At 72.0% G+C, this 227,949-nt stretch carries 220 protein-coding genes, 4 tRNA genes and 1 pseudogene (2 of these 225 running past the window's edge); 147 read left to right on the forward strand and 78 right to left on the reverse strand.

Features of this window, described 5'->3' with window-relative positions; translation table 11 throughout:
- The 6 genes from NOCA_RS07890 to NOCA_RS07915 form a co-directional block, all read left to right on the forward strand.
- Positions 1-230 carry the final stretch of a clostripain-related cysteine peptidase gene (locus tag NOCA_RS07890; RefSeq protein ID WP_140404209.1) on the forward strand. Its footprint begins 1,741 nt before the window's first position, so only the last 230 of its 1,971 coding nucleotides appear in the window; its start codon lies off the left edge, out of view; it ends in the stop codon at positions 228-230.
- An 83-nt stretch (positions 231-313) separates the two neighbouring features.
- The gene (locus NOCA_RS27005) at positions 314-1,711 is read left to right on the forward strand and encodes a M15 family metallopeptidase (RefSeq protein WP_011754744.1); all 1,398 of its coding nucleotides are present in this window, start codon (positions 314-316) and stop codon (positions 1,709-1,711) included.
- Positions 1,712-1,757: 46 nt separating this feature from the next.
- Positions 1,758-2,012: a hypothetical protein gene (locus NOCA_RS07900; protein WP_041546377.1), complete on the forward strand. Its 255-nt coding sequence runs from the start codon at positions 1,758-1,760 to the stop codon at positions 2,010-2,012.
- A complete protein-coding gene (locus NOCA_RS07905) occupies positions 2,009-2,437 on the forward strand; it encodes an HIT family protein (RefSeq protein WP_011754746.1) in 429 nt (142 codons plus the stop codon). The genes NOCA_RS07900 and NOCA_RS07905 overlap by 4 nt, the downstream gene beginning before the upstream one ends.
- A 101-nt stretch (positions 2,438-2,538) precedes the next feature.
- Positions 2,539-3,306, forward strand: coding sequence for an SDR family NAD(P)-dependent oxidoreductase (locus NOCA_RS07910; protein WP_011754747.1), 768 nt, complete (start codon positions 2,539-2,541; stop codon positions 3,304-3,306).
- 103 nt (positions 3,307-3,409) lie between these two features.
- On the forward strand, positions 3,410-4,438 hold the full coding sequence (locus NOCA_RS07915; RefSeq protein ID WP_011754748.1) for a DUF3048 domain-containing protein: 1,029 nt from the start codon (positions 3,410-3,412) through the stop codon (positions 4,436-4,438).
- A 34-nt stretch (positions 4,439-4,472) separates the two neighbouring features.
- On the opposite strand, the gene NOCA_RS07920 is transcribed toward NOCA_RS07915, so the two are convergent.
- Complete coding sequence (locus tag NOCA_RS07920) at positions 4,473-5,177, reverse strand: TetR/AcrR family transcriptional regulator (RefSeq protein ID WP_011754749.1); 705 nt, start codon at positions 5,175-5,177, stop codon at positions 4,473-4,475.
- A 138-nt stretch (positions 5,178-5,315) separates the two neighbouring features.
- Between NOCA_RS07920 and NOCA_RS07925 the strand changes: the two genes are divergently transcribed.
- The 5 genes from NOCA_RS07925 to NOCA_RS07945 all read left to right on the forward strand — a co-directional run bounded on the left by NOCA_RS07925 (position 5,316) and on the right by NOCA_RS07945 (position 9,411).
- Positions 5,316-5,852, forward strand: a complete 537-nt coding sequence (locus NOCA_RS07925; RefSeq protein WP_011754750.1) for a hypothetical protein — start codon at positions 5,316-5,318, stop codon at positions 5,850-5,852.
- 148 nt (positions 5,853-6,000) lie between these two features.
- Positions 6,001-6,558, forward strand: a complete 558-nt coding sequence (locus NOCA_RS07930) for a YqgE/AlgH family protein (RefSeq protein WP_041546378.1) — start codon at positions 6,001-6,003, stop codon at positions 6,556-6,558.
- A gap of 137 nt (positions 6,559-6,695) precedes the next feature.
- A complete protein-coding gene (locus tag NOCA_RS07935) occupies positions 6,696-6,962 on the forward strand; it encodes a DUF3039 domain-containing protein (RefSeq protein ID WP_041547232.1) in 267 nt (88 codons plus the stop codon).
- A complete protein-coding gene (locus NOCA_RS07940; protein ID WP_011754753.1) occupies positions 6,959-8,755 on the forward strand; it encodes a DEAD/DEAH box helicase in 1,797 nt (598 codons plus the stop codon). The genes NOCA_RS07935 and NOCA_RS07940 overlap by 4 nt, the downstream gene beginning before the upstream one ends.
- Before the next feature lie 17 nt (positions 8,756-8,772).
- A complete protein-coding gene (locus NOCA_RS07945; RefSeq protein ID WP_041546379.1) occupies positions 8,773-9,411 on the forward strand; it encodes an IclR family transcriptional regulator in 639 nt (212 codons plus the stop codon).
- A 49-nt stretch (positions 9,412-9,460) separates the two neighbouring features.
- On the opposite strand, the gene NOCA_RS25600 is transcribed toward NOCA_RS07945, so the two are convergent.
- Both NOCA_RS25600 and NOCA_RS07955 read right to left on the reverse strand, forming a co-directional pair.
- Positions 9,461-11,089, reverse strand: coding sequence for a methyl-accepting chemotaxis protein (locus NOCA_RS25600; protein WP_011754755.1), 1,629 nt, complete (start codon positions 11,087-11,089; stop codon positions 9,461-9,463).
- Positions 11,090-11,167: 78 nt separating this feature from the next.
- Positions 11,168-11,635 carry an Lrp/AsnC family transcriptional regulator gene (locus NOCA_RS07955; RefSeq protein WP_011754756.1) on the reverse strand — a complete coding sequence of 156 codons (468 nt, stop codon included), beginning with the start codon at positions 11,633-11,635 and terminating at the stop codon, positions 11,168-11,170.
- An 82-nt stretch (positions 11,636-11,717) separates the two neighbouring features.
- Between NOCA_RS07955 and hppD the strand changes: the two genes are divergently transcribed.
- A complete protein-coding gene (hppD, locus tag NOCA_RS07960) occupies positions 11,718-12,911 on the forward strand; it encodes a 4-hydroxyphenylpyruvate dioxygenase (RefSeq protein WP_011754757.1) in 1,194 nt (397 codons plus the stop codon).
- A 168-nt stretch (positions 12,912-13,079) separates the two neighbouring features.
- Here hppD and NOCA_RS07965 read toward each other — a convergent pair whose 3' ends face one another.
- Positions 13,080-14,300, reverse strand: coding sequence for an MFS transporter (locus tag NOCA_RS07965; RefSeq protein WP_011754758.1), 1,221 nt, complete (start codon positions 14,298-14,300; stop codon positions 13,080-13,082).
- Positions 14,297-14,770 carry a MarR family winged helix-turn-helix transcriptional regulator gene (locus NOCA_RS07970; RefSeq protein WP_011754759.1) on the reverse strand — a complete coding sequence of 158 codons (474 nt, stop codon included), beginning with the start codon at positions 14,768-14,770 and terminating at the stop codon, positions 14,297-14,299. The genes NOCA_RS07965 and NOCA_RS07970 overlap by 4 nt, the downstream gene beginning before the upstream one ends.
- 60 nt (positions 14,771-14,830) lie before the next feature.
- Between NOCA_RS07970 and NOCA_RS07975 the strand changes: the two genes are divergently transcribed.
- Positions 14,831-15,367: a DUF1697 domain-containing protein gene (locus NOCA_RS07975; RefSeq protein WP_011754760.1), complete on the forward strand. Its 537-nt coding sequence runs from the start codon at positions 14,831-14,833 to the stop codon at positions 15,365-15,367.
- Positions 15,368-15,432: 65 nt separating this feature from the next.
- Positions 15,433-17,268 carry a bifunctional metallophosphatase/5'-nucleotidase gene (locus tag NOCA_RS07980; RefSeq protein WP_041546382.1) on the forward strand — a complete coding sequence of 612 codons (1,836 nt, stop codon included), beginning with the start codon at positions 15,433-15,435 and terminating at the stop codon, positions 17,266-17,268.
- A gap of 51 nt (positions 17,269-17,319) precedes the next feature.
- On the opposite strand, the gene NOCA_RS07985 is transcribed toward NOCA_RS07980, so the two are convergent.
- The 3 genes from NOCA_RS07985 to NOCA_RS07995 are packed head-to-tail and all read right to left on the reverse strand — an operon-like array spanning position 17,320 to position 19,883.
- Positions 17,320-18,090 carry an enoyl-CoA hydratase gene (locus NOCA_RS07985; protein WP_011754762.1) on the reverse strand — a complete coding sequence of 257 codons (771 nt, stop codon included), beginning with the start codon at positions 18,088-18,090 and terminating at the stop codon, positions 17,320-17,322.
- The gene (locus NOCA_RS07990) at positions 18,083-18,667 is read right to left on the reverse strand and encodes a nicotinamidase (RefSeq protein ID WP_011754763.1); all 585 of its coding nucleotides are present in this window, start codon (positions 18,665-18,667) and stop codon (positions 18,083-18,085) included. Before NOCA_RS07990 ends, NOCA_RS07985 begins: the two co-directional genes overlap by 8 nt.
- Positions 18,668-18,680: 13 nt before the next feature.
- Positions 18,681-19,883 (reverse strand): ROK family transcriptional regulator, encoded by a 1,203-nt coding sequence (locus NOCA_RS07995; RefSeq protein ID WP_011754764.1) that lies wholly within the window; start codon positions 19,881-19,883, stop codon positions 18,681-18,683.
- 201 nt (positions 19,884-20,084) lie between these two features.
- Between NOCA_RS07995 and NOCA_RS08000 the strand changes: the two genes are divergently transcribed.
- From NOCA_RS08000 to NOCA_RS08015, 4 genes are all read left to right on the forward strand, one after another.
- Positions 20,085-21,383: an ABC transporter substrate-binding protein gene (locus tag NOCA_RS08000; RefSeq protein WP_011754765.1), complete on the forward strand. Its 1,299-nt coding sequence runs from the start codon at positions 20,085-20,087 to the stop codon at positions 21,381-21,383.
- A gap of 82 nt (positions 21,384-21,465) precedes the next feature.
- Positions 21,466-22,365, forward strand: a complete 900-nt coding sequence (locus NOCA_RS08005) for a carbohydrate ABC transporter permease (RefSeq protein WP_041546384.1) — start codon at positions 21,466-21,468, stop codon at positions 22,363-22,365.
- Complete coding sequence (locus tag NOCA_RS08010) at positions 22,362-23,249, forward strand: carbohydrate ABC transporter permease (RefSeq protein ID WP_011754767.1); 888 nt, start codon at positions 22,362-22,364, stop codon at positions 23,247-23,249. The genes NOCA_RS08005 and NOCA_RS08010 overlap by 4 nt, the downstream gene beginning before the upstream one ends.
- Before the next feature lie 10 nt (positions 23,250-23,259).
- Positions 23,260-24,474 (forward strand): AGE family epimerase/isomerase, encoded by a 1,215-nt coding sequence (locus tag NOCA_RS08015; RefSeq protein ID WP_011754768.1) that lies wholly within the window; start codon positions 23,260-23,262, stop codon positions 24,472-24,474.
- A gap of 66 nt (positions 24,475-24,540) precedes the next feature.
- Here NOCA_RS08015 and NOCA_RS08020 read toward each other — a convergent pair whose 3' ends face one another.
- Entirely contained in the window at positions 24,541-25,860 is a 1,320-nt protein-coding gene (locus NOCA_RS08020; RefSeq protein WP_011754769.1) for a nicotinate phosphoribosyltransferase, read from the reverse strand.
- An 18-nt stretch (positions 25,861-25,878) separates the two neighbouring features.
- Here NOCA_RS08020 and clpS point away from each other — a divergent pair, with 18 nt between their 5' ends.
- The 6 genes from clpS (at position 25,879) to NOCA_RS08050 (ending at position 29,048) form a co-directional block, all read left to right on the forward strand.
- Entirely contained in the window at positions 25,879-26,178 is a 300-nt protein-coding gene (clpS, locus tag NOCA_RS28205; RefSeq protein WP_041547236.1) for an ATP-dependent Clp protease adapter ClpS, read from the forward strand.
- 60 nt (positions 26,179-26,238) lie between these two features.
- Entirely contained in the window at positions 26,239-26,823 is a 585-nt protein-coding gene (locus NOCA_RS08030) for a DUF2017 domain-containing protein (protein ID WP_011754770.1), read from the forward strand.
- A 120-nt stretch (positions 26,824-26,943) separates the two neighbouring features.
- Positions 26,944-27,312, forward strand: coding sequence for an NUDIX domain-containing protein (locus NOCA_RS08035; protein WP_011754771.1), 369 nt, complete (start codon positions 26,944-26,946; stop codon positions 27,310-27,312).
- A 17-nt stretch (positions 27,313-27,329) separates the two neighbouring features.
- Positions 27,330-27,788, forward strand: a complete 459-nt coding sequence (locus NOCA_RS08040; protein WP_011754772.1) for a Mov34/MPN/PAD-1 family protein — start codon at positions 27,330-27,332, stop codon at positions 27,786-27,788.
- Positions 27,789-27,790: 2 nt separating this feature from the next.
- On the forward strand, positions 27,791-28,063 hold the full coding sequence (locus NOCA_RS08045) for a MoaD/ThiS family protein (RefSeq protein WP_011754773.1): 273 nt from the start codon (positions 27,791-27,793) through the stop codon (positions 28,061-28,063).
- Positions 28,064-28,085: 22 nt separating this feature from the next.
- Complete coding sequence (locus tag NOCA_RS08050) at positions 28,086-29,048, forward strand: PLP-dependent cysteine synthase family protein (RefSeq protein WP_011754774.1); 963 nt, start codon at positions 28,086-28,088, stop codon at positions 29,046-29,048.
- 22 nt (positions 29,049-29,070) lie between these two features.
- Here NOCA_RS08050 and NOCA_RS08055 read toward each other — a convergent pair whose 3' ends face one another.
- Together NOCA_RS08055 and NOCA_RS08060 are read right to left on the reverse strand one after the other, a co-directional pair.
- Positions 29,071-29,799 (reverse strand): PAS domain-containing protein, encoded by a 729-nt coding sequence (locus tag NOCA_RS08055; protein ID WP_011754775.1) that lies wholly within the window; start codon positions 29,797-29,799, stop codon positions 29,071-29,073.
- Between the two features lie 80 nt (positions 29,800-29,879).
- Entirely contained in the window at positions 29,880-30,890 is a 1,011-nt protein-coding gene (locus tag NOCA_RS08060) for an alkaline phosphatase family protein (protein WP_011754776.1), read from the reverse strand.
- 93 nt (positions 30,891-30,983) lie between these two features.
- Here NOCA_RS08060 and murI point away from each other — a divergent pair, with 93 nt between their 5' ends.
- Together murI and NOCA_RS08070 are read left to right on the forward strand one after the other, a co-directional pair.
- A complete protein-coding gene (gene murI, locus NOCA_RS08065; RefSeq protein ID WP_011754777.1) occupies positions 30,984-31,832 on the forward strand; it encodes a glutamate racemase in 849 nt (282 codons plus the stop codon).
- 3 nt (positions 31,833-31,835) lie between these two features.
- A complete protein-coding gene (locus tag NOCA_RS08070) occupies positions 31,836-32,606 on the forward strand; it encodes an MBL fold metallo-hydrolase (RefSeq protein ID WP_011754778.1) in 771 nt (256 codons plus the stop codon).
- 2 nt (positions 32,607-32,608) lie between these two features.
- Here the strand turns inward: NOCA_RS08070 and NOCA_RS08075 are convergent, their stop codons facing one another.
- The 3 genes from NOCA_RS08075 to NOCA_RS08085 all read right to left on the reverse strand — a co-directional run bounded on the left by NOCA_RS08075 (position 32,609) and on the right by NOCA_RS08085 (position 35,395).
- Positions 32,609-33,430 carry a hypothetical protein gene (locus NOCA_RS08075; protein ID WP_011754779.1) on the reverse strand — a complete coding sequence of 274 codons (822 nt, stop codon included), beginning with the start codon at positions 33,428-33,430 and terminating at the stop codon, positions 32,609-32,611.
- A 136-nt stretch (positions 33,431-33,566) separates the two neighbouring features.
- Positions 33,567-34,244 carry a response regulator gene (locus tag NOCA_RS08080; RefSeq protein WP_011754780.1) on the reverse strand — a complete coding sequence of 226 codons (678 nt, stop codon included), beginning with the start codon at positions 34,242-34,244 and terminating at the stop codon, positions 33,567-33,569.
- Complete coding sequence (locus tag NOCA_RS08085) at positions 34,241-35,395, reverse strand: sensor histidine kinase (protein ID WP_011754781.1); 1,155 nt, start codon at positions 35,393-35,395, stop codon at positions 34,241-34,243. The genes NOCA_RS08080 and NOCA_RS08085 overlap by 4 nt, the downstream gene beginning before the upstream one ends.
- Before the next feature lie 131 nt (positions 35,396-35,526).
- Between NOCA_RS08085 and NOCA_RS08090 the strand changes: the two genes are divergently transcribed.
- Genes NOCA_RS08090 through NOCA_RS26455 form a run of 6 tightly spaced genes read left to right on the forward strand, consistent with a single transcriptional unit; the run spans position 35,527 to position 40,023 of the window.
- Positions 35,527-36,429, forward strand: coding sequence for an ABC transporter ATP-binding protein (locus tag NOCA_RS08090; RefSeq protein WP_011754782.1), 903 nt, complete (start codon positions 35,527-35,529; stop codon positions 36,427-36,429).
- A complete protein-coding gene (locus NOCA_RS08095; RefSeq protein WP_011754783.1) occupies positions 36,426-37,238 on the forward strand; it encodes an ABC transporter permease subunit in 813 nt (270 codons plus the stop codon). The genes NOCA_RS08090 and NOCA_RS08095 overlap by 4 nt, the downstream gene beginning before the upstream one ends.
- Position 37,239: 1 nt before the next feature.
- Positions 37,240-38,055, forward strand: a complete 816-nt coding sequence (locus tag NOCA_RS08100; RefSeq protein ID WP_011754784.1) for an ABC transporter permease — start codon at positions 37,240-37,242, stop codon at positions 38,053-38,055.
- 20 nt (positions 38,056-38,075) lie between these two features.
- Positions 38,076-38,804 (forward strand): ribonuclease PH, encoded by a 729-nt coding sequence (rph, locus tag NOCA_RS08105; protein WP_011754785.1) that lies wholly within the window; start codon positions 38,076-38,078, stop codon positions 38,802-38,804.
- On the forward strand, positions 38,801-39,415 hold the full coding sequence (gene rdgB, locus NOCA_RS08110; protein WP_011754786.1) for an RdgB/HAM1 family non-canonical purine NTP pyrophosphatase: 615 nt from the start codon (positions 38,801-38,803) through the stop codon (positions 39,413-39,415). The genes rph and rdgB overlap by 4 nt, the downstream gene beginning before the upstream one ends.
- A complete protein-coding gene (locus NOCA_RS26455) occupies positions 39,412-40,023 on the forward strand; it encodes a lysophospholipid acyltransferase family protein (protein ID WP_011754787.1) in 612 nt (203 codons plus the stop codon). Before rdgB ends, NOCA_RS26455 begins: the two co-directional genes overlap by 4 nt.
- On the opposite strand, the gene NOCA_RS08115 is transcribed toward NOCA_RS26455, so the two are convergent.
- Both NOCA_RS08115 and bcp read right to left on the reverse strand, forming a co-directional pair.
- A tRNA-Leu gene (locus NOCA_RS08115) sits at positions 40,005-40,086 on the reverse strand. The two genes, NOCA_RS26455 and NOCA_RS08115, sit on opposite strands and share 19 nt — an antisense overlap.
- A 114-nt stretch (positions 40,087-40,200) precedes the next feature.
- Positions 40,201-40,692 carry a thioredoxin-dependent thiol peroxidase gene (bcp, locus tag NOCA_RS08120; RefSeq protein WP_011754788.1) on the reverse strand — a complete coding sequence of 164 codons (492 nt, stop codon included), beginning with the start codon at positions 40,690-40,692 and terminating at the stop codon, positions 40,201-40,203.
- 92 nt (positions 40,693-40,784) lie between these two features.
- On the opposite strand from bcp, the gene NOCA_RS08125 reads away from it, so the two are divergent.
- From NOCA_RS08125 to NOCA_RS08150, 7 genes are read left to right on the forward strand one after another with little or no spacing between them, the layout of a single operon-like run.
- Positions 40,785-41,474, forward strand: coding sequence for an energy-coupling factor ABC transporter permease (locus tag NOCA_RS08125; RefSeq protein ID WP_011754789.1), 690 nt, complete (start codon positions 40,785-40,787; stop codon positions 41,472-41,474).
- The gene (locus NOCA_RS27790) at positions 41,471-41,746 is read left to right on the forward strand and encodes a PDGLE domain-containing protein (RefSeq protein ID WP_011754790.1); all 276 of its coding nucleotides are present in this window, start codon (positions 41,471-41,473) and stop codon (positions 41,744-41,746) included. The genes NOCA_RS08125 and NOCA_RS27790 overlap by 4 nt, the downstream gene beginning before the upstream one ends.
- A 1-nt stretch (position 41,747) precedes the next feature.
- Complete coding sequence (gene cbiQ / locus NOCA_RS08130; RefSeq protein ID WP_011754791.1) at positions 41,748-42,416, forward strand: cobalt ECF transporter T component CbiQ; 669 nt, start codon at positions 41,748-41,750, stop codon at positions 42,414-42,416.
- 7 nt (positions 42,417-42,423) lie between these two features.
- Positions 42,424-43,236, forward strand: coding sequence for an energy-coupling factor ABC transporter ATP-binding protein (locus tag NOCA_RS08135; RefSeq protein ID WP_011754792.1), 813 nt, complete (start codon positions 42,424-42,426; stop codon positions 43,234-43,236).
- Complete coding sequence (locus NOCA_RS08140; protein WP_011754793.1) at positions 43,233-43,487, forward strand: DUF3618 domain-containing protein; 255 nt, start codon at positions 43,233-43,235, stop codon at positions 43,485-43,487. Before NOCA_RS08135 ends, NOCA_RS08140 begins: the two co-directional genes overlap by 4 nt.
- Before the next feature lie 3 nt (positions 43,488-43,490).
- On the forward strand, positions 43,491-43,835 hold the full coding sequence (locus NOCA_RS08145; RefSeq protein WP_011754794.1) for a GroES family chaperonin: 345 nt from the start codon (positions 43,491-43,493) through the stop codon (positions 43,833-43,835).
- 39 nt (positions 43,836-43,874) lie between these two features.
- The gene (locus NOCA_RS08150) at positions 43,875-46,274 is read left to right on the forward strand and encodes an acylase (protein WP_011754795.1); all 2,400 of its coding nucleotides are present in this window, start codon (positions 43,875-43,877) and stop codon (positions 46,272-46,274) included.
- An 81-nt stretch (positions 46,275-46,355) separates the two neighbouring features.
- Here the strand turns inward: NOCA_RS08150 and NOCA_RS25610 are convergent, their stop codons facing one another.
- The 4 genes from NOCA_RS25610 to NOCA_RS08170 all read right to left on the reverse strand — a co-directional run bounded on the left by NOCA_RS25610 (position 46,356) and on the right by NOCA_RS08170 (position 50,880).
- Positions 46,356-47,489 (reverse strand): hypothetical protein, encoded by a 1,134-nt coding sequence (locus NOCA_RS25610; protein ID WP_011754796.1) that lies wholly within the window; start codon positions 47,487-47,489, stop codon positions 46,356-46,358.
- A 193-nt stretch (positions 47,490-47,682) separates the two neighbouring features.
- Positions 47,683-49,182: an FAD-dependent oxidoreductase gene (locus NOCA_RS08160; protein WP_011754797.1), complete on the reverse strand. Its 1,500-nt coding sequence runs from the start codon at positions 49,180-49,182 to the stop codon at positions 47,683-47,685.
- Between the two features lies 1 nt (position 49,183).
- Positions 49,184-50,284, reverse strand: coding sequence for a YihY/virulence factor BrkB family protein (locus NOCA_RS08165; RefSeq protein ID WP_049774270.1), 1,101 nt, complete (start codon positions 50,282-50,284; stop codon positions 49,184-49,186).
- Between the two features lie 29 nt (positions 50,285-50,313).
- Positions 50,314-50,880 carry a helix-turn-helix transcriptional regulator gene (locus NOCA_RS08170; RefSeq protein WP_011754799.1) on the reverse strand — a complete coding sequence of 189 codons (567 nt, stop codon included), beginning with the start codon at positions 50,878-50,880 and terminating at the stop codon, positions 50,314-50,316.
- A 164-nt stretch (positions 50,881-51,044) separates the two neighbouring features.
- Between NOCA_RS08170 and NOCA_RS08175 the strand changes: the two genes are divergently transcribed.
- Positions 51,045-53,363, forward strand: coding sequence for a glycosyltransferase family 2 protein (locus tag NOCA_RS08175; protein WP_011754800.1), 2,319 nt, complete (start codon positions 51,045-51,047; stop codon positions 53,361-53,363).
- 56 nt (positions 53,364-53,419) lie between these two features.
- On the opposite strand, the gene NOCA_RS08180 is transcribed toward NOCA_RS08175, so the two are convergent.
- Positions 53,420-53,492, reverse strand: a tRNA-Lys gene (locus tag NOCA_RS08180).
- Positions 53,493-53,554: 62 nt separating this feature from the next.
- Positions 53,555-55,126, reverse strand: coding sequence for a phytoene desaturase family protein (locus tag NOCA_RS08185; protein ID WP_011754801.1), 1,572 nt, complete (start codon positions 55,124-55,126; stop codon positions 53,555-53,557).
- Positions 55,127-55,235: 109 nt separating this feature from the next.
- Here NOCA_RS08185 and NOCA_RS25615 point away from each other — a divergent pair, with 109 nt between their 5' ends.
- From NOCA_RS25615 to NOCA_RS08205, 4 genes are all read left to right on the forward strand, one after another.
- Positions 55,236-57,257 carry an ATP-binding protein gene (locus NOCA_RS25615; protein WP_238383435.1) on the forward strand — a complete coding sequence of 674 codons (2,022 nt, stop codon included), beginning with the start codon at positions 55,236-55,238 and terminating at the stop codon, positions 57,255-57,257.
- Positions 57,258-57,350: 93 nt separating this feature from the next.
- A complete protein-coding gene (locus NOCA_RS08195) occupies positions 57,351-58,298 on the forward strand; it encodes a pirin family protein (RefSeq protein WP_011754803.1) in 948 nt (315 codons plus the stop codon).
- Between the two features lie 85 nt (positions 58,299-58,383).
- Positions 58,384-58,845, forward strand: coding sequence for a hypothetical protein (locus tag NOCA_RS25620; RefSeq protein WP_011754804.1), 462 nt, complete (start codon positions 58,384-58,386; stop codon positions 58,843-58,845).
- Positions 58,846-59,135: 290 nt separating this feature from the next.
- Positions 59,136-62,069, forward strand: coding sequence for a S8 family serine peptidase (locus NOCA_RS08205; RefSeq protein ID WP_049774273.1), 2,934 nt, complete (start codon positions 59,136-59,138; stop codon positions 62,067-62,069).
- Between the two features lie 103 nt (positions 62,070-62,172).
- On the opposite strand, the gene NOCA_RS08210 is transcribed toward NOCA_RS08205, so the two are convergent.
- A complete protein-coding gene (locus NOCA_RS08210) occupies positions 62,173-62,862 on the reverse strand; it encodes a helix-turn-helix transcriptional regulator (protein WP_011754806.1) in 690 nt (229 codons plus the stop codon).
- 127 nt (positions 62,863-62,989) lie between these two features.
- On the opposite strand from NOCA_RS08210, the gene NOCA_RS08215 reads away from it, so the two are divergent.
- From NOCA_RS08215 to NOCA_RS08240, 6 genes are all read left to right on the forward strand, one after another.
- A complete protein-coding gene (locus NOCA_RS08215) occupies positions 62,990-64,234 on the forward strand; it encodes an MFS transporter (RefSeq protein WP_011754807.1) in 1,245 nt (414 codons plus the stop codon).
- Between the two features lie 2 nt (positions 64,235-64,236).
- Complete coding sequence (locus NOCA_RS08220; RefSeq protein WP_148217944.1) at positions 64,237-67,953, forward strand: nitrate reductase subunit alpha; 3,717 nt, start codon at positions 64,237-64,239, stop codon at positions 67,951-67,953.
- A gap of 80 nt (positions 67,954-68,033) precedes the next feature.
- Entirely contained in the window at positions 68,034-69,788 is a 1,755-nt protein-coding gene (narH, locus tag NOCA_RS08225) for a nitrate reductase subunit beta (RefSeq protein ID WP_011754809.1), read from the forward strand.
- The gene (narJ, locus tag NOCA_RS08230) at positions 69,785-70,495 is read left to right on the forward strand and encodes a nitrate reductase molybdenum cofactor assembly chaperone (RefSeq protein WP_011754810.1); all 711 of its coding nucleotides are present in this window, start codon (positions 69,785-69,787) and stop codon (positions 70,493-70,495) included. Before narH ends, narJ begins: the two co-directional genes overlap by 4 nt.
- 2 nt (positions 70,496-70,497) lie before the next feature.
- Complete coding sequence (gene narI, locus NOCA_RS08235; protein ID WP_011754811.1) at positions 70,498-71,226, forward strand: respiratory nitrate reductase subunit gamma; 729 nt, start codon at positions 70,498-70,500, stop codon at positions 71,224-71,226.
- The gene (locus NOCA_RS08240) at positions 71,219-71,683 is read left to right on the forward strand and encodes a hemerythrin domain-containing protein (protein ID WP_011754812.1); all 465 of its coding nucleotides are present in this window, start codon (positions 71,219-71,221) and stop codon (positions 71,681-71,683) included. The genes narI and NOCA_RS08240 overlap by 8 nt, the downstream gene beginning before the upstream one ends.
- Before the next feature lie 297 nt (positions 71,684-71,980).
- On the opposite strand, the gene NOCA_RS08245 is transcribed toward NOCA_RS08240, so the two are convergent.
- Positions 71,981-72,056 (reverse strand) — tRNA-His (locus NOCA_RS08245).
- A gap of 47 nt (positions 72,057-72,103) precedes the next feature.
- Positions 72,104-72,772, reverse strand: a complete 669-nt coding sequence (gene orn, locus NOCA_RS08250) for an oligoribonuclease (RefSeq protein WP_011754813.1) — start codon at positions 72,770-72,772, stop codon at positions 72,104-72,106.
- Positions 72,773-72,847: 75 nt separating this feature from the next.
- Between orn and NOCA_RS08255 the strand changes: the two genes are divergently transcribed.
- The 8 genes from NOCA_RS08255 (at position 72,848) to NOCA_RS08290 (ending at position 79,268) form a co-directional block, all read left to right on the forward strand.
- Positions 72,848-73,333, forward strand: coding sequence for a MauE/DoxX family redox-associated membrane protein (locus NOCA_RS08255; protein ID WP_011754814.1), 486 nt, complete (start codon positions 72,848-72,850; stop codon positions 73,331-73,333).
- On the forward strand, positions 73,333-74,067 hold the full coding sequence (locus tag NOCA_RS08260; protein WP_011754815.1) for a DsbA family protein: 735 nt from the start codon (positions 73,333-73,335) through the stop codon (positions 74,065-74,067). Before NOCA_RS08255 ends, NOCA_RS08260 begins: the two co-directional genes overlap by 1 nt.
- A gap of 324 nt (positions 74,068-74,391) precedes the next feature.
- Entirely contained in the window at positions 74,392-75,882 is a 1,491-nt protein-coding gene (locus NOCA_RS08265; protein WP_011754816.1) for an HNH endonuclease signature motif containing protein, read from the forward strand.
- On the forward strand, positions 75,879-76,925 hold the full coding sequence (locus NOCA_RS08270) for an adenosine deaminase (RefSeq protein WP_011754817.1): 1,047 nt from the start codon (positions 75,879-75,881) through the stop codon (positions 76,923-76,925). Before NOCA_RS08265 ends, NOCA_RS08270 begins: the two co-directional genes overlap by 4 nt.
- Before the next feature lie 159 nt (positions 76,926-77,084).
- Entirely contained in the window at positions 77,085-77,738 is a 654-nt protein-coding gene (locus NOCA_RS08275; protein WP_011754818.1) for a response regulator transcription factor, read from the forward strand.
- A 49-nt stretch (positions 77,739-77,787) separates the two neighbouring features.
- On the forward strand, positions 77,788-78,012 hold the full coding sequence (locus NOCA_RS08280) for a hypothetical protein (RefSeq protein ID WP_011754819.1): 225 nt from the start codon (positions 77,788-77,790) through the stop codon (positions 78,010-78,012).
- Positions 78,013-78,086: 74 nt separating this feature from the next.
- On the forward strand, positions 78,087-78,500 hold the full coding sequence (locus tag NOCA_RS08285; protein ID WP_083768100.1) for a hypothetical protein: 414 nt from the start codon (positions 78,087-78,089) through the stop codon (positions 78,498-78,500).
- An 84-nt stretch (positions 78,501-78,584) separates the two neighbouring features.
- Positions 78,585-79,268, forward strand: coding sequence for a DUF6766 family protein (locus tag NOCA_RS08290; protein WP_011754821.1), 684 nt, complete (start codon positions 78,585-78,587; stop codon positions 79,266-79,268).
- Here NOCA_RS08290 and NOCA_RS28635 read toward each other — a convergent pair.
- The 7 genes from NOCA_RS28635 to NOCA_RS08320 form a co-directional block, all read right to left on the reverse strand.
- Positions 79,193-79,384, reverse strand: a complete 192-nt coding sequence (locus NOCA_RS28635; protein ID WP_083768101.1) for a DUF2188 domain-containing protein — start codon at positions 79,382-79,384, stop codon at positions 79,193-79,195. The two genes, NOCA_RS08290 and NOCA_RS28635, sit on opposite strands and share 76 nt — an antisense overlap.
- A 106-nt stretch (positions 79,385-79,490) precedes the next feature.
- Positions 79,491-79,564 (reverse strand) — tRNA-Arg (locus tag NOCA_RS08300).
- A gap of 65 nt (positions 79,565-79,629) precedes the next feature.
- Entirely contained in the window at positions 79,630-80,874 is a 1,245-nt protein-coding gene (locus NOCA_RS08305) for a metallophosphoesterase family protein (RefSeq protein WP_158305645.1), read from the reverse strand.
- A 273-nt stretch (positions 80,875-81,147) separates the two neighbouring features.
- Positions 81,148-81,405, reverse strand: a complete 258-nt coding sequence (locus NOCA_RS27935) for a hypothetical protein (RefSeq protein WP_011754823.1) — start codon at positions 81,403-81,405, stop codon at positions 81,148-81,150.
- A 3-nt stretch (positions 81,406-81,408) separates the two neighbouring features.
- Entirely contained in the window at positions 81,409-81,738 is a 330-nt protein-coding gene (locus NOCA_RS27940) for a hypothetical protein (protein ID WP_011754824.1), read from the reverse strand.
- A gap of 15 nt (positions 81,739-81,753) precedes the next feature.
- Entirely contained in the window at positions 81,754-82,110 is a 357-nt protein-coding gene (locus NOCA_RS08315; RefSeq protein ID WP_011754825.1) for a cupin domain-containing protein, read from the reverse strand.
- Between the two features lie 229 nt (positions 82,111-82,339).
- A complete protein-coding gene (locus tag NOCA_RS08320; RefSeq protein ID WP_011754826.1) occupies positions 82,340-83,782 on the reverse strand; it encodes an aminopeptidase P family protein in 1,443 nt (480 codons plus the stop codon).
- 68 nt (positions 83,783-83,850) lie between these two features.
- On the opposite strand from NOCA_RS08320, the gene NOCA_RS08325 reads away from it, so the two are divergent.
- The 5 genes from NOCA_RS08325 (at position 83,851) to ettA (ending at position 90,791) form a co-directional block, all read left to right on the forward strand.
- The gene (locus NOCA_RS08325; RefSeq protein ID WP_011754827.1) at positions 83,851-84,984 is read left to right on the forward strand and encodes a PrsW family intramembrane metalloprotease; all 1,134 of its coding nucleotides are present in this window, start codon (positions 83,851-83,853) and stop codon (positions 84,982-84,984) included.
- On the forward strand, positions 84,981-86,699 hold the full coding sequence (locus tag NOCA_RS08330; RefSeq protein ID WP_011754828.1) for a dynamin family protein: 1,719 nt from the start codon (positions 84,981-84,983) through the stop codon (positions 86,697-86,699). Before NOCA_RS08325 ends, NOCA_RS08330 begins: the two co-directional genes overlap by 4 nt.
- Positions 86,700-86,772: 73 nt before the next feature.
- The gene (locus tag NOCA_RS08335) at positions 86,773-88,440 is read left to right on the forward strand and encodes a GTPase (protein ID WP_011754829.1); all 1,668 of its coding nucleotides are present in this window, start codon (positions 86,773-86,775) and stop codon (positions 88,438-88,440) included.
- A gap of 146 nt (positions 88,441-88,586) precedes the next feature.
- Positions 88,587-89,036 (forward strand): single-stranded DNA-binding protein, encoded by a 450-nt coding sequence (gene ssb / locus NOCA_RS08340; protein ID WP_041546398.1) that lies wholly within the window; start codon positions 88,587-88,589, stop codon positions 89,034-89,036.
- Positions 89,037-89,108: 72 nt separating this feature from the next.
- Positions 89,109-90,791 (forward strand): energy-dependent translational throttle protein EttA, encoded by a 1,683-nt coding sequence (ettA, locus tag NOCA_RS08345; RefSeq protein ID WP_011754831.1) that lies wholly within the window; start codon positions 89,109-89,111, stop codon positions 90,789-90,791.
- Positions 90,792-91,037: 246 nt separating this feature from the next.
- On the opposite strand, the gene NOCA_RS08350 is transcribed toward ettA, so the two are convergent.
- From NOCA_RS08350 to NOCA_RS25625, 3 genes are all read right to left on the reverse strand, one after another.
- On the reverse strand, positions 91,038-91,532 hold the full coding sequence (locus NOCA_RS08350) for a MarR family winged helix-turn-helix transcriptional regulator (protein ID WP_011754832.1): 495 nt from the start codon (positions 91,530-91,532) through the stop codon (positions 91,038-91,040).
- A 130-nt stretch (positions 91,533-91,662) separates the two neighbouring features.
- Complete coding sequence (locus tag NOCA_RS08355; RefSeq protein ID WP_011754833.1) at positions 91,663-92,877, reverse strand: acetyl-CoA C-acetyltransferase; 1,215 nt, start codon at positions 92,875-92,877, stop codon at positions 91,663-91,665.
- Between the two features lie 99 nt (positions 92,878-92,976).
- The gene (locus NOCA_RS25625) at positions 92,977-93,558 is read right to left on the reverse strand and encodes a TetR/AcrR family transcriptional regulator (protein WP_011754834.1); all 582 of its coding nucleotides are present in this window, start codon (positions 93,556-93,558) and stop codon (positions 92,977-92,979) included.
- A gap of 129 nt (positions 93,559-93,687) precedes the next feature.
- Here NOCA_RS25625 and NOCA_RS27475 point away from each other — a divergent pair, with 129 nt between their 5' ends.
- Together NOCA_RS27475 and NOCA_RS08365 are read left to right on the forward strand one after the other, a co-directional pair.
- On the forward strand, positions 93,688-93,864 hold the full coding sequence (locus NOCA_RS27475) for a hypothetical protein (protein ID WP_158305646.1): 177 nt from the start codon (positions 93,688-93,690) through the stop codon (positions 93,862-93,864).
- 43 nt (positions 93,865-93,907) lie between these two features.
- On the forward strand, positions 93,908-94,759 hold the full coding sequence (locus tag NOCA_RS08365; RefSeq protein ID WP_011754835.1) for an acyl-CoA thioesterase: 852 nt from the start codon (positions 93,908-93,910) through the stop codon (positions 94,757-94,759).
- 39 nt (positions 94,760-94,798) lie between these two features.
- Here the strand turns inward: NOCA_RS08365 and NOCA_RS28640 are convergent.
- The 4 genes and pseudogenes from NOCA_RS28640 to NOCA_RS08380 form a co-directional block, all read right to left on the reverse strand.
- A pseudogene (locus NOCA_RS28640) lies at positions 94,799-95,305 on the reverse strand (RNA polymerase sigma factor); the annotation flags it as partial.
- The gene (locus tag NOCA_RS08370; RefSeq protein WP_011754836.1) at positions 95,302-95,934 is read right to left on the reverse strand and encodes a hypothetical protein; all 633 of its coding nucleotides are present in this window, start codon (positions 95,932-95,934) and stop codon (positions 95,302-95,304) included. The pseudogene NOCA_RS28640 and the gene NOCA_RS08370, both read right to left, overlap by 4 nt.
- Positions 95,935-96,005: 71 nt before the next feature.
- Entirely contained in the window at positions 96,006-96,503 is a 498-nt protein-coding gene (locus NOCA_RS27480) for a hypothetical protein (protein ID WP_011754837.1), read from the reverse strand.
- Positions 96,504-96,884: 381 nt separating this feature from the next.
- On the reverse strand, positions 96,885-97,259 hold the full coding sequence (locus NOCA_RS08380; protein WP_011754838.1) for a globin: 375 nt from the start codon (positions 97,257-97,259) through the stop codon (positions 96,885-96,887).
- Between the two features lie 99 nt (positions 97,260-97,358).
- Here NOCA_RS08380 and NOCA_RS08385 point away from each other — a divergent pair, with 99 nt between their 5' ends.
- Complete coding sequence (locus NOCA_RS08385) at positions 97,359-97,784, forward strand: OsmC family protein (protein ID WP_011754839.1); 426 nt, start codon at positions 97,359-97,361, stop codon at positions 97,782-97,784.
- Positions 97,785-97,792: 8 nt separating this feature from the next.
- On the opposite strand, the gene NOCA_RS08390 is transcribed toward NOCA_RS08385, so the two are convergent.
- On the reverse strand, positions 97,793-98,812 hold the full coding sequence (locus NOCA_RS08390; RefSeq protein ID WP_238383437.1) for a mechanosensitive ion channel family protein: 1,020 nt from the start codon (positions 98,810-98,812) through the stop codon (positions 97,793-97,795).
- A 64-nt stretch (positions 98,813-98,876) separates the two neighbouring features.
- Between NOCA_RS08390 and NOCA_RS08395 the strand changes: the two genes are divergently transcribed.
- On the forward strand, positions 98,877-99,245 hold the full coding sequence (locus NOCA_RS08395; protein WP_011754841.1) for a hypothetical protein: 369 nt from the start codon (positions 98,877-98,879) through the stop codon (positions 99,243-99,245).
- Positions 99,232-99,621 carry a DUF5130 family protein gene (locus NOCA_RS08400; RefSeq protein ID WP_011754842.1) on the forward strand — a complete coding sequence of 130 codons (390 nt, stop codon included), beginning with the start codon at positions 99,232-99,234 and terminating at the stop codon, positions 99,619-99,621. Before NOCA_RS08395 ends, NOCA_RS08400 begins: the two co-directional genes overlap by 14 nt.
- Positions 99,622-99,682: 61 nt before the next feature.
- Here NOCA_RS08400 and pepN read toward each other — a convergent pair whose 3' ends face one another.
- Positions 99,683-102,265, reverse strand: a complete 2,583-nt coding sequence (gene pepN, locus NOCA_RS08405) for an aminopeptidase N (RefSeq protein WP_041546399.1) — start codon at positions 102,263-102,265, stop codon at positions 99,683-99,685.
- Positions 102,266-102,329: 64 nt separating this feature from the next.
- Here pepN and chrA point away from each other — a divergent pair, with 64 nt between their 5' ends.
- Genes chrA through NOCA_RS08420 form a run of 3 tightly spaced genes read left to right on the forward strand, consistent with a single transcriptional unit; the run spans position 102,330 to position 104,666 of the window.
- The gene (gene chrA / locus NOCA_RS08410; RefSeq protein WP_011754844.1) at positions 102,330-103,460 is read left to right on the forward strand and encodes a chromate efflux transporter; all 1,131 of its coding nucleotides are present in this window, start codon (positions 102,330-102,332) and stop codon (positions 103,458-103,460) included.
- Position 103,461: 1 nt separating this feature from the next.
- Positions 103,462-104,088, forward strand: coding sequence for a mycothiol-dependent nitroreductase Rv2466c family protein (locus NOCA_RS08415; RefSeq protein ID WP_011754845.1), 627 nt, complete (start codon positions 103,462-103,464; stop codon positions 104,086-104,088).
- 23 nt (positions 104,089-104,111) lie between these two features.
- Positions 104,112-104,666, forward strand: coding sequence for a TIGR03086 family metal-binding protein (locus NOCA_RS08420; protein WP_011754846.1), 555 nt, complete (start codon positions 104,112-104,114; stop codon positions 104,664-104,666).
- 29 nt (positions 104,667-104,695) lie between these two features.
- Here NOCA_RS08420 and NOCA_RS08425 read toward each other — a convergent pair whose 3' ends face one another.
- Complete coding sequence (locus tag NOCA_RS08425) at positions 104,696-105,385, reverse strand: GOLPH3/VPS74 family protein (RefSeq protein WP_011754847.1); 690 nt, start codon at positions 105,383-105,385, stop codon at positions 104,696-104,698.
- A gap of 62 nt (positions 105,386-105,447) precedes the next feature.
- Here NOCA_RS08425 and metG point away from each other — a divergent pair, with 62 nt between their 5' ends.
- Positions 105,448-107,235, forward strand: coding sequence for a methionine--tRNA ligase (metG, locus tag NOCA_RS08430; RefSeq protein ID WP_011754848.1), 1,788 nt, complete (start codon positions 105,448-105,450; stop codon positions 107,233-107,235).
- A gap of 58 nt (positions 107,236-107,293) precedes the next feature.
- On the opposite strand, the gene arfB is transcribed toward metG, so the two are convergent.
- A complete protein-coding gene (gene arfB, locus NOCA_RS08435) occupies positions 107,294-107,719 on the reverse strand; it encodes an alternative ribosome rescue aminoacyl-tRNA hydrolase ArfB (RefSeq protein WP_041547252.1) in 426 nt (141 codons plus the stop codon).
- Between the two features lie 8 nt (positions 107,720-107,727).
- Complete coding sequence (locus tag NOCA_RS08440) at positions 107,728-108,138, reverse strand: CoA-binding protein (protein WP_011754850.1); 411 nt, start codon at positions 108,136-108,138, stop codon at positions 107,728-107,730.
- Between the two features lie 148 nt (positions 108,139-108,286).
- On the opposite strand from NOCA_RS08440, the gene NOCA_RS08445 reads away from it, so the two are divergent.
- From NOCA_RS08445 to NOCA_RS08455, 3 genes are all read left to right on the forward strand, one after another.
- Positions 108,287-109,114 (forward strand): hypothetical protein, encoded by an 828-nt coding sequence (locus NOCA_RS08445; protein WP_011754851.1) that lies wholly within the window; start codon positions 108,287-108,289, stop codon positions 109,112-109,114.
- A 110-nt stretch (positions 109,115-109,224) separates the two neighbouring features.
- Complete coding sequence (locus NOCA_RS08450; RefSeq protein WP_011754852.1) at positions 109,225-110,397, forward strand: acyl-CoA dehydrogenase family protein; 1,173 nt, start codon at positions 109,225-109,227, stop codon at positions 110,395-110,397.
- Between the two features lie 98 nt (positions 110,398-110,495).
- Positions 110,496-110,822, forward strand: a complete 327-nt coding sequence (locus tag NOCA_RS08455) for a hypothetical protein (protein ID WP_011754853.1) — start codon at positions 110,496-110,498, stop codon at positions 110,820-110,822.
- A gap of 3 nt (positions 110,823-110,825) precedes the next feature.
- Here NOCA_RS08455 and NOCA_RS25630 read toward each other — a convergent pair whose 3' ends face one another.
- Positions 110,826-113,759, reverse strand: a complete 2,934-nt coding sequence (locus NOCA_RS25630; RefSeq protein WP_011754854.1) for a hybrid sensor histidine kinase/response regulator — start codon at positions 113,757-113,759, stop codon at positions 110,826-110,828.
- A gap of 241 nt (positions 113,760-114,000) precedes the next feature.
- Here NOCA_RS25630 and NOCA_RS08465 point away from each other — a divergent pair, with 241 nt between their 5' ends.
- Positions 114,001-114,783 (forward strand): SigB/SigF/SigG family RNA polymerase sigma factor, encoded by a 783-nt coding sequence (locus NOCA_RS08465; protein WP_011754855.1) that lies wholly within the window; start codon positions 114,001-114,003, stop codon positions 114,781-114,783.
- Here the strand turns inward: NOCA_RS08465 and NOCA_RS08470 are convergent.
- The 3 genes from NOCA_RS08470 to NOCA_RS08480 are packed head-to-tail and all read right to left on the reverse strand — an operon-like array spanning position 114,780 to position 118,243.
- Positions 114,780-115,646: a crotonase/enoyl-CoA hydratase family protein gene (locus tag NOCA_RS08470; RefSeq protein ID WP_011754856.1), complete on the reverse strand. Its 867-nt coding sequence runs from the start codon at positions 115,644-115,646 to the stop codon at positions 114,780-114,782. The two genes, NOCA_RS08465 and NOCA_RS08470, sit on opposite strands and share 4 nt — an antisense overlap.
- Positions 115,643-116,857 (reverse strand): LCP family protein, encoded by a 1,215-nt coding sequence (locus NOCA_RS08475; protein WP_011754857.1) that lies wholly within the window; start codon positions 116,855-116,857, stop codon positions 115,643-115,645. Before NOCA_RS08475 ends, NOCA_RS08470 begins: the two co-directional genes overlap by 4 nt.
- A gap of 9 nt (positions 116,858-116,866) precedes the next feature.
- Entirely contained in the window at positions 116,867-118,243 is a 1,377-nt protein-coding gene (locus NOCA_RS08480; protein WP_011754858.1) for a wax ester/triacylglycerol synthase family O-acyltransferase, read from the reverse strand.
- A gap of 218 nt (positions 118,244-118,461) precedes the next feature.
- Between NOCA_RS08480 and NOCA_RS08485 the strand changes: the two genes are divergently transcribed.
- The 10 genes from NOCA_RS08485 (at position 118,462) to NOCA_RS25635 (ending at position 130,873) form a co-directional block, all read left to right on the forward strand.
- Positions 118,462-118,659 (forward strand): hypothetical protein, encoded by a 198-nt coding sequence (locus NOCA_RS08485; protein WP_041546401.1) that lies wholly within the window; start codon positions 118,462-118,464, stop codon positions 118,657-118,659.
- 83 nt (positions 118,660-118,742) lie between these two features.
- Complete coding sequence (locus NOCA_RS08490) at positions 118,743-119,261, forward strand: acyl-CoA thioesterase (RefSeq protein WP_011754859.1); 519 nt, start codon at positions 118,743-118,745, stop codon at positions 119,259-119,261.
- Positions 119,262-119,363: 102 nt separating this feature from the next.
- Positions 119,364-120,809, forward strand: coding sequence for an LCP family protein (locus tag NOCA_RS08495; RefSeq protein WP_011754860.1), 1,446 nt, complete (start codon positions 119,364-119,366; stop codon positions 120,807-120,809).
- Between the two features lie 82 nt (positions 120,810-120,891).
- On the forward strand, positions 120,892-121,839 hold the full coding sequence (locus tag NOCA_RS08500) for a glycosyltransferase family 2 protein (RefSeq protein WP_011754861.1): 948 nt from the start codon (positions 120,892-120,894) through the stop codon (positions 121,837-121,839).
- Positions 121,836-122,756 (forward strand): glycosyltransferase family 2 protein, encoded by a 921-nt coding sequence (locus NOCA_RS08505; protein ID WP_011754862.1) that lies wholly within the window; start codon positions 121,836-121,838, stop codon positions 122,754-122,756. Before NOCA_RS08500 ends, NOCA_RS08505 begins: the two co-directional genes overlap by 4 nt.
- Before the next feature lie 6 nt (positions 122,757-122,762).
- Positions 122,763-123,950: a UDP-galactopyranose mutase gene (gene glf / locus NOCA_RS08510; RefSeq protein ID WP_011754863.1), complete on the forward strand. Its 1,188-nt coding sequence runs from the start codon at positions 122,763-122,765 to the stop codon at positions 123,948-123,950.
- A gap of 67 nt (positions 123,951-124,017) precedes the next feature.
- Positions 124,018-125,997, forward strand: a complete 1,980-nt coding sequence (locus tag NOCA_RS08515; RefSeq protein WP_011754864.1) for a glycosyltransferase — start codon at positions 124,018-124,020, stop codon at positions 125,995-125,997.
- Positions 125,988-126,890, forward strand: a complete 903-nt coding sequence (locus tag NOCA_RS08520) for an ABC transporter permease (RefSeq protein ID WP_011754865.1) — start codon at positions 125,988-125,990, stop codon at positions 126,888-126,890. Before NOCA_RS08515 ends, NOCA_RS08520 begins: the two co-directional genes overlap by 10 nt.
- Positions 126,887-127,687 (forward strand): ABC transporter ATP-binding protein, encoded by an 801-nt coding sequence (locus NOCA_RS08525; RefSeq protein WP_011754866.1) that lies wholly within the window; start codon positions 126,887-126,889, stop codon positions 127,685-127,687. The genes NOCA_RS08520 and NOCA_RS08525 overlap by 4 nt, the downstream gene beginning before the upstream one ends.
- A 306-nt stretch (positions 127,688-127,993) precedes the next feature.
- Entirely contained in the window at positions 127,994-130,873 is a 2,880-nt protein-coding gene (locus tag NOCA_RS25635; protein WP_011754867.1) for an FG-GAP-like repeat-containing protein, read from the forward strand.
- A 42-nt stretch (positions 130,874-130,915) separates the two neighbouring features.
- On the opposite strand, the gene NOCA_RS08535 is transcribed toward NOCA_RS25635, so the two are convergent.
- Positions 130,916-131,656 carry a TIGR03089 family protein gene (locus tag NOCA_RS08535; RefSeq protein WP_011754868.1) on the reverse strand — a complete coding sequence of 247 codons (741 nt, stop codon included), beginning with the start codon at positions 131,654-131,656 and terminating at the stop codon, positions 130,916-130,918.
- Between the two features lie 17 nt (positions 131,657-131,673).
- Between NOCA_RS08535 and NOCA_RS08540 the strand changes: the two genes are divergently transcribed.
- Positions 131,674-132,753: a mannose-1-phosphate guanylyltransferase gene (locus tag NOCA_RS08540; protein WP_011754869.1), complete on the forward strand. Its 1,080-nt coding sequence runs from the start codon at positions 131,674-131,676 to the stop codon at positions 132,751-132,753.
- 25 nt (positions 132,754-132,778) lie between these two features.
- Here NOCA_RS08540 and NOCA_RS08545 read toward each other — a convergent pair whose 3' ends face one another.
- The 3 genes from NOCA_RS08545 to cofD all read right to left on the reverse strand — a co-directional run bounded on the left by NOCA_RS08545 (position 132,779) and on the right by cofD (position 135,572).
- The gene (locus NOCA_RS08545) at positions 132,779-133,534 is read right to left on the reverse strand and encodes a DUF3105 domain-containing protein (RefSeq protein ID WP_011754870.1); all 756 of its coding nucleotides are present in this window, start codon (positions 133,532-133,534) and stop codon (positions 132,779-132,781) included.
- 62 nt (positions 133,535-133,596) lie between these two features.
- Positions 133,597-134,562 (reverse strand): coenzyme F420-0:L-glutamate ligase, encoded by a 966-nt coding sequence (gene cofE, locus NOCA_RS08550; RefSeq protein ID WP_011754871.1) that lies wholly within the window; start codon positions 134,560-134,562, stop codon positions 133,597-133,599.
- Entirely contained in the window at positions 134,559-135,572 is a 1,014-nt protein-coding gene (cofD, locus tag NOCA_RS08555; protein ID WP_011754872.1) for a 2-phospho-L-lactate transferase, read from the reverse strand. Before cofD ends, cofE begins: the two co-directional genes overlap by 4 nt.
- Before the next feature lie 156 nt (positions 135,573-135,728).
- On the opposite strand from cofD, the gene NOCA_RS08560 reads away from it, so the two are divergent.
- The 3 genes from NOCA_RS08560 to NOCA_RS08570 all read left to right on the forward strand — a co-directional run bounded on the left by NOCA_RS08560 (position 135,729) and on the right by NOCA_RS08570 (position 140,359).
- The gene (locus NOCA_RS08560; RefSeq protein WP_011754873.1) at positions 135,729-135,983 is read left to right on the forward strand and encodes a WhiB family transcriptional regulator; all 255 of its coding nucleotides are present in this window, start codon (positions 135,729-135,731) and stop codon (positions 135,981-135,983) included.
- A gap of 96 nt (positions 135,984-136,079) precedes the next feature.
- Positions 136,080-138,935: a glycosyltransferase family 2 protein gene (locus NOCA_RS08565; protein ID WP_011754874.1), complete on the forward strand. Its 2,856-nt coding sequence runs from the start codon at positions 136,080-136,082 to the stop codon at positions 138,933-138,935.
- Positions 138,932-140,359, forward strand: coding sequence for a DUF5719 family protein (locus tag NOCA_RS08570; protein ID WP_011754875.1), 1,428 nt, complete (start codon positions 138,932-138,934; stop codon positions 140,357-140,359). The genes NOCA_RS08565 and NOCA_RS08570 overlap by 4 nt, the downstream gene beginning before the upstream one ends.
- A gap of 192 nt (positions 140,360-140,551) precedes the next feature.
- Here NOCA_RS08570 and NOCA_RS08575 read toward each other — a convergent pair whose 3' ends face one another.
- The 8 genes from NOCA_RS08575 to NOCA_RS08610 form a co-directional block, all read right to left on the reverse strand.
- Entirely contained in the window at positions 140,552-141,505 is a 954-nt protein-coding gene (locus tag NOCA_RS08575; RefSeq protein WP_011754876.1) for an NAD(P)-binding domain-containing protein, read from the reverse strand.
- 19 nt (positions 141,506-141,524) lie between these two features.
- A complete protein-coding gene (locus NOCA_RS08580; protein WP_011754877.1) occupies positions 141,525-142,685 on the reverse strand; it encodes a D-TA family PLP-dependent enzyme in 1,161 nt (386 codons plus the stop codon).
- Positions 142,686-142,765: 80 nt separating this feature from the next.
- The gene (locus NOCA_RS08585) at positions 142,766-143,695 is read right to left on the reverse strand and encodes an aldo/keto reductase (protein WP_011754878.1); all 930 of its coding nucleotides are present in this window, start codon (positions 143,693-143,695) and stop codon (positions 142,766-142,768) included.
- Positions 143,692-145,368 (reverse strand): N-acyl-D-amino-acid deacylase family protein, encoded by a 1,677-nt coding sequence (locus NOCA_RS08590; RefSeq protein ID WP_011754879.1) that lies wholly within the window; start codon positions 145,366-145,368, stop codon positions 143,692-143,694. The genes NOCA_RS08585 and NOCA_RS08590 overlap by 4 nt, the downstream gene beginning before the upstream one ends.
- On the reverse strand, positions 145,365-146,195 hold the full coding sequence (locus NOCA_RS08595) for a carbohydrate ABC transporter permease (protein WP_011754880.1): 831 nt from the start codon (positions 146,193-146,195) through the stop codon (positions 145,365-145,367). The genes NOCA_RS08590 and NOCA_RS08595 overlap by 4 nt, the downstream gene beginning before the upstream one ends.
- Entirely contained in the window at positions 146,192-147,136 is a 945-nt protein-coding gene (locus tag NOCA_RS08600) for a carbohydrate ABC transporter permease (RefSeq protein WP_011754881.1), read from the reverse strand. The genes NOCA_RS08595 and NOCA_RS08600 overlap by 4 nt, the downstream gene beginning before the upstream one ends.
- Positions 147,137-147,209: 73 nt before the next feature.
- Positions 147,210-148,484, reverse strand: a complete 1,275-nt coding sequence (locus NOCA_RS08605) for an ABC transporter substrate-binding protein (RefSeq protein ID WP_011754882.1) — start codon at positions 148,482-148,484, stop codon at positions 147,210-147,212.
- Positions 148,485-148,558: 74 nt separating this feature from the next.
- Positions 148,559-150,001, reverse strand: a complete 1,443-nt coding sequence (locus NOCA_RS08610) for an aldehyde dehydrogenase family protein (RefSeq protein WP_158305647.1) — start codon at positions 149,999-150,001, stop codon at positions 148,559-148,561.
- Positions 150,002-150,243: 242 nt separating this feature from the next.
- Between NOCA_RS08610 and NOCA_RS08615 the strand changes: the two genes are divergently transcribed.
- Entirely contained in the window at positions 150,244-150,900 is a 657-nt protein-coding gene (locus tag NOCA_RS08615) for a GntR family transcriptional regulator (protein WP_158305648.1), read from the forward strand.
- A gap of 11 nt (positions 150,901-150,911) precedes the next feature.
- Here NOCA_RS08615 and NOCA_RS08620 read toward each other — a convergent pair whose 3' ends face one another.
- Positions 150,912-151,364 carry a metallopeptidase family protein gene (locus tag NOCA_RS08620; protein WP_011754885.1) on the reverse strand — a complete coding sequence of 151 codons (453 nt, stop codon included), beginning with the start codon at positions 151,362-151,364 and terminating at the stop codon, positions 150,912-150,914.
- Positions 151,365-151,413: 49 nt separating this feature from the next.
- Between NOCA_RS08620 and NOCA_RS08625 the strand changes: the two genes are divergently transcribed.
- The 17 genes from NOCA_RS08625 (at position 151,414) to secA (ending at position 172,284) form a co-directional block, all read left to right on the forward strand.
- Complete coding sequence (locus NOCA_RS08625; RefSeq protein ID WP_011754886.1) at positions 151,414-151,773, forward strand: DUF3499 domain-containing protein; 360 nt, start codon at positions 151,414-151,416, stop codon at positions 151,771-151,773.
- A gap of 23 nt (positions 151,774-151,796) precedes the next feature.
- On the forward strand, positions 151,797-153,206 hold the full coding sequence (locus NOCA_RS08630; protein ID WP_011754887.1) for a phosphomannomutase/phosphoglucomutase: 1,410 nt from the start codon (positions 151,797-151,799) through the stop codon (positions 153,204-153,206).
- A gap of 1 nt (position 153,207) precedes the next feature.
- On the forward strand, positions 153,208-153,378 hold the full coding sequence (locus NOCA_RS26470) for a Trm112 family protein (protein WP_011754888.1): 171 nt from the start codon (positions 153,208-153,210) through the stop codon (positions 153,376-153,378).
- A 12-nt stretch (positions 153,379-153,390) separates the two neighbouring features.
- Entirely contained in the window at positions 153,391-154,419 is a 1,029-nt protein-coding gene (locus NOCA_RS08635; protein WP_011754889.1) for an SIS domain-containing protein, read from the forward strand.
- Positions 154,420-154,448: 29 nt separating this feature from the next.
- Complete coding sequence (locus tag NOCA_RS08640; RefSeq protein WP_011754890.1) at positions 154,449-155,612, forward strand: acyltransferase family protein; 1,164 nt, start codon at positions 154,449-154,451, stop codon at positions 155,610-155,612.
- A gap of 88 nt (positions 155,613-155,700) precedes the next feature.
- Positions 155,701-157,122 (forward strand): protoporphyrinogen oxidase, encoded by a 1,422-nt coding sequence (gene hemG / locus NOCA_RS08645; RefSeq protein ID WP_011754891.1) that lies wholly within the window; start codon positions 155,701-155,703, stop codon positions 157,120-157,122.
- Entirely contained in the window at positions 157,119-158,288 is a 1,170-nt protein-coding gene (locus NOCA_RS08650) for a TIGR04053 family radical SAM/SPASM domain-containing protein (protein ID WP_011754892.1), read from the forward strand. Before hemG ends, NOCA_RS08650 begins: the two co-directional genes overlap by 4 nt.
- A 39-nt stretch (positions 158,289-158,327) precedes the next feature.
- Entirely contained in the window at positions 158,328-159,272 is a 945-nt protein-coding gene (locus NOCA_RS08655) for a DUF808 domain-containing protein (protein WP_011754893.1), read from the forward strand.
- A gap of 183 nt (positions 159,273-159,455) precedes the next feature.
- The gene (gene ahcY, locus NOCA_RS08660; protein ID WP_011754894.1) at positions 159,456-160,886 is read left to right on the forward strand and encodes an adenosylhomocysteinase; all 1,431 of its coding nucleotides are present in this window, start codon (positions 159,456-159,458) and stop codon (positions 160,884-160,886) included.
- 115 nt (positions 160,887-161,001) lie between these two features.
- Entirely contained in the window at positions 161,002-161,748 is a 747-nt protein-coding gene (gene mtrA, locus NOCA_RS08665) for an MtrAB system response regulator MtrA (RefSeq protein WP_011754895.1), read from the forward strand.
- Between the two features lie 7 nt (positions 161,749-161,755).
- Positions 161,756-163,390 carry an MtrAB system histidine kinase MtrB gene (gene mtrB, locus NOCA_RS08670; RefSeq protein WP_011754896.1) on the forward strand — a complete coding sequence of 545 codons (1,635 nt, stop codon included), beginning with the start codon at positions 161,756-161,758 and terminating at the stop codon, positions 163,388-163,390.
- A complete protein-coding gene (locus NOCA_RS08675; RefSeq protein ID WP_011754897.1) occupies positions 163,387-165,135 on the forward strand; it encodes an LpqB family beta-propeller domain-containing protein in 1,749 nt (582 codons plus the stop codon). The genes mtrB and NOCA_RS08675 overlap by 4 nt, the downstream gene beginning before the upstream one ends.
- Positions 165,136-165,191: 56 nt before the next feature.
- A complete protein-coding gene (locus tag NOCA_RS08680; protein ID WP_041546407.1) occupies positions 165,192-165,941 on the forward strand; it encodes a ComF family protein in 750 nt (249 codons plus the stop codon).
- A gap of 520 nt (positions 165,942-166,461) precedes the next feature.
- Entirely contained in the window at positions 166,462-167,085 is a 624-nt protein-coding gene (gene hpf / locus NOCA_RS08685; RefSeq protein ID WP_011754899.1) for a ribosome hibernation-promoting factor, HPF/YfiA family, read from the forward strand.
- A gap of 137 nt (positions 167,086-167,222) precedes the next feature.
- Positions 167,223-167,906: a response regulator gene (locus NOCA_RS08690; protein ID WP_049774277.1), complete on the forward strand. Its 684-nt coding sequence runs from the start codon at positions 167,223-167,225 to the stop codon at positions 167,904-167,906.
- 297 nt (positions 167,907-168,203) lie between these two features.
- Positions 168,204-169,403: a winged helix-turn-helix domain-containing protein gene (locus NOCA_RS08695; protein WP_011754901.1), complete on the forward strand. Its 1,200-nt coding sequence runs from the start codon at positions 168,204-168,206 to the stop codon at positions 169,401-169,403.
- Between the two features lie 67 nt (positions 169,404-169,470).
- Positions 169,471-172,284, forward strand: a complete 2,814-nt coding sequence (gene secA, locus NOCA_RS08700) for a preprotein translocase subunit SecA (protein ID WP_011754902.1) — start codon at positions 169,471-169,473, stop codon at positions 172,282-172,284.
- 58 nt (positions 172,285-172,342) lie between these two features.
- Here the strand turns inward: secA and NOCA_RS25640 are convergent, their stop codons facing one another.
- Both NOCA_RS25640 and NOCA_RS25645 read right to left on the reverse strand, forming a co-directional pair.
- Entirely contained in the window at positions 172,343-172,861 is a 519-nt protein-coding gene (locus NOCA_RS25640) for an Rv3235 family protein (RefSeq protein WP_011754903.1), read from the reverse strand.
- Positions 172,858-173,496, reverse strand: a complete 639-nt coding sequence (locus tag NOCA_RS25645) for a LysM peptidoglycan-binding domain-containing protein (protein WP_011754904.1) — start codon at positions 173,494-173,496, stop codon at positions 172,858-172,860. Before NOCA_RS25645 ends, NOCA_RS25640 begins: the two co-directional genes overlap by 4 nt.
- A 133-nt stretch (positions 173,497-173,629) precedes the next feature.
- Between NOCA_RS25645 and NOCA_RS08710 the strand changes: the two genes are divergently transcribed.
- Positions 173,630-174,163 (forward strand): hypothetical protein, encoded by a 534-nt coding sequence (locus tag NOCA_RS08710; RefSeq protein ID WP_011754905.1) that lies wholly within the window; start codon positions 173,630-173,632, stop codon positions 174,161-174,163.
- 149 nt (positions 174,164-174,312) lie between these two features.
- Here NOCA_RS08710 and NOCA_RS08715 read toward each other — a convergent pair whose 3' ends face one another.
- The 4 genes from NOCA_RS08715 to NOCA_RS08730 are packed head-to-tail and all read right to left on the reverse strand — an operon-like array spanning position 174,313 to position 177,660.
- Positions 174,313-174,651 carry a sec-independent translocase gene (locus NOCA_RS08715; protein ID WP_011754906.1) on the reverse strand — a complete coding sequence of 113 codons (339 nt, stop codon included), beginning with the start codon at positions 174,649-174,651 and terminating at the stop codon, positions 174,313-174,315.
- 24 nt (positions 174,652-174,675) lie between these two features.
- On the reverse strand, positions 174,676-175,839 hold the full coding sequence (locus NOCA_RS08720) for an Mrp/NBP35 family ATP-binding protein (protein ID WP_011754907.1): 1,164 nt from the start codon (positions 175,837-175,839) through the stop codon (positions 174,676-174,678).
- Positions 175,840-175,850: 11 nt separating this feature from the next.
- Positions 175,851-176,393 carry a DUF1003 domain-containing protein gene (locus tag NOCA_RS08725; RefSeq protein ID WP_011754908.1) on the reverse strand — a complete coding sequence of 181 codons (543 nt, stop codon included), beginning with the start codon at positions 176,391-176,393 and terminating at the stop codon, positions 175,851-175,853.
- Positions 176,386-177,660, reverse strand: coding sequence for a magnesium transporter MgtE N-terminal domain-containing protein (locus tag NOCA_RS08730; RefSeq protein ID WP_011754909.1), 1,275 nt, complete (start codon positions 177,658-177,660; stop codon positions 176,386-176,388). Before NOCA_RS08730 ends, NOCA_RS08725 begins: the two co-directional genes overlap by 8 nt.
- A gap of 43 nt (positions 177,661-177,703) precedes the next feature.
- On the opposite strand from NOCA_RS08730, the gene NOCA_RS08735 reads away from it, so the two are divergent.
- From NOCA_RS08735 to NOCA_RS08790, 12 genes are all read left to right on the forward strand, one after another.
- Complete coding sequence (locus NOCA_RS08735; protein ID WP_011754910.1) at positions 177,704-178,822, forward strand: hypothetical protein; 1,119 nt, start codon at positions 177,704-177,706, stop codon at positions 178,820-178,822.
- Positions 178,823-178,904: 82 nt separating this feature from the next.
- The gene (locus NOCA_RS08740) at positions 178,905-179,999 is read left to right on the forward strand and encodes an endonuclease/exonuclease/phosphatase family protein (RefSeq protein ID WP_011754911.1); all 1,095 of its coding nucleotides are present in this window, start codon (positions 178,905-178,907) and stop codon (positions 179,997-179,999) included.
- A gap of 98 nt (positions 180,000-180,097) precedes the next feature.
- Positions 180,098-181,291: a phospholipase D-like domain-containing protein gene (locus tag NOCA_RS08745; RefSeq protein WP_140403976.1), complete on the forward strand. Its 1,194-nt coding sequence runs from the start codon at positions 180,098-180,100 to the stop codon at positions 181,289-181,291.
- A gap of 91 nt (positions 181,292-181,382) precedes the next feature.
- Entirely contained in the window at positions 181,383-182,954 is a 1,572-nt protein-coding gene (locus tag NOCA_RS08750) for a class I SAM-dependent methyltransferase (protein WP_011754913.1), read from the forward strand.
- A gap of 23 nt (positions 182,955-182,977) precedes the next feature.
- The gene (locus NOCA_RS08755; protein WP_238383438.1) at positions 182,978-183,190 is read left to right on the forward strand and encodes a DUF6752 domain-containing protein; all 213 of its coding nucleotides are present in this window, start codon (positions 182,978-182,980) and stop codon (positions 183,188-183,190) included.
- Positions 183,191-183,195: 5 nt separating this feature from the next.
- Complete coding sequence (locus tag NOCA_RS25650; protein ID WP_011754915.1) at positions 183,196-184,254, forward strand: hypothetical protein; 1,059 nt, start codon at positions 183,196-183,198, stop codon at positions 184,252-184,254.
- Between the two features lie 70 nt (positions 184,255-184,324).
- Positions 184,325-185,722, forward strand: a complete 1,398-nt coding sequence (locus NOCA_RS08765; protein ID WP_041546408.1) for a phospholipase D-like domain-containing protein — start codon at positions 184,325-184,327, stop codon at positions 185,720-185,722.
- Positions 185,723-185,726: 4 nt separating this feature from the next.
- Complete coding sequence (locus NOCA_RS08770; protein ID WP_011754917.1) at positions 185,727-186,758, forward strand: hypothetical protein; 1,032 nt, start codon at positions 185,727-185,729, stop codon at positions 186,756-186,758.
- 53 nt (positions 186,759-186,811) lie between these two features.
- The gene (locus tag NOCA_RS08775) at positions 186,812-188,008 is read left to right on the forward strand and encodes an acyl-CoA dehydrogenase family protein (protein ID WP_011754918.1); all 1,197 of its coding nucleotides are present in this window, start codon (positions 186,812-186,814) and stop codon (positions 188,006-188,008) included.
- Between the two features lie 81 nt (positions 188,009-188,089).
- Positions 188,090-189,115 (forward strand): endonuclease/exonuclease/phosphatase family protein, encoded by a 1,026-nt coding sequence (locus NOCA_RS08780; RefSeq protein WP_011754919.1) that lies wholly within the window; start codon positions 188,090-188,092, stop codon positions 189,113-189,115.
- A 136-nt stretch (positions 189,116-189,251) separates the two neighbouring features.
- A complete protein-coding gene (locus tag NOCA_RS08785; RefSeq protein WP_011754920.1) occupies positions 189,252-189,434 on the forward strand; it encodes a DUF5302 domain-containing protein in 183 nt (60 codons plus the stop codon).
- Positions 189,435-189,503: 69 nt separating this feature from the next.
- The gene (locus NOCA_RS08790) at positions 189,504-190,037 is read left to right on the forward strand and encodes a MaoC family dehydratase (protein ID WP_011754921.1); all 534 of its coding nucleotides are present in this window, start codon (positions 189,504-189,506) and stop codon (positions 190,035-190,037) included.
- A gap of 17 nt (positions 190,038-190,054) precedes the next feature.
- Here the strand turns inward: NOCA_RS08790 and NOCA_RS08795 are convergent, their stop codons facing one another.
- The gene (locus NOCA_RS08795) at positions 190,055-191,236 is read right to left on the reverse strand and encodes an MFS transporter (protein ID WP_011754922.1); all 1,182 of its coding nucleotides are present in this window, start codon (positions 191,234-191,236) and stop codon (positions 190,055-190,057) included.
- 107 nt (positions 191,237-191,343) lie between these two features.
- Here NOCA_RS08795 and NOCA_RS08800 point away from each other — a divergent pair, with 107 nt between their 5' ends.
- Together NOCA_RS08800 and NOCA_RS08805 are read left to right on the forward strand one after the other, a co-directional pair.
- A complete protein-coding gene (locus NOCA_RS08800; RefSeq protein WP_011754923.1) occupies positions 191,344-193,305 on the forward strand; it encodes a CASTOR/POLLUX-related putative ion channel in 1,962 nt (653 codons plus the stop codon).
- Between the two features lie 19 nt (positions 193,306-193,324).
- Positions 193,325-193,897, forward strand: a complete 573-nt coding sequence (locus NOCA_RS08805) for a histidine phosphatase family protein (RefSeq protein WP_011754924.1) — start codon at positions 193,325-193,327, stop codon at positions 193,895-193,897.
- Positions 193,898-193,990: 93 nt separating this feature from the next.
- On the opposite strand, the gene NOCA_RS25655 is transcribed toward NOCA_RS08805, so the two are convergent.
- Positions 193,991-195,235: an HNH endonuclease signature motif containing protein gene (locus NOCA_RS25655; RefSeq protein WP_011754925.1), complete on the reverse strand. Its 1,245-nt coding sequence runs from the start codon at positions 195,233-195,235 to the stop codon at positions 193,991-193,993.
- A gap of 357 nt (positions 195,236-195,592) precedes the next feature.
- Between NOCA_RS25655 and NOCA_RS08815 the strand changes: the two genes are divergently transcribed.
- Together NOCA_RS08815 and NOCA_RS08820 are read left to right on the forward strand one after the other, a co-directional pair.
- Positions 195,593-196,240: a DUF6758 family protein gene (locus NOCA_RS08815; protein ID WP_011754926.1), complete on the forward strand. Its 648-nt coding sequence runs from the start codon at positions 195,593-195,595 to the stop codon at positions 196,238-196,240.
- A gap of 27 nt (positions 196,241-196,267) precedes the next feature.
- Positions 196,268-197,158, forward strand: coding sequence for a PHP domain-containing protein (locus tag NOCA_RS08820; protein WP_011754927.1), 891 nt, complete (start codon positions 196,268-196,270; stop codon positions 197,156-197,158).
- A 3-nt stretch (positions 197,159-197,161) separates the two neighbouring features.
- Here the strand turns inward: NOCA_RS08820 and NOCA_RS08825 are convergent, their stop codons facing one another.
- On the reverse strand, positions 197,162-197,923 hold the full coding sequence (locus tag NOCA_RS08825; protein ID WP_011754928.1) for an SDR family NAD(P)-dependent oxidoreductase: 762 nt from the start codon (positions 197,921-197,923) through the stop codon (positions 197,162-197,164).
- 203 nt (positions 197,924-198,126) lie between these two features.
- Here NOCA_RS08825 and NOCA_RS08830 point away from each other — a divergent pair, with 203 nt between their 5' ends.
- The gene (locus NOCA_RS08830) at positions 198,127-198,951 is read left to right on the forward strand and encodes a ParA family protein (protein WP_011754929.1); all 825 of its coding nucleotides are present in this window, start codon (positions 198,127-198,129) and stop codon (positions 198,949-198,951) included.
- A complete protein-coding gene (locus NOCA_RS25660) occupies positions 198,948-199,652 on the forward strand; it encodes a L,D-transpeptidase (protein WP_011754930.1) in 705 nt (234 codons plus the stop codon). Before NOCA_RS08830 ends, NOCA_RS25660 begins: the two co-directional genes overlap by 4 nt.
- An 80-nt stretch (positions 199,653-199,732) precedes the next feature.
- On the opposite strand, the gene NOCA_RS08840 is transcribed toward NOCA_RS25660, so the two are convergent.
- Positions 199,733-201,172 carry a DEAD/DEAH box helicase gene (locus NOCA_RS08840; RefSeq protein ID WP_011754931.1) on the reverse strand — a complete coding sequence of 480 codons (1,440 nt, stop codon included), beginning with the start codon at positions 201,170-201,172 and terminating at the stop codon, positions 199,733-199,735.
- 178 nt (positions 201,173-201,350) lie between these two features.
- On the opposite strand from NOCA_RS08840, the gene NOCA_RS08845 reads away from it, so the two are divergent.
- Positions 201,351-202,064: a ferritin-like fold-containing protein gene (locus NOCA_RS08845; protein ID WP_011754932.1), complete on the forward strand. Its 714-nt coding sequence runs from the start codon at positions 201,351-201,353 to the stop codon at positions 202,062-202,064.
- Between the two features lie 144 nt (positions 202,065-202,208).
- On the opposite strand, the gene NOCA_RS08850 is transcribed toward NOCA_RS08845, so the two are convergent.
- The 3 genes from NOCA_RS08850 to NOCA_RS08860 all read right to left on the reverse strand — a co-directional run bounded on the left by NOCA_RS08850 (position 202,209) and on the right by NOCA_RS08860 (position 203,533).
- Positions 202,209-202,511, reverse strand: a complete 303-nt coding sequence (locus NOCA_RS08850; protein WP_011754933.1) for a hypothetical protein — start codon at positions 202,509-202,511, stop codon at positions 202,209-202,211.
- Between the two features lie 176 nt (positions 202,512-202,687).
- Positions 202,688-202,909 (reverse strand): DUF3107 domain-containing protein, encoded by a 222-nt coding sequence (locus NOCA_RS08855; RefSeq protein ID WP_011754934.1) that lies wholly within the window; start codon positions 202,907-202,909, stop codon positions 202,688-202,690.
- Positions 202,910-202,945: 36 nt separating this feature from the next.
- Entirely contained in the window at positions 202,946-203,533 is a 588-nt protein-coding gene (locus tag NOCA_RS08860; protein ID WP_011754935.1) for a TetR/AcrR family transcriptional regulator, read from the reverse strand.
- A 228-nt stretch (positions 203,534-203,761) separates the two neighbouring features.
- On the opposite strand from NOCA_RS08860, the gene moeZ reads away from it, so the two are divergent.
- The 10 genes from moeZ to NOCA_RS08910 all read left to right on the forward strand — a co-directional run bounded on the left by moeZ (position 203,762) and on the right by NOCA_RS08910 (position 212,675).
- The gene (gene moeZ, locus NOCA_RS08865) at positions 203,762-204,973 is read left to right on the forward strand and encodes an adenylyltransferase/sulfurtransferase MoeZ (protein WP_011754936.1); all 1,212 of its coding nucleotides are present in this window, start codon (positions 203,762-203,764) and stop codon (positions 204,971-204,973) included.
- 326 nt (positions 204,974-205,299) lie between these two features.
- Positions 205,300-206,214, forward strand: coding sequence for a hypothetical protein (locus NOCA_RS08870; RefSeq protein WP_140403974.1), 915 nt, complete (start codon positions 205,300-205,302; stop codon positions 206,212-206,214).
- A gap of 133 nt (positions 206,215-206,347) precedes the next feature.
- Positions 206,348-207,085: a DUF4129 domain-containing protein gene (locus tag NOCA_RS08875; RefSeq protein WP_011754938.1), complete on the forward strand. Its 738-nt coding sequence runs from the start codon at positions 206,348-206,350 to the stop codon at positions 207,083-207,085.
- Complete coding sequence (locus NOCA_RS08880; protein WP_011754939.1) at positions 207,082-207,540, forward strand: hypothetical protein; 459 nt, start codon at positions 207,082-207,084, stop codon at positions 207,538-207,540. The genes NOCA_RS08875 and NOCA_RS08880 overlap by 4 nt, the downstream gene beginning before the upstream one ends.
- Before the next feature lie 2 nt (positions 207,541-207,542).
- On the forward strand, positions 207,543-208,565 hold the full coding sequence (locus NOCA_RS08885) for an AAA family ATPase (protein ID WP_011754940.1): 1,023 nt from the start codon (positions 207,543-207,545) through the stop codon (positions 208,563-208,565).
- Entirely contained in the window at positions 208,562-209,884 is a 1,323-nt protein-coding gene (locus tag NOCA_RS08890; protein ID WP_011754941.1) for a DUF58 domain-containing protein, read from the forward strand. The genes NOCA_RS08885 and NOCA_RS08890 overlap by 4 nt, the downstream gene beginning before the upstream one ends.
- Positions 209,881-210,420: a hypothetical protein gene (locus tag NOCA_RS27485; RefSeq protein WP_011754942.1), complete on the forward strand. Its 540-nt coding sequence runs from the start codon at positions 209,881-209,883 to the stop codon at positions 210,418-210,420. The genes NOCA_RS08890 and NOCA_RS27485 overlap by 4 nt, the downstream gene beginning before the upstream one ends.
- A complete protein-coding gene (locus NOCA_RS08900) occupies positions 210,417-210,758 on the forward strand; it encodes an MGMT family protein (RefSeq protein WP_011754943.1) in 342 nt (113 codons plus the stop codon). The genes NOCA_RS27485 and NOCA_RS08900 overlap by 4 nt, the downstream gene beginning before the upstream one ends.
- Before the next feature lie 109 nt (positions 210,759-210,867).
- A complete protein-coding gene (locus NOCA_RS08905; RefSeq protein ID WP_041546411.1) occupies positions 210,868-211,866 on the forward strand; it encodes a daunorubicin resistance protein DrrA family ABC transporter ATP-binding protein in 999 nt (332 codons plus the stop codon).
- Positions 211,866-212,675 carry an ABC transporter permease gene (locus NOCA_RS08910; protein WP_011754945.1) on the forward strand — a complete coding sequence of 270 codons (810 nt, stop codon included), beginning with the start codon at positions 211,866-211,868 and terminating at the stop codon, positions 212,673-212,675. Before NOCA_RS08905 ends, NOCA_RS08910 begins: the two co-directional genes overlap by 1 nt.
- Before the next feature lie 87 nt (positions 212,676-212,762).
- Here NOCA_RS08910 and NOCA_RS08915 read toward each other — a convergent pair whose 3' ends face one another.
- Genes NOCA_RS08915 through NOCA_RS08925 form a run of 3 tightly spaced genes read right to left on the reverse strand, consistent with a single transcriptional unit; the run spans position 212,763 to position 216,243 of the window.
- Positions 212,763-214,181, reverse strand: coding sequence for a DUF1116 domain-containing protein (locus tag NOCA_RS08915; RefSeq protein ID WP_011754946.1), 1,419 nt, complete (start codon positions 214,179-214,181; stop codon positions 212,763-212,765).
- Positions 214,178-215,593 (reverse strand): FdrA family protein, encoded by a 1,416-nt coding sequence (locus tag NOCA_RS08920; RefSeq protein WP_011754947.1) that lies wholly within the window; start codon positions 215,591-215,593, stop codon positions 214,178-214,180. The genes NOCA_RS08915 and NOCA_RS08920 overlap by 4 nt, the downstream gene beginning before the upstream one ends.
- Positions 215,590-216,243: a DUF2877 domain-containing protein gene (locus NOCA_RS08925; protein ID WP_011754948.1), complete on the reverse strand. Its 654-nt coding sequence runs from the start codon at positions 216,241-216,243 to the stop codon at positions 215,590-215,592. Before NOCA_RS08925 ends, NOCA_RS08920 begins: the two co-directional genes overlap by 4 nt.
- A gap of 78 nt (positions 216,244-216,321) precedes the next feature.
- On the opposite strand from NOCA_RS08925, the gene NOCA_RS08930 reads away from it, so the two are divergent.
- The 7 genes from NOCA_RS08930 to NOCA_RS08960 all read left to right on the forward strand — a co-directional run bounded on the left by NOCA_RS08930 (position 216,322) and on the right by NOCA_RS08960 (position 225,448).
- On the forward strand, positions 216,322-217,635 hold the full coding sequence (locus tag NOCA_RS08930) for a PucR family transcriptional regulator (RefSeq protein ID WP_041547278.1): 1,314 nt from the start codon (positions 216,322-216,324) through the stop codon (positions 217,633-217,635).
- A gap of 359 nt (positions 217,636-217,994) precedes the next feature.
- The gene (locus tag NOCA_RS08935; protein WP_011754950.1) at positions 217,995-219,458 is read left to right on the forward strand and encodes a uracil-xanthine permease family protein; all 1,464 of its coding nucleotides are present in this window, start codon (positions 217,995-217,997) and stop codon (positions 219,456-219,458) included.
- 17 nt (positions 219,459-219,475) lie between these two features.
- On the forward strand, positions 219,476-220,318 hold the full coding sequence (locus NOCA_RS08940; protein WP_011754951.1) for an FAD binding domain-containing protein: 843 nt from the start codon (positions 219,476-219,478) through the stop codon (positions 220,316-220,318).
- Positions 220,315-220,836 (forward strand): (2Fe-2S)-binding protein, encoded by a 522-nt coding sequence (locus NOCA_RS08945; RefSeq protein WP_011754952.1) that lies wholly within the window; start codon positions 220,315-220,317, stop codon positions 220,834-220,836. Before NOCA_RS08940 ends, NOCA_RS08945 begins: the two co-directional genes overlap by 4 nt.
- A gap of 4 nt (positions 220,837-220,840) precedes the next feature.
- Positions 220,841-223,252 carry an aerobic carbon-monoxide dehydrogenase large subunit gene (cutA, locus tag NOCA_RS08950; RefSeq protein WP_011754953.1) on the forward strand — a complete coding sequence of 804 codons (2,412 nt, stop codon included), beginning with the start codon at positions 220,841-220,843 and terminating at the stop codon, positions 223,250-223,252.
- Positions 223,249-223,899, forward strand: coding sequence for an SRPBCC family protein (locus tag NOCA_RS08955; RefSeq protein WP_011754954.1), 651 nt, complete (start codon positions 223,249-223,251; stop codon positions 223,897-223,899). Before cutA ends, NOCA_RS08955 begins: the two co-directional genes overlap by 4 nt.
- A gap of 142 nt (positions 223,900-224,041) precedes the next feature.
- A complete protein-coding gene (locus NOCA_RS08960) occupies positions 224,042-225,448 on the forward strand; it encodes an amidase (RefSeq protein ID WP_011754955.1) in 1,407 nt (468 codons plus the stop codon).
- A 984-nt stretch (positions 225,449-226,432) separates the two neighbouring features.
- Here NOCA_RS08960 and NOCA_RS08965 read toward each other — a convergent pair.
- The gene (locus tag NOCA_RS08965; protein ID WP_083768105.1) at positions 226,433-226,678 is read right to left on the reverse strand and encodes a DUF2630 family protein; all 246 of its coding nucleotides are present in this window, start codon (positions 226,676-226,678) and stop codon (positions 226,433-226,435) included.
- Positions 226,679-226,768: 90 nt separating this feature from the next.
- Between NOCA_RS08965 and NOCA_RS08970 the strand changes: the two genes are divergently transcribed.
- Complete coding sequence (locus NOCA_RS08970) at positions 226,769-227,479, forward strand: lysophospholipid acyltransferase family protein (RefSeq protein ID WP_238383439.1); 711 nt, start codon at positions 226,769-226,771, stop codon at positions 227,477-227,479.
- Between the two features lie 190 nt (positions 227,480-227,669).
- Positions 227,670-227,949 carry the 5' portion of an amidohydrolase family protein gene (locus NOCA_RS08975; protein ID WP_011754957.1) on the forward strand. 992 nt of this gene lie beyond the right edge of the window, so 280 of the gene's 1,272 nt are visible here — the first part of the coding sequence; it begins with the start codon at positions 227,670-227,672; its stop codon lies beyond the right edge, outside the window.

Here is a 227,949-nt window from a genome sequence, read left to right on the forward strand (position 1 = left end):
AGCTCGCACCCGACCCCGAGGGCATCATCGTCCCCGACGTGCTGACGATCGGTGCGGACGGCGAGCAGACCTGGGAGCCCACCTCCGATGTCGGGCTGTACGCCGACATCGCGAACCTGACCTACGAGTTCGTGCCGCTCGACCCGGGCACGACCATCCAGGCCGACCTCACGCTCTACGACTTCGGCGGCAACACCAGCACGCTCAGCAGCCTGGTCGAGGTCCCGTAGGACCCTGCTGAACAACCCGCGCGGCGCCGGAGCCCGGCTCGAACCGAGGAGTAGCGGCCGCGAGCCTGGGCACGCTGACGCTCATGCGTCTCGGACCCGCGGCCGCCGCCGCCCTGCTCTCGCTCGCCGTCGCCCTCGGTGTCGCGCCCACCGCCGATGCCGTGGTCCCGGCCCGGGCCGCGACCACCGAGCTCTCGCTCCAGGCCGACCCCGCCTACGCCGACAACGACACGACGCTGCGCGTCCAGCTCGCCGGGGACGGCGGGCAGCCGGTGGCGGGCGCCCAGGTCACGTTGGAGCGCCGTACGTCGCAAGTCTGGGCGCCGATCGGCTCCGTGACGACCGACGAGAACGGTCGGGCCGGGCAGGTGGTCACCCTGAGCCGCGCCGCCGGCGACAACGTGTTCCGGGCGACCTTCGCCGGCGACGAGACGCACGAGCCGGCGACCCGGCAGGCCCGGGTCGACCTGAAGCGGCGCGCCAGCCGGGTCGTCGTCGGCGGCCCGGGCTCGGTCGTCGACGGCCGCTCGGTCGTCGTGCGGGTCCGCTGGCGGACCGGCCACGACAAGCCCGTCGCGGGCACCGTCAAGCTGTTCCGCTCGCTGGCGGGCGGGCCCTGGAAGAAGGTCCGCACGCTCACGACCGGCGACGACGGGCGCGCCCGGATCGAGGTGAAGCCGCGCCAGGACTCGCGATGGCGAGCGCGTGCGGTCCGCCGCGCCTGGGTCGAGGGCGACCGGAGCCGGGTGCACCGCATCGACAACCTCCCGCCGGGCACCCCGGTGCGTCTGCCGAAGGCCGCGCCCCGGCCCCGCAAGAACCTGCCGCTGCAGCCGCGGGCGGTCGGCGCCGGCGCGAACGTCGTGGTCACGCCGGTCCCTGGTCGGGTCTGGCGGCAGATGACCGGCATCTCCTGGCATCGCGGGTGCCCGGTCGGGCGTGCCGGGCTGCGCCTGGTGCGGGTCAACTACTGGGACTACGCCGGCTACCCGCGGCGCGGCGAGCTGGTCGCGAACTCGGGCGCGGCCCGCGCGATGGGGGCGGTGTTCGCGGAGATGTACCGCCGCGAGCTGCCGGTGCGGTCGATGTTCCGCGTCGACCGGTTCGGCTGGGGCAAGCGCACGCGCGGCGGGGACGACTACGCCTCGATGGCCGCCGGGAACACCTCGGCGTTCAACTGCCGAGACGTCACCGGGCGACCCGGGGTGCGCTCGCCGCACAGCTACGGCCGCTCGCTGGACGTCAACACCTGGGAGAACCCCTACCGGTCCGCGCGCGGCACGGTGCCCAACCGGTGGTGGCAGGGGCACTCCCATCCGCGCGTGGCCTGGCGCTCGCGCTCCCACCCGGTCGTGGCCCTGATGGCCCGTCACGGGTTCCGGTGGACCTACGGGCTCGGCGACACCCAGCACTTCGACTACGTCGGCAGCCGGGCCCGGGCGGCCGTGGCGCCGCGGGCCTGCGACCGGTACTGCGACTGACCTCGCACCATCGGCCACGATGCCCGGCCCGCACTATCGTGCCCGCATGGTCGCCTTCCCCGTCGCCGGCGTGATCCTGGGCGTGCTCGCCCGGGTGCTCCACCACGACCCCGACGACCCCGGAGTGCCGATCACGCTCGTCCTCGGCGTCGTGGGTGCCGTGGTCGGCGGCGCGGCGATGAACGCCGTGCTCGGGGATCCGCTGGGCGGCCTCGGGGCCTGGAGCTTCACCGCGGTCTGCTTGGTGTCGTTCGTGCTCCTCGGCCTGCTCGAGGGCGGCGTGGGACGCCGGCGCCCATGACCGACGGCTGCGTGTTCTGCGGGATCGTCGCGGGGGAGGTCCCGGCCGACCTGGTGCTCGAGGAGACCGAGGTCCTCGGGTTCCTCGACCGCCGCCCGCTCTTCAAGGGGCACACGCTCCTGGTGCCGCGCGAGCACGTGGTCACCCTGCCGGACCTGCCGGCCCGCCTGCGCGACCCGTACCTCGCCGCCGCGCAGCGGCTCGCCACGGCGATGCGCGACGGGCTGGGCGCGCAGGGCAGCTTCGTCGCGGTGAACAACGTCGTGAGCCAGTCGGTCGCCCACCTGCACGTCCACGTGGTCCCGCGCACCAAGGGCGACGGCCTGCGCGGGTTCTTCTGGCCCCGGACGACGTACGCCGACGGCGAGGCGGCAGAGTACGCCGAGCGGCTGCGTGCCGCGCTCGACGGCGCTCCCCGCGGGTAGGTGGGCCTGCCGTCCTGTCCTACCCTGGGGGCCGGTCCTCGGACCGCTCCAGCCGACCACCCAGCTCACCAGCAAGCTCGACCACTGAAGGAGCAGCACCCATGGGCCGTTTTGACGGACGCGTCGTCGTCGTCACCGGAGCCGCGCGCGGCATCGGGTTCGGGACCGCCACCCGCTTCGCCGAGGAGGGCGCCTCGGTCGCCGTCCTCGACCTGGACGAGGCCTCCGCGGCCGAGGCGGCCGCCAAGCTGCCGGTCAGCGGCGGCGCGAAGGCCGTCGGCATCGGCTGCGACGTCAGCGACAGCGCGGCCGCGGAGGCCGCCGTCGAGCGGGTCGTCGCCGAGCTGGGCGGCATCCACGTGCTGGTCAACAACGCCGGCATCACCCGCGACAACCTGCTGTTCAAGATGACCGAGGACGACTGGGACCTGGTCATGAACGTGCACCTGCGGGGCGCGTTCCTCATGACCCGGGCGGCGCAGAAGCACTTCGTCGCCCAGAAGTACGGCAAGATCCTCAACCTCTCGAGCGTCTCCGCCCTCGGCAACCGGGGCCAGGCCAACTACTCCGCGGCCAAGATGGGCATCCAGGGCCTCACCCGCACGCTCGGCATCGAGCTGGGCCCGTTCGGCATCAACGCGAACGCGATCGCCCCGGGCTTCATCGCCACCGAGATGACCGACGCCACCGCGGCCCGGCTCAAGATGGACGTCGATGAGTTCCGCAAGCTCAACGCCGAGGCCAACCCGGTGCGCCGCGTGGGCTACCCGGAGGACATCGCGGCCGCCGCGGCCTTCCTGTGCAGCGACGAGGCGTCGTACATCACCGGCCAGACCCTGTACGTCGACGGCGGCGCCAAGCTCGGCTAGAGGGGAACCGAATCCCCGGGCGCGCCTCCCCACGTCGGTGCCGCGCCGCTGCACACTTGAAGTCGACCAGTTCACACGAGTTTCAACGAAACGGAGCGATCCCGTGCGCCGTGCCCGCCTCACCTCGACCTCGACCCTGGCGGCCATCGCCGTCGCCGCGAGCCTCGTGCTCGCCGGCTGCGGCGGTGGCTCGGACTCCAGCGACGAAGACCAGACGCCCGCCTCGCAGCAGGTCGCCGGCGCCGAGGAGGTCGCGGCGACCTGGCCGCTGACCGGGCTCCCGGTCACCGGTGACGAGGAGGTCGCGCAGGAGCACCCCGTGCTCGTCACGAAGATGGACAACACCTACGCCAGCGCGCCGCAGGTCGGCCTCGGCTCGGCGGACCTGGTGGTCGAGGAGCTGGTGGAGGGCGGGCTGACCCGGCTCGCGGCCTTCTACTACTCCGAGATCCCGGAGCTGGTCGGTCCGGTGCGGTCGATGCGGGCCAGCGACATCGGCATCGTGTCCCCGGTCGACGGCACCATGGTCACCAGCGGTGCTGCGGGGCAGACGATCGCGCGGATCCGCGGCGCCGGGATCCCGTTCTTCGCCGAGGGCTCGAAGGGCTTCGCGCGGGACAGCTCCCGCAGCGCGCCGTACAACCTCTTCGCGAACCTCGCCGACGTCGCGACCGAGGCGGCGACCGACGCGACCCGCCCCGACGACTACCTGCCGTGGGGCCCGGAGGAGGACTTCCCCAAGGGGCAGCCGGCGAAGAAGATCGCCGCGGTGTTCGGCGGCGGGCACACCACCAACTGGACCTTCGACGGCAAGGGCTACGTCAACGAGAACACCTACGCGGCCGACGGCGACGAGTTCCCGGCCGACACGGTGCTGGTGCTCCGGGTCACCGTGGGCGACGCGGGCTACCGCGACCCGGCGGGCAACCCGGTGCCCGAGACCAAGCTCGAGGGCAAGGGCGAGGCGATGATCTTCCACGGCGGCCGGCTGGTGCGCGGCACCTGGAAGAAGACCGGCCTGGACGCGCCGATCACGCTGTCGACCAAGGCCGGTGAGCTGGAGGTCCCGGTGGGGCACACCTGGATCGAGCTGGTCCCCGCGGCGAACGGGAACGTCACCTTCACCAAGTAGGTGCGGCTCCCGGTGGGCCCGGCTCGGGGCGGACTCAGGAGGTCGTCTCGACGACCTCGCCGGACGGCAGCTCGACACCGCTCTCGGCCAGGGCCTGGAAGCCGGCCAGGATGAAGCCGATCGCGGTCTCCACGTTCGCGGCTGCCTGGATCGGGTCGGGTGCGCTCGACACGGACTCCCCGGCCGAGGACATCGCGCCGAAGAAGATCCGCGCGAAGGTCTGCTGCAGCGCGTCGTCGAGGTCCCACTTGCCGGCGGCCAGCACGGACTGGACGATCTCCAGCACGTTGGCGAACGTGGAGCGCTCCTCCTGCTCGCGGTAGCGCTCGTAGCCGAGGACCGAGGGCCCCTCCTGGATCACGATCCGGCGGTATCGCGCCTCCTGCACCACGGCCAGGAACGCGCGGAGCCCCGCCTGCGCCTTCTCCCACGGGTCGCGGTGGCCCTTGAGGGCCTTCTGGATCGCGCGGGCGGCGTCCTGCTCGACCCGCTCGAAGACCGCCTCGAACAGCGCCTGCTTGCCGCTGTAGTGGTGGTAGAGCGCGCCCTTGGTGACCCGGGCCCCGGCGACGATCGCGTCCAGCGAGGTCGCGGCGTACCCGTTCTCGGTGAACAGCTCCTCCGCGACATCGACCAGCGCCCGCTTCGTGGAGGCGGAGTACTGCTGGCGACGGCTGCCGCCCGGCACCGGGACGCCGGGCACCCGCGGCACGAGCTTGGAGACCGAGGACTTGCTCATAGTCCCGGCAGCCTAATACCGACGGTCGGTACGGGTGATCACCATCACCGCGGGCCGGATTGCGTACCGTCGGTGCGGTTACGTACCGTGGGTACGTACTTACGGTATGTAGGCCGCGCCCCCTCGAAGGAGCAGACCATGACCTGGAAGTCCTTCCACTCTCGCGGTGAGATCCTCCGCGACGTCATCACCACCGCCAACACCCGCCGCGACGGCATCCTCCCGATGGACGTCGACGGCGTGGCCGAGACCTTCGGCGACCCGCTCACCCTGCTCGGCGCGCTCCAGCTGCGCTGGCACACCCGCCTCGCCGGCCGGATCGAGCGCGAGCTCGGGCAGCAGCCGATGGACCTCGAGGGGTCCGTCATCACCGCCTGGCAGGCCACCGCGGACGAGCTGCCCGGGGTGCTCGCGATCATCGACCACTACCGGGCCGAGCCCCTCGACGCCGCCATGGCCGAGGCGATGGCCAAGTCGGCCGACAAGGAGCACGTCCTGCTGGCCATGATGGCCGGCCGGGTCAGTGCTCCCGACCGGACCGCGGTCCGGGTCGGCGCCGCGATCGAGGCGCACGCGCGAGCGACGTACCGCCCGGTCCGGCCGGTCGTGCCCTCGCGGCGCGCCAGCCACCACCCGCGGCTGCTCGCCCGCCTCAAGGCCGCCCTCGCGGCCTAGCTGTCCCCATCAGGCAGCCCCCGATCCGGCAGCCCCGACCGACGCCCCTCCCTCCCAGCGGACCTCCCACCCGCGAACTCCCGGTGCGTCGGGCGGGGCTGTCGTCATCCAGCCTCCGGTGTCTGGTGCGGTGGGCGATGATGGGGACATGACCGAGGCGCGGGCCGGGATGCTGCTCGTGGCCACGCCTGCGCTCCTGGACCCGAACTTCGCCGACACCGTCGTGCTGCTGCTCGACGTCGACGAGCAGGGCGCCCTCGGTGTCGTCCTCAACCGGCCGTCGGCGATCCCCGTCGACGACGTGCTCGACGGGTGGGGCGACGTAGCCGCCGAGCCCGAGGTGCTCTTCCAGGGCGGTCCGGTCGGCCTCCAGGGCGCCCTCGCCGTCGCCCTGCTGGCGCGCGCCGACGACGTCCCGGTCGGGTTCCGGGTGGTCGACGGCCGGCTCGGCCTGGTCGACCTGGACACCCCGCTCGAGCTGGTCCGCGGGGGGCTCGAGGGGCTGCGGGTCTTCGCCGGGTACGCCGGCTGGGGCGCCGACCAGCTGCGCGACGAGATCGAGGAGGGCAGCTGGTACGTCGTCCCCGGCGAGGCTCGCGACGTGTTTCGCTCCGACGCCTCCGACCTGTGGCGCGACGTGTTGCGCCGCCAGCCCGGCGAGCTCGCCTGGCACTCCACCCGCCCCTTCGACCCCGACCTCAACTGAGCTGAGTCGGCGCGTCTTGCCCGCTGAGAGGGCGCGAGTCGGCGCGTCTTGCCCGCTCACTTGTGGAGGGGGTGGGCATGATGCGCCGACTCGTCCCGGTGGCGGATGGGTCGATTACAGTGGGGGCCGTGACGACCATCGGCTTTTCGACAGACACCGATGTCCGCGAGGACCGGCGTACCGTCCCGACCGATGAGGGGGACCACGAGCGGTTCTCGCACTACGTCGACAAGGACAAGCTGACCGAGGCGATGGTGATGGGGACCCCGGTCGTCGCGCTGTGCGGCAAGGTCTGGGTGCCGAGCCGGGCGCCCGAGCAGTTCCCCGTCTGCCCCGACTGCAAGGAAGTCTGGGAGTCCCTGCGCGACGAGTCCGGCGGCGGCAAGTCGGGTAGCGGCGAGTGACGGGTCGGCCGGAGGCCGACCCCCGACCCACCGCGCTGACACCGGCCTGGCCGGAGCGCGCTGCCTGGGGGACGGCGCCGTCGCTGCGCGCGTGGCAGTCGGCGGCGATGCGGCAGTACTTCGAGGACCTGCCGCGCGACTTCCTCGCGGTCGCGACGCCGGGGGCCGGCAAGACCACGTTCGCACTGTCGGTCGCGGCCGAGCTGCTCGGCCGCCGGCTGGTCGACCGGGTCACGATCGTCGCGCCGACCGAGCACCTCAAGCTCCAGTGGGCCGAGGCCGCCGCGCGGGCGGGCATCCCGATCGACCCGACGTACGCCGCCGGCAAGGGCAAGACGTCGCGCGACTACGTCGGTATCGCCGTGACCTATGCGGGCGTCGCGGTGAACCCGCTCGCCATGCGGATCCGCACCGAGCGCTTCAAGACCCTGGTGATCCTCGACGAGGTGCACCACGCGGGCGACGCGCTGAGCTGGGGCGAGGGCGTCCGCGAGGCCTTCGAGCCCGCCACCCGCCGGCTCGCGCTGACCGGCACACCGTTCCGCTCCGACGTGAACCCGATCCCGTTCGTCACCTATGCGCCCGGCCCGGACGGGGTCCCGCGCTCGGTGGCGGACTTCACCTACGGCTACGCCCACGCGCTCGCCGACCACGTCGTGCGGCCGGTGCTGTTCCTGGCCTACTCCGGGGAGATGCAGTGGCGCACCCGGGCCGGCGACGAGATCGCCGCCCGGCTCGGGGAGCCGCTGACCAAGGACCTCACCGCCCAGGCACTGCGCACCGCGCTCGACCCGGGCGGGTCCTGGATCCCGTCCGTGCTGGCGGCGGCCGACAAGCGGCTGTCCGAGGTGCGCCGCCACGTCCCGGACGCGGGCGGGCTGGTCATCGCCACCGACCAGGACTCGGCCCGCGCCTACGCGAAGGTCCTCAAGCAGATCAGCGGCGAGCCCGCGACCGTGGTGCTCTCCGACGAGAAGCTGGCGTCCAAGCGGATCTCGGAGTTCACCGAGAGCGACCGGCGCTGGATGGTCGCGGTCCGGATGGTCTCCGAGGGCGTCGACGTGCCCCGGCTGGCGGTGGGCGTCTACGCGACGACCACCTCGACGCCGCTGTTCTTCGCCCAGGCCGTCGGGCGCTTCGTCCGGGCCCGGACCCGGGGCGAGACCGCGTCGGTGTTCCTGCCGTCCGTGCCCAGCCTGCTGGGTTTCGCCTCCGAGCTGGAGGTCGAGCGCGACCACGTGCTCGGCCGCCGGATCACCGACGAGGCCGACATCTTCGCGGCCGAGAACGACCTGCTCGCGCAGGCGAACGCCGGAGAGGCGGCCTCCGACGAGCTGGACAACAGCTGGGAGGCGCTCGGCTCCGAGGCCCGCTTCGACCGGGTGCTGTACGACGGCGGCGAGTTCGGTCACTCCGGCGAGGTGCACGTCGGGTCGGAGGAGGAGATGGACTTCCTCGGCATCCCCGGCCTGCTCGAGCCGCACCAGGTCCGCGAGCTGCTCCAGACCCGGCAGAGCGAGCGCGCCCGGAAGCAGCGAGCGGCCGCCCCGGAGCACGACCGGACCGGGGACTCGATCGCCGAGGTGTCGACCCACGAGCACCTCGCGACCCTGCGCCGCGAGCTCAACGGGCTGGTGGCCGCCTGGCACCACCGGACCGGCCAGGCGCACGGGATCACCCACGCCGCGCTGCGCAAGGAGTGCGGCGGCCCGGCCGCGGCCGTCGCCACCGCCGACCAGCTGCACGCGCGGATCGACCGGCTCCGGGAGTGGGCGGCCCGCAAGACCTCCTGATCCCTACACTCAGGAGCGTGCCGGCCGAGACCTCCCAGACGCTGGACCGCGGGCTGCGGGTCCTCGACGTGCTCGCCCGCGCGAGCGACGGACTGACGGTCACCGAGCTGGCCGCCCGGCTCGAGGTCAACCGGACCGTCGTCTACCGCCTGGTGAGCACGCTCGAGCAGCACGCGCTGGTACGGCGGGATCCGCGCGGGCGGCTGCACCTGGGACTACGCGTGCTGCACCTGGCCTCGGCGGTGCAGCCGGTGCTGCGCGACCTCGCCGTACCCGTGCTGCGTGAGCTGGCCGAGTCGGTCGGCTGCACGGCGCACCTCACGGTCGCCGACGGCGAGGAGGCGCTCGCGCTCGCGGTCGTCGAGCCGTCGTGGACCGACTTCCACGTGAGCTACCGGATCGGCGCGCGGCATCCGCTGAGCCAGGGTGCGGCCGGGAAGGCGATCCTGCTGGGCCGGCGCTCCGACGGCGGGTCCGTCGCGGTGACGACCGGTGAGCTCCAGCCCGGAGCCCGGGGGATCGCTGCGCCCGTGCGGGGCGTCGAGGGTCTCGAGGCGAGCGTCGGCATCATCACGCTGGGCACCGACCTCGACGTGGACGCCGTCGGCCCGGTCGTCCGCCGGGCCGCCGAGGAGGTCGCGGCCCGGCTCTCGTGAGAGCCGGGCCGTCCCCCCTCGACCTCCCCCGATCCGGGTCGGCGCTGCGTCAGTAGGTGAAGCGGCCGACCAGCGCCTGCATGTCGGCGGCCATCCGGGCCAGGTCCTCGGCGGCCTGGCTGGTGCTGGAGGCCGCGGCGGTGTTCTCGGTCGCGGCCCGGGCGACACCGGTGATGGTCTGCGCGATGTCGGCCGAGCCGGTGGCGGCCTCGGCGACGTTGCGCGACATCTCGTTGGTGGTCGCGGTCTGCTCCTCGACCGCCGAGGCGATCGTGGTCTGGGTGTCGCTGATCTGGGCGATGATCCCGGAGATCTCGCCGATGGCGACGACGGCCTCGCCGGTGTCGGCCTGGATGGCCTCGATCCGGCGGCTGATGTCCTCGGTGGCGCGGGCGGTCTCCTGGGCCAGCTCCTTGACCTCGTTGGCGACCACGGCGAAGCCCTTGCCGGCCTCGCCGGCGCGGGCGGCCTCGATGGTGGCGTTGAGCGCCAGCAGGTTGGTCTGCTCGGCGATCGAGTTGATCACCTTGATCACGTTGCCGACCTCGGAGGAGGACTCGCCGAGCTTCGTGACGGTCGCCGTGGTGGCTTCGGCGGCCTCGACGGCGCGACCGGCGACCGCGGCGGCATCGGTGGCGTTGTGGGCGATCTCGCGGATCGATGCCGACATCTGCTCGGTGCCGGCGGCGACGGTCTGCACGTTGTGGGACACCTGGTCGGCGGCGGCCGCGACCAGGCCGGTCTGGCTCGCGGCGTCGGCGGCGGTGCCGGACATCTGCGTCGAGACCGTGCTGAGCCGCTCGGAGGCCGCGCTGAGGTCGTCGGCGTTCGAGCTCATCTGACGCAGCGACCCGGAGATCGAGTCGAGCGCCTCGTCGAGGGCGGTGGACATCTGCCCGACCTCGTCGCGCCGGTCCAGGCCGGCACGCACGTCCAGGTGGCCCTCGGCCACGCGGCGCAGCTGGGTGACCATGTGTCGCATCGGCCGCACCACCGAGCGAGTGACGATCAGCAGCATCGCGACGGCCACCGCGATGGCCAGGCCGAGCGCGATCAGGACCAGCCGCTTGCCGGCCGCCAGATCCGCGTCCTGCTGGTTCTGCAGCTTCTCCACCCGGGCGTCGATGAGCTTGTGGAAGCGGTCGTAGGCGTCGTACGTCGCGGACCAGGACTCCCCGGCGGGCCCGCCGTTGATGCTGTCCATCACCGCGGGCAGCGCGTCGAGGCCCTGGCTCTTCAGCTGGGCGCGCAGCTTGACGTCCTCCGCGAAGAACTGGTCGAAGTTGGCCTTCGCCTCGGCGATGATCGCGCTCTCCTCGGGTGTGAGCATCGAGGTGTCCATGGTGGCGAAGAGGTCGTCGATGCCCGCCTGCGACTCGGTGAAGCCCTGCACGTTGTAGGCGTCGTCGGCCAGGCCCTTCTCGACACCCATCGCGGCGGCGTCGGCGATGTAGAGGCCCTGCCAGCCGGTGATGTCGTTGATGGCGATGAGGAGCTGGTCGCCGATCTGCTGCCCCTGTTGGGCCGCCGTGACCTGGTCCTCGACCACGCCGGCGTCGTGCTGCGTCTTCAGGTCCAGGGCGAACGCGCCCAGCCATACGACGCCGCACAGGGCGAACACCGCGCCCAGGCGCACTCCGATCTGCAGGTTGTCGGCCTTGCGCAGGAACTTCAACACGACTCTCCTCATCCGCACGTGGGGGAGGCAGCAAGGGATCGCCCGCTGCCGTTGCCCAGAGATCGGCGAGAAGCCCGCTCAGCTGAGGGTTCGCGCGAGGGGAAGCATCCGGTAGGGGACCTGCGTGGCCAGGGCGATCACGGTCGAGGACCGCACGATCGTCGGCGCCTCGAGCACCCGGTCGATCACCCGCTGCAGGTCGGAGTTCGACCGGGCGACGACGCGGGCCCACAGGTCGCCGGCACCGGTGATCGTGTGCACCTCGAGCACCTCGGGGATCGAGGCGAGGTGGGCACCGACCGTGTCGTGGCCGCCCTGGCGGGCGCCCTGCCGGATCTCCAGGGTCAGGAAGGCCGTCACCGGGTAGCCCAGCGCGGCGGGCGAGAGATCGGGGCCCCAGCCGGTGATCACGCCGGTGGCGGTGAGCTTGTCCAGACGCGCCTGGACGGTGCCACGGGCCACCCCGAGGCGCCGCGAGGCCTCGAGGACGCCGAGACGCGGACGCTCGGCGAACAGCTCGATCAACCTGCCGTCGAGGTCGTCCATCCTGATGCCTCCGACTGTACAAATTGCCCAGTGTGTCGGGTTAGTGTTGCACATCCTGTGTGACCCTGACCACGCTGCGGGCATGACACTGACACCGGACGAGCTCAAGGCCGACCTGACCCTCGACCAGCTCAAGGAGCTGGTCGGCCTCGTGGAGTACGACGCCGCCAACGACCCCTTCCCGGTGATCGCCCAGGACGCCGTCTGCTTCGTGGTCGGCAACGCCACCCAGACCGCGTCCTTCTACCAGCTCGCGCTCGGGATGGAGCTCGAGGCCTACCGTGGCCCGGAGAACGGGTGTCGCGAGTCCAAGTCCTACGTGCTGCGCTCGGGCAGCGCCCGGTTCGTCTTCACCGGCGGGGTCACCCCGGACAGCCCGGTGCTCGACCACCACCGCAGGCACGGCGACGGGGTCGTCGACCTGGCGATGGAGGTGCCCGACGTCGACCGGTGCATCGAGCACGCCCGGGCGATGGGCGCCACGATCCTGGTGGAGCCCCACGACGAGACCGACGAGCACGGCACGGCCCGGCTCGCCGCGATCGCGACGTACGGCGAGACCCGCCACACCCTGGTCGACCGCTCGCGCTACTCCGGCCCCTACCTGCCCGGCTACGCGCCGGCCACGACCACGGTGACCCGCCGCGAGGGCCGGCCCAAGCGCCTGTTCCAGGCGATCGACCACTGCGTCGGGAACGTCGAGCTCGGCCGCATGGACGAGTGGGTGACGTTCTACAACAGGGTGCTCGGCTTCACGAACATGGCCGAGTTCATCGGCGACGACATCGCGACCGACTACTCCGCGCTGATGTCCAAGGTCGTCGCGAGCGGCAACCACCGGGTGAAGTTCCCGCTCAACGAGCCCGCCGTGGCGAAGAAGAAGTCCCAGATCGACGAGTACCTCGAGTTCTACGACGGTGCCGGCTGCCAGCACATCGCGCTGGCGACCAACGACATCCTGCGCAGCGTCGACGTCCTGCGCGAGAACGGCATCCAGTTCCTCGACACCCCGGACTCCTACTACGACGACCCCGAGCTGCGCGCCCGGATCGGCGAGGTGCGGGTGCCGATCGAGGAGCTGAAGAAGCGCAAGATCCTCGTCGACCGCGACGAGGACGGCTACCTGCTGCAGATCTTCACCAAGCCGATGGGGGACCGGCCGACGGTCTTCTACGAGTTCATCGAACGGCACGGCTCGCTCGGCTTCGGCAAGGGCAACTTCAAGGCGCTGTTCGAGGCGATCGAGCGCGAGCAGGAGCTCCGCGGCAACCTCTGAGGCTCGGGTCGTGTGCCTGACGACGCGCCATGGCGCGTGCTGAGGCACACGACCCCGCGGGTGCGCCTAGGCTGGGCGACGAGCGTTCCCCCGGGAGGGAGACGCCCACGGTCTCCCTTCTGGGAGGGAGCAACGCCCCGGCCGCCACGGCAGCCGGGGCGTTGATCGTCAGGCCAGGTCGCCGAGCAGCTCCGCCTCGGCCTCGGCGGCGGAGTGGGACGCGGGCGTGCCGACCAGGGCCCGCCGGATCGTGGTGCTGCCGGCGGCGATGACCACGACCCCGACGGTGACGGCCGCGGCGCCGAACCAGAACGGCGCGGCCGCTCCGTGGCGCTCGAAGAGCTTCATCGCGACGTACGGACCGATCGCACCGCCGGTGAACCGGACGAAGGAGTACGCCGCCGAGGCGACCGCCCGCTCGACCGGGGCCGCGCCCATGACCGCTTCGGTCACCAGCGTGTTGTTGATGCCGAGGAGCCCGCCGATCACCACGATGCCGACGGTGATCGTGGTCTCGTTCCCGGAGTTCACCGCCAGCACCGCGAGCACCGCCGCGAACAGGGCCAGCACCGCGGTCAGCGTGGGCAGCGTGCCGAAGCGCCGCTGCAGCCACGGCGCGAGGACCACGGAGGTGAACGCCAGCAGCACACCCCAGCCGAAGAACGTCCAGCCGATCTCCATGATCCCGTAGCTCGGCAGTGCGAACGGTCCGGCGGCCATCAGCGTGAAGAACCCCAGGTTGTAGCAGACCGCGACCAGCGCGAGCAGCAGCAGTGCCGGGTGGCGCAGGGCCCGGAACGGGTCGGCGAGCGACGTACGCCGACCCTGAGGCGGCGTGGCCGGGAGCATCAGCGCGGTCGCGACCGCCGCGATCGTCATCAGCGTGGACACGCCGTAGAAGGGCGCGCGCCAGGACTGCTCGCCGAGCAGGCCGCCGACCAGCGGGCCGGAGGCGATGCCCAGGCCGAGGGCGGCCTCGAACAGGATGACGGCCTGCGCGACCGAGCCCTTCGACGACTGCACGATCGTCGCCAGCGCGGTCGCGACGAAGAGCGCGTTGCCGAGACCCCACCCGGCCCGGAAGCCGATCACGGCGCCGACGGAGCCCGACGAGCCGGCCAGTGCGGCGAACACGACGATGAGCACCAGCCCCGAGAGCAGGGTCCGCTTCGCGCCGATCCGGCTCGAGACCACGCCCGTCACGAGCATCGCGACGCCCATCACCGCCATGTAGCTGCTGAACAGCAGCGACACCTGGCTGCCGGTCGCGCCGAGGTCGGCCGCGATCTCCTTGAGGATCGGGTCGACCAGCCCGATGCCCATGAAGCCGATGACGCAGGCGAAGGCGACGGCCCAGACGGCGCGGGGCTGCTTGAGGAACGAGCTCACGAGGGGTTTCCCTTCTCGAGGACACCGCGCAGCACGGCGACCGCCGTGGCCAGGTCCTCGGTGGTCAGAGCGGGGTGGTCGGCGACGAGCGCGGCGATGCGTTCGCCGTGGCGACGGCGTACGACGGCGAGCTCGGCGCGACCTGCGTCGGTGAGCGCCACGACGGTGCCACGCGCGTCCTCGGGGTTCGGCGCCTTGGTGACCCACCCGCGCTCGACGAGCTGGGTGACCAGGGCCGACATGGTCGGCTGCGAGCAGCGGTCGGCCGCGGCCAGGTGGGTGACGCCGAGCGGTCCGTGCTCGTCGAGCAACGAGATCACCCGGGTGCCGGCGGGGAGCTCGAGCTCCCGGCGTACGGCGCGGACGAGGCGGGCGGCATGCACGACCAGGTCGCTGGCGAGGTCGCGGGTCAGGTCGCTCCCGTGCGCGGAGCCGTCGGCGTCGGCGTCGGTCTGATCGGCGGGTGGCACGTCCAGCGACAGTACATAGGAATCCTATGTACTTCCACGTGACGTGGACCACCCGGCATCATGCGGTGGGTGGCCACCTACATCGGCTTCCTGCGCGCGATCAACCTCGGGGCGAAGCGGAAGTTCCCCCAGGACGCGATCCGGGCGGCGGTCGAGGCGGCCGGGGGGACCGACGTCGAGACCTACCTCAACACCGGCAACGTCCGCTTCGACACCCGGCTGCGCTCGCGTGCCCGGATCGAGCGGACGCTGGAGGACGCGTTCGAGGCCGACCGCGGGTTCGCGGTGCCGACGATCGTGTTCACGCCGACGCAGCTGCGCGAGATCGCGGACCGGGCGGCGAGCTTCGGGCACGGGGGCCGGCACTACGTCTCGCTGCTGAAGGAGTCGCCCTCCGCAGCGGCCGTCGCGGAGGTCGAGGCGCTGGCGAGTGCCGAGGAGGTCGCGCGCGTCTCCGGACGCGCCGTGCACCTCCTGCTGGGCGCGAACTACCACCAGGCGCGGCTCACCAACGCGGTGATCGAGCGGCACCTCGGCGTCGCCACGAATCGAAACCTGACGGTCATCGAGGCGTTGGCCGACAAATGGGCTCGCTGATGCCCCGGGAGTGATAGGACATTTCTTGTTCCTATCGATTCCAGGAGGAAGTTGTGTCCCAAGTCATGCCCTCACGCCGCGCCGTGCTCGCGGGCGGCGTCACCGGGGGAGCGGCCCTTGCCGCGTCCGGGTATGTCACGCCGTCGTACGCCTCGGAGGTGGACTCCCGCATCGGCAGAAGAGGGGTCCGGCTGACCGTGCTCGGCACCACCGACCTGCACGGCAACGTCTACAACTGGGACTACTTCAAGAACAAGGAGTTCGACAACTCCGCCCACGACGACATCGGCATCGCCAAGGTCACGACCCTGGTCAAGGCGATGCGCGAGGAGCGCCGCGGCGAGCCGATCCTCACGCTGGACGCCGGCGACACCATCCAGGGCACGCCGCTGGCCTACTACTACGCCCGGATCGCGCCGATCACGGCCGGTGGCATCCACCCGATGGCCAACGCCATGAACCTGGTCGGCTACGACGCCGCCGCCCTCGGCAACCACGAGTTCAACTACGGGCTGGACACGCTGCGGACCTTCGAGGACCAGCTGAACTTCCCGCTGCTCGGGGCGAACGCCGTCGACCCCGCGACCGGGCTGCCGGCGTTCGCGCCGTACCTGATCAAGACCTTCCGCGTCGGCCGCGGCCGCAAGCTCCGCGTCGGTGTGCTCGGTCTCACCAACCCCGGCATCGCGATCTGGGACAAGGCCAACGTCGAGGGGAAGATGGAGTTCCCCGGCCTGGTCGAGCAGGCCAAGAAGTTCGTGCCGAAGATGAAGGCCAAGGGCTGCGACGTCGTCATCGTCTCCGCGCACTCCGGCGCGGACACCTCCTCGTCGTACGGCGATGCGCTGCCGTTCCCCGAGAACGCCGCGTCCCTCGTCGCCGAGCAGGTCCCGCACGTCGACGCGATCCTGGTCGGCCACGCGCACAAGGAGATCGCGCAGCGGTTCGTGCGCAACAAGGTCACCGGCCAGCAGGTGCTGCTGTGCGAGCCGTACTACTGGGGCATGCGGCTGGCGGTCATGGATCTCGTCGTGCACGAGTCCTACACCAAGCAGGGCCGGCTCAAGTGGATCGTGACGGGAAGCGGCGCCCAGCTGCTCAACTCGAACACCGTCGACGCGGACCCTGCGGTCGCGGCAGCGGTCCAGGAGCAGCACGACACCGTCGTGTCGTACGTGAACAGCCCGGTGGGCAGCTCGGCCGCAGCGATGTCGGCGGCACGCGCCGTGGTCGAGGACGTTCCGATCATCGACTTCGTGAACTACGTGCAGGCCGACGCGGTCAAGGCCGGTCTCAGTGGCGCCGCCGCGGCGCTCCCGGTGCTCTCCATCGCGGCGCCGTTCAACCGCAGCGCGTCCTTCCCGTCCGGTGAGGTGACCGTGCGTGACGTTGCGGGCCTCTACATCTACGACAACACGCTGCTGGCGGTCCAGGTCAGCGGTGCGGACCTCAAGGCCTACCTCGAGTACAGCGCCCGCTACTTCAAGAAGATCTCCGGCACCGGGCCGTTCACGATGGACCAGGTCACCAACGCGGTCACCAGCACGGCCCCGAACGGCACGCCGGACTACAACTACGACGCCGTCGCGGGGCTGGACGCACCGCTGACCTACGACATCGACATCTCCCAGGAGGTCGGGTCGCGGATCATCGGGCTGTCCTACGACGGCAAGCTGGTCGGCGACGCCGACCAGTTCGTGCTGGCCGTCAACAACTACCGCCAGTCCGGTGGCGGCGGGTTCCCGGCGGTCTCCACCGCCCCGGTCGTCTACAACCGGCAGAACGAGATCCGCCAGCTGCTCATCGACTGGGTCACCGCCCACGGAACCATCGACCCGGCCCAGTTCGCCTCCGTCGACTGGCGCCTGGTCTCCGGTGGCCAGCCGATCACGGTGAGCTGAGCGTCGCCGACCGTCGCGCCCTCCTTCGCCGCGAGGCGGGGGAGGGCGCGGCTACTCGCCGCGGAACACCGGCCGGCGATGCTCGGAGAAGGCGCGCATCCCCTCGGCGGCGTCGGCGGTGCGGAGCAGGACGGTCTGGCCGGTGCGCTCGCGCTCGAGGGCGGCGTCCAGGCCGGCGAGGGTCGCCGCGTTGACCGCCTTCTTGCTCGCGGCCAGGGCCAGCGGCGGTCCGGTGGCGAGGCGGCCGGCGAGCGCGTCGACGTACGACGCGAGCTCGTGGTCCGGGACCAGATGGCTGACCAGGCCGACCCGGTGCGCCTCCGCGGCGCCCAGCGGCTCGGCGAGCAGGGCCATCCGCATCGCACGGGTCCGGCCGATCGCGGCCGCCACCGTCAGCGAGGCACCGCCGTCGAGCATCAGGCCGATCCGCGAGAACGCCAGGAGGAAGGTCGCGGAGGAGCCGGCGACGACCAGGTCGGCGGCGAGGGCGGTCGAGCACCCCACGCCGGCAGCCATCCCGTTGACCGCGGCGAGGACCGGCTTGGGACACGACGTGATCGCGCGGACGATCCGGTTCGCCCGGTCGAGCGCCGAGACGTCGAGGTGCTCGTGGGCGTCGGCGCCGGAGATGTCCGCTCCTGCGGAGAACGCCGAGCCTGCCCCGGTGATCACCACGACCCGGACCTCGTCACGACCGGTCGCCGCCTCGATCGTGCCGGCGAGCTCGTCGGCCATCTCGCCGGTGAGCGCGTTGAGCAGCTCCGGGCGGTTGAACCTCAGCCGCAGCACCCCGTCGGTGGTGTCGACCTCGAGGTCAGGCAACGCTCACCCCGGCGGCCCGCATCTCCTCGAGCGCCGCGGCCGAGGTGTCCGGGGCCACGCCCGCGCACAGGTCGGCGAGGAGCCGCGTCGTGAAGCCCTCCCGCACGGCGTCCAGGGCGGTCTTGCGCACGCAGTAGTCGGTCGCGATGCCGCACACGTCCACCTCGGTCACGCCGCGCGACCGCAGCCACTCGGCCAGCCCCACCCCCTCGACGGTGCGGCCCTCGAACCCGGAGTACGCCGCCTGGTGCTCGCCCTTGAAGAAGATGGCGTCGAACGGCTGGGGGTCGAGGTTCGGGTGGAAGGAGGCGCCGTCGGTCCCCACCCGGCAGTGCACCGGCCAGGAGTCGAGGTAGTCCGGCTCGCGGGACCAGTGCTCGCCCGGATCTATGTGGTGGTCCTTGGTGGCCACTACGTGCGCGTAGTCGGGCGCCCCGGGCCCCTGCACGCTCCACAGGTGCAGGACCTCGGCGATGTCTGCCGCCACCCGCGCCCCGCCCGCCACCGGCAGTGAGCCGCCTTCGCAGAAGTCGTTCTGCACGTCGGTCACGACGAGGGCACGCTTCGACTCGCTCATGCCCTGGAGTCTGTCACCCGGCGCCGTGCGACCGGGAGTGCTGGCGGCCCGACCGGGGGGCCTCGAGAGGGTCGAGGGCGACGGCGATCGCGCCCATGACCTCGGCACGCTCGCCGAGCGCGCCCCCGAGGACGGTGATCGCCGCGGCCGTGGTCGGTTGGGAGTATCGGTCCAGCGCGTCCCGGATCCCGGCCTGCAGCGCCGGCGCGGCACCGAAGCCGCCGCCGACCACGACCTGCTCGGGGTTGAGCATGTTCGCGATGTTGGCGAGCACCCGGCCGATCCGGCGGCCGAAGTCGTTGAGCGCCCGGGTGGCGCCCGCGTCGCCCGACTGGGCCAGCTCCAGGATGCGCGGGACGGTCAGCTGCTCGTCGTACGCCGGCTGGAGCAGCTCCACGAGCTTGGGTCCGGACACCTCGGTCTCCAGGCAGCCGCGGCTCCCGCAGCGACACATCACGCCGTTCACGTCGACCTGGACGTGGCCCAGCTCGCCGGCGATCCCGGTGGCTCCCGTGACCAGGTGGCCGTCGACGATCAGTCCGGCGCCGATGCCCGTGGAGGCCTTGACGTAGATGACGTCGCGGTGACCGCACGCGGCGCCGTACGCAAGCTCCCCGCGGGCTCCGAGGTGGGCGTCGTTGTGGACCCGGGCGATGACTCCGGTCCGCTCCGCCAGCTCGGCGGCCGGCTGGAGCCCGCGCCAGGTGGGGAGGATCCCGGAGGTCATCCGGCCCCCGCGGTCCACCGGGCCGGGAATGCCCAGGCCGGCCCCGCGCACGTCCGAGAGCTCGTGGCCCGACTCCGCGAGCAGCTCGTCGAGCAGGGTCGCCACGCGATCCATCGACTCGCGCGGCGAGTCATCGACATCGAGGGCCACCGAGCGTTCGAGGACGATGGTCGAGTCCGGCCGGGCCAGGGCGACCCGGACGTGGCGGTGCCCGACGTCGATGCCGGCGACCACCCCGGTCAGGGCCGCGAGCTCGAGGAGGATCGGCGGCCGGCCGCTGCGGCCCTTGTACGGCGTGCCGCGGTCGAGACGCTCGACCAGCACGCCCTGGTCGAGGAGCTGGACGACCAGGCTGGACACGGTCGATCGGGACAGGCCGGTGCGCCGCATCAGGTCCGCACGGGAGAGCGCCCCGGTCTGCTCGATGGTGGAGATCACCAGGGCGAGATTGGCGGCGCGCAGCTCGCCGAGGGATCCGCCTTGAGCCATGCGTCGAGGGTACCGGATTCATTCGGGATCCGGACATAACATTCCGGCATCTTCCTACCTTTGATCCTTGACCCGAACTAATAGGGCTCTTAGCGTGGCGACAGGAGCCTCGGTCGGGCTCCTGAGCAACCTTTCGCGCGGCAGCACTCGGAATGTTCGCAAAGGCGCGACAACTTCAAATGACCGACCTATGGAGGAAAGATGAATCGCACGCGACGCGCGCTGAGCGCGCTGGTTGCGGCTGGTGCCCTCGTGCTCCTGGCTGCTTGCGGGGGAAGCGACAGCGAAGGCAACAACGACACCTCGTCCAACGGCGACGCCGCCAGTGGCGAGGTCGAGGTCTTCACCTGGTGGGCCGAGGGCAGCGAGAAGGCCGGCCTCGACGCGCTGGTGGCGGTCTTCAACGACCAGTACCCGGACATCAAGTTCGTCAACGGTGCGGTCGCCGGCGGCGCCGGTAGCGACGCGAAGAACGTGTTGGCCTCCCGGCTGCAGACCAACGACCCGCCCGGAACCTTCCAGGCGCACGCGGGCGCGGAGCTGACCGACTACATCAACAACGGGCAGATCGAGGACCTGACCCAGATGTACGAGGACAACGGCTGGAACGACTACTTCCCGCAGACCCTGCTCGACCGGCTGGAGCAGGACGGCAAGATCTACTCCGTCCCGTCCAACATCCACCGGGCGAACGTGGTCTGGGCCAACCCGGCCGTGCTGAAGGACGCCGGCGTCGACCCCGAGGCGACGTACGCGAGCCTCGACGACTGGATCTCCGACCTGCAGAAGATCAAGGCCAAAGGCTTGATCCCGCTCTCGATCGCGACCGACTGGACCCAGGTCCACCTGTTCGAGACCGTGCTGCTCGCCGACCTCGGCGCCGACGCCTACAACGGCCTCTGGGACGGCACGACCGACTGGGCCGGCGACGAGGTCGGCGCCGCGCTCGAGGACTACCAGACCCTGTTCGAGCTCACCAACCAGGACCGGCAGTCGCTCGACTGGCCGGACGCCACCCAGCTCGTGATCGACGGCGACGCCGCGTTCAACGTGATGGGTGACTGGGCCGTCGCGGCCTTCGAGGAGCAGGGCAAGAAGCTGGGCACGGACTACCTGGCCTACCCGGTGCCCGGCACCGACGGTGTCTTCGACTTCCTCGCGGACTCCTTCACCCTCCCGGTCGGGGCTCCCGACCCCGCCACCACCGAGGCCTGGCTCTCCACCGTGGCCAGCCCCGAGGGTCAGACCGCCTTCAACATGAAGAAGGGCTCGATCCCGGCCAACACGCAGGCCGACACCTCCGGGTTCGGTGACTACCAGCAGACCGCGATCGAGTCGTACGCCAACGACGACATCGTCTCGTCGCTGGCCCACGGCGCAGCGGCCCCGATCAGCTGGCTGACCGACATCACCTCGGCCGTCGCCAAGTACGGTTCGACCGGTGACCTCGGTGGCTTCCAGGACGACCTGGCTGCCGCCGCTGAGAAGAACGCCGGCTGATCTCCGGCTCGGTCGGCCCGGCCCCGCGGGGTCGGGCCGACCGGTACCCGCCACGTGGTCAGGCAACGGCGAGAAGGAGTGCATGGTGAACCGAGGCTGGCGATCGTGGGGCCCCCCGGTCCTGCTGATCCTCCCGTCCCTGATCCTGATCGGGGTCTTCGTCTACGGCCTGATCGGCGTCAACTTCAACACCTCGTTGACCGACCAGCACCACCGCATCGGCGGTGACGTCGCGTACGTCGGGTTCGACAACTACAAGACGCTGTTCCAGGACGACACGTTCGTCTACTCGCTCAAGAACCTGCTCAAGTACACCGGTGCCTTCCTCGTCGGCACCCTGGTGATGGGCTTCATCTGGGCCTGGCTCCTGGAGAAGGGCGTGAAGGGCGAGGGGTTCTTCCGCGCCGTCTACCTCTTCCCGATGGCGGTCTCGTTCATCGCCTCCGGTGTGGTGTGGCGCTGGCTGCTCAACAACGCCGAGGGCGACCGGGCCGGCGGCCTCAACCGGCTCTTCGACCAGGTCGGGCTCGGGTTCCTCCAGAACCAGTGGTGGACCGACCCCCAATGGGGTGTCGTCGCCATCGCGCTCCCCGCGATCTGGCAGCTGTCGGGCTACGTGATGGCGCTCTTCCTCGCGGGCTTCCGCGGGATCCCCGACGAGCTGCGCGAGGCGGCCCGGGTCGACGGCGCCTCGGAGTGGCAGCTCTACCGCCACGTGATCTTCCCCCAGCTCAGCCCGGTCGCGCTCTCGGCCATCGTGATCGTCGGCCACATGTCGCTGAAGGTCTTCGACCTGATCATGGCGATCGCGGGCCAGACGAACTACACGACCCAGGTGCCGGCCATCCAGATGTGGGTCGAGTTCACCCGCGGTGACTACGCCCGCTCCGCGGCGATCGGCACGATCCTGCTCGTGATCGTGGCGTTCCTGATCATCCCCTACCTCGTCTACACCTACCGGCAGGAGCGGCTGACCCGATGAGCACCACGGCTCTTCCCACGGCCGACACCGTCCTCGCGCCCTCCGGCCGGCGCTCGGACCGCACCGGCGGGTCCACGGCGATGCGCACCGTGCGGTACGTCCTGCTGATCTTCTTCCTGCTGGTCGTGCTGCTGCCGGCGTACGTCTTGTTCGTCACCTCGTTCAAGGGTCTCGGCGACGCGACCCCGAGCCGCGCGTGGTCGCTGCCCCAGTCGTGGGAGACCGCCGGATGGGACCGGGCCTGGGAGGTCCTCTCGCCGGCGCTCGTGCGCACCTTCTCGATGGTCATCCCGGCCTCGATCATCTCCGCGATGCTCGGGTCGATGAACGGCTTCGTGCTCGCGAAGTGGCGCTTCCCGGGGGCCGACGTGGTCTTCACGCTGCTGCTGTTCGGGATGTTCATCCCCTACCAGGCCGTGATGATCCCGCTGGTCCAGCTGATGCAGAACCTCGGCGTCCCGAACGGCGTGCCGAGCCTGATCGTGCTGCACGTCGTCTACGGCATCCCGATCACGACGCTGATCTTCCGCAACTACTACGCGTCGATCCCGACCGACCTGATCGAGGCGGCCCGCGTGGACGGTGCCGGGATGCTGCGCACCTACTCCTCGATCGTGCTGCCGATCTCCGCGCCCGCGTTCGTCGTCGTGCTGATCTGGCAGTTCACGTCGGCCTGGAACGACTACCTGTTCGCGCTGTTCTTCTCGAACTCGCGCAACGGCCCGGTCACCATCTCGCTGAACTTCCTCGCCAGCGGCCAGCTGCAGAACTACTCCGCGAGCATGGCCGGTGCGCTGATCGCGTCCCTGCCGACGTTGCTCGTGTACATCATCCTCGGGCGCTGGTTCGTCAGCGGCCTGATGGCGGGTTCGGTCAAGGGCTGATGGACGCCTGATGGAGACCGAGGCGGAGGGCCGGAGGCTGCTGGCCTTCGCCCGTCGCAGTGCCCTGCCCGGGCTCGGGTTCGGTTGGCTGGACGACCGTGGTGACGTCGACCCCGCCGAGCCGGTGCAGACCTGGATCACGGCCCGGATGACACACGTGTTCGCGCTCGCCGCCCTCCGCGGCGAACCGGGCGCCGCCGAGCTGGCCGGCCTCGGCGTCTCGGCCCTGGCGACCGGGCCGCTGCGCGACGCGGGGCACCCGGGGTGGTTGGGCGCGATCACGCGTGACGGCGCCCCGGCGGCGGATCGCAAGCTGGCCTACGACCACGCCTTCGTCGCCCTCGCTGCCTCGAGCGCCACGGTGGCCGGGGTGCCGGAGGCGCACCAGCTGCTCCGCGACGCGGTCGCCGTGCTCGAGCGCCACTTCCTGGACGACGCCGGTCGGGTCGTCGACGGCTACCCCCGCGATCTCGCCGAGCCCGAGCCCTACCGCGGCGCGAACAGCAGCATGCACACGGTCGAGGCCGTGCTGGCCCTCGGGGACGTGCTCGGGGAGCCCCGGTGGCACCGGATCGCCCTGGGCATCGCCGAGCACCTGATCCACCAGGTCGCGGTGGCCCGCGGCCACCGGCTCCCCGAGCACTTCGACGCGAGCTGGACCCCGCTGCCGGAGTACAACGCCGACCGGCCCGCCGACCCGTTCCGGCCGTACGGCGTCACCCCCGGCCACCTGCTCGAGTGGGCCCGCCTGCTCCTCCAGCTCGAGTCGGCGCTCCCGGACGCGCCCACGTGGCTGCTCGCGGACGCCCGCGCGCTGTTCGACCGCGCGGTGCAGATCGGCTGGGACGTCGACGGCGCCCCCGGATTCGTCTACACGACCGACTGGGCGGACCGGCCCGTGGTGCGCGACCGGATGCACTGGGTGCAGGCCGAGGCCATCGGGGCCGCCGCCGCGCTGGCCCGGCGGACGGGGGAGCGGCGCTTCGCCGACCTGGAGCGGGAGTGGTGGGCGTTCGCGGACCGGCACTTCCTGGACCACGTCCCGGGCGCGGGCAGCTGGTTCCACGAGCTCGATCCGGACAACCGGCCGGTCGCCGGGGTCTGGTCCGGCAAGCCCGACGTCTACCACGCCTACCAGGCCACCCTGCTGACCCGGCTCCCGGTCGCCCCCTCGCTCGCCGCCCAGCTGGCGGGTGGTCAGGTGCCGGCTCCTCCGGTGCGGTAGTCCCTGACGCTTGTGTGGTGTGGGAGCGCTCTCGGAGCCCGCAAGCGTCAGGGACTACCGCAGGTGTCAGACGTGGAGGGTCGGGATCACCGGCTCGCCGCGTGACATCTGCTGCACCGCGACGGGGAGCTCGGCGCGCGCGGCCAGGTGTCGGGCCCGCGCATCGTCGAGCGGCTCCCGCCCGACCACCTCCCCGGCGCGCACGAGCGGGACCAGCAGCGGGCGGTCGTCGCCGTCGTCCACCGGAGGCGTGCCGATCCCGACCACCTCGGCCTCGGCCGTGCCGGACGCGTCCCGGCGCCGCAGCGCGTACTTGCGGCCGCCGATCGAGGCCTTGTCCACGCTGCGCTTGGCGACCGGCACCAGCTCACCGGCGTCGTCGGCACGCGCCACCAGCTTGTAGACGAAGCCGCTCGTCGGGTGCCCACTGCCGGTGACGAGCTCGGTGCCGACGCCGTACCCGTCGACCGGTGCCGCGGCCAGCGCGGCGATCGCGAACTCGTCGAGGTCGCTGGTGACGATGATCCGGGTGCGGGTGGCGCCGAGCCGGTCCAGCTCCGCCCGGACCTCGTGCGCCAGCGCGCCGAGATCGCCGGAGTCGAGGCGGACCGCGCCCAGCTCGGGTCCGGCGACCTCCACGGCCAGCCGCACGGCCTCCGCGACGTCGTAGGTGTCCACGAGCAGCGTCGTGCCGGTCCCCAGCGAGTCCACCTGGGCCCGGAACGCGTCCGCCTCGCTGTCGTGGAGGAGCGTGAAGCTGTGGGCGCTGGTGCCGGCCGACGGTACGCCGTACCGCTGCCGCGCGGCGAGGTTCGAGCTGGTGGCGAAGCCGGCGACGTACGCCGCCCGCGCGGCGGCGACCGCGGCCTCCTCGTGGGTGCGCCGCGACCCCATCTCGATGCAGGGGCGGTCGCCGGCGACCAGGGTCATCCGGGAGGCGGCCGAGGCGATGGCCGAGTCGTGGTTGTAGATCGAGAGCAGCAGCGTCTCCAGCAGCACCGCCTCGGCGAACGTCGACTCCACGATCGCGATCGGCGAGTAGGGGAAGTAGGCCTCGCCCTCGGCGTAGCCCCACACGTCGCCGGAGAAGCGGTACGACGCCAACCACTCCAGCGTCGGTGCGTCCACCACGTCCGCGAGCACGGCGAGCACCTGCTCGTCGAACCGGAACCGCTCCACAGCGTCCAGGGCCCGGCCGACGCCGGCGACCACGCCGTACCGACGGCCCTCGGGCAGCCGTCGCGGGAACAGCTCGAAGACCGCCCGGCGGTCCGCTGTCCCGGCCGCCAACGCGGCCTGGAGCATCGTCAGCTCGTAGTGGTCGGTGAGGAGCGCGGTGCTGGACTCGGTGCCGAGGCCGGTGCTCGGTGCGGGGGTGAGGGACACGTGGCCCAGTGTGCCAACATGGGCACCGTGTCTGCCCCCGTCGAGGTCGAGCCGACTCTCACTCCCGACGAGATCACCCAGACCTCGAAGCCCTGGGTGACGATCGTGTGGAACGACCCGGTCAACCTGATGTCGTACGTCACCTACGTGTTCCAGAAGTACTTCGGCTACTCCAAGAAGGTGGCGGAGAAGCTGATGATGGAGGTGCACGAGGAGGGCCGCTCGGTGGTCAGCTCGGGGACCCGGGAGGAGATGGAGCGGGACGTGCAGGCCATGCACGAGTACGGTCTGTGGGCCACCATGGACAAGCAGGAGTGATCGCACCGTGAGCATCCCTGCGCGGACCGGTGAGGGCGGATCGATCGGAGTGAGGATCGGGTGAGCGGCTTCCAGCGACACCGCCGCAGCAAGCTGATCATCGCGAACTTCACCGGCTTCGAGGCCGACCTGCTCCGGTCGTTGGCCGGGCAGCTGGTCGAGCTGCTGCGCAACGAGGCCGCGGTGCCCCGCGACCCGGTCGACCCGTTCGAGGCGATGATGGACTTCTCCGGGCCGACCCAGGAGCCGGAGGACCCCGTGCTGGCCAGGCTGTTCCCGACCGCCTACCCGGGGGACCAGGAGGCGGCCTCGGAGTTCCGGCGGTTCACCGAGGGCACGCTGCGCGACGGGAAGGCGGCGGCGGCCGTCGCGATCATCGACGGGCTCGAGGAGGCCGGCCTGCCGCCGGAGCTCACCGAGGACGGCCTGATGATCGACATCGAGCTGGACGAGGCGACCGCCGAGACCTGGATGCGCTCGTTCACCGACCTGCGGCTGGCGCTCGCGACCCGGCTCGAGGTCGAGGAGGGTGACGACGCGTACTGGCACTCACTGCCCGACGACGACCCGCGGGCGCAGGCGCACGACATCTACGAGTGGGTCGGCTACCTGCAGGAGACCCTGGTCCAGGCGCTCTCGGGCTAGGAAGACACCGATGCCCATCCCACCCTTCGTCGCCGAGCTCCGCCAGCTGGTCGGGACCCTCGAGCTCTGGCGCCCGCCGTCACCGCGATCGTCCTGCGCGACGCTCCGGTCGGCACCGAGGTGCTGCTCACCCGGCGGGTCGACAACGGCGAGTGGGCCCCGATCACCGGGATCCTCGACCCGGGCGAGGAGCCGGCCGTCGGCGCCGCGCGCGAGGCGCTGGAGGAGACCGGCGTCCAGGTGCGGGTCGACCGGCTCGCCTCGGTGGGCGCCAGCCCCCAGGTGGTGCACGGCAACGGAGACCTCGGGGTCTACCTCGACCTCACCTTCGCCTGCACGTGGGTGTCCGGCGAGGCCCGGGTCGCCGACGACGAGAACACCGACGTGCGCTGGTGGCCGGTCGGGGCGCTGCCGCCCATGAGCGACTGGCTCCGGGAGCGGATCGACGACGTCCTCGCGGGTGAGACCGCGGCGAGGTTCCGGCGCTGACCACCTACCCTGGAGCCGTGCTGACCATCGCCCGAGCGACCTACGACGCCATCGTCGCGCACGCCCGCCGCGACCACCCGGACGAGGCCTGCGGCATCGTCGCGGGCCCCGAGGGCAGCGACCGCCCCGAGCGCCTGGTCGAGATGGTCAACGCGGCCGGCTCGCCGACGTTCTACGAGTTCGACTCCACCGAGCTGCTCCAGTTGTACAAGGAGATGTGGGCCCGCGACGAGGAGCCGGTGGTCATCTACCACTCGCACACCGCCACCGAGGCCTACCCCAGCCGCACCGACATCGGGCTCGCGAGCGAGCCCGGGGCGCACTATGTGCTGGTGAGCACCCGCCACGGGGCAGATTCTCGGGGAGGGAATAACGGGGGGCCTGTGGAGTTCAGGTCCTACAGGATCGTCGACGGCGAGGTGACCGAGGAAGAGGTCGTCGTCGTGGACGAGCTGACGCCGAGCAACGAGGAGTGACCATGGCCATCGAGGTCCGGATCCCGACCATCCTGCGCACCTACACCGGCGGTGAGAAGGCCGTCACGGGTGCGGGTGCCAGCCTGAGCGCGCTGATCGACGACCTGGAGTCCAGCCACCCCGGGCTCAAGGACCGGCTGATCGAGGACGGCGACCTGCGCCGGTTCGTCAACGTCTACGTCAACGACGAGGACGTGCGCTTCATCGGAGGGCTCGAGGCCGAGCTCGCCGACGGCGACCAGGTCGTGGTGCTCCCGGCGGTGGCCGGGGGATGAGCTCGAACGGCTCGCACGCCGGATGAGGTACGACAACCTCCTCGCCTCCGTCGGGAACACCCCGCTCGTCGGGTTGCCGCGGCTCTCCGCCCAACTCGCTGGCCCCGGTGCCGACGTACGGCTCTGGGCGAAGCTGGAGGACCGCAACCCGACGGGCTCGATCAAGGACCGTCCGGCCCTGAAGATGATCGAGGAGGCCGAGAAGGACGGCACCCTGCGGCCGGGGTGCACCATCCTCGAGCCGACCTCTGGCAACACCGGCATCTCGCTGGCGATGGCGGCGAAGCTCAAGGGCTACCGGATCGTCTGCGTGATGCCGGAGAACACCTCCGAGGAGCGCCGCCAGCTGCTGCGGATGTGGGGGGCCGAGATCGTGTCCTCGCCGGCCGCCGGCGGGTCCAACGAGGCCGTCCGGGTCGCCAAGCGGATCGCCACCGAGCACCCCGACTGGGTGATGCTCTACCAGTACGGCAACGCCGCCAACGCGCTCGCCCACGAGGAGGGCACCGGCCCGGAGCTGCTCGCCGACCTGCCGTCGATCACCCACTTCGTCGCGGGGCTCGGGACCACGGGGACGCTGATGGGTGTCAGCCGCTTCTTCCGAGCCCACAAGGCGGACGTCCGGATCGTGGCGGCGGAGCCGCGCTACGGCGAGCTCGTCTACGGCCTGCGCAACCTCGACGAGGGCTTCGTGCCGGAGCTGTACGACGCGGACCTGATCGACTCGCGCTTCTCGGTCGGCCCCCGCGACGCCGTACGCCGGGTCCGCGAGCTGCTCGAGCTCGAGGGCATCTTCGCGGGTATCTCGACCGGCGCGATCCTGCACGCCGCCCTGGGCCAGGCCGCGAAGGCGGTCAAGGCCGGGGAGAGCGCCGACATCGCCTTCGTCGTCGCTGACGGCGGCTGGAAGTACCTCTCGACCGGTGCCTACGAGGGCACCGTCGACGAGGCCGAGGACCGCCTCGAGGGCCAGCTCTGGGCCTGAGGGGTCGGGGCTCGACCCGGCTTCACGAGGTCCCGTCCAGCGTCGCCGGCTCCGCCCGGACCAGGTCGCCGGCGTCCAGCTCGCCCTCGGCGAGCGGATCGATCAGGTCGTGCATCATCGTCCGCGCCGAGGCGAGCGTCCGGTCGAGGTAGGCCTGGCAGCCCGCGGCGTCGCCCAGCTCGAGTGAGTACATCGCTGCGGTGAGGCCCTGCACGACGTTGTCGTTGATCTCGGCCGCCTGCCGGCGGCGCAGCCGCACCTCGCTCAGGTGGGTCGCCGCGGCCTCGCGCTCGCGCTCGGCGAGCACCTGCTCGGTGACGTCCACGCACGTGCCCCGCATCCGCTCGGGACTCCCGTCGGGACCCATGATCACCTGGCCGTTGGAGTGCAGGTACCGCACCTCGCCGTCGGGGCGCACCACGCGCTCGATCATCTCGTACGGCTCGCCGGTGGCGTAGGCGTGCTGGTGGATGGCCTGGATCCGCTCCCGGTCCTCGGGATGGATCAGGGACAGGAAGCGCTCGTAGCTCGCGTTGAACGACTGCGGCTCGTGCCCGTAGATGCGGAACAGTTGGTCGCTCCACCGGTTGGTGTCGGTGGGGATGTGCCAGTCGTAGTCGCCCATGTTCGCGAGCGCCTGGGCGTTGTCCATGCGTTGGCGGAGCAGCTCGAGCTCCTCCTCCGCGGCGCGGCGGGCGGCGGCCGCAGCGGCCAGCGCGCCGCTGACCGGGTCCGCTGCGTCTGCTTCCATGGGCCGATTGTGACCCCGGGGCTGCGCCCACGCGAGCGAATCGCCGGTGGCGGCGTGGCGCGGACCGGGCGGTTGGACGGTCAGTCGGTGACGCCGAGCGACTGGTCCGCGTCCAGCCCGCTGCCGGGGACGGCGTCGAGTCCGAGCAGGCCGGCCGCGAGGTTGGCCAGGTCGCCGTTGCGCACCGGCTGCCCTCCGGCGTACGACGGCCTGCTCGTGCCGGGATCGGCGAAGTCGGGGTTCATCGCATAGAGGTCGCCCCTGTCGACGCCCGGACCCCAGGCGAGGAACGGGATCCGGTAGTTCTCGATGTTCCGGCGTCCGGAGTGGTCGGTCCTGCCGGTGACGAACCCGTGGTCGGCGGTCAGGACCAGGACCGCGTCGGTGCCGGCGAGCGTGCGCAGCAGGGTGCCCAGCTGGGCATCGGTGCGCTGGACGGCGGCGAGGTACTGCCGCGACATGCCGCCGTAGCGGTGCCCGAAGCGGTCGGGCAGGGAGACGTGCAGGAAGGTGAACGTCGGCGGCCCGTCGGCCAGGTCGACCCGGGCCAGGCGTACCAGCCGCCGCTGGTTCTCCCGCACCCGGAAGGTGTCGATGCCGCGGGGCCAGGACCGGTCGTAGAGGCGGAACTTCGACTTGGTCGTGTAGAGCGCGGTGCTGCCGCCGGCGGCGTGCACGGTGGTGAAGATCGAGGCGACGCCGTGCCCGGCGGCCTGCTGCACCGTGGAGTCGGGCCGGTCGTCGTCCCAGGTGACGCCGTGACCGCCCTTGCCGGCGGCGATCCGCCGGCCGGTCATCATGCTCGCGTGGTTGGGCAGGGTGACGGTCTGCTCGTACTCGGTGCGCGCGTTGAGGGTGCCGGCGCCCTCCGCGAGCAGCCGGTGGAGCGTGGGGGCGCCGTCCGCCCCGAGCCGGTCGAGGGCCTCGGTGTTGAGCCCGTCGACCGAGATCGCCACCACCTGCGTGGCCGTGGCCGGCGCGGCGGAGAGCCGCGCGTCCGCGGCTGGTCGGTCGCCGGCCGCGCACCCGGCGAGCGCGAGGGACGTCGCCACGGAAAGGGTCGCCGCGACGAGGGCACGGGGCAGAAGCATGGGACCGACGGTACCCACCGGGAGCCGTCGTGATCGTGATCTCCCGTGACCTCCGTCGCGTGACCATGCGGACGGGGGCGCGAGGTTCTAGCCTTGCCTGCTGTGCGCCCAGGAACGATCGACCCGACGTCGGCAGTCGACACCGACGCCCCGATCGGCATCTTCGACTCCGGCTTCGGCGGACTGACCGTCGCCCGCTCGGTGATCGACCAGCTGCCGCACGAGTCGATCGTCTACGTCGGCGACACGGCCCGGCAGCCCTACGGCCCCAAGCCGATCGGCGAGGTCCGCGAGTACGCCCTGGAGTGCCTGGACCACCTCGTCGAGCGCGGCGTCAAGGCGCTGGTCATCGCCTGCAACTCCGCGAGCGCGGCGATGCTGCGCGACGCCCGTGAGCGGTACGACGTGCCCGTGGTCGAGGTGATCTACCCCGCGACCCGCCGCGCGGTCGCCGCGAGCCGCACCGGGCGGATCGGCGTGATCTGCACCCGCGCCACCGCCGAGTCGATGGCGTACGACGACGCCTTCGCAGCGGCACCCCACGTGCGACTGGTCACCCAGCCCTGCCCGCGGTTCGTCGACTTCGTCGAGGCCGGCGTCACCTCCGGCGACGAGCTGATCTCGGTCGCGCACGAGTACCTCGACCCGCTGATCTCCGAGGGCGTCGACACGCTGATCCTCGGCTGCACCCACTACCCGCTGCTGACCGGCGTGATCTCGCTGGTCATGGGCGACAACGTGACGCTGGTGAGCAGCGCCGAGGAGTGCGCGAAGGACGTCTACAAGATGCTCGTGCAGACCGACCTGATCCGGCCGTCCGGAGAGCCGGCGTACTCCTTCCTCACGACCGGTGCGCCGGGCGAGTTCGAGACCATCGGGCGCCGCTTCCTCGGGCCGGAGATGGCGGGGGCGTCGCAGTTCGTGGGCGGGCTGGCGGTGTAGGCGATGCGAGTGACGATCGTGGGCTGCTCAGGCTCCTACCCGGGCCCGGAGTCGCCGGCCAGCTGCTACCTGCTCGAGGCCGAGGACGGCTCCGATCGCACCTGGCGGGTGCTCCTTGACCTCGGCAACGGGTCGCTCGGCGCGCTGCACCGCTTCGCCGACCCACTCGCCATCGACGCGGTGCTGCTCAGCCACCTGCACGCCGACCACTGCCTGGACCTGTGCGGCTACTACGTGCTGCGCAAGTACCACCCGCTCGGCCCGCAGCCGCGGATCCCGGTGTGGGGCCCGGAGGGCACGGCCGACCGGATGGCCCGCGCCTACGACCTGCCGAGTGACCCGGGGATGCACCACGAGTTCGAGTTCCACGAGTGGCACGGCGCCGAGCAGATCGGCCCGTTCCGGGTCGAGCCGGTGGCGGTCAACCACCCGGTCCCGGCGTACGGGCTGCGGGTCACCGCCGACGGCATGACGCTCGCCTACACCGGCGACACCGGCCCGTGCGCGGCGCTCGACGACCTCGCGCACGACGCGGACCTGTTCCTCGCCGAGGCCTCGTTCCGTTCCGGCGACGACAACCCGCCGGACCTGCACCTCACCGGCGCCGACGGCGGCGAGGTGGCGGCCCGGGCCGGCGTCCGCCGGCTGGTGCTCACCCATGTCCCGCCCTGGCACGACCCGCAGGACGCGGTGGCCGAGGCGGTCGCGTCGTACGACGGGCCGGTCGAGCTCGCCCGCCCCGGGACGGTCTACGACCTGACAAGCGGCTGCTGAGGCTACGGCGTCGCGAACGTCACCTTCACCGGCACGCTGGTGCTCGCATCGGGCGGGCTCTGGATGCCGACCATCAGGTTCTTGCCGACGACCCGGCGCAGCGGCAGGCCCTTCTTGGCCGCCCGGACGTTGTAGATGACCTTGTCGCCGCGCACCTGGCAGCCGACCCGCAGCTTGGGATGCCTGGCCTTCTTCGTGGTCCCATCGGCCTGCACGGTGTAGCCGTCCTCGGTCTTCGTGACCGTCGCCGGCAGGCTCGGCCGGGCCTGGCCACAGCCCGTGCCGGCCCGGCCCACCGCCGGGAGGGCGGCTCGCGTCGCATGCAGGGGTCTGGCGGGCGGACCGCCTTGGAGCAGGCCGGCCAGCTGGAGGCACGCCAGCAGCACAGCGCCGGCGACACTGAGTCTGCTGGCCGACACCTGACGCTGGTAGCCGTAGAAGGGGTGCGGATCGTCCTCGGGGGCCGCGATCGCCTGGTAGACCATGACGCAGACCAGCAGCCGCCGTCCCTTGGACAGGCTCCCCATGGAGTTGACGAACCTGTCGTAGACGTCCTCCTCGTCCGGCGTGGCGCCGGCCCCGGGCTGGACGGTGACCTTGACCGACTTCACGTTCTTGCCGAGCGTGGGGGTGGTGATCAGGGAGCTGCCCCCGGCGGGGACGGTGGACGTGATCGAGGCGGGGAAGTGGTCGCGAGTGCGCCGGGCGCCCTGCTGCGCGTCGGTCTGGGCCGAGGCCGGCCCACCGGTGAGCACCGTGGTGAGCAAGCTCGTCGCGAGCGCGACCGCCAACACCGAGACGAGGGTCGGCCGGACGAGCCTCATGCCTCGGGACCCTACGTCGCGGACGGCTCGGCGTACATGGCCCGAACAGGCCGTTCAGGACCGGTGTCCGCCGGGTGTGCGCTCCTCGATCTGCCGACGAGCTCCGGTCTTTGCCAGCTCAGGCCTCTGGCCTCGGCTAGCTCAGTCCCGCGTCGTGGACGCAGATCGCGATCTGGACCCGGTTGGTCACCTGGAGCTTGTCGAAGAGCCGGGAGACGTGCGCTTTGACCGTGGGCACGGAGAGATAGAGGTCGCCGGCGATCTCGGCGTTGCTGAGGCCGCGCCCGACCGCGAGCGCGACGTCGCGCTCCCTGTCGGTGAGCAGGGCGAGGCGGGACTGCGCCTCGGCCGTGCGGGCCGCGGCGACGTCGGCGGCAGCATCGGGCTCGTCGCGCAACCGGCGGATCAGGGTGCGGGTGACCGAGGGGGAGAGCATCGGCTCGTCGTCCACGACCTTGCGGATCGCCTCGATGATCTGCGGCGGCGCGGTGTCCTTGAGCAAGAAGCCGTCGGCGCCCGCCGCGAGCGCCTCGACGACGTGCTCGTCGGCGTCGAAGGTCGTCAGCACGATCACCCGCGGCGGCGCGGGACGGGCGTGCAGCTCGCGGGTCGCGCCGAGCCCGTCGAGGCGGGGCATCCGGATGTCCATCAGGACCACGTCCGGTCGCAGCTCGGCGGCGAGCCGGACCCCTTCGTGGCCGTCGGCGGCCTCCCCGACGACCTCGATGTCACTCTGGCCACCGAGCATCAGCGACAGCGCGGAGCGCACCAGTGGATCGTCGTCGACGAGCAGCACGGTCGTGGCCGCGTTCATGCCGCCCACGGTATCCAGCCGTGCAGGACGAAGGTCGAGCCGTCCCGGCCGGCCTCGAGCCGGCCGCCCCGGAGCTCGGCCCGCTCCGTGAGACCCACGAGCCCCAGGCCCGCGCCGGGGGTGCTGGACGTGCCGAACCCGAGTGGATTGCGCAGCAGCACGTCCACGCCGTCCTCGGCGGAGCCGCTGACCTGGACGGTCACCAGCGCCCCCGGGGCGTGCTTGCGGGCGTTGGTCAGGCCCTCCTGCACGATCCGGTAGACGGTGCGACCGACCGCCTCCGGCGGGTCACCGCGCACCAGGTCCTGCAGATCCACCCGGAGGCCGGACGCGCTCGCCTCGTCGACCAGGCTGCGGAGGTCGGCGTACGTCGGTTGCGGGGCGCGGAGCCGCTCTCCGGTGGCGTCGTCGCGCAGCACGCCGAGCACTCCGCGCAGGTCGGTGAGCGCCTCGTGCGCCTTCTCCTGGATCACGGCGGCGCTCGAGCGCATCTCGTCGGCGGTGAGGTCGTCGCGGAACGCGAGGGCGCCCGCGTGCATGGAGATCTGGGAGATGCGGTGCGCGAGGACGTCGTGCATCTCGCGCGCGATCCGGGCCTGCTCGTTGCTTCGGGCCTGAGCGACCCGCAGCTCCTGCTCCGCCTCGGCGCGCTCGGCCCGGCTGCGCAGCGTCCAGATCAGCTCGCGTCGCGACCCGATGTACATGCCCCAGCCGAGGATGCCCGCGGTGGCGACGGCGTTCGCGACCAGGATGACCCAGGCCGGGTCCTCGTCGGAGGCCGTGAGGGTGCCGAACAGCTGGGCGCCCGCGAAGTTCAGCGAGCCGACGACCGCGAGCTGGCGCCACCGGCGATGGGTGGCCAGGGACACGGCCGCGAGCACGGCCGGCCCCGCGGCGACACCGGAGACCGCGCCGACGAGCGCCGTCGTCACGGCGACCGGCAGTGGCCACCGGCGCCGGAAGAACACCAGCACGTACGCCCCGGCGCCCAGGACCACGTCGGCGACCGACCACAGCTCGCTGACCCGTGCCTGGTTCTCGGCCACGGTCAGCCACGACAGTGCGCTGATCGAGAGCATCAGCGCGACCCGCCACACGTGGCCCCAGGCCCGCAGGCGGGGCTGGTACTCCTCGGGCGTCGGCCGGTCCACGCCGTCAGGCTAGGGCGCCAGGGACCCGTCGGGAGGCTGCCGGGGTCGGGAGCCGCCCCCTACTTTGGTCTCCGCCGCGCCATCCGCGTGGCCGATGCGGGGCCGCCCGCCGTTCCGGCAGGGTGGGAGCCATGATCACGGTCGAGGGACTCACCAGGAAGTACGGCTCGTTCACGGCCGTGGACGACGTGAGCTTCGTCTGCCAACCCGGCCGGGTGACCGGCTTCCTCGGTCCCAACGGTGCCGGCAAGACGACCACGATGCGCGTGATGGTGGGCCTGACCCCACCCACTGCGGGCCGGGTGACCATCGGTGGACACCTCTACAACGACATCCCCAACCCGGGCCGGCACGTCGGCGTCCTCCTCGACGCCTCCGCCCAGCACGCCGGCCGGACCGGGCGCGAGATCCTCGAGCTCGGCGCGCGGACGATGGGCCTCCCCGCCACGCGCATCGACGAGATGCTCGAGCTGGTCTCGCTCACGCCCGCGGAGGCCAAGCGGCGGCTGCGCAACTACTCCCTCGGCATGAAGCAGCGCCTCGGCATCGCGCACGCCCTGCTCGGCGACCCGTCGGTGCTGATCCTGGACGAGCCCGCCAACGGGCTCGACCCGGCCGGCATCCGCTGGATGCGCGGCCTCCTCAAGGGGTACGCCGAGCGTGGCGGCACGGTCCTGCTCTCGAGCCACCTCCTCAACGAGGTGGAGCTGATCGCCGATGAGATGATCCTCATCGGCCACGGCCGGATCGTGGCCCAGGGTGACAAGAAGTCGCTGCTCGCCGGCGCCCACGGGGTCGCGACGACGTTCGTCACCGCTCTCGACAACGAGGCGCTCGCCGCCGCCCTGAAGGCCCGGGGTCTCACCGCGGCCAGCGCGGGCGAGGGGCTGCGGGTGGAGGCCGAACCGGTCGAGGTCGGCCGGACCGCGGCCGAGAAGGCCATCGTGCTCACCGACCTGCGGGCGGCCGAGGGCGGGCTGGAGGACCTGTTCCTCGAGCTCACGTCCGATACCCAGCGCGAGGTCCTGTCGTGAGCGCCACGGCCCCGTCGCCCGGCCTCGGGCACGCCCTCGACCTGTCCTCGACCAGCCCCACACCGTTCGGCCGGCTGGCGCGCGTCGAGCTGCGCAAGGCCTGGGACACCCGGGCCGGCTTCTGGCTGCTGCTGTCGACCGCGGCGTTGACCGCGCTGGTGATGGTGATCCAGCTCTCGGTCGTGGTCGCCCAGGACATCTCGGTCACCTACAACGACTTCCTGACCTCCACGAACTTCTCGATCGCCGTGCTGCTGCCGATCCTCGGCATCCTGCTGCTCACGAGCGAGTGGAGCCAGCGCACCGCGATGGTGACCTTCTCGCTCGAGCCGCGCCGGCCGCTCGTGATCGTGGCCAAGCTGATCGTCGGCATCGGGTTGGCCCTGGCCGCGGTCGCCGTCGCCCTGGTCCTCGCGGTGATCTGCAACGCCCTCTACGGCCCGTTGTCGGGAGACCCCGTGACCTGGGATGCCAGCCTGGCGCAGACGGGCGCCTTCGTGCTGCTCCAGGTGATCGGCATGCTCACCGGGTTCGCGTTCGCGGCGCTCCTGCTCAGCTCGCCGGCCGCGATCGTCATCTACATGGTCTACTCCTTCGTGCTGCCCGGTCTGTTCGGTCTCGGTGCGGCGCTGATCGGGTGGTTCGAGGACCTGCAGCCCTGGATCGACTTCAGCTACGCCCAGGAGCCCCTGATCGACGCCACGATGACGGGGACCGACTGGGCGCACTTCGCGACCTCGGGCTTCATCTGGCTGGTCGTGCCACTGACCATCGGCTTCTGGCGGGTGCTGCGGGCGGAGGTGAAGTGAGGTGACCGGGACCGCCTCCGCTCCGGGCCCCGGGCTGGGCCACGCGCTGGACCTGTCGTCGACCCGGCCGGTCCCGTTCAGCCGGCTGGTCCGGGTCGAGCTGCGCAAGTCCTACGACACCCGCGCCGGCTTCTGGCTGCTCGCGGTGATCGGCCTGCTGGTGCTGGCCGCGGAGATCATCGTGCTCGCCGTGGTGACGACGCAGGACGAGGCGATCGCGTTCGGCGACTTCATCGGCACCGCGGCGTTCCTCACCTCGTTCCTCCTGCCGGTGCTCGGGATCATGGTGCTCACCAGCGAGTGGAGCCAACGCACCGCGATGGTCACCTTCGCCCTCGAGCCGCGCCGCCCGCTGGTGATCGGCGCCAAGGCGCTGGTCGGTGTGCTCCTGACCCTCGCCACGGTCGCGGTCTCGATCGTCGTCGGGCTGGTGTGCAACCTGCTCTACGGGCTGATCGAGGGCCACGCCGACTGGACCTTCGGATGGTCGGACTTCGCCGCCTTCCTGATCACCCAGGTGCTTGCGATGCTCGGCGGCTTCGCGCTCGCGGCCCTGCTCCTGAACACCCCGGCCGCGATCGTCGTGTTCTTCGTCTACAAGTGGGTGCTTCCTGGCCTCTTCGCGCTCGGCGCCGCGCTGATGGGCTGGTTCGACGCGCTGCAGCCCTGGATCGACTTCCAGAGCGCGCAGGAGGTCATCTGGGAGATGTCGGGCACTGGGACGGAGTGGGCCCAGCTGGTCGTGTCCGGGATCGTCTGGCTCGGCCTGCCCCTCGGGTTCGGCACCTGGCGGGTGCTGCGCGCGGAGGTGAAGTAGCCCCGGCTAGGGTCCTGGGCATGAGTGCAGCACCACGCGAGGACGGCCGGGCCGACGACGAGCTCCGTCCGATCACGATCACCCGGCACTGGCTGGACCACGCCGCCGGGTCGGTCCTGGTGGAGTTCGGCAGGACCAGGGTCCTCTGCGCGGCCTCGGCCGCCGAGGGGGTGCCGCGGTGGCGCAAGGGCTCCGGCCTCGGCTGGGTCACCGCCGAGTACGCCATGCTCCCCGCCTCCACCAACACCCGGTCCGACCGCGAGTCCGTCAAGGGCCGGATCGGCGGCCGCACCCACGAGATCAGCCGCCTGATCGGCCGGTCGCTGCGCGCGATCATCGACTACAAGGCGCTCGGGGAGAACACCATCCAGCTCGACTGCGACGTGCTCCAGGCCGACGGCGGTACTCGCACGGCGGCCATCACCGGCGCCTACGTCGCGCTCGCCGACGCGGTCGAGCACCTGCGCTCGACCGGGGCCCTCACCGGCGAGCCGCTCACCGGCTCCGTGGCCGCGGTCAGCGTCGGGATCATCGACGGCGTGCCCCGCCTCGACCTGCCCTACGTCGAGGACGTGCGGGCCGAGACCGACATGAACGTCGTGATGACCGGCTCCGGGAAGTTCGTCGAGGTGCAGGGCACTGCGGAGGGGGCCGCCTTCGACCGCGCCGAGCTCGACGCGCTGCTGGCCCTGGCGGAGAAGGGGTGCGCCGACCTCACCCGTCTCCAGCAGGAGGCGCTGAGCCGGTGACCGCTCCCGTCCGGCGGGTGTTCCTGGCCTCGCGCAACCGCAAGAAGATCGCGGAGATGGAGCGGATCCTGCGCGAGCACGTCCCCGGCATCGTGGTCGTCGGCCTCGACGACGTCGAGGGGTACGCCGAGCCCGTCGAGGACCAGCCGACCTTCGAGGGCAATGCCCTGCTGAAGGCGCGCGCCGGCCGGGCCGCCACCGGCCTCCCGGCCCTGGCCGACGACAGCGGGCTGTGCGTCGACGCGCTCAACGGCATGCCCGGGGTGCTCTCGGCGCGCTGGGCCGGGCCGCCCAAGAGCGACGCCCGCAACAACGAGCTGCTGCTCGCCCAGCTGGCCGACGTGCCCGACGAGCGGCGTACCGCCCACTTCCAGTGCGCGGTCGCCTTCTGCCACGACGGTGGCGAGGAGCTGGCCAGCGGCGTGATGGCGGGCCGGGTGATCCACGAGACCCGGGGAACCGGCGGCTTCGGCTACGACGTCCTCTTCGAGGCCGAGGACCGTCCGGGGCTGACCACCGCCGAGCTCAGCGTCGAGGACAAGGACGCGATCTCGCACCGCGGGTGGGCGCTGCGCCGGATGGCGCCGATCGTCGCGCGGATCCTCGGATGACGCGGCACTTCCTCGTCCGCCGCAACCTCGCCCGGCTGCTGCTGCGGCTCTCGCGCTGGCACACGGTCGGCGTGGTGCCTCGCAAGGGCATCCTGGTCGGTGCTCCGCACACCTCCAACTGGGACTGGGTGCTGACGATGCTGCTGGCCTGGGACAGCAACGTGCAGATCCGGCTGCTGGTGAAGGACGCGTTCTTCAAGGGTCCGCTCGCACCGATCATGCGGGCGACCGGCGCCGTGGCGCTCGACCGGTCGAACCCCGGCGCGACGATCCGGGCGCTCCTGGCCGACGCCGAGACCGACGAGACATTCCTGCTCGGGATCGCCGCCGAGGGCACCCGCAGCAAGGGGGACTACTGGAAGTCCGGCTTCTACCGGATCTCCCAGCAGACCGGCCTGCCGGTCACCCTGGCCTTCCTCGACGCGCCGACGCGGACCGTCGGTTGGGGCCCGACCTTCGAGCTGAGCGGCGACGTGCCCGCCGACATGGACCGGATCCGGGCCTTCTACGCCGACAAGACCGGCATCAAGCCCGAGGGGGCCACCGAGCCGCGGCTGCGCGAGGAGGATGGACGCCGAGGTCGAGAGGGTGCCGAAGGGGGGACTTGAACCCCCACGCCCGAAGGCACGGGTACCTAAAACCCGCGTGTCTGCCAGTTCCACCACTTCGGCAAGGTGCTCAGTCTAGGGACGAGCTGGATCGCCCGAGTCGGCGAGTCTGCAGGCCGGAGCCGACCGCAACCACACCGTCTAGAGATCGAAGAGCGATCCGCGGCGAGACGCGGGTCAGCGGGGTTGTTCGTCGGCGAGATTGAGGTCGAGGTCCCTGCGGAGCTTGGCGACGTGGCCCGTGGCCTTGACGTTGTACTGCGCGAGGAAGACCTTGCCGTCCTCGTCGACGACCACGGTGGAGCGGATCACGCCCTCGACGGTTTTGCCGTACAGCTTCTTCTCCCCGTAGGCGCCGTACTGCCGTAGCACCGACTTGTCGGGGTCGGAGAGCAGGGTGATCGTGAGGCCGTCGCGGGCGCGGAACTTCGCGAGCTTCTCCGGCTTGTCCGGCGAGATGCCGACGACCTCGTAGCCGGCCGCCTGCAGCGACGCGAGGGAGTCGGTGAAGTCGCAGGCCTGCTTGGTGCATCCCGGCGTCATCGCGGCCGGGTAGAAGTACACGATCACCTTGCGCCCGAGGAAGTCGCTCAGGCCGACCTCCGCGCCGGTGTCGTCGGTGAGGGTGAACTCGGGGGCGGTGTCGCCGGGGGAGAGGCGCTCGGTCACGGATGGATCTCCTTGTTGCAAGCGATGTGCAATAGCGTAGGGTGAGCACGTTCGTGGTCTACGACGAACCTACTGGCTGAGCAGGAGAGCGCATGCACGTCCCCGACGGCTTCCTCGACGCGCCGACGTCCGCGGCCACGGGCGCCGTCGCGGTCGCGGTGGTCGGCGTGGCGCTCGTCAGGGCCCGCAACGAGCTCGACGACAAGACGGCGCCGATGGCCGGGCTGGTCGCCGCCTTCATCTTCGCCGTGCAGATGCTGAACTTCCCGGTCGGTGCCGGCACCAGCGGCCACCTCATGGGGGGTGCGCTCGCGGCGGTGCTGGTGGGGCCGTGGACCGGCGTGCTCTGCGTCAGCGTCGTCCTGCTGGTCCAGTCGCTGCTCTTTGCCGACGGCGGCATCACCGCGCTCGGCACCAACATCGTGCTGATGGCGATCACGACCGTCCTGGTCGGCTGGGTCGTCTTCAGACTCCTCCAGCTCGTGCTCCCCAAGCGGCTCTCGCTGACGCCGGCGCAGGCGGGCATCGGCGCGTTCGTGTCGGTCCCGGTGGCCGCGTCGGTCTTCGTGGTCCTCTACGCCCTGGGCGGTACGGCGGACATCCCGTTCGACACGCTCATGACGGCCATGTTCGGCGTGCACACCCTGATCGGCATCGGCGAGGGCGTGATCACCGCCCTCGCGGTCGGCGCGATCATCGCCGTGCGGCCCGACCTCGTCCACGGTGCCCGCCCGGTGCTCGCGCAGCGCGAGCTGGTCATCAAGCCGAAGGTGGCCGCATGAGCAAGGTCCCCACGAAGTGGGTCGTGCTCGGCATGATCCTCGTCGCGCTGCTGCTCGCGGGCGTCGTGAGCCGGTTCGCCGACAGCGACCCGGACGGCCTCAACAAGGTCTCCCAGGACCACGGTTTCGCGCACACCGAGAAGGGCCGCGACGGCCTCCTCGGCGGCTACGGGAGCCGGACCGGCGTGATCGGCGTCCTGGTCGTGCTCGGCCTCGCCGGCGGGGTGGCCTACGCCGTGCGGCGCCGGCACTCGCAGGACGAGCAGTCCTGAGGTGGGCGCCGGGCACGGCCACAAGCTGCACTTCCACGGGCACTCGGCCGTCCACCGGTCGCCGGCGCACCTGAAGGTCCTGGCGCTGCTCGCGTTCGCGATCCTCGTGGTCGCGACTCCCCGGCACGTCTACCCGGCCTTCGCGGCGTACGCCGTGCTGCTCGTCGTCGTGATCGGCATCAGCCGGGTGCCGCCGACCTACCTGCTGAAGCGGACCGTCGTCGAGGTCCCGTTCGTCGTCTTCGCCCTGCTGCTGCCGTTCGTCGCGACCGGCCCGCAGACCGAGGTGCTCGGCGTCGGCGTCAGCCAGCACGGCCTCGAGGCCGGCGTCGCGCTCCTGGTCAAGGGCACGCTCGGCGTGCTCGCGAGCCTCACCCTCGCGGCGACCACCGAGCCGCAGGACCTGCTCGTCGGGCTGGAGCGGCTGCGGGTGCCGCAGCAGCTCGTCCAGATCATGGCCTTCATGGTCCGCTACCTCGATGTCGTGACCGGCGAGCTGCACCGGATGAAGGTCGCCCGGGAGTCGCGGGGGTTCTCCGCCCGCAACCCCAGGCACTGGCCGGTGCTCGCCAGGTCGGCGGGTGCGCTGTTCATCCGCTCCTACGAGCGCGGCGAGCGGGTGCACCTGGCGATGCTGTCGCGGGGCTACACGGGCAGAATGCCGCGGTGACGAGCAGATGAGCACTCCCGTCCTCGACGTGCGCGGCCTGGCCTACGCCTACCCCGACGGCCACCAGGCGCTCTTCGGCGTCGACCTGCACGTGCACCGGGGTGAGCGGGTCGCGCTGCTCGGTCCCAACGGCGCCGGCAAGACCACCCTGGTCCTGCACCTCAACGGCATCCTGACGGCGGGCGCCGGGACGGTCGCCGTCAGCGGGCTGCCGGTCGAGAAGGCCCACCTGGCCGAGATCCGGCGCCGGGTCGGCGTCGTCTTCCAGGACCCCGACGACCAGCTGTTCATGGGCACCGTCCGCGCGGATGTCGCTTTCGGACCCGCCAACCTCGGCCTGCGCGGTCCCGAGCTCGACCGCCGGGTGCTGCATGCGCTCGAACAGGTCGGCATGGCGGAGTACGTCGACCGTCCGCCCCACCACCTCTCCTTCGGCCAGCGGCGCCGGGTGGCGGTCGCCACGGTGCTCGCGATGGAGCCGGAGATCCTGGTGCTCGACGAGCCGTCCTCCAATCTCGACCCGGCGAGCCGGCGCGAGCTCGCCGACATCCTCCGCGCGCTCGACGTGACGGTCCTGATGGTCACCCACGACCTGCCCTACGCCCTCGAGCTGTGCCCGCGCTCGGTGGTGCTCAGCGGGGGCACGGTCGTGGCCGACGGGTCGACGTACGACGTCCTCACCGACGCCGAGCTGATGCGCGCCCACCGGCTCGAGCTGCCCTTCGGGTTCGACCCGCGGACCGTCGCGCCCCGGCCCTGGGGCGGGGCCGGAGCGGTTGATAGCCTCCAACCGACACCGACGTCGGAGGAGTACCCGTGAGCCAGGACAACCAGCTGTCCTCCCTCGAGCGCGACATCGAGGAGACCAGGGAGCACCTCGCGACCACCATCGACCAGCTCCTCTACCGCGTGCACCCGAAGACCATCGCCAGCCGCGAGGTCAGCAGCATCAAGGCGCACTTCGTCGACGCCGCGACCGGCCGGCCGCGGACCGACAACATCCTCAAGACCGCAGGCGTCGTCGTGGGTGTGGTCACCTTCTTCGTCGTCGTCCGGAAGGTCGTGCGCTAGGCCGTGGCCAAGCTGACCACCGCGGGCGCCGACAAGACGCCTATCAAGATGCTGCACGACCGCCTCCTCGTCGAGGTCGACCGCGAGTCGGGCGAGCGCCGCTCCTCGGGCGGCATCGTGATCCCGGCCACGGCCGCGATGGGTGCCCGCCGGCTGGCCTGGTCGAAGGTCGTCGCGGTCGGCCCGCACGCCCGGGCCGTCGAGGTGGGCGACCGGGTGCTCTTCGAGCCCGAGGACAAGGCCGAGGTCGAGGTCGCTGGGGAGCTGTACGTCGTCATGCGTGAGCGCGACGTCCACGCCGTCGCGGCCGACCGGGTCGGCGACAGCGCCACCGGGCTGTACCTGTAACGGTCGTAACCCGCCGGTAACCCCGGCCGTTGAGCGGTCATGCTCCGCCGCCTGCTCGCCGCCACCGCCGCCGCCGCCCTCGTCCCCCTCACCGGGTCCGCGCTGCCGTCCGGAGGGGCGGACGCCGCGCCTCCTCCCCCCGACCGCTACCGCGCCACCATCGAGATCACCGAGCACGGGATCCCGCACATCACCGCCTCCGACTTCGGGTCGCTGGGCTTCGGCAGCGGGTACGCCGCCGCGCAGGACTCCGCCTGCACGCTCGCCGACACCCTGGTGACCGGTCGCGGCGAGCGGTCCCGCTGGTTCGGGCCGGAGGCGCGCTACAACGACCAGGTGACGCTCCAGGCCTCCAACCTCCAGGTCGACGCGTTCGTCACCGACCTGCGCCAGCGCCACGTCGTGGAGAAGCTGCTGCGCGACCCGGTGACGGGCCCCGGCGCCGAGGCCCGCCAGATGGTGCGCGGCTACGTCGCCGGGGCGAACGAGTTCCTGCGCACCCAGCGGGTCACCGACCCGGCCTGCCGCGGCGCCGGCTACCTCCGGCCGGACGTGACCGCCCTCGACCTCTGGTACGGCGTCTACCTGGCCAACCTGCTCGCCTCCAGCGGCGTCTTCGTCAAGGAGATCGTCGACGCCGACCCGCCGAGCGCCGACGATCCGGGCCTGCCGGAGCTCCCGGTCAGCGCCGGCCAGGTGGACCGGGACGCGCTGCTGCGCGGCCTCGGCCGGGACCCGGAGGCGCCGTTCGGGTCCAACGCGACCGCCGTCGGCGGCGCCGCGACGACGACCGGCAAGGGCATGCTGCTCGGCAACCCGCACTTCCCCTGGCGCGGCCGCTACCACTTCACCCAGCAGCACCTGACGATCCCGGGCCGGTACGACGTCGCCGGGGCCTCCCTGATCGGCTCACCGGTGGTCAACATCGGGTGGAACAAGGACGTCGCGTGGAGCCACACGGTGTCCACCGCCTACCGGTTCACCCCCTACGAGTACAAGACGGTCGGCCCGGGCACGACGTACCTCACCGATGCCGGACCGCAGGAGCTCCTCCACGACACCGTGAAGGTGCGCGTCCGCAAGGACGACGGGACGCTGGGCACGGTCACCGAGGACCTCTATCGCACGCCGCAGGGCTTCGTCATCGACGCCCCGGCGCTGTTGATGCCATGGAGCCCGACGAGCGTCTGGGCGATCCGCGACGCCAACGCCGAGCACCTGCGCACCATCGACACCTTCCTGCAGATGGGCAAGGCGACCAGCGTGCGGGACCTGCTCCGGCGCCAGGACGCCGCCGCCGGGATGCCGTGGGTCAACACCACCGCCGCGGACCGGAACGGCGACGTCCTGTACGCCGACCACTCGGTCGTGCCGAACGTCCCCGACGACCTGGCCCAGCAGTGCATGACGCCGACCGGGCTGGTCCTCGACCAGGTCGCCGGGCTGCCCGGCCTCGACGGCACCTTCGCGGACTCACGCTGCGCCTGGGGCACCGACGCGGACGCCGAGCGTCCCGGGATCTTCGGGCCGGCGAACCTTCCGATGGAGGTGCGCCGCGACTGGGTGATGAACGCCAACGACTCCTACTGGCTGCCCAACCCGGCCGAGCCGCTGGAGGGCTACGCCGGGATCATCGGCTGCGAGCGGTGCGTGCGCACGATGCGCACCCGGATGGTCTCCCACTACGTCATCGACCGGCTCGCCTCGGGGAGGAAGGAGTCGCCGCGCAGCCTGCGCGGGCACGAGCACGAGAACCGGCTGATGACCGCCGAGGTGATGCGCGCGAACGGCGATCTGGACACCGTATGCGCCGCGACCGGCGAGACCGAGGCCTGCCAGGTGCTGCACGACTGGGACGGCCGGTCGAACACCGACTCGGTCGGCACCCACATCTTCGAGGAGTTCGTCGCCCGGCTGCCCAGCCCGCCCGTCGGGGCGGTGGACCCGGTGTGGCTCACCCCGTTCGACCCCGCGGACCCGCTCAACACGCCGCGGGACCTCAACGTGGCGAACCCGCAGGTGGTGCAGGCGATGGCGGACGCGATCGCGTCGCTGCGCGACCGGGGCATCCCGTTCGACGCGACCTGGGGCTCGCTCCAGGTCGCCGGCGACCGGGGTGCGCCGCCGATCCCGCTCGGCGGCGGCACCGGCGACTCGGTCGGCAACGCCAACGCGCTGGCGTCGCGCTGGGTGCGCGACAACGTGGACCACTACCGGCCGATCACCTACGGCTCGTCGCACATCCAGGCGATCTCGTTCCTGCCCGGCGGTCGCGTCGACGCGCGCACGATCCTGACCTATGGCCAGTCCGAGGACCCGCGCTCGCCGTACTCCAGTGACCAGACCCGGATGTTCTCGCGCAAGCAGTGGGTGGACTTCGCCTGGACCGACGCGCAGATCCGCCAGGACCTGCTGCGGCGGTTCGTCGTGCGGGGCTGATGAAGCCCGCGCGGCGAGACACGGCCGGCGGCCGGTGGCCCCCCTCAGGCACCGGACGCCGGCCGTCGGCACGCTCCCGGGTCAGCGGACCCGGACGTTGAGCGTCCCCGTCGTGTCGCCGGTCGTGTCGAGCGTCCGGGACACGGTCAGGCGGTAGGTGTAGGTGCCCCGCTGGGTCAGGCGGGGGAAGGTGACCCGGGCGGTGCCCCGGCTGGTGGTCGCGAAGCTGCGGGCGGCGATCCAGGTGCCCCCGACGTAGCGCTCCAGGGTCACGGCCCCGGCTGCGGAGTTGTCGACGTCGACGGTGTCGGCCGGGACGGTCGCACCGCGCCGCAGGCTGAGCGTCCCGGTGGTGAAGCCGTCCAGCCCCACGACCTCCTGCGGGACGTCCGGGGTGTCCGGGTCGCCGTCGGTGCGGCAGGACACGTCGCCCTGCCAGTGGTAGTTGGTGCCGGCGACCTGGACCCAGGTGACGTCGTACGACGCCAGCCCGGCCGGCCAGTTCCGGTGGCCGGCGAAGTCGAAGAACGTCGTCCCGCCCCAGGTGCCGGTGTCGTTGTGGAAGTTCAGGGTCACCTGGCCGTGGTCGGTCTCGAACCGGACGTTGACGTCGTTGGCCTGGCCGCTCGGGATGTCGGGCGGGTAGGCGACGCTCAGGCCGCCGCACGTGGGATCGGCGTACCGCCAGTCCCAGGTGAAGGGCGTGCTGCTGCCCGGCCCGGTCTCGGTGGCGCCGTCGTCGTCGCTGTCCTCGTCGGTCCCGCACGGGCCGACCCAAAAGACCTTGGACTTCGTGTCGTTGCCGCGCGAGCCCTCGGTGTCGGTGGTCACCTTGACGTGGTAGCCCTGCTCGGGGTGCGGCTCGCCGGCGAAGTCGAGCGTGTAGATCTCGCGGCCGTCGAGGTCGGTGCCGCCGTTGGCCGAGTCGTCCTCGAGCTCCACGGTGGTCCGGCCGTGCACGCCGGTGATCGTGACGTCGTGGTCCTGGCTCTCGAAGGTCACCACCGAGCCGGCTCCGGCGTCGAAGCCGTACCACTCCAGCGCGAACGTGCAGCCGACGTGCGGGTCGTTGCTCTCGGTCCCGACCTGGTCGACCTCGGCGACCTTGATCGTGCCGTTGTTGCCGCTCGGGTCGGCCAGGGCCGGCGTGCCACCCAGCGCCAGGACGGCAGGCAGGGTGGCGGCGGCAGCGGCGCAGACGAGTCGTGCTCGCACGGTGGGGCTCCTCGGGATCAGCGGGTGACAGGAGGAGCGTGGCACGCCGGACTGCCCCGGAACGGCTCGGTGCACGAACCGTTCCCGAGCCGTGGACGAACCTTGTGAGTTCCTTGAGGAACTTGCAGGAGAACCCGGGTTCTCCCTGGTCAGCGCGGGGCCAGCGCCGGGTCAGCGCGGGGTCAGCGCGGGGTCAGCGCCGGCGCAGCCCGCAGGTCGCCGGCCCCTCGAGCACGCGTCCTTCCGGGTCGAAGCGCGACCCGTGCAGGGGGCAGTCCCAGCTGCGCTCGGCGTCGTTCCAACGCACGATCCCGCCGAGGTGGCTGCAGACGGCGGAGACGGCGTGCTCGACCCCGTCGACCCGGCACACCGCCGTCGGCGTCCCGACCCGGTCCAGGCGGACCTCACCGACGCCCTCGGCGACGGTGCCGGACCCGAGCGTGAGCAGCGGCCGCAGCCACCCGGTGGTCAGCTCGACGGCCACCGAGGCGTTGAGGCGTGCGCTCGCGGGCAGTCCCGCCAGCTCGCGGGTGCTCCACGGGTCGAAGGCGGACGCCCACTGCTGGTGCCCGTCGAGGATCCGCCCGGCCAGTGCGAGCGCGGCCGCGACGCCGTTCGTCATGCCCCACTTCGAGTACCCGCCCGCGACGAGGAGCCGGTCGCTGCCGGGCAGGATCGGTCCCACCCAGGGCAGCGCGTGGTGCGGGACGTAGTCCTGTGCCGACCAGGCGTGCGTCTCGACGGCGTCGGGGAAGTGGCCCAGCGTCCACTGGCGCAGGCCGTCGAGGTGGCTCTCCTCGGACGTGGCGGCTCCGGTCTTGTGCCCGTCGCCGCCCACCAGCAGCAGGCTGCCGTCGGGGGCCGGCGTGTCCCGAAGCGAGCGGGCCGGCCCGTCGACCGAGAGGTACATGCCGTCGACGGCCTGCTCGGGGGTGCGGAACGCCAGCCCGTACGAGCGAGCCGGCTTCGCACGGGCGAAGAAGGCGCCCCGGTCCAGGATCGGCATGTTCGTCGCCAGCACGACGGTGCCGGCGCCGGCGCTGCCGACATCGGTGACGACGTCGTACGGCGCCGACCCGTGGCCCCCGTGGACCCGGTGCACCCGCGCGCCCTCGACGATGGTCGCCCCGTGCGCCCGGGCGTCGGCCGCGAGCGCGTCCAGCAGGTCGAGCGGGTCCAGCTGGAGCTGGTCGGGCACCATGACGGCGCCGCGGACCCGGAACGGCAGGGGCAGGTCGTCGACCCAGGTGGCCTTCTCGACACCGGCCCGGTGCAGGGCCTCCAGCTCCGAGCGCGCCGAGCGGACCCCGGCCGTGGTGGTGGCGTAGGCGCAGGCGGACCGGTGCTGGAGGGCCACGTCGTGGTCGCGGCAGAACCGCTCGACCCACGCGAGCGCCTCGAGGTTGGCATCGGCGTACTTGCGCAGCACGGACACGGGGTGGCGGCGGGCGACCCGTGAGAACTGGGTGCCCTGCTGCACGCTCACCTTGGCGGTGCTGCCGCCGGTGGTGCCCGCGCCGACGTGCCGGGCCTCGACGACGAGCACCGAACGGCCGGCTCGGGCGAGCAGAGCGGCCGTGGTGAGGCCGGTGATGCCCGCGCCGACCACGACGACGTCCCACTCGCCGGAGACGTCCGGGGGAGTCGCAGACCGGACCGGGTGCCGATCGCGCCAGACGGAGGTCAGAGCCATGTCAGTCCTTCCCGCGGCGGGCGTGGGTACGGCGGGCCCGCAGCCGGATCCTCCGGCCGCGGCGCTCGTCGGCCTCGTCCTTCTCCCGCGCCTTGTCGATGTTGCGGGTGTCCCGGGGCGGGAGCTGGATGAACCGCTCGGCCGGGATCCCCGACTGGAGCTCGCGACCCCGCTCGAGCTCGGCGTCCAGCTCGGCGCCGAACAGCAGGGCCAGGTTGGTCAGCCACACCCAGAGGAGGAAGGCGATCACGCCACCAAGCGCGCCGTACGTCTTGTCGTAGGAGGAGAAGTTCGCGACGTAGAAGCCGAACGCCAGGGACACCAGTGCCCAGGTGACGATCGCGAGCACGGCGCCGACGCTCACCCACCGGAACCTCGGCTGGCGCACGTTCGGCGTCGCGTAGTAGAGCAACGCGACCATCACCACGACGGCGAGCGCGATCACCGGCCACTTCGCGATGTTCCAGACGCCGAGCAGCGTCGAGCCGACCCCGAGGGCCGAGCCCACGGAGTCGGCCACCGGACCGGTGACGACCAGCGCGAGCAGGACCGCCGCGGCGAGGGTGACCAGCACGAGGGTGAGCAGGAGCATCAGCGGACGCAGCTTCCACACCGGCCGGCCCTCCCGGATCTCGTAGATCCGGTTCATCGCGCGGCCGAAGGCGCCGACGTACCCGCTCGCCGACCAGAGGGCGCCCGCGAGGCCGAGGACGAACGCCAGCCCGGCCGCCTGCGAGCGACTGATCTCGATGAGCGGGTCGTGGACGCTCTTGACCACGGACGCGCCGCCCAGGTCGTCCACGATGCCGAGCAGGGTCTCGACGCTGCTGGTGCCCTGGCCGACCAGCCCGAGCAGCGAGGTCAGGGCGATCGCGGCCGGGAACACGGCGAGGACGGCGTAGTAGGTCAGCGCCGCGGCGAGGTCGGTGCACTGGTCGTCGGAGAACTCACGGACGGTCTTGCGCGCGACGAAGAGCCAGGAGTGCCGGGTGAGCTCCGACGGGGAGTCGATCTTCGCGGCCTCGGGATCGCTCGAGGGATCGCGGGCGGCATCGCCGGCCCGGTCCTGCGGCGCCGTACCGGCGCGCGTGTCGCTGCTCATACCTCCTGGGTGCCCCAGGGAGGCCGGCCTCATGCGAGCCGCGGCCCCTCGGGGTCCGGCGGGGCGAACCCGTGCAGCAGGCACCACGCGACCGCCCGGGCCCGCGAGGTCACGCCGATCTTGGCGTACGCCGAGCGGATGTAGGTCTTGACCGAGTTGATCGACAGGTACAGGTGCTCCGCGATCTCCGGGTTGCTCATGCCCTGGGTGATCAGCGCGAGGACCTCGACCTCCCGGGCGGTGAGCGCGACGGACGCGCCCAGTGGGTCCCCCGACCCGGGCAGCGCGTGCCCGGCCGCCGCGGCCTCGACCGCCTCGACGAGCCCGGCCGAGTCGACGCTCATCGAGATCCAACCATGGGCGCCGGCGGCGAGCGCCCGGGCGCGCAGGTCGGGGCGCAGGTCACGGCTCACCGCCAAGATCACGGCCCGGCTGTCGCGGGCCAGCTGCTCCAGGTCGGCGCCCCGGGTGCGGTGCACGCCGAGCGCGTCGTACAGGACGACCTGCGCCCGGTCGACGTCGGTGACCTCGGCCCGCTCCGGGTGCTCGGCGAGCATCGCGATCAACCCCTTGCCCAGCACGTCCTGGTGGCTCACGATCCCCACCCTGGTCGGTTGCGCCGGCATGTGCCCATCGTGTCGGTCGGGGACCTCCGCGCGCCGGTCTGGCAGTACGCCCGAAGGGGTGAATTCCGGACCGACGCATCCCACCGTGCGATGCGGGGTAACGCAAGGTCAGGGGTGGAGAAGAGGAGTGGTCTGTGTCCGCCCTGCTGCTGGCGGCGATCGTCGCCGCCGCGATCTCGACCGGGTCCATGTTCGTCGGACGGGCCCGCGACCGGGCGGTCGGTCGCGTGATGTGGACCCGGCGGCTGCTCTATGCCTGCGTCGGGACCGCGATCGTCGCCGCGGTCGCCTCGTGGGTCGCATTCCTGGTGGACGGGCGCGCGGGATCCGCTCGCCTCTCGTTCGTGCTGATCCTGCTCGCCAGCATCCTCTGGTTGCCGGTGACCCGGCGATGGAACGCGCGGGCGCACCTGTGCTGGTCGACCAACGTCTACCTGTACGTCGTCTACCTGGTGTTCATGTTCGAGTGGACCTTCGCCAGTCCGTTGGGCGCGATGGGCCGGGCGGGGGCGCTGTCGCTGTGGGGGCTCGAGGTCCTCGCGGCGCTTCTCGGCTGTGCCTACCTCTGGGAGCTGTGCGACGCCATGGGCAGCGAGCAGTGGCGACGTCGGGTATCGGACGGCGTGGAGCCGGCGCGAGCAGCGGACGCCGGCATCCGGCCCTTCGTGAGCCTGCACGTCCCGGCGCACGAGGAGCCCCCCGAGATGGTGATCGAGACGCTGGAGTCGCTGCGCGGGCTCGACTACGAGCACTACGAGATCATCGCGATCGACGACAACACGACCGACGAGTCGCTCTGGCGCCCGGTGGAGGCCTGGTGCGCCGCGCACGGCGTGAAGTTCGCGCACCTCGAGGACTGGCCCGGCTACAAGTCCGGAGCGCTCAACTACGCGCTGCGCGAGATGACCGACGACCGGGCCGAGCTGATCGGCGTGGTCGACTCCGACTACCAGCTGGAGCCGGACTTCCTCGCCCGGTGCGCTCCGCTGTTCGCCGACCCGCGGGTGGGCTTCATCCAGTCGCCGCAGGACTACCGCGACTGGGAGGGCGCGCCGTTCTACCGACGGCTGTACTACTCCTACAAGTACTTCTTCTCGGTCTCGCAGCCCTCCCGCAACGAGCGGGACGGGGCGATCTTCGCGGGCACCATGGGCCTGATCCGCCGTCAGGCGCTCGAGGACGTCGGCGGCTGGGACGAATGGTGCATCACCGAGGACGCCGAGCTCTCCCTGCGGGTGCTCCGGGCGGGCTGGTCCGGCATGCACGTCGACGCGTCGTTCGGCCACGGCGTAATGCCGCTGACCTTCGAGGCACTCAAGGGACAGCGGTTCCGCTGGTGCTTCGGCGGCATCCAGATCCTGCGGATGCACTGGCGCTCGCTGCTGCCGGGCCTCCGGGGCGGGGGCAACCGGCTGACCCTGGGGCAGCGCTGGGCCTACCTCAGCGGCGGGCTGCAGTGGTACGGCGACCTGGTCGGCGTGCTGTTCTTCCTGTTCCTGCTCGGCGGCGCCACCAACCTCGCACTCGGCGGCGGCCTGCTCTTCCGCAAGCTCTCGCCGTTCCTCCTCGCCGTGATCCCGCTGCTCGTGCTCCTGGGCTTCCTGCGTGCCGTGTCCCTGATCCGCCGGGGGACCGGCGCCGGCTGGTCGGACGCGATCGGGGCGTTCCTGATCTGGCAGTCGACGACCCTGGTCGTGGCCCGTGCGTCGGTGCAGGGATTGTTCGCGCGCAAGGCCGAGTTCCTCCGGACGCCGAAGACGGAGGAGGGGCTCAACCTCTGGAAGGCGCTCTCCGCCAACAAGGGCGAGGTCCTGCTCGCCGTGCTCGGGCTGGCCGGCATCGTCGTCGGCCTTCTGCACATCGACACCCTCAGCGGGGTCCTCACCACGGGGCTCCTCGTGCTCCCGACCCTCGCGTTCGCGAGCGCGCCCGCCAACAGCATCGCCGCGCAGCGCGCCGCCCTGCCGGCCGTGCTCGCCGAGCGCCGCCGCCTGGAGTCGCGTCGTTCGTTGGCCGTGCGCGGCAGCACGGCCGCCGCCACCATCGGCATCGCTGCAGCCGCCAGCGTGGTGCTGGCGCTGGTCGCCCCGGGAGGCGAGGACGTGCGGCCGCCGAGCCTGGTGCGTCCCGGGCGCGAACCGACCGTGACGCCCGGTCCGAGCCCCACGGACGACCCGGCCGGGCCGCCGAGCACCTCCGGGCCGGCGTCGCCGTCCCCGCGCGCTTCGTCACCGGCGAGCGCGCCTGCGGGCAGCCCGCCCGCGACCGGCTCGTCGGCGTCGTCCAGCGGCTCACCCAGCTCATCACCGAGCTCCTCGCCGAGCTCCTCGCCGAGTTCCTCGCCGAGCGCGTCGGCGACCCGGTCGCCCGCGACCTCGCCGAGCGCGTCCCCGACCTCGACGGCTCCGACGCCCTCGCCCAGCCCGACCTCGCCCTCGAGCCCGTCCCCCTGACTCGCACGACAAACGAAAGGAGCCGCGGCTGCTCTGCAGCCGCGGCCCCTCGTCGGTACGCCATCAGGGACTCGAACCCCGAACCCGCTGATTAAGAGTCAGCTGCTCTGCCAATTGAGCTAATGGCGCTCGCTGTGAAGCGACGTGAACTCTACCAGCGGGGCGAGCCCGCGAAAAATCCGCGTCGCTGGTCAGCGCATCGCCAGCACGGCCTGGGCCGCGCTGTGTCCGCCGAGGCCGGAGACGGCGCCACCGCGGCGCGACCCGGAGCCGCACATCAGCACGGACCCGATGTCGGTCTGCACCCCCCACTGCTGGGCAGGCGTGTCCAGACGGGCCCGGTTCGGCGCCCAGGGCCACTCGAGGTCTCCGTGGAAGATGTGCCCGCCGGGCATGGCCAGGTCCCGCTCGACCTCCTGCGGGGTCTTGGCCTCGATGCACGGGTTGCCGTCGGCGTCGGTGGCGAGGCACGACTCGATCGGCTCGGCCAGCTGCTCGTTGAGGGCCGCCAGGGCGCGAGCGACGGCGACCTCCTTGGCGCCCACGGGGTCGGCCTCGAACAGCGCGGCCGGCGTGTGCACGCCGAAGTAGGTGAGGGTGTGGGTCCCGGCCGGTGCGTCGCCCAGGATCGAGGGGTCGGTCAGGGAGTGGCAGTAGATCTCACCCGGGAGCACCGACGGCACCCGGCCGGCGGCCGCCTCGGCGTACGCCGCCTCGAGCTGGCGGTATCCCTCGGCCAGGTGGAGGGTGCCGGCGAACGCGACCTCCGGGGCCACCCCGGACCGCAGCCGGGGGAGGCGATCGAGGAGCAGGTTGATCTTGAGCTGCGCCCCCTGCGGCTTGCTGTCCGGGTCCTCGCCCTCGCCGAGGAGGATCCGCAGCACCCACGGCGCGACGTTCGAGAGCACGTGCCGCGCGGCCACCGTGTGGGTGAGCGTTCCGTCGTGCCAGCTGACCTCGGCCGCGTCCTCGCCGGCGCGGATGCCGCTCACCCCGGCCGAGGTGAGGATCTCGGCGCCGGCCGAGGCCGCGGCCGCTCCGAGCGCGTCCGTGACGGCGCCCATCCCGCCCACGGGCACCCGCCACTCGCCGGTGCCGTTGCCGAGCAGGTGGTACAGGAAGCACCGGTTCTGGACCAGCGACCGGTCGTGGAGCGAGGCGAAGGTGCCGATCAGCGCATCGGTCGCGACGACGCCCCGGACCGTGTCGTCGGTGAACCGCTCCTGGATCGTCTCGCCGATGGGGTTCACGACGAAGTCGCGCCAGACGTCGGCCGGGACCCGGCCGCGGAGCTCCCGCTCGAGCGGCAGCGGCTGGAGCAGGGTGGGTGCCACGACCGCGGCGAGCTCGCCGACCTCGGCGTAGAACCGCTCCCAGGCGGCGTACTCCTCGTCGCCGCCCGTCAGCCGGCGGAACGACTCCGCGGTCTGCTGTCCCGCCGGCCGCTCGACGAGCAGGCCACCGGCCTGGCCGTCGCGGATCGTCGGGGTGTACGACGCCACCGATCGCGACGCGAGCCGCAGGTCGAGGCCGAGGTCGGCGATCAGCTCGGCGGGCATCAGCGACACCAGGTAGGAGTAGCGCGAGAGGCGAGCCGGACGGCCGGGGAACGCCTGGGCCGAGACCGCCGCCCCTCCCGTGTGGCCGAGCCGCTCGAGCACCAGCACGGAGAGCCCGGCGCGGGCGAGGTAGGCGGCGGCGACCAGGCCGTTGTGCCCGCCTCCGACCACCACCACGTCATAGCTGCTCTTCGACGAAGTCACCGGGCCAACGTAGTGCGCCGTCGGCAGGTCGCCCGGCAGGCGGCGAGTCGGGGCGTCAAGATGGGCGCAGGGCGGGCGCAGGGTGGGCGCTCGGGAGGAGTGGTTCACCGTGGCGAGGTCGTGGGTCGTGCGCGTCACCGGCCTGCTCGCGCTGATGGCCCTGGTGGGCGTCACCGCCGTCCAGGGGGCGCCCGACGGTGGCCGGGCGATCGGGATCTGGCCGGTCGGCCTGGCGACGGGCTGCTTCATGGTGGCCCCGCGCCCGCGGACCCCGGTGCTGGTCGTCCTCGTGGCACTGCTCGCGACCGGCAGCATCTGGGTGGGCGGCCGCGGCCCGGACGTCGCGGTCGGCCTCGGTGTCGGGCTCGCTGTCGGCGCCTGGCTGATGTGGCGGGTCCTGGCGCAGGGTCGCCGCGAGCGCCCCATGCTGCACACCAGCGCGGACCTGGCCCGCTTCCTCGGCGGGGCGTTCGCGAGCGCACTCGTGGTCGCAGCGGCAGCGGCCGTGACCAGCTCGGTGACGGGCTGGGGCGACCCGGGCCTCCTCGCCCTCGCCGTCGGGACCTCGAACCTGAGCGCTCAGTCCGCCGTCGTCCCGTTCTTCTGCCGACTGCGCAACCATGCACCGCTCGCCGGACCCACGGAGCGGCTCGCCCAGTGGCTGCTGATCCTGACGATCACCCCGGCGGTCTTCGTTCCCCAGGACTTCCCGTCGGTCGTCTTCCTCGTGGTCCCGGTGCTGGTGTGGGGCGCAATGCGCAGCAGCCCCTACGAGGCGCTCGCCCAGCTGATCACGACGCTGGGCTTCGCGATCCCGCTCACCACCTGGGGCCACGGCCCGTTCGCCGACGCCGGGCCGCGCTTCCAGATGTCGGTGGACGGCCAGGGCATCCTGCTGGCGACGTACGGCGTGGTCTGCGCGCTGGTCGTGATCCCGTTGGTGCTGACGGTGAGCGAGCAGCTCGAGCACGCCCGGCAGGCGGCGGCCGAGCGCGACAAGGTCCAGAACATCGTCAACGGGACCGCCGGCGTGGCGATCATCGGCACCGACGAGCACGGCCGGGTGACCCTCTTCAACCCCGGCGCGGAGCGGCTGCTCGGCTACCGGGCCGACGAGGTCCTCGGCCGGCTGATCCGAGAGTTCCACTCCGCGGACGCGATCTCCGAGAAGGCTGCGGAGCTCGGCGTGGCCGCCGACTTCGGCGTGGTTGCGAGGTCGCTGATCGGCCAGGGCGCCACCGATATGCGCTTCCTGCGCAAGGACGGCGAGGAGCGCAGCCACTCGATGTCGCTGAACCGGATCGAGGACGACCGTGGTCGGGTGATCGGCTACGTCAGCACCTCGGAGGACATCACCGAGCGGGTGGAGGCCGAGGGCCGGCTGGTGGAGGCGTTGGAGACCGAGCGCCAGGCGGTCGAGCGGCTGCGGGAGGTGGACCAGGTCAAGGACGCGTTCGTCTCGAGCGTCAGCCACGAGCTGCGCACCCCGATCACCAGCATCCTCGGCTACACCGAGATGCTCGAGGACGGGGTGTACGGCGACCTCGGGCGCGAGCAGCTCGACGCGGTGCGTCGGGTCGCGGCCAACAGCACCCGCCTGCTCTCGCTGATCAACGACCTGCTCACGCTCTCCCGGGTCCAGGAGGACGAGATCGGCATCGTCGACCGCGTCTTCGACCTGCGCTCGGTGGTCTCGGCCGGGACGGCCGTCGTCGCACCGACGCTCGAGCGGAGGTCGCTCGAGCTGACCGCGGAGCTGCCCGACGAGCCGGTCCCGTTCCTCGGCGACCGAGACATGCTCGAACGGGTGGTGATCAACCTGGCCGGCAACGCCGCGAAGTTCACCCCCGAGGGCGGCCGCATCGGGGTGCGGCTGCTGGTCGGGCCGGAGGAGTCGGTGATCGAGGTCAGCGACACCGGCATCGGCATCCCGCACCAGGAGCAGGAGCGGCTGTTCAGCCGGTTCTTCCGGTCCTCCCTCGCCCAGGAGCGAGCGATCCCGGGCAGTGGACTAGGCCTCTCGATCGCGCACGCGATCGTCGAGAAGCACGGTGGCACCATGAGTGTCGACTCCGAGCCGGGGGAGGGTACGACGTTCCGGGTCCACCTCCCGGCCCTCACGGCGCCCTGACGCGCACCGCGACGCAGCCACGCCACCGGAATATCCAACTTTCAACGACCGTTGGGCCTGGTGTTCCGACACCGACAGCAGGAGGTGGGCCGCATGCCCGCTGTGACCGTGGCCGACCTGACCGTCCTCCCTCGCGTCCGCGAGCCCGGGCTCGGTGACCAGCCCCGCCCCGTGTGGCAGGTCAGCACCGCGCCGCAGGGTTACGAGGGCGAGGGGTTCCCGGTGCGTCGCGCGTTCGCAGGCATCGACCTCCAGCACCTCGACCCGTTCATCATGATGGACCAGATGGGCGAGGTCGAGTACGCGCCCGGTGAGCCGAAGGGCACGCCCTGGCACCCGCACCGCGGCTTCGAGACCGTCACCTACATCATCGACGGCGTCTTCGACCATCAGGACAGCCACGGTGGCGGCGGCACGATCACCAACGGCGACACCCAGTGGATGACCGCCGGCTCCGGCCTCCTGCACATCGAGGCCCCGCCGGAGTGGCTGGTCCAGCAGGGCGGCCTCTTCCACGGCATCCAGCTCTGGGTGAACCTGCCGCGGGACGCCAAGATGAACGATCCCCGCTACCAGGACATCCGGTCGGGCTCGGTCCAGCTGCTCACCAGCGCCGACGCCGGCGCGCTGGTCCGCGTGATCGCCGGCACCGTCGACGGGCACGCCGGCCCGGGGTCGACGTACACGCCGATGTCGTTGGTCCACGCGACCGTGGAGCCGGGCGCGCGCCTGGACCTGCCGTGGAACGTCGACTTCAACGCACTGGTCTACGTGCTCAACGGCGCCGGGACCGTGGGGACCGACGCCCACCCCGTCCACACCGGTCAGGCGGCCGTGCTCGGGGCGGGGGACTACCTGACGGTCGCGGCGAACCCGCGCCAGGAGGGCCGCTCGCCGAAGCTGGACGTGATCGTGGTCGGCGGCCAGCCGATCCGTGAGCCGCTCGCGTGGGCCGGGCCGTTCGTGATGAACACCAAGTCCGAGGTGATGCAGGCCTACGAGGACTTCCAGCACGGTCGCTTCGGCCACATCCCCGGCTGACGGGTCCCCCTGCCGCGTCCACGGATCGTCGGCCGTCGAGCTGCCGGCGGTCGACCTCGCGCGGCAAACGCGAGACAGTGAGGGCATGCGCCGCCTTCTCGCCGTCCTCGCCGGAGCAACCCTGGTCGCGAGCGCGCTGGCCGGCTGTGGGGACGACGGGGCCACCACCGCGACCGACCCCGGTCCCTCGGAGTCGACGACGACCTCGAGCCAGCCCGCTGACCAGCCGTCCGAGGAGCCCGTGAGCGTGCGCAAGACCTGCGCCGAGCTCTATCGGCCCCCGGCCCAGCTGATGCCCCGCGCCATCGAGTTCGTGCACGGTTCCCCGTCGGCCGAGGGGTCGGCCGAGGCCGAGCAGCTGGTCGGCGCGCTCGCCGACGCCGAGCGGCACGCCCTCGGCCCGCTCGCGGAGGACATCGCCGTGGTCGGCGAGGCGGTCGACGCCCAGCGCGCGGCCGCGGAGTCCGGCGCGGACGGGCCGAGGGTCGCGCCGTTCGACGCCGCCGCCAACCGGCTCGCGCGCCACTGCGAGATCTACAACGACTAGGGGTACCCGGGGCCGGCCGGCTCGGCCGGCGGGCGGCCACGACCGGGTCACGATCCGGCCGCGGAAGGGATTCCTGCGCGTCGACCCTTGACGTGGAGGGTGTTTGGACGTTGGGTGATCGCCGTGCAGACCTGTCGGTGACGCTGGGAGGCCACCGGACGTCCGCACCTCACCATTCGGCAGCACTCCGCCTCGGCGGACACTCGGTAGGGGAGACGTAGGTGTCAGTTCACTTCTCGAGGGCGGGCGCGCTTCGGCGCGGGGCCGGCCTCTTCTCGGCGGGGGCGGTCGTGGCCGGCCTCCTGGTCGGTACGCCGGCCTCGGTCGGTGCCGCGGAGGCCAAGCCCGCGGCGTCCGGATCGACCAGTCTCACCGCAGGACGCTACGTCGTGCTCCTGCGCGAGCCCAGCGCGGCCCAGTACGACGGGACCAACCCGCGGTTCGCGGCGACGCGCGCCAGGGGCGACCGCCAGTTCGACGCGCGCTCGCAGCGGGTGCGCACGTACACCGCCCACCTGCGCTCGGCGCAGCGCTCGATCGCGAGCTCCGTCGGCGCCGACGTCGACCAGAGCTACACGATCGCGGCCAACGGGTTCTCGACCGCCCTCACCCAGGAGCAGGCGCTCGACCTGTCCTCCGACCGGCGGGTGCTGCTGCTGCAGAAGGACCAGCTGGTCCACGCCGACACCTGGAACACCCCGCGCTTCCTCGGCCTGACCGGCAAGCGGGGAGCGTGGGCCACCCACGGCGGTCAGAAGAAGGCCGGCGCCGGCATCGTGGTCGCCGACCTCGACTCCGGCATCTGGCCCGAGGCGAAGTCGTTCGCGGGCCCGGCGCTCACCAGGAACCCGCAGACCAAGTGGCACATCAGCCGCATCGGCACCTCGACCCGGATGGACAAGGCCGACGGCGGCGTGTTCACCGGTGAGTGCGAGCTCGGCGAGGACTGGACCGCCGACGACTGCAACACCAAGCTGATCGGCGCCCGCTCCTACAGCGCCGGCTACCTCGCGAGCGGGAACGCGATCATCGACGCGGACTACGCCTCGACGCGCGACGGCAACGGCCACGGCACCCACACCGCCAGCACCGCCGCGGGCAACATCGTCGACCGGGTCAGGACCGAAGGCGTGGAGTTCGGGACGATCTCCGGCATGGCGCCCGCCGCCCGGATCGCGGCGTACAAGGTCCTCTGGGCCCAGGACGACGGCACCGCCTCCGGCGTCACCAGCGACATCGTCGCCGCGATCGACGACGCCGTCTACGACGGCGCCGACGTCCTCAACTTCTCGATCTCGGGCGCGCTGGACACGGTGGTCGAGGCCACCGAGGTCGCCTTCGAAGGTGCGGCCGAGGCCGGCGTCTTCGTGGCCGCCTCGGCCGGCAACTCCGGTCCCGATGCCTCCACCGTGGCACACAACAGCCCCTGGCTGACCACGGTGGCCGCATCGACCCACCACAACTTCGAGAACACCCTGGTGCTCGGCAACGGCACCAAGATCGTGGGCGCCTCGATCAACGACAAGCGCGTCTCGTCGAAGAAGCTCGTCGACTCCGAGGCCTCGGGCGTCGCGGGCGGCGACGACGCCGACGCCAAGCTCTGCGGCCCCGACACGCTCGACCCGGCCAAGGTCACCGGCAAGATCGTGGTCTGCACCCGCGGCGTCTACGACCGGGTGGCCAAGAGCGCCGAGGTCGCCCGCGCGGGCGGCGTCGGGATGGTGCTCGCCAACCCGACCGAGAACAGCCTGGACGCCGACTTCCACTCGGTGCCGACCGTGCACATCACCAACACCGACGCGGCCAAGGTGTTCGCCTACCTGGCCGCGCAGGGCAGCGCCGCCACGGCGACGATCGAGCCCGGCAACCTCACCAAGAAGACGACGCCGCTGCCTCAGATCGCCGGCTTCTCCTCGCGCGGTGCGGCGATCGCGAACGACGCCGACCTGCTCAAGCCGGACATCGCCGCACCGGGTGTGAGCGTGCTCGCCGCGGTGGCGCCGCCGTCGAACGAGGGACGCGACTACGACCTCTACTCCGGTACGTCGATGGCCGCGCCGCACATCACCGGCCTGGCCGCGTTCATGCTGAGCGTGCACCCGACGTGGAGCCCGATGAAGGTCAAGTCCGCGATGATGACGACCGCTCACCGGGTCAAGGACGCCGAGGGGAAGACCTCGAACGACGTCCTCGCCGAGGGTTCCGGTCAGGTGAGCCCGCGCCGGTTCTTCGACCCCGGCCTGTTCGTGACCTCGACCCCGCGCGAGTGGCTCGGGTTCCTCACCGGTCAGGGGCTGGACACCGGCTACGCGGCCGTCGCGGCGAAGGACCTCAACGGTCCCTCGATGGCCCAGGGCCAGGTGCCGTCGGCGACGTCGTTCACCCGCACCTTCACCTCGTCGATGGCGGGCACCTGGAAGGTCTCGGTCTCGGTTCCCGGCTTCGCGGCGGCCCCCAGTGCCACCAAGCTGGTGGCCAGCGGTGCTGGTGACGTGGAGACGCTGACGGTCGACTTCACCCGGACGACCGCCCCGCTCCTCGAGTTCGCGATGGGGTGGGTGACCCTGACCGGGCCGACCACCGTGCGGATCCCGGTCGCGCTGCGCCCGGTGTCGGTCAAGGCACCGGCCTCGGTCCAGGGCACCGGCACCGACGGCTCGGTGGAGGTTCCGGTCACCGCCGGCGCCACCGGCGAGCTCCTTGTCGAGCCGACCGGGCTGGCGAAGGCGCAGACCGCCGACAACACCGTGGCCGTGGCCGACTTCCAGCTCGAGTGCGTCGAGATCGGCGCCGACAGCAAGCTGGCCCGGTTCGACCTCGACGCGGCCGACGACACCGCCGACCTGGACATGTTCGTCTACTACTCGCCGACGTCGTGTGACCCCGACACGCTCGTGGCCCAGGTCGGTCAGTCGGCCAACCCGACGGCTGACGAGTCGGTGACGGTCATGGCTCCGGACGCGGGCTTCTACGTGATCGAGGTCGACGGCTTCGCCGCCGGCGACGCCGGCGCACCGATGGCCTACCAGCTCCGGTCCTACGACCTGGGCCCGGCCGCGACCCTGGGCAACCTCACGGTGACGCCCAACCCGGTCCCGGTCGTCGCGCAGCAGGAGACGACGTTCGACGTCAGCTGGTCCGGCCTCGACCCGGACGCGTCGTACCTCGGCATGCTCGAGTACGACGGCGCCCTGGCTCCGACGATGGTGGAGATCACCAGCTGAGGTAGCCGCCGGCACGATGCGCAGCGCCCGGGACCGCACGGTCCCGGGCGCTGTCGCAGGCCACGCCCGGGGTCATCGGATCCGGTGACCGGGCGTCAGGGGATCAGACGGGCGGTACGACGAGCCGGCAGTAGCCGGGCGCCGCGAACGGCTCGAGCTCGCTGCCGGACGGGTCGGCGCCGAACTCGTCGAGCATGCCGCGGATGATGCCGAGGTGGATCCCGCAGACGACCGCGGGTGCTCGGTGGGCGGCCTCGAGCAGTGGGCAGCGGGTGAGCAGGACCTCGCAATCGTCGGCCCCGCGCCGTGGCTCGAAGCCGAGGTCGTCGAGCTGTCCGACCACCTCGGACCGGGCGTCCTCGCCGGCCCCGGTCCGGGCGCGGCGCTCGCGGGCCAGCTCGCGTCCCCACTCCACCCCGACGGCCGCCGCGTGGCCCGCCGGGTCGCTGCTGCTCGACGCCAGGGCGTCGGCGAGCGCCACCGCCAGCCGGGCGTACTCGCCGGGGCCGTGCTCGACGTGCTCGAACAGGTACGCCGGCCGGCCGCGGCCCTGGGGCCGGCCGGCGAGGCGACGCACCAGACCTCGGCGTACCAGCGCGTCCAGGTGCTCGCGCACGGTGTTGGGATGCAGCCCCGTGATCCGCGCCAGGGCCGCCAGGGTCAGCGGCTGCGGCTGGCCGTGCAGGTGCTCGAGGATCGCGCGCCGGGACGGTGACAGCGGGTGCCGACCGGGCTTGGGCCCGGCACCGAGCCGGCGATCGCCAGGAGAGGACCAACTGCCCCTGTTTTCCACGGAGTCGAGTGTAGTAAAACCCTCGGGAGGGCCGCCGAGGGTGGTCCCTGGAGTTGGGGGTGTCCCGGTTGGCAACGTCAGTGATTTCGGACAAGGTGGTCGTGGACACGATCTCGGGAGGTCGGGCATGACCGTGGCGGAGGAGGGCATCGTGGGCAGTCAGCGCGGCCTCAACGGGCCCTGGACGATGCTGGTGATGGCGACCATCGGGTTCGCCGTGAACTTCTGGGCGTGGGCGCTGATCAGCCCGCTCGGCCCGCTGTTCCGGGACAACGGCCGGGTGGGCACGCTCAGCGAGTCCGACGTCGCGCTGATGGTCGCGGTGCCGGTCGTGGTCGGTTCACTGGGCCGGATCCTGGTGGGCGCGCTGACGGACAAGTACGGCGGCCGGGTGATGTTCCCGTTGATCTCGGCGATCACGATCGTCCCGATCCTGTTTCTGGCGTTCGTCGCCCTGGACTCCTACACGCTGATCCTGGTGGGTGGGTTCTTCCTCGGCATCGCCGGCACGGCGTTCGCCGTCGGCGTGCCGTTCGTCAACGCGTGGTTCCCGCCGGAGAAGCGCGGGCTCGCCGTCGGCATCTTCGGCGCCGGCATGGGCGGCACGGCGATCAGCGCGCTGACCACGGTCAAGCTCTACAAGAACATCGGTGACACCGCGCCGTTCTTGATCACCGCCACGGTGCTCGCGGTGTACGCCGCGGCGGCCTGGCTGATCCTGCGCGACGCCCCCGGCCGCACCCCGCCGACCACCTCCCTGGCCGCGCGCCTGGCGGCCACCTCGAAGCTGTCGATCACCTGGCAGGCCTGCATCCTCTACGCCGTCGCCTTCGGCGGGTACGTCGCGTTCTCGGTCTACCTGCCGGCGTACCTCAAGACCGCCCACGGCCTCACCCCGGCAGACGCGTCCAACCGGATGGCGGGCTTCGTGGTGATCGCTGTGCTGATGCGCCCGGTCGGCGGCTGGCTCTCCGACCGGTTCGGCGCGGTCCCCGTGCTCGCCTCCGGCTACGCCGTGGTCGTGGTCTGCGCCGGCATCTCCGCCGGCGACCCGCCGCTGGACGGGATCGGCACCGTCGTGTTCCTCGCGATGGCCGCGGCCCTCGGCTCCGGCAGCGGCGCGACCTTCGCCCTGATCGCCAAGGTCACCGAGCCCTCGCGGGTCGGTGGCGTCACCGGCCTGGTCGGCGCCGCCGGCGGCCTGGGCGGCTTCGCGCCCCCGCTGGTGATGGGCTACGTCTACGGCCGCACCGATTCCTACGCCATCGGTCTGTGGATGCTGTCGGTGACAGCAGCCCTGACCCTCGTGCTCACCCTGACCGTGGTTCGACGGACCGCGGCCGAACACCGAACCGAGAGGATTCCTGCGTGACGATCGAGGGCACCTCCCAGCCCGGGCTCGACGGACCGCTCAGCGATGCGCTGGTGCGAAGTCGGCGGTACTTCACCCGGGGGACCGTCTCGGAGGATCTGCGCACGCTGACGAAGAAGGGCGGCCGGCAGGCCGACGACTTCTACCGTGACCGGTGGAGCCACGACAAGGTCGTGCGCTCCACCCACGGCGTGAACTGCACCGGCTCCTGCTCGTGGAAGGTCTACGTCAAGGACGGGATCATCACCTGGGAGACCCAGCAGACCGACTACCCGTCGGTCGGGCCGGACAAGCCGGAGTACGAGCCCCGCGGCTGCCCGCGTGGTGCCGCGTTCTCCTGGTACACCTACTCGCCCACGCGGGTGCGCTACCCGTACATCCGCGGGGTGCTCCTGCAGATGTACCGCGAGGCCAAGCAGCAGCACGGCGGCGACCCGGTCAAGGCCTGGGCCCACGTGGTCGACAACCCGCAACGCGCGCGCGCCTACAAGGCCGCGCGCGGCAAGGGCGGCCTGGTCCGCGCGACCTGGGACGAGGCGGTCGAGATGGTGGCCGCCGCCCACGTGCACACGATCGCCAAGTGGGGCCCGGACCGGGTGGCCGGGTTCTCCCCGATCCCGGCCATGTCGATGGTGTCGCACGCCTCCGGCGCGCGGTTCATGCACCTGATCGGCGGCTCGATGCTGAGCTTCTACGACTGGTACGCCGACCTGCCGGTCGCCTCGCCGCAGGTGTTCGGTGACCAGACCGACGTCCCCGAGTCCGGCGACCGGTGGGACGCCGGCTACCTGGTCATGTGGGGCTCCAACGTCCCCGTCACCCGGACCCCGGACGCGCACTGGATGACCGAGGCGCGCTACCGCGGCCAGAAGGTCGTGGCGGTCGCACCGGACTACGCCGACAACGTCAAGTTCGCCGACGAGTGGCTCCCGGCCAACCCGGGGACCGACGCCGCGCTGGCGATCTCGATGGGCCACGTCATCCTCAAGGAGTTCTACGTCGACCGGGAGACGCCGTACTTCCGCGACTACACCAAGCGCTACACCGACCTGCCGTTCCTGGTGAAGATCGAGGTCGGCGCCGACGGCGTGCACCGGCCCGGCAAGTTCCTCACCGCCGAGGACCTCGCGGACCACCGCGGCGAGGAGAACGCCGCCTTCAAGACCGTGCTCATCGACGCGGCGACCGACGCTCCCGTCGTGCCCAACGGCGCCCTGGGGCACCGGTTCGGCCAGAGCGGCGAGGGCCAGTGGAACCTCGACCTCGGCGACGTCGACCCGCGGCTGAGCCTCGCCGGGCCCGGCGCCGAGTCGGTCGAGCTGGCGCTGCCCCGCTTCGACAACGTCGACGGCACCGCCGGGGACCTGCGCCGCGGCGTCCCCGTGCGCACGGTCGAGGGCCAGCTCGTCACCACGGTGCTCGACCTGATGCTCGCGCAGTACGGCGTGGCCCGTCCCGGCCTGCCCGGCGAGTGGCCGAGCGGGTACGACGACGCCGAGGGGCCCGGCACCCCCGCCTGGCAGGAGCGCTTCACCGGCGTGCCCGCCGCGGCGGCGGCGCGGATCGGCCGTGAGTTCGCCCAGAACGCCGAGGAGTCCAAGGGCCGGTCGATGATCCTGATGGGGGCCGGGACCAACCACTGGTTCCACTCCGACACGATCTACCGCACCTTCTTGGCCCTCACCACGCTCACCGGCTGCCAGGGCGTCAACGGCGGCGGTTGGGCGCACTACGTGGGGCAGGAGAAGGTCCGCCCGATCACCGGCTACAACCAGGTCGCGAACGCCCTGGACTGGAACCGGCCACCGCGGAACATGATCCAGACGGCGTACTGGTACCTCCACACCGACCAGTTCCGCTACGACCAGTTCGGCGCCGACACGCTGTCGGCGCGCACCGGGCAGGGCCAGCTCGCCGGCATGAGCAGCGCGGACGTGATCGCCAAGAGCGCCCGGCTGGGCTGGTCGCCGTCGTACCCGACGTTCGACAAGAACCCGCTCGAGATCACCGAGGAGGCGGCCGCGGCCGGCCGCAGCGTCGCCGACCACGTGGTGGCGGGGCTCAAGGACGGGTCGCTGAACTTCGCCTGCGAGGACCCGGACGCTCCTGAGAACTTCCCGCGGATCCTCTCGATCTGGCGCGCCAACCTGCTCGGCTCGTCGTCGAAGGGCAACGAGTACTTCCTCAAGCACCTGCTGGGCACCGACAGCTCGGTGCGTGCCACCGAGACCCCGGAGCCGCTCCGGCCCCGCGACGTCGCCTGGCACGAGGACGCCCCGGAGGGCAAGCTCGACCTGCTGTTGACCCTGGACTTCCGGCAGACGTCGACCACGATCTTCTCGGACGTCGTGTTCCCCGCCGCCACCTGGTACGAGAAGCACGACCTCAACACCACCGACATGCACCCGTTCGTGCACTCGTTCAACCCCGCCATCGCGCCACCGTGGCAGACCCGGACCGACTGGGACACCTGGCGGGCGATCGCGGCCAAGTTCAGCGAGCTGGCCGCTCCGCGGCTCGGCACCAGGCGCGACGTGGTGGCGGTGCCACTCATGCACGACACCCCCGACGCGATGGCCAACCCGCACGGCGTGGTCCGTGACTGGAAGCTGGGGGAGTGCGAGCCGGTGCCGGGGGTGACCATGCCCAAGCTCGTCGAGGTCGAACGCGACTACGGTGCCGTCAGCGCGAAGATGAACGCCCTCGGCCCGCTGCTCGACAAGCTCGGGGCGACGACGAAGGGCGTGACCTTCGAGCTCGGCAAGCAGATCGACTACCTGCGCGCCAAGAACGGTGCCGTCCGCGGCGGGGTCGCGGACGGCCGTCCGTCGCTGCAGCGCGACGTGCACGTCTGCGAGACGATCCTCGCCCTCTCCGGCACCACCAACGGCCACCTGGCCGTGCAGGGATTCAAGCAGCTCGAGAAGCGCACGGGCCGCGAGCTGCACGACCTCGCGGCCGAGCACGAGGGCAAGCAGGTCACCTTCGCGGACACCCAGTCCGCACCGGTCCCGGTGATCACGTCCCCGGAATGGTCCGGGTCGGAGTCCGGTGGCCGGCGCTACTCGCCGTTCACGATCAACGTCGAGCGGCTCAAGCCGTGGCACACGCTGACCGGCCGCCAGCACTTCTACCTCGACCACGACTGGATGCTCGAGCTCGGCGAGGGGCTCCCGGTCTTCCGGCCGCCCTTGAACATGGGGGCGCTGTTCGCGGAGCCACCGATCGGCGACGTCGCCGGCCCCGGCACGGGAGCGGTCGAGGGGGTGACCGTCCGCTACCTGACGCCGCACAACAAGTGGTCGATCCACTCGGAGTACCAGGACAACCTGTTCATGCTCTCGCTCTCCCGTGGCGGGCAGACGATCTGGATGTCGGACAAGGACGCCGCCAAGGTCGGCGTGCAGGACAACGACTGGATCGAGGCGGTCAACCGCAACGGCGTCGTCGTGGCCCGGGCGATCGTGTCGCACCGGATGCCGGAAGGCACCGTCTACATGCACCACGCCCAGGACCGCTTGATCGACGTCCCGGTGGCGGAGACGTCGGGGAAGCGGGGCGGCATCCACAACTCGCTGACCCGCCTGCTCGTGAAGCCCTCGCACCTGATCGGTGGCTACGCCCAGCTGTCGTGGGCGTTCAACTACATCGGCCCGACCGGCAACCAGCGCGACGAGGTGACGGTCATCCGTCGCCGGTCGCAGGACGTGGAGTACTGAATGGCACCCCACGAAGTTCTCCGCTCGTTCCTTGCTCCGAAACTCCGCGGGGGCCCCGACGCCTCGGAAGGTTGTGACCGATGAAGGTAATGGCCCAGATGGCCATGGTGATGAACCTCGACAAGTGCATCGGGTGCCACACCTGCTCCGTGACCTGCAAGCAGGCGTGGACCAACCGGACCGGCACCGAGTACGTCTGGTTCAACAACGTCGAGACGCGGCCCGGCCAGGGCTACCCGCGGACCTACGAGGACCAGGAGGAGTGGAAGGGCGGCTGGGAGCTCAACAGCCGCGGCCGGCTCAAGCTCAAGGCCGGCGGCCGGTTGAAGAAGCTCGCGACGATCTTCTCCAACCCGAAGCTGCCCTCGATCCAGGACTACTACGAGCCGTGGACCTACGACTACGCCACGCTCACGGACGCGCCCGCACAGAAGCACACGCCGGTTGCGCGCCCGAAGTCCCTGCTGACCGGCAAGGACATCAAGATCGAGTGGTCCTCGAACTGGGACGACGACCTCGGCGGCTCGGCGGCCACGGCGAAGCACGACCCGATGCTCAAGAAGATCGCCGACAAGGTGAAGTTCGAGTTCGAGCAGACCTTCATGTTCTACCTGCCGCGCATCTGCGAGCACTGCCTGAACCCGTCCTGTGCGGCGTCCTGCCCCAGCGGCGCGATCTACAAGCGCGCCGAGGACGGCATCGTGCTGGTCGACCAGGACCGGTGCCGAGGCTGGCGGATGTGCGTCTCGGGCTGCCCGTACAAGAAGGTCTACTTCAACCACCGCACCGGCAAGGCCGAGAAGTGCACGTTCTGCTTCCCGCGCATCGAGGTCGGACTGCCGACCGTGTGCGCGGAGACGTGTGTCGGCCGGCTGCGTTACATCGGCCTGGTGCTCTACGACGCCGACCGGGTGCTCGAGGCGGCCTCGGTGCCCGACGAGCACGACCTCTACGAGGCCCAGCGCTCGATCCTGCTCGACCCCGACGACCCCGAGGTGGTCCGGGCGGCCGAGGCAGCCGGCATCCCGGCGGACTGGATCGACGCCGCGCAGCGCTCGCCGATCCACGCGCTGATCAACAAGTACAAGGTCGCGCTGCCGCTGCACCCGGAGTACCGCACCATGCCGATGGTCTGGTACATCCCGCCGCTCTCGCCGGTCGTGGACGTGGTCCGCGACACCGGCGAGGACGCCGAGGACACCGGCAACCTGTTCGCGGCGATCGACGCGCTGCGGATCCCCGTCGAGTACCTCGCCGAGCTGTTCACGGCCGGGGACGTGGCTCCCGTGGACCGGGTCCTCAAGCAGCTGGCGGCGATGCGCTCCTACATGCGCGACATCAACATGGGTCGCGAGTCGAACCCCGCCATCCCCGCGGCGGTCGGCATGACCGAGGAGCAGATGTACGACATGTACCGCCTCCTCGCGATCGCCAAGTACGACGAGCGGTACGTGATCCCGGCCGCACACTCCGAGCAGGCGCACTCACTGGAGGAGCTCGGGACCGAGTGCGCGGTCGCGGACTACGGCGGTGGCCAGCAGGACCTGTTCGGAGAGGGCTCCGGGGTGCCGACGCCGATCGCGGTGGAGAACTTCCAGATGCTGCAGAACCGGCAGACGGCGGACACCTTCGCCAGCCCCGACGACAAGGGCTCCCGGGTGAACCTCCTCAACTGGGACGGTCGCGGCAAGCCCAGCGGGCTGTTCCCGCCGCGACCGGACGGGCCTGGCGGGCCGGCGGACACGGCCGAGGGCGGCACCCCCGACACCAGCCACGACGGCGAGACCGGTCCGGGTGGCACGGGCGGACTGACCGGAGGGGCGGACTTCCGATGAGCCGTCGCTCCGCTCGGCCCGAGCTGTCACCTGGCCAGCTCACGATCGCCTGGCAGTCGGCCTCCCTGCTGCTCGGCTATCCCGACCAGACGCTGCTCGACCGGCTCGACCTGGTCCGGCAGGCCTCGCACGAGCTGCCCGGCACGATCGGGGAGCCCCTGCGCGAGACCGTGGCCCGGCTCGACGGCACGCCGCTGACCGAGCTCGAGCAGGACTACGTCGACACCTTCGACAGCAGGCGTCGGCACAACCTGTTCCTGACCTACTTCGCCCACGGTGACACCCGCAAGCGCGGGGTGGCCCTGCTGCGGTTCAAGCAGACCTACCTCGCCTCGGGCGTCGAGCTCTCCGACGACGAGCTCCCGGACCACCTGTGCGTCGTGCTCGAGTACGCCGCGACCGTGGACCGGGAGGCGGGGCGCCAGCTGATCCTCGACCATCGTGCCGGGCTCGAGCTGCTCCGCCTGTCCCTCGTCGACGTCGGCTCCCGCTGGGCGGGGGCGGTGGAGGCGGTGACCGCCACCCTACCGCCGTTGCAGGGCGACGAGGTCGAGGCCATCCGCCGGTTGGCCGCCGAGGGGCCCCCGGAGGAGGAGGTCGGGCTCACGCCGTACGCCACGCCCGGCTTCGACCCCGGGCCAGCCCAGCCCGCCCAGCCCGACGGTCCCGTCGCGCTGCCGATGCCGTCGTTCCCCGGAGGACGCTGACCATGGACACCTTCTTGTGGGTGATCGTGCCCTACCTGTGCCTCACGACGTTCGTGGTCGGGCACTTCTGGCGATACCGCTACGACAAGTTCGGCTGGACCACCCGGTCCTCGCAGCTCTACGAGGACCGGCTGCTGCGGCTCGGTTCGCCGCTGTTCCACTTCGGCATGCTCGGCGTGGTCGGCGGACACATCATCGGGCTCCTGGTCCCGCAGTCGTGGACCGACGCGATCGGCATCAGCCACGAGGCCTACCACGTCATCGCGGTGACGGGCGGCCTGGCCGCCGGTGTGATGACCGTCGTCGGCATGGTGATCCTCATCTACCGGCGTCGTACCGTCGGGCCCGTCTTCTCGGCCACGACCGTCATGGACAAGGTGATGTACGCCTTCCTGGCCGCGGCGATCGTGCTCGGGATGTGGAACACGGTCGCCGGGTCGATCATGACGGTCGGCGGCGAGTACAACTACCGCGAGGGCGTCTCGATCTGGTACCGCTCGTTCCTCGCCTTCCAGCCGGACGCGTCCTTGATGGGTGATGCACCGATCGGCTTCCAGCTGCACGCACTGGTGGCCTTCGGGCTCTTCGCGCTGTGGCCGTTCACCCGACTGGTGCACGTGTTCAGCGCACCGGTCGGCTACCTCACCCGGCCCTACATCGTCTACCGCGGCCGCGACGAGCAGCTCGGCAGCCACAGCCCGCGGCGGGGCTGGGACAACACCCGTGTGTGAGCACTGCGGCTGCCGCGGGGTGGAGCCGATCGCCCAGCTGATGGACGAGCACCTCGCGCTGCTCGACCTCGGCGGGGAGATCCGGCGCCACCTCGACAAGGGCGACCGGCGCGGTGCCTGGCAGCTGCTCGGGCAGCTGGCTCACGACCTCGGCCACCATGTCGACCGGGAGGAGCGCGGCCTGTTCCGGGCGATGAAGGACCAGGGCGACTTCGGCGACGCCGTCGGCGAGCTCGAGGGCGAGCACGCGGACTTCGACGAGCTGCTCTCCGAGCTGGGGCTCGACGACGCCGACCTGGAGGCACGCGTCGACGACCTGCTGACGGAGCTCTCGACGCACATCGACAAGGAGAACCTCGGTCTCTTCCCGGTCGCCGTCGTCACCCTCGGTGCCGAGGGTTGGAACACCGTCGCCGCGGTGCACGAGGAGCCGGCACACCGAGCCCACTCGGCCTGAGCCTCGGCCCACCGATTTCCGCCTGCTGCGCGCCACCATCTGGGCACGCTGGCTGCGTTGCCGACGCTCGATAGACGCTCGGTATGGCTTCGCGCCGGTCGCCTTGCCAGCGCACCCATCTGGTGACGCTCGCGACGCCGCAAATCGGCGGATCGAGGCTGAGCCGAGCGCCGGCCCTGACCTCCGCTCGTGTGGTCGAACAAGGCGTACGACGCCCCCGCCCAGTGAGTCGGCGGTCGGCGGCGGCAACACGTCCGAGCCCCCGGCCAGCCGTGCTGGTCGGGGGCCCGACGTGTCTGGGGTGAGTGACGGGACTTGAACCCGCGGCCACCTGGACCACAACCAGGTGCTCTACCAGCTGAGCTACACCCACCATGAGCGGTTCCGACGGTGTCGGGACCGACCGAAAGTGTAGGGGAACTAGGGCTGATCCGCAGAATCGGCCCCCGGGCCGGACGCGGTCTCCACGGCCTCGTCGCCGGAGAGCCCGGTGAGCGAGCCGCCGTGCTTGAGCGCGATCGCGCGCGCCGCGTCGCTGTCGGGGCCGGGGGAGGGCACGAACACGGCGTCGCGGTAGTAGCGCAGCTCCTCGATGCTCTCCTGGATGTCGGCGAGTGCCCGGTGGTTCCCGCGCTTGGCCGGCGCCTGGAAGTACGCGCGGGGGTACCACCGGCGCGAGAGCTCCTTGATCGAGGACACGTCGACGATCCGGTAGTGAAGGAACGTCTCGAGGTTCGGCATGTCCCGGGCGAGGAACGCCCGGTCGGTCGCCACGGTGTTGCCGGCCAGCGGCGGGCGGCTGCCGTCGGGGCAGAACTCCTTGACGTAGGCCAGCACCTGCTCCTCAGCCTCGTCGAGGGAGATGCCGGAGTCCAGCTCGCGCAGCAGCCCGGACTTCTCGTGCATGTCCCGGACGAACTCGTTCATCTGGTCGAGGGCCTCCGCGGGTGGCTTGACGATCAGGTCGACGCCGCTCCCGAGCACGTTGAGGTCGAAGTCGGTGACCAGCGCGGCCACCTCGATCAGCGCGTCGGCCCGCAGATCCAGGCCCGTCATCTCGCAGTCGATCCAGACGAGTCGTTCGTTCACGGCTGCCACCTTAGCCCCGGGCCCGGTCGGCGCTTCTCTCAGTCACAGTTCAGCCTCGGGCTCTAGGGTCGCGGGGTGGCGACGACGTTGACCGGGTGGCTGGGCCTGCTCGCGCGCCTGGTGACCGGAGGGGTCTGGATCGCCGCCGGCGCCGTCAAGCTGCCGGACCCCGCCCAGAGCGTCGACGCCGTGCGGGCCTACCAGCTGCTCCCCGCGTCCCTGGTCGAGCCGGTCGGACAGCTGCTCCCGGTCGTCGAGATCGTGGTCGGTGCGACCCTGGTGCTCGGCCTGTTGACCCGGGGCTCGGCCATCGTCTCCGCACTGCTGTTCGCGGCCTTCATCATCGGCATCGCGTCGGTGTGGGCCCGCGGCATCACCATCGACTGCGGCTGCTTCGGGGGCGGGGGCTACGACCCGGACGCGGCGTCGAAGTACCCCTGGGAGATCGCCCGCGACGGTGCCCTCCTGATCGCCTCCCTGTTCGTTGCCTGGCTGCCGACGACCCGCCTGGCACTGGACTCGGTCCTCTTCGGCCGCGTCCCCGAGCCCGAAGGACCCTGATGTCGAAGAAGAACCGTCCCGCCGGCCGCGCCGAACGCGCGGCAGCCGCGCTGCGTGAGCAGCAGCAGCAGGAACGCCGCCGGCGCAACCTGATGGTCGGTGGGGTGGTCCTCGCCCTGCTGGTGATCATCGTCGGCGGCTTCTTCCTCTCCCGGGCCCTGGACACGTCCAAGGACGTGCAGGCGCCCGCTGCGGGCGGCAGCAAGTACGGCCTGACCATCGGCCCCGACGACGCTCCGCACGACGTCGTGATCTACGAGGACTTCCTCTGCCCGTACTGCGGGCAGCTCGAGCACGCGAGCCGTGACGATCTCGCCAAGCTCGCGGCCGACGGCAAGGTCCAGGTCGAGTACCGACCCTTCAACCTGCTCTCCTCGATCGGCGACTACTCCGAGCGCTCCGCCGCCGTGTTCGCGGTGGTGCTCGACAAGTCCGGCCCGGACGTGGCCAAGAAGCTGCACGACCTGCTCTACGAGAACCAACCGAGCGAGTCCGGGCCGTTCCCCTCGGACGACGACCTGATCAAGCTCGCGGTCGAGGCCGGCGCCGACGAGGCGGAGGTCAAGAAGGGCCTCGACGCCGGAGACGGGAAGGCGTGGGTCGGCGACGCCACCCAGGCGGCGCTCGACGCCGGCGTGCGCGGCACCCCGACCGTGCTGCTCGACGGAAAGGTGTTCCAGGACGGCCGGACCATGGAGGACCTGGCGGCGAACCTGGTCGACAAGGTCAGCTGACCGCGGCGCACGCCGCTCCGTTCGAGCAGCGGGCGTCGTCGAGACCAAGGAAGTGAGCTGGCGCCTGCCTCGAAACCACCCGACGCTCTCCTCTGGTGCGAGCCGCGGCTCGGCGGCTCGTTGCGGTAGCGGGAACGAGGAAAGGTGGTCGCGGTCGGCGGTGGTCAAGGGGGCATGGTCACCGCCGCCAGGCGAGGACGGCGATCCAGCGCCGTTGGTCGACCCAGGTGACGGCGAAGATTTTACTTTCGGATCTCCCGGAACCCTGTGGAACAAGGGGTTCTGGGCCGCTCGATGTCGGTGGCCGGTGCTTGGGTTGAACACATGGCAGCCCTCCCCGTCGAGCACCCCGACCCGGAGTCCACCGACTCCGCGGCCGGGGTGCTGGCTGCGCTCGAGTCGACGCACACGGTGCTGGCTGATGCGGAGATCGGGCAGTTCCGGCTGGCCGTGGAGTGGGCGATCGCGCACCCGATCACCTCGGTCGCCGACATCGCCACCGTGGAGGGCACCGAAGGCGAGGTCGCGATCGCCGGGACGGGTGCCCCGCTGGTGGCGGAGTTCTGTGTCGCGGACTTCGCCGCCGCGATCGGGATCACCACCGACGCGGGCCGGGCCTACCTGGGGGACGCGGTCGAGGTCTGCTACCGGCTCCCCCGACTGTGGGCCCAGGTCATGGGCGGGCGGGTGCCGGTGTGGAAGGCCCGCCGGATCGCCGCCCACACCCACTCCCTCTCCTTCGAGGGCGCCGCCTGTGTGGACCGGCACCTGGCCCCGATCGCGCACCGGGTCTCCTACGCCCAGATCGACCGCACCGTCGACGCCGCCCGAGCCCTGCACGACCCGGCTGCGGCCGAGCAACGCCGCCGCGAGGCCGCCGAGACCCGGTTCTGCGACGTCGACACCACCCAGGTCGGCCTCCAGGGCACCATGACCGTGCGCGGCGAGCTGGACCTGGCCGACGCCCTCGACCTCGACCAGGCCCTGCGACACGGCGCCCAACAGCTCGCCGACCTCGGCTGCACCGAGACGTTGAACGTGCGCCGCGCCCTGGCCGTGGGTGCCCTGGCCCGCGGCGACCTCACCCTCGGACTCGACACCCAGCAGCCCGCCACCCACACCGGCACCGAGGCGACGGCTGACACCGAGGCGGCGCCGGGTCCGGCCCGGCCTCAGCGGTCCCGGCGGGGCCGCGGGCTGATGCTGTACGCGCACCTGACCGACGACGCGGTCCGCGGCCTGCTCGCGACCGTGGAGAACACCCGCTCGGAGGTCCTGGTCGGGCAGGTCGCCGGCTGGTGCGCCACCGCGACCGGTCCGGTCACCATCCGGCCGGTCCTGGACCTGCACGAACACCTGCAGGTCCCCGGCTACCGGCCCTCCCCACGGCTACGCGAACAAGTCCTCCTCACCCACCCCACCTGCGTGTTCCCCCACTGCACCCGGCCATCCCGCTCCTGCGACCTCGACCACGTCATCCCCTGGGCCGAGGGCGGCCCCACCTGCTCGTGCAACCTGGTGCCGGCGCGGCCTGCCGGTTCCACCACCGGCTCCGCACCCACGGCGGCTGGCGGCTGCACCGCGTCGGCGAACGACTCTTCGTCTGGACCAGCCCCCACGGCCGCACCTACACCCGACATCTGTGACCACCCGACCCCGCCGGCCACGGCCGACGGGGCCACTCCCATGCTCAGGGCGCGGCTACTCGGACGGGAACGGTGCGTAGTCCCGGCGACCGGAGGGGGCGACCCCGGGCCCACCGACGCGGCGTGGATTCCGCTTCGGCGCCCGGCGCTGACAGACTCCGTCGGGTGAGTACCCGGGACCCCCTCGCCACCTTCATCGCCGGACTGCCCAAGGCCGAGCTGCACGTCCACCATGTCGGGTCCGCGTCGCCTCGGATCGTCTCCGAGCTCGCCGAGCGGCATCCGGGGACTGTCCCGAGCGACCCGGACGCCCTGCGTCGGTTCTTCGAGTTCCGCGACTTCGCGCACTTCGTCGAGGTCTACCTCGCGGTGGTCGACCTGATCCGTACGCCCGAGGACATCCGCTACCTGACCCACGAGATCGGGCGGGAGATGGCCACGGGCCAGGGCCTGCGGTACGCCGAGCTCACGTGCACGCCGTACACCTCAGTGCGACCGCACGAGGAGGGCAAGGGCATGCCGATCGAGGCCTACACCGAGGCGATCGAGGACGCCCGGGTCGCGGTCGAGCGTGACTTCGGTCTGGTGCTGCGCTGGATCTACGACATCCCCGGCGAGTTCGGCCTGCCCGCCGCCGACGCCACGCTCGGGTACGCCCTCGGCCACCGCCCGGAGGCCCTGGTCGGCTTCGGGCTCGGCGGCCCCGAGATCGGGGTGCCGCGACCCCAGTTCCGACCGCACTTCGACGCGGCTCGCGCGGCCGGCCTGCACAGCGTCCCGCACGCGGGGGAGACGACCGGCCCCGAGACGGTCCGGCACGCGATCGAGCTGCTGGGCGCGGAGCGGATCGGGCACGGCACGTCGTCCGCCCAGGACGCCGGGCTCCTGGCGCTGCTCGCCGAGCGCGGTATCCCGCTCGAGGTGTGCCCCTCCTCGAACGTCGCGACCCGGGCGGTGGCCGACCTGGCGGAGCACCCGATCCGGGCGTTCCGCGACGCGGGCGTGGTCGTGACGGTCAACTCCGACGACCCGCCGATGTTCAACACCACGCTGAACCGCGAGTACGAGGTGGCGGCCGGGCTGCTCGGCCTCGACCGGGCCGGAGTGGCCGAGCTGGCGCGCACCGCCGTACGTGCGTCGTTCGCCGAGCTCGACGTCCAGGCCCGGATCCTGGGAGAGATCGACGCCTACGTCGCGTCCGGTCCGGCCTGACGCCGGCTTCTCCGGGCCGGAAGAAGGAATGGGCCCCGCGAGCTCATACCAAGCGGGGCCGACACCTTTGTATCCCGAACGGGGCCGGATTCCTGGGATTGGCGCGCGTGTCGACCGCATCACACTGGCGCTCGCGCGGCGGCGGCATAGGGTGACGCCATGTCCAACTCGCCGATCCGGGTCGCGATCGTCAACGACTACGAGATCGTCATCGCGGGAGTCGCGGCGATGCTCGCCCCCCACCACGACCGCGTCGCGGTCGTCGAGCTCGACTCGGGGCTGCCCGTCATCAGTGACGTGGACGTGATCCTCTACGACACCTTCGGCCAGGTGCAGGGCGACGCGGTCGACCTCGAGGACCTGCTCGCCGGCGACGCCGTGCCGGTGGCGATCTTCAGCTGGAACCTGCAGCCCGACCTCGTGCAGCGGGCGCTCGAGCGCGGGGCCGCCGGCTACCTCTCCAAGGCCCTGAACGCCGGCGAGATCGTGGCCGCCATCGAGGCGATCCACCGCGGTGAGACCGTCGCGCCGCCGCCGTCCGCCGAGACCGCCGACCGGGAGGTGACGGGGGAGTGGCCCGGTCGCGACGTCGGTCTCACCGCCCGCGAGGCGGAGGTGCTGGCGCTGATCACGCAGGGCCTGAGCAACCAGGAGATCGCCGAGCACACCTACCTGTCCATCAACTCGGTGAAGACCTACATCCGCACCGCCTACCGCAAGATCGAGGTCACCCGGCGGGCGCAGGCGGTCGCCTGGGGGATGACCCACGGCTTCTCGCCCGACCGTCTCCGCAGCGTCGCGACCGGTCACTGAGCCCGCTCGCGCCGGGCATGCCGGTGCCGCGGACGGGTACCGGATCGTCATGGGAGATCGAGAGCACACCAAGCAGCCGGTGGAGGAGCTCCGTGCGGTCGACACCGACGCCATCCCGGACGAGGAGGGCGTCTCGAACGCCAGCGCGGCGGAGACCCTGGACGAGTCGCCGGAGGAGCAGGTCAACCGGCCCGACCAGGAGGACTTCGACCCGGCGGAGCGCGAGCAGTACCAGCGCCCCATCGCCGAGGACGACCACCCCGAGGACCGCTGAGCCCGGGAGCTGAGGACCGCCGGAGCCCCGCTCCGGACCGTTTGCGGTCGTCGCGACCCGGGCACCTCCCGACCATGCGTCGATCGCCGTGGAGCAGCGCGGCGACCGCCCTCGCCGGGGTGCTCGTCCTGGTCGCGGTCGCCGGTTGTGGGAGCAGCCAGGATGGTGACGTGCGGGGAGTCGCCGACGCCTTCTACGCGGCGATCGGGTCCGACGACGGCGGGACCGCCTGCGCTGCGTTGGCCCCCAACACCCGCCGTGAGCTGCAGCAGTCGGCGAAGGCACCCTGCCCGCGGGCGATCCTCTCCGAGGAGGTGCCGGCGGCGGACGGCGCCGCCGCCGTGCAGGTCTTCGGCACCATGGCGCAGGTCCGCTACGCCGACGACACGGTGTTCCTCTCCCGCTTCCGGTTCGGCTGGCGGGTGCTGGCGGCGGCCTGTGTCCCGCAGGCGCACGGTCCCTACGACTGCCGGATCAAGGGAGGGTGACGTGCGCGTCGTGTTCCTCGGCTACCTCGTGCTGATCTCGACCGGCCTGGTGTACCTGATGGTCATCGGCCTGAGGCACGCCTGATGGGCCGGGTCATCGGGAAGTTCGTGCGCGAGAACTCGCTGAGCTTGTTCTTCGGGCTCCTGTTCGCGGCGTCGCTCGTCGCCCAGGCCTACGCCGGGTGGCACCAGGTCAACGCCGAGCAGGTCGCCGAGGGGCTGGGCAGCATCGGCTTCGGCTCGTACGTCACCTCGGCCGACTTCGCCGTGGACGTCGCGGAGAACTGGCAGAGCGAGTTCCTGCAGTTCTGGCTCTACCTCACGGCCACGGTCTGGCTGGTCCAGCGCGGCTCCCCGGAGTCCAAGGAGCTCGACAAGGTCGGACGCGAGTCCGACGAGGACCAGCTGGTGGGGGAGTACGCCGAGGCCGACTCACCCCGGTGGGCACGCGGCGGCTGGCGGACCCGCGTGTACTCCTCGTCGCTGGCGATGGTGATGGGTGCCATCTTCCTCGGGTCCTGGTCGGTACAGTCGGTCGCCGGCTGGGCGTCGTACAACGAGACCCGGCTGCAGCGCCTGCAGGACCCCATCGGGTGGGGGTCCTACCTGGCGAACGCCGACTTCTGGAACCGGACGCTGCAGAACTGGCAGAGCGAGTTCCTCGCCATCGGGACGATGGCGGTCCTCGCGATCTACCTGCGGCAGCGTGGGTCGTCCCAGAGCAAGCCGGTCGGCGAAGCGCACGGAGCGACCGGCGTCGACGGCTGACCAGCCCAGACCGCGTCCTCGCGCGTGTCGTAGGTGGCCGACAGGTCGCCGTGGCCCTCGATCCGGTTCTTCCACGAGCCGTCGGCGTGGTAGGTCTCGACGTCGCCCTCTGGCATGGCGCTCTCCTTCGGTCGGTTGCCGGGCCGGTACCCGAGGACGGCCCGGCCAACGCCAAGAGTCGAGGCGCGGTCGAGCGGATCGCGGCGATGCCGGAACGAGAGGCGCCCCCGGCAGGACTCGAACCTGCGACCGGCGGATTAGAAGGCCGCTGCTCTATCCAGCTGAGCTACGGGGGCCGCGGGCCCGGAGCGGCCCGGGCGCAAGGATAGCGCCGTCCCGGCCGCCGAGGCGGAGGCGGCGGTCAGCGGGCGTCGTACGCCTGGAGCAGGCCGACCTGGTTGAGCGCCCGGCCGTCGGAGGTCAGCGTCAGCGAGCCGATCGAGGAGCTGGGCCGGTCGAGGTAGCGGGTGCGGGCCAGGGTGCGCGGGCCGGTGGTCTGCCACAGCTTGCCGCCCTGGCGCTCGGCCGCCAGCTCGCGGACGTCCATCTCGATCCGGTCGTCGAAGACCCGCGCGACCAGGTAGGTCGCGTCGCCGCGGTAGAGCAGCCCTCCGGTGGAGACCTGGGTGACGCCGTCGGCCTGTCGCATCGTGGTGGCGTGCACCTCGCCGTTGAGGTACAGGTCGACGCCGTAGCGCGCCATCGTCCGCCACAGTGCGGACCGGCGCCCGCCCTCGATGTGGCCGCCCGAGGAGGAGACCTCACGGACCGGCATCAGGACCGGGTTGTGCCCCTGCACGATCACCCACGGGATCCCGTCGGCGCGCGCCTGCTTCAAGGTGGCGCGCAGCCACCGCAGCTGGCCGCCCTGCACCTCCAGGTGCACGTCACCGTCCCGGCGGTGGAACTCGTCCAGGCTGACCAGCAAGACGTCGGGGGACAGGTGCACGGCGTACGCCGTGTCCGACCAGATGGTGCCCACCGGGCGGTGCTGGTAGCGCGGCTTCCCCGACGGGAGCCGGGTGAAGTGCCGGGCGAACTGCTCCTTGAACAGGCCGATCTCGCGGCGCTTGAAGTCCGACCACGCCGAGCGGTGGTCCCAGAAGTTGTCGCCGATCTCGTGGTCGCCGAGCGCCGCGTGCAGGGTCAGCCCGCGGACCTCGAACCGGCGCAGGTAGGTCGAGTAGTAGAACCTCGCCGCGCGCTGCACGGCCCGCTCCTTCTGCGCCCGGGTCGTGACCGGCCCGAAGATGCCGGTGCCGAGCCGGTCCTGGCCCCACCGGCCCTCGACGAGGTCGCCGGGGACCAGGACCGAGCCCGGTCGTACGGAGGCGATCTCGTCGAGGAAGCGGCGGATGCCGTGCTGCAGCTGCGGTGTCCACGAGTTGGGGTCGCCCCGGTGCCACGACGGCAGCGTCCGCAGGTCGCCGACGTCCTGGTTGAGGAAGTCCGGCGCCGCGACGAACGTGTACGTCGGCTCCTGCTCGGCGGGGAACGCCTGGGCGTTGACGATCCGCGGCCGGTGCGCGGTCGGCCCCGTCGTCGACGTCGTCCCCGGCGCGCAGCCGACGATCAGGGGGGCGAGGATCAGGGCGGCGGTGACCACGCCGATCAGGGCGGCCGCGGGACGCGTCGAGCGCAGCCGCCGCCGCAGCGAGGTCGGACGAGTGATGGGTCGGCCCTTTCGTCGAGCGGACGCCACGACGGCGCCGAGGTGGCCGGCGCGCGAGCATCAACCGAGGGCCCACCGCCGACTCCTGCCACCTCGAGCCTACGGAACGCCCCCGAACAGGTCGCGGGGTGGTCGCTCCGCGGGCACCGGCCCCACCCGGGGACTGCGGCGCGGTCGCCGAGCCGACCGCACCCCAGCCGGCGTGGGTCACGGCGACGCGAACCAGGGGTCGTGCAGGTCGTAGTAGCGGGCTCCCGCCATCATCTCGCCGAGCAGCTCCCTCACCTCGGGTGGGGGCTCCGCCTTCTCACCCACCCGTGCGGCCGGCTCGTCATCGAACGCGATCGTCTTGGTGAACGATCCGTCGTCGGCGACGCCGATCGTGCCGCCGATGATCTCCGGACGGGCTTCCCGCAGCGCGCCGGTCGTCTGCAGCAGGCGCTCGACCACACTGCGGTCCGCCACCCGTCACTGGATCACCTGGACGAAGCCGGCCCGGTCGGAGCCGCCGTCGAGGAAGACCGACACGTCGTCGTAGTCGTCGAACTCCGGTGGCCCGTCGAGAGTCGCGCTGAACCGCTGCGCCCAGGCGCCCTGCTCGGGTCGGTCGGAGTTGGCCCGCGCGTGCTCGACCGAGTCGAAGCGCACGAGAGCGAGGAACAGGCCGTCGTCGGTGAAGCCGTAGGTGCCGCCCAGCCAACCCGCGGCCCCTCCACCGAGCTCGGACTCCCACGAGTCCAGCGCTGCGCGAACGTCATCGTGGCGCGTGGCGGGCGCCTTGATCACCTGGAGGAACATGGCCGTCCCCGTCCCTCATCGCGGCGTGGCGTACGCCGCCACGCCCGTGTCGAGCAGCACGCACGGCTCGTCGCCCATCACCCAGGCGTCGTGCCCCGGCTCTGCGACCAGGACGTCGCCGGGCCCGACGATCGTTTCCGTGCCGTCGTCGTACTTGATGGTCATGTGGCCGGACAGGCAGATGCCGGTGTGCCGGACCTGGCACGAGTCGGTGCCGGCGATCGGCCGGACGTCCTCGGACCACCGCCAGCCGGGCTCGAAGGTGCCGCGGCCGAGGGTGAAGTCGCCCAGGGTGACCACGTCCATGTGACCGTGGGCGCGGAACGGGCGCGTCTCGTGGGGCTTGTCGATGTTCTGAAGGGCAGAGGACATGACGCCTCGATTCATGCAGGGGAGATCGAGAGAGAGTTGCCAGGGCCACCGGCGGCCCTACCGTCCGGCGGTACCGGCGGGCTCGTCCGAGCGCGAGTCGTGAGATGGGTGCGCGTGGTGCCGACATCGTCGGCTCCTGCTGAGCGTAGGCGCGATTCGGCCCGGGTGGGAGACCCCTTCTCCCTCAGGTGGTGAGGGCGGGACGGGCCGCCGCGCCAGAGCTCACTCGTCAGCGGCGCAGCGCGCCCATCCACTCCTCGACGTCCCCGGAGGTCCGCGGGAGCGCCGCGGAGAGGTTCCGGGGCGCGCCCGCGGTGACGAGGATGTCGTCCTCGATGCGGATGCCGATGCCCCGCAGCTCCGCGGGCACCAGCAGGTCGTCCTCCTGGAAGTACAGGCCGGGCTCCACGGTGAGCACCATGCCCGCGGCGAGGGTGCCGTCGGCGTACGCCTCCGGTGCGGCCTGGCCGCAGTCGTGCACGTCGAGCCCCAGCATGTGGCTGGTGCCGTGGAGGGTCCAGCGGGCATAGACCCGGCTCTCGGGGTCCAGCGCCTCCTCCGCGGAGACCGGCAGCAGCCCCAGGCCCTCGAGGCCGTGCGCCAGCACCGCCATCGCGGCGTTGTGGATCGAGCGGAACGGCTGGCCGGGGACGGCCGCGGCGATGCCCGCCTCCTGGGCTGCGTGCACCAGGTCGTAGAGCTCGCGCTGCAGGTCGGTGAAGCGGCCGTCGACCGGCAGGGTCCGGGTCACGTCGGCGGTGTAGAGCGACCGGTTCTCCACGCCCATGTCCAGCAGCACCAGCTCACCGGGCGTGATCGCGCCGGAGTTCTCGATCCAGTGCAGCGTGGTGGCGTGCGAGCCGCCGCCGACGATCGAGTCGTAGCCGATGTCGTTGCCCATCGCCCGGGCGCGGCGGAAGAAGGTGCCCTCGATCCAGCGCTCGCCGTAGCGCAGCACGTCGGCCCACTCGCGCACCGAGTCCTCGAACCCGAGCGTGGTGATGTCGCAGGCCTCCTGGAGCTGCTCGAGCTCCCAGTCGTCCTTGACCAGCCGCATCTCCGAGACGACGCGAGCGAGCTCGGAGTCGCGGGCCTCGTCCGGGCTCACGGCGGTGTCCACGCTGGCGGACACCCCGCGCAGCACCCGCGTCTTGCCGCCACCGCTCAGAGCGGCCGGGAGGTCGTCGAGGTGACGCACCGGGAGGCCGAGGGAGTCCGACATCTCCTTGAGCGAGGGGCGGCGCCCGGCCCAGAGCTCGCCGTACTGCCGGTCCCGGAAGAACTCGTCGGTCTCGCGCGACGAGCGCGGCCGGGCGTAGAGCACGGACTCGCCGTCGGCGACCACGAGGACGGCGTCACTGGTCTGGTTGCCCGAGAAGTAGGTGTGAGCGGTGTCCGGGCGGAACCGGTAGTCGGTGTCGTTGGCCCGGACCTTGAAGGTACCGGCCGGCAGCACGAGGCGCTCGCCGGGGAACGCCTCGGCGAGCCGCGCGCGCCGCAGTGCTGCAGGGGTCGCGACCGGCTGGACCGGCAGGTCGAGCTCGCGGTCGCCCCAGCCCTCGCGCATGAACGCCGCGTAGGCGGCCGGGACGGCAGGATCGTGGGACTCGGTCTTCGGCGCCGTGGGCTGGGTGGACGGGTCGGTGCCCTCGGGCGGGGTCTGCTCGCTCACGCGGTCACTGTACGCCGGGGGCCGCCAGGACCGCGGCCCCGCGGACCTGCCCCGATAGGCTGGCGTCCATGCCTGGAGCCCGCCGCGACCGTGCGACCTCGTCGGTCGCGTTCGCGGTCGTGGTGACCGTGCTCGTGTGTCTCGGCGCGCTCGCGATCCTGGCGCTGCTGGCCTTCTCCGGCGCCCCCGGGTCCCTGGCCCTGGCCACCGTGCTGGCGGCGCTGCCGGTGGGCCCGCTCGTGGCCTGCTACCTCTGGCTGGACCGCTACGAGCCGGAGCCGCGCACCCTGCTCGCGGCCGGCCTGCTCTGGGGCTGCTTCGTGGCCACCGCGGCCGCCCTGCTCATCCAGGGCGTCGGGGGCTTCGTCCTCTCCTTCACCGACAACCAGAGCCTCGCCGTCGTCGCGCCGGTCACCGAGGAGGCCAGCAAGGGGATCTTCCTGCTGCTGCTCCTGTGGTGGCGCCTGGCCGAGCTGGACGGCGTGCTCGACGGCATCGTGTACGCCGGCATGGTCGGCATCGGCTTCGCCTTCACCGAGAACATCCTCTACCTGGCCGCGGCGTACAACGGCACCGACGGCGCGGGGCCGGGCGGCACCGAGGCGCTCACCGCGACGTTCGTGGTGCGCTGCCTGTTCAGCCCGTTCGCCCATCCCCTGTTCACGGCGTTCACCGGCATCGGGGTCGGACTCGCCGTCAACGCCCGCAGCCGGCCGGCCCGCATCCTGTGGCCGCTGGGCGGGTACGCGGGTGCTGTGGTCGCGCATGCCGTCTGGAACACCTCCACGGTCTACGGCTTCGACAACTTCGTCATCGCGTACGTCGTGCTGATGGCACCCGCCTTCGTGGCGCTGACCGGCCTCGCGGTGTGGGTGCGCAGCTCCGAGCGTCGGGTTCTCGCCGCCGCCCTCACCGACGCCGCGCGTCGAGGGCTGGTGCCGGCGACCGACATCGGCTGGGTCGTCGACCTCGGGGCCCGCAGGCGCAGCCGCGCCTACGCGCGCCAGCTGGGCGGCCGGCCGGCGGAGCGCGCGGTGCGCGACTACCAGCAGGCCGCCATCGAGCTCGGGTTCTTGCACTACCGCTTCCTGCGCGGCACCCCGCCGCCCGACTACGCCGAGCGCGGACAGCAGTTCCTCCAGCGGATCGCGGCCCTGCGGCCGTCGATCGCCTTCCCCGGACAGGTGGTACCGACCAGATGAGTCTCTCCCGCGACGAGAGCGACCCGATGGACACCCGGATGCTGACCGCCCTGGTGCAGCTGCGTGGTGCCCTGCAGGCCGCGCGGCTGCCGCTGGAGGTCGCCGGGGTCGAGGAGCGGCGTACGTCGCGGCAGCAGATGATCGACCAGCTCGAGGACTACGTCATCCCGCGGCAGATGACGGTCGACGCACCCCTCCTGGTCGTCGTCGGTGGCTCGACCGGGGCCGGCAAGTCGACCTTGGTGAACTCGCTGGTCGGCCGCCGGGTCACGGCCTCCGGCCTGCTGCGACCCACCACCCGCTCGCCCGTGCTGGTGCACCACCCCGACGACGCGACCTGGTTCGGGCAGGACCGGCTGCTGCCGGACCTGGTGCGCACCGACCGCACCACCGACGACCCGCACGCGCTGCAGCTCGTGGCCTGCGAGACCGTGCCCGAGGGGCTCGCGATCCTCGACGCCCCGGACGTCGACTCGGTCGAGGAGCACAACCGGACGATCGCGGCCCAGCTGCTCGCAGCGGCCGACCTGTGGCTGTTCGTCACCTCGGCGGCGCGCTACTCCGACCAGGTGCCCTGGGACTACCTGCGCCAAGCCGCCGAGCGGTCGACGGCGGTCGCCGTCGTGCTCGACCGGACGCCCGCCGACGCCGTGCAGACCGTGGCCGCCCACCTGGCCCGGATGCTCGCCAGCCGTGGCCTGAAGGACTCGCCGCTGTTCACCGTCAACGAGGCGCCGATCTCCGAGGCCGGGCTGCTCGCGGCGGCGGAGGTCGCCGAGATCCGGGGCTGGCTGGTCTCGCTCGCCGAGGACGGGGACGCGCGCGCCCTGGTGGTCCGGCAGACCCTGGACGGCACGATCCGGACCCTGGGCCGGCAGACCTACCAGATCGCCGACGCGGCCGTCGCCCAGCTCGAGGCGGTGGCCGACCTGCGCGCTCTGACGGCCGAGGCGTACGACGCGGCCGCGGCCGGGCTCGTCGCGGAGTCCGGCGACGAGACCCTGCTGCGCGGGGAGGTCCTGGCCCGGTGGCAGGAGCTGATCGGCACCGGTGAGCTGCTGCGCAGCCTGGACAACCGGGTCGGCCGGCTGCGCGACCGGGTCGTCAGCGCGGTCAAGGGCACGCCGCAGCAGGCCGACCGGGTGCTGGTGGCGGTCGAGGCCGCCGCCGAGGCGCTGGTGCTCGATCACGCCGAGTCGGCAGCCGCACGGGTGCACGCCGCCTGGACGGAGTCCGAGGCGGGGCGGGGGTTGCTGGCCGGTCGCGACGACCTCGGCAGGGCCGCGAGTGACCTGCGGCGCCGGGCGGAGTCGGAGGTGCGTGCCTGGCAGGAGGAGGTGCTCGACCTGGTGCGCGCCGAGACCGCCGACAAGCGCACCAGCGCCCGCTTCCTCGCCTACGGCGTGCACGGCCTGGGCGTCGCGCTCATGGTGGCGACGTTCCGGCGGGGCGCGCCCGTGGTCGACGACCTCGGCCGCACGCTGCTCGACGCGGTGCTCGGTGGCGCGACCGTCGACTCCCTGGTCGAGCGCGCGGGGGCCTCGCTCGAGCGGCGGCTGACCGGGCTCGCCGAGAGCGAGCGTGCTCGGTACGCCGCGGTCCTCGACGGTCTCGACCTGCCCGCGGACGCTCCCGACCGGCTGCGGGCGGCCTCGCGCCGCATCGATGACCGGAGGTTCGAGCAGGCTCGGGCGGGAGTCGAGCCCACGTCGTGAGCGCCCGAGCATCTAGGGTGGGAGGAGACCTGTCCCACCGCCGCACCCCGCTGCTGACGGGTCGAGGGAGAACATGACGTCCTTGCTCGAGGGGGCCAAGAAGCTGGTCACCCGTGGTACCGACATCGGTGCCCGCATCGAGGGTCTCGACGCGGCGACGTACGCCGCGCGCGGCCGGCTCGACGACGGGCTCGTCACCGAGGCGCAGGCGGTCGTCGACCGCGCCACCGGGCGGCTGCGGCTCTCGGCGACCCACACGGTGGTCGCGATCGGTGGCGCGACCGGCTCGGGCAAGTCCTCGACGTTCAATGCCCTCACCGGCCTCGAGCTGTCCGCCGTCGGCGTACGCCGGCCGACCACCTCCTGGGCGTCCGCCTGCGTGTGGGGACGCGACGGTGCCGAGGAGCTGCTCGAGTGGCTGGGCATCCCGCCGCGGCACCAGACCACGCGGGACTCGATGCTCGACTCCGGGCGGCGCGGCGCCGACTCCGAGCTCGACGGGGTGGTGCTCCTCGACCTGCCCGACCACGACTCGACGGAGGTCGCGCACCACCTCGAGGTGAACCGCCTGGTCGACCTCGCGGACCTCCTGGTCTGGGTCCTCGACCCGCAGAAGTACGCCGACGCGGCCATCCACGACCGCTACCTCGCGCCGTCCGCGGAGCACCAGGACGTGATGCTGGTCGTCTTGAACCACATCGACACGGTGCCGGAGGAGCGCCGCCAGTCGATGCTCGACGACGTACGCCGGCTGCTCGACGCCGACGGTCTCGACCGGGTGCCGGTGCTCCCGGTCAGCGCCCGGCACGGCATCGGCATCCCCGAGCTGCGGGCCGAGATCGCCCGACGGGCCGGCGAGAAGCGTGCCACCCGGTCGCGGATCGACGCGGACGTGAAGGCCGCCGCCAGCGAGCTGTCGGCTGCCTCCGGCGAGGCCCCGACCCGGGTCCTGGCACCGGAGCGGGTGACCGCCCTCGACGACGCCTTCGCCGAGGCCGCGGGCGTGCCGACGATCGTCGACGCCGTGGAGCGCTCGACCCGGATGCGGCTGGGTCGCGCCACCGGCTGGCCCGTGCTCACCTGGATCTCGGGGATCAAGCCGGACCCGCTGCGCCACCTCGACCTCGACGCGGACGCCGAAGGCCGCCAGCTCTCGGGCCGCCAGCTCGCGGGTGGTCGCGCGACCACGCCGCAGACGGCGCAGGTGCAGCGCGCCCGGGTCGACACCGAGGTGCGCACCCTCGCCGACGACGTCTCCAGCGGCCTCGCCCATCCGTGGGTCGAGGCGGTGCGCCGCGCGTCGGTCTCACGGCTCGACGAGCTGGGTGAGCGGCTCGACGCCGCGCTCGCCGGCGCCGAGGTCGGCGCGGCCCGGCTGCCGTTCTGGGCCGGCGTGGTGCGGGTGCTCCAGTGGCTGCTGCTCCTCGCCAGCCTCGCGGGACTGGTGTGGACGGGCGTGCTCGCCGGCTCCGGCAAGCTCCAGGATGCCGACACCCCGCAGGTCGCCGGGGTGGCGCTCGCGCTGGTGCTCCTGGTCGGCGGGATCGGCCTCGGGCTGCTCCTCGCCCTGGTGAGCCGGATCGGGGTCGCCGGGGCCGCGCGCCGGCGCGCGGAGGCGACCGACGAACGCCTCCGCGGGGCGGTCGCCGAGGTCTCGCACGAGCTGGTCGTCGACCCGGTGGAGATCGAGCTGGCCGCCTACACGGCGGTCCGCAACGGCCTGGCCCGCGCGCTCGCCTGAGGCTGAGCCTCACTCCCGACCCGGCTGCCGTCCACAGCGTGGGCTCCGGCACCGGTCCCCACAGGGTCTCCCGCCGTACCGTCCGGGCGTCGGCGCGGCCGCCCAGCCTGGAACCGGGACAACCCCGACGAGGCAAGGAGACCTTCATGAACGAATCGCTCATCACGATGCACGGCTGGCTCGGCAGCGACGTGACCCTGCGGCGCGCGGGCGACGTCTCGGTGGCCAGCTTCCGGGTGGCGTGCACGCCGCGACGCTTCAACCGGCGCACCGAGAACTGGTCCGACGGCGCGACCCAGTGGTACACGGTCAACGTCTGGCGCCAGCTCGCCGAGAACTGCGCATCCTCGTTGCGCCGCGGGGACCCGATCGTCGTGCACGGCCGCCTCGACCTGCGGGTCTGGGTCAACGCCGAGAACGTCGAGGTCAGTGGCTTCGAGATCGAGGCCACCCACATCGGCCACGACCTCGCCCGCGGCACCAGCCGGTTCACCCGGACGCCGCGCCGTGACCAGGACGGCGCCGCCGAGGCGGCCGTCGCGGAGCCGACGCCGGAGGCCGCCCAGGAGGCGTCGCGGGAGGAGGTCGCCGCGTGAGAGCCGTCGGCACTCGGCGTCGCGGCCCCCCGATCGGGTCCCGCCGCCGTTCGCCAACTAGGCTCGGGCCCCATGGCGGAATATGTGTTCACCCTGCGCAACGTGCGCAAGGCCCACGGCGACAAGGTCGTCCTCGACAACGTGACGCTCTCGTTCCTGCACGGGGCGAAGATCGGCGTCGTCGGCCCCAACGGTGCCGGCAAGTCCTCGCTGCTCAAGATCATGGCGGGCCTGGACCACCCCAACAACGGCGACGCCATCCGCGACCCGGACGCCACCGTGGGCATGCTCCAGCAGGAGCCGCCGCTGACCGAGGGCAAGACGGTCCTGGAGAACGTCGAGGAGGCGGTCGGCGAGATCAAGGGCAAGCTGGACCGCTACAACGCCATCTCGGAGGAGCTCGCGAACCCCGACGCCGACTACGACGCGCTGCTCGCCGAGATGGGCGACCTGCAGACCGACCTCGACCACGCGAACGCGTGGGACCTCGACAGCCGCCTCGACCAGGCCATGGACGCGCTGCGCTGCCCGCCGCCCGAGGCACTGGTCGACAACCTGTCCGGAGGTGAACGCCGCCGGGTCGCGCTGTGCAAGCTGCTGCTCCAGCAGCCAGACCTGCTGCTCCTCGACGAGCCGACCAACCACCTCGACGCCGAGTCGGTGCAGTGGCTCGAGGGCCACCTCAAGAGCTACCCGGGCGCCGTGCTCGCGGTGACCCACGACCGCTACTTCCTCGACAACGTGGCCGAGTGGATCGCCGAGGTCGACCGCGGCCAGATCCATGGCTACGAGGGCAACTACTCCACCTACCTGGAGACCAAGAAGGAGCGCCTGAAGATCGAGGGCCAGAAGGACGCCAAGCGCGCCCGGATGCTCGAGAAGGAACTGGAGTGGGTCCGCTCCAACCCCAAGGCGCGCCAGGCGAAGAGCAAGTCCCGGCTGGCCCGCTACGAGGAGATGGCCGCCGAGGCCGACCGCGCCCGCAAGATCGACACCTCCGACATCAACATCCCCGCCGGGCCGCGGCTCGGTGACGTAGTGCTGGAGGCCAAGGGGCTGGCCAAGGGCTTCGAGGGCCGCACGCTCATGCACGACCTGTCCTTCACCCTGCCGCGCGCCGGCATCGTCGGCGTGATCGGACCCAACGGCGTCGGCAAGACCACGCTGTTCCGGATGATCACCGGCAGCGAGCAGCCCGACGAGGGCGAGCTCACCGTCGGCCAGACCGTCAAGATCTCCTACGTCGACCAGAGCCGCGGCGGCATCGACCCGAACAAGAACGTCTGGGAGGTCGTCTCCGACGGCCTGGACTTCATCAAGGTCGCGAACTTCGAGATGAACTCGCGCGCCTACGTCGCCTCGTTCGGCTTCAAGGGCCCCGACCAGCAGAAGAAGGCGGGCGTGCTCTCCGGCGGAGAGCGCAACCGGCTCAACCTCGCCCTCACCCTCAAGATGGGCGGCAACCTCCTGCTGCTCGACGAGCCGACCAACGACTTGGACGTGGAGACGCTGTCCTCGCTCGAGGACGCGCTCCTGGACTTCCCCGGCTGCGCCGTGGTCACCTCCCACGACCGCTGGTTCCTCGACCGGATCGCGACCCACATCCTCGCCTGGGAGGGCGACGACGAGGACGACGCGAAGTGGTTCTGGTTCGAGGGGAACTTCGCGTCCTACGAGGAGAACAAGATCGAGCGCCTCGGCCTCGAGGCCGCCCGCCCGCACCGGGTCACCCACCGGCGGCTCACCCGCGACTGAGCGGTCCGGCGCCGCGGGTGATCATCGCACGCGGCACCGGTGGTCGAGCGCGGCACCGGTGGTCGAGCTCGTCGAGACCCCGCGCCGACGCAGGGCGGCGCCGGCCTGCCTTCGCTTGCGGGGTCTCGCTCGCCTCAGTGCCCCCCGCGCCTCCTGGGTCTCGACATGCGCCGTCGCGGCTTCGCAGGCTCAGCCGCGGGCGCTCGCTCGAACCGCTTCCGTTCGACGCGCTGACGCGCGTCGAGGTCAGCGCATCTCCATCTCGGGGTGGGCTTCGACGAGGTGGTCGGCGACGGCGTTCATTACCCGGCCGACCGCTTCGAAGTCCTCGCGGCTGACCAGGTCGACCAGGTGGGCGCGGACCCCTTCGACGTGCGTGGGCGCCATCCGCACCAGCAGGTCGAACCCCTTGTCGGTCATGGTCGCGACCACGCCACGGCCGTCGTCGGGGGAGCTCTTGCGGAGCACGAGCCCGGCGTGCTCCATCCGCGCGACCGTGTGCGTGACCCGGCTGCGGCTGTGCGCGAGAGCGTCGGCGAGCTGGGCCATCCGCATCTTCCGGTCCGGCGCCTCGGAGAGGCGGACCAGGATCTCGTACTCCACGAGGGAGAGCTCGCAGCGGCGCCGCAGCTCGTCGTCGAGTCGGTCCAGGAGGAGGGTCATCCCCATCAGGAGCGCCCGCCACGAGCGCTGCTCCTGGTCATCGAGCCAGCGCGTGTCGTCTCCCCCGGTGTCGGTCACCCTCGCAGTCTAAATCCTCGTCCGAGGCGGCGTGGCGGCATCGGAGGATGGGTGGTGTGACCTCGGTCCGGGCGCGAGGACGCCCGGCCGCGGTGGGCGGCCGGGCGTCCGGTGTGCGTCGCGGTGAGGGTCAGAGCCGCTCGAGGATCAGGGCCATGCCCTGGCCGCCGCCCACGCACATGGTGATCAGGCCGGTCGTCTTGTCGTGCCAGTCCAGCGAGTTCAGCATCGTGTTCTGGAGGCGGGCGCCGGTCATGCCGAACGGGTGGCCGACCGCGATCGCCCCACCGTTGACGTTGAGCCGGTCGAGGTCGATGCCGAGGTCCTGGTAGGACGGCACGACCTGAGCCGCGAACGCCTCGTTGATCTCGACCAGGTCGATGTCGCCGATGCTCATCTTGGCGTGGGCCAGGGCCCGCCTGGTGGCCTCGACCGGGCCGAGGCCCATGATCTCGGGGGAGAGGCCGCTCACGCCGGTCGCGACGATCCGCGCCAGCGGCGTGACGCCGAGCTCGGCGGCCTTGGTGTCGGACATGATCACCACGGCCGCAGCACCGTCGTTGAGCGGGCAGCAGTTGCCGGCGGTGACCACGCCGTCGGGGCGGAAGACGGGCTTGAGCTGCGAGATCGCCTCGTAGGTGACGCCGGCACGCGGGCCGTCGTCCTGGCTGACGACGGTGCCGTCGGGGGTGGTGACGGGGGTGATCTCGCGGGCCCAGAAGCCGTCGTTGATGGCCTTCTCGGCGAGGTTCTGGGAGCGCACACCGAACTCGTCGAGCTCCTTGCGGTCCAGCCCGCGCAGCCGGGCCACGTTCTCAGCGGTCTGCCCCATCGCGATGTAGGCGTCGGGGAGCAGCCCGTCCTCGCGGGGATCGTGCCAGTCGACGCCGCCCTCCGCGGTCTTCTCGGTGCGCGCCATCGCCTCGTCGTACAGCGGGTTCTTGGTGTCCGGCCAGTGGTCGGAGGTGCCCTTCGCGAAGCGGGAGACGGTCTCGACGCCGGCGGAGACGAAGATGTCGCCCTCGCCGGCCTTGATCGCGTGGAACGCCATCCGGGTGGTCTGCACCGAGGAGGCACAGTAGCGGGTGATGGTGGCGCCCGGGACGTCGTCCATGCCGTTGAGCACGTTGACGATCCGCGCCATGTTGTTGCCCGACTCGCCTCCGGGCAGGCCGCAGCCGAGGTACACGTCGTCGACGGTGTGGGGGTCGAGGCCCTCGACCTTGTCCAGCGCGGTCTTGATGATGAACGCGCTCAGGTCGTCGGGCCGCAGGTCCTTCAGCGAGCCCTTGTTGGCCCGGCCGATGGGGGAGCGGGCGACGGAAACGATGACTGCCTCGGGCATGCAAGCTCCATCTCGGTTGCGATCGCGGGCGATCGGAGGGGTGGGTCGAGGTGTCCGGCCAGATTAGACCGTGTTCTCCTGGCGTGGACGAGACGCTCGTCACGCCGCGGGCTCGCCCCCGAGCTGCTCGCCGAGGAGCTCGAGCGAGCGGGTCAGGAACTCCCGTCGGCTGGCGGGCGGTCGCAGCAGCGCCGCGAGCAGGACGCCGTCGTACGACGCCACCAGGGTCTCGGCGCGGTCGCGGGCGTACCCCTTGCCCGAGGTCGCCATGATCCCCTCGACCAGGGTGACCAGTCGGGACCGGTGGTCGGCGAGCAGCGCGGCCAGGCCGGAGTCACGGGTCGCCGCCATGCTCAGCTCCAGGCGCGCGACGAGCAGCTCGCGCTGATCGAGCCAGTGCAGGAACAGCGACAGGGCGGCATCGATGCTCTCCTCGTCGCCCTCGCACTCGGTCCGGAGCCGCTCCGCGAGCTCGTCGACGTCACCGAGGAGACTCTGCGCGACGTACTCGGTGAGCGCGCCGTGGAGCGCGGCGCGGGTCCGCCAGTAGGCGGAGCAGCTGCCCTCGGGAAGTCCGGCACGACGGTCCACGGCTCGGTGGGTGAGACCGCGCAGCCCGTCGTCGGCGATGACGTGGAGCGCGGCGTCGAGGAGCTGGCGGCGGCGCGGGCTCGTGGACATCGCGACCTTCCTGGTCCTGCTGGCCTGTGAGCCGGGACACTACCTCGTTCCGAGCCCGGCCCTTGTCCGGTGCCGATCACGGAACCAACTTCTGCATAGATGAAATCTACAGTTGTAGAAAGGTACGCCGTGGCCTTCTGCACCACCCAGGCCGCATTCGGCGTGGCCTTCATCGTCTTCGGGCTGATCGCATCCGTCGTCGCCATCGCCGTGCTCGGCGAGTTCGTCGTCAGCAACCGGCGCGACCGGCTCGCGCGCCACGGGTCGGTGCGCACGCACTACCGACGCCTGGTGATCACGCACTGATCGCAGGCGGCCCCTCGGGCCGCGGTCTGGCAGCATCGACCCCGTGCGGCACACCTATCGGTGCCCCCTGCGCTGGGCCGACCTGGACCCACTGGGGCACGTGAACAACGTCGTCTACGTGGACTACCTCCAGGAGGCCCGCGTCGACATGCTGCGCACCCACGGCCCCGCCGCGAGCACCGGCGACCTGGCCGAGGGCGTCGTGGTCGTCCGCCACGAGGTGAGCTACCTCGCCCCGCTCGCCTTCGGGTTCGAGCCGGTGTCCATCGAGTCGTGGGTCACCGAGATCCGAGCGGCGGCCTTCACCCTCGCCTACGAGATCTTCCACGAGCGCGACGAGGGACGACACGTGTACGTGCGTGCCAGGACCGTGCTGACGCCGTACGTCTTCGCCAGCGAGCGTCCGCGCCGGCTCACGGCACTCGAGCGGGAGACCCTGGCGACGTTCCTGGAGCCCGACGAGCCGGGCCCGCGGGCACCACTGGCGTCGGCCCGCCCCGAGGTGGCCGCGCACGCACCGGTGCAGGTGCGGTTCTCCGACGTCGACGTCTACGGCCACGTGAACAACGTGAAGTACTTCGAGTACCTCCAGGAGGCCCGGATCCAGCTGATGGCCGACCTGTGGCAGGGCTTGGAGCCGATCTCGCTCGTCGTCGGGCAGACCGACGTCGACTACCGGGTGCCGATCCTGTTCCGGCCGGAGGCGTACCACGCCTGGTCCTGGATGTCCCGCGTCGGCCAGCGCTCGGCGACGATCGAGTCGCTGATCCTCGACGGGGAGACGGTGCTGGCGCGGGCGCGGATCGCGATCGTGTTCTTCGATCCTCGGACCGAGCGGTCGCTCGCTCCGCCCGAGCCCTACCTCGAGGCGCTGCGCTCGCTGCTGACGTCCTGAGGGCCGGGGGGGGTCGGGCGCCGCCAGCCGCAGCCGCTTCAGGCCGCGGTGCCGCGCCACCCGCACCGCCACGTGCGACAGGTCGAGCGCCCGGGCGGTGGTCTCGATGTCCAAGCCCACGACGTCGAGGCAGCCGACGACGTCGCGCTCACGCGGCGGCAGCGTCGCGAGGGCACGGACCACCCAGTCCTGCGCGGCGTACGACGACTCCGGGCCGGCAAGCGGCCCGGGCTCACCGAGCTCACCGGGGTCGGTGGCGTAGGTGCCGCGACGCCGGCTGCGGCGGCGCACGTTGCCGCCGAGGTTGCGCGCGATGCCGAACAGCCAGCCGGCGAACTCGTCGGCCGTCCCGTCGAAGTCGTGGACCTTCTCGGCGGCGATCAGCCACGCGTCGGCGGCGAGGTCCTCGGCGGCGATGGCACTGTCACCGCTCGGGCGGGTGCTGAGCCAGACCAGCAGACGGCCGGCGTGGCTGCGGTAGAGGGCGCGCCACGCCTCGGCGTCGCCCCGCTTGGCGGACGCCACCACGTCGTCGTCGCTGCTCACCTGGCTTGTCTGCCGCCTGCTCCGCCGCCGGGGTGCTCCCCGGCGGCCTGGTCCGCATTGTCCGCCTTCTGGGTGGCGTGCTCGTCGGGATGGTCGCCGGCATGCTCGTCCGGCCCCTGCCCCTGGTGGTCGGGTCCCTCGTTCTCGCCGGGCTGCTGTCCCTGCCCGACTCCCGGAGTGCCGGTGGGTCCGGCCTGGTCCGACTCGTCCTCACCCTGGGGCTCGTGGGTCCCGGTGGGGCCGGCGCCCGGGGCACTGCCGCCGTCGGTGGCGCCGGTCGACCCGGGCAAGGTGTCGTCCGAGGTCTGGCCGGTCTCGTCGGGCCCGTCGCTCGTCGAGGAGTCGGGCGTGGTGCTCGGGAGGGTGGTGGGCCCGCTCGGGGGCGTTGCCGGCGGCGCCGGCGAGCCGTTGTCGGCGAAGCCGCTGAGCCAGGTGCCGCCGACCAGCACCGTCGCGACACTCGCCGCAGCCAGCCCCACGCGCCAGGCCCGGCGCGGTGCCGCTGCGCCGGCCGGTGCCGGAGCGCCGGCCGCGGCGAGCGAGCTCAGGCGCGCAAGGAACGCAGCGTCCGGCTCCAACGTGGGAGCGGGCGTGCGCAGCTGCGCGCCACGGGTTCGGTGGTCGGCCATGTCGTCCTCGCAGGGTTGGCGGTCCCGACGTTAGTCGGGGGTGGGTCAACGTCGGGACCGCCGGTCCTGGATCAGCCCTCAGCGGGCTCGGGGGAGGCGTGCTCGTTCGGGTGCTCGCCGGCGTGCTCGTCCGGGCCGTTGCCCTGGTCGCCGTCGGCGTGGTCACCCTGGTGGCCGTGCTCCAGGCCGTCCTGGCCGTGCTCGGTGCCACCCTCGAGGGCGTGGGTGTCGGGGTGGGTCCCGGCGTGCTCGTTCGGGCCCTGGGTCTCGGGCGCCTCGGTCTCGGGTGCCTCGGTCTCGGGTGCCTCGGTCTCGGGCGCCTCGGTCTCCGGTGCCTCGGTCTCCGGTGCCTCGTGCTGGGCGCGGGCCTCGGCCGCGCGCGCCTGGCCGAAGGCCGCGTGCTCGTTGACCTCGTGGCCGTTCTTGTTCAGGACGGGCGAGCTCGTCGTGGTGGTCGTGGCACTGGCATCGTCGCTGTCCGAGCCCGTCTGGGTCGCGTACGCCGTACCGAAGGTGAGTGCGGCAGCGAGCGCCGCGGTCGCGGTGACAGCGGTGGTGGTCCTGCGCATGCTGGGCCTCCTGTGTCGGGGGATTGGGTCGGCGGTCTCCCGCCCGTTTCACCCCTGACCTGTCGCGACCCGCGCCCGGTGTTACACGACCTCGAGGATTTCTGGCTCTCCTGACCTATCAGTGGGTGCGTAGAGCCCCGGGTCGGGCGTTGCGTGGCTTGCGGACGGCCTGGGGTGACGGCCGACAAGGCTGGCAGGGGGCACGGTGGGCGGGCGGTTGCGGTTCGCTCCCGGCCGCCGGGTTCTGGCGGGACGTCATGCAGACGGAGCAAGCGGTAACACCGTCCGCATGACCTCCCGGAGACCCCAGCCTCGACCAGGCCCCACCGCCTGGTGCAGAACCACAGATGCAGCAGGAGCGCCGGATTTCTCCGCGCGTGCTCACTCGAGGCTGTTGACCATGAACTGGGCGGCGTGGGTGATGTAGTCCCAGAACTGCGCGTCCTGCTCCGGGGTGAGCGCCACCTCGTCCAGGCCCGCGCGGAAGTGCCGGAGCCAGTGCTCCTTGGCCTCGGGGGTCACCGCGAACGGTGCGTGCCGGGCCCGCAGGCGAGGATGGCCGCGGCTGTCGGAGTACGTCGTGGGGCCGCCCCAGTACTGCACGAGGAACAGCAGGAACCGCTCCTCGGCGGGACCGAGGTCCTCCTCGGGGTACATGGGCCGGAGCACCGGGTCCGCGGCGACCCCCTCGTAGAACCTCGCGACGATCCGCCGGATCGTCTCGAATCCGCCGATCTCCTCGTAGAACGTGCTCACCGGTCCATTCTGGCGGTCGCCGGGTGAGCGTCGTACGCCGGCGTGCAAGACTCGCGACGTCCCGGACTTCCAAGCCGACGAACGAGGAGTGATCCGTCCATGGCAACGACCCGCACCGCCAGCACGCACTGGGAAGGCAGCCTCTTCGAGGGAGCCGGCAAGGTCACCCTCGAGTCCTCCGGCCTCGGCACCTACGACGTCTCGTGGCCTGCGCGCGCGGAGGAGCCGAACGGGAAGACGAGCCCCGAGGAGCTGATCGCCGCGGCACACGCGTCGTGCTTCTCGATGGCACTGTCGAACGGGCTCGCCAAGGCCGGCACCCCGCCCACCTCGCTGGACACCAGCGCCGAGGTCGAGTTCACCCCCGGCACCGGGATCACCGGCATCAAGCTGACCGTCAAGGGCGTCGTCGAGGGCATGAGCGGCGACGACTTCGTCGCGGCCGCCCAGGCCGCCAAGGAGGGCTGCCCGGTCAGCCAGGCGCTCGCCGGCACCACGATCACGCTGGAGGCGTCCCTGGCCTGACCCTCCGATCAGCCCTCGACGGGCTCCGCTTCCTCGGGAGCGGGGCCCGTCTGCTGCTCTCGGTGCCAGATGACCCGCTGGGGGAGCGGGATCTCGATGCCCTCGTGGTCGAAGCGGGCCTTGATCCGTTGGCGCAGCTCGCGGGCGATGCCCCACTGCTCCATCGGCGCGGTCTTGAGCAGCACGCGCAGCGTCAGCGACTCGGGGCCGAGGACCTCGACCCCGGTCACCTCGGGCTCCTCGATGATGATGCCGTGGAAGTCGTCGTCCTCCCACAGGTCGTGCGCCAGCTCCTTGAGGACGCGGGTGACGCGGGCGACGTCCTCGCCATACGCGACGCTGACGTCGACCACCGCCCGCGACCAGTTCTGGCTCATGTTCCCGACCCGCAGGATCTCGCCGTTCGGCACGTACCAGACCGTCCCGTTCAGGTCGCGCAGGCGGGTGACGCGCAGGCTCACCGCCTCGACCGTGCCGCTCGCCTCGCCGACGTCGACCACGTCGCCGACGCCGTACTGGTCCTCGAAGATCATGAAGATCCCCGACAGGAAGTCCTTGACCAGCGACTGGGCGCCGAAGCCGAGCGCGATGCCGATGATGCCGGCGCTGGCGATGATCGGGGCGATGTTGACGCCGATCTCGCTGAGGATCATGGTGCCGAAGACCGCGATCAGCAGGCCGGTGATCACGCTCTTGAGCAGGTCGCCCATGGTCTTGGCGCGCTGCACCCGGCGGGTCGACGCCGCGAGGTCCTGGGCGGTCGCCTGCTGCGCGGCCTTGCCGCGCAGGCCGAACCGGCTCACCCGGTCGGGCAGCACGCCGTCCTCGGCGCTCACCACCAAGCGGTCCACGAGCCGGTGCAGCAGCCACCGGACGACCATCATCAGGAGCAGCAGACCGGCGATCGAGAGCGGCTTGCCGATCAGCACATCCACCGCGTTCGCCACGCCCTGGTTGTCGGTCATCTTGAAGGTCCACTCACACAGGTCGTGGCCCGTGTCGCAGTCGCTGTCTCCGAAGCCGAACATGGGCCCCATGTCTACCGCACCGGGCCTAGGCTCCTCGACCCCACCGAGCCGATAGGCTGGCGGCGTGACCACGAAGCTCGCGCACCCCGTCCTCCGCAGCGTCCTCAGCGGCGTCCGTCGCAGCACCGTCGTGCTGCTCGCCGGCTCGCTCGTCCTCCTCGCCGCCGGCCCCGCGGGCGCGGACACGCCCGAGGGCTGGCCGGTGTCGGACAAGGTCGACCCGGTGCACGCCGTCCTCCTGCTCGGTGGCGTGCCGCTGCTGCTGATCGCGGTGATCGCCGTGCTGGTCATGGTCCCGGGCCGTGGTCGCGAGCGGCACGCGCTGGCCTCGGGCGACGACCAGTGGTTCGGCGGCCCCCGCCAGGGCACGGCCGAGCTGCCGCCGGCCGAGGCCGGCGAGACCGGCGCCGGGGGCGCAAGTGCGCGGTGGTGAGCTGGGCGCCGCCGAGCGGTTCGCGATCGAGGACGCGATCCGCACCGCCGAGCAGGTCTCGCGCTACGAGTTCAGCGTGTTCATCGGCCGTGCCGAGGGCGATCCGCACGCCTTCGCCACCCGCCTGCACGGGTCACTGGTCGCACCCGAGCGCAGCGTCCTCATCCTGGTCGACCCCACCGCGCGGGCCCTGGAGATCGTCACCGGCGCCATCGTGCGCAGCCACCTCACGGACCCCGAGGTCGAGCTGACCGCGCTGCAGATGCAGACGTCGTTCACCGAGGGCGACCTCGTCGGCGGCCTGCGCCGCGGCATCCAGATGCTCGCCGACCACGCGCGCGGACCGGACATCCTCCACTCCGAGCATCGAGGCTGAGCTGAGCGGTCGACCCGCCCGAGCGCCTCGGGCGGGTCGACGCTGCAGCGGGTGCCGAGGCTCAGGCCTGGGCGTCCCTGGCCTGGGCGGCCAAGGCCCGGGCGACATCCGCGCGGCCCTCGCGCACGTAGCGCTTCGCGGCCGGGTTCGCCGGGGAGGACTCCAGCCAGGCGTCCACCCGGTCGAGCAGGTCCTGGCTGGCGAGCTGCTTGGGGAAGATGAACTCCAGCGCGGTCGAAGCCCGCTGGGTGCCCTTCTCCTCCCACATGGTGTCGGCGGCCTCGAGGTACTTCTCGACGTACGGCGCCAGCACCTCGTCCTGGCCGAACACCTGGAAGGCGAGCACCACGCTGCGCTGGGTCTCGTTGGCGACGTCGTCGCGGACCATCGCGATCTCCCACGCCTCGGCCTTCGCCTCGGCGGTGGGCCGCTGCGCCCGGGCGGCGGCGGCGTGCTCCTGCCCGGAGATGGTGTTGTCGCGGGCGAGCTCCTCGGCGATCCGGTCGGCGTCGGCGCGGCCGTTCTTCGCGAGACCGCTGAGCAGGGTCCACCGGAGGTCGGTGTCGACCGCGAGCCCCTGGAACGTGAGCGTGCCGTCGAGCAGGCCCTCGAGGTCGGCGACCGCCGTGTCGCTGTGCGCGGCGCCGGCGTACGCGCGCGCGAACGACAGCTGGTGGTCGCTGCCGGGCTCGGCGTTGTCGAGCAGCTTGCGCAGGCCCTGCTCCCAGGTCGCCCGCAGGGCGGCGCGGTTCTCCGGGGCCGAGTAGAGCGTGGCGGCCTGGGCGGCGTACGTCGGGATCCGGCTCACGCCGAACGCGTCGGTCTCGCTGCCGATCCCGCTGAGCACCAGGGCGACGAAGTCGGTCGCGCTCATCTCCGCGTCGCGGGTCATGTCCCACGCCGCGCCCCAGCAGAGCGCGCGGGCGAGCGAGTCGTCGAGCGTCGCGATGCCACCCACGACGCTCGCCAGGGAGCGCTCGTCGAGGCGGATCTTCGCGTAGGCCAGGTCGCCCTCGTTGAGCAGCAGCAGGTCCGGCTGGCGCTGGCCGACCAGCTCCGCGACCTCGGTGAGCTCGCCGGCGACGTCCGTCTCCAGGGAGGTACGGCGGACCAGCCGGCCGTCCGCGGCGTCGTAGAGACCCACGCCGAGCCGGTGGCGGCGCAGCGTCGGCTGCTCGGGCGCCGCGGTCTGCCGGATCGCGAAGGAGCTGTAGTTGCCCTCGTCGTCGAGCTCGAACTCGGCCGCGAGCGTGTTGACGCCCGAGGTCTGGAGCCACTCCTGGGCCCACGCCTCGAGGTCTCGGCCCGAGGACGCCTCGAGGGCGGCCAGCAGGTCCTTGAACTCGGTGTTGCCGTACTCGAACTCCTTGAAGTAGGCGCGCACGCCCTCCAGGAAGTTCTCCAGGCCGACCCAGGCGACCAGCTGCTTGAGCACCGAGGCGCCCTTGGCGTAGGTGATGCCGTCGAAGTTGACTTCGACGGCGCGCAGGTCGACGTTGTCGGCGGCGATCGGGTGCGTGCTGGGCAGCTGGTCCTGGCGGTAGGCCCAGTTCTTGCGGGCGTTGGTGAAGCCCGTCCAGACCTCGGTGAACTCCGTGGCCTCGACCGCGGCGTGGTAGCACGCCCACTCGGCGAACGACTCGTTGAGCCAGAGGTCGTCCCACCACTTCATCGTCACGAGGTCGCCGAACCACATGTGCGCCATCTCGTGCAAGATGACCTCGACCCGGAACTCGTAGAACGCGCGGTCCTGGCGGCTGCGGGGGAGGTACTCGTCGCGCAGCGTCACGCACCCGGCGTTCTCCATCGCGCCCATGTTGTACTCCGGCACGTAGAGCTGGTCGTACTTGCCGAACGGGTAGGGGTAGTCGAAGGCGTCCTCGAAGTAGCCGAACCCCTGCTCGGTGATCTTCACGAGCTCCTCGACGTCGAGGTGCTCGACGAGCGACTGGCGGCAGTAGTGGCCCAGCGGGATGTCGCCGTGCCTGCCCTTGTAGACGTGCTGCACCTCGTGGTACTCGCCCGCGACGATCGCGGTGACGTACGTCGAGAGCGGCTTGGTCGGCGCGAAGCGCCACACAAGGGGGGCTCCGCCCACAAGGGGGGCTCCGCCCCCCTTGGACCCCCCGTCCAGGACCTCGGGTTCAGGGGTGGGGGAGTTGGAGATGACCTTCCAGCCCTCCGGCGCCGTCACCGTGAACTGGAACGGCGCCTTGAGGTCGGGCTGCTCGAAGGTCGTGTACACGCGCCGGGCGTCGGGGACCTCGAACTGGGAGTAGGTGTAGACCCGGTCGTCGGCGGGGTCGACGAAGCGGTGCAGGCCCTCACCGGTGCGGGAGTAGGTGCAGTCGGCGCGCACGACCAGCTCGTTCTCGGCCGCGAGGCCGGTCAAGGTGATCCGGCTGTCGGCGTACGCCGTGGCCGGGTCGACCTGCTCGCCGTTCAGGGTGATCTCGTGGACGGTCGCGTCCACGAGGTCGGCGAACGTCTCGGCACCGGGCTCGGTGCAGGTGAATCGGATCGTGGTGGTCGAGCCGAAGGTCGCGTCACCGGTCGTGAGGTCCAGGTCGATGGCGTACGAGGTGACGTCCAGGAGCGCGGCGCGGGTCGCGGCCTCGTCCCGGGTGAGGTTGGTTCCAGGCATGCGACGCATCCTGCCACCCGGGCCGGGGTCACCGGAAAGGGAGATGCATCGGCATGATGAGCCCGTGAGCGAGCCGGGTCGGACACGCGAGGTCGCCGTGCTCTTCCTCCGGTTGGGCACGATCGCCTTCGGCGGCCCCGTCGCGCACACCGCGATGATGCGCGAGGAGCTCGTCCGCCGCCGCGGCTGGGTCACCGACGAGCGGTTCGTGGACCTGATGGGCGCCACGAACCTGATCCCGGGGCCGAACTCCACCGAGCTCGCCATCCACCTCGGCTTCGACCGGGCCCGTTGGCGCGGCCTGCTGCTCGCCGGTGTGTGCTTCATCCTCCCCGCGGCGCTGATCGTCACCGCGCTCGCCTGGGCCTACGTCGAGTACGGCGACACCCCGTCGGCCGAGTGGCTGCTCTACGGCGTGGTGCCGGCGGTCCTGGCGATCGTCGCCTGGGCCCTGGTGGCGCTGCTGCGGACGGTCGTGAAGACCGTGTGGCTCGGGTTGCTCGCGCTCGCCGGCCTGGCGGCGTACTTCCTCGGCGTCCACGAGCTGGTGGTGCTCTTCGGTGGCGCCGCGGTCGCCGGCCTGGCCCGCGTCGCGAGCCGCGCCGGAGGCTCGCGCCACGGGCTGCTGGCACCGCTCGCGGTGCTGTTCCCCGACCCCACCGGCGGCCAGCTCGCCCAGCTGTTCCTGACCATGCTCAAGATCGGCGCGGTGCTCTACCGCAGCGGCTACGTGCTGCTGGCGTTCCTCCAGGGCGACCTGGTCGACCGGCTGGGGTGGGTGACCCAGCAGCAGCTGCTCGACGCCGTGTCGATCGGCCAGGTCACGCCGGGTCCGGTGTTCACGACCGCGACGTTCCTCGGCTACCTCGTGGCCGGGCTGCCGGGAGCGTTCCTCGCGACGGTCGGGATCTTCCTGCCGTCCTTCGTCTTCGTCGGGCTGCTGACCCGGATCACCGACCGGCTCCGGTCCTCGCCGTGGACCTCGACGATGCTCGACGGGCTCAACGCGACCGCCCTCGCCCTGATGGCCGGCGTCTCGTGGGAGCTGGGCCGGGCGGCCCTCGTCGACGGCTGGACGGTCGGGATCTTCGCGGTCACCCTCCTGCTGATGTGGCGGACCGAGCTCAACAGCGCCTGGTACGTCGCCGGGGGCGCGACCGCGGGAATAGTCCTCGGCCTGATCGGTTGGAACTGACATGACCTCCGACACGACCACCGGCACCCGTTCCCGGGCGGACTTCTGGTTCGACCCGGCCTGTCCGTTCGCCTGGATCACCTCCCGGTGGATCCTCGAGGTCGAGAAGGTCCGGGACATCGACGTGACCTGGCACATCATGAGCCTGGCCTACCTCAACCAGGACAAGGACATCTCCGACGAGTACCGCGAGTTCCTGGCCACCGCCTGGGAGCCGGTGCGCGTGCTGATGGCCGCGGAGCAGAAGTACGGCAAGGACGTCCTGCTGCCGCTGTACACCGCGATGGGCACCCGGATCCACATCGGGAAGCAGGACCGGGACCGCGCGATGATCGAGGCGGCCCTCGCGGACGCCGGTCTCGACCTGGCGCTCGCCGACGCGATGGACGACTCGTCGTACGACGAGGCGATCGCGCGCTCCCACCACCTCGGCATGGACCAGGTCGGCAACGAGGTCGGCACCCCCACGATCGCGTTCGAGGGTCACGCGTTCTTCGGGCCGGTGCTCAGCAAGACCCCACGCGGTGAGGATGCCGGCCGGATGTGGGACGCGTTCGTCACGCTCTCGGCCTTCGAGGACTTCTACGAGCTCAAGCGCAGCCGCACCAAGGACCTCGACTTCACCTGAGCGGCGCCCCTAGCCTCGGGGACATGACCACGCACCACACACCGCAGGCCAGCTGGGGTGACGACGTCCGGGTGCTCGCGCGGGCGCTCGACCAGGCCGGGGACGTGCTCGACCAGGTGCACCGGGACGTCCTCGACAGACCGACGCCGTGCGCGGACTGGGACGTCGCAGCCCTTGCCGACCACTTGGTCGCGACGCCGCCCAACTTCCTCGCCATGGCGCACGGCGAGCAGCCCGACTGGTCGGCGCCGCCGCACGTCACCGAGGAGTGGGGCCCGGCGTTCCGGGTGGCCGGCGACGACCTGATCCACTGGTGGCACGAGCACGGCGGCGAGACGGAGTCGACCGCCGACATGGCGACCTCAGAGCTCGCGGTGCACACCTGGGACCTGGCGCGGGCGATCGGCTTCCCCGTCGAGCGCCTCGACCCGCAGGTCGCGACCCGGGCGCTGGAGTTCCTGCGGTCCGGCCTGACGCCGGACAACAGAGGCGGGGTGTTCGGTCCCGAGCAGCAGGCCGCCGCCGACGCCGGACCCTACGTGCGGCTCGCCGCGTTCGCGGGGCGCTCGACCGGGTGACCCGGGCCTGGTCGGCTCAGCCTCGAGGCTCAGGTGCCGGCGCCGCCGGCCGCCGCCGCGGCGGCCGTCGTCGCTGCCACCGCGGTGATGGCCGCCGTCGAGGCGGTGATCGCGTCGCGGACGGCCTTGGCGGCCCAGTCACCCTTCGCGACCTGCTTCGCCCGCTTGCGCACCTGCCCGGCCGAGAGGCCCTCGTGGTCGACGACCTGGTGCGGCTTGTCGATGGCCGAAAGCAGCGCGACCAGCGCGCCGGTGCGCTCGTCGGGCTCGACGCCCTGGACGAGGACGGCGGTCAGCTGCCGGCGGACCTCCTGCTCCCGGCTGGAGTCCACGGCGGGCCAGCGGGTGCGCGGGAACAGGCCCAGCACCCGGTCGTCGTGCCGCTCGAGGATGCCGCGCGCGCCGAGCCGCTCGGCGAGCGCTTCCCGCGTGCCCTTCCCGAGCCGGTCCACGAGGTCGTGGGCGGTGCGCGGCTTGGCCGCCACGACGTCGTACGCCGTGCGCAGCACTGCGTCCTGCGGAGCCGCACCCGGCAGGGCGCGGACCTTGGCCGAGTGCCACACGCCGGTCTGCTCCTCGACCTCCACCGCCCCGGCGGACGCCAGCTCCACGAGGAGCGCTCCGCCGAGCACGGCCTGGGGGTAGGAGGTCAGCGTGAGCTTCCCGCTCTCGTCGTCGAGCAGCAACAGGAGCAGGTCCTCCGCGATCAGGGTCTCCACGATCTGACGGTAGCGCGACGCCGCGGGAAACCCGCTGGCCGGCGATCCCTAGGATTGACCCCATGAGTCGCGTCCTGTCCGCCGTCGCCTGGCCGTACGCCAACGGCCCGCGCCACATCGGCCACGTCGCCGGTTTCGGCGTGCCCTCCGACGTCTTCAGCCGGTACATGCGGATGGCGGGCCACGACGTGCTCATGGTCTCCGGCTCCGACGAGCACGGGACACCGATCCTGATCGCGGCCGACGAGGCCGGGCTCTCGCCGCAGGAGCTGGCCGATCGCAACCACCGGATCATCGCCGAGGACCTGGCCTCGCTCGGCCTGACCTACGACCTCTACACGCGCACCACCACCCGCAACCACCACGCGGTCGTGCAGGAGCTGTTCCTCGGCGTCTACGAGAACGGGTACTTCGTCGAGCAGACGACGTACGGCGCCATCTCGCCCTCGACCGGGCGCACCCTGCCCGACCGCTACATCGAGGGCACCTGCCCGATCTGCGGGTACGACGGCGCGCGCGGCGACCAGTGCGACAACTGCGGCAACCAGCTGGACCCGCACGACCTGATCGACCCGCGCTCGAAGATCAACGGCGAGACGCCGGAGTTCATCGAGACCCAGCACTTCTTCCTCGACCTGCCCGCGCTGGCCGAGGCGCTGGGGGAGTGGCTCGACGGGCGCGAGGCGACGGGGCTCTGGCGGCCGAACGTGATCCGGTTCAGCCAGAACATCCTCAAGGAGATCCGGCCGCGAGCGATGACCCGCGACATCGACTGGGGCATCGCCGTACCCCTCGACGGCTGGCGGGAGAACCCGACCAAGAGGCTCTACGTCTGGTTCGACGCGGTGATCGGCTACCTGTCGGCGTCCATCGAGTGGGCCCGCCGTCTCGACGAGCCCGACCGCTGGCGCGACTGGTGGAACGACCCGGACGCCCTGTCGTACTACTTCATGGGCAAGGACAACATCACCTTCCACAGCCAGATCTGGCCGGCCGAGCTGCTGGCCTACTCCGGCAAGGGCGCGAAGGGCGGCACGCCGCGACAGTACGGCGAGCTGAACCTGCCCACCGAGGTCGTCTCCTCGGAGTTCCTCACGATGGAGGGGCGCAAGTTCTCCTCCTCCAAACGGGTCGTGATCTACGTGCGCGACCTGCTCAGCCGGTACCAGCCGGACGCGTTCCGCTACTTCGTCGCGGCCGCCGGGCCGGAGAACCAGGACTCCGATTTCACCTGGTCGGAGTTCGTGCGTCGCACCAACGACGAGCTGGTCGCCGGCTGGGGCAACCTGGTCAACCGCACCGCGAACCTGATCGCGAAGAACTTCGGGGAGATCCCGAAGGCCGGCGAGCTCACCGCAGCGGACCAGGCTCTCCTGGACTCCGTGGCCTCGGCGTTCGGCGTCGTCGGCGACCTCATCGGCCGGCACCGGCAGAAGCAGGCGATCGGCGAGGCGATGCGGGCCGTGGCCGAGGTCAACAAGTACGTCTCCGACACCGAGCCGTGGAAGATCAAGGACGACCCCGACCGGCTCGGCACGATCCTGCACGTCGTCGCCCAGTGTGTGGCCGACCTCAACCTGATCCTCTCGCCGTTCCTGCCGTTCGCCGCGAACGAGGTGGACCGGGCGCTGGGCGGCTCGGGCGAGATCGCCCCGATGCCGCGCCTGGAGGAGGTCGACGACCTCGACGGCGGCGCGCCGTACCCGATCATCACCGGGGAGTACTCCGGCTTCCCCGCCTGGGAGCGGCGCCCGATCGTGCCCGGCACCCCGGTCTCGAAGCCCACGCCGATCTTCACCAAGCTCGACCCGTCGATCGTCGACGAGGAGCTCGCCCGGCTGGAGAGCTGAGGGGCGACACGCCGGCGGGGTTCGGCTGCCAGGTGACGCCTCGGACCGGTCGCGTGCCTCAGTCGTCGCGCACCCGACCGCGCAGCGACTTCGTCCGGCCGCGCTGCTTCTTGGCCTCCAGCCGGCGCTGCTGGGAGCCACGGGTCGGCTTGGTCGGTCGGCGGGGTGGCGGCGGGGGCGCGAGTGCCTCGCGCAGCCGTTCCGCGAGCCGCTCCCGGGCGGCGACCCGGTTGCGGTGCTGGGAGCGGTGCTCGCTGGCGACCACCCGCACGGGCGAGCCGAGCCGGCCGACGACACGAGCCCGCTGGGCGTCGTCGAGGACAGTCGAGACGGCCGCGTCGTACTCCAGCTCGACCCGGCTGTCGGTGGTGTTCACCGACTGCCCGCCGGGGCCCGGCGAGCGGGAGAAGCGCTCCACCAGCTCGCCCTCCGGGACCACCAGCCCGGCAGGCAGACCGGGCCCGGGCGGGACGACGAGGTCCATCCCCGGGATCAGCGTCGCTTGCGCCACTCGATGGCGGGACAGGTGTCCATCACCATCGGCACGCCGGCCTGCGTGGTCCGCGCGAACGCGTCCTCGTCGATGACGCCGAGCTGGAACCACACGCCCTTCGCGCCGATCGCCACGGCCTGGTCCGCGAACTCCCCGGCTGCCTCGGAGCGGCGGAAGACGTCCACCACGTCGACCGGGAACGGGATGTCGGCCAGGCTCGCGTAGCCCTGCTCGCCCAGCACCGTCGGGGCGGCGGGGTGTACCGGCACGATCCGCTTGCCGTGCTGCTGGAGCAGGGCGGCGATGGAGTACGCCGTGCGGCTCGGGTCGCCCGAGAGGCCCACCACCGCCCAGGTCTCGCAGTCGTCGAGCATGAACCGGACCCGCTCCGGGTCCTGCCAGTCCGCCATGGTCGCAGCCTAGTCGGGAGGGAAATCGCAGGATTCGATCAGACTTCTGGGTTTCTGGTCACGGCCGTCTCGCGGAGGAGTTAACGTGGCGCGATCTCGCGCTACCGAGTGGTAGCGCCACCTGAGTTGCTCGGGAGGGAGCACTTTCATGAACCTTCGCACCATCACCGCACGCGCCGCCGGCGCGGGCGCCGTCACCGCCCTGATCGCGGGCGGCCTGGTCGCCGCCACCAGCACCACCGCCGACGCCGCCGAGGTCACCGGCAGCTATGCCTGCACGGCGCTGGGCTCCCCCGTGGGAAGCTTCCCGCTGTCGGTCTCGGTGCCGCTGCTCCCGCCGAGCGCGCCCGCGGGCATGACCATCACCCCGCTGCTCGGCGTGGAGGCCCACCTCGTCGTTCCCTCGGTGCTCCTGCAGGCCGCCGGGATCGACGGTGGCACCGTTGACGACTTCGGGATGACCCTCGGCTCGGAGACCATCGGGGCTCCCCTCACCGTGACCGACATCGCCGACAACGGCGACGGGACCTCGACGGTCAACGCTACGGGCATCAACGAGACGTTCACGACGCCCAGGGCCGGGACCTACGACGTCAAGCTGCCCACGGCGTTCACGTTCTCCAGCACCTCCCAGGGGAACCCGAGCGTGCCGGTCGCGTGCTCGACCGCCGACCCGGCGACCCTCGGCACCGTCGCGCTGTCGAAGCAGGCCAGCGAGATGACGGTGAAGGCCGTCAAGCGGCACCGGGTCATCGTGACCGTGACGAACGAGTACAGCACGCCGTCCGGCAAGGTCGTGGCCAAGGTCGGCAAGAAGGCCTTCTCCGAGAAGCTCGACAGCAATGGCAAGACCGTCTTCACCTTCCCGAAGGCACTGAAGGGCAAGAAGGCCGTCTTCAGCTACAAGGGTGACGGGTTCACCGCTGGCGACAGCAAGGACGCGCTCGGCAAGCCGATCTCGGTCATCATCAAGTGACGGCCCGGCACTAGCGCCGAACCGGCGAACGCCCGGCCGGGTTCTGCCCCGGCCGGGCGTTCGCGCGCCCGGCCGCGAACAGTCGCTGACCCGCGGATAGAGTCCGACACATGAGCTCCGAGTTCCCTCTCTTCGCCCTCTCCGAGGAGCACCAGGCCGTCCGCGAGGCGGCCCGAGCCGTGTGCGACGCGAAGGTCGCACCGTTCGCCGCCGACGTCGACGAGCACGCCCGCTACCCGCGGGAGGCGGCCGAGGCCCTGCTGGCTGCGGACTTCCACGCCCCGCACATCCCGGAGCAGTACGGCGGTGCCGGCGCCGACGCGCTCGCCACCGTGATCATCATCGAGGAGGTCGCCCGGGCCTGTGCCTCGAGCAGCCTGATCCCGGCGGTGAACAAGCTGGGGTCGCTGCCGATCCAGCTGGCCGGCTCGGAGGAGCTGAAGGCGAAGTACCTGGGTGCGCTGGCGCGCGGTGAGGGCGGGTTCTCCTACTGCCTCTCCGAGCCGGACGCGGGCTCGGACGCGGTGGGGATGAAGGCCCGAGCCGTGCGCGACGGGGACACCTGGGTGCTCAACGGCGTGAAGCGCTGGATCACCAACGCGGGCGAGTCGGAGTACTACACGGTGATGGCGGTGACGGACCCCGAGAAGCGCTCCCGGGGGATCAGCGCGTTCGTGGTGGAGAAGAGCGACGAGGGCGTCTCCTTCGGTGCCCCGGAGAAGAAGCTCGGCATCAAGGGCTCTCCGACCCGGGAGGTCTACCTGGACAACGTCCGCATCGGTGCGGACCGGATGATCGGGGCGGAGGGCGGCGGGTTCGAGATCGCGATGCGCACCCTGGACCACACCCGGGTCACGATCGCGGCGCAGGCCGTCGGCATCGCCCAGGGGGCGTTGGACTACGCGCTGGGCTACGCCCAGGAGCGCAAGCAGTTCGGGAAGCCGATCAGCGACTTCCAGGGCCTGCAGTTCCTGCTGGCCGACATGGGGATGAAGGTCGAGGCCGCGCGCCAGCTGACCTACGCGGCGGCCGGGAAGTCCGAGCGGGGCGACAGCGACCTGACGTTCTTCGGGGCTGCGGCGAAGTGCTTCGCCTCCGACGTCGCCATGGAGGTCACCACCAACGCCGTCCAGGTCCTCGGCGGGTACGGCTACACCCGGGACTACCCGGTCGAGCGGATGATGCGGGACGCGAAGATCACCCAGATCTACGAGGGCACCAACCAGGTGCAGCGGATCGTGATGGCCCGCCAGCTCCTCGCCGGCGTCCAGTCCCAGCTCTGACCTTCCGCCCGCCGGTGGACCAGCGCGGCGACCCGGTCGCGCATCCGCGGCGCCGTGGCCGGGTACCTCCTCGGAAGTCGGATCGAGGAGGTCAGGACATGCCCCAGCAGCAGTGGAGCGAGAAGCGCGAGCGGCAGTACGACCACATCAAGGAGGGCCTCGAGGAGCGTGGCCGTCCGGAGGACGAGGCCGAGGAGATAGCCGCGCGCACGGTGAACAAGGAGCGGGCCCGCAGCGGCGAGGCACGCCAGCGCAGCCGGACCTCGACCGAGGACATCTCGTCCTCCCGTCGTGGCGGCCTACGCTCGCACTCCGGGTCCGGTGGGCGCACCCGTGACCAGCTCTACGAGGAGGCCCGCCGCAAGAACGTCAAGGGCCGCTCGTCGATGAACAAGGCCGAGCTGGAGCGGGCCGTCGGCCGATGAGCGTCAGCCCTCGGCGGACACCTCGGCGCTGCCCGCCGTCGAGGGGGAGCGCAGCCAGTGCGCGAGGACGGTCTCGAGCGACCCACTGGTCACCGGCTTGGTGATGTAGTCGTCCATGCCGGCGGCCAGGCAGCGCTCGCGGTCGCCCGCGACCGCGGAGGCGGTCATCGCGATGATCGGCAGGCCGCGGCCGCCCAGCTCCAGGCGGCGGATCTCGGCGGTCGCCTGGTAGCCGTCCATCACGGGCATCAGGCAGTCCATGAGCACCGCGTCGAAGGACTGCGTGCGCAGCGCCTCCAGGGCGGCGAGCCCGTCGGCGGCGACCTCGACCTGGTAGCCGAGGTGCTCGAGGATGCCGATCGCCACGAGTTGGTTGATCTCGCTGTCCTCGACGACGAGGAGGCGGGCTCCTCGTGGCTCGGGGGCGGGCTCCGGTGCCGGCGTGCCGCTTGGGCCGTTCGGGAGGTCGGCGATCGCCTCGACCAGCGCGTGCGGACGCACCGGCTTGACGAGGCGGGCCGCCAGGCCCGCCGGGAGCGACGCGGTCGGCAGCACGTCCGTGTCCGACGTGAGCAGGATGGTCGCCGTACCGGCCAGCTCCGGGGCGTCCTCGATCATGGCGGCGAGGTCGAGGCCGTTGATCCCGGGCATCGACAGGTCCAGGAGCGCGAGGCGGTACGGCGCACCCGCGGCCGCCGCCTGGTGCAGCCGGACCAGTGCCTCGTCGCCCGAAGACGCCAGGTCCACCTCGACTCCCCAACGCGTCAGCTGCTCGACCAGCGCCGTGCGGCTGCTCTCGCTGTCGTCGACGACCAGTGCGGACTGCCCCCGCCAGGCGTCGGCCAGGGCCAGGTGGGCCTGCGGTTGGCCGGCGCGCACGGGCAGCGGGACGACGACCCAGAACCGGCTCCCGGGACCTGACCGTGGCTCGACGCCGATCGCACCGCCCATGGCGGTGACGAGCTGGCGGCTGATCGCCAGCCCCAGCCCGGTGCCGCCGAAGCGCCGCGTGGTGGTGGAGTCCGCCTGGGTGAACGCATCGAACAGGTGCTCCCGCTGGGCGGGGTCGATGCCGATGCCGGTGTCGGCGACCTCGAACCGCACGCTCGCCACGTCCGCGACCGGTGCCCGCTCGAGCTGCGCCGAGAGGACGACCTCGCCGGTCCGGGTGAACTTGATCGCGTTCGAGGTGAGGTTGAGCAGTACCTGGCGCAGGCGGACCGCGTCGCCACGGAGCCCGGGCGGCACCTCGGGCGAGCAGCGTACGACGAGCGCGAGCCCCTTCTCCTGGGCCGGGCCCGCGACCATCCGGGCGGTCTCGTCGAGCAACCGGGCGACGTCGAGGTCGACCTCCTCCAGCTCCAGCCGGCCGGCCTCGATCTTGGAGAAGTCGAGGATGTCGTTGATGACCTGGAGCAGCGCCTCGCCGGCCACCCGGATGCCCTCGGCGTACCGGCCCTGCTGGCCGTCCAGGCGGGTCGTCAGCATCAGCTCGGTCAGCCCGAGGACCCCGTTCAGCGGCGTCCGGATCTCGTGGCTCATGGTGGCGAGGAAGGTCGACTTCGCGCGCGAGCCGGCCAGCGCGGCGTCTCGCGCTCGGCCCAGTTCCAGCTCCATCTCCTTGCGCTCGGTCGAGTCCGACAGCGAGATCACGATCCCGCGGACGGCGGGATCATGGAGGAGATTGACGAACCGGGCGAGGATCCAGCGCGGCTTCTCGTGCTCCGGCACGAGCAGGAACTCCTCCTGCACGATGGCGTCGGGTGCCGCCACGGTGCGCGCCAGCGCGTCCTCGAGCCCGTCGTGCAGCCGCAGCCCGGCGGCCTCGGCCCAGGCGGGCAGCCCGCGCCGTGGCGACGGGCCGAGGTACTCCTGGACGCCGCTGGACGAGAACACGATGTCGAGCCGCTCGTCGACGACGAGGATGGCGTCGACCGAGTTGTCCGCGAGTGCCTGGAGGTACTCGTGGCTGCGCGCCAGCTCGGCGTGGGCGGCGTCCTCGGACGCCAGGAGCCGGCCGACGCGGAGCAGGGTGATCAGGAGCAGGACGCCCATCCCGAGGTAGGGGACGTAGAGGGCGCGCTGGTCGTGGTGGGTGACCAGGTGAGCCACGGGGGGCACGGCGGCCGGGAGGATGGCGAGCAGCATCCGCGCGGTGTGCCGGCGCCGCACGGCGGGCCGCCCGACCCGAGCCATGCTCGCGGCGGCGGCATCGCGCGGCAGGGCGGCGGCCGCGAGGAGCAGCATGCCGAGCAGCCAGCCGGTGTCCAGGCGGTCGGGGGCTCCGCCCGCCACGATCGCGAGGCTGGTCAGCAGCCACGTGCCCGTGGCGCCCGTGAGCAGCCAGCCGGTCGCCGAGCGGCCACGACGTACGACGACGGCGCGGGCCGCGAAGGCGAGCAGGGTGAGGTCCGCGACCGGCGTCGAGACCTGGAGGGCGCCTTCGGCGACACTCAGTCCGGTGGCCTCGAACGCTGCGGTGGTGGACGCCGTCCACACGAGCAGTACCGCCACGGTCACGATGGTCGCCGCCTCGAGGAGGGCGTCGACGCGCACCAGGCGTCTCCGGCTCCCCGGGGGAGTGAGGACCTGGAGCAACGCGGCCCCGAGGAACAGGTAGCCGATGAAGTAGGCGACCGCGGCCGACCATTCGCCGACGCCGAGCCCGGCCCAGCCCGCGACGCACCGCTCCAGCACGTCCCCTGTCACGGACACGCTGACGGCCGTCGCCACCAGCAGCGGGACGCCCCGGCCCGCCGGGTGGCGGAGCACGCCCACCCAGGCGATCGCGACGGCGACGAGGACGCCGGCCAGGTAGGTCAGGTCACCCGTGCGGCCCGAGGGGGTGACCAGGTGGAGGCCGACGACGCCGACGACGGCACACGCCACCCCGGCCACGGCCGGCCGGGGCGTCGTCCTGTCGTCCGGCGCGTCCATCGTCCTCCGGTTCTATCGGGTGAGGTCAGGTCGGTCGAGGCCGCCTCGCCGCACGCCGGAACGACCGCGCACGGTGTCGGCCGTACCTCAACCTTCGGCCGGAGAGCGGCAGACCTGATGCCAACTCCGCGAGCGCTGTGCGCGGTCCCCCGTAAGGGTGGTGTGCCGTCTGGGGCGCGCTGCGAGGATCGAGTCGGCGGGCGCCTCGCGCGCCCGCCGCCAATCGCCCAGGAGGTGCGAGATGGAGCACCGACGAGAGGCCACCGCCCGGCTCTTCGACGAGTTGGAGAACGCGTCCGACGACGAGCGCCGCCGTATTCGCGACGAGATCGTCCGGCTCAACATGGGCGTCGCCAGCGACTGCGCCCGTCGCTACCGGCAGCGCGGCATCGCCACCGAGGACCTGGACCAGGTGGCCTACCTGGGGTTGGTCAAGGCGGTCCGCGGCTTCGAGCCGGGCCGCGGCCACGACTTCTTGTCCTTCGCGGTGCCGACGATCCGTGGCGAGGTGCGCCGGCACTTCCGCGATCTCGGCTGGGCGCTGCGGCCGCCCCGATCGATCCAGGAGCTCCAGTCGCGCATTCACGCTGCCGAGGGCGACCTGTCCCAGGAGCTGGGTCGCTCGCCGCGGCCGAGCGACCTCGCCCGCCACCTCGGGGTCGACCTGGAGCAGGTGCTCGACGCGCTGGGCGCGACCGGCTGCTTCGCCCCGGCCTCACTCGACGTGGTCGGCGCCGACGGTGACGACTCCCTGGGCGACCGGCTCGGCACGGCGGATCCGGCGTTCGACCAGGCCGAGGCACGGATCACGCTGGCGGCGGTGCTGCGCGGACTGACGCCGAGGGAGCGTCGGATCCTCGAGCTGCGGTTCTTCGGCAACCACACCCAGGCCGAGATCGGCGCCGACATCGGCGTCACCCAGATGCAGGTCTCCCGGCTGCTGAACCGGATCCTGGCCCGCCTGCGGGAGCGGATGCTCGCCGCCTCCGACGAGGCGCCGGTGTCCTCGGGCCCGGCGGCTTAGGAGATCGGCGGCAGCTCCGAGGCGCGACCGGTGAAGGTGGGCGCCCGCTTCTCCAGGAACGCGGCGACGCCCTCCTTCCCGTCACCGATCGAGGCCCAGTACATGGCCAGGGAGTCCGACAGGTGCGCCTCGAGGGGGTCGGCGACCGCGCTGTTGCGATAGAGCAGCCGCTTCGCCAGGCCCAGCGCCATGGGGGACCGACCGACCACGAAGGAACGGGCGAGGTCGTGCGCCGCGGCGAGCAGCTCGTCCGGCTCGTGCACGCTGCGCACCAGGCGGCCGGCGAGCGCGGCGTCGGCGGTGAGGATGTCCGCCGAGTAGACCCACTCGAGTGCCTGCTGGATGCCCACGATCCGCGGCAGGAACCAGGTCGACGCCGCCTCCGGGACGATGCCGAGCCGCCCGAAGACAAAGCCGATCCGGGCCCTCGTCGACGCCAGCCGCAGGTCCATCGCCAGCGTCATCGTGGCGCCGATGCCGACCGCCGGGCCGTTGATCGCCGCGATCACCGGCTTCGGCAGGGCGTGGATCGCGAGCGTGACGCGGCCGCCGGTGTCGCGCACCCCGTCGTGGTACGGCGGCTCGTCGTACGACGCCCGGAACTCCTCGGGCGTCGGGCGCAGCGACTCGTCGAGCCCGAACACGTTGCCCTCGACCGCCAGGTCCATCCCGGCGCAGAACGCGCGGCCGGCGCCGGTGACCACGACCGCGCGCACGTCGTCGGACCAGGCGTCGCCGCGGAAGACCGACTCGAGCTCGCGCGCCATGGTCACGTCGAAGGCGTTGAGCTGGTCGGGCCGGTTCAAGGTGAGTGTGGCGATCCCGTCCGTGTCGACGGACCAGTCGAGGGTCTGGTAGCTCATCCGGTCACGCTCTTCGGGAGTCCGGTGGGCGTGCACAGGCTCGCCGGGATGGCGTCGGTCCTGTCCTCGATGATGTAGCGGAACATCTGCTGGGAGCGCTCGGCGTCCCAGTGCACCGCGAGGTCGGCGATCGGCACCACGCAGCTGAGCCCGTTCTCGCCGTTGACGTGCGTCATCGACGAGGCCCACATGGCTGCCCGCACGGGGCTGGTGCCCTCGCCGAAGGCGAAGAAGTCGGGGACGGCGTTGGACAGCCGCCAGTAGCGGACCGGGTTGAGCACCGTCCACGGCGACACCACCTCGTCGCCGACCGCCGCGACGACCTCGCGCTGCCGCTTGACCCGGTCGATGTCGCCGATGTTGGAGGTGTGCCGGGACCGGGCGTAGCCGAGGGCCGTGGTGCCGTCGGCCTCCTGGCAGCCCTTCTTCACGTCCAGGTTCGCCAGCTTGTCCACCATGTCCTGCTTCGGGCAGATCGTGATGCCGCCGACGGCGTCCACGACGCCTGCGAGCCCGCCGAGCCCGATCTCCACGTAGTCGTCGACCCGGATCCCGGTGTTCTGCTCGATGGTCTTCACCAGCAGCTTGGGACCGCCGTACGCGTAGGCCGCGTTGATCTTCGTGGTGCCGTGCCCCGGGATCTCCACGAGCGAGTCGCGAGGGATGGACATCAGCAGGTTGGGGCCGTCGCCGGTGTGCAGCAACATGATCGTGTCGGTGCGCTGTCCCGCCGCGTTGCCGGTGCCGAGCTGCTTGCGCTCCTCGGGACTCAGGCCGGCCCGCGAGTCGCTGCCGACCAGCAGGTACGTCGTGCCGGGCTGGTCGCCGGGTCGGTCCCCGGAGGGCTCGAAGTCGACCTTGTCGACCTTGCTCCAGGCCCAGAGCGGCACGGCGACCAGGTAGACCACCCACAGCACGAGCAGGGCCACGACGATCCGCAGCCAGAACCCCGGCCCCCGGCGCCGGCCGCGGGGTCGGCCGCCGGGAGGCGGACCGGTGGGCGGGCCGGTGGGCGGCGTGGGGCGGCCGGGCTGCGTCGCCGGCCGGCCCGGTGCGGGCGGCCGGGTCTCGCCGGGTCGCGGGACCGTGGGCAGCACCCGGGTCTCGTCGGGTCGCGGCTCGCGGCCCGGGTCCTCGGAGCCGCCGTACAGCCAGTGGAAGTCGGGAGACCCGTCCCCGGGCTCGCCGTCCCCCCGGGGGCGATCAGTCATGCCCCGACGCTACCGTGCGGTCAGCTCCGACCAGGACTCCGCAATGCCGTCGGCCAGGACCTGGAGATCCGGCATCGACTCGTGGTCGCCGGTCAGCCCGAAGGTCAGGGCGTCCTGGTAGGACAGCATCGCCACGCCGACCCGGAGGTGGTCGGCGATCGGCACCCACGGCACGATGGAGCACACGGGTCGGCCCAGGCAGTACAGCGGCACCGGGGGACCGGGTACGTTCGTGGTCACGGTCGTCACCTGGTGCTGCGGGAACCGCCAGGCGGTCCGCAGGCCCCACGACACGAGCGGGAACGGGCCCAGCCCGGCCGTCGAGGTGACACCCACGCCGGCCTCTGGCTGGTGGCGGGCGCGCAGGCGGCGCAGCCGCCGGTGCACGGCGTGCACCCGCTCGACGGGGTCGGCGACGTCGACCGGCAGGTAGGGGAGCAGCAGCGACACCTGGTTGTCCGTCGTCGCCTCGTCGCCCTTCGCGCGCGTCGAGACCGGGACCAGCGAGCGGACCGTCCGGGCGTCGGGGCTCTCGCCCCTGCCGAGCAGCAGCTGACGGAACCCGCCGGCGATCGCCGCGAGCGCGACGTCGTTGACGCTCGCGCCGCAGCGCCGGCGTACGTCGGCGACCTCGGACAGGTGCACCTCGACCCACGCGAACCGCCGGTCGGCGCCGATCGGGCCGAGGAGGGAGGACGGGTACACGGGCCGGGCCGCGCCGCTCAGGTCGAGCAGCCCCCGGGCGGCGTGCGCGACGGCGTTGGCCGAGCGGACCGGGGTGCGGGAGAGCCGGCTCAGCGCGGTCGCCACCCGGGCCGGGTAGCCGACCAGCTCGCCGAGGCCACGGGCCGCGAAGGCGGCCGGCGTGTCCGCGCGGCCATGCGGGTCTGGTGCCGGCACCAGCGGAGCGGCGTTCGGGGCCAGGTCGAGGAAGAGCCGGTAGAGATCGATCCCCGAGACCCCGTCGGCGAGGCAGTGGTGGACCCGGGAGAGCACCGCCCACTTCCCGTCGGCGAGCCCCTCGATCAGCCACGACTCCCAGAGCGGGCGGGACCGGTCCATGCGGGCCGACATCAGCGCGGCCACGACCCCGGCGACCTCGCCCGGCCCGCCGGGGCTGGGCACGGCGGCGCGCATCACGTGGTTGCGCAGGTCGAAGGCCTCGTCCGCGACCCACGCCGGTGCGGCCAGGTCGAACGGCACCCGCCGCAGGCGCTGCCGGTACCGGGGGACGAGGGGGAGCCGTGCGTCGACCAGCGCCAGGAACTCGTCGTACCGGGGCGCCGGGCCGCCGAGGACCGCCAGCGACCCGATGGCGAGCGAGACCGCCGGGTCGACGTCCTCGACCTCGAGGAACGCATCGGCGAGCGGTGTGAGTCGGTCCACCGGGGACTCCTTCCGCGACCAGTGTCGACGCGGTGCCGCCCCGGGCGCCCGGGCCGACCGACCCTCGCCGAGGCGGCGCGGATCCTGAGGGTCCCGGGCCCAAAGCCCCTACGGCCGCACGCACGCCGGGGCGATGGTGGGACCAGGAGGCTGCTGAACGGCTGCGCGGCGCGCAGCAGAGCGTCTCGTCGGCAGGCTCCCCAGGGAGAGGAGGAGCCGTGAGCGAGCAGGAGCAGGCACTCGCTGAGCAGGAGGCCCGCACGACCGCAGCCCGGTCATCAGCCGGTGCGGAGCGGGCCCGGCTGTGGGCCGGCATGAACCGCTACTTGGCCGCCGAGGCGGCACATGCCCACCGCGCGAACGACGAGTCCGGGAAGTCCGGGGAGTCGACTTCCCGACGCCGCGCGTCCGAGTGATCGTCGAGCCGGTCGGGGGGCGGCGGCCCTCACGTGGCCGCTGACGCGTGGGGACGCGGTACGGCGGCGGTAGCGTGCCGGACATGGCACCGGATCCGGACCTGCACGGCCTGCCGCCGTCCTACGCGCGCGTCTCGCTGGCGATCGTCACCTCCAGCGCGGAGGCGAACCTGCTCGGCAACATCCACGGCGGCGAGATCGCGAAGCTGGCCGACTCGACCGCGGGCGCCGTCGCGGCACGGCACAGCGGAGGGCCCGCGGTCACCGCGGTCATGGACGAGATGGCGTTCCTGGAGCCGGTGCACGTGGGCGACATCGTCCGCACCCTGGCCCAGGTCAACTGGGCCGGGCGGTCCTCGATGGAGATCGGCGTGCGGGTCGAGACCCAGCCGTGGAACGACCCCTCGACGACGTCGCTGCACGTGGCGTCGGCGTACTTCGTGTTCGTCGCCATCGACGGCGCCGGGCGGGCGCGCCGGGTGCCGGGACTGGTGCCTGAGACGCCCGACGAGGTCCGCCGGATGCGGGAGGCCGAGATCCGACGGGCGAACCGGCTCGCGCGACGTGAGCAGATCGAGGCCGGGCGCCTTCCCGGCGGCTGATCGACTTCCCTCGGCGCGTCGCGCCGGGATGTGACGGGTGTGACTGGTGATACTGGCGGGCAGCAGCACCCTTCCCCGTTCCACTTGCAGAGAGGCATCTCGATGCCGCCCGTCTCTTCCCCCGGGTCGCACGACAGCCACGGTCCGCGCTTCACCGCGGTCGACCGCGCCGCTCGGGTGCGCTTCCGCAGGGCCATGGCCCTGATGCTGATGACCCTGCTCCTGCCCGGCTCGGCCCAGCTCGTGGCCGGCAACCGCAAGGTCGGCATCGTCGCCCTGCGGATCTGGTTCCTGCTGGTGGCGACCTCCCTGTCGACGCTGGTGGTCGGGGCCTTCTGGCACGAGCTGATCTTCCGGCTCGCCTCGGACACGTTCGCGCTGTTCTGGATCCGGTTCGGCCTGATGGCGCTCGCGACCGGCTGGGCGGTGCTCTTCCTCGATGCCTGGCGGATCGGCCAGCCGCTCACGCTCTCCCTGGGGCACCGGCGAGCGGTCGTGGGTGTGAACGGCGTGCTGTGCCTCACGGTGGCGGGTTCGCTGCTGTTCGGCGCTCATCTCGTCGGCGTGCAGCGGCACCTGATGCTCACGATGTTCGGCAGCGACCAGGTCACGGGTGCCCACGACGGCCGCTACAACGTGCTGCTGCTGGGCGGCGACTCCGGCGCCGGCCGATGGGGCCTGCGCCCGGACTCGATGACCATCGCGAGCATCGACGCCGACACCGGCCGCACCGTGCTGATCTCGCTGCCGCGCAACATGCAGAACTTCCCGTTCGTGCGGGGGTCGGTGATGCACGAACAGTTCCCGGACGGCTTCGACGCCGACTACCTCAACGGGGTCAGCACCTGGGCGGGCGACAACACCGAGCTGTTCCGCGGGTCCGACAACCCCGGCGTCGACGCCACGATCATGGCTGTCGAGGGCATCACCGGCCTCGAGATCAACTACTGGGCGATGGTCAACCTCGAGGGGTTCAAGGACCTGGTCGACGCGGTCGGCGGCGTCACCCTGAACGTGCGCCAGCCGATCCCGGTCGGCGGGCTCGGCGACGACGTCACCGGCTACATCCAGCCCGGCGTGCGCAGGCTCGACGGTCACGACACGCTGTGGTTCGCCCGCGCCCGCGACGACTCCGACGACTACTCGCGGATGGCTCGCCAGAAGTGCGTGATGAACGCGATGCTCCAGCAGATCAGCCCGCAGGTCGCGCTGCGCAACTTCGAGAAGATCGCCGACGCGAGCTCGGCGATGATCTCGACCAACATCCCGGGCAGCGAGGTGGACCGCTTCATCTCGCTGGCGCTCGAGGCCCGGAACCAGAAGGTCTCGACCCTCTCGCTGGTGCCGCCGATGATCAACACCGCCGACCCGGACATCAAGCTGATCAAGAAGAAGGTCACCGAGGCGATCGACCGCGCGGAGGGCACCGCCCCGCCGCCGACCAAGCACAAGCAGCACGACGGCGACCCGGTCACCGGCGGCTCGATCGGCTCGCTCAGCACCGGCTACGCCGCCAACGAGGCCGACGACCTGGGCTCCGCCTGCTAGCGAGCGCCGACGGCGGGCTCGGCGGTGCGCCGGGGCGGGGGCCTCGGGAGGCTCGAGCGCCGTCGGCACCTAGGGTGGACGCGTGAGCCAGCCGTCCCAGCACCGCCGCGTGGTGGCGGTCGTGGTCACGTTCAACCGGCTCGCGCTGCTGCAGCGGCTGGTCGAGCGCCTCGACCAGGTGCCGGAGCTGAGCGAGATCCTCGTGGTCGACAACGCCTCGACGGACGGGACGGGTGAGTGGCTCGCCGGCCTCGACGATCGGGATCCCGGCGACGAGCGGCCGACCACCCCGGTGCTGGGCCGCACCCTGGCCGAGAACGGCGGCGGCGCCCGCGGGTTCCACGACGGGCTCGCGTGGGCGATGGAGCGTGGCGCCGACCTCGCGTGGCTGATGGACGACGATGGGCTGCCCGAGCCGGACTGCCTGTCCCGGCTCCTGGTCGAGGAGGACCTGGACTTCTGGGGACCGGCCGTCGTCGACCAGGACCGCCCGGACCGGCTGGTCTTCCCGATCCGGCTGCCGGGGGGCACCCGCGTGGCGCACGACCTCCCCTACGTCGAGCGCGCGGCGATCGGTGGCCGGATCGACGGCATCGTGATCCCGTTCAACGGCGTGCTCGTCACCCGTGACCTCGTCGAGCGGATCGGCCTGCCGCGCGCCGAGTACTTCATCTGGGGCGACGACCACGAGTACCGCCTGCGTGCCGAGGCGGCCGGGGCCCGGATCGCCACCGTCGTGGGCGCGCGCGTGCTCCACCCCTCGGTCGGGAGCCTCGGCACCCCGATGATGTTCGGGCGGACCACGTACAACCACAGCCCGAGCGACCTCAAGCACTACTGCATGGCCCGCAACAACCTGCTGAACCTGCGCGAGTACCGCGGCTGGCCGCACGCGCTCGCATTCGTGGCGAAGACCGCGTGGTTCTACACGTTCACCCGTCCCGACCCGCGTCGGGTGGCGCTCAGCGCCCGTGCCATGTACGCCGGGCTCCGCGGCGACTTCACCGGTCATCGGAGGTTCCTGCGATGAGTGCGCGGGAGAGCGTCGCCGTCGTGGTCGTCACCTACAACCGGGCCGACCTGCTCGCGCACATGCTCGACGGGCTGGCCGCCCAGACCCGGCCGGCGGACGCGATCTTCGTGATCGACAACGCGAGCAGCGACCACACCCGCGCCCTGCTCACCGAGCAGGTGGCCGCCGCACGCCCCGGCCTCCCCCTGCAGGTCACCCATGTGGAGGAGAACCTCGGTGGCGCGGGTGGGTTCCACCTCGGGGTGGGGATGGCGCACGCCGCCGGGCACGACCGGATCTGGCTGATGGACGACGACGTCGTGCCCGCTCCCGACTGCCTCGAGATCCTGCTCGCTCACGACGAGGCCTGCCTGATGTCGGTGCGTCAGGACACCCACGGCCGGCTCGTCGAGAAGGCCGCCCTCCGCTTCGACCTGCGCAACCCGCTCTCCGTGCGCCCGAAGACCGCGATGGTCGAGACCGAGTACGGCAGCCGGGACCTGATGCCCGACCGGGTGGAGCTCGAGAACGTCGCGTTCGAGGGCTTCATGCTGCGGCGCGAGGTCGTCGACGCGATCGGCCTGCCCGACCCGTCGTACTTCATCTTCTACGACGACGTCGACTACGCGGTGCGCGCGCGCCGCGCGGGCTTCCACATCTGGGCGGTCCGCGACGCGGTGCTCGTGCGCCAGCTGCCCTTCGACCAGCAGCACGACCTGAGCGGGTGGAAGGGCTACTTCATGTACCGGAACCTGTTCGTCGTGCACCTGAGGTACGGCGAGAACGTCCTGGTGCGGCTCAAGCCCTGGGCGGTGGCCGCCGCGGTGGTGCTGCTGAGCCCGCTGCGCGGCGGCCGGGCCGAGGCGCGCAATGTGATCCGGGCCATGCGCGACGCGCGGGCGATGCGGTCCGTGCCGTCCCGGTCCGTAGACTGACGCATCGTGGCCACCTCTGCTCCAGACCTCGTCGTCGTCGGCTCGGGCTTCTTCGGCCTCACGATCGCCGAGCGCTGCGCCAACGAGCTGGGCCTCCACGTGCTCGTCCTCGAGCGTCGCCACCACCTCGGTGGCAACGCGTACTCCGAACGCGAGCCCGAGACCGGCATCGAGGTGCACAAGTACGGCGCGCACCTGTTCCACACCTCCAACGAGAAGGTGTGGGAGTACGTCAACCGGTTCACCACCTTCACCGACTACAAGCACCGGGTGTTCGGCAAGTACCAGGGGCAGGTCTACTCCCTGCCGATGAACCTGGGCCTGATCAACCAGTTCTTCGGCAAGAGCCACACCCCGCAGGAGGCTCGCGAGCTGATCGCGGGCCAGGCCAGCGAGATCGACACCGCGGCCGCCCAGAACCTCGAGGAGAAGGCGATCAGCCTGATCGGCCGGCCGCTCTACGAGGCGTTCATCAAGGGCTACACCGCCAAGCAGTGGCAGACCGACCCCAAGGAGCTCAGCGCGGACATCATCACGCGCCTGCCGGTCCGCTACACCTTCGAGAACGGCTGGTTCAGCGACACCCACGAAGGCCTGCCGACCGACGGCTACACCGCCTGGCTCGAGCGGATGGCCGACCACCCGAACATCGAGGTGCGCCTCGAGACCGACTTCTTCGACGTGGTGGACGAGTTCAAGGGCAAGGTCCCGATCGTCTACACCGGTCCGGTCGACGAGTACTTCGGCAACTCCGAGGGCCGGCTCTCCTGGCGCACCGTCGACCTGGAGGAGTCGGTCGAGGACGTCGACGACTTCCAGGGCACCGGCGTCGTCAACTACAACGACCAGGACGTGCCGTTCACCCGGATCATCGAGTTCAAGCACTTCCACCCCGAGCGGGCCAAGACGCACCTGCCGGGCAAGACCGTCATCGTCCACGAGTACTCCCGCTTCGCGGAGGAGGGGGACGAGCCGTACTACCCGATCAACACCGCCGAGGACCGCGCGAAGCTGCTTCGCTACCGCGAGCTGGCGAAGAAGGAGCCGATGGTGCTCTTCGGCGGTCGCCTCGGCACCTACAAGTACCTCGACATGCACATGGCCATCGGCTCGGCCCTCTCCATGTTCGAGAACAAGCTCCGGCCGCACTTCGCCGAAGGCGCGCCCCTCGCCAGCGGAGGTGTCGACGAGTGAACACCCCACGAAATTCTGTGCTTCCCCCGCTGCGCTCCTCCAGCCCACAATTTCGAGGGGACCCCGCATGACAGTCACCCGCCTGCTCCAGCGACAGATCCTGCCCGTCGACCGCGACTTCGACGTGCTCGCGCTGTACGTCGACCCCGAGGACGCCAAGCTCGACGCGGACAAGTACGAGATCGGCGGCAGCCGCGCGGCCAAGGACCTCAACAACGCCGCGATCCGCCAGTCCACCGCGACCGGCCACACGATCCACCCCGACCAGATCGAGTCCCGCACCGCGCTGCGGGTCAAGTCGGGCGACCGGCTCTCGTTCGGCACCTACTTCAACGCCTTCCCCGCCAGCTACTGGCGCCGCTGGACGATCGTCAAGGACGTCACCTTGACGATCACCGTCGCGGGCCGGGGCGCCACCGTCCTGGTCTACAAGTCGATGGCCAAGGGCCACTCGCAGCGCGTCGCGTCCGCCGACACCGGCGCCGAGGGCCGCAGCACCTTCAGCTTCGACCTCAGCCTCAAGCCGTTCGTGGACGGCGGCTGGTACTGGTACGACATCATCGCCGGCGACGACGACGTGGTGGTCGAGAGCGCCGAGTGGAGCGCCGAGGTGCCCGAGGACCGGGCCGAGCACGGCACCGTCGACATCGCGATCACCACGATGAACCGTCCCGACTTCTGCGCGAAGCTGCTCGGCCAGCTCGGCGACGACCAGGACGTGCGGCCCTACCTCGACACCGTCTTCGTCATGGAGCAGGGCACCGACAAGGTGGTCGACTCGCCGGACTTCGCGAAGGCCCAGGGCGCGCTCGGCGACCTGCTGCGCGTGATCGAGCAGGGCAACCTCGGCGGCTCCGGCGGCTACGCCCGCGGCCAGCTCGAGTCGGTCCGCAAGGGCACCGCGACGTACACGATGATGATGGACGACGACATCGTCTGCGAGCCCGAGGGCGTGATCCGGGCGATCACCTTCGCCGACCTGGCCCGCCGCCCCACCATCGTCGGCGGCCACATGTTCAACATCTACTCCCGCTCCCGGCTGCACAGCTTCGGCGAGATCGTCCAGCCGTGGCGGTTCTGGTGGCAGTCGCCGCTGGACACCTACAGCGACTGGGACCTCGCCGGGCGCAACCTGCGCTCGAGCCGGTGGCTGCACAAGCGCATCGACGTGGACTTCAACGGCTGGTTCATGTGCCTGGTACCGCGGCAGGTGCTCGAGGAGATCGGGCTCTCGCTGCCGCTGTTCATCAAGTGGGATGACTCCGAGTTCGGGCTGCGCGCCAAGGAGGCCGGCTACCCCACGGTGACCTTCCCCGGCGCGGCGGTCTGGCACGTGCCGTGGACCGACAAGAACGACGGGTTGGACTGGCAGGCCTACTTCCACCAGCGCAACCGGTTCGTCGCCGCGCTGCTGCACTCGCCGTACCCCAAGGGGGGTCGGATGGTGCGGGAGAGCCGCAACCACCAGATCTCCCACTTGGTCTCGATGCAGTACTCCACGGTCCAGATCCGCCACCAGGCGCTGCTCGACGTGCTGGCCGGGCCGGACAAGCTGCACGAGATGCTCCCGACCCGCCTCGCCGAGATCAACGCGATGCGCAAGCAGTACACCGACGCCCAGCTCGAGGCGGACCCGGACGCGTTCCCGCCGATCCGGCGCAAGAAGCCGCCGCGCAAGGGGCGCGACGGCAGCGAGATCCCCGGGCGCCTCTCCCAGCTGGTCAGCGCCGGCCTCCAGCCGCTGCGCCAGCTCAAGCCCCCGCGCGAGCTCGCCCAGGAGCACCCCGAGGCCGAGATCCGCGCGATGGACGCCAAGTGGTACCGGTTGGCGTCGTACGACTCCGCGATCGTCTCGATGAACGACGGCGCCTCCGCGGCGTTCTACCGGCGCGACCCCCAGCTGTTCCGCGAGCTGATGGTCAAGACCATCGAGATCCACGAGCGGCTCAAGCGCGAGTGGCCGCGGCTGGCCGAGGAGTACCGCGCCAAGCTCGGGGAGGTCACCTCGCCGGAGGCATGGGAGGAGACCTTCCGGCCGTGGACGTGATCTCCTCCGAGCCCGCCCGTCCGGTGCGGGTCGTCGACGCGGAGCTCGCACCGCCCTCGTCGTCGTCCGGGCTGCTCGCGGTCTTCCAGCGCCGCTACCTGCTGCGCCTGCTCGTGCGCCGCGAGATCAGCGCGCGCTACCAGGGCTCGTTCCTGGGCCTGCTGTGGTCCTACGTGAACCCGCTGTCGCAGTTCTTCATCTACTACTTCGTGATCGGCGTGCTGTTCAAGCTGCACCAGGAGGTGCCGAACTTCGCCATCCACATGTTCTGCGGGATCATCATCGTCCACTTCTTCAACGAGACCTTCAACGCCGGCACCCGCTCGATCGTGCGCAACCGGTCGCTGGTGCAGAAGATGGCGATGCCGCGCGAGATGTTCCCGGTCGCGTCGATGCTGGTCTCGGCGTACCACGTGCTGCCCCAGCTGGTGATCCTGCTCGTCGTGTCCCTGCTGCTCGGCTGGACGCCCAGCCTCGTCGGTGCCGCCGCCCTCGCCATCGCGCTGGTGATCATCATGCTGTTCGGTACGGCGATGGCGCTGCTGTTCAGCGCGGCGAACGTCTTCTTCCGCGACGTGTCGAACGTCGCGAGCATCCTCACGAACTTCGTGCGCTTCGGCGTCCCGATGATCTACCCGTACACGATGGTGAGCGACCGGTTCGGGTCGGCCGCGGCGTACTACCTCTACAACCCGCTCGCGGACGCGGTGCTGCTGTTCCAGCGGGCGTTCTGGGTGGGCACGACCGACGACCCCCAGGCGACCATCGACAAGCACATCCCCAGCGACCTGTTCGCCTACAGCGCGTTGGCCCTCGTCGTCAGTGTCGCTGTCCTGGCGCTCGGGCAGCTGATCTTCTCCCGGCTCGAGAACAAGATCCCGGAGCGCCTGTGACCTATTCCGCCAGCACCTCGATCGTCGTCGACCACGCGACCAAGGACTTCACGCTCCGCTACCACCGCACCTTCAAGCAGATGACGGTCGCCGCGCTGCGCCGGCAGAGCATCGCGGACTCCTTCCGGGCCGTCGACGACGTCTCCTTCACGGTCCAGCAGGGCGAGTCCATCGGCCTGATGGGCCTCAACGGGTCGGGCAAGAGCACGCTGCTCAAGCTGATCAACGGCGTGATGCGCCCCGACAGCGGCCGGGTCCTGACCCGCGGGCGGATCTCGGGGCTGATCGCCACCGGCGCCGGCTTCCACCCCCAGCTGACCGGACGCGAGAACGTCTACCTCAACGCGGCCGTGCTCGGCATGAGCGAGGCCGAGACGCGGCGCAAGTTCGACGACATCGCGGAGTTCGCCGACATCGGCAAGTTCCTCGACTCACCCGTCGGCCACTACTCCTCGGGCATGTTCGCGCGGCTCGGGTTCGCCGTCGCCATCCACGTCGACTCCGACATCTTCCTCGCCGACGAGGTGCTGGCGGTGGGGGACAAGCCCTTCAAGCAGAAGTGCCTGCAGCGGATGCAGGAGATCCGCGACGGGGGGCGGACGCTCTTCTACGTCAGCCACGCCGCCGGCTCGGTGCGCAAGATGTGCGACCGGGTGATCGTGCTGGAGCAGGGGCGCCTCGCCTTCGACGGCGGCGTCGACGAGGGCATCAAGTTCGTCAAGTACGACGAGGAGAAGGCGACCGACGAGGAGCTCGGCGTCGACGACACCGACGACGAGCTCGGCGCCGACATATAGCCATCCGCGGATATCCGCGCCACCGCATCAGGCGGCGGCCCGCAGCCGAGCGCCCACCGCAACCAGAGCGTGGGGCCATCACCCCGTGGCTGAGCTCGCGGCCGGCGCGGCGGCGAAGCCGACGCGCCAGACGCGAACACGCCAGACGCGAACTACAACGTTGAAGTTTCTTGACAAATCTCGGATTCCTCGGCGTGTCGACTGGAAATTACAAGATTGTAGTTACTCAATTCCTCTTCCCGGCCCCTGTGACTGGTGTGACAGTTGCTCCACGTGTGAACTTCCCCGCGCACATGGAGTACCCCGATGCCCCCCAGCAGGACCACCTTCGTCACCGCCTGTCAGCAGCTGCTGGCACTCGGTGTCGTGCTCGCCGCACTGACCCCCGCGGCCAGCGTCATCAGCCTCGACGTCGTCCGTGAGCTGCCGACCGGCGCCGCCGGTCAGGACCCGCTCGCCGCCGACCTGTCCGCCTACACCCGAGCCAGCCGGCGGCCCTCGAAGGTGCCCACCGAGGCGGTCGACCCGACGGTCACCGAGTACTCGCTCACGGCGCCCGCCGGGGCCAAGGCCGCCCCCCGGGGCGTCAGCAGCCGGACCAAGGCCGGCGCCCTCGGCGGCGGCGAGGTCACCAGCGTCCCCGAGGCGGTCGTCGGCTACGGCGCGGTCGGCGTCACCTGGGCCCATGGGACCGAGCTGCCCGAGGACGCGATCAGCCTCGCCGTGCGGACCCGCACCGGCGCGAGCTGGTCGTCGTGGATGGACCTCGAGTACGACGTCGAGCACGGCCCCGACCCGGGCAGTGTCGAGGCCCGCCACGCGCGCCCCGGCACGGACGCGCTGCTCGTCGGCGACGTCGACCAGGTGCAGGTCCGCGCGTCCTCGACCGGCGCGCTGCCCCCGGACCTGCGGCTGGCCGTGGTCGACCCCGGCACCGCCGCGCGGACCGCGGTCGAGAAGCCGGCGCTCGACACCAACACCATGGACGACGCCCCCGGCGCCACGACCGGCGCCACGTCGGTGCAGCCTGGTGCGTTGGCGACCGACCCCGGCGAGGGCACCGACGGCGGCGACGAGATCGACCTGCAGGCCGCGACGTACACCCCGCGCCCGACGATCTACTCGCGCGCCCAGTGGGGGGCCGACGAGCGGATGCGGGAGAAGAGCTCACTGCGCTACTTCGAGGTGCACGCCGGCTTCGTGCACCACACGGTCAACGCGAACGACTACTCCCGGGCCGAGGTCCCCGGGATCATCCGCAGCATCTACGCGTACCACACGCAGTCCCGCGGCTGGTCAGACATCGGCTACAACTTCCTCGTCGACCGGTTCGGCAGGATCTGGGAGGGCCGGTACGGCGGCATCGACCGCCCCGTGGTCGGCGCCCACACCCTGAACTACAACGAGTACTCCTTCGCGATGTCCGCGATCGGCAACTACGACGTCAAGCAGCCCTCGCAGGCGATGGTCCAGGCCTACGGCGCCCTGTTCGCGTGGAAGCTCTCGCTGCACGGGGTGGACGCCTCCTCGACCAGGCAGTGGGTCGGCTCGAAGTTCTTCGAGGCCATCAACGGCCACCGCGACGCCGCGGCGACCGCGTGCCCGGGCAAGTACCTCTACGCGAAGCTGCCGGAGATCCGGCGGCTCGCCGCCGAGGCCCAGCAGGGTTGGGCGGGCCGGGAGCTGGAGTCCGACCTGGCGTCGACCCCGCACCCCGACCTGATCGTCCGTCGCGCCAGCGACGGCCAGGGCTTCGTGATCCCGACCGGCGGGCTGACCGGCTTCGGCAAGGGTGTCACCGCCCTGACCGGCCTGCTGTCCGGGGACACGGTGCTCGCCTCACCGGACCTGACCGGCGACGGCATCGCCGACCTGGTCGTGCGGTCCGCGGACGGCGTCGCGCGGGTCCGTCCCGGCGCCGCCGACGGGACGTTCGGCGCCCCGGTCAAGCAGTTCCGCTCGCTGGCCGGCCGGGACCTGCTCACGGCGGTCGGCGACCTCAACGGCGACGGTCGCAACGACCTGGTCGCCCGCTGGCCCGAGACCGGGCGTCTGGACACCTACCTCGGGCGTGGGGACGGGGGCTTCAAGCTGATCCGCCGCGGGACCGCCTGGGGCCGCTACACGATGCTCGTCGGCGCGGGCGACCTGACCGGTGACGGCCGGGTCGACCTGCTGGGCCGCGACGCCGATGGGGCCCTGTGGCTGCACCGGGGCCGGGCCAAGGGCGGCTTCGGTGCCCGGGTGCAGGTCCCCGGCGCGTGGGATCGCTGGTCGACGATCACCGGCATCGGCGACGTCACCCGCGACGGTCGCAACGACCTGTTCGTCCGCGACGGCTCGTCGGGCAACGGCTTCGTGGTCCCGGCCACCGGGGACGGTTCCTTCGGGCTGCCGTTCGGGCCGGTGACCAGGGTGCGGTCCGTGGGCAGCCTGGTGGGTGCCGCCCAGGTGCTCGGCGACGCCACCGCCGACGTGATCGCGCGCAGCGGCCGACGGGTCGTGGTCTACCCCAACAGCGGCGGCTTCGAGACCGGCAAGCCGATCCCGACCGGCGCCGACCTGTCCAACGTGAACCTGGTCCTCAACGCGGGTGACTGGGACCGCGACGGGTTCGGCGACATCGTGAACCGGAACACGAAGACCGGCGCGCTCTTCGTGCGCCGCGGCGACGGCACCGGTCACTTCGAGCGGCCCGTCAAGATCGGCACCGGCTTCAAGGCCGTCGGGCTGCTCGCAGCTGTGGGCGACATGACCGGTGACGGCTACCCGGACCTGATGGGGCAGCCGACGGGCAGCGCGATGCGGATCTACCCCGGCAACGGGCTGGCCGGGCTGAAGCCCAGCTACGTCGCGCACGGGCGGATCGCCGCCGGCCGGCAGGTGCCGGTCGGGCGGTGGGACGGTGACGGCGCGCCGGACTCGCTGTTCCGCAGCGGCGCGAGGCTCACCCTGTTCCCCGGCAACGGCCCCGGTGGCTTGACCGACCCCAAGAGGCTCGGACTCGACCTGACGCCGTACGACTGGGTGATCGGGGTCAGCGACGTGCTGCTCACCGGGCACCCGGACCTGGTCGTGCGCGAGAAGGCGACCGGCTACCTGTGGCTGCTCCAGGGCACCGCGACCGGCTTCAAGCCGCGGCGCTTCCTCGCCGAGGGGATGGGGGAGTACGACCTGGCCGGCTAGCCCGGCAGCACGGAGAGGAGAGGACTGGCTGGTCGGCCGCGATCAAGGGAAGCGGGCCGTGGCGCGCTCGGTGGTGTAGATCGCCGCCAGGCGCTCCGGTCCGGCGTGGGTGACCAGGACCAGCGAGCCGCCGCGTGCGAGCGGCTCGGTGAAGGTGGCGATACCCGGTGGGGAAGCCGGGTTCGCCTCCGTGAGAAGGCGGCCGCCGTCGGTGAGCAGACTCCCGGCGGCGGCCGCGCTCCATGTCTCGCCCTGGGTGGCGACGCCGTACGGCGCCACCGTCGCGGGGTCGTCGGCGCCCGGCGGGTCCCAGGGTGCGAACGAGTCCGGCTGCGACCAGATCTCGACCCCGACGTCGTGCACTCCCGGGGGAACCGGGTCGGCGAAGCGGACCCCCATCGGCCGCAGCGAGCAGGCGAGCACCGGGAGCTCGTCGGCCCGATCCGCCCAGCGCTCCAGCGAGCCCGGCCCGCACACGACGGCGGCGGGCTCCGCCGCATCGGGGCGGTCGTCCTCCGGGCCGGTCACGACCAGGCCGACGCTCCACGCTGCGCCCAGGAACACCGGTCCGAGCCAGTGGGCGGGCAGGTCGATGCCCAGCGTCTGCCCGCGCTCGAGGTCGTGCTCCTCGACCAGCAGCGACCCCGCCTTCGCGACCCAGTTCGCGTAGGTCGTCACGGACAGCTCGACCCGCTCGCCGCTCGCCTCGTCGTAGAACGTGATGAGCGGGCGGGAGGAGTCGGCGCGCAGCTGGCGCGCCAGGACGTCGGCGAAGGTCGGCACGCCGCTAGCCTCTCAGCATGGCTGCCGTCGACAACTTCTGGGCCGTGATCCCGGCGGGTGGGGCCGGCACGCGGCTGTGGCCGCTGTCCCGCTCCTCGAGCCCGAAGTTCCTCCACGACCTGACCGGGCAGGGCCGGACCCTCCTCCAGGGGACGCACGACCGCCTGGCCCCGCTGGTCGCCGACCGCTTCGTCGTCGTGACCGGCGCGGCCCACCGCGCCGCCGTGCTCGAGCAGCTCCCGGAGGTGTCGCCCGAGCGGGTGCTGGGGGAGCCGGCTCCGCGTGACTCGATGGGCGCGATCGGGCTCGCGGCGGCGGTGCTGGAGCGGGAGGACCCCGACGCGGTGATGGGTTCGTTCGCGGCCGACCACGTGATCCCGGACCGGGCGGCGTTCGCCGAGGCGGTGCGGATCGCGGCCGAGGTGGCTCGCGACGACTGGCTGGTGACCCTCGGCATCCAGCCGGTGTTCCCCTCCTCGGCCTTCGGCTACATCCACCTGGGCGACCCGCTGGCCGGCCATGCCGGGGCGAGCGCCGTACGCGAGTTCGTCGAGAAGCCCTCGGTGCGCACCGCGACCGAGTACGTCGCCACCGGCCGCTACCGCTGGAACGCGGGCATGTTCGTGGTCCGTCCGACCGTGCTGCTCGACCTACTGGCTACCTGGCACGCCGAGTTCGCCGGGGCGCTGCGCGCGATCGCCGCCGACCCGGCACGGCTCGAGGAGCTCTGGCCGGGGCTGCCGAAGATCGCGCTCGACCACGCCGTGGCGGAGCCGGCGGCCGCCGCCGGTCGGGTCGCATGCGTGCCGTCGTCCTTCCACTGGGACGACGTCGGCGACTTCGACTCGCTGGCGGCCCTGCTGGGAACGACCGCCACGGCGACCACGATCCTCGGCGACGCCGACCTGGTCCGGGTCGTCGACGCCAGCGGGCTGGTGGTCCCGGGCTCCGGCCGAACGATCGCCGTCGTCGGCCTCGACGACGTGGTGGTCGTCGACACCCCCGACGCGGTGCTCGTCACGACCCGCTCCCGGGCCCAGGAGGTCAAGCAGGTCGTCGAGGCGCTCAAGGCCGACGGGCGCGCCGACCTGACCTGAGCTGAGCAGAACGTTCGGTGGCAGCTCACATCGCGTTGGGCTCGGGGGAGTCGAAGTACGGGTACTTCTTCATGAACGAGTCGAGCGCGGCGCCGCTGATCTCGGTGCAGTACTGCCAGACGCCCTCCTGCTTGGAGGCGTCGGTCTCGCCGGTGCCGCCCGCGGACCAGTGCGTGAACGCGATGTGCTGACCGTCGGGGAAGCTCGTGCCGTTCTCGTCCGCGGAGGTCCACGGCAGGGCGATGAACTTGTAGCGGAAGTTCTCGGTGCCCGCGAACTTCTCGGCGATCGCGCGCAGCTCGTTCAGGTCGGCGTCGTTCTCGGCGATGGTGTCGTCGTACCACAGCAGCGTGTACCCGTGCTCGAGGTTGTGCACCAGCGCCTCGAGCTCGGGCCGGTCCTCGGCGGTGTAGAACTTGCGCGCGAACGGTGCGGGAGCGACGCCCGACTCGTTCCAGTGCGCGCCGAACGCCGGCGGAGCGTCGGTGTACTCGACCGGCGTGCCGGTCGGCACGTGGTTCTGGTTGCCGTCGGCCTTCTTCGTCTCGATGTCCTGGCAAGCGGACGCCGGCGCCCCGATGTCGGCGAGGGCGAGCTGGTCGAACTCCCGGCCGTCCCACCAGTCCTTGATCGGCTTGTACGCCGCGGCTCCGATGATCAGCACGGCGACCAGGATGCACACGCCGACGATCGCGAGGCCGCGCCGTTGGTCGGCGCTTCGCTGCTTCTTGCGCATCCGGTCGATGACCGCCTGGCGGTCGTTCTTGGCGGGCTTGGCCACGGTGTTCGTCCTCGGTGTTGCGGGCGTGGTCGGGTCGGTCGTCGGCAGAGTCTACGGGTGCCTCAGTGCGGTGTCGGCCGCAACCGCGTCTTGCTCGGTGAATCGGTGGGCAACACGTCCCAGCCGTGGGCGAAGGCCAGGGCTGCGACCGGGCGGACCAGTCCGCGCGGCACGGTGAGCAGCAGCTCGGCGGGCCCGGCGCCGATCGAGCGCGAGGCGACCAGCCCGAGGGTGTCGGCGATCACCGCCGCCAGCTCCTCGGCCGCGACGGGCGCGCCGAACGGCGCCCGGTCGGCGGCGTCCCCCTTCAGGGCCCGGATCACGGCCTCGCGGGCGCCGTACCCGAACAGGTCGCCGCCCTCATCACGGACCAGTGCTGCGGCGCCGGGACCGTCCTCGCCGGGCGGCAGCACCAGGTCGCCGCGTCCGCGCACGACCGCGAACGGACGACCGCCGAGCTTGCCCTGCGCGAGCTCGGCCATGCCCGCCACCTCGTCCGCGACGGCAGGGAGGGTGACGGCGAGCTCGTTTCCCCACGCATCGGTCCGCCCGGCGTACTCCTCGGCCACGACCAGCCCGGCGGCGCCGATCGCGATGTCGGTCTGGCCCTCGCGCCAGGCGCGTCCGGCGGTGTCGGTGACGACCACCGCGACGTTGCGCCCGGTGCGCTGCCGGATCCCCTCGCGCAGGCCACGGGCGGATGCGTCGGGGTCGAGAGGGAGCAGCAGCACCTGGCCGGCCGGCACGTTGGAGCTGTCGATGCCGGCCGCCGCCATGGTCAGGCCCAGGTGGGTGCGCACGATCGTGGTCCCGCCACGGCGGGCCACCACCCGGGCCGTCTCGCCGGCGAGCGCCTGCTCCCTGGTGCCGGCCCGCACCCGGCCCTCGGCCTTGCTGACCACCTTGCTCGTCACGGCCACGATGTCGCCGTCGGCGAGCTCGGTCAGCGCCACGAGCAGCTCGACCAGGTCGTCGCCGGGGTGGATCTCCGGCGCGCCGTCGGGGGCGGTGACCTCGAGGTGCGTCATCCGCGGACCAGCTCGATGGCGGCCGCCGCCATGGCAGCGGTCGCATCCGGATCGGTCATCATCAGCGGCACGGCCCGGCACGCCAGGCCACCGGCGAGCACCCGGTCGACCTGGTCGCCGTCGACCTCGTCGACCAGCCACCCGTCGAGCACGCCGTCCGCCGAGCGGGCGCCGTAGTGCAGGCCGACTCCGGCGGCGCTCACCTCCAGGCCGAGCGAGCCGAGCAGCTGGTTGGCCATGCCGCGCACGTGGCTGCCGCCGACGATGGGGGAGAGGCCCACGACCGGTGCCCGGGTCACGGTGAGGGCGTCTCGCACTCCGGGGACCCCGAGGATCGTCCCGATGGACACCACCGGGTTGGACGGCGGCAGCACCACCAGGTCGGCGTCGATGATCGCGTCGACCACCCCGGGGGCGGGGGTCGCCTGGTCGAGGCCGACGACCACGACGGCCTCCGCGGGCACCTCGGCCCGCAGCCGCACCCAGTACTCCTGGAAGTGCACGACCTTGCGGCCACTGGGCGACTCGGCGTCGGCGAGGGCCACGTGGGTCTCGACCCGGTCGTCGGTCATCGGCAGGAGCCGGAGCCGGTCCCCGTGGGCTGGGTGCAGCCACCGCTTGCAGAGGGCCTCGGTGACCTGGGACAGCGGATAGCCGGCGTCGAGCATCTGGGTGCGCACCAGGTGGGTGGCGATGTCGCGGTCCCCGAGGCCGAACCAGGTGGGCTCCACGCCGTACGTCGCCAGCTCCTCCTTGACGCTCCACGTCTCGTCGCGTCGGCCCCAGCCGCGCTCGGTGTCGATCCCGTCGCCCAGGGTGTACATGACCGTGTCGAGGTCGGGGCACACCTTGAGGCCGTGGATCCACAAGTCGTCGGCGGTGTTCGCGACGACGGTCACCACCGCGTCGGCTGCGACACCGGGGAGCGCGCCGGCGGTGATGCCGTGCAGCAGCCCCTGGAGGAATCGGGCGCCGCCCATGCCGCCGGACAGCACGGTGATCTTCTGCATGCGGACACCTTGCCGCACGGATGCGGCCCGTAGATCGCCGGTCCGGTGCCCCATAGCAGATCCGGGGTTGACTTTCGGGGTACGACAGGCATGTAATTCCCACAGTGTCGTTCACGATGTGGGGAGCGGCCGTATCGGGTCGAAAGGGCGAGTGCCGTGAGAGAACTCTTTCTCCTCGACGGGGACGCCGAGGAAGCAGGCTGGCAGGAACGTGCGCTGTGCGCACAGACCGACCCCGAGGCGTTCTTCCCTGAAAAGGGAGGGTCGACGAGGGAGGCCAAGAAGGTCTGCCTGACGTGTGAGGTGCGAGACGACTGTCTCGAGTACGCCTTGATGAACGACGAGCGCTTCGGCATCTGGGGCGGGCTCTCCGAGCGGGAGCGCCGCAAGCTGAAGAAGCGGGCCGTCTGACACCGAGGAGACCGCCGAGGTCACCCCTGGGGCCGGCGCCGCGGAGCTGAGCGCCGGCCGAGGGGCCTCACCTACCGGCCGTTAGGGTTCGGGATCGTGGGTTCCTCGGTCTCAGCGCTGCTCGTCAGCCACGACGGCGCTCGCTGGCTGCCCTCCGTGATCGAGGGGCTGCAGGCCCAGCGCACGCCGGTCGACGACGTCGTGGTCGTCGACACGACCAGCAGGGACGGCAGCGCCGACCTGCTCCACGACGCGTTCGGGGAGGTCGTCTCGGCGCCGGGCGCCACGTCGTTCCCGGCCGCGGTGGCCCTGGGACTCGACGAGCTGCGCCGCCGCGGCTCCACCAGCGAGTGGGTCTGGATCCTCCACGACGACGCCAACCCCGACCCGGGAGCGCTTGCCGCGCTGCTGGCAGCGGCGGCCGCCGACCCCGGCGTCGACATCCTCGGACCGAAGCTGCGGGAGTGGCCCTCCCTCAAGCGGCTCCTCGAGCTCGGGGTCACCATCTCCGCCACCGGCCGTCGGCAGACCGGCCTCGAGCGCGGTGAGTACGACCAGGGTCAGCACGACGAGATCCGCGAGGTCCTCGCCGTCAACACCGCAGGCATGCTCGTGCGGCGCGCGGTGCTCGAGGGGCTGGGTGGCCTCGACCCGCAGCTGCCGATCTTCGGCAACGACATCGACTTCGGCTGGCGGGCCGCCATGGCCGGGCACCGCACGGTCGTCGTCCCGGACGCCGTGGTGTTCCACGCGGAGGCGGCCCATCGCGGCCTGCGGCGCACGCCGCTGACCGGGCGGCACACGCACTACCAGGAGCGCCGCGCCGCGCTGTACACCCTGCTGGTCAACGCCCGCCGTCGCTCGCTGCTGTGGCTCACGATCCGGCTGGCGTTCGGCACCGTGCTGCGGATGATCGGCTTCCTGCTGGTCCGCGCCGTCGGCGAGGCGCTGGACGACCTGGCCGCGTTGCTGTCGATCTACACCCATCCCGGCGAGGTGCGTGCGGCGCGGCGGGCCCGCCGCGCCCGCGGGCCCCTCCTGGAGGAGCGCGCCCGTCCGTTGCTCGCGCCGTGGTGGCTGCCCTATCGGCACGGCCTGGACTTCCTCGGCGACCTGGTCACGGCGGCGACCAACCAGGCGCAGGACATCGCCGAGCGGCGTCGGATCCCGGCGGCCCAGCACGCGCCCGCGAGCACCGTCGCCCGACCGCGCACCGAGGAGGACGAGCTCGCCGAGGACACCGGCGCGGTGGCCCGCTTCCTGACCAACCCGGTGGCCCTCGCGCTCGCCATCGTCGTCCTCGCCGCGCTGGTCGGCGGCCGGGAGGCCCTCGGCAGCGTGGCCGGCGGCGGGCTCTCGCCGACACCGGCCGGCGCATCGGACTGGTGGCGCCTCCACACCGAGACCTGGCACCAGCTCGGCACCGGGACGGCCGTCCCGGCCCCGCCGTACCTGCTCCCCTTGGCGCTGCTGGCCACGCTGCTCGGTGGCAGCGCGTCGGCTGCGGTGTCGGTGGTGCTCGTGCTGGCGGTGCCGGTCGGCCTCTGGGGGGCGTGGCGGTTCCTGCGGGTCGTCGGGCGGCTCGTGACCCCGGCCGGCGCACCGCGCCGGGCGCTGCTGTGGGGCTCGGTCACCTGGGCGCTGGTGCCGGTCGTCAGTGGCGGCTGGGGCGACGGGCGCCTCGGCGTCGTGGTGGTCGCGGCGCTGCTGCCCTGGCTCGCCCACGCGGCTCTCGGCTTCGCGGACCCGGACGCCGACCGCCGCTGGCGGGCGGCCTGGCGGACCGGGCTGCTCCTGGCGGTGAGTGCCGCCTTCGCGCCCGTGCTCTGGCTGTTCGCGGGGCTGCTCGGCCTGGTGGTCCTCGCTGCGGCGTTCGCGATCGTCCGCGGTACGGGCCGCGACCGGTCGGTCTGGGGGCCGCCGGCCACCGCGCTCGGTCTGGTCCCGCTGCTGCTCGCCCCCTGGTGGATCCCGGCCATCCAGCGCGGCGCCGCGGAGGCCCTGGTGCTCGACGTCGGCCGGCTGCCCGGACCGGAGGTGGACGGGCTCGGCCTGCTCAGCGGCCGACTCGGCGACCTCGGCGCTCCGTGGTGGCTGGGCGTCGTGCTCGCGGTCCTGGCCGTGCTCGCGTTGGTGCCGCGGACGACGCGGATCCCCGTGCTGGTGTGCTGGGTGGTCGCCGCGGTCGCGGCGGTCCTGGCCGCGGCGCTCGGTGCCGTGACGGTCTCGATGGCGGCGACCTCCGCCGAGGCCGGCCTCGGTGCGCTGGTCGTGGTGCTCCAGGGGGCGCTCGTGGTTGCTGTCACCACGGGAGCGATCACCGCCGGCCGGGGGGCCGGGGCGTCGTGGCGCCGGGTCGTCGCTGTGGGGCTCGCGCTGGTGGCCGCCGCCGTGCCGGTCGGTGGGCTCGCCTGGTGGCTCGGCGGAGCCGATCCCGCGATCGCCGACGGCATCGAGACCGACATCCCCGTGTACATGGTGCAGAGCTCCGAGAGTGGTGCCTCGCACGGGATCCTCGTGGTCCGCGGCAGCGTCGAGGACGGCCTGACCTTCACCGTGCGCCGCGGCGACGGCGTGACGCTCGGGGAGGACGAGATCCTCGACCTCACCGGTGCCGACACGTCGTTCACCGCCCAGGTTCGTGAGCTCGTCTCCCGGCCGACCCCGGGCGTGATCGACCGGATCGCGCAGAGCGGCATCGAGTACGTCGTTCTGCCCTCGCCCGCCGACGGCGACGTCGCCGCGGTGCTGGACGCTGCGCCCGGCCTGGTCCAGGCGAGCGCGGAGGACCGCAGCACGCGGGCCTGGCAGGTGGACCGCCCGCTCGACTCCTCGGCCCTTGAGGGCCCGACCTCGTGGCTGCGGGTGCTCCTCCTCGTCGTCCAGGGAGCGGCGTTGCTCGTGGTCGCCGTGCTCTGCCTGCCCACCACCAACCGGAGGCGGTCGTCGTGAGCCACAGCGCCCCATCGGCCCCCGGCCGCCGCTCGACCCGGCGCGGCTTCCGCCCCGACGTCACCACGGTGCTCGCCGTCGGGCTACCGGTCCTCTGCGCGCTCGCCCTGCTCCTGGTCCAGGCCCCCGGGGCCCTCGACGCGGACCACCCGCCGACCCGGGTCGCGCTCACGCGGGCCACCCTCGTGTGTCCCTCCGCGGTCGAGGATGCCGACGACGTCGCGCTCACCAGCGCCGCGGACGACGCACAAGGCCAGGTCCAGGTCGGGCTCGGCGACGAGCTGCGGACCGCCGACCTCGCCGCCGGCCGGGTGACGACGGTCTCCGGTCTGACCGGCCCGGCCGCGGTGGCCGGCGAGGACGAGACCGCCCCCGGCCTGGTCGCCGGCCGGTTCGGCGGCAGGGAGCCGACGGCGGTCGCCTGCTCCGCCCCCGCGCCGCACGCGTGGTTCACCGGCGTCGGCGCGGGCGCCGGACACACTTCCGTCCTCGAGCTCGCCAACCCCGACTCCGGCACGGCCGTCGCGGACATCACCGTCTACGGACGCGGCGGTGTCGTCGACGCCCCCCGGCTCCGCGGCGTCTCGGTGCCCGGCGGGACCAGCGTCCGCCTCGACCTGGGGTCGGTGATCCCGCGTCGTGACGAGCTGGCGATCGAGGTCGTCGCCTCCCGCGGCCGGCTCGGTGCGAGCGTTCTCGACCGGTACGACGAGGTCGGCGCCGCTGAGCTCACCCAGGACTGGCTGCCAGCCCAGGCCGAACCGGCCACCGACAACCTGCTGATGGGGCTCGCACCGGGCGGCGGTCGCCGTACCCTCGTCGTCGCCAACGGCACCGACGACGAGGTGCGGGCCGACGTCCGGGTCGTCACGGACGACTCGGTGTTCGCACCCAAGGGACTGCACGAGATCCGGATCGCGCCGCAGAGCGTGCAGCGGGTCGCGGTCTCCCACGTGCTCGGGCCCGCGATCTCCGACGGCGCGACCGGTCTGCTCGTCACGGCGACAGCGCCGGTCACGGCCACCCTGCGGTCCTTCGTCGAGGGCGACCTCTCGCACGCGGTGGCCGACCAGACCCTGGACGGCCCGGCGACCGTGCTGCTCCCCGAGGGTGGCAAGGGCGTGGCCAAGACGGTCCAGCTCGCCGGTGCGACCCGCACCGGCGCGGTCACCGTGGTCGCGCGCTCCGCGTCCGGCCAGGAGCTGGACAGCACCCGCGTGGACATCACCCCCGACCGGGGAGTCACCGTCAAGCTCCCGGCGGACGCCGTCCTCGTGACGGTCACGCCCGAGCGCACGACCCTTGCCGGTGCCGTGCTGGTGTCGGGGAAGGGCAAGGGCCGGGCTAAGGGCGCGGCCGTGGTGCCGCTGACGACGCCGGAGCTGAACGGGCTGGTGCCCGACGTGCGTCCCGGGCTGCCCTAGGGCGGGTCTCCCAAGTCCATGGCCTGCTGCGCGTCGCCCATCACGCGCTCTCGCTGCGTTGCCGTCGCTCGACAGACAAGCCCGGTATGCCTTCGCTCCGCCGCCTTGCGAGAGCACGCGCTGGACGACGCTCGCGACGGCCGAGACTTGAGAGACACGCCCTAGCCGCCGACGGCCCCGAGGTCCCTGCGCTCAGACGTCGAGACTGAACGCCTGGCCGAGACCTTGCTCGGTCGCCTTCGCCGCGACGAGGGCCACCGCGGCGGCGTCCACCGCCGACGAACCGACCGAGTCGAAGACCACGTGCCGTCCGGGCGCCACCGGCGGCGGTTCGTTCCTGCTCAACAGGGTGCCGAGCTCCAGGACCTTCGCCGCAGCCGACTCGTCGAGGTACGCCGAGTCACCGACGCGGAGCGCGTCGGCCCGGACGTCCGCGTAGACGACAGCGGCTCCGAGCAGCGCAGAAGGCAGCTCGCGCTTGCCGGGGGAGTCGGCTCCCATGCCCAGGACGACGGCCCCGGCGTGCAGCCGGTCGGCCTCGAACAGCGGTGCTCGCGATGGCGTGCAGGTGACGACGAGGTCGGCGCCCTCCAGCGCGTCGTCCACGCGCGCGTGCGCCCGGTGGTCGACGTCGGGGTAGGCGTCCGCCAGCTCGGCCGCGCGGGGGAGGTGGCGGCTCCAGACGCGCACCTCGCCGGCCAGGCCGAGATGGGTGAGCGCCTCGTCGACGCGTCGCGCAACGGGACCGGCCCCGAGCAGTGCCACCGTGGCGGGTGCCGCGCCGCGCAGCGCCTGGGCGGCGACGGCGGCGATCGCTGCTGTCCGCATGGAGGTGAGGTCGCCGCTGGCCATCACCGCGTGCAGCCGCTGCCGCGCCAGGTCGAACGCGAGGATCGCGCCGGAGGTGTTGCCTGCGTCCGGGCGGAGGTTCGCCTTGACCGACAGGAGCGGGGGCTGCTGCAGCGCCCCGGCCTTGAGGTGCAATGCGGCTCCCGGCACCACGAGCTGGCCGGCCAAGGTCGTGACCGGGTCGCCGGCGGAGACGGCGATCAGGGCGGAGCGGGTGGCATCGATGAGCTCGCGCCAGGTGAGCAGTCGACGTACGTCGGAGCGGTTGAGGAGGAGGATCGGCTGGGCGTCGGACATGGGTCTCCCTGGGTGCGGATCAGAGGCTGCGACGCATGGCGTCGACGCGGATTCGCTGGACGACCTGCCCGCCGCGGGTGCCGTACACCTCGGGTTGCAGGTCCATCCAGACACAGACGTGGATAGGCAGGATCTGGACCCGGTCGCCGACACGGAGGTCGTCGTCCTCGGTCGCGAGCTCCAACACCCCGTGCTCCTCGGAGAGGAGGGCGAACCCGCTGCGCGGCCGGTTGACGAGGTGACCGTGACCGTGCTGCACGGTGGACGCGGTGGTGATGCTCTTGCTCCCGGCGTTCAAGGTGGCCCGGGCCGGGCCACGGCTGACCACCGTGGCGAGCATCGTGACCGCCAGCTGGTCGGGGGTGCACGCATACCGGCTCAGGGTGCGCAGGTCGTTGTAGACGTACGTCCCCGGTCGCACCTCGGTGATGCCGTCGTCCGAGGACAGGTATGGCGTCGTGATCGTCGACCCCGCGCTGACGACCTCCACCGTGACACCCGCGCGCTCGACCGTCTCGCGCGCCTGCTGCATGGCGCGCACCTCGTCGCGCGCCACCTCCTCGATCCCACGCTGGTCGAGGGCCGCGTGGGAGTGGCCCGCGTGGGTCAGGATGCCGCGGACCCGCAGACCAGGAAGGCGGTCGACCTCGACGGCCACGGCTCCGGCCTGCTCGGGGGGGACCCCCGCTCGCCTCATCCCCGAGTCGATCTCGATCAGCACCGCGATCTCGCGACCGGTCCGGCAGGCCAGGTCGCTGTAGCCGCTGGCGACCTCGACCGAGTCGGCGACCATCGTCAGCGAGCCGGCCTCGACGATCGGCGCGAGCCGGTCGAGCTTGGCCCGGCCGAGCACCGGGTAGGCCAGGAGGAGGTCCGCCACGCCGTGGCGCCACATCACCTCGGCCTCACCGGCAGTGGCCAGGCACAGGCCGGTCGCACCAGCGTCGAGCTGGAGGTCGGCGATGAAGGTGCTCTTGTGGCTCTTCGCGTGCGGCCGCAGCGTCATCCCGCGCCGTTTGGCGAGGCTGGCCATCGAGGCGATGTTGCGCTCGACCTGGTCGAGGTCGACCAGGATCGAGGGTGTGTCGAGGAGCTCGCTGTCGATCGGGAGGGGCAGCTCGGCGCTGGGGTCCAGCGCCATCGGATCCCGGAAGTGCGGGGGACGAAGGTTGATAGTCACGGCCTTCTGTTTCAGGTCGGGCGCTGCGGCACGCCTGGTGGGCGTACGGCAGCGCGAAATGAGCCGGGAGAGGCGCTCGGTCAGGAGACGCGAACGCGGTCGAGCAGGTTCGGGAGCTCGTGCCACGTGCTCTCGGGGATCTCGAGCGTCAGGGCGTCCCAGCAACCGGTGACCTCCTGCGCCGTCGCCGCGCCGAGGAGGGTGCAGTCGTAGCGATCCTCACGAACGCTGAACTGGAGGGCGAGGGCGAGCACCGGGATGCCGTGCTCGTCGCACCATCGGTGCACCTCCTTGGCGGCCGCGACCTCCGCGGCCGGCGGGGTCCACACCGGCGTGCCGATGGAATCGGGGTCGCGTCCCGAGAGCAACCCCATGGCGAGGGCGGCGCCGTTGATCAGCCCGACCCCGGTCTCCTCGGCCACCGCGAAGATGTCCTCCGCGTTCTGGCGCAGCAACGTGTAGTCGTTCACCATCATCGCGACGTCGAGGTGACCGGTGTCGACCATGCGGAGGTGGAGATCGTGGTCCTGGACGCCGATGCCGATGGCCCGGATGACGCCCTGGTCCTTCAGCTCGACCAGCGCCTCCAGGGCGCCGCCGGGTGCCAGCGCCTGGTCGAGGTGGTGCGGCTCGGGCTCGTGCAGGTGGCACACGTCGAGGTAGGCGACGCCGAGCACCTCGAGGCTGCGGTCCACGGACCAGCGGGCCGCGTCGGCGGAGTAGTCCAACGGTCGGTCCGGGTGGGTCCCGACCTTGCTCGAGAGGTAGTAGCTGTCCCGGGGCACGCCACGCAGTGCCAGGCCCATGCGGCGCTCGGCCGCGCCGTACTTGGGCGAGGTGTCGAGGTAGTTCATCCCGAGCTCGAGCGCCTTCTCCACGGCGGCGACGCCGTCGGCGTCGCCCACCGGGCCGAAGATCCCGCCCAGGCCGGCCCCACCCAGGCTCACCGCGGTCACGTTCATGTGGGTCTTGCCGAGCTGCCTGATCTCGAGCGGCTTGGGGATCGTCACGATGCTCCTTCGAGGTTGCGATGGTCGCTCCCTGCAGGTGCGGGGAGGCCGGTCTGGTTGCGGCGCAGTGGGCGTCCGGCACGCACGCCGGTCGGGTCGCCGTCGCGAAGCGCCACCCGCCCCGAGACCAGGACGTGCTGGATCCCGCGCGGGTGCAGGGTGGGACGGTCGTAGTCGGCCGGGCCGGCGACGGTGTGGGCGTTGAGGACGACCAGGTCGGCGGCGTAGCCGGGCTCGATCAGGCCGATCCCGTCGAGCCCGAGGCGGCGCGCGGGCCGCGAGGTCATCTTGCTGATCGCCTCCTCGAGGGTGAGCAGGCCGGTCTCGCGCACGTACTCCCCGAGGATCCGCGGAAACGTCCCGTGCAGCCGAGGATGCGGCCGGCGGCCGGCGTAGAGGCCGTCGCTGCCGAACGTGGTCGTCGGGTCGCTCATCACGAGGCGCAGGTCATCCTCGGCGCAGGCCATCTGCACGTTGCCGACGGCCCCTTGCTCGTCGAGCAGCAGGTCGAGCAGGAAGTCCCCGGGGTCTGCACCACGCTGGCGCGCGACCGCTGCCGCCGCGACGCTGAGCCCGACGACATCCTGGTTCACGTCCGTCGCCACGTGGGCGATGTAGATGTTGTCCCAGCCGAGGCTCGCGACGCGGTTGTCCCAGAGCGGGATGCCCTGCACCCAGTCGCGCTTGATGCGCTCGCGGTCGGTGGGGTCGGCGAGCCGGCGAAGCATCGCGTGCCGCCCCCCGACGAGCGTCCAGTCGGGGAGGAGCGCGGTCATGGTGGTGCTGCCGGCGAGGTAGGGGTACACGTCCGACCCGGCGTCGATGCCTTCTGCTCGGGCGGCGCGGAGCATCGCGAGGGAGGTGGACACCTGACCCCAGTTGCGTGGGCCGACGACCTTGTGATGGGCGATCTGGACCGCCGCGCCGGTACGGCGTCCGACGTCGAGCGTCTCGGCGACGGACTCGAGGAAGCCGTCACCCTGGTCGCGCATGTGGCTCGAGTAGAGCGCGCCGACGCGGGCGGCCTCGTCGACGAGCTCGCAGATCTCCTCGTCGGAGGCGTACGACCCGGGTGCGTAGACGAGACCCGTGCTGACCCCGACCGCCCCCTGCGCGAGGGCCTGCCGCGTGAGCTCACGCATGGTGCGGCGCCGCTCGGGGTTCGGCGCGGTCGGGTCGAAGGCGGAGACTGCGCAGCGGACCGTGCCCAGGCCGACGTAGGTGGCCACGTTCACCGCCGGTCCGGCACGCTCGATCCGCTCGAGGTACCCGGCGGTGTCGGTCCAGTCCCACTCGATCTCCTCGAACGCGAGCACCGGGTGCGCGTACTGCTGGCAGTCGAGGAGGTGCTCGGCGGTGACCGGAGCGACCGAGATGCCGCAGTTGCCCACGACCTCCGTGGTGACGCCCTGCCTGAGCTTCTCCTCCGCGCCGGGCCGAGCCAGGAGGGCGAGGTCGGAGTGGGAGTGGATGTCGACGAATCCGGGAGCGACGACGAGACCGTCGGCGTCGATGACCTCGTCCACCTCGCCGTCGAACCGACCGGGCGGGACGACGCCGGCGATCAGACCGTTCCCGACCAGTACGTCGGCATGGCGCCACGGTGCGCCGGTGCCGTCGACGACTCGCCCCCCGCGGAGGAGCAGATCGACGCGAGCGTGCCCGCCGGTCACTTGACGGCCCCGGCCGTGAGGCCCTTGACCAAGTGCTTCTCGATCAGGAGGAACAGCACCAGGACCGGGATCCCGGCGATGAGTGCGGCTGCCATCAGGTAGTGCCACTCGACGGAGTACTGCCCGAGGAAGGAGTAGATGCCCAGCGGCAGGGTCCGCTTGTCGGGTGTGGAGATGAAGGTGAGCGCGATCATGAACTCGTTCCAGGACCAGATGAACGCGAAGACGAGGGCAGCGACCAGACCCGGCGCGGACATGGGGAGCACGACGCGCACCAGGGCGGTGACCCGGCTACATCCGTCGATCATCGCCGCTTCCTCGATCTCGACCGGCACCGACTCGAAGTAGCCCGCCAGGAACCACACGGAGAAGGCCAGGCTGAGGGCGGCGTAGGTGATGATGAGCGAGCTGCTGGTGTCCACGAGCTGGAGCCGGCTCATGAACCGGAAGAGCCCGATGACCAGCACGACGGGCGAGAACATCTGGGTCACGAGCAGGAGCTGGCGGAACAGCGTCTTGCCGGGGAAGTCCAGCCGGGCAAGGGCGTAGGCCGCGGGCACGGCCAACGTCACGTTGAGCGCGGTCGCGCCGAGTGAGACGACGAGGCTGTTCCGGACGTAGCGCGCCAACGGCACCGCACTCCACACGTCGACGAAGTTGTGCCACGACCAGGTGTCGGGGAGCCAGGTCGGCGGGTAGTGGAACAGCTCCGCACGCGGCCGGAGCGCGGTCGAGAACGCGAACGCGAACGGGAAGGTCGATACCGCCAGCACCAGGATCAGGAAGCTCAGGAGCAGCCAGCGCGCGAGCGCTCGGTCGCGGGTCATCGCCCACCCGCCCGGGTGCGCTCACGGGTGAGGTAGGAGAAGCCGAGACTGAAGACGAGGAGCAGCACGAACGTCACCATCGCCATGGCGGCCGCAGGCCCGAACTGGCCCTCGGTGAAGGCGCGCTTGTAGAGGTAGGTCACCAGGATGTCCGTGTGGTAGGCGGGTGCCCCCTGGGTGAGCACCCAGGGGATCGGGAACGAGTTGAAGACGTAGATGACGTTGAGCAGGGTCGTGACGACGAGCACGGGGCGCATCAGGGGGAGCGTGACGTGCAGGAGCGTCGACCAGAAGCCGGCACCGTCGACCACCGCCGCCTCGTAGACCTCCTCGGGCACCGACTGCAGGCCTGCGAGCAGCGAGAACGCCGTGAAGGGGATCGAGACCAGGATCCCCACCGCGATGATCGCGAACCAGGCCGTCCGTTCGGAGCCGAGCCAGATGATCGGCGCATCGATGAGCTGCAGCCTCATCAGGGTGCCGTTGATGATGCTGTACTGCCCATCGAGGATCCAGCGCCAGATGATCGCGTTGATCATGAGCGACGCCGCCCACGGCACGATCAGGAGTGCGCGAGCGATCCGCCGCCCGGGGAACTTCTGGTTCAGGCCCAAGGCGACGGGCAGCGCGACCAGCGTGGTGACGCCGACGACCGCGACGGTCCAACCGACCGTCTGCATCAGGACGCGCTGGAAGACCGGGTCGGTGAGGGTGCGGTAGTTCTCCAGGCCGGTGAACCCCTCACGCTGGGCCAGGGAGTTCACCGAGCTGACCGACATCAGGGCCGTCTCGAGAATGGGATAGAAGACGACCACGCCGACGAGAACCAGCGTCGGGAGCACGAACAGCACTCCGAGGAGGCTTTCCGAGCGCAGGTGCGCCCGGGTGCGTGTCCGGACCGAGACTCGGGTCCGCGGTGCGGCTTCGCCAGTGATGGCCATGGTCAGTCCTCGGGTCGAGCGCGATGGTGGGGCGGGTTGTCGACGCGAGGGACGCCGGCAACCCGCCCCTCGGTCAGAGCTTGTCGATCTGCTCGGTGGCCTCGTCCAGCGCCTCCTGGGGCGTGGCCTGGCCGCTGAGCGCCTTCTGCACGGCGACGGTCTCGATCTGCTGGATCTGCTCGAACTTGGGGTGCTGCGGCTGGAACTTGGCAGTGTCGAGGGCGTCGACGAACGGCTTGTACTCGGGGCTCTGGAAGTAGTCCGACTGGCTCACGGCGATCAGCTCCGGGAGCATGCCCTCGCCCTCGTCGAAGGCCTGGCGGTACTTCGTCTGGTACATGAACTCGACGAACTTCCACGCCTCGTCGGGGTGCTCGGTGTTCGCCGACAGACCGAGCGAGTCGGTCACGGAGACGGTCTGCTGTGGCTTGCCGTCGTTGGTCGGGAACGGCACCGCGGAGTACTCGAGGTCCGGGTTGTCGGCCTCGATCATGGCGTTGAGCCACGGACCGGTGGGATACATGGACAGCTGGCCGGCCTTGAAGTTCTCGATGACCTGCTCGCGGGTGAAGCCGGTGGGCTTCGGCTCACTGCCCCCGGCCTTGACCAGGTCGGTGAGGTACTGCAGGGCCTCGACGCTCTCCGGGGCACTGAGCATCGACTTGCCGTTCTCGTCGAGGATGTCCCCCCCGTTGTTGTACAAGAAGTAGTTGAAGAACGTGTCGACCTCGATCCCGCTGGCGGGTACGCCGAGGCCGTAGCGCTCCGGCGGCTGCCCGGTGGTCGTCGCGGCCTCCATCAGGTCGTCCCAGGTCTGGGGCGCCTGCAGGCCGGCCTCCTCGAACACGTCCGCGCGGTAGAACAGCAGCCGCGCCGAGACGGCGGCCGGAAGGCCGTAGGTCTTCCCGTCGTACGTGCCGGCCTCGAGCACCTTCTGGTTGAACGTGCTCTTGAAGTCCTCGCTGAGGTGCTCGTCGAGGGGTGCGAGCTGGTCGAGGCCCGCGAACTCGGAGATCCAGCGGGTGGCATAGCCGAACACGTCGGGCGCCTGCCCCGAACCCATGGAGACCGCGAGCTTGTCGTGCATCTTGTCCCAGGGGGCGATCTCGAGGCTCACCTCGATCTTGCCGTCGTTGGCCTGGTTGAAGTCGTCGACCATCGCCTGCATCAGCGGGGCGGTCTTCGCGCTGTACTCCGGGAACAGGAAGCGCAGCTTGACCTCGTCACCGGCACTGGCTCCGGAGCCGGCGCCGCATCCTGCGACGGTGGCCACGCTGGCGACCGCCAGCGCAGCCGCCGCGATCAGGCGCGTCCGCCCCCCACGGCGACCAAACGGGAAACGCATCATGATGGAACGGTCCTATCTCTTCGGGTTGGGTTGTTCGAGCTACTCCGGGGGCCGGAGCGACTGGTGGGCCGGCGTCACAGGCCTTCGCCGACGGGATCGCGCAGGTTGAGCACGACGAGCTGCGATTCGGTCATCTCCTCGACGGCGTATCGCACGCCCTCGCGCCCGGTCCCGCTGTGCTTGACCCCGCCGTAGGGCATGGAGTCGACGCGATACGAGGAGGCGTCGTTGACGATCACGCCGCCCACGTCGAGTCGTCGTGCCACCGCCATCGCCACGTCGAGGCCCTCGGTGAACACGGCCGCCTGGAGGCCGTACTCGGTGCTGTTGGCGATGTCGATGGCCTCCCGCAGCGTTCGGTACGCGATGAGCACCGCCACCGGCGCGAACGCCTCCTGGCAGGCCAGCGCCGAGTGGGCGGCCGGCCTGGCTACGACGGTCGGGACGAAGAACTGGCCGTCGCGACTTCCCCCACACACGAGCTTGGCCCCGTCATCGATCGCCTGGGCGACCCACTGCTCCGCCCGTCGCGCGGCATCGAGCGAGATCATCGGACCGACATCGGTGCCTTCGTCCGACGGATCGCCCACGCTCAACGCGCTGACCTGGTCCGCCAGCAGGGCGGAGAACTCCTCGAAGACGTCCTCGTGAACCAGGATGCGCTGAGCGCTGATGCACACCTGGCCGGCGTACGCCGTCGACGACTTCGCGAGCACCTTCGCGGCGAGACCCAGGTCCGCATCGGCGTGCACGATGTTGGCGGAGTTGTTCCCCAGCTCGAGCAGGGTCTTCCGCAGCCCCACGGTCCGGCGGATGTGGGCGCCCACCGCCGTGCTCCCGGTGAAGCTGTACACCGCGAAGCGCGGGTCTTCGAGAAGCTGCTGGCCGACGGTCTCACCACGGCCCTGCACGACGGTCACGTGGCCCGGGGGCAGGCCGGCGTCGAGCATCGCTTGGACGACCTTGATCGCGGACAGCGGGGTCACCTCGGCGGGCTTGACCACCACGGTGCAGCCGGCGGCGATGGCCGTGGGCACCTTGTGCGAGAGCTGATTGACCGGGCCGTTGAACGGCGTGATGGCGCACACGACGCCGGCCGGCCGCCTGATCGTGAATGCCCGGCGGTTCTCGGATCCGGGCGTGCCCTCGACGGGGACGACCTCGCCGGCCAGGCGGGTGGCCTCCTGCGCGCACAGCTCGAAGGTCAGCACGGCGCGGGCGACCTCCGCCCGCGCGTCCCGGAGGGGCTTGCCCGCCTCGGCCACGACCGAGTGGGCGAACTCCTCGGCGCGCTGAGCGATGAGCTGGGAGGTCCGGCGCAGGATGTCGGCCCGCTCGTGGGGGGTGAGCTCGTTCCTGGCGAACGTCCGCGCGGCCAGGGTCACCGCCGCGTCGACCTCGTCCGGCGTGGACTCGGCGATCCGGGCCAGCAGCTCGCCGCCGTACGGTGCGCGGACCTCGAGGAGCTGCGCTCCCCGGCCCGTCTCCCACCCGGCGCCGACGAGGAGTCCCGACACTCGTCCACCGGACGGCATGACAGTTTGCATGCAGAGGAGTATGCAAATTAGGATGCGAGGGGTCAAGGAAAATCTATGACGTGCGTCTCAGTGTCCGAGACCGAGGGTTCGATGGGATGCAGAAGTGCATGCAGTGCTGGTGTGAGAGGCGTCCGCGGTCGATCGCGACGGTAGAGTCGCCCGGCATGCCCCATCGAGCCCACTCACCCGGAATGCGGCGAAAGGAGGAACCGATGACTCCGTTGGAACCGACGAACCATCGTCAGGCCCCGAATCGAGCGGCCGAGGTCTATGAACAGCTGCGTCAGGCCATCGTGGATGGCTCGATCCGTCCGAACGAGCGCCTCATCGAGGCCGATCTGGCCGAGCGCCTCCAGGTCAGCCGAACGCCCGTGCGCGAGACCATGCTGCGGCTCGCCGGCGACGGCCTGATCGTCAATCATCGCCGGGGCTGGGTCGTGCGGGAGCACTCGCCCGATGAGATCCGCGAGGTCTACGAGGTGCGTGCCGCGCTGGAGGGGTTCGCCGCGAGGCTGGCCGCCGAGCGCGCCACGGACGACGAGCTCGAGCAGATCGCGGCGAACCACCGCGACTACACCGACACCGTCCGGGGATCTGCCCGCGGCCAGCTGGTCGAGCACAACGACGCGTTCCACGATGCGGTGATCAACGCTGCGCGTAACGCCCTCCTCGCGCAGCGGATACGGGACAACAGCCAGTACTACTTCATCCACCGCATCGCGGGCTTCCTCTCCGACGAGGAAGTCCGGTCCTCGATCGCGGGGCACGAGAACCTGGTGCAGGCGCTGCATGCCCGGGACGCCGATCGTGCCGAGCGGGTCGCCCGGGAGAACGTGACCGAGGGCCTGCGCAAGGTGCTCGACCGGCTGCCTCGCTGACCGCGCCGCGGTCACTCGTCGCGGTCGTACCTCGGGTCGACCTGCTCCGCGTCGATCCCGAGCAGCTCGGCGACCTGCTCGACCACCACGGTGAGGACCATCGCCTCGAGCTCGGCGCGAGTCTCGCAGCGATGCTCGATCGGTCGACGGAACAGCACCAGGCGGGTGGGGGTGGCGCCGGACCCGCGGACGAGCGAGGACAGGGGGACGGTCCCGGACGACCAGTCGTCGGGGATCTGGGGGGTGTCCTCGACGGCGTACTCGACCAGGCCGAGCCGGTCCTGCCAACGGGCGTCGATGTCGGTCACGATGTCGAGGGCGAGGTCGTCGAAGCGCTCCCGGGCCGTGGGCAGCTCGGGCCGTCCGGGGATGGCCGGGAGCACGGCGGGGCCGCGCATGCCACGTCCCCGCCGGTCGCGCAGGCGGCGTCTCGGGGGGCCGTTCTCGGGCCGGAGATCCTCCACGCCGCGAGCCTAATCCGGAGGAGCGCGGGCGGCGGGTAGCGTCAGGGCCGTGAGTCCTGCCCGCCGCTGTTCGCGAACCGCCTGCGGCCGCCCCGCGGTGTGCACCCTGACCTACGTCTACGCGGACCAGACTGCCGTGCTCGGACCGCTGGCGACCTACGCCGAGCCGCACGCCTACGACCTGTGCGAGGCGCACAGCGAGCGACTCTCCGCCCCGCGTGGCTGGGAGGTGCTGCGGCTGGCGCCGGACCCGGCGGACCAGGGCCCGTCCAGCGACGACCTCCTGGCCCTCGCAGACGCGGTCCGCGAGGCCGCCCGCCCGGTGCCGCCGGCACGGGTGGCCCCGGCCGCCGAGACCGGCCGCGAGACCGCCCGGCGTGGACACCTGCGGGTGCTGAGCAGCGACTGACGCTCGCCGATAGGCTGCCAGTCATGGCGGACTCCACCCTCGACCCGGCGAACGTCCGCTCGGTGTTCAAAGCCTACGACGTGCGCGGCCTCGTCCCGGACCAGGTCGACGACGTGCTCGCCCGGGCGACCGGCCGCGCGTTCGTCCGGGTGGTGGGCGCGAGCACGGTGGTCGTCGGACACGACATGCGCCCGAGCTCTCCCGGGATGGCTGGCGCGTTCGCCGAGGGCGCGAGTGCCGCGGGCGCCGACGTGGTGATGATCGGGCTCGCCTCCACCGACCAGCTCTACTTCGCCTCCGGTCACCTCGGCCATCCCGGCGCGATGTTCACCGCCAGTCACAACCCTTCGCAGTACAACGGCATCAAGATGTGCCGCAAGCTGGCTCAGCCGGTCGGGATGGAGACCGGCCTCGCCGAGATCCGCGACCTCGTCCTGAGCGAACCGACCGGCTCGGGACGACCTTCGGCCGGCTCGACGGTCGGGGACATCTCCGAGCACGACGTGCTCGAGGCGTACGCCGCCCACCTGCTCGCCCTCGCACCGGTGTCCGGCCGACGGCTCAAGGTGGTGGTCGATGCGGGCAACGGGATGGCCGGCCACACGGCACCGGCGGTGTTCGCTCGCCTGGGCGCCGCCGTCGAGCTGGTGCCGATGTACTTCGAGCTCGACGGCACCTTCCCGAACCACGAGGCGAACCCGATCGACCCCGCCAACCTGGTCGACCTCGAACGCCGGGTCCGCGCCGAGCACGCCGACCTCGGGCTGGCCTTCGACGGTGATGCCGACCGCTGCTTCGTCGTCGACGAGCGGGGCCGGGCCGTGTCGCCCTCGACGCTCACCGCGCTGATCGCGGCTCGCGAGCTCGCCAAGGAGCCGGGCGCCACGGTGATCCACAACCTGATCACCAGCCGCGCCGTCCCCGAGATCGTCCGTGAGCTCGGCGGCACCCCGGTCCGCACCCGGGTCGGGCACTCGTTCATCAAGGCGACGATGGCCGAGACCGGTGCGATCTTCGGCGGCGAGCACAGCGGGCACTTCTACTTCCGCGACTTCTGGCGCGCGGACTCCGGCATGCTCGCCGCCCTGCACACGATGGCAGCGCTGGCCGAGACGAAGCAGCCGCTCTCGAGGCTCCTGGCGCAGTACGAGCGGTACGTCGTCAGCGGCGAGATCAACAGCGAGGCCGCCGAGCCGGCCACGGTGCTGGCGGACATCGAGGCGGCGTACGCCGGCTCGGACGGTGTCGGCATCGACCACCTCGACGGACTGACGGTCAGCCACGCCGACTGGTCGTTCAACGTCCGGCCGTCCAACACCGAGCCCCTGCTCCGGCTGAACGCCGAGGGCCGAGACGATGCCACCATGGCCGAGGTGCGCGACCGCGTGCTCGAGCAGATCCGGGCTGACCACCCGAGCCCCGAGGAGGAGTGACGTGAACGCCGTGAACATCGATCCCGAGCTGCTGGAGATCATCGTCTGCCCGGCCTGCCGGTCCGAGCTGGACCTGGTCGAGGCGGAGCTGGTGTGCCGCGGCTGCGGGCTGGCCTACCCGATCCGAGACGACATCCCGGTCCTGCTGGTCGACGAGGCCCGCAAGCCCTGACGGGCCCCCGCGATGGTCAGCTGGTTCGACGAGTCCCGTCTCGACGACGTCGCCACCTTGGAGTCCGACGCCGAGCTGCGCACGCTTGCCGAGTCCGGCGCCCGGGTCCGTCGAGCAGCAGGTGACGTCGCGGCGGCGACCGCGGAGGCGGTCGCCCGGGCCGAGGACCTGGCCCGGCCGCGCGCCGTCATCGCCGCCGGCCCGGACTCCAGGCTGCTCCGGGCGGTCCTCGAGCCCTGGTGCCCGGTGCCGTTCGTGGCCTGGCCGGGCCCGGCGCTGCCGGGCTGGGCCGGCAGCCTGGACCTCGTGGTCGTGCTGGCACCCGACGGGTCCGGCACCGGCACGGCGTCCGCGGTCGCCGAGGCGGTTCGCCGCGGCTGCCAGGTCGTCGTGGCGACGCCTGCGGGCTCCCGGGTCGCGGAGCACGCCGCCGGCCGGTGGAGCACGATCCTGCCGACCGAGACTCGCGACCAGCTCGCGACGGCGGTCGTGGTGCTGGAGTACCTCGAGCGGGTGTCGCTGGGTCCGCGAGCCGACGCCGAGCAGGTGGCCACCGCGCTCGACCAGGTCGCGATCGAGTGCTCGCCGCACCGCGACCTCGCGGTCAACCCCGCCAAGATGCTCGCCATCGCCCTCGCCGACACCAATCCCCTCGTGTGGGGTGGCTCGGTGCTGGCCGCCCGGGCGGCGCGTCGCGTGTCGGAGTCGATCCGCCGCGCGAGCGGGCGCACCGCCCTGGCAGGGGACGCGGAGCACCTGCTCCCCGTGCTCGAGGCGGCCCGACCGCGCGACGTGTTCGACGACCCCTTCGCGGACGGGCCCGGCGACCTGCGCCCGATGCTGCTGGTGCTCGACGACGGCGCCGAGGAGCCGGTGGTGCGGGAGCACCGGGGCCGGCTGCAGGCGGCGGCCGCGGCCCGCGGCATCCGCGTGGAGAGGGTCACCACCGAGGCGCCGACCGAGGTGGCCCGCTACGCATCGCTGCTCCTGAGCGGCCGGTACGCCGCCGAGTACCTCCGGATCGGCCTGGTCGAGGACTGAGTCCGGCCCCGAGCGGGTATCTCACCAAGGTGCCGACCCAGAACACGCCGACCGCTCGACCGACGGCCCCGCCGCCCGTCCCGGCCGCCCGCGACCCCTGGTTCGACAACGCCAAGATGGCGCTGGTCACCCTCGTGGTCGTCGGGCACGCGTGGACCCTGCTACCCGACAACGCCGTCACGGAGCACCTCTACGACTTCCTCTACGCCTGGCACGTGCCGGCGTTCGTGCTGGTCACCGGCTACCTCTCCCAGCGCTTCTCCTACACCCGGACCCGGATGTGGCAGCTGGTCCGCACGGTCGCGGTGCCGTACCTCGTCTTCGAGTGCGCGCTGGCGCTGTTCCGGGTCTACGTGGGTGGCGAGGAGCTGGCCGACCTGTTCCGCGACCCGCACTGGCCGATGTGGTACCTCGCCGCGCTGTTCCTGTGGCGGCTGATGACCCCGCTGTTCCGGCCGCTCCCGCACGGCCTGGTGGTGGCGGTCGCGGTCAGCCTGATCGCCGGGATGTACGCCGGCGACACCCTCGACATCGCCCGGGTGCTCGGCCTGCTGCCGTTCTTCGTGCTGGGTCTCAAGGCGACGCCCGACCGGCTCGAGCTGTTGCGGCACACCCGGGTGCAGGTGGCCGGCGTCGCCGTGTTCGTCGCCCTCTGGATCCTGACGACCTGGACGGACGTCTGGGCGAGCACGGAGTGGCTGTACTACCGCTCCCGCTACGACGAGATGGGCTACGCCGACGACCTCGACGCGCTGCTCACCCGCGGGCTGGTGCTCGCGATCGGGACGCTGGGTGCGCTCGCGTTCCTGGCGCTCGTTCCCCGGGTGACCGGCTGGTTCACCCGGATGGGTGCCTGGACCCTCGTCGTCTACCTCTTCCACGGGTTCTTCGTGAAGGGCGCCGAGTACGCCGGTTACAGCTCCTGGACCGACGCGCACGCGGTGGTGTCGTTCGGCGCGACCACGGCCGCCGCCGTCGTGCTCGCGTTGGGGCTCGCTTGGCGCCCGATCGCCGCGCGCCTCAACGACGTGGTGGACCCGCTCGACTACGCCGAGCGGCACGTACGTCGTGCCGTCGACCTGGCCATCGTCCGGGACCAGGTCCAGCCCGAGATCGAGGCGGAGATCGAGGCCGAGATCGAGGCCGAGTCCGAGTCCAGGTCGGAGACTCGTGTGGAGGCCGGGCGGCGCTGAGCCTCGCGGGTGGGGCGTGACGAGGGCCACGCGGATCAAGGACCTTCGGTCCAGGTGCCCCGGCCCCTCGCGCGGCGAGGATGGCAGCATGACCGGTTCCGGTGGGCACGAGCGCGCGCACACGGTCGTGGTGGGCGGCGGGATCAGCGGACTGACGACGGCGTACTTCCTGCGGCAGCGTCTCGGTCCGGACGCCGTGCTGCGGGTCGTCGAGGCCTCGGACGCCCCCGGCGGCAAGATCCGCACCGCGTCGATCGCCGGGCACCCGGTCGACACCGGCCCGGACGCCTTCCTCTCCCGGGCGCCCGAGCTGCGGCGCGTGGTCGACGCGCTCGGGCTGGCCGACCTGGTCGTCGAGCCGCAGAGCACGGGCACGTTCATCTGGTCCCGCGGCCGGCTCCGACGGCTGCCCCCCGGCACCGCGTTCGGCCTGCCGGAGCGGCTGTGGCCGCTGTTGCGGTCCGGGCTGCTCGGCCCCGCGGCGGTGGCGCGCGCCGGTCTCGACCTGGTGCTCCCGCGGACCGCGCTGCCGGACGACCCCTCGGTCGCGGACGTGGTCCGGCCCCGGTTCGGCGCCGGCGTCTACGACCGGCTCGTCGTGCCGCTGCTCGGCGGCGTGCACGCCGGCGATCCGGCACTCCTCAGTGCGACCAGCACCGTGCCCGAGATCGCCGCGATGGCCCGCTCGGGCCGCAGCCTCTACCGCACCCTGCGCCGCCGGCGCCGGTCCGCGCCCCCGGCCACCGGCCGGCCGAGTGCCCCGCTGGTGTCCCTGCGCGGCGGCCTCGCGGCGCTCACCGACCGCCTGGTGGAGGAGCTCGGTCCCGACACCGTGCTGACCGGGACGCCGGCCCGCGCCATCGAGCGCGACGAGAACGGGGGCTACACGGTGCGCACCGACCGCGGCGCCTTCGCGGCCCGGCAGGTCGTCCTCGCGACCCCGGCGTACGTCGCCGCGGAGCTGGTCGCCGACCTCGCGCCCGATGCGGCCGCGCTGCTCCGGGAGATCGGGTACGTCGACGTCGCGAACGTGACCCTGGCGTTCCGGCGCGACCAGGTGCCGGCGCTGCCCGCAGGCACCGGGTTCCTGGTGCCGCCGGTCGAGGACGAGCTGGTCGTCGGCTGCAGCTGGCTGTCCCAGAAGTGGCCGCAGCCGGCCGACGCCGGCGACTACGTCCTGCTCAAGGTCATGGTCGGCCGATCGGGCGACACCCGGTGGCTCGCCATGGACGACGCCGAGCTGGTGCGCCACGTGCGCGAGGCCCTGCGCCGGATGCTCGGCGTCACCGCGGACCCGGTGGAGAGCCTGGTGCAGCGATGGCCCCGCGCGATGCCGCAGTACGTCGTCGGGCACGCCGCCCGGCTCGCGGCCCTCGACACCGCACTGGCCGCGGCGCCGGGCCTGCTGGTGACCGGTGCGGCCTACCGCGGCGTCGGCCTGGCCGGCTGCGTCGCCCAGGCCGACGCGACCGCCACGTCCCTGCTCGCAACGCAAGGAGCGCCCACATGACCCACCCGGCGACACCCCCGACCGGCCGCCACCCCGGCAGCCACCCGGCCGGCCTGGAGCTGCCCCGCACCATCGACTACTCCCAGCGTCCGATGCTGGTGTTCTGGGAGGTCACCCGCGCCTGCCAGCTGGCCTGCCGCCACTGCCGCGCCTCGGCGGCCCCCGACCCGCTGCCCGGTGAGCTGACCGGCGCCGAGGGCCGGGCACTGATCGACCAGGTCGCCGGGTTCGGCCGGCCGTACCCGATCCTGATCCTCACCGGCGGCGACTGCCTGCTCCGGCCGGACGTCTTCGAGATGGTGGCCCACGCCAACGGACTCGGTGTCCCGGTCGCCATGTCCCCCTCGGTGACCCCGAGGCTCACGCCCGAGGCGATCGACCAGATGGTGGCCGCCGGCGTGAAGGCGGTCTCGCTCAGCCTGGACGGCGCCACCCCCGCGACCCACGACGGCGTGCGCGGCATCCCCGGCCACTTCGACCAGACCATTCCCGCGATCCGGGCGCTGGTCGCCGCCGGGCTGAAGGTGCAGGTCAACACCACCGTGATGCGGGCCAACCTCCACGAGCTCGCCGACGTCGCGGCGATCATGGCCGAGACCGGCGTGGCGATCTGGGAGGTGTTCTTCCTGGTGCACGTCGGTCGCGGAGAGGCCACCGGTGCGATCACGCCGGAGGAGCACGAGCAGGTGTGCCACTTCCTGTTCGACTCCTCGCACTACGGCTTCACGATCCGCACGGTCGAGGCGCCGTTCTTCCGACGCGTGGTCGTGCAGCGCAAGGCGGGCGGCCCGGCCCCGCAGCAGGCGCCGTACCTGCAGCTGCGCGAGCGCCTCGTCGAGCGGCTCGGTCCGCCGGTCGGCCGGTCGACCGCGCACACGGTGTCGACACGCGACGGCAAGGGGATCGTGTTCGTGGCCCACGACGGCCAGGTCTACCCGGCGGGGTTCCTGCCGCTGCCGCTCGGCTCGGTGCGCGACCATCCGCTGGTCGACATCTACCGCGACAACGAGGTGCTGCGCAGCATCAGGGCGGCGGAGTTCGGCGGTCGGTGCGGGCGGTGCGAGTACGCCGACCTCTGCGGCGGCTCGCGCGCCCGGGCCTACGCCGACACCGGCGACCCGCTCGCGGAGGACTCCGCCTGCGTGTACCAGCCCGCCCTGGCCTGACGACGGGATCCTCACGGCCCGCCCGATAGCCTGCTGACCATGGCTGGAGGCTTGTTCGCGCTGCTCGACGACGTCGCCGCGCTCGCGCGGCTGGCCGCCGCCTCGGTCGACGACGTCGGCGCGGCCGCCGGCCGGGCGACCACCAAGGCCGCGGGCGTGGTCGTCGACGACACCGCGGTCACCCCGCAGTACGTCCACGGCGTCACCGCCGACCGCGAGCTGCCGATGATCCGACGGATCGCGATCGGCTCGATCCGGAACAAGCTGCTGCTGATCCTGCCGGTCGCGCTCGTGCTCAGCCAGTTCCTGCCGTGGCTGCTCACCCCGATCCTGATGCTCGGCGGCGGCTACCTCTGCTTCGAGGGCGCCGAGAAGGTCTGGGGCCGGGTCCGCGGCCACGACGGGCACGCGGTGCCGGTGACCGAGGTCGGCGCCGACGCCGAGAAGACGATGGTGAGCGGCGCGATCCGTACCGACCTGATCCTCTCGGCCGAGATCATGGTGATCGCGCTCAACGAGGTCGCCGACGAGCCGTTCCTCAGCCGCCTGGTGATCCTCGTGGTCGTCGCGATCGTCATCACCGTCGCGGTGTACGGCGTCGTCGGGGTGATCGTGAAGATCGACGACGTCGGCCTGCGCCTCGCCCAGCGGTCCTCCGCCCTCGCGCGTCGGGTGGGGCACGGGCTCGTCGGGTTCATGCCGCGTCTGCTCGCGGCGATCTCGGTGGTCGGCACCGCCGCGATGCTCTGGGTCGGCGGCCACATCGAGCTCGTCGGCCTCGATGATCTCGGCTGGCACGCGCCGTACGACGCGGTCCACCACCTGGAGGAGAAGGTCCACCACGCGGTCCCGGGCGCCGGTGCGGCGCTCGGCTGGCTGGTGAACACCGTCCTCTCCGCCGTCCTCGGTCTCCTGGTCGGCGCCGTGGTCGTGCTCCTCGCACACCTGTTGCCCTCCGGCAAGAAGCCCGCCGCCGCCCACTGACGCTCGGTCGGGACTTCTGGCGGTCGAGTCGGGACTTCCTTGCCCTCGGGGTGACCGAGACTCCCGACCCGACCAGTCGGCGGGGTCGCGGGTGGGAGGCCGAGGATTCTTCGGAACCCCCGGCCGCGATCTAACCTCGGATTCCAGGCAGCACCGATCGTCGCCGGACCCGCAGGAGCAGACATGGACTACAAGGTCGCCGACCTCTCCCTGGCCGACTTCGGCCGCACGGAGATCCAGCTCGCCGAGCACGAGATGCCCGGCCTGATGGCGATGCGCGAGCGCTACGCCGCAGAGCAGCCGCTCGCCGGGGCCCGGATCGCCGGCTCGCTGCACATGACCATCCAGACAGCGGTCCTGATCGAGACGCTCGTCGCGCTCGGCGCCGAGGTCCGCTGGGCCTCCTGCAACATCTTCTCCACCCAGGACCACGCCGCTGCCGCGATCGCGGTCGGTCCGAACGGCACCGCCGACGACCCCCAGGGCGTGCCGGTCTTCGCCTGGAAGGGCGAGACCCTGGAGGAGTACTGGTGGTGCACCCAGCAGATCCTCGACTGGCCCGGCGGCACGATGCCGAACATGATCCTCGACGACGGCGGCGACGCCACGCTCCTCGTCCACCTCGGCGTCCAGGCCGAGAAGACCGGGCAGGCGCCGGACCCGGCGAGCGCCACCAGCAACGAGCAGCGGATCATCTTCGAGGCCCTGGGTGAGGTCCTCGCGAAGAACCCCAACCACTGGACGCCGATCGCCAACTCGATCAAGGGCGTCACCGAGGAGACCACCACCGGCGTGCACCGTCTCTACGAGATGATGCGCGAGGGCTCGCTGCTGTTCCCGGCCATCAACGTCAACGACTCGGTGACGAAGTCGAAGTTCGACAACAAGTACGGCTGCCGGCACTCGCTGATCGACGGGATCAACCGCGCGACCGACGTCCTGATCGGCGGCAAGGTCGCGGTCGTCTGCGGCTACGGCGACGTCGGCAAGGGCTGCGCGGAGTCGCTGCGCGGCCAGGGCGCACGCGTGATCGTCACCGAGATCGACCCGATCTGCGCGCTGCAGGCGTCGATGGACGGCTACCAGGTCACCACGCTCGAGGACGCCCTGCCGATCGCGGACATCATCATCACCGCCACCGGCAACAAGGACGTCGTGACCGTCGACCACATGCGATCGATGAAGCACAACGCGATCGTCGGCAACATCGGCCACTTCGACAACGAGATCGACATGGCCGGCCTGGAGGCGCCGGGCGTGGCCGAGCGCAAGAACGTCAAGCCGCAGGTCGACGTGTGGACCTTCGCCAACGGCAGGTCCGTGGTCGTGCTGTCCGAGGGCCGGCTGATGAACCTGGGCAACGCGACCGGCCATCCGTCGTTCGTGATGTCGAACTCCTTCACCAACCAGGTGCTCGCCCAGATCGAGATCTTCACCAAGACCGAGGAGTACCCGGTCGGCGTCTACGTGCTGCCCAAGCACCTCGACGAGGAGGTGGCGCGCCTGCACCTCGACGCGCTCGGGGTGAAGCTCACCCGCCTCACCGACGAGCAGGCCACCTACCTCGGCGTCGATGCCGCGGGACCGTACAAGCCGGACCAGTACCGGTACTAGTGATCCTTGGTCGCTAGGTGCGCTGAGCCTGCGACGGCCGGGGCCCAGCAGCCGGGTCGAGAAGCACGGCTCCGGCAACGAGAAGATGCCCGCTCCACACCGGCACTAAGGCAAGATGGACGGCATGACTGAGCCCGTCGGCGCGCCCTCCGGCTTCCCGAGCGTCCCGCTCGGCGACGGCCTGAGCAAGGGTCGGATCCTGGTGGTCGACGACGACGCCTCGCTGGCGGAGATGCTCACCATCGTGCTGCGCCAGGAGGGCTTCGAGAGCCACATGGTCGCTCGCGGGGACCTCGCGATGGAGGCGTTCCGCGAGTACCGGCCCGACCTGGTGCTGCTGGACCTGATGCTGCCCGGCAAGGACGGCATCGACGTGTGCAAGGAGATCCGCGCGGAGTCCGGCGTACCCATCGTGATGTTGACCGCGAAGGGCGACACGGTCGACGTGGTCGTCGGTCTCGAGTCGGGTGCGGACGACTACGTCGTCAAGCCGTTCAAGCCCAAGGAGCTCGTGGCGCGGATCCGAGCCCGGGTCCGCAGGTTCGACGCGCCCGCGCAGGAGACCCTGACCATCGGCGACCTCACCATCGACGTCGCCGGCCACGCCGTCACCCGGGCCGGGGAGCGGATCAGCCTGACGCCCCTGGAGTTCGACCTGCTCGTGTGCCTGGCCCGCAAGCCGTGGCAGGTGTTCACCCGCGAGGTGCTCCTCGAGCAGGTGTGGGGCTACCGGCACGCGGCCGACACTCGACTCGTCAACGTGCACGTCCAGCGGCTGCGCTCCAAGGTCGAGCATGATCCCGAGAACCCCGAGATCGTGGTGACGGTCCGCGGCGTGGGGTACAAGGCCGGAACCCCGTAGGCCCGCGGTGCTCCACCTGCGCTCCCCGGGGAGCTCCCGCCGACTGCCGGAGTCCGTCCGCCGGGGGCTGACCTTCTGGCGGCGCTCGATCCAGGCGCGGGTGGTCGCCAGCACCCTGATCCTCTCGGCAGCCGTCGTGAGCGTGGTGGGCTGGTTCCTGCTCCAGCAGACCCGCGACGGCCTCCTCGAGCACCGGGTGGACGCCGTGGTCGCCGAGGCGAACGACGAGACGGCCGAGGCGCGCGACCTGCTCAGGTCGGCGTCGGGGATCGACAGCGACGCGTTCGGCCAGCAGCGGGCCCTGGCTGCCACGCTGATCCAGCGCGGCGAGACCCGCGGTTTCGCGGTGGTGCTGGTCGGGCCCACCACCCCCGGGAGCCGGATCTCGGACGGCGGCGCCAACTTCACCCGCGGCCTCGACACCGACAGCGTCCCGCAGTCGTTGGAAGAGCACTTCGACGAGGGCACCGCGACCGCGTGGACGTACACCACGATCCGCACGACCAGCCCCGCCGGGATCGTCACCGAGGAGCCCGGGATCGCGGTCGGCTCCCAGGTCCTGCTGCCGGCGGACGCCGAGTCCTACACGCTCTACTACCTCTTCCCGCTCGACGAGCAGGAGGAGACCCTGGCGCTGGTCACCCGAGCGCTGCTGACCGCCGGGGTCCTGCTGCTGGTGCTCGTCGCCGGCATGACCTGGCTGGTGACCAGGCAGGTCGTGACGCCGATCCGACTGGCGCGCAAGGTGGCCGAGCGGCTCGCGGCGGGACAGCTCCAGGAGCGGCTCAAGGTGTCCGGCGAGGACGACCTGGCTCGGCTGGCGACGTCGTTCAACCAGATGGCCAGCAACCTCCAGCGCCAGATCCGCCAGCTCGAGGAGCTGAGCCGCGTGCAGCGACGGTTCGTCTCCGACGTCTCCCACGAGCTGCGGACGCCGCTCACCACGGTGCGGATGGCCGGCGACGTCCTGCACGACGCGCGCGCGGGGTTCGACCCGGCCACCGCGCGCGCCGCGGAGCTCCTGCAGACCGAGCTGGACCGCTTCGAGGTGCTGCTCGCCGACCTGCTGGAGATCAGCCGCTTCGACGCGCGCGCCGCCGTCCTCGAGCTCGACGACGTCAACCTCGTCGACGTGGCCCACCGCATCGTCGACGTCACCCGCCCGCTCGCCGAGCAGCGCCACGTGCGGGTCGTCGTCACCGCGCCGGACCACGCCTGCCTGGCCGAGGCGGACGTCCGGCGCGTCGAGCGGATCGTGCGCAACCTGGTCACCAACGCCATCGACCACGCCGCCGCCGACGGCCCGGACGCCGGCATCGTGGTGCACGTGGACGGCGACGACCATGCGGCGGCGATCGCGGTGCGCGACCACGGGGTCGGCCTCGCGCCGGGGGAGGCGTCGATGGTCTTCAACCGGTTCTGGCGTGCGGACCCGGCCCGCGCCCGGACCAGTGGCGGCACCGGCCTCGGCCTCTCGATCGCCCTCGAGGACACCCACCTGCACGGCGGATGGCTCCAGGCTTGGGGTCGCCCGGGCGAGGGGGCACAGTTCCGGCTGACGCTGCCCCGGCGCGCCGGGGGCGTCCTGCGGCACAGCCCACTGCCGCTCGTGCCCGCTGATGTCACGGAGCCGGTCTCATGAGGCGCGGCGTGCTGGCCGTCCTGGCCGGGATCCTGCTGGTGGCTCTCGCGAGTGGCTGCGTGCGCCTGCCGGGCAGCGGGCCGGTGGTCGAGACCCGCTCGGAGGGCGATGTGTCCAGCGACAACGGCGTCTCCTTCGACCCGATGCCGCCGCAACCGGGTGCCACCCGGACCGAGATCGTGCGCGGCTTCCTGATCGCGATGCAGAAGACGCCGATCGGCACCAAGGTCGCCCGCCAGTTCCTGACCACCGACGCGGCCGCGTCCTGGAACCCGCAGCAGGAGACGATCACCTACCCGCTCTCGCCGACGCCGCGCGAGAGCCAGCGCGGAGTCACGATCACCCTCACCGACGCCGACCACCTCGACAGCCGAGGCGCCTGGCGCGGGCCGCTCCCCAAGGACCGCCGTACGGTCACCTTCTCGATGTCGTCCGAGCACGGCGAGTGGCGCATCGCCGATCTCCCCGACGCGCTGATCGTCCCGGAGGACTGGTTCCAGCAGTACTACCGCCAGGTCTCCCTGTACTTCTTCGACCCGACGGCCTCGATCCTCGTTCCCGAGCCGGCGTTCGTCCCCCGCGGTGACCAGCTGGCCTCCGCCCTCACCCAGGCGCTGCTGCTCGGGCCGTCTCCCGGCCTGGAGCGGGTGGCGCAGAGCTTCATCCCGCCCGGCCTCGAGGTGTCCGTCGGGGTGACCGTCTCCGACGACGGCGTGGCCGACATCCTGTTGTCCGGAGAGGTCGGCCAGCTGACCGCGGACACCACGGAGATGATGCTGGCGCAACTGGCGTGGACGCTCCGCCAGGAGCCGGCGGTCAGGAGCATCAAGCTGTCGGCGAACGGCAACCCGGTCCCGCTGCCGGGCGGCGTCTCGTCGTACCGCGTCGACGGCGGAGCGCAGTTCGACCCCGCGGGGTTCCAGGCCAGCCCGCTGCTCTACGGCCTGAGTCACGGCGGTGTCATCTCGGGCACCCCGACCGGCCTGGCTCCCGTCGAGGGCGTCCTCGCCGGCCCGGGCCTCGGTCTGACCTCGATCGGCGTCAGTCTCGACGCCGGGTCGGTCGCGGGCATCGGCGCCGACGGCACCGCGGTCCTCGTCGGTGAGCTCGGCGTCGCGGGCGACACCCAGGTGCGGACCGTCGTCAGCGGCGGGCAGAGCTTCCTCGAGCCCGCGTGGGACTTCTCGGGACGGATGTGGTTGGTCGACCGCGCCTCGCGTGGAGCGCGGGTCTCCTACGTCCAGGGCACGCGAGTTCGTCCGCTGGACGTGCCCGGCGTCTCCGGGGAGCAGGTCCGGTCGTTCCTGGTCTCCCGCGACGGCAGCCGCCTGGTCGCCGTCGTGCACAGGAAGGGTGGCGACCAGCTGGTCGTGAGCCGGATCGAGCACGACGGCACCGGCCGGGTGCTGGGCGCCACCCGTGCGACGCGGATCGGGACCGGCGTGGACGCGCCGCTGCCGATCCGCGCGATCGCCTGGCGCAGCACCACCAGCGTGGCGGTGCTCAACCCGCCCGTGACGAGCTCGCTGGCCTCGATCGGGCTGGCCTCCGTGGACGGCTCGCCGTCGAGCCAGGAGCCCTCGTCGGTGACGGTGGAAGGCCGGCTGATCGCGCTCGCCGGTTCGCCCGCAGGCGACGAGCCCGTCTACGGGCTGACCCGCGCCGGCCTGGTCGACATCAGCAGCTCCGACCAGCGGGTGACGCCACTGCCGAAGGGGACCACGGACCTCGGCTACGTCGGCTGATCCACAGGCGCGGCCGGCCCGCTTGAGTCGCGGCACCGGGCCTGCTGCCATCGAGCATGCTCCGCGACCTCATCGACGCGTCCCTCGACCTGCTGCTCGGCGGCTCGTGCGTGGGCTGTGCCCGGCCGGGTCGCGCGCTGTGCGACCGGTGTGCGGCGATGCTGCCCGGGGCAGGGCGGCCGGCGTGGCCGACACCGGCTCCAGCCGGGCTGGCGGCGCCCTGGGCGGTCACGGAGTACGCCGGTACGGCCCGCGCCATGGTGCTCGCCCACAAGGAGCACCGGGTGCTGGCGCTACGGCGACCGCTCGGGCGGCTGCTGAGCGTGGCCGTCGAGTCCGGGCTGGCCGGCGCCGACTCCCCGGTCGGGCCGGACGATCCCGTCGTCCTGGTCCCGGTGCCCTCCCGGCCCGGGTCGGCGCGCGTCCGGGGCCACGACCCGACCTGGTCGATCACGGCCCGGGCCGCCCGGCTCGCCCGGGCGACGGGACGCGACGTCGTGGCGATGCGATTGCTGCGCAGTCGGCCCGGCGTGCTCGACCAGGCCGGCCTGGACGCTGGTGCGCGGGCCGCCAACCTGGCCGGCTCGATGCACTGTCCCAGCGGCTCCCTCGGCCGGCTGCGGGCGCGCCGGCCGCGGACGCACGTCGTCATCTGCGACGACGTGATCACCACCGGCTCGACCGCCCGCGAGGCACAGCGCGCGCTCGAGGCGGTGGGTCTCTCGGTCGTCGGAATCGCTGCCGTCGCGGCCACCCGGAGGCGCGGTGCGCCGGCTCCCGGTTCCTGGGACCTCGGTCCCTTTTGATTGCCGAGGGGTTCGACTAACGTCTGTGCATGGAGTCCGTCCGGGTCCGTGGTTGCGTCGTCGGGACGCCCGGGTCCACCCGGGCGGTCAGTCGACAAGCCGATGCCAGTCGCAGGCGAAACGGTCCACGTAACCACACAAGGGGGACCTGCCCCCTGGCCTCCTCGGGGGGTCCAAGGGGGGCGAAGCCCCCTTTGTCCTCCTCGGGGGGTCCAAGGGGGGCGAAGCCCCCTTTGTGTGGGATCACGGTGCGGCTTAGTGGTAAGCCCTGCCTCGACCCCGTCGCCAGATGCGGCGAAGGTCGGGAGAAGGTCAGTAGTGGCAGTCAAGCTGCGAGCACCTCAGCAGGCGGTTGTGGGGTCGAAGACCAGGTCGGCCGGACGGACTCCTGTCTCCACCTCGAGCGCCGGACCTCTCCTGAGCAGGGGTGCCGGGGCCTCGGCCTGCCCGCAGCAGGGCCCGCTCGGGAGCGGATCAACGCTGGTCAACGCTGAAACCAACTGTGCAACGGGAGGTTCACATGGAAGTTGTGGTCACCGGTCGAAACTGCGAGCTGACGGACAGGTTCCGCAGCCACGTGGAGGAGAAGCTGGGGAAGCTCGAGAAGCACGACCATCGCATCATCCGCGTGAACGTGGAGGTGAAGTGTGAGCGCAACCCGCGGCAGGCTGACCGCGCCGTACGACTTCAGCTGACCGCGCTGTCGAAGGGCCCGGTGATCCGGGCCGAGGCGATGGCCGCTGACAAGATGGCGGCGCTGGACCTCGCGCTGGACAAGATGGCGGCCCAGATGCGTCGCGCGTCCGACCGCCGGCGGGTGCATCGCGGACGGCGTACGCCGGTCTCCGTCGGGCAGGCCCTGGCGGACACCGCGGACGCCACGGCCGCCACGAACGATCAGGTGACCACCCACGACCGCCAGGTCGGGCCGATCGACGTCACCGGCGACGGCCCGCTGGTGGTCCGCGAGAAGACGCACACTGCCAGCCCGATGACCCTCGACCAGGCGCTCTACGAGATGGAGCTCGTGGGTCACGACTTCTACCTGTTCGTCGACAAGGAGAACGACCGTCCTTCGGTCGTCTACCGCCGGCGCGGCTACGACTACGGGGTGATCTCGCTGGAGGTCGAACCGCGCTCCTGACGCGACCGCCTGGTCCGGACTGGTCCGGACTGGTCCGGATCGACACGGCCGGGGTGGCCCGAACGGGCCACCCCGGCCAGTCGCGTCACCACCCGCATATGCGACCTTGGGGGGCCTGATCGTGCCATGATGCGGGGGTGGGAGACGAGACGACCGACGCCGGACGGGAACCGATCCGGGTGCTCGTGGTCGATGACCAGGAGCTGTTCCGTCGAGGCCTGACGATGCTGCTCGGAACCGAGGCCGGTATCGAGGTGGTCGGCGAAGCCGGCGACGGCGTCGAGGGCACCAACCTCGCGGCGACTGCCGCACCCGACGTCGTGCTCCTCGACATCCGGATGCCGAAGCGCTCCGGGATCGAGGCGTGCCTCGCGATCAAGGAGGCCGTCCCGTCGGCGAAGATCATCATGCTGACGGTCTCCGACGAGGAGGCTGACCTCTACGAGGCGGTCAAGAGCGGCGCCTCCGGCTACCTGCTCAAGGACTCCTCGATCGAGGAGGTCGCGCAGGCGGTCCGCGTCGTCGCGGACGGCCAGTCGCTGATCAGCCCGTCGATGGCGGTCAAGCTGATCGACGAGTTCAAGCAGATGTCGCGCCCCGAGCGCGACCACGTCCCCGGCCTACGGCTCACCGAGCGAGAGCTCGAGGTGCTGCGCCTGGTGGCGAAGGGCATGAACAACCGGGAGATCGCCAAGGAGCTGTTCATCAGCGAGAACACGGTCAAGAACCACGTGCGCAACATCTTGGAGAAGCTCCAGCTGCACTCGCGCATGGAGGCCGTGATGTACGCCGTCAAGGAGAAGCTGCTCGAGCTGCCGTGACGCCCGGCACGCACTCTGGCGGCGTTGTCGTCGCTCGACGGCCCGCTTCGCTCAAAGGCCGCCTTCGCTCCTCCGCCTTGCCAGAGCACGCACCGGACGCCACGGCTCTGTTCCACCGTGCGGGCGGACCGGAGCCGACCTGAGGTTGTCGGCGCTCGACGGCCCGCTTCGCTCAAAGGCCGCCTTCGCTCCTCCGCCTTGCCAGAGCACGCACCGGACGCCACGGATCTGTTCCACCGTGCGGGCGGACCGGAGCCGACCTGAGGTTGTCGGCGCCCTCCTCTAGGGTCTCGCCTCGTGGAGTCGTTGAGCAACGCGCAGGCGCGCCGCGTGGCGCTCGCCGCGCAGGGCTTCCTCGACCCGCGCCACACCATCCCGACGATGCGCACCTTCCAGCGCACCCTGGAGCGCACCGGAGTGCTCCAGGTCGACTCGGTCAACGTGCTGCAGCGGGCGCACTACATGCCGGTGTTCTCCCGGATCGGCCGGTACGACGTCGAGCTGCTGCGGCGCGCGGCAGAGCGCCGGCCCCGGCGGATGGTGGAGTACTGGGCGCACGTGCAGGCGTACATGCCGGTCGAACTCTGGCCGGTCATGCAGCACCGGATGGCGGCGTACCGTCAGAAGCGGGGCAAGTGGGGGTTCGTCGTGGGTGACGACGGCCTCGAGCAGAGCCTGTTGGAGGAGATCCGCGAGCGCGGCGCCTCGACCGCCCGGGACCTCGACGACGGGCTGCCCCGCGACAAGACCCACTGGGGCTGGAACTGGTCCGAGACGCGCAAGGTCCTCGACTACCTCTACATGTCGGGCGCCGTGGCGATCGCCGATCGCAACACCCAGTTCGAGATCCGCTACGACCTGCCCGAGCGGGTCCTGCCGGCCGAGGTGCTCGCGCAGCCGACTCCCTCGCTCGACGACGCCAACCGTGAGCTCATCCGCCGGGCAGCCCGGTCCCACGGGGTGGCGAGCGTCCAGGACCTGCGCGACTACTACCGCATGGAGGTCGCGCCCGCCGCTCGGGCCGTCGCCGAGCTGGTCGAGGAGGGTGAGCTGCTGCCGGTCGCCGTCGAGGGGTGGCGGCGCCCGGCCTACCTGCACCGCGACGCCCGGCTGCCGCGGCGGGTCCGGGCCCGGGCGCTGCTGAGCCCGTTCGACCCGGTGGTGTGGGAGCGCACCCGCACCGAGCAGCTGTTCGGCTTCCGCTACCGCATCGAGATCTACGTACCGGAGCCGCAGCGGGTGCACGGCTACTACGTGCTGCCGTTCCTCCTCGGCGATCGGCTCGTCGGGCGGGTCGACCTGAAGGCCGACCGCCAGTACGACGCCGGGGCCGGCCGGTTGCTGGTCAAGGCGGCGTACGCCGAGCCGGACGCTCCCGCGGAGACCCCCGAGGAGCTCGCCGCGGAGCTGGCCGCGATGGCGGGCTGGCTCGGGCTGGGCTCGGTCGTCGTGGAGCCGCGTGGCGACCTGGCCCCCGCGCTCAGCCGGTTCATTTAGGGCGGCCTCGGGCGGCTGGGTAGAGTGGCGGAGGCCTGTCTACACCCCATCCAGGAGTCCGTGCCTCGTGCCTGCCATTCTCGACAAGATCCTCCGCATCGGCGAGGGCAAGATCCTGCGCCAGCTCGAGGCCATCGCGCAGGCGGTGAACGCCATCGAGGACGACTTCGTCGCGATGAGCGACGCCGAGCTCCAGGGCATGACCGCGGAGTTCAAGGAGCGCCTCGCCAACGGCGAGAGCCTCGACGACATCATGCCCGAGGCGTTCGCGACCGTCCGCGAGGCGGCCCGCCGCGTGATCGGCCTGCGTCCGTTCGACGTCCAGGTGATGGGCGCCGGCGCGCTGCACATGGGCAACATCGCCGAGATGAAGACCGGTGAGGGCAAGACGCTGGTCGCCGTGCTGCCGTCGTACCTCAACGCGCTGTCCGGCAAGGGCGTCCACATCGTCACCGTCAACGACTACCTCGCGAAGTTCCAGTCCGAGATGATGGGCCGGGTCCATCACTTCCTGGGGCTCACCGTCGGCGTGATCCTCCCGGAGATGCGCCCCGACGAGCGCCGGGTCGCCTACAACTGCGACATCACCTACGGCACCAACAACGAGCTCGGCTTCGACTACCTGCGCGACAACATGGCGGGCTCGATCGAGGAGTGCGTCCAGCGCGGCCACAACTTCGCGATCGTGGACGAGGTGGACTCGATCCTGATCGACGAGGCCCGGACCCCGCTGATCATCAGCGGCCCGACGCAGGACGAGGTGCACTGGTACGCCGAGTTCGCGAAGGTCGCCCGCAACCTGGTCCGCGACGAGGACTACGAGGTCGACGAGAAGAAGCGGACCATCTCGGTCCTCGAGCCCGGCATCACCAAGGTCGAGGACCACCTCGGCATCGAGAACCTCTACGAGTCGGCCAACACGCCGCTGATCTCGTTCCTGCACAACTCGATCAAGGCCAAGGAGCTCTTCCACAACGACAAGGAGTACGTCGTCCTGAACGGCGAGGTGCTCATCGTCGACGAGCACACCGGCCGGATGCTCGCGGGCCGCCGCTACAACGACGGCCTGCACCAGGCGATCGAGGCCAAGGAGGACGTGCAGGTCCGCGAGGAGTACCAGACCCTCGCGACGGTCACCCTCCAGAACTACTTCCGCCTCTACGACAAGCTCTCGGGCATGACCGGCACGGCCATGACCGAGGCGTCCGAGTTCGACAAGATCTACAAGCTCGGTGTGGTCCCGATCCCGACCAACAAGCCGATGGCGCGCAAGGACCAGGCCGACCTGGTCTACCGCACCGAGGAGGCGAAGTACGAGGCCGTCGTCGAGGACATCGCCGAGCGCCACGAGAAGGGCCAGCCGATCCTGGTCGGCACCGTCTCGGTCGAGAAGTCCGAGCACCTGTCGGCCAAGTTGAAGAAGCGGGGCATCCCGCACTCGGTGCTGAACGCGAAGGTGCACGCCGACGAGGCGAAGATCGTCGCCCTCGCCGGTCACAAGGGGGCGGTCACGGTCGCCACGAACATGGCCGGCCGAGGCACCGACATCATGCTCGGCGGCTCCGTCGAGTTCCTCGCCGACGCCGAGCTGCGCAAGCGCGGCCTCGAGCCCGCCGGCGAGACCGCCGATGAGTACCAGGCCGAGTGGCCCGGCACCGTCGAGCGGATCAAGTCCCAGGTGGCCAACGAGCACGACGAGGTCCGCGCGCTCGGCGGGCTCTACGTCGTCGGCACCGAGCGGCACGAGTCGCGCCGCATCGACAACCAGCTCCGCGGCCGTTCCGGGCGCCAGGGTGACCCGGGCGAGTCCCGGTTCTACCTCTCGCTCCAGGACGAGCTGATGCGGCTGTTCAAGTCCGACTGGGTGGACCGGGTGCTCCAGGTCCTCAAGATCCCGGACGACGTCCCGATCGAGAACAAGCGCGTCACGAGCGCGATCGCGAACGCCCAGGGCCAGGTCGAGTCCCAGAACTTCGAGTCCCGCAAGAACGTGCTCAAGTACGACGACGTCATGGACCGCCAGCGCAAGGTGATCTACGCCGAGCGCCGGGAGGTCCTCGAGGGCAAGGACCTCCAGGACCAGATCCGGACCTTCATCGACGACACGGTCACCGGTTATGTCACCGGCGCCACCGAGGAGTTCGCGGAGGAGTGGGACCTCGAGGCGCTGTGGACCGCCCTGCGCCAGATCTACCCCGTCGGCGTCGACTACCGGGTCCTCGAGGAGGAGGCCGGCGGCCGGGCGAACATGGACCGCGACGAGCTGATCGCCGTGCTCCAGAAGGACGCTCACGAGGCGTACGACCGCCGCGAGGCCGAGGTCGGCGAGACCGTGATGCGCGAGCTCGAGCGGCGCGTCGTGCTCTCCGTGCTCGACCGCAAGTGGCGCGAGCACCTCTACGAGATGGACTACCTCCGCGAGGGCATCTACCTGCGTGCCTACTCCCAGCGCGACCCGCTGGTCGAGTACCAGCGCGAGGGCTTCGAGATGTTCGCCGCGATGATGGACGGCATCAAGGAGGAGTCGGTCGGCTTCCTGTTCAACCTCGAGGTCCAGGTCGAGATCGAGGAGGAGGACGAGGAGGAGGAAGAGGTCCTCGAGCCGATGCGCCAGCCGGTGCCGTCCTTCGACCAGCAGGGGGCGATGCCGCAGATCCGGGCGAAGGGCCTGGAGCGGCCGAGCCAGCCCACCAAGCTCGCCTACTCCGCGCCCAGCGAGGACGGCGACGCGGAGGTCAAGGGTGCGACGGTGACCAACGCGGACGACGAGTTCGCCGGGGTCGGCCGCAACGACCGCTGCCCCTGCGGCTCGGGCAAGAAGTTCAAGCAGTGCCACGGCCGCCCCGGCGGGCCGACGGGACTGACCGCTCGCGTCAGCTAGGGTCCGGCTCTCACTTCTCGGCCGTCGCGAGCGTCGTCCAGGGAGTGGGAGCCAGACCCTAGGCAAACTCCAGCGCGGTGCAGCACCAGCGTTGGCCGGTGATCTCGAAGCGGGCGGCGAGCGCGCGGGAGCGCTCGCCGTACCGCACGTGCGCGCTGACCTCGACGGCGTCGCGGGACAGGAAGCAGGTGTGCACCCCCAGCACCCTGGGCCGGACCGGCTGGACCCGGCCCTGGCCGGGCTGGTGCCGCCCGGCGCGGGCGACCAGCTGAGCGCGACGGTCGAGGTTCTCGTAGACCTCGCGTGAGCTCCAGCGCAGCAGCTGGGAGACCGGTCGGTCGCCGCCGACGATCTCGACCGCCGCCTGCGTGTACCGGCGGGCCCACTGCTCCAACCCGCGACGCAGCGGCTGCTCGATCGCGATCACGTCGGCCGCGGCGTGGCCGTGGGGGACGATCGGGTCCGGCGGGTCGAAGCGGGGCTGCAGGTCGAGGGCGAGCGTGCCCTGCACACTGGCGAGCGGCACGGCCGCCGCGCGCAGCACGACGACGGTCTGGTCGGTCTCCGGGTTGTTCATGAGGTCTCCTCCGGTCGGTCGGCGGGAAGCCGAAGTCGGGTCGCGGGCTGGATCAGGCCCGGGTCGGGGCCGATCTGGTCGCGGTTGAGGGCGTAGATCTGCGGCCAGCGACCGGGGTCGTCGAGATGGGTGGCCGCGAGCTCCCACAGCGAGTCGCCGGGCCGGACGACGACCGTCGGGAGCCGGCCGGGGGCAGTGGTGGGCCGAGGCGCTCCGTGGGAGAGCAGCGCCCGGCCCGGGAGCCCGACGGCGCGGTCGGGCAGCGGCAGGCCGGCGAGCCCGGCTGTCGGCTGCCGATCGACGTGCACGTCGCCCGGCGTGGCCTGCGCCGGGGCGACCAGGCCCGCCGCCAGGCCGGCCCCGCACGCGGCGAGCACCAGCCGGCGTACGACGGCGGGGACGCCCGGCGCGCGCGCCGGCCGGCCGCGCAGCGCCGCCACGACGGTCGCACTGGCGGCCAGCCACAACCAGCAGGTGCCGACCAGGGCCACGGCGGCGCACGCGCGCACCAGGACCAGGTCGAACCTCGAACCGGCGTCGCCGACGGCGACGGGCAGCAGCCAGGCGCCCAGCGCGGCGGCGAGCGCACTGGCGGCCGCCCAGACCGCCAGGCACCGCGTCGCTGAAGCGTGCATCCCGAGAACCTTACGTTGGCCTGCGTTTGCGTCTGTTTAGTTAAGGAAACGCCTCTTTACCTGTGACGTCAATGGGGTCTCCACAGGGCTGCCGGGGCTGCCCCAGGGCGCCGGGGCGTGGCAGGGTCGACGCATGACCTGGGAGGAGGAGCTGTTCGCGGTGCTCGACGACCTCGAGCAGCAGGCCGAGGCGCTCTACGAGGCCGAGCGCGACGCCGAGCTCGCTGACCGGGGCCGGGCGGAGTACCAGCAGGTCACCCTGGCCAGCAGGCTGATGGCGTCGACCGGGGAACCGGTGCGGCTCGAGGTGACCGGCGTCGGCCCTGTGGTCGGGGTGCTCGACCGGGTCGGCACCGGCTGGTGCCTGGTCAGCGGTCACGCCCAGGACTGGGTGGTCCGCCTGGACGCGGTCGCGCTCGTCCACGGTGCCTCGGACCGCTCGCGGCCGGAGGTGGCCTGGTCACCCGTGGCGCGGCTCGGCCTCGGCTCGGCGCTGCGCCGGGTCGCCGACGCCGGGGAGCGGTGCGTGCTGCGCCTCGTGGACGGCAGCACCCACGAGGCGCTGCTGCGCCGGGTCGGCGCCGACTTCGTCGAGGCCGCGGTCGGCGACGGTCGCACCGTCCTGGTGGCGTTCGGTGCCCTCGCTGCGGTCCAGAGCCGCGGCTGATCGCGACTCGGCGCGTCTTGCTCGCCAGTGGCTGCCGACTCGGCGCATCTTGCCCGCTCGAACCGTTGCCGACGGCGCGAGGCTGGGCAAGACGCGCCGACTCACCGGATGGGGCTGGGCAAGACGCGCCGAGTCGTGTCGGTCGGGGGTCAGGTCGCGTCGGGGTCGTACGGCGGCACCTCGCCGTCCTGGAGTGGCCGCTGGCCACGCCGGACGGGGCGGGGGGCCGGCTCCTCGTCGTCGTCCTCGAGGGCCTCGGCGATGTGCCGCTTGACGATGGTGCGCGGGTCCAGGTCCCGCAGCTCGAGGTCGGCGTACTCGGGGCCGAGCTCGGCGCGCAGCTCGTCGCGCGCGTTGTTGGCCAGGACCCGGGCCCGGCGCACGAGCTGGCCGGCCTGGCGCGCCAGCTCGGGGAGCTTGTCGGGCCCGAACACGAGCACGGCGACGAACGCGAGCACCGCGAACTCCGGCAGGCCGACCCCGAACACGGGCTAGAACCTACAGGCTGGCGTCTAGAACTTGCTGGTCGGCGTCAGCCCGAGCTGCATGCCGGCCAATCCACGGCCGCGCCCCGCCAGTTGCTCCGCGATCGCGCTCAATGCCATCGCGCTGGGCGCGGTCGGGTCGGCGTCGACGATCGGCTTGCCGTTGTCGCCGCCCTCGCGCAGCGAGGTGTCCAGGGGGACCTCGCCGAGCACGGGCACGTCGTACCCGAACCGGGTCGAGAGCGTCTGCGCGACCCGGGCCCCGCCGCCGGTGCCGAAGATCTCGAGCCGGTGGTCGGTGCCCTCCGCGGCACAGTGCGGGCAGGGCAGGTAGCTCATGTTCTCGACGACGCCCACGACCCGCTGGTGCATCATCGAGGCCATCGTGCCGGCGCGCTCGGCGACCTCGGCGGCGGCCTCCTGGGGCGTGGTGACGACCACGACCTCGGCGCCCGGGAGGTGCTGGCCCAGCGAGATGGCGATGTCGCCGGTGCCGGGCGGCAGGTCGAGGAGGAGCACGTCGAGGTCGCCCCAGTAGACGTCGGCGAGCATCTGGACGAGCGCCCGGTCGAGCATCGGGCCACGCCACGCGACCACCTGGTCGCGACGCGGCTTGAGCATCCCGATCGAGATCACGGACACGCCGCTGGGGGTGGGCACCGGCATGATCAGGTCGTCGACCTGGGTGGGTCGCTGGTCGGCGACGCCGAACATCGCCGGGACCGAGTGGCCGTAGATGTCCGCGTCGACCACGCCCACCTTGAGGCCCCGCCCGGCCATCGCGATCGCGAGGTTCACGGTGACCGAGGACTTGCCGACGCCGCCCTTGCCGCTGGCGATCGCGAAGACCTTCGTCAGCGAGCCCGGCTGGGCGAACGGGATCTCGCGCTGGGCCCGGCCGCCGCGCAGCGTCTCGTGCAGGCCGCTGCGCTGCTCCGCCGTCATCACGCCGAGGGTGAGGTCGACCGCCGTGACCCCGTCGACGCGGGAGACCGCCGCGGTGACGTCGCGGTTGATGGTGTCCTTGAGCGGACAGCCCGCCACGGTCAGCAGCACCGTGAGGTGCACGACGCCGGCGTCGTCGATGTCGACCGAGTCGACCATGCCGAGCTCGGTGATCGGGCGCTTGATCTCCGGATCGTTGACGGTCGCCAGTGCGGCGTTGACCTGCTCGAGGGACGGGGTGCTCACGTTGTCCGAGTCTAGGTGGTGGCAGCGTCGCTCTCGTCGCCGCCCAGGTGACGCTGGCCACCCTCCTGCGCCCGGTCGTCCAGCTCGCTGAGCAGCGCGCGCAGCTCCGAGCGCAGGAAGTCGCGGGTGGCGACCTCGCCCACGGCCATCCGCAGCGAGGCCACCTCGCGGGCGAGGAACTCCATGTCCGCGTGCGCCCGGGCGTTCGCCTGGCGGTCCTGCTCGGCGACCACCTTGTCGCGCTGCTCCTGCCGGTTCTGGGCGAGCAGGATCAGCGGGGCGGCGTACGACGCCTGCAGGCTGAGCATCAGGGTGAGGAAGATGAAGGGGTATTCGTCGAAGCGCGAGCCCCCGGGGATGATCAGGTTCCACAGGACCCAGACGGCCACGAAGAGCGTCATGTAGATGAGGAACTTCGCGGTCCCCATGAACCGAGCGAACTGCTCGGCGAAGATCCCGAACGCGTCGGCGTCGTACGACGGGCGCCGCACCAGCGGCCGGCGCGCCTCCTTGGGCGTGTCCAGGCGGGCCCGCGGCGTGCGGCTCTCAGCCACGGCGGACCCCCTGAGAGCGGTCGGACGAGCGGATCGCCTGGTCGCGCCAGTTCTCCGGGAGCATGTGGTCGAGCAGGTCGTCGACGCTCACCGCGCCGAGCAGGTGGCCGTTCTCGTCGACGACCGGTGCCGCGACCAGGTTGTAGGTCGCGAGGTGGGCGGCGACCTGGTCGATGGTGGCCTCGGGCTTCAGCGGGTCCATCGAGTCGTCGAGCACGCCGGCCACCAGGGTCGACGGCGGCTCGCGCAGGAGCCGCTGGATGTGCGCCACGCCGAGGAACCGGCCGCTCGGCGTCTCCAGCGGCGGGCGGCAGACGTAGACGAGGGCGGCGAGGGCCGGCGTGAGGTCGGGGTTGCGGACGTGTGCGAGTGCGTCCGCGATGGTGGCGTCCGGGCCCAGGATCACCGGCTCGGGCGTCATCATCGCGCCCGCGGTGTTCTCGACGTACGACATCAGCCGCTTGACGTCCTCGGCCTCCTCGGGCTCCATCAGCTCGAGCAGGGCCGCGGCGGTCTCCGGGGGCAGGTCGGCGATCAGGTCGGCCGCATCGTCGGGGGACATCTCCTCGAGCACGTCGGCCGCGCGCTCGGAGTCGAGCTGCTCGAGGATCTCGACCTGGTCCTCCTCGGGCAGCTCCTCGAGCACGTCGGCGAGCCGCTCGTCGTCCAGCGCGGAGACGACCGCGATCCGGCGCTCGGCCGGCAGGTCGTGGATCATGTTCGCGGCGTCGGCGGGACGCATCTCGTTGAGGGCGGCGATCAGGTGCGTGGCGCCCTGCGTCTCCTCGCGCTGGGTGAGCCCCTCGACGTCGCGCCACTCGACGACGTAGGTCTGCCCGCGTCGGCGCAGCCCCTTGGCCGGCTCCTGCACCGCCACCCGGCTGAGCACCCAGTCCCGGTTGCGGGCCTGCTCCATGGCGACGTCGTAGACGGTCCCGGTCACCCCGGAGCTGGTGACCCGGACGGTGCGGTCGAGCATCTGCCCGATCACCAGGGTCTCGGTCGGCCGCTGCTCGAAGCGGCGCATGTTGAGCAGCCCGGTCGTGTAGACCTGGCCGCTGTCGATGTTGGTGACCCGGGTCATCGGCACGAAGATCCGCCGCCGGCCGAACACCTCCGCGACCATCCCGAGCACGCGCGGCTGGTGCACCTCCGAGCGGACCGCCACCACGAGGTCGCGCACCTTGCCCACCTGGTCACCCACGGGGTCGAAGATCGGCAGCCCGACCAGGCGGGCCGCGTAGACGCGGACGGGGGTGGTGCTCACAGGGACGAACGCTACCGGCCGGAGCGGGTGGCACGATGTCACCGTGCCGACTCCAGCACCGCGCATCGTCATCCATGTCGGGCTGCCCAAGACCGGTACGACCTACCTCCAGGGCCTGCTCGCGGGCCAGCGCGATCGCCTGCTCGCCGGCGGGGTCGGCTACCCGCTGGTGCGGCCCGGTGCCATGTTCCACGGCGCCGTCGAGGTCCGCGGCAGCCACGCCAAGTTCGGCCTGGTGGCCGGTGAGGTCGCGGGGACCTGGGCGGCGCTGTGCGAGCGCGCCCGCGCCTTCGACGGTACGACGGTCCTCGGCCACGAGGTGCTGGCCGGTGCGACGATCGCGCAGATCCGGGCCGCGCTCGCGCCGCTGGCCGGCCACGAGGTGCACGTGGTGGTCACCGCGCGCGACCTCGGCCGCCAGGCGACCGCGCACTGGCAGGAGGAGGTGAAGCTCGGCGCGACCTGGTCCTTCGCCGAGTTCGAGCGCGACCAGCTGCGCGCCGACACCGGTCCCGACGCGGGGCCGGACGCGGGCGGGGCCCGACCGCACTTCTGGCACGCCCAGGACTTCGCGGACTGCCTGCGCCGCTGGGGGTCGGCGGTCGGAGCCGACCGGGCGCACCTGGTGCTCGGGCCGCCTCCGGGAGCGCCCCCCGAGGAGCTCTGGCGCCGGTTCGCCGAGGCAGTGGGGATCGACCCGGCACTGGTTGACGCCGCCGTACCACCCGCGAACCCCTCGCTGGGGGCCGCGGAGGTCGCCCTGCTGCGGGCGGTGAACGCGGAGCTCGCCGGCCGGCTGGACCCGCACACGTACAACCGGGTCGTGAAGCGCGGCTACGCCGAGGGCCGGCTCGCCGGCCGGCCGGGCCCGCGACCGCGGACCCCGCACGAGCTGGCCGGGCTGCTCACCGAGGCGACGCAGCGGTGGGTCGCGCAGGTCGCCGCGGCCGGCCATCCGGTGCACGGCGACCTCGCCGACCTCGCGCCGGTGACCGCCCCGGAAGGGAGCCCGCACCCCGACGACGTCGCGCTCCCCGAGGACCCGGTCGCTGTCGCTCAGGTTCTGTTGGCCGAGGCCGATAAGAGGACCGGGTCGACGTCCGCGTCCGGTCCACAGGGCGGTCGGTGGCCGCGCCTGATCGGTCGTCGCCGGCGGGGTTGAGAGGCGCTCGTTCGGGTAGAGTCAGCACAGCCAGTCAGGCGGCGAACCGGCAGCGACCGGTGTGGAAGAGGGATCGCGAGGCATGTCCAAGCACGCCGGTCCGCACGACCCGGACGAGCGCAACGGCGCCGCGGTCGCGACGATCGCGGTGGTCGGCCTGCTCGGTCTGGTCGTCTCGGTGCTGGCCATCTTCCGCCCCGGGGACGCCGGCACCACCGGCGCGACCGACGTGGCCCTGGCGACCCAGCGGCCGAGCATCACCCGGACCACCGGATCTGTGGAGCCCACCGGGGCGCCCGAGCAGCAGGCCGTGCTCCCGGCGCCGACGATCCGGCCGCAGCAGGTCGGCAAGGTGGGTCGCGAGCTGCGCCGCAAGACCCAGCTGGTCGCCCGCCAGGCGCCGACCACCTTCCGGGTGAGCACCTTCAACGTCCTGGGTGCCTCCCACACGAACGCCGGCGGCAACAAGCGGGGCTGGGCCAGCGCCGGCACCCGGATGGGCTGGGCGGTCTCGGTGCTGCGCTCCTCCGGTGCCGACGTCGTCGGCCTCCAGGAGTTCGAGGAGTCCCAGTTCCGCACGTTCACCAACCTGACCGCCGGCAGCTGGGGCGTCTATCCCGGGACGAGCGGCGACCCCCGCGCGGTCCGCAACTCGATCGCGTGGCGCACCGACACCTGGGAGCTGGTGGCGGGCGCCACCACCCCGATCCCGTACTTCCGGGGCCAGAAGATCCCGATGCCCTACGTGCGCCTGCGCAACATCGCCTCGGGGCAGGACGTCTACTTCATCAACGTGCACAACCCGGCCACGACCGGGCGCTGGGGGAACAACGAGCGCTGGCGCGACGCGGCCATCGCCCTCGAGATCGGGCTGATCAACCAGCTGCACACCGCGGGCTTCCCGGTGGTCCTCACCGGTGACTTCAACGAACGCGACGAGGTGTTCTGCAAGGTCACCGGATCGGGCGCGATGCGCGCCGCGAACGGCGGCTCGGCCGGCGGTTCCTGCGTGCCGCCGCCGGACATGAACGTCGACTGGATCTTCGGCTCCTCGGTCATCGAGTTCTCCAACTTCCTGGCCACCAAGGGCGGCCTGGTGCAGCGCGCGACCGACCATCCGTTCGTCGTCGCAGACGCGCTGATCCCCCCGCTCGCGCCCGTGCTCGCCCGGCGCTGACCCGGCCACCACTGGGTCGGACCGGATCGGACGGCGCGCTCCGACCTGCCCGAAAGGGCAGGTGGTGACGTGAGGGACTGGTGTGACAATGGGTGATCGTGAGCACTCTCCGGATCCCGTACGTCGCCGTCCTGGTCCTCCTGAGCGCGCTCGCCGTCGCCCTGCCGGCGGCGGCGCCCGCGGCCGCGCCGGCGCGGACGGCCGCGCCGTACGCCGCGAAGGTCGGCAGCTACGAGCCGCCCGCGGGCCCCAGCTTCAACAACCCGCTCGGCGCGCCCTGGCAGCAGCGCAAGCTGCTCCAGCAGGTGATCCGCACGATCAACAGCTCGCCCGCCGGCTCGACCATCCGGATGGCCGTCTATTCCTTCGGTGACGGCCAGACCGCCGACGCCCTGCTCGCGGCCCACGCCCGCGGGGTCAGGGTGAAGCTGGTCTTCGCCGGCGAGAACGTCTACCCCGCGATGGCGCGGCTGCGCAACGCGCTCGGCACCGACACCACCCAGCCGTCGTTCGTCGTGATCTGCCAGCACAGCTGCCGCGGGGAGCAGGGGCAGATGCACGCCAAGTACTTCTCGTTCACCGCTGCGGGATCGGCCCGCTGGATCACGATGGTCGGCTCGGTGAACCTCACGCAGTACAACGCGCAGGACCAGTGGAACGACCTCTACACCCGGGTCGACGACCGACCGTACTTCCGCGCCTACGGACGGTGGTTCGGGCAGCTCAAGAACGACGAGCCCGTCGCGAAGCAGTACGTCCACAAGGCGACGGCGACCGCCGACATCCGGATGACTCCGGTCGACCTCACGGCCGAGACCGACCCGATCGCCGATGCGCTGGGCCGGATCCGCTGCGAGGTGACGATGGGGGAGCTCGACCCGGAGAGCCCGACCCCGGACGAGGTCGTGGCGACGGCGCTCTACATCAACACCCACGCGTGGAACGAGGAGCGTGGCAAGGCGCTCGCCTGGCAGGTCGTGGGGCTGCGCTCCGACGGCTGCGACGTGAAGGTGTTCTACGGGACCGGCCTGGGGGCGGCGGTCCGGTCCATCCTCGGCAACAACGGGGTGAGCCTGCGCAAGGGGAACCACCGGGGCATCCGCACCCATCAGAAGGTGATGATCGTCGATGGCGCGTACGGCGACGACCTCGACACCGTGCGGGCCTGGACCGGCTCCCAGAACTGGAGCGACCGGGCGGCCAAGCGCGACGACCTGATCGTCCAGATCAACGACGAGGCGGACGCGCAGCGGTACGTCGACCGGTTCCTGTGGATGTGGGACCGGGCCTAGCTTCCCGGCCCGGCTGGATGTGGGCGAGCGCGGCCCGCGGGATACGATCACGCGTCCCCACGTACCGTCGACCCGCAGGAGCCTGCCGCCCGTGAGGAGCCCGCTGTCCCGGCTCGGCCGGGTGTCCTCCGTCTCCGTCGACGCGGACGGCATCACCGCCCGCAGCCGGCGGGAGGTCGTCCTGGACGTCTCCTTCGACGGGCGGCGCATCTACTCGTTCTGGCTGCACCGCGACGGCACCCGCGCCGGCGCGCCCGGCACCTGGCAGGTCCCGTGGCCCGGCAGCCTGCACCGCTTCCTCTCCGGCACCACCCGCCTGACGCTTGCCGTCCACGAGAGCCAGGAGGTCGTGTTCGACCAGGAGGTGACCCTCGGGGACGGCTCCGGGCGGATCGCGGTCGTCAACACCGCGGGGCAGCCGCTGAGCCTGGACAAGTCGCTGCGCCTCGTCCAGACGTTCGACAGCCGCAGCGAGGAGAACGTCCGGCCGCTCCTCGACGCCATCGACCACGTGCTCGCCGGCCTCGAGCAGGCCGGGATCCACGCGTTCCTCGCGTACGGGACGCTCCTCGGCGCGGTCCGCGACGGACGTCTGATCGGTCACGACAGCGACGCCGACCTCGGCTACGTGAGCGAGCACGAGCACCCCGTCGACGCGATCAGGGAGTCCTTCCGGGTCCAGCGGGCGCTCACGCAGGCGGGCTACCGGATCACCCGCTACTCCGCGCTGGCCTTCAAGGTCGACGTCGTGGAGAGCGACGGGGTGGTGCGCGGGCTGGATGTGTTCGGCGGGTTCATGCGTGACGGCTACCTGCACCTGATGGGGGAGATCCGGACCCCGTTCAAGCGCTCCTGGGTCACGCCGCTGGGCACCGCCACGCTCGAGGGCCGCTCGTTCCCGGTGCCGGCGGACACCGACCGTTTCCTGACCGCGACCTATGGCCGGTCCTGGCGGGTCCCGGACCCGGCGTTCCACTTCGCCACCCCGCGCTCGACGCACCGCCGCTTCGACGGCTGGTTCCGTGGGATCCGGGTGCGCCGCCCGCTCTGGGACCGCGTCTACTCCCGGCGCCGCGCGCCCTCGGGCACGCCGTCCGGCCTGGCCCGCTGGGTCGCGGAGCGCGAGGACCCGGCCCTGCCGGTGGTCGACCTGGGCTGCGGCACCGGCAGCGACGCGCTCTGGCTGGCGCGCCGCGGGACGCCGGTCACCGGGCTCGACTTCGTACGGCGCGGGTTCGAGCGCGCCGAGGAGGAGGCGGTGGCCGAGGGCCTGGACGCCCGCTTCCTGGTCTGCAACCTGCTCGAGCTCCGCTCGGTGCTCGCGACCGGGGCGCTGGTCGCCGCGGACCGGGGGCCCCGCGTCGTGATCGCCCGCCACCTGGCCGACCACCTCGGCGCCGGAGCCCGCAGGCACGCCTGGACCGCCGCCCGGATGATGCTCCACGACGGTGGCCGGCTGTACCTGGAGTTCCTGGTCCAGCGCGGCGACGGCCGGCTCGCCCGGCAGCAGCGGGCCCGGGTCCGCAAGCCGCGGGCGGTGGCTCGGGAGCTGCGGGCCCTGGGTGCCACAATCGTCGAGCGCGAGACAGTACGAATCCCGAGGAGCGACCGCGACGGCGGCTCGCCCGCCAAGACCTGCCGGATGGTGGCCACATGGCAATGAAGGGTTGGGCAGTGAAGGACCGGATGAGGAACGTCGCCGGGCGGTTCCGGGCACCGGCGACGTACGACCTGCGGCAGCGGGTGGTGGCGCTCGAGGCCGAGGTGCAGGAGTGCCGCCAGCTCAACCTGCGGCTCGCGGAGCTGACCGATGTGGTCACCGCCCTGCTGGTCCCACTGGCGCGCGCCGACGAGGCCGAGCTGCGCGAGGTGCTCGCGAAGTACCACGAGAGCCTCTGAGAGTCGTGGCCGACCGGGTCTTCCTCCACATCGGGCTGCCCAAGACCGGGACGACCTATCTGCAGGGCGTGCTCTGGGCCAACCGCGAGCTGGTGGCCGCTGACGGCGTGCTGCTCCCGGGCTCCGGCCATCGCGAGCACCTCTGGGCCGCGCTCGATGCCCAGGGCCGCAAGAACCTCCGGCGCCGTGGCCCGCGGGCCAAGGGCGCCTGGGGTCGCCTGCGCGACGAGCTGAACCGGGCGAGTGGCACCGGCCTGGTGACCCATGAGTTCTTCTGCGGAGCCTCACGCCAGCAGGCCGAGCGGGTGGTGGCAGACCTGGCGCCCGCCGAGGTGCACGTGATCGTCACCGCCCGGCACGCCGCCGGCATGCTCACCGCCGGGTGGCAGGAGATGGTCAAGAACGGTGGCATCGAGCCGATCGACCAGATCCCGCAGAAGTCCGGCCCGGGCTCGGAGTTCAGCTGGCGCACCTGGGACCTGCAGGGTGTCCTGAAGCGGTGGGGGAGCGTGGTCCCGCCGGAGCGGGTGCACGTGCTCCCGATGCCCGCGAAGGGCGAGCCCGCGGACCGGCACTGGCGCAACTTCGCGGGCGTCGTGGGCCTGCACTCCGACTACCCGCTGCCCGAGCGGGCCGCCAACCAGTCGCTCGGTGTCGTCCAGGTCGAGCTGCTGCGCCGGGTCAACCAGCACCTGCGCGGATTCAAGGGCCCGACGGACCGGGGCCGGTGGATCCGCGGCTACCTGGCCGAGGGCCATCTCGCGACGCAGCCGGGCGAGTCGTTCGGGCTCGACGAGGAGCTGCTCGCGGAGTGCCGAGGGCGGGCGGAGCGCGCCGTGCGCCTGATCCGGCGGCGCGGCTTCCACGTCGTCGGCGACGTCGAGTCCCTGCTGGTCCCCGCGGAGCTGCCGGCCCAGCGGCCCGTGACGAGTGTCACCGAGGCCGAGCTCGTGGATGCAGCCGGCCAGCTGGTCGCTGTTATGCTCGCCGACGTTCGTGAGTTGTCCGGGGGCGCGACGGGGCGCCGCAAGCGTCGTTCGGCGAGGACCGCACCCAGCACCTGACCGGTTGCGTGCTCGACGCTGTCCTGGCGCGTCGGTGATCTCGGTGATGCGAGGTGCAAGGGGTGTGGTTGTGAGGTCGAAGATCCTGGCGCTGGTGGGCGCGGCGGCGCTGGGTGCCTCGCTGCTGGCCGCCTCACCGCTCGCCGGCCCGGCCCAGGCGCACGTCGACGACTCCGCTGTCGTCAGCGCCGGCAGCGCTCGCACGGGCACCGCGCCGGCACGCGCCGAGGGCACCAAGAACCCCTGGATGCCGGCTACCGGCGGCTGGTTCAACGACCCCTGGGGCCTCCAGGAGGCCAAGTTCCGCATCGAGCGGCAGATCGTCGCCGCGATCAACCACGCCCGCAAGGGCTCCTACATCCGGATCGCGGTCTACTCCTTCGACCGGGTCAACGTCGCCCGGGCCCTGCTCGACGCCCACAAGCGCGGCGTCCGGGTGCAGGTCCTGCACAACGACCACCAGTACACGACCGCGATGAAGATGCTCAAGCACGGTCTGGGCACCAACCGCGGCAAGAAGAGTTGGGACTACACCTGCAAGACCGGGTGTCGCAGCGTCCAGGGCGTGGCGCACGACAAGATCTACCTCTTCGAGCACACCGGCGGCGCCAAGAACGTCGTGATGACCGGCTCGGCCAACCTCACCGGGAACGCCGCGATCCACCAGTTCAACGACCTGCTGGTCAAGAACGACGTCCCGAACCTCTACGCCCGGCTGCTGAAGCTCTTCTGGGAGCTGAAGAAGGACAAGACCGCCAACCCGCTCTACCAGGTCGACGAGCTGCGCGACTACAAGCTCTGGGTGATGCCGCGGCCGCGCAACACCCGCGATCGCGACCCCGTCATCGACATCCTGCGTCCGGTCCAGTGCACGGGCGCCGGGGGCGGCACCGGTACGAACGGGCGGACCAAGATCCGCGTCTCCATGCACGCCTGGAACGGCGCACGCGGCAGCTGGATCGCCGAGCGGCTGCGCAACCTGTACGCGCAGGGCTGCGACGTGAAGGTGCTGTGGGCGCTGGGTGGGACCGAGATGAAGCGGGTGATCGGCATGAACACCCCGCGCGGCACCGTCCCGAGGCACACGGACAGCTACAACACCGACTGCGACGAGCTGCAGGAGGTGGACATGTACAGCCACCAGAAGTACCTGACGATCTCCGGCCACTACGGGGACGACGCCTCCACCTCCTACGTGTTCACCGGCTCCAGCAACTGGACGCCGTCGGGCATCAGCGGCGACGAGATGATCCTGCGGGTCAAGGGCCCGCACCTGGTCAACCAGTGGAACCGGAACTTCGACTTCATCTGGAACCACCGCTCGCGGCCGGTCGGCAACAGCCCGGGCCCGGCCTTCTACCCGACCCCACCGGAGTGCGAGCCGACCACGACAACGACCACGCCGAGAGCGCGGCGGGCAACGAGCACCGACCTGCAGTTCTCCGGCCGCTACTGGGAGGGCGACTGATCGCGTGGCCGAGCGGCTGGTCCTGCATGTCGGGACGATGAAGTCCGGGACGACGTTCCTGCAGAACGTCGTCGCCAACAACCGTGAGGCGCTGCGCGAGCAGGGCGTGAGCTTCCTGGGCCGCAAGTGGCGCGAGCAGATCAAGGCCGCCCAGGACGCGATCGAGCGCGGCGGCAAGGGCCAGCCGGAGCTCTCGCCGGACGGACCCTGGGCCCGGACCGTCCGCGAGGTCGAGGCCTGGCCGGGCACGGCCCTGTTCTCCGTGGAGTTCTTCGGTGCCCGCAAGCCCAGCAAGATCGAGCAGATCGTCGGCTCGCTCGGCACGACGCCGGTGACCGTGGTGCTCACGGTGCGCGACCTGGCCCGCACCATCCCGAGCATGTGGCAGGAGTCGGTCCAGAACGGCGGGCGAGCGACCTGGGCCGACTACCTGGTCGCGGTCCGCGAGGAGCGCAAGGACTCCGCCCTCGCGAACTCCTTCTGGCGCCAGCAGGGCGTGGCGGCGATGGCGCGTCGCTGGGCGGCGGTCGTCGGCACCGAGAACGTCGTGCTGGTGACCGCTCCCCCCAAGGGCGCGCCCAGCAACCTGCTGTGGGACCGGTACGCCGGCGTCCTCGGCGTCGCCCCGGAGTCGTGCAGCCTGGACGTCCCGGCCAACCCGTCCCTCGGACTGGCCTCCACGCTGGTCCTGCGCCGGCTCAATGAGGAGCTCGCCGCCGCACCGCTCTCGCGAGGTGCGTACCACCAGAAGGTGAAGCGGGTGCTGGCGAAGAACGGCATGGCCCGGCATCGCCGGGAGGAGCCGGTGCTCGGGCTCGACGAGCCCTGGGTCTACCAGCGCTCGGAGCGGGAGATCGCCGCGCTGCGCAAGCTCGGCTGCCCGGTGGTCGGTGACCTCGCGGAGCTCACCTCCCACCCCGTCCCCGGCGTGCAGCCCGAGACCGTGTCCGTCGAGCAGGAGCTCGAGGCGGCCGTGCGTGGCCTTTCTCACGCGGTGCGTGATCTCACATGGGCCAAGACTGGGAAGAAGAAGTAGGTTACCCGCGAATTCGTCCCGCTGCCGGGACGCCGCCGACCGAGAGGACGCCCATGGGCCGCCTGTGTGAGACCGAGGGACTGACCGAGGACCAGACCGAGATCCTCAAGGCCGTCCGCGCGTTCGTGGAGGAGCGGATCCTCCCGGTCGCGACCGAGCTGGAGCACGCGGACGAGTATCCGCAGGAGATCGTCGACGGGCTCAAGGAGCTCGGCATCTTCGGGCTCACGATCCCCGAGGAGTACGACGGCCTGGGCGAGTCGCTGCTGACCTATGCGCTGTGCGTGGAGGAGATCGCGCGCGGCTGGATGAGCGTGTCCGGGGTGATCAACACCCACTTCATCGTGGCCTACATGCTGATGAAGCACGGCACGGAGGAGCAGAAGCGCAAGTACCTGCCGAAGATGGCGACCGGCGAGATCCGGGGTGCGTTCTCCATGTCGGAGCCCGGCCTGGGCTCCGACGTGTCGGCGGTGAAGACCAAGGCCACCAAGACCGACGGCGGCTACACGATCGACGGCCAGAAGATGTGGCTGACCAACGGCGGCACCTCCAACCTGGTCGCGGTCCTGGCGCGGACCGATGAGGGTGCGGACTCGGTGTACAAGAACATGACGACGTTCCTGGTCGAGAAGGAGCCGGGCTTCGGGGAGACCGCGCCCGGGCTGACCATCCCGGGCAAGCTGGACAAGATGGGCTACAAGGGCGTGGAGACCACCGAGGCGGTCTTCGAGGGCCACCAGGTCTCCGACGACCAGGTCCTGGGCGGTGCTCCGGGCCAGGGCTTCTACCAGATGATGGACGGCGTCGAGGTCGGCCGCGTCAACGTCGCGGCCCGGGCCGTGGGCATCGCCAACCGCGCGTTCGAGCTGGCCATCGCCTACGCCCAGCAGCGCGAGACCTTCGGCAAGCCGATCGCGCAGCACCAGGCGATCCTGTTCCGGCTCGCGGAGATGGCGACCAAGGTCGAGACCGCGCACGCGATGATGGTCAAGGCGGCCCGCCTCAAGGACCGCGGCGAGCGCAACGACGTCGAGGCCGGGATGGCCAAGATGGTGGCGGCGGAGTACTGCAACGAGGTGGTCCAGGACTCCTTCCGGATCCACGGCGGCTACGGCTACTCCAAGGAGTACGAGATCGAGCGGCTGTACCGCGAGGCGGCGTTCATGCTGATCGGCGAGGGCACCTCGGACATCCAGAAGATGATCATCGGCCGCTCACTGCTCAAGGACTACCAGCTGAAGGGCTGACGCGCAGGCCCGCCAATGGGGCCGGTGAGACGGATGTGACGTTAGAGTTCTTCCGTCGCCTCACCTTCCCCGGAGGACCCGATGCTGTCCGACCCCCGTTCGCGCTCCCGTGCTGCCCTCGTCGCGGCCCTGCTGCTGGGCATGGTGCTCGGCGCTCTCGTGCTCCGCGTCGCCGGCGGGACCGGTGCCGGTGACGAGGCCGCCCGACTTGCGGAGGGCAACGCGACGACGAGCCCGACGCCCACGAGCACGCCGACCCCGGGTCTGGCCACCCAGTTCACGATCAGCTCGCTGAACGTGCTCGGTGCCGACCACACGGCCGCTGGCGGGAACCGCAAGGGCTGGGCGTCGGGTGAGCAGCGGATGCGGTGGCTGACGAAGGTGATCCAGGCCAAGGACGTCGACGTCCTCGGGCTCCAGGAGTTCCAGAACCCGCAGTACCGGGTCTTCCTCGAGGAGACCGCCGGCTCGTACGCCACCTACCCGGGACTGCTGTGGGGCAAGAAGGGGATGCGGAACTCGGTCGCCTGGAAGGTCGACGAGTGGGAGCTGGTCAGCGCGAGCTGGGTGAAGATCCCGTACTTCCACGGCACCATCCTCCGGATGCCGGTCGTCCTCCTGCGCAACCTCCAATCGGGCCAGCAGGCCTACTTCTCCTCCTTCCACAACCCGGCCGACGCGCGCGGCCCCGCCGCCAAGTGGCGCAAGCAGGCGACCGACATCGAGATCGCCCTCGTCAACCGCCTACGCGCCGAGAGCGGGCTGCCGGTCTACGTCACCGGCGACATGAACGAGCGCGACGTCTACTACTGCCGGATGACGTCGGGCACCGACATGGTCTCGGCGAACGGCGGGATGAACGACGGCCGGACCTGCGCACCCACCCGCCCGACGTTCATCGACTGGATCTTCGGCTCACCGGAGACCACGTTCAGCGGCTACGTCGCCAACCGGGGGCCGCGGATCCGCAAGTCCACCGACCACCCGATGATCATCGCCCAGGCAGAGCTGCCGCCGGTGATCGCGCCGACCGACTGCCCGGCGCCCACGACGTCGCCGACCCCCACGCCGACCCCGACGGGCAGCCCGACGCCGAACGTCCCCTGACCGGCCGCCAAACTCGGCGGGACCGAAGTCCGTGGCGCGGGGATGGTCCGCCGTGCCATGGTGGAGGGGCCGGTGCGCGGCACCGGATCGCAGGACCCGATCACAGGAACTGGCCGGCTCGACCCGTGGAGGATCCATGACCGACTCGAACGCCAACGACGACCTCAAGGCGAAGATGCGGGAGGCGCTCGACCGGAAGAACGACAAGGAGAAGGGCGTCCACCAGGACGGCCCGCTCCGGGAGAAGGCGCACGGCTCCGAGGTCGCCAGCGGCGGCCCGAAGATGCACCGCCGCAAGGCCGGTGGCGGAGGCTCGTGACGCCCGATCCGTGCTGCTGGTGAGATAAGCCACGGTGCGACCCGGCCCGCGGCCGGGCAGAGTGTGCGCATGCAGTTCGGACGCAGCTATGAGGAGTTCGAGGTCGGCGCGACCTACAAGCACTGGCCCGGGAAGACGGTCACCGAGTACGACGACCACCTGTTCTGTCTCCTGACCATGAACCACCACCCGCTGCACCTCGACGTGCACTACGCGGGGGAGACGACCCAGTTCGGGAAGAACGTCGTGGTCGGCAACTACGTCTACTCGATCCTGCTCGGCATGAGCGTGCCGGACATCTCCGGCAAGGCGATCGCCAACCTGGAGATCGAGTCGTTGCGGCACGTGGCGCCGACCTTCCACGGCGACACGCTGTACGGCGAGACCACGGTGCTCGACAAGTGGGAGTCGACGTCCAAGGACGACCGCGGCGTGGTCCACGTCGAGACGATCGGCTACAACCAGGACGGCAAGGTCGTGTGCATCTTCCGCCGCAAGGTGATGGTGCCGAAGAACAACTACCTCGAGGCGCGTGGCGGGGAGCAGCCCGGCCGCCCGGTCCCGCAGCCGGACCGCAACTGGCCGGGCTCGAGTCAGGGCTGACGCGGCCGCCCGGCCCGTCAGTCCTGTCGGGAGACCAGTCGGGCAGCCACGCGGGGCGCGAACGCCGGGGCCAGCGGCACGATGCCGAGGACCAGCACCATCGGGACGGCGAAGCCGATCCGCAGCGAGTCCGCACCGACCAGGCCGGTGAGCACCGAGCCGAGCAGCGCACCGACGTAGTTGAACTGGTTGAACCGCGCGATCACCGCGTCCACGCGTGCCTGCCGGACCGCGGGCTCGAACTCCTCGCCGTCCTCGGCCGCACCGGCGATCCGGGCCGCCGCCGAGAAGCTCAGCGGCGCGACCACCGCGACCCCGCCGCCGAGCAGCGCGAAGCCGAGGACGGCCACCCGCCAATCCGGCGAGAACACCACGAGCGCGAGCGCCGCGGCCCCCACGACGGCGCCGGCGCGCAGCACGGGGACCGGGCCGAAGCGGCGGACCAGCCCGTCTCCGGCGAGCCGCACGGCGCCGCTGACGAGCAGGTAGGTCAACGCCGCGAGTGCGACGTACCGCTCGGGGGTCGGGAAGGTGTGGTCGAGGAACAGTGGCCCCCAGGTCTGCACGGCGGTGTCGACCATGTAGAAGAGCACCATCGCGGTCCCCACCAGGAGGATCGGCCGCCAGGGCACCGCGACCTGGGCGGACAGCTCGGTCGGTCCGTGGTCGCGCGGGAGGAACGGGAGGAACGCGACCAACAGCGGGATGACGCCGACAGCGGCGTTCGCGGAGAGCGGCAGGTGCGACGTCGCCAGGGTCACGGCGGCGCCGATCACGCCGCCGAGCGTCCAGGCGCCGTGGAACGACGGCAGGATCGGACGGGCGTAGCGGTGCTCGAGCGCGACCGCCTGCATGTTGGTGCTCGCGTCGACGATGCCCAGGCCGAAGCCGTAGACCGCGATACCGGCCACGAACGTCTCGGTCGCCCGGGCCGTGCACAGCACCGGCACGCCGACCGCCACGATCAGCAGTCCGGTGCGGAGCAGCAGCGCGCTGTCGCGCCGCTTGGCGAGGGCCTCGGCGGCCACCGAGCCGGCGCCGGCCAGCAGGATCATCATCAGCAGGATCATCGAGAGCTGGACGTCCGAGAGCCGCCAGCGGTCCTGGAACTCCGGGAGGCGGGTCGTCAGGCTCAGCAGGATCAGGCCCTGGCTGAGGAACCCGGACGCGGTCCCCAGCCGTGCCCGGGTAAGGTCCATGCGCCGCATCGTGGCACGGGTTGTCCGAAAAGCGGTGCCACTTCGGCCAAGCTGGTCCACCATTCCGTGAGCACGGGCTGATCGGCCCATCGGCGAGAAGAGGGAACATGGCGCGCACCGGGCAGCAGCTGCGGCAGCGGACGGCGAAGGCGATGGCCCAGTCGCAGGGCCCGAGCGGCCCGGGGCCGACGCGGGCGACGAGCGCGCCACGCTCGGGCTGGGGCGACCGGCTCCGCTACGGCTTCGACAACAGCATGTCGCGGGGCACGCCGGCGCTGATCATGTGGCTGTGCGTCGCCACCCTGGCGCTGATCGTGGTGTTCACGGTCCTCGTCACGGTGCTCAGCCTGCGCGGGGGCGGCGAAGGCAGCTTCTTCCGGGAGCTGATCCAGAGCCTGTTCCACGCCCTCGACCCGGGCACCGTCGCGGGTGACGGCGACACCCCCTGGCGGTTCCTGCTGACGATGCTGCTGCTGACGATCGGCGGCCTGTTCATCGTCAGCGCGCTGATCGGCGTGATCGCCGCCGGCATCGACACCAAGCTCGCGGAGCTGCGCCGTGGCCGCTCCATCGTGCTCGAGCGCGACCACACGGTCATCCTCGGCTGGTCGGACTCGATCTTCACGATCGTGCGCGAGCTGACCATCGCCAACGAGAGCCGCCGCAAGCCGGTGATCGTCATCCTCGCCGACCGCGACAAGGTGGAGATGGAGGAGGACCTGCGCGCCAAGGTCGGCGACCTTCGCGGCACCCGCGTGATCTGCCGATCCGGCTCGCCGATGGACCTCGACGACCTGGCGCTGAGCAGCCACCCGACCGCGCGCTCGGTGATCCTGCTCGCCCCGGAGGACTCCGACGACCCCGACAGTGAGGTCATCAAGTCGCTGCTGGCCCTGACCCACGCCGGCGCGGACGGCCCGCGCATCGTCGCGGAGATCCGCAACCCGACCAACCTCGAGGCGGCCCGTCTGGTCGGAGCCGACCGAACCGTGCTCCTCGACATCCGCGAGACCGTGGCCAAGCTGGTCGTCCAGACCTCCCGGCAGTCGGGCGCCGCGGCCGTCTACACCGAGCTGTTCGACTACGACGGCGACGAGATCTACTTCCTCGAGGACCACCGGCTCGACGGCGCGACGTACGCCGACGCGCAGCTCGCGTTCGAGCGCGCCTCGGTGATCGGGCTGATCGCGGACGGCGTGCCGACGCTGAACCCGCCTCCCGAGACCCGCGTCGCCGGGCACACGCTGATCGTGGTCGCCGAGGACGACTCCACCCTGCGGGGGGAGCCGGATGCCGCCAGCCGCCCCGACCTCGACCTCCTCGGCACCGTCGCCGCCGACGAGGAGCACCCGACCCAGGCCCTGCTGATCGGCTGGAACGAGCGGGCGCCCATCGTCGTGCGCGAGCTCGACCACTACGCCCCGCCCGGCTCGACGCTGACCGTGCTGACGTCGTACGCCGTGCCGACCGTGCCCGGCCTCCGCAACCTCGCTGTCACGGTCGCACCCGGGCCGACCACCGACCGCGCCACGCTGGAGGAGCACGTCGTCGAGGGGCTCGACCAGGTCATCGTGCTGTGCTACTCCGACGACCTCGCCCCGCAGGCCGCCGACGCGCGCACCCTGGTCACGCTGCTGCACGTGCGCGACATCCTGTCCCGGTTCGACGCCGCGACGCCGGTGGTCAGCGAGATGCTCGACGACCGGAACCGGGTGCTCGCGCAGGTCGCGCACGTCGACGACGTGGTCGTCAGCGGCGAGATCGTGAGCCTGCTGGTCACCCAGCTCTCCGAGGATCCGCGCCTGGAGCTGGTCTTCGGCCAGTTGCTCGGCAACGAGGGCAGCGAGATCTACCTGCGGCCCGCGGAGTGGTACGTCGCGCCGGGCGCCGAGGTCTCCTTCGCCACGATCGTCGCGGGCGCGACGCGCCGCAACGAGACCGCGATCGGCTACAAGTCGGTGGCCCTGGCCGATGCCGACGCGTCGTTCGGGGTGCGGGTGAACCCGGCGAAGTCCGAGACGTTCCAGGTCCTGCCGGGCGACCGGGTCGTCGTGCTCGCCGACGACTGAGCTGTGTTGTGATGGCCGGGTGAACCAGCCGCCCGTCCACGAGCTCTGGGTCGTCCGGCACGGCGCCACCGAGTGGAGTCGCGACCACCGGCACACCTCCACCACCGACCTGCCACTGCTGCCGGAGGGCGAGGAGGTCGCCCGGTCGCTGGCGCCGCGCCTCGCCGACGCCGGCTTCGCACTGGTGCTGACCAGCCCGCGGCTGCGGGCGCGGCGGACCGCCGAGCTCGCCGGCTTCCCGGACGCGGTCCCCGACGACGACCTCGTCGAGTGGGCGTACGGCGACTACGAGGGCACCACGACCGAGGAGATCCGGGAGAAGGTGCCGGGCTGGACCGTGTGGACCCACCCGACACCGGGCGGCGAGTCCGCCGCCGAGGTCACCCGCCGGCTGGACCGCGTCGTCGAGCGGGTGCGACGAGCCGATGGTCCGGTGCTGGCCTTCGGCCACGGGCACGCGCTGCGGGCGCTGGCCGCGCGCTGGCTGGCGCTCCCGGCCACCGACGGCCGGCACTTCCGCCTGGACACCGCTACCGTCTCGGTCCTCGGCTACGAGCGGGAGACGCCGGTCCTGCGCTGCTGGAACTCCTGAGGCAGGGGAGTGGCCCGCGGGCGCGCGTGCGAGGGCCGGCGGCTGGCGTCCGGTTGGCGGGTGGTGGTGGCGGGTCGAAGGTCGGTGGTCGGTCTATGTCCGTCTGGTGAAGGCGACCTTCCCGCCGGGCAGGGTCGTGGTCGTGTAGTGGGGGTCGTGGGCGCGGGTGTGGTGTTTGGGGCAGAGGAGTCGCCCGTCTTTGACCGATGTCGGGCCGCCTGCGGCCCAGGGGTTGTTGTGGTGGATGTGGCAGAGGCCGGGGGGCCAGTCGCAGCCGTCGGCGGTGCAGGTCTGGTCGCGGTGGGCGATCGCGAGGCGTTGGGCTTTGGTGTGGAACCGGCGCCGGCGTCCGAGGTCGAGGGGTTGGGAGTTGCCGTCGAGGATCATGGGGATGATCTGGGCTTCACAGGCGAGGCGGCGGGCTTGGCCGGGTGAGATGGTGGTGCCGGTGTCCAAGACACCGGGCTCGAGGCCGCCGAGGAGGGTCTCGACCGGGATGGTGACCACGACGGTGGCGGTGAGGCCGCCGGCGTCGGGGAGCCGGTGGGTGGGGTAGCGCTCGATCCATTCGCACAGGGCCCGGCCGAGCCGTTCGGGCCCGGGCAGCCGCTCCCCCACTGATCCTTCGACCGCGGCGCGGTGTTTGGGGGCGGCGAAGGCGAGGAGCTGCTTCTTCAGCGTCTGGGCCTGGGCGGTGGGCAGGGTGCCGCGGAGTCGGGTGGTGCCGTCGCCGTGGTCGGTCAGGGTGAGCCGGGTGGTCTGGGTGGCGGCGCGTTCTTCGGCTTCGAGGAGTCGGGCGTAGTGGGCGTCGGCGGCGTCGGGGTCGATGACGTGCAGGAGGCCTTTGCCGAGGCGGCGTAGCGCGTGGGCGTCGAAGTGGGCGGCCTGGCCGATCAGGTGATGCTCGGCCTCCTCCACCAGGACCGGGTCCACGTCGTCGGGCAGGGCGTCGACCGCGGTCATGATCACCGCCGCCTGGTCGACCAGCACCGTCCCGGCCGCCAGCGCGTCACGGACCAGGCCGTGCCGACCCAGACTGGCGGCGAGTCGGGTCTTGGCGGCCGCGGTCCCATGGGTCTGCCGGGTGGCGTGGGCCCACCAGTTCGTCAGCGACGTCGCCCCGGCCCGTTCGGCGACCTCCACCCTCGTGGCGTGGGAGGCGACCCGGGCTTCGAGCTCGGCGACCCGGGCGCACGCGCGGGTGGCCTCGACCAGCGTGGCGGCGGTCTCGGCGGGGTCCATCGACCACAAGGACGCCTCGGTGATCTCGTCGAGCAGGGCGTGGACCTGGGCGAGGGCGCGGGAGACCTGGTGTCGTGGCTGGGCCAGTGCGGTCATAGGACGCTCCCGAGAAGTGTTGCGTGCGAACATGATATCAAACGTATGCTCGAAAAGTCAACAGGTGATCGAAACCTTCTTCGAGCACGGTCAGAGGGGTCGGCCAGTGACCCGGTCGCAGGCCGCGACCCGACGCGGGCCTGTCCCGTTGCTGCCGAGGACCGCGACCACCCGCCGACGGTGAGTCGCAGCAGGGTCGTGGCCGGCGCGGTGGCTTCGAGGCTCGCTGCGCTCGCGCCTCAACCACCGGCATGGCAGCGTCCTGCGTCGCCTGCGGGGGGTCTCGACGAGCTCGACCACCCCGGCCGCGGACCTTGTGCCCTTGACGCCCGACCGCGCGATCCGCACCGTGGAGCCATGTCGCTCGCGGCCAGCTGTGTGCGCTGCTCAGCCCCGGTGCTGGAGGCGCCGGACGATCCCGAAGGGCGCTGGGCATGCCCTCAGCACGGGCTGACCCGGGCGTTGTGGCACGCCCCGGAGTCGACGTACGACGCGTTCGGCGAGCACCTGGCGGTCTCGCGGCTGTTCCCGACGTACCTGCCATGGCCGCTGAGCCCCGGGTGGAGCGTCACGGACTTCGCCGCGGTCGGCGACGGCCCGGAGCGGACCCGGGCCACGCTGACCTGCGCGTCCGGCACCAGCGAGCTGGACGGCCCGGTGGACGTGCTGGTCGTCGCCGAGGAGGCCGGCACCGGGCTCGGCGCGCGCTGCGCCGGGACCCGGTACGACGACCCCGGCGGCGACATCGGGCACCGGCCACCGGCGGTCCGGATCCGGATCGGTAGTCAGGCGGTGAACCTCTGGGACGTGTCGACCAGCAGCGCCGACGGCGAGTTCGACCGGTCCGTGGTGGCGGGGGAGGCCGGTGGTCGCTGGCTGTGGATCGTGCTGCGGCCGGCCTCGGCGCTGCTGCTGCTGCGCGACGACTGGATCCTGCGCGACGTGTCCCACCTGGGACCGCAGCTCGTGGAGCTGCCCTTCGGGGGTCCCCGCCCCGGCTGGTGAGCCTCGAGGACGTCCTAGGCTGCACGGGTGCGCATCGACCTCCACACGCACTCGCGGGCCAGTGACGGGACCGACACCCCGACCGAGCTGGTGCGCGCCGCGGCGGCGACCGGGCTCGACGTCGTGGCGATCACCGACCACGACACTGCGGCCGGCTGGGCAGAGGCGACCCGCGCCGCGGAGGCGGCCGGCGTGGACGTGGTTCCCGGCATGGAGATCAGCACCGAGCACCGCGGCCGCAGCGTGCACCTGCTGGGCTACCTGCCGGACCCGACGTACCCGCCCCTCGTCGAGGCCCTCGACCGGGTGCTCGACGGCCGCGAGTCCCGGGTGCCGGTGCTGATCGAGCGGCTCCGGTCGCTGGGCATCGACATCACCTCCGACGACGTCCGCCGCGCGTCGTACGGCACCGCTGCCACCGGGCGGCCGCATGTCGCCGACGCGCTGGTGGCGATCGGCGCCGTCGCCGACCGGGACGAGGCGTTCGCGACCTACCTGGGCTGGGGCAAGCCCGCCCACATCGACCGGTACGCCGTGCCGCTGGTCGACGCGCTCCGGCTGATCGCGGAGGCGGGCGGGGTCTCGGTGATCGCGCACCCGTGGGGGCGGGGCGGGCTGGCCCTCGGCGGGTCGGAGCGCGCCGACGAGGAGGCGCTCAGCGGTCTGCAGGAGCTCGGTCTGGCCGGCATCGAGGTCGACCACCAGGACCATGACGCCCGGGCCCGCGACCGGCTGCGCGCGATCGCCCGCAACCTCGGCCTCGTCGCCACGGGCTCGAGCGACTACCACGGCGACGGGAAGAAGGACCACGAGCTGGGCTGCAACACCACCGACCCGGAGCAGTACGCCCGCCTGCTCGAGCTCGCCCGAGGGGCCTCGCAGCGCTCCGGGCGCGGCACGCCCACCGTGGCGGGCTGAGGGTCAGCGGCGGCCCATCGACTGGAACCGCTGCAGCACGCCGGTCGGCACGAGTCGGGCCGCGGTGGCGATGGCCTGGTACTGCGCGCCCGGGATCGAGAACGGCTTGCCCCGCGCGTGGTCCTTGAGCGCCCGGGCCACCAGCGTGTCCGCGTCGAGCCACATGAACCCCGGGGCCGAGTCGCGGCGCACCCCCATCCGCTCGTGGAACTCCGTGCGCGTGAAGCCGGGGCACAGGCAGGTCACCGTCACGCCCTGCGGCCCGTACTCGTAGTGGGCCCACTCCGAGAAGCTGTTCACCCACGCCTTGGCGGCCGAGTAGGACCCGCGCGGCAGGAACGAGGCGACGCTGGAGACGTTGATGATGCCGCCGCTGCCGCGCTCCGACATCGGGGCCAGCGCGGCGTGGCTCAGCCGCATCACCGCGGTGACCAGCACGTCGAGCATCGCCTGCTCCTCCTCGACCGAGTTGTCGAGGAACCGTTTCTTCAGGCCGAAGCCGGCGTTGTTGACCAGCAGGTCCACGGGGCGGTCCGGGTCGGCGAGCCGCGCGGCGACCACGTCGAGCTGCGCCCGGTCGGTGAGGTCGGCGGGCAGCACCTCCACCAGCACGCCGTACGCCGTGCGCAGCTCCTCGGCCTCGGCCTCCAGCCGGGCCTGGTCGCGCGCGACCAGCACCAGGTCGTGGCCCCGCTCGGCGAGCTGGTGGGCGAAGGAGCGGCCGATCCCCGCGGTGGGGCCGGTGACCAGTGCGGTTCTCGACATGACGCAAGTCAAACAGGTGGCTGCACCATCCCGGCACCCCCGTCCGGCATGATGGGCAACGATGAGCACCCCACGACGTTCTTCGTCTCCACCGCTCCGCTCCTCCGACGAACAACGGCGCGGGGACCCCGCATGAGCACCCCACGACGTTCTTCGTCTCCACCGCTCCGCTCCTCCGACGAACAACGGCGCGGGGACCCCGCATGAGCACGACACTCGCGATCGCCAACCAGAAGGGCGGCGTCGCCAAGACGACGACGGTCGCGTCGGTGGGGGCCGCCCTTGCGGAGCTGGGCCATTCGGTCCTGCTCGTCGACCTCGACCCGCAGGCCTGCCTGACCTTCTCCCTGGGCATCGACCCGGAGGACCTCGAGCTCTCGGTCCACCACGTGCTGACCAAGGGCCTGGACCCGGCCGAGGTGATCATCGAGACCGAGGACGGTGTGGACCTGGTGCCCGCCACCATCGAGCTGGCCCGCGCTGAGGCCGAGCTGCTCACCCGGACCGGCCGGGAGCACGTGCTGCGGTCGATGATCGAGGCGCTGGCCGACGCCGAGGTCGACTACGACTGGATCCTGCTCGACTGCCCGCCGTCCCTCGGCGTCCTGACCGTCGCGGCGCTCACCGCCGCGGACGGGGTGCTGGTGCCGCTGCAGTGCGAGACGCTGTCGCACCGGGGCGTGGGGCAGCTGCTCGACACGGTCCACGATGTACGCCGCTTCACCAACCGGGGTCTCGAGGTCTGGGGCGTGCTGCCGACCCTGTACGACGGCCGCACCAACCACTCGCGCACGGTGCTCGAGACCATCTCCGAGACCTACGACCTCGAGGTCGTCGAGCCGCCGATCCCGAAGACGATCAAGTTCGCGGAGGCGCCGGCGGCCGGACGCTCCATCCTCGCGACCAGCCGCAGCAGCAAGGGCGCCCAGGCCTACCGGGACGTGGCCGAGAGCCTCGTCGCCCGGTCCCAGCGGCCCAAGGCCAAGAAGGGATCCGGCAAGGACCGTCCGGGGAAGGCCGGCAAGTGAGCCGCCACCGCGGCGCCCCGGTCCGGCCCCGCTACGGCCGGCTCGCGGCGCTCGGGTCCTCGCTCTCCGTGACCGTGATCGCGGTGCTCGGCGGCACCGGGGTGCTGCCCTCGGCCGTCGGCGATCCGCAGGACTCCTCGGCCGCGCTCGAGAAGGCGGTCGACCCGGTCCCGTCGAGGTCGGTGGAACCGGACGCGGGCACCCCGACCACGGACTCCTCGACCGCCGAGTCCTCGACCACGGACCGGCCCGCGGCGAGCGGAGCGGTCGAGGAGCCGGAGGAGACCGAGGGGACGGCCCTGCCGCCGGGGACCGGGCACGGCAAGCGGATCGTGTTCAGCCAGAGCCGCCAGCGGGTGTGGCTGGTCAGCCGCGCGAAGCACGTCGAGCGCACCTACCTGGTCTCCGGGAGCCTCACCGACAACCTCGACCCGGGCACCTACTCGGTCTACTCGCGCTCCGAGCAGGCCTGGGGGGTCGACGACTCCGGGACGATGCGCAACTTCGTGCGCTTCACCCAAGGCGACACGGGCGCTGCCATCGGCTTCCACGACATCCCGGTCGACGACGGTGAGCCGGTGCAGACCGTGGCGCAGCTCGGCACCCCGCAATCGCACGGCTGCATCCGCCAGCGGCACGCCGACGCCGTGGCGCTCTGGGACTTCGCGCCCTTGGGCACGACCGTCGTCGTCACCGCCTGACCGGCGCCGTCCGAGGCAGGGTCGTGTGCCTGAGAACGCGCCATGGCGCGTTCTCAGGCACACGACCCGGGAGGCGCGAGCTACTCCGCGGCGGGGGCGGGCTTGGTGCCGCTCGAGCGGCGGCGGTTGCGCGAGCGGGACCGGTTGCGGGAGCCGTTCGAGCGGGCCTCCCCGCCCTCGGCCTCGGCCGCCGCTGACGTGGCCGCCGGCGTGCCAGCGGTGACGGTCTCACCCGACCGGGTGCGGGTCCGACTGCGGCTTCGGTTGCGGTTCCCGGAGCGCTCGCGACGCTCGCCGCCACGGTCCTCCCGCGGCTTGCGCTCGACGGGGGCGGGGTCGACGATCCGGCCCTTGGTGCCGGGCGCGATGCCCTGGTCGTGGTAGAGGTGCTCGGAGGTCGAGTACGTCTCCTGCGGCTCGTCGAAGGGCAGGTCGAGCGCCTTGTTGATCATCTTCCAGCGCGCCAGGTCGGCCCAGTCCACGAAGGTGATCGCGATGCCCGACGCGCCCGCCCGGCCGGTGCGGCCGATCCGGTGCACGTAGGTCTTGTCGTCCTCGGGACAGCTGTAGTTGATGACGTGGGAGACGCCCGCGACGTCGATGCCGCGCGCCGCGACGTCGGTCGCGACCAGCACCCGCAGCTTGTCCTCACGGAACTTGGTCAGCGCCTTCTCGCGCGCGACCTGCGCCATGTCGCCGTGCAGCGGGCTGGCGCTGAAGCCGCGCTCGGCCAGGTCGTCGGCGACCCGCTGCGCCTGGCGCTTGGTGCGGGTGAACACGATGACCTTGCCGGCGTCCTCGGCCTGCAGCACGCGGCCGATGATCTCGGGCTTGTCCAGATCGTGAGCCTGGTAGATGAACTGGGCGGTCGCGGGCACGGTGGCGTTCTCGTACGACGACTCCGCCCGGATGTTCATCGGGTGCCGCATGTGGGTGCGGGCCAGCGCGACGATCGCCGCCGGCATCGTGGCCGAGAACAGCATCGTCTGGCGGGTCTCGGGCGTCATCGCCAGGATCCGCTCGACATCCGGCAGGAAGCCCAGGTCCAGCATCTCGTCGGCCTCGTCGAGCACCAGGGCGTGCACGTGGGAGATGTCCAGCGCGCGCCGGTTGGCCAGGTCGATGAGCCGGCCCGGGGTGCCGACGACGATGTCGACGCCCTCCTGGAGCGCGTCGAGCTGGGGCTCGTAGCCGACGCCGCCGTACACGGTGAGGACCCGCAGGCCGCGGTCCGCGCCGGCGAGCGCGAGGTCGCCCGAGACCTGGAGCGCGAGCTCCCGGGTCGGCGCGACGATCAGTGCCTGGGGCTTGCCCTGCGGCAGCTCGGCGTAGTCGGGGTCCTTCGGCGCGACGCTGCGCTGGAGCACCGGGATGCCGAACGCCAGGGTCTTGCCGGTGCCGGTGCGGGCCTGCCCGATCAGGTCGGTGCCCATCAGGGCGACGGAGAGGGTCATCTCCTGGATCGCGAAGGGGGTGACGATGTTGACGCGCTCGAGCGCATCGCAAATCTCGGGGAGCACCCCGAGCTCTCGGAACGTGGTCAGGGTCTTTGTCGCTTTCGTGAGTCAGCCGGGATCAACCGAATGAGATGTCGGATGCGGCGGACTCGGAATGCGGGTCTGCATGCGGTCTGCCGCGCACATACGTGGGCCGCTTGGGCGACCTCGATCACCCGCAGTCTATCGGTAGGGTGCGCACGTGCCCTCATCCCCGCCGGACGACGCGCGCCCCGCCGATGGCGTGGCCTTCCAGGACCCGGACTATCGCGAGGCCGTGGTCGACCTGCTCGGGGCGATCGCGTACGGCGAGATCTCCGCCTTCGAGCGGCTCGCCGAGGACGCCAAGCTCGCGCCGACGCTCGAGGACAAGGTGGCGATCGCGAGCATGGCGACGGCGGAGTTCGGCCACGTCGCGCGCCTCAACGAGCGGCTCGTCCAGCTCGGCGCCGACCCGTTCCGCGCGATGGCGCCGTTCGTCGAGGCGATCGACCGGTTCCACCAGCACACCGCCCCGAGCGACTGGTACGAGGGGCTGATCAAGGCGTACGTCGGCGACGGCCTCGCCAACGACTTCTACCGCGAGATCGCGGCGTACCTCGACACCGAGACCCGTGACCTGATCGTGGCCTCCCTCGAGGACGGCGGCCACTCCGCCTTCGTGGTCGACCGGGTCCGGGCCGCGATCGAGGCGGACCACCGCCTGGGCGGGCGGCTCGCGCTGTGGGGGCGGCGGCTGATGGGGGAGGCGCTGACCCAGGCGCAGCGGGTCGCCGCCGACCGGGACGCGCTGTCGGCGCTGCTCGCCGGCGGCGTGGACCGGCCGGGCCTGGACCTCGCCGCGATCGGGCGGATGTTCACCCGGATCACCGAGCGACACGCCGAGCGGATGGCCGAGCTCGGGCTCGCGTCCTGAGGTGGGCCGCCCGGGTCGGTTTCCCCGGTTCACCGGGGAAACCGGAACTGTTGGGCCGAAACTTCGGGCCAGAAGTTCCAACTTCCCCGGTTACCCGGGGAAACCGTCAGCCATCGGCAGGCGTCGCTCGACGAGCACCGGTTCTCACCGGTGGGGATCCGCCCGGTCCGACTCCGGCTGGCTGCGAGCTCGGCCGGCGCTGACGGAAGCGGACGCGACGAGTACGGCGGCCACTGCGACCTGCCAGCCGTGCCGCCACCAGTCGATGCCGCGGGAGTGGTCGGCGAAGAACAGGCCGTAGAGGAAGTTGCCGATCAGCACCCCGCCGATGCCGCAGATGACCGTGAGCCACAGCGGCACGTCGTCGCGGTCGCCCGGGGCGAGGGCCTTGCCGAGCAGCCCGATGACGGTGCCGCCGATCAGGGCCCACAGCAGCGCGGAGACCATGCGCCGATCCTCCTCACGGCCGGACCCGCGACGCAAGCGGCGGCACCCCTTGGCGGCTCAGGTGTCGACCCGTCGGTAGGGCTTCCTCGGTCGCGTGGCAGCGGTTCCTGGGGAGCCGAGGCGCGAGGCGGCCCCGAAGGGCGACCGCCACGGGCCGGGCCCGCTGCGGGTCCCCGTCAGCTGCGGAAGCCCACCTGGCCCAACGTGCCGTGGCCGATCTCGACGTAGGCCAGCTTGGCGGCGGGTACGACGACCTTCCGGCCCTTGGTGTCGGACAGCGTGAGCACGCCCTCGCCGGCGACCGCCTCGCTGACCAGCTTCTCGACCTGCTCGGCCGACTCGTCGGTCTCGATGGTCAGCTCACGGGCGGCGTTCTGGACGCCGATCTTGACCTCCACGAGGTCCTCCTTCGGTTCGGGGTGGTGCCGGGTGGATCAGTGTTCGTCGGACTTGGGGTAGCCGCGGATCCCGCGCCAGGCGAGCCCGGCCACCAGGGCGGCTGCGTCGGACTGGCTGATGCGGCCGGGGTCCGTGAGCCAGAACCGGGCGCTGACCTGAGCCATTCCCACCAGGGACACCGCGAGCAGCCGCGAGGCGTCGCTCGGCAGGCCCGTGTCGTCTTGGATGACGTCGGCGATCATCGACGCGCACTCGATGGTCACCCGGTCGACCTGCCCACGCACCGCCGGCTCGTTGGTCAGGTCGGACTCGAAGACGAGCCGGAACGCACCGGACTCGCCCGCGACGTACTCGAAGAAGGCGTCGATGGTCGCCGCGACCCGCTGCTTGTTGTCCTGCGTCGAGGCCAGGGCCGCGCGACAGTTGTCGATGATCGTGTCGCACGACTCGTCGAGCAGGGCGAGGTAGAGGTCCAGCTTGCCGGGGAAGTGCTGGTAGAGCACCGGCTTGGAGACACCGGCCCGTTCGGCGATGTCGTCCATGGCGGCGGCGTGGTAGCCCTGGGCGACGAACACCTCGAGCGCTGACTCCATCAGCTGCGCACGGCGCTCACGCCGCGGCATCCGCGCGCCGCGCGGTCGCGCGGTCGGTGCGTCGTACTGCTCAGCGGTCACCCGCGAACTGTATCGGCAACGCGGGGCTGTCTCGGGGATGGCGTCGAGCGAGCCGTGCCGGCGTCCGGATGACGGGACGCGGCCGTCGGCTGCTTGGTCCGGCGGGGGAACATGGCAGAGCCGGACGGTGTTGTGTCCAGCGTCGCCAGGCGAATCGACCAAGCCAAGGAGTACGCCGTGTCCTACCCCGCGCTCGTGGAGCCCGCGGACGAGCTGAGCATCGACGAGGTACGTCGTTACAGCCGCCACCTGATCATCCCCGACGTCGGGATGACCGGCCAGAAGCGGCTCAAGAACGCCAAGGTGCTGGTCATCGGCGCCGGCGGCCTCGGCAGCCCGGCGCTCCTGTACCTGGCCGCGGCCGGCGTGGGCACGATCGGCATCGCGGAGTTCGACGAGGTCGACGAGTCGAACCTGCAGCGCCAGGTCATCCACGGCGTGTCCGACATCGGGAAGTCCAAGGCCCTCTCGGCCAAGGAGTCGATCGCCGAGATCAACCCGTACGTCGACGTGGTGCTCCACGAGCAGCGCCTCGACAACGACAACGTGATGGGCGTCTTCGAGGGCTACGACCTGATCCTCGACGGCACCGACAACTTCGCGACCCGCTACATGGTCAACGACGCGGCGTACTTCCTCGGCATCCCCTACGTGTGGGGCTCGATCTACCGCTTCGACGGCCAGGCGTCCGTGTTCGCCCCGTCCCTCGCCGACGACGCCCCCTGCTACCGCTGCCTCTACCCGGAGCCGCCGCCGCCGGGCATGGTCCCCAGCTGCGCCGAGGGCGGCGTGCTCGGCGTGCTGTGCGCGGCGATCGGCTCGATCCAGGTCAACGAGGGGATCAAGCTGCTCACCGGCATCGGTGACCCGCTGGTCGGCCGGCTGATGATCTACGACGCCCTCGAGATGGAGTACCGCAAGCTCAAGGTTCGCAAGGACCCCAACTGCGCACTGTGCGGTGACAACCCGACCGTCACCGGGCTGATCGACTACGAGACGTTCTGCGGTGCGGTCTCCGAGGCCGCGGCCGATGCAGCGGCCGGCTCGACCATCTCGGTCACCCAGCTCGAGCACATGCTCAAGGAGCGCGAGGAGGGCACCCGCGACTTCGTCCTCGTCGACGTGCGCGAGCCGAACGAGTACGAGATCAACCGGATCCCCGGCTCGGTGCTGATCCCCAAGGGCGAGTTCCTCAACGGCAGCGCCCTCGAGCAGCTGACCTCGCTCACCGGCGGAGACAAGCAGATCGTCATGCACTGCAAGTCCGGTGTCCGCTCCGCGGAGACGCTGGCCATCGTCAAGGGCGCCGGCTATGCCGACGCCGTGCACGTCGGTGGCGGCGTGGTCGCCTGGGTCAACCAGATCGACCCCTCCCAGCCCTCCTACTGAACCCGATCTCCTGCGCCGAGTCGGCGCAACCTGCCCGCCTGAACGCGCCGAGTCGGCGCGTCATGCCCACCTGAGCGGGCACGATGCGCCGACTGGGCGGTGGTGAGCCGGCAAGACGCGCCAGCTCGGCCGGGGTGAGCGGGCAAGATGCGCCGACTGGGCGGTGGTGAGCGGGCAAGATGCGCCGACTCGGCGGTCGTCAGCGGGCAAGATGCGCCGACTCGACCTACCGGTGCGTAACCCGCGCGGGTGCGGTGTCGTTGGGCTGCCGTCAGGATCCGTGGCCGGCACGCGCCGGCCTGCCCTACCGGGAGGGACCAGCCCCCATGATCACCGCCACCTCGTGGTCGGCCCGTCGCGCCGTCACCGTGCTCGCACTCCTGTGCAGCGCCGTGCTCGCCGTCGCGCTCATCTCGTCCTCGCCCGCGGACGCCAAGTCCCACAAACCCCACAAGCACCGCACCACCGTCGCCTGGGCGCCGGCCGACACGGCCCAGATCCACCCGGGCACGATGATGTACACAGACGGTGCCCAGTGCACCGGCAACTTCGTCTTCACCGACGGCGCCGGCAACGTGTACGTCGGCTACGCCGCACACTGCGCAGGCACCGGTGCGGCCACCGACACCGACGGCTGCCTCTCGAACTCGCTGCCCCTCGGCACCAAGGTCACGTTCAACGAGGGCGGCAGCCTGATCAGCGAGGGCACCCAGGTCGGCTCGGGCACCCTGGTGTACTCGTCCTGGGACACCATGGACAAGCTCGGTACCACCGACGCCAACACCTGCGCCTACAACGACTTCGCCCTGGTGAAGGTCGCCGCCGGCGACGTCGCCAAGGTGAACCCGTCCGTCCCGTTCTGGGGCGGCCCGGTCGGGATCGACACCGACGGCACCGCTGCGGGCGACCGGCTCTACACCTACGGCAACTCCAGCCTGCGGGCCGGCCTCGAGCCGCTCTCGCCGCACACCGGCATCAGCCTGGGCGACGACCCGGCCGACGGCGGCTGGAGCCACCCGCTGTACACGGTGACCCCCGGCATCCCCGGCGACTCGGGCTCCGGCTTCCTCAGCGCGGACGGCTCGGCCGTCGGAGTCCTGTCCACCCTGGGCCTGGCCCCGCTGCCGGCATCGAACAACATCGGGGACCTCGCCCACGAGCTGGCCTTCGCGCAGCAGCACTCCGGCATCTCGGGCCTGCAGCTGGTCAACGGCACCGAGCCCTTCTCGCCGATCCTCTGATCCGCTGAGCACCGGTTCAGCCGCTACCTGAGGGAGCGTCCCGGAGGCTCGGCACTTGCCTCCGCCTGCTCGACGACGACGGCCCCGCCCGACCCGGGCGGGGCCGTCGTCGTGGTCGGGTAGTTTGCGATCCATGACCGCGCGGCAGGCTTCGACCCTGGCCGTCGCGTCGGTCGTCGCGACCGCGCTGCTGGTCGTGGTCCTGGGTGCCTGGGCCGCCTCGATCGGGCCCAGCGGCGTGCTCCGCGGGGAGGGGCCGTCGCCGGCGGGCACGCCGACCGTCACCGAGTCGACCTCCGCCTCCGCGGGCCCGGCTGCCGTCGACACCACGTCTGCGGAGTCCCGCGGCACGCCGCCCTGGGTCCGGGCGTTCGCGCTGCTCGTCGACCTCGCGGTGGTCGTCGGCCTGGTCCTGCTCGCGGCCCGCTACGCCGTGCTGCCCGCGGTGCGCTCCGTCCGGAGGCGGCGCCGGGCGCGGCTGCGGCGTACGACGGAGTCGCTCGACTTCCCCGTCCTGGAGCCGCCCGCGGCGGTCGCGCAGGAGATCCTCGCCGATGCCGCGAGCCAGCGCCGCCTGCTCGCCGAGGGCGGCAGCCCCCGCAACGCGGTCGTCGAGTGCTGGCACCGGTTCGAGACCCAGGCTGCGGCCGCCGGGCTCGCCCGCGGCGCGTGGGAGACGTCCTCGGAGTACACGATGCGCGTGCTGGACCTCGTCGACGCCCACCAGCCGGCGGTCACCCGCCTCGGCGAGCTCTACCGGGAGGCCCGGTTCTCCGAGCACCCGCTGACCGAGGCCCACCGGCAGGAGGCGCTCGCGGCGCTCGACGACATCCACCGCACGATCGGCCGCTCCTTCGGGGTCCACGCATGATCGCGCGACGCTGGTGGCGCCGACTGGTCGGCGGCACGGTGGCGTACGCCGCCCTCGAGGTCGGCCTCGAGCTTGCGAGCGCGGACCCCGACCCGGTCCGGCTGGCGCTGCTGGTCGCGAGCGCCGTCGCGGTCCTCGGCCTGCTCCGCGACGCGCTCGCCGACGGCGGCGCCTCCTGGGACATCGAGGTCGAGCGCCCCTCGCTGGGCGAGCGGGGCGACCCTCGACTGCGCCAGTACCTCGGCCTGCTCGAGGCGCACCTTGCGGCGCGCACGCCCGACGCCGCGCTGCGCGACCGGCTCACGCTGCTGGCCACCCGGGCCGTCGCCCAGCGACACGGGACCGAGCCCGGCGACCCCCGTGTCACCGGACCGGTCTGGCCGTGGGAGGGCCCACCCCGCCGCCTCACCCCGGCCGAGATCGACCGCTGCCTGACCCAGATCGAGGAGCTGTGAGCATGACCGACCCCGTGTCCGATCCCGTGCCCGATCCCGTGTCGGATCCCGCGTCCGAGCGCCTGTCCGTCGCCGAGGCCGCCGACCTGGCCGGACGGGTGCTCGACGAGGTGGAGAAGGCCGTCGTCGGCAAGCGGAAGGCGCTCGTGCAGGTCCTGGCCGCCGTGCTCGCCAAGGGCCACGTGCTGCTCGAGGACTACCCCGGCCTCGGCAAGACCCTCGCGGCCCGGTCCCTGGCCCGGGCGCTCGGTATCGACTTCGCCCGCGCCCAGTTCACCCCCGACCTGCTGCCGGCCGACCTGACCGGGTCGTTCATCTACGACCAGCGCCGCGGGGAGTTCGAGTTCCGCCGCGGGCCGCTGTTCACCGGCCTGCTGCTGGCCGACGAGATCAACCGGACGCCACCGAAGACCCAGGCCGCGCTGCTCGAGGCGATGCAGGAGCGGCAGGTCACCGTCGAGGGCGAGACGTTCCCGCTGTCCGCTCCGTTCCACGTGCTGGCCACCGCGAACCCGATCGAGTACGAGGGCACCTTCCCGCTGCCCGAGGCCCAGCTCGACCGGTTCCTGCTCCGCGTCTCCTTCGGGTACCCCAGCCCGCACGAGGAGTACGACGTGCTCGCCCGGCGGATGGCCCGCCGGCAGGAGGAGGTCGAGCTCGACCGGGTCACCGACGGCGCCGGGCTGCTGGCCATGCAGGCGGCCGTCGAGACCGTCGCCGTCGACGAGAGCGTGGGGCGGTACTGCGTGGAGCTGGCCGTCGCGACCCGGCACCACCCCGACGTGCTCACCGGCGCCTCGCCCCGCGGCTCGCTCGGGCTGGTGCTGACGGCCCGTGCGTTCGCGCTGCTGCGCGGCCGCGACTACGTCGTGCCCGAGGACGTCAAGGCGATCGCTCGGCCCGTCCTGGCGCACCGGATCACGGTCAAGCCGGAGCTCTGGATGTCGGATGCCAGCGGCCGTCGCGTGGTCGACGCGGTCCTCGGCCAGGTGCCGACCCCGACCACGCTGGACGGGCGCCGATGAGCCCGCTCCCGCCGGGCCGGGGCGGTCCGGCGTCCTGGCGGCCGACCACCGCGCTGGGCCGGGCCCTCGTGGTGGGCGGGCTCGGCGTGGTCGGCGCGCTGCTGTCCGGTGAGCCCGCGGTCGTCGTGCTCGCCGCGCCGTTCGTCATGTTGGCGGCGCTGGGGGTGGCGCACCGGCCCACCCGCGAGCCCGTCCTCGACTCCCGGCTCGACCACCTCACGCTGCGCGAGGGCGTCGGCACCACCTCGCGGCTGAGCGTGGCCGGCGCCGAGGACGCCGAGTACCTCGTGCGGGTCACCGGGCAGCCGCCGTACGTCGTGATGCGCCCCAGCGGCGGCCGGGTCGGCCGGCTGCTCGCCGGGGGGCAGGTGCCCGAGGTCGAGATCAGCCCGCGCCGCTGGGGCCGGCGGATGCTGGGGGAGGAGAAGGTCGCGCTCTACACCCCGTGGGCGGGCTACCGCTTCGGCCCGGTCGGGATCGGCGGCCAGTGGACGCGGGTGCTGCCGACGACCGCGCCGTACGACTCGCGCGCCGAGGCCCCGCAGCCGCTCGGCCTGGTCGGCGCGCACCGCTCGCGGCGCACCGGCAGCGGCACCGAGCTGGCGGGGATCCGGCCGTTCCAGCCCGGCGACCGGCTCCGGCGGGTCAACTGGCGGGTCTCGCTGCGCACCCGCGACCTGCACGTCGTGACCACCCGGGCCGAGGAGGACACCGGGGTGCTGCTGGTGCTCGACGCGCTCGCCGACCACGGCGCCTCCGACGGCGTCGACGGCGCGGCCAGCAGCCTGGACCTCGGCGTCCGTGCGGCCTCCGCGATCGCCGAGCACCACGTGCGCCGGGGCGACCGGGTCGCGCTGCGGGTGGTCGGCCGCGGCCACGAGCAGGTCGGGTACGGCGCCGGTCCGCGGCACCTGCGCCGGATCCAGGACCAACTGGCGACCGTGCGGATCGGGGTCGCCGCCGAGCCCGACTCCGGCGTCCTGCAGCTCGGCGTGACCGGCGGCGTCGTCGTCGTGGTGCTCTCCCCGATGCTCGCCGAGCCGGTCGCCACCGTCGCCGCGACCCTGACCCGCCGCGGCGTGGCGGTGCTGGTCGTCGACACGCTCCCGCCCGACCCCCGGCCCGACCTCCCCGGGGACGCCGACCCCACGCTCGCCGCGCTGGCCTGGCGGATGCGGATGGTGGAGCGCTCGGTGGTGCTCGACCGGCTCGCCGCCCTCGGCTGCCCGGTCGTCGCCTGGCGCGGGCCGGGCACCATCGACGACGTGCTGCGCCGCCTGGCCCGCCGCGGCCGGCTCCCGCGGGTGGTGGGCCGGTGAACCCCCTGCGGGGGTACGGCGAGCCGGACGACTGGGCCCGCTCCCAGGTCGCGCTGCGGATGCTGGTCCTGGCCGGGCCGGTCGTGGCGGTGCTCGCTGCCGGACCGGCCGGTCATGCGGCACCGTGGTGGCTGGTCGGCGTGGTCGCCGCCCTCGCCGGAGCCTCGGCCTGGGTCCCGGACTCGCCGTTCGGGGTGGCGCCGTTCCTGGTCGTGCTCGGCTGGTGGGCGGCCGCGCTCGGAGACGCCTCCTCGGCGTGGGTGCTGGTCGCCGCCGCCGGGCTGGTCGTGGCGCACGTCGCCGGCGCGGTCGCGTCGTACGGCCCGGCCACGATGCCGGTCGACGCCGCCACCGCCGGCCTGTGGGCGCGTCGGGGGCTGCTGGTGCTGCTGACCGCGCCGGTAGCCTGGGTCACGGCCCGGCTGCTGCGCGACCAGCCGGAGCAGCCCGGCGTCTGGGTGCTCGGCGTCGCGGCCGCGTGCCTGGCCACCGTCGTCGCGACCGCCGCGTTGGGGACCCGTGAGGAGGACCGGTGAGGATCGACCCGGAGGAGTACGCCGAGCGGGTGCTGCAGTGCGTCGAGTCGGTGCCCCGGGGGCGGGTGACGACGTACGGCGCGATCGCGGAGGTCGTCGGCGAGCTGCTCGGCGGCGGCGGGCCGCGCCAGGTCGGCTCGGTGATGTCCGCCCACGGCGGTGCGGTCGCGTGGTGGCGGGTCGTCCACGCCGACGGGTCGCCACCGACCTGCCACGACGGCGAGGCACCCCAGGCCTACCTCGAGGAGAGCACGCCGCTGCGGCCGTCGGGCCGGATCGACCTGGCCCGCGCCTTCTGGCGGCCCCGCCTGGAGGCCGAGCCCCGACCCCGAGCCTGAACCCGCAGCCCCCGGTGGCGCCGCTCCTGACGCTTCCGCGGGGGCAGCGCTCCAGCAGGAGAGCCCAAAGTCGGTGGCCGCTGTCGGCGGTCCCCGGCAGAGTGGTGCCATGTCGACCGGCAGGCCCACCGCGATCCGTGCCACCGGCCTGGTCAAGAGGTACGGCGCCGTCACCGCGCTCGACGGGCTCGACCTGGAGGTGGAGGAGGGCACCGTCCTGGGCCTGCTCGGGCCCAACGGTGCCGGCAAGACCACCGCGGTGCGGGTGCTCACCACGCTGCTGCGGCCCGACGCGGGCCACGCGGAGGTCGCGGGCATCGACGTGCTCCGCCATCCCCGGGAGCTGCGCCGGCGGATCGGGGTGTCGGGCCAGTACGCCGCCGTCGACGAACACCTGACCGGCTTCGAGAACCTCGACATGGTCGGGCGGCTCTACCACCTCGGGGCGGCCGAGAGCCGGGCCCGGGCGCGCGAGCTGCTCGACCAGTTCGACCTCGCGCACGCCGCGGGTCGGGTGGTCAAGGGCTGGTCCGGTGGCATGCGCCGGCGCCTCGACCTGGCGGGCGCGCTGGTGGCGAAGCCGCCGGTGATCTTCCTCGACGAGCCGACGACCGGGCTGGACCCGCGCGGCCGGGTCGGGATGTGGGACGTCATCGAGGAGTTGGTCCGTGGCGGGACCACGCTGCTGCTGACCACGCAGTACCTCGAGGAGGCCGACCGGTTGGCCGATCGGATCGCCGTGATCGACCGCGGCACGGTCATCGCGCTCGGCACGGCGGACGAGCTCAAGGCGCAGCTCGGGGGCGAGCAGGTCGAGGTGCGGCTGCCCTCCGGCGGCGACCTGGTGGCGGCGGCGCGCGCCGCCGCGGGCGTGGGCGTCGGCGAGCCGGTGATCGACGAGCGGGACCGGCGGCTGACGGTGCCGGTGGACGGCGGCACCCACGACCTGCGAGAGCTGCTCGACCGGCTGGACCGGGCCGGCGTCCCCGTCGCCGAGGCCGGGCTGCGCCGTCCGACGCTCGACGACGTGTTCCTGGCCCTGACCGGGCACGCCGCCGAGGAGCCCGCGCCCGCCGGTGAGGACGCCGACGAGGACGGAGCCGCGTGATGTCGGTCCTGGTCGAGGGCGCCTCCGACGCCTGGGTGATCACCCGCCGCAACCTGCGCAAGATCCTGCGGGTGCCGGACGTGCTCGTCTTCACGACGCTGTCGCCGATCATGTTCGTGCTGCTGTTCGCCTACGTGTTCGGCAACGCGATCGGCAGCCAGGACACCGGTGTCGACTACACCGAGTTCCTAGTCCCGGGCATCTTCGCGCAGACCGTCGTGTTCGGCGCGACCTTCACCGGCTACAGCCTCGCCGAGGACCTCCAGAAGGGCATCATCGACCGGTTCCGGTCACTGCCGATGTCGTCGTCCTCGGTGGTGCTCGGCCGCACCGTCGCCGACATCGGCATCAACATCGTCAGCCTCGTGGTGATGGCGCTGACCGGGCTCGTGGTGGGCTGGCGGATCCGGTCCTCGATGGTGGAGGCGCTGGCCGGCTTCCTCGTGCTGCTGGTGTTCGCGTTCGCGATCTCCTGGATCATGGCGACCGTCGCGCTGCTGGTGCGCACCCCCGAGGTCGTCAACAACGCGTCGTTCATCGTGATCTTCCCGCTGACGTTCATCGCCAACACGTTCGTCTCGATCAGCAACCTCCCCGGCCCGCTGGCGACGTTCGCGAACTGGAACCCGGTCTCCGCGGTCTGCCAGGCGGCGCGCGAGCTGTTCGGCAACACCGACCCGGCGGCGACGGTGCCCGACGCGTGGTCGATGCACCACCCGGTGCTCTACACGCTGGTGTGGGTGGTGCTGATCCTGCTCGTGTTCGTGCCGCTCTCGATCCGCCAGTACCGCCGCGCCACCAGTCGCTAGCGGGGACGCGTCAGCGGACCCGCTGATGGTGGTCGAGCGAGCCGCGCGACTGAGGAACGAAGTCGCGACCGGCGTGTCGAGACCCAGTCAGCTTCGTGGACACGCCAACTCCGCGAGCCGCGCCAGCGCCTTCGGGAAGATCTCGGCGGGCGGGGTCACCAGGCCGGCGCCGACCTGGCCGACGCCCGCCAGCTTGCCGGCCATGCCGGTGTTGATCTGCGGGAGGATCCCGGTCCGGCACACCATGGTCACGTCGATGCCCGTCGGCGTGCCCTGGAACTCGAGCACCGGCACCGACCACCGCGGGTTCTCGCCGAGGGTGATCTCGTGCATCCGGCGGGTGGTCGCGAGCGCGTCGGGGACCGAGCCGCCGACGAACCGCACGATCGCGGGCGCCGTGGCCATCGCGAAGCCGCCGATGCCGGCGGTCTCGGTGATCGCCGAGTCGCCGATGTCGGGGTTGGCGTCCTCGGGCCCGTAGTCGCCGAGGAACAGGCCGTCGGCCAGCTGCGCCGGGCCGGTGAACCACTCGTCGCCGGTGCCCGCGACCTGGATGCCGAAGTCGGTGCCGTTGCGGGCCATCGCCACGACCATGGTGGACCCGTCGATGCCGCGGGCCGCGTCCAGCGCCAGCTTGCACGCGGGCATCGCGAGGTTGAGGAAGAAGTGGTCGTTGGCGCCGATGAAGCGCAGCGCCTCGGCGACGTCGGCCGGATCGCTCCCGGCCGACCCGATCGACCCGACCAGCGCGGGGGAGAGGTCGCGCAGCAGCATCAGGGTGCCGGCCCGGTTGCGGTTGTGGGCCTCGTCGCCCATCTGGAGCATCTGGGTGAGGATGCCGGTCACGTCGACCGGCCCGGCCTCGGAGTCGCGCACGGTGCGGACCGCGCGCTGGAGCAGCGGCCCGAGCACGTCGCCCATCCAGCGCAGCCGGGTGATCACCTCGGGGGAGTAGGCGCCGTACCGCAGCACCTTGCCGAGACCCTCGTTGAGCGAGCAGTAGCTGCGCCGGCCGGTGGCCGGGTCCTCGAGGACGAACACCCACATGCTCGGCGTCACCACGCCGGCCATCGGGCCGACCGCGGAGCGGTGGTGGCACGGCTCGAGGGAGACGCTGGTCCCGGCCTCGAACAGCGCGGCCGCGTCCTCCGGGTCGGCGACGAGACCCTCGAGGGCGGCGCCGCCCATCAGGGCGCCGCGGAGCGGGCCGGAGGCGCGGTCCCAGCCGATCGGCGGGCCGGCGTGCAGGAACTGGCCCGGCTCCAGGCCGAGGGCCTCGGAGGCCGGCAGCACGTCGACCAGGGTGGCGGTGACCCCCAGCATCGCGGCCAGGGCCCGCTCGTTGGCGGCCTGCCGCCGGGGGTCGGCGGCGACGGTCGCGAGGTCCGCGGCGGTGCCGTCCATCGGGGGCCGCCAGTCCACGCGGGTGACGGGCACGGCCTGGTCGGCGACGGCGTCGGCGAGCAGGTCGGCGCCGACGTTCACGACGGCCTCGGGGGTGGTCATCGGGTCCCTCCCAGCAGCTCGATCGCACGGCGGGTCGCGCCGGCGTTGGACAGGTGCACCTCGGCGCCGGCGTCCACCAGGGCGCGGACCTGCCGGTCGCGTCCCTGCGGGTCGCCTGCGGTGCCGACGACCGCGACCACCACCGGTTGCGCGACCCCGGCGAGGGCCGGGGCCAGCGACGCGGCGGGGTCGGGCTCGGCGCCGTGACCGAGCACGACGTCGAGCAGCAGCACCCCGGTCGTCGGGTCCGCTGCGGCCCGGGCGAGGTGCTCGAGGCGGATCGACGGGTCGATCATCGGGTGCGCCCGACCGGTCGTGTACTCGTCGTCGCCGAAGTCCACGAACGTGTGGCCGTCGGCCTCGCCGAGCAGCTCACCGGCGACCAGGGCGGCCTCGCTGGCGAGCGTGCCGCCGACGAACAGCCCGCGCAGCGCCCCTGGGTTGACCCGCGGGGAGACATCGGGTGGGTCGACCGGCCAGGCGGGCACCTCGCGACCGAGCCGCCGCAGCACCGCCTCGGCCGCGGCCGTGAGGTCGGGCCGGCCCGGGCCGAGCAGCGCGAGCTCGACCGGCGTGGCCAGGGCGGCGGCGTACGCCTCGATCTCGGCGGTCACGTCCGCCGCCGGCGGCTTGGAGATCAGCACGATCAGCTCGACGCCCGGGTCCTCGTCGAGGCGGCGCAGCGCCTCGCGGGTGGCCAGGCCACGGACCTCGGCGGAGAGGTCGCGCCCGCCGACGCCGAGTGCGGAGGTGACCCCGACGCCGGCGTGGTCGAGCAGGGCGAGGAGCTGCTGGCAGCCGGTGCCCGAGGCCGCGACGATGCCGACCGGGCCGGGCTCGACGACGTTGGCGAAGCCGAGGCCGACGCCGTCGACCACCGCCGTGCCGCAGTCGGGCCCCATCACCAGCACGCCGCGCTCGGCGGCAGCCCGCTTGAGGGCCAGCTCCTGCTCGAGCGGGACGTTGTCGCTGAAGACCATCACGTCGCGGCCCGCCTCGACGGCGTCCATCGCCTCGACGAAGGCGTGCGCGCCCGGCACCGAGACGAGGGCGACAGCATCGGGAGTACGCCGCAGCGCGCTCGCCGTGGTCCGCGGCGGGGCGATCGTGGCGGCACCCTCGTCGCGACGGTTCGCGTCGCGCAGCGCCTGGTCGACCCCGGCGAGCGCGGCCGGCAGCGCGTCCGCCGCCTCGAGCCGGAGCGCCACCACGAGGTCGTTGGGGCCCGCCTGCGCCGGGACCTCGAAGCCCATCCCGGTGAGCACCTCGACGTTGAGCGGGGTCGCCATCGCGACCTGGGCGGCGAGCACGCCGGGCAGCCCCTGGACGACCCGGCTGACCTGGAGCAGCGTCACGGAGTCGGCGTACGCGCCGGGGCGGAGCTCGACATGGGTGGGACTGGGCGTGGTCATGCGGCGCCTCTCAGGTGGTCGAGGACGAAACGGGCGCCCTGCAGCATCCCGCGTCCGGAGGTGTGGCCGACGGCGGCCAGGGTCGCCGTGCGGTCGGGGTCGTCGGGGGTGGCCACCCAGGCGGCGAACTCGGGGATCACCTCACCGTGCATCGCGCAGTCGAGGAGGGTGGCCGAGAGCAGCGTGGTGCGGTCGACGCAGGCCCGGATGGCCGCGTCGGCGTCGGGCGTCGGCACGCCCAGGCCGCGGTGGACCGCAAGCCAGCCGCACAGCACGTCGTCGTCGTACGGCGTGAGCCCGTCGCCGCGGCCGACCATCTCCCGCACGTCCCCGGGGAGCGGGGCGGGGCCGCTCGTCGTCGCGGCGGTGAGCCGCGGGACCGTCACGTCGACGATCCGGCCGATCACCAGCGGCTCGTCGTCGAGGTGCAGCACGCCCCCGGTGACGCGGGCGCTGCCGGCGTCGAGCGCGTCCAGGGCGGTGCGCAGCGCGCACGGTACGGCGGTCGCGCGGGTGCCGACCACGCCGACGCAGGATCCGGCCAGGTCGAGGTAGATCGCGTCCCGGCCGCGGTGCACCACCGGCAGCGGTCCGTCGGGCGCCGCGTGCAGGCGGGCACGCACCCGAGCCGGCGCGCTGACGGGGATCACCTTCCCGACGCTATCGGGGCCGATTACCGTTTGCCGATGTGAGGTTGTGCCAACGGGGCACGCAGAGGAGCGCAAGTGTTGATAAGTGGAGACCGCGAGGAGCTGGCCAGTGCCGCGCTGGCCAAGGTGGACGCCCTGCACACCGGGCTGACCCAGATCGTGCTCGAGGGCGGCAACCTGGACGGCATCGCGGCCGAGGTCGCGCGGGTGCTGGAGGTCGGCGTGGCGTTCACGAGCACCGACGGCCGCGAGCGCGCCTCGGCGCTCCCGGAGGACCTGCGCTCGGCCCTCGACTCCCACGACCTGGTCGACCCGACCGGACGGTTGCGGGTCGAGCGGATGGCGGGCGACGGGGCCCCGGTCGAGACCGGCGAGGCGCGCAGCCTCCGGGTGGCGGCGGGCGGCGTGGACCTGGCCCGACTGGTCTGCCTGCGCCCGGACGAGCCGCTCAGCTCCGACGACGTGCACGCCCTGGAGCGGGCGGCCGCGGTCGCGGCGCTGCTGATCACCCGCGAGGAGGCCGTCACCGCGGTCGAGAACAAGTACCAGGGCGACTTCCTGCGCGACCTGCTGATGCGCCGCGGCGGCCTGGCCAACGACCAGGCGTACGTCACCGAGCACGCCGCGACCTTCGGCTGGGACCTGGCCCGCCCGGTGGTCGTCGTCTCGGCCGAGATCGACCCGGTGCCGGGGGAGGAGCCCGTCGGGGGCGTGCAGCGCCGCCAGTGGCAGGAGCGCTTCTCGGCCGCGTGGCGCCAGGTCAGCAACGGCCTCGGGACCGGGATCCCGTGCGTGGACTTCTCCTCGGAGGTGGTCACGCTGCTGCCGTTGGCCGGCTACGGGCCGGAGGACGACCCCGGCGACCGGCGCGAGGACGAGCCGGTCGCGGGCCACGACGTCGTACGCCGGGCGGTGACCGCCGTCGCCGGCGACAAGGGCGGCGGCCGCCGCTCGTTCTCGGTCGGCGTCAGCCGGGTCGCCCGCACCCTCGACGAGCTGCCCGGCGCCTACGCGCAGGCGCGCCGAGCCGTCGAGGTCGGCCGGCGGGTGAGCGGCTGGGGGTCCACGACGTTCTTCGACCAGCTCGGCCTGCACCGGCTGATCGCGCTCATCCCCCCGGAGGAGAACGGCGAGCTGCGCTCGTTCGTCCGCGACGTGCTCGGCCCGCTGGCCGAGCCGACCAGCGAGGCCGCCGACCTGCGCGAGACGCTCCAGGTGCTGCTGGACACGAACTTCAACGTCGCCGAGGCCGCGCGGCTGCAGTTCTTCCACTACAACACGATGCGCTACCGGGTCTCGAAGCTGGAGCGGCTGCTCGGGCCGCTCTCCACCGATCCGCACCTGCGCCTCGACGTCGCCGTGGCCCTGCGAGTGCTGGAGCTCGCCGGCTGACCCCCGCGGCGTCCGCCCTCAGCCCTCCCCGGGCCGGCAGCGGGTGCCCGGCCGGTTTCCCCGGTGAACCGGGGAAACCGGAACTGTTGGGCCGAAACTTCGGGCCAGAAGTTCCAACTTCCCCGGTGAACCGGGGAAACCGCGGCCGCGAGCGTGTCGTGCGGGTTCGGCTGCCGGATGGTCCGAACACGCGGCCGCCGGCGGCGTGACGCGCAGATGTCCTCGACGAGGCTCGCCGACAACAGGTGCCAGCCATCCCGGCGTTCCTTCGGCATTTATCGCCGTCGTCGGTGTGTTATGTGCATCACTAGTTTGTGACCCACTCGGGACCGGTCACCAAGGCGGAAGGGTGCTTTGTCATGTCGATGTTCAAGTGGGAGTTGGTCGATCCCAAACCTGGTGAGGCCGTAGCGCCGCACCAGCGGCTCAGCTGGGGCAAGACGGTGGGCCTCGGCGCCCAGCACGTCGTGGCGATGTTCGGGGCGACGTTCGTCTTCCCGCTGATCATGGGCCTCAATGCCAACCTCGCCATCATGATGAGCGGCATCGCGACGATCTGCTTCCTGCTGATCGTGCAGGGCAAGGTGCCGAGCTATCTGGGGACCTCGGCCTCGTTCGTGGGCGCCGCGGCGGCCATCTACGCCTACCAGGGCGGCGACGGGCCGGGCGGCCCCGCCGACGTGACGGGCGCGATCCTGGTCGCCGGCATCGTGCTGGCCATCGTCGGCGTGATCGTCCACTACCTCGGCGCCGACTCGGTCAACGCCGTGCTGCCGCCGGTCGTCACCGGGGCCGTGGTCATGCTGATCGGCTTCAACCTGGCTCCGGTCGCGACCCTCACCTACATGCCCTCCGACCCGTGGGTCGCGCTGATCACGATGACTGCCGTCATCTTGATGGCGGTCGGCCTCCGCGGCTTCTTCGGCCGGATCGCGGTGTTCCTCGGCCTGATCTTCGGCTACCTGCTCTCGGTGGTCTGGGACTGGATCTTCGGCCAGAGCACGCTGCCGCTGCCCGGCAACCCCGAGCCCGGCCCGCACGACCGCGTCAACTGGGACGCCGTCAAGAACGCCGACTGGTTCGGCTTCCCGGTCCACACCAAGGACGGGCTCGTCGGCAACCAGGCCTTCACCGACGGCTACGCGAACGTCGGCTGGCACATGCCGTCGTTCTCGATCGCGTTCATCCTGCTCGCGCTGCCGGCGGTCATCGCCCTGGTCGCCGAGAACATCGGCCACGTCAAGGCAGTGGCGGAGATGACCAAGACCGACCTCGACCCGGTCATGGGCCGGGCGATCGCCGCCGACGGTGTCGGCACGGTCATCGCCTCGACGGTCGGTGGCTCGCCGACCACGACGTACGCCGAGAACATCGGCGTCATGGCGGCCACCCGGGTCTACTCCACGGCGGCCTACTTCGTCGCCGCGATCGTGGCGATCCTGCTGGGTCTGGTGCCCAAGTTCGGTCAGATCGTCAACGCGACCCCGCCGGCCGTGCTCGGCGGCATCACGCTCGTCCTCTACGGCATGATCGGCCTGCTCGGCGCCAAGATCTGGAAGGAGAACGGCGTCGACTTCGCCAAGCCCATCAACCTGGTCCCGGTCGCCGCCGGCATCATCCTCGCGATCGGCAACGCCGACCTGAAGATCACCGACGACTTCCACCTGACCGGCATCGCGCTCGGCACTCTCGTGGTCGTCCTCGGCTATCACCTCGCGCGGGTGGTCGCCCCCAAGGACCTCGACGACGGCACGATGATCGCCGTCGGCCACGAGGGCGTGCACGCCGAGGACCACGCGGCACCGCACGACCACCACCACTGATCTGAGCAAAGGAAGTCGTGAAGCCAGCACCGTTCGAGTACCGCCGGCCGGGGACGATCGCCGAAGCAGTGACCGCCCTGGCCGGCGGGACGGACAGCAAGGTGCTGGCCGGTGGCCAGAGCCTGGTCCCATTGCTGTCGATGCGTCTCGCCGCCCCGGCGCTGCTCGTCGACATCAACGCGATCCCGGGCCTGGACACCATCGAGGTCGAGGGGGAGGACGGCGGCGTCCGGGTGGGCGCGCTCGCCCGGCATGCCGCCGTCCTGGCCTCGCCGGACGTACACCGCGTCCAGCCCCTCGTGCCGATGGCCCTGGCCCACGTCGCGCACGCGACGATCCGCAACCGGGGCACCACCGTCGGCTCGCTCGTGCACGCCGACGCCGCGGCGGAGATGCCGGCGGTGCTGGCCCTGCTGGGCGGCAGCGTCGAGGTGGAGGGCCCGGCCGGCGGGCGCACGATCCCGGCCGACGAGCTGTTCGTCGGGCCGCTGGAGTCCTCCCTCGCCCACGACGAGATCGCGCTGTCGGCGTACTTCCCGGCGCTCGCCCCGGGCGCCGGGGTGGCGTTCGACGAGATCGCCCGGCGGCACGGCGACTACGCGCTGGTCGGTGCGGCGGCCCTGGTGGACGGGGACGAGGTGCGGGTCGGCTACCTCTCGGTCGCCGACGTGCCTACCGTCGTCGACCTCTCCGGGGTTGCGGAGGAGGAGCTCGGGGACGCGGCGCTCACCCACCTCGAGCCCGGAGACGACATCCACGCCACCGCCGAGTACCGCGCCCAGCTGGTGCGGGTGCTCACCACACGGGTGGTTCGATCGGCACGCGAGCATGCCCAGCAGTCCAGGGAGGGACGACGGTGACCGAGGAGCTGCACGACGTTCGGCTGAGCGTCAACGGCACGACGTACGACACCCGGGTGCCGGCGCGCCGGCTGCTGTCCGACGCGCTGCGCCACGACCTGGGGCTCACGGGCACGCACGTGGGCTGCGAGCACGGCGTCTGCGGCGCCTGCACGATCCTGGTCGACGGCGAGCCGATGCGCTCCTGCCTGATGTTCGCGGTCTCAGCGGTGGACCACGAGCTCACCACGGTCGAGGGACTGACCAACGAGGACGGGTCGCTGAGCCCCGTGCAGCAGGCGTTCTCGGAGTGCCACGGCCTCCAGTGCGGCTTCTGCACCCCCGGCTTCCTGACCACGATCACGGCCGGGCTGCGCGACAACCCGACCCCCACGCACGAGGAGGCCCGCGACATGATCGCCGGCAACCTGTGCCGCTGCACCGGCTACCAGAACATCGTCAAGGCGGTGGAGCGGGCCGCCGAGCTGGTCGAGCTCGCCGAGCTCGTCGAGACCCCCGCACCCGAAGCAGGGCGGTGATCCGATGACCACCAAGCTGATGGGCCAGAAGGTCCAGCGGGTCGAGGACCAGCGGTTCCTGCGCGGGCAGGGTCGGTACGTCGACGACGTCGGCGTCTCCGGCAGCACCCAGCTGCTCCACGCCGCCGTGCTGCGCTCCCCGCACGCCCACGCCCGGATCCTCGACATCGACGTCGAGGCGGTCCTCGACCTCGAGGGCGTGCACGCGGTCTGGACGTACGACGACCTCGCCGGGCTGGCCGCGCCGATGGCCGAGCCGCTGCCGCTGCTGATCCCGCACCCCGCGCTCACCCACGGCCGCACCCAGTACGCGCTGGCCAGGGACGAGGTCAACTACGCCGGCGAGGCGATCGCCTTCGTCGTGGCCGACGACCGCTACCTCGCCGAGGACGCGGTCGGGCGGATCCGGGTCTCCTACGAGCCGCTGCCACCGGTGGTCGGGATCGACGCCGCCCGGGAGGCCCGGGCGCTGGTCCACGAGGACGTGCCCGGCAACATCGGGGCCCGGCTGGAGCAGAACGTCGGCGACGCTCCTGCCGCGATCAAGGCCGCGCCGCACACGCTCTCCCTCGACCTCACCGTCGAGCGCAGTGCCTGCACCCCGCTCGAGGGGCGCGGGACGGTCGCCCGCTGGGACCCCGACATCAACCGGCTCCAGGTGTGGACCTCGACGCAGAGCTCCACCGGCGTGCGAGCCGCGGTCGCGGTCAAGCTCGGCCTGGACCTGGGCCAGGTCGACGTGATCACCCCGGACGTCGGCGGCGGGTTCGGGGTCAAGATCAACCACCCGTGGCCCGAGGAGCTGCTGGTGCCGCTCGCGGCCCGCGCCCTGGGCCGCACGGTCAAGTTCACCGAGGATCGGCGCGAGCACTTCATCTCCTCCGCGCACGAGCGCGGCCAGGTCCAGCACATCGAGGTCGGCTTCGACGACGACGGGCGGCTGCTCGGCCTCGACGTCGAGTTCTGGCACGACCACGGCGCGTACACGCCGTACGGGCTGATCGTCCCGATCATCACCTCCACCCAGCTGCTCGGCCCCTACAAGCCGCACAACTACCGGGTGGTCTTCGAGTCGCTCTACACCAACACGGTGATGGTCACGCCCTACCGCGGCGCCGGCCGGCCCCAGGGCTGCTACGCCATGGAGCGCACGATGGACGCGATCGCGGCGTACCTCGGCAAGGACCGCGCCGACGTCCGCGCGGTGAACTTCATCCAGCCCGATGAGTTCCCGTTCGACCAGGGGCTGATCTTCCAGGACGGACGCGAGCTGGAGTACGACTCCGGCGACTACCCGGCGTCGCTGGAGAAGATCAAGGCGCTCGTGGGCTGGGACGAGTTCCCGGCGTTCCAGCGGGAGATGGCGGCGCAGGGCCGCCGGGTCGGCATCGGCCTGGCCTGCTACGTCGAGGGCACCGGTGTCGGCCCCTACGAGGGCGCGCACGTGCACATCGAGACCTCCGGCAAGGTCAAGGTCGCCACCGGCCTCACCACCCAGGGCCAGGGCCACGCGACGGTGTTCGCGCAGCTCGTCGCCGACGAGCTCGGCGTGAAGTTCGAGGACGTCGAGGTCGTCACCGGCGACACCCGCCGGATGGCGTACGCCGTGGGCACCTTCGCCTCGCGTGCCGCGGTGATGAGCGGCTCGGCGATCCACCTCGCGGCCAAGCGGGCCAAGGAGAAGGTGCTCAAGATCGCCGCCGACGCGTTGGAGGCGGCCCCCGAGGACCTCGAGATCGTCGACGGGGTCGTGTCCGTCAAGGGCTCACCGGGCGCCTCGATCGACCTAGGGACGGTCTCGGTGCTCTCCAACCCGCTGCGCTACGCCTTCGACGAGGCGTCCAAGGCCGCGACCCAGTTCTCCGTCGGCGACCCCGGCAAGCCGCCGGTCGCCGAGGACGACGAGCCCGGCCTGGAGGGCAAGGACTTCTACTCCCCGGAGCGGGCCACCTTCGCCTCCGGCATGCACGCCGTGATCGTCGAGACCGACCCCGAGACCGCCGAGATCAAGATCCTCAAGTACGCCGTCGTCCACGACTGCGGTCACCTGATCAACCCGATGATCGTCGAGGGCCAGATCCACGGGGGCGTCGCCCAGGGCGTGGGCGGCGCGCTCTACGAGCGGATGGCGTACGACGAGTCCGGCCAGCTGCTGAACGCGTCCTTCATGGACTTCCTGATGCCCTACGTCACCGAGGTCCCCGACGGCATCGACATCGACCACCTGGAGACCCCCTCGCCGCTCAACCCGCTCGGCATCAAGGGCGCGGGCGAGGCCGGCGTCATCCCGTCGGCGGCGGTGTTCGCGGCGGCGATCGAGGACGCCGAGCGGGTCGACCGCCCGGCACTCGCGATCACCGCGATGCCGATCTCGCCCTCCGAGCTGTACACCCTGCGACAGGAGCACCCCCGATGAAGATCACCGGATCCAACGTCGTCCCGTACCCCGTCGAGCAGGTCTGGGACGCGATCCTCGACCCGCGGGTGCTGGTGGCGACCATCCCCGGCTGCGAGCGGCTGGAGACACGGAGCTCGACTCCTGGGAGTGAGCACGCCTACGACATGACCGTCACCGCGGGCGTGGCGGCGATCAAGGGCACCTACGCCGGTGCCTGCGTCCTCTCCGACCTCGTCGAGCACGAGTCGCTCGTGATGCGGCTCGAGGGCGCCGGCGCGCCGGGCACCATCGACGCGACCGTGAACGTCTACTTCGGCGAGGCGGAGCCCGGCCACACCAAGATCGACTACGACGCCGACGCGGTCGTCGGCGGCATGGTCGGCGGGGTCGGGCAGCGGATGCTCACGTCGGTCTCGCGGCGGATGGCCGGTGAGTTCTTCAGCAACGTGGGCCAGGCCATCGGCGCGCCCGCACCCGCAGCCGCCGTGGCCGCCGCTCCGGGCGCCGCGGGCGCCCCGGGCGCCCCGGCCGCCGTGGGGCAGGTCTTCACCGCTCCCGCCAAGGCCGGCATCGCCTCGCGCGACGACTTCGTGAAGGGCATCGCCGTCGGCGCCGGCCTGGTCCTGCTCGGCGTGCTCGCCGGATCGCTGCGGCGGCGCCGGTGACCACTCGACCGGCGGCCGTGACGGTTTCCCCGGTTCACCGGGGAAGTTGGAACTTCTGGCCCGAAGTTTCGGCCCAACACTTCCGGTTTCCCCGGTTCACCGGGGAAACCGCCGGGGGCTCGCGGCGGGGCGGGGCGCGGCGATGAGCGGGGTCACGGTCGAGTCGACCGCGCGCGAGCAGGCGGCCGCCGTACGCGCGAAGGAGATCTCGGCGCGCGAGCTGCTCGACCTGCACCTGGCGCGGATCGCCGAGCGCAACCCGGAGCTGAACGCGATCGTCTCTCTCGACGAGGAGCGTGCCCGCGAGGGCGCCGCCGAGGCCGACCGGGCGCTCGCCGCCGCCGATCGTGACGGCACCGACGTCGGCCCGCTGCACGGGCTGCCGTTCGCGTTCAAGGACACCCACGCGGTCGCCGGCTGGCGCACCACCTACGGATCGCCGCTGTACGCCGACCACGTCCCCGACGCCGACGAGCTGATCGTCGAGCGGGTACGCCGCGCCGGTGTCGTGGTGATCGGCAAGACCAACGTGCCGGAGTTCGCGGCCGGGTCGCACACGTTCAACCGGGTCTTCGGGACCACCCTCAACCCGGTCGACCCGTCGCGCTCGGCCGGCGGCTCCAGCGGGGGAGCGGCCAGCGCGCTGGCCGCCGGGATGGTGCCCCTCGCGGACGGCTCGGACATGGGCGGCTCGTTGCGCAACCCCGCGTCGTTCTGCGGCGTCTTCGGGCTGCGCCCCTCGCTCGGCCGGGTGCCGGAGTGGCCGCTGTACAACCAGTGGGAGACGACCTCGGTGGGTGGCCCGATGGCGCGCAACGTCGGCGACCTCGCGCTGCTCCTCTCGGTGCTGGCCGGGCCCGACCCGCGCGCACCCCAGGCGCTCGGGGACCCGGGCGCGACCTTCGCCCCTCCACTCGCGGGCTCGCTGGCCGGGCTGCGGGTGGCGGTCTCGGTCGACCTCGGCGGTGCGTTCGAGGTCGACCACGAGGTGGCGGCGGTCGTGGAGTCCTCGGCGGCGGCCTTCACGGCCGCGGGTGCCCAGGTGACGGCGGCGCACCCGGTCCTCACCGAGGCCGACGACACGTTCCGGACGCTGCGCGCCTGGCACCTGCAGGCCAAGCTCGGCGGCCTGCTCGCCGCCCACCCCGACGGTCTCAAGCCGTCGCTGGCCGACAACATCCGGCTCGGCGAACACCTCACCGGCGCCGACGTGGCCCGCGCCTATACCCAGCGCACCGCGCTGTCCGAGCGGATGCGGGAGTTCTTCGTCCCCGGCGGGCAGGGCTTCGACCTGCTGGTGCTCCCGGTCTCCCAGGTGCCGCCGTTCCCGGCGGACCAGGAGTACCCCGCCACCATCAACGGCCGGCCGATGCAGACCTACCTGGACTGGATGCGCGCGGCGTACCTGATCACCGTCACCGGCTGCCCCGCGATCTCGGTGCCGTTCGGGCACACCTCCGACGGGTTGCCCATCGGCCTGCAGCTGGTCGCCGCGCACGGCCGGGACCGGTTCCTCCTCGAGACCGCCGCGGCGCTCGAGGCCCGCTGAGCTGTTCGGCACTGCTGCCGGGCTGCTGCCGGGCGGCCGTCGATCCGGTCTGGTCCACGCCGTCTCGCTGTCCACAGGCACGGGAGGAACCTGTGGGTTTCGGGCCCTCTGACTGTGGAGGACCGGGACCTGAGTTGTGGACCGGGCAGGGTCTTTCGGTGGAACCAGGAGAATGTTGCGCGAACCCCTTGCGCGGTCCCCGGTCGGGGGCATAGAACTCTCTCACGCACTCCGGAGACGGGGAGCGGGACAGCTCGGAGACGAGGGTCCGAACGACGCGAGGCGGCTTGCCGGCTCGTGGCGCAGCGGCTGGGTGACGAGGTCGCTGGGACCGGAGAGAAAGAGCGTGTCGACCGGAAGCGTCACCGGTACCGGTCACCCGAAGGGCCCCTTGCGACTCATACTCGCGAGGGGCCCTTCACCATTTCCCGGGTGCGCCGTGCCGAGCGTCGGCGTCGGGTCTGCTGGCCTGCGGCCGGTCCAGCCGCTCGAGCCGGTCGACGAGAATCCTGCTCAACTGTGGGAATCTCGCGGTGATCTGTGGATGACCGGTGGGCGATCTGTGGATGAACGGGCTGGTTTCGGTGGAACCAGAAGAATGTTCCGCAAAGCCCTTGCGCGGGCCCGGCGCAAGGGCATAGAACTCTCTCACGCACTCCCGCAAGGGAGCGCGGGACAGCTCGGAGACGAGGGTCCGTACGGCGTGATCACCAGCTTGCTGGAGGTCGGGCCGCGGTGGCTGGGTGACGAGGCCGCCGGGACTCAGAGGAGAAGAGCTGTCGACCGGGAGCGTCACCAGTACCGGTCACCCGAAGGGCCCTTGGAACTCATACTTTCGAGGGCCCTTCACCTATTTCGGCTCCGACCTCGGTGCGGGCCGCGCACCCGGCGGGCCAGCGGTGCGCAGGCAACCGAAGGCGGTGGCGGTTCGGTTGCTGGGACACCGCCCGCCGGGGCCGGCCCCGGTCCACGACCGAGAGCGGGCTACTGGCGGTAGTTCTCCACGGTGCCCGGGGGCCGCACCGCCGCCTCGGCCGGGTCCCGCCCCGCCTCGCGCTTGGCCCGTCGCTGGCGCAACAGGTCCCAGCACTGGTCAAGCTCCACCTCGAGGTCGTGGAGCCGGTCGTGCTCCTCGCCGGGGGAGATGTCGCCCGCCGACAGCGACGCGCGCAGCCGGTGCTCCTCGTCGATGAGCGACTTGATGCGGTCCTGGATCTCCGGGTCGGCCATGTCTGCCAGTGTCGCACCGCGGAGACCGTCCGGAGCGCCCCGACCGAGACCGGAATCGGCCGACCGGTCGGTAACCGCGACACTGGACGGGTGGTGATTTCGAGACACCTCGTCCCTCGGGCCGTCGACCTGAACATGTACGCCGTCCTGCACACGGTCGTCCCGCCGGTCGCGAAGGCCATCTGGCGCCCGCAGGTGGTCGGCCTGGAGAACGTCCCCCGCACCGGTCCGGTGATCCTGGCCAGCAACCACCTCAGCTTCGCCGACTCCCTGGTGATCCCGATCGTCGCGCCGCGCAAGGTGGTCTTCCTCGCCAAGTCCGACTACTTCGCCGGCGGGGGCGTCAAGGGCACGCTGCAGAAGGCCTGGTTCGAGGGCATGGGCATGCTGCCCGTCGACCGTGACGACACGAAGGCCGCGCTGGCCAGCCTCGACACCGCCCTGGACGTGCTCGGCCGCGGCGAGGCCTTCGGCATCTACCCCGAGGGCACCCGCTCTCGCGACGGCCGCCTGTATCGCGGCCGCACCGGCGTCGCCCACCTGGCCCTGACCGCCGGCGCACCCGTCGTACCTGTCGGGCTCACCGGCACCGAGCGGCTCCAACCCGTCGGCGCCAAGCTGCCACGGGTCGTTCCGGTCACGGTGCGCTTCGGCCGCGCCATCGACGTCGCCGGCAGGTACGACGGTGTCCCGCCGGGCCGGGCCCGCCGCGAGGTCACCGACGAGATCATGGCCGCGATCCAGGAGTTGTCCGGCCAGGAGCAGGCCGGAATCTACAACGACCGCGCCCCGGACGCCTGACCGCGGGGTTCGGCTGTCAGCAGCCGAAACCCGCACGACACGGCCGATGCGCCCCGGCGTGTCGTGCGGGTTCTGGCTGCCAGCAGCCGCAACCAGCAACAGCCGCGCTGGCAGACCTTGCCGGAGAACCCCGGTCCCGTCGGCAATCTCTGCCGTGGTCGGGGTCGACGCCGCCCGGTTGAATCGTCGCGTGCCCACTCACCAGATCGTCGTCGCGGACGCGCGACTCCGCCATCCACCGGGCGGCCGTGACGGTCGCTGGCAGGTCGGGATCGACGACGGCCGGATCACGGCGCTCGCGCAGGACCCGCTGACCGGCACCGACGAGATCGACGCCGCCGGCGCGCTGGTCACGGAGAGCTTCGTCAACGGTCACATGCACCTGGACAAGGTGCACACCCTCGACCGGATCGGCGACGCCGCGCTCACGGCGTACACCTCCGGCGACATGGGCTCGGCGATGACCTCCA

This window comes from Nocardioides sp. JS614, assembly GCF_000015265.1.
Lineage (GTDB): Bacteria > Actinomycetota > Actinomycetes > Propionibacteriales > Nocardioidaceae > Nocardioides.

Excerpts from the sequence above, each read along its gene's own strand:
- NOCA_RS08680 (WP_041546407.1), top strand. The coding sequence starts at position 165,192 with ATGCTCCGCGACCTCATCGACGCGTCCCTCGACCTGCTGCTCGGCGGC.
- NOCA_RS08165 (WP_049774270.1), bottom strand. The coding sequence starts at position 50,284 with ATGAGCAGCGACACGCGCGCCGGTACGGCGCCGCAGGACCGGGCCGGC.
- NOCA_RS08315 (WP_011754825.1), bottom strand. The coding sequence starts at position 82,110 with ATGTCCTCTGCCCTTCAGAACATCGACAAGCCCCACGAGACGCGCCCG.
- NOCA_RS08790 (WP_011754921.1), top strand. The coding sequence starts at position 189,504 with ATGCAGTTCGGACGCAGCTATGAGGAGTTCGAGGTCGGCGCGACCTAC.
- NOCA_RS27940 (WP_011754824.1), bottom strand. The coding sequence starts at position 81,738 with ATGTTCCTCCAGGTGATCAAGGCGCCCGCCACGCGCCACGATGACGTT.
- ahcY (WP_011754894.1), top strand. The coding sequence starts at position 159,456 with ATGGACTACAAGGTCGCCGACCTCTCCCTGGCCGACTTCGGCCGCACG.
- ssb (WP_041546398.1), top strand. The coding sequence starts at position 88,587 with ATGAACGAATCGCTCATCACGATGCACGGCTGGCTCGGCAGCGACGTG.
- NOCA_RS25630 (WP_011754854.1), bottom strand. The coding sequence starts at position 113,759 with ATGGACGCGCCGGACGACAGGACGACGCCCCGGCCGGCCGTGGCCGGG.
- NOCA_RS07910 (WP_011754747.1), top strand. The coding sequence starts at position 2,539 with ATGGGCCGTTTTGACGGACGCGTCGTCGTCGTCACCGGAGCCGCGCGC.
- NOCA_RS07990 (WP_011754763.1), bottom strand. The coding sequence starts at position 18,667 with ATGAGCGAGTCGAAGCGTGCCCTCGTCGTGACCGACGTGCAGAACGAC.
- NOCA_RS08740 (WP_011754911.1), top strand. The coding sequence starts at position 178,905 with ATGTCCAAGCACGCCGGTCCGCACGACCCGGACGAGCGCAACGGCGCC.
- NOCA_RS08465 (WP_011754855.1), top strand. The coding sequence starts at position 114,001 with ATGGAGCACCGACGAGAGGCCACCGCCCGGCTCTTCGACGAGTTGGAG.
- NOCA_RS08060 (WP_011754776.1), bottom strand. The coding sequence starts at position 30,890 with ATGCTTCTGCCCCGTGCCCTCGTCGCGGCGACCCTTTCCGTGGCGACG.
- NOCA_RS08215 (WP_011754807.1), top strand. The coding sequence starts at position 62,990 with ATGACCGTGGCGGAGGAGGGCATCGTGGGCAGTCAGCGCGGCCTCAAC.
- NOCA_RS08045 (WP_011754773.1), top strand. The coding sequence starts at position 27,791 with ATGGCCATCGAGGTCCGGATCCCGACCATCCTGCGCACCTACACCGGC.
- NOCA_RS26455 (WP_011754787.1), top strand. The coding sequence starts at position 39,412 with ATGACGCGGCACTTCCTCGTCCGCCGCAACCTCGCCCGGCTGCTGCTG.
- NOCA_RS07905 (WP_011754746.1), top strand. The coding sequence starts at position 2,009 with ATGACCGACGGCTGCGTGTTCTGCGGGATCGTCGCGGGGGAGGTCCCG.
- NOCA_RS07955 (WP_011754756.1), bottom strand. The coding sequence starts at position 11,635 with ATGGACGACCTCGACGGCAGGTTGATCGAGCTGTTCGCCGAGCGTCCG.
- NOCA_RS08010 (WP_011754767.1), top strand. The coding sequence starts at position 22,362 with ATGAGCACCACGGCTCTTCCCACGGCCGACACCGTCCTCGCGCCCTCC.
- NOCA_RS28635 (WP_083768101.1), bottom strand. The coding sequence starts at position 79,384 with ATGCCAGAGGGCGACGTCGAGACCTACCACGCCGACGGCTCGTGGAAG.
- NOCA_RS08850 (WP_011754933.1), bottom strand. The coding sequence starts at position 202,511 with ATGGTCTCCGCGCTGCTGTGGGCCCTGATCGGCGGCACCGTCATCGGG.
- NOCA_RS08710 (WP_011754905.1), top strand. The coding sequence starts at position 173,630 with ATGACCTGGGAGGAGGAGCTGTTCGCGGTGCTCGACGACCTCGAGCAG.
- NOCA_RS08780 (WP_011754919.1), top strand. The coding sequence starts at position 188,090 with ATGCTGTCCGACCCCCGTTCGCGCTCCCGTGCTGCCCTCGTCGCGGCC.
- NOCA_RS07930 (WP_041546378.1), top strand. The coding sequence starts at position 6,001 with ATGACCGAGGCGCGGGCCGGGATGCTGCTCGTGGCCACGCCTGCGCTC.
- NOCA_RS08160 (WP_011754797.1), bottom strand. The coding sequence starts at position 49,182 with ATGGCTCTGACCTCCGTCTGGCGCGATCGGCACCCGGTCCGGTCTGCG.
- NOCA_RS27480 (WP_011754837.1), bottom strand. The coding sequence starts at position 96,503 with ATGCGCAGGACCACCACCGCTGTCACCGCGACCGCGGCGCTCGCTGCC.
- NOCA_RS08870 (WP_140403974.1), top strand. The coding sequence starts at position 205,300 with ATGATCACCGCCACCTCGTGGTCGGCCCGTCGCGCCGTCACCGTGCTC.
- hemG (WP_011754891.1), top strand. The coding sequence starts at position 155,701 with ATGACCGGTTCCGGTGGGCACGAGCGCGCGCACACGGTCGTGGTGGGC.
- NOCA_RS08775 (WP_011754918.1), top strand. The coding sequence starts at position 186,812 with ATGGGCCGCCTGTGTGAGACCGAGGGACTGACCGAGGACCAGACCGAG.
- NOCA_RS08050 (WP_011754774.1), top strand. The coding sequence starts at position 28,086 with ATGAGGTACGACAACCTCCTCGCCTCCGTCGGGAACACCCCGCTCGTC.
- NOCA_RS25625 (WP_011754834.1), bottom strand. The coding sequence starts at position 93,558 with ATGTCCACGAGCCCGCGCCGCCGCCAGCTCCTCGACGCCGCGCTCCAC.
- NOCA_RS08920 (WP_011754947.1), bottom strand. The coding sequence starts at position 215,593 with ATGACCACGCCCAGTCCCACCCATGTCGAGCTCCGCCCCGGCGCGTAC.
- NOCA_RS08330 (WP_011754828.1), top strand. The coding sequence starts at position 84,981 with ATGAGTCTCTCCCGCGACGAGAGCGACCCGATGGACACCCGGATGCTG.
- NOCA_RS08285 (WP_083768100.1), top strand. The coding sequence starts at position 78,087 with ATGCGTCGATCGCCGTGGAGCAGCGCGGCGACCGCCCTCGCCGGGGTG.
- narJ (WP_011754810.1), top strand. The coding sequence starts at position 69,785 with ATGAGCCGTCGCTCCGCTCGGCCCGAGCTGTCACCTGGCCAGCTCACG.
- NOCA_RS08910 (WP_011754945.1), top strand. The coding sequence starts at position 211,866 with ATGTCGGTCCTGGTCGAGGGCGCCTCCGACGCCTGGGTGATCACCCGC.
- hppD (WP_011754757.1), top strand. The coding sequence starts at position 11,718 with ATGACACTGACACCGGACGAGCTCAAGGCCGACCTGACCCTCGACCAG.
- NOCA_RS08605 (WP_011754882.1), bottom strand. The coding sequence starts at position 148,484 with ATGATGCGTTTCCCGTTTGGTCGCCGTGGGGGGCGGACGCGCCTGATC.
- pepN (WP_041546399.1), bottom strand. The coding sequence starts at position 102,265 with ATGCCTGGAACCAACCTCACCCGGGACGAGGCCGCGACCCGCGCCGCG.
- metG (WP_011754848.1), top strand. The coding sequence starts at position 105,448 with ATGAGTCGCGTCCTGTCCGCCGTCGCCTGGCCGTACGCCAACGGCCCG.
- NOCA_RS08290 (WP_011754821.1), top strand. The coding sequence starts at position 78,585 with ATGGGCCGGGTCATCGGGAAGTTCGTGCGCGAGAACTCGCTGAGCTTG.
- NOCA_RS08370 (WP_011754836.1), bottom strand. The coding sequence starts at position 95,934 with ATGGCCGACCACCGAACCCGTGGCGCGCAGCTGCGCACGCCCGCTCCC.
- NOCA_RS08260 (WP_011754815.1), top strand. The coding sequence starts at position 73,333 with ATGTCGAAGAAGAACCGTCCCGCCGGCCGCGCCGAACGCGCGGCAGCC.
- NOCA_RS08280 (WP_011754819.1), top strand. The coding sequence starts at position 77,788 with ATGGGAGATCGAGAGCACACCAAGCAGCCGGTGGAGGAGCTCCGTGCG.
- NOCA_RS07980 (WP_041546382.1), top strand. The coding sequence starts at position 15,433 with ATGCCCTCACGCCGCGCCGTGCTCGCGGGCGGCGTCACCGGGGGAGCG.
- NOCA_RS08815 (WP_011754926.1), top strand. The coding sequence starts at position 195,593 with ATGTCGCTCGCGGCCAGCTGTGTGCGCTGCTCAGCCCCGGTGCTGGAG.
- NOCA_RS08275 (WP_011754818.1), top strand. The coding sequence starts at position 77,085 with ATGTCCAACTCGCCGATCCGGGTCGCGATCGTCAACGACTACGAGATC.
- NOCA_RS08015 (WP_011754768.1), top strand. The coding sequence starts at position 23,260 with ATGGAGACCGAGGCGGAGGGCCGGAGGCTGCTGGCCTTCGCCCGTCGC.
- NOCA_RS08195 (WP_011754803.1), top strand. The coding sequence starts at position 57,351 with ATGCCCGCTGTGACCGTGGCCGACCTGACCGTCCTCCCTCGCGTCCGC.
- NOCA_RS25635 (WP_011754867.1), top strand. The coding sequence starts at position 127,994 with ATGCCCCCCAGCAGGACCACCTTCGTCACCGCCTGTCAGCAGCTGCTG.
- NOCA_RS08090 (WP_011754782.1), top strand. The coding sequence starts at position 35,527 with ATGATCACGGTCGAGGGACTCACCAGGAAGTACGGCTCGTTCACGGCC.
- NOCA_RS08495 (WP_011754860.1), top strand. The coding sequence starts at position 119,364 with ATGCCGCCCGTCTCTTCCCCCGGGTCGCACGACAGCCACGGTCCGCGC.
- NOCA_RS08445 (WP_011754851.1), top strand. The coding sequence starts at position 108,287 with ATGAACCTTCGCACCATCACCGCACGCGCCGCCGGCGCGGGCGCCGTC.
- NOCA_RS27790 (WP_011754790.1), top strand. The coding sequence starts at position 41,471 with ATGAGCAAGGTCCCCACGAAGTGGGTCGTGCTCGGCATGATCCTCGTC.
- NOCA_RS08650 (WP_011754892.1), top strand. The coding sequence starts at position 157,119 with ATGACCCACCCGGCGACACCCCCGACCGGCCGCCACCCCGGCAGCCAC.
- NOCA_RS08885 (WP_011754940.1), top strand. The coding sequence starts at position 207,543 with ATGACCGACCCCGTGTCCGATCCCGTGCCCGATCCCGTGTCGGATCCC.
- narI (WP_011754811.1), top strand. The coding sequence starts at position 70,498 with ATGGACACCTTCTTGTGGGTGATCGTGCCCTACCTGTGCCTCACGACG.
- NOCA_RS08785 (WP_011754920.1), top strand. The coding sequence starts at position 189,252 with ATGACCGACTCGAACGCCAACGACGACCTCAAGGCGAAGATGCGGGAG.
- hpf (WP_011754899.1), top strand. The coding sequence starts at position 166,462 with ATGGAAGTTGTGGTCACCGGTCGAAACTGCGAGCTGACGGACAGGTTC.
- cofE (WP_011754871.1), bottom strand. The coding sequence starts at position 134,562 with ATGACGCACCTCGAGGTCACCGCCCCCGACGGCGCGCCGGAGATCCAC.
- NOCA_RS08905 (WP_041546411.1), top strand. The coding sequence starts at position 210,868 with ATGTCGACCGGCAGGCCCACCGCGATCCGTGCCACCGGCCTGGTCAAG.
- NOCA_RS25645 (WP_011754904.1), bottom strand. The coding sequence starts at position 173,496 with ATGCACGCTTCAGCGACGCGGTGCCTGGCGGTCTGGGCGGCCGCCAGT.
- NOCA_RS08470 (WP_011754856.1), bottom strand. The coding sequence starts at position 115,646 with ATGAGCTACCAGACCCTCGACTGGTCCGTCGACACGGACGGGATCGCC.
- NOCA_RS08150 (WP_011754795.1), top strand. The coding sequence starts at position 43,875 with ATGCTCCGCCGCCTGCTCGCCGCCACCGCCGCCGCCGCCCTCGTCCCC.
- NOCA_RS08415 (WP_011754845.1), top strand. The coding sequence starts at position 103,462 with ATGACCTCCGACACGACCACCGGCACCCGTTCCCGGGCGGACTTCTGG.
- NOCA_RS08135 (WP_011754792.1), top strand. The coding sequence starts at position 42,424 with ATGAGCACTCCCGTCCTCGACGTGCGCGGCCTGGCCTACGCCTACCCC.
- NOCA_RS08635 (WP_011754889.1), top strand. The coding sequence starts at position 153,391 with ATGGTCAGCTGGTTCGACGAGTCCCGTCTCGACGACGTCGCCACCTTG.
- NOCA_RS08390 (WP_238383437.1), bottom strand. The coding sequence starts at position 98,812 with ATGTTCGGCTTCGGAGACAGCGACTGCGACACGGGCCACGACCTGTGT.
- NOCA_RS08955 (WP_011754954.1), top strand. The coding sequence starts at position 223,249 with ATGAAGATCACCGGATCCAACGTCGTCCCGTACCCCGTCGAGCAGGTC.
- NOCA_RS25620 (WP_011754804.1), top strand. The coding sequence starts at position 58,384 with ATGCGCCGCCTTCTCGCCGTCCTCGCCGGAGCAACCCTGGTCGCGAGC.
- NOCA_RS08125 (WP_011754789.1), top strand. The coding sequence starts at position 40,785 with ATGCACGTCCCCGACGGCTTCCTCGACGCGCCGACGTCCGCGGCCACG.
- arfB (WP_041547252.1), bottom strand. The coding sequence starts at position 107,719 with ATGGACCTCGTCGTCCCGCCCGGGCCCGGTCTGCCTGCCGGGCTGGTG.
- NOCA_RS08875 (WP_011754938.1), top strand. The coding sequence starts at position 206,348 with ATGACCGCGCGGCAGGCTTCGACCCTGGCCGTCGCGTCGGTCGTCGCG.
- NOCA_RS08265 (WP_011754816.1), top strand. The coding sequence starts at position 74,392 with ATGGCAGCCCTCCCCGTCGAGCACCCCGACCCGGAGTCCACCGACTCC.
- NOCA_RS08960 (WP_011754955.1), top strand. The coding sequence starts at position 224,042 with ATGAGCGGGGTCACGGTCGAGTCGACCGCGCGCGAGCAGGCGGCCGCC.
- NOCA_RS08755 (WP_238383438.1), top strand. The coding sequence starts at position 182,978 with ATGAGGAACGTCGCCGGGCGGTTCCGGGCACCGGCGACGTACGACCTG.
- NOCA_RS08455 (WP_011754853.1), top strand. The coding sequence starts at position 110,496 with ATGCCCCAGCAGCAGTGGAGCGAGAAGCGCGAGCGGCAGTACGACCAC.
- NOCA_RS08595 (WP_011754880.1), bottom strand. The coding sequence starts at position 146,195 with ATGACCCGCGACCGAGCGCTCGCGCGCTGGCTGCTCCTGAGCTTCCTG.
- NOCA_RS08080 (WP_011754780.1), bottom strand. The coding sequence starts at position 34,244 with ATGAACGCGGCCACGACCGTGCTGCTCGTCGACGACGATCCACTGGTG.
- NOCA_RS08800 (WP_011754923.1), top strand. The coding sequence starts at position 191,344 with ATGGCGCGCACCGGGCAGCAGCTGCGGCAGCGGACGGCGAAGGCGATG.
- narH (WP_011754809.1), top strand. The coding sequence starts at position 68,034 with ATGAAGGTAATGGCCCAGATGGCCATGGTGATGAACCTCGACAAGTGC.
- NOCA_RS08880 (WP_011754939.1), top strand. The coding sequence starts at position 207,082 with ATGATCGCGCGACGCTGGTGGCGCCGACTGGTCGGCGGCACGGTGGCG.
- NOCA_RS07995 (WP_011754764.1), bottom strand. The coding sequence starts at position 19,883 with ATGGCTCAAGGCGGATCCCTCGGCGAGCTGCGCGCCGCCAATCTCGCC.
- NOCA_RS07920 (WP_011754749.1), bottom strand. The coding sequence starts at position 5,177 with ATGAGCAAGTCCTCGGTCTCCAAGCTCGTGCCGCGGGTGCCCGGCGTC.
- NOCA_RS08540 (WP_011754869.1), top strand. The coding sequence starts at position 131,674 with ATGGCTGCCGTCGACAACTTCTGGGCCGTGATCCCGGCGGGTGGGGCC.
- NOCA_RS08830 (WP_011754929.1), top strand. The coding sequence starts at position 198,127 with ATGAGCACGACACTCGCGATCGCCAACCAGAAGGGCGGCGTCGCCAAG.
- NOCA_RS08675 (WP_011754897.1), top strand. The coding sequence starts at position 163,387 with ATGAGGCGCGGCGTGCTGGCCGTCCTGGCCGGGATCCTGCTGGTGGCT.
- NOCA_RS08335 (WP_011754829.1), top strand. The coding sequence starts at position 86,773 with ATGACGTCCTTGCTCGAGGGGGCCAAGAAGCTGGTCACCCGTGGTACC.
- NOCA_RS08070 (WP_011754778.1), top strand. The coding sequence starts at position 31,836 with ATGCGAGTGACGATCGTGGGCTGCTCAGGCTCCTACCCGGGCCCGGAG.
- NOCA_RS08000 (WP_011754765.1), top strand. The coding sequence starts at position 20,085 with ATGAATCGCACGCGACGCGCGCTGAGCGCGCTGGTTGCGGCTGGTGCC.
- NOCA_RS08600 (WP_011754881.1), bottom strand. The coding sequence starts at position 147,136 with ATGGCCATCACTGGCGAAGCCGCACCGCGGACCCGAGTCTCGGTCCGG.
- NOCA_RS08575 (WP_011754876.1), bottom strand. The coding sequence starts at position 141,505 with ATGTCCGACGCCCAGCCGATCCTCCTCCTCAACCGCTCCGACGTACGT.
- NOCA_RS08890 (WP_011754941.1), top strand. The coding sequence starts at position 208,562 with ATGAGCCCGCTCCCGCCGGGCCGGGGCGGTCCGGCGTCCTGGCGGCCG.
- NOCA_RS08075 (WP_011754779.1), bottom strand. The coding sequence starts at position 33,430 with ATGAGGCTCGTCCGGCCGACCCTCGTCTCGGTGTTGGCGGTCGCGCTC.
- NOCA_RS08325 (WP_011754827.1), top strand. The coding sequence starts at position 83,851 with ATGCCTGGAGCCCGCCGCGACCGTGCGACCTCGTCGGTCGCGTTCGCG.
- NOCA_RS08385 (WP_011754839.1), top strand. The coding sequence starts at position 97,359 with ATGGCAACGACCCGCACCGCCAGCACGCACTGGGAAGGCAGCCTCTTC.
- rph (WP_011754785.1), top strand. The coding sequence starts at position 38,076 with ATGAGTGCAGCACCACGCGAGGACGGCCGGGCCGACGACGAGCTCCGT.
- NOCA_RS25640 (WP_011754903.1), bottom strand. The coding sequence starts at position 172,861 with ATGAACAACCCGGAGACCGACCAGACCGTCGTCGTGCTGCGCGCGGCG.
- NOCA_RS08440 (WP_011754850.1), bottom strand. The coding sequence starts at position 108,138 with ATGGCGGACTGGCAGGACCCGGAGCGGGTCCGGTTCATGCTCGACGAC.
- NOCA_RS08505 (WP_011754862.1), top strand. The coding sequence starts at position 121,836 with ATGAGTGCGCGGGAGAGCGTCGCCGTCGTGGTCGTCACCTACAACCGG.
- NOCA_RS08655 (WP_011754893.1), top strand. The coding sequence starts at position 158,328 with ATGGCTGGAGGCTTGTTCGCGCTGCTCGACGACGTCGCCGCGCTCGCG.
- NOCA_RS08915 (WP_011754946.1), bottom strand. The coding sequence starts at position 214,181 with ATGACCACCCCCGAGGCCGTCGTGAACGTCGGCGCCGACCTGCTCGCC.
- mtrA (WP_011754895.1), top strand. The coding sequence starts at position 161,002 with ATGGACGGCATGACTGAGCCCGTCGGCGCGCCCTCCGGCTTCCCGAGC.
- NOCA_RS08965 (WP_083768105.1), bottom strand. The coding sequence starts at position 226,678 with ATGGCCGACCCGGAGATCCAGGACCGCATCAAGTCGCTCATCGACGAG.
- NOCA_RS08935 (WP_011754950.1), top strand. The coding sequence starts at position 217,995 with ATGTCGATGTTCAAGTGGGAGTTGGTCGATCCCAAACCTGGTGAGGCC.
- NOCA_RS08055 (WP_011754775.1), bottom strand. The coding sequence starts at position 29,799 with ATGGAAGCAGACGCAGCGGACCCGGTCAGCGGCGCGCTGGCCGCTGCG.
- clpS (WP_041547236.1), top strand. The coding sequence starts at position 25,879 with ATGGGCACCGTGTCTGCCCCCGTCGAGGTCGAGCCGACTCTCACTCCC.
- NOCA_RS08005 (WP_041546384.1), top strand. The coding sequence starts at position 21,466 with ATGGTGAACCGAGGCTGGCGATCGTGGGGCCCCCCGGTCCTGCTGATC.
- NOCA_RS08630 (WP_011754887.1), top strand. The coding sequence starts at position 151,797 with ATGGCGGACTCCACCCTCGACCCGGCGAACGTCCGCTCGGTGTTCAAA.
- NOCA_RS08475 (WP_011754857.1), bottom strand. The coding sequence starts at position 116,857 with ATGACTGATCGCCCCCGGGGGGACGGCGAGCCCGGGGACGGGTCTCCC.
- NOCA_RS08450 (WP_011754852.1), top strand. The coding sequence starts at position 109,225 with ATGAGCTCCGAGTTCCCTCTCTTCGCCCTCTCCGAGGAGCACCAGGCC.
- cutA (WP_011754953.1), top strand. The coding sequence starts at position 220,841 with ATGACCACCAAGCTGATGGGCCAGAAGGTCCAGCGGGTCGAGGACCAG.
- NOCA_RS08795 (WP_011754922.1), bottom strand. The coding sequence starts at position 191,236 with ATGGACCTTACCCGGGCACGGCTGGGGACCGCGTCCGGGTTCCTCAGC.
- NOCA_RS08860 (WP_011754935.1), bottom strand. The coding sequence starts at position 203,533 with ATGCCGCGGCGTGAGCGCCGTGCGCAGCTGATGGAGTCAGCGCTCGAG.
- NOCA_RS07900 (WP_041546377.1), top strand. The coding sequence starts at position 1,758 with ATGGTCGCCTTCCCCGTCGCCGGCGTGATCCTGGGCGTGCTCGCCCGG.
- NOCA_RS08825 (WP_011754928.1), bottom strand. The coding sequence starts at position 197,923 with ATGTCGAGAACCGCACTGGTCACCGGCCCCACCGCGGGGATCGGCCGC.
- NOCA_RS08420 (WP_011754846.1), top strand. The coding sequence starts at position 104,112 with ATGACCACGCACCACACACCGCAGGCCAGCTGGGGTGACGACGTCCGG.
- NOCA_RS08490 (WP_011754859.1), top strand. The coding sequence starts at position 118,743 with ATGGCACCGGATCCGGACCTGCACGGCCTGCCGCCGTCCTACGCGCGC.
- NOCA_RS25655 (WP_011754925.1), bottom strand. The coding sequence starts at position 195,235 with ATGACCGCACTGGCCCAGCCACGACACCAGGTCTCCCGCGCCCTCGCC.
- NOCA_RS07975 (WP_011754760.1), top strand. The coding sequence starts at position 14,831 with ATGCGGTGGGTGGCCACCTACATCGGCTTCCTGCGCGCGATCAACCTC.
- NOCA_RS27005 (WP_011754744.1), top strand. The coding sequence starts at position 314 with ATGCGTCTCGGACCCGCGGCCGCCGCCGCCCTGCTCTCGCTCGCCGTC.
- NOCA_RS07925 (WP_011754750.1), top strand. The coding sequence starts at position 5,316 with ATGACCTGGAAGTCCTTCCACTCTCGCGGTGAGATCCTCCGCGACGTC.
- cofD (WP_011754872.1), bottom strand. The coding sequence starts at position 135,572 with ATGCAGAAGATCACCGTGCTGTCCGGCGGCATGGGCGGCGCCCGATTC.
- ettA (WP_011754831.1), top strand. The coding sequence starts at position 89,109 with ATGGCGGAATATGTGTTCACCCTGCGCAACGTGCGCAAGGCCCACGGC.
- NOCA_RS08515 (WP_011754864.1), top strand. The coding sequence starts at position 124,018 with ATGACAGTCACCCGCCTGCTCCAGCGACAGATCCTGCCCGTCGACCGC.
- NOCA_RS08355 (WP_011754833.1), bottom strand. The coding sequence starts at position 92,877 with ATGCCCGAGGCAGTCATCGTTTCCGTCGCCCGCTCCCCCATCGGCCGG.